General features: G+C 58.0%; 179 protein-coding genes and 1 pseudogene (2 of these 180 cut by a window edge). 83 read left to right on the forward strand and 97 right to left on the reverse strand.

The genetic code is table 11. The annotated features are described in order from the left end of the window. Positions 1 to 865 carry the 5' portion of a nitric oxide synthase oxygenase gene (locus IEN85_RS04870; protein WP_191615940.1) on the reverse strand. It extends 161 nt beyond the left edge of the window, so 865 of the gene's 1,026 nt are visible here — the first part of the coding sequence; it begins with the start codon at positions 863 to 865; the stop codon falls past the left edge of the window. Between the two features lie 249 nt (positions 866 to 1,114). Here IEN85_RS04870 and IEN85_RS04875 point away from each other — a divergent pair, with 249 nt between their 5' ends. After that, positions 1,115 to 2,761: a hypothetical protein gene (locus IEN85_RS04875; RefSeq protein WP_191615941.1), complete on the forward strand. Its 1,647-nt coding sequence runs from the start codon at positions 1,115 to 1,117 to the stop codon at positions 2,759 to 2,761. Positions 2,762 to 3,016: 255 nt separating this feature from the next. Here IEN85_RS04875 and IEN85_RS04880 read toward each other — a convergent pair whose 3' ends face one another. After that, positions 3,017 to 4,138 carry a PQQ-dependent sugar dehydrogenase gene (locus tag IEN85_RS04880; RefSeq protein WP_191615942.1) on the reverse strand — a complete coding sequence of 374 codons (1,122 nt, stop codon included), beginning with the start codon at positions 4,136 to 4,138 and terminating at the stop codon, positions 3,017 to 3,019. Positions 4,139 to 4,484: 346 nt separating this feature from the next. Here IEN85_RS04880 and IEN85_RS04885 point away from each other — a divergent pair, with 346 nt between their 5' ends. Beyond that, positions 4,485 to 6,623, forward strand: coding sequence for a beta-N-acetylhexosaminidase family protein (locus IEN85_RS04885; RefSeq protein ID WP_191615943.1), 2,139 nt, complete (start codon positions 4,485 to 4,487; stop codon positions 6,621 to 6,623). Positions 6,624 to 6,651: 28 nt separating this feature from the next. On the opposite strand, the gene IEN85_RS04890 is transcribed toward IEN85_RS04885, so the two are convergent. Both IEN85_RS04890 and IEN85_RS04895 read right to left on the reverse strand, forming a co-directional pair. Then, positions 6,652 to 7,359 carry a hypothetical protein gene (locus IEN85_RS04890; RefSeq protein WP_191615944.1) on the reverse strand — a complete coding sequence of 236 codons (708 nt, stop codon included), beginning with the start codon at positions 7,357 to 7,359 and terminating at the stop codon, positions 6,652 to 6,654. Continuing rightward, a complete protein-coding gene (locus IEN85_RS04895) occupies positions 7,346 to 7,723 on the reverse strand; it encodes a hypothetical protein (RefSeq protein ID WP_191615945.1) in 378 nt (125 codons plus the stop codon). Before IEN85_RS04895 ends, IEN85_RS04890 begins: the two co-directional genes overlap by 14 nt. A gap of 423 nt (positions 7,724 to 8,146) precedes the next feature. On the opposite strand from IEN85_RS04895, the gene IEN85_RS04900 reads away from it, so the two are divergent. From IEN85_RS04900 to IEN85_RS04910, 3 genes are all read left to right on the forward strand, one after another. After that, entirely contained in the window at positions 8,147 to 9,556 is a 1,410-nt protein-coding gene (locus tag IEN85_RS04900; RefSeq protein WP_191615946.1) for an arylsulfatase, read from the forward strand. A gap of 64 nt (positions 9,557 to 9,620) precedes the next feature. Beyond that, a complete protein-coding gene (locus tag IEN85_RS04905; protein WP_191615947.1) occupies positions 9,621 to 9,896 on the forward strand; it encodes a hypothetical protein in 276 nt (91 codons plus the stop codon). A 113-nt stretch (positions 9,897 to 10,009) separates the two neighbouring features. Next, positions 10,010 to 10,309, forward strand: coding sequence for a hypothetical protein (locus IEN85_RS04910; RefSeq protein ID WP_191615948.1), 300 nt, complete (start codon positions 10,010 to 10,012; stop codon positions 10,307 to 10,309). A gap of 59 nt (positions 10,310 to 10,368) precedes the next feature. Here IEN85_RS04910 and IEN85_RS04915 read toward each other — a convergent pair whose 3' ends face one another. Continuing rightward, positions 10,369 to 10,953: a hypothetical protein gene (locus tag IEN85_RS04915; RefSeq protein ID WP_191615949.1), complete on the reverse strand. Its 585-nt coding sequence runs from the start codon at positions 10,951 to 10,953 to the stop codon at positions 10,369 to 10,371. Between the two features lie 119 nt (positions 10,954 to 11,072). Here IEN85_RS04915 and IEN85_RS04920 point away from each other — a divergent pair, with 119 nt between their 5' ends. Next, complete coding sequence (locus IEN85_RS04920; protein ID WP_191615950.1) at positions 11,073 to 12,821, forward strand: CocE/NonD family hydrolase; 1,749 nt, start codon at positions 11,073 to 11,075, stop codon at positions 12,819 to 12,821. A 179-nt stretch (positions 12,822 to 13,000) separates the two neighbouring features. Next, positions 13,001 to 14,272: an Nramp family divalent metal transporter gene (locus tag IEN85_RS24365; RefSeq protein WP_224772448.1), complete on the forward strand. Its 1,272-nt coding sequence runs from the start codon at positions 13,001 to 13,003 to the stop codon at positions 14,270 to 14,272. Positions 14,273 to 14,449: 177 nt separating this feature from the next. On the opposite strand, the pseudogene IEN85_RS24630 reads toward IEN85_RS24365, so the two are convergent. Then, positions 14,450 to 16,177 (reverse strand): annotated as a pseudogene (locus IEN85_RS24630) (heparinase II/III domain-containing protein); the annotation flags it as partial. 364 nt (positions 16,178 to 16,541) lie between these two features. Between IEN85_RS24630 and IEN85_RS04930 the strand changes: the two are divergent. The 3 genes from IEN85_RS04930 (at position 16,542) to IEN85_RS04940 (ending at position 21,492) form a co-directional block, all read left to right on the forward strand. Beyond that, complete coding sequence (locus IEN85_RS04930; protein WP_191615952.1) at positions 16,542 to 18,983, forward strand: hypothetical protein; 2,442 nt, start codon at positions 16,542 to 16,544, stop codon at positions 18,981 to 18,983. 141 nt (positions 18,984 to 19,124) lie between these two features. Continuing rightward, positions 19,125 to 19,946, forward strand: coding sequence for a hypothetical protein (locus IEN85_RS04935; RefSeq protein WP_191615953.1), 822 nt, complete (start codon positions 19,125 to 19,127; stop codon positions 19,944 to 19,946). Positions 19,947 to 20,067: 121 nt separating this feature from the next. After that, positions 20,068 to 21,492, forward strand: a complete 1,425-nt coding sequence (locus tag IEN85_RS04940; RefSeq protein WP_191615954.1) for an HTTM domain-containing protein — start codon at positions 20,068 to 20,070, stop codon at positions 21,490 to 21,492. A 7-nt stretch (positions 21,493 to 21,499) separates the two neighbouring features. Here IEN85_RS04940 and IEN85_RS04945 read toward each other — a convergent pair whose 3' ends face one another. Beyond that, the gene (locus IEN85_RS04945; protein ID WP_191615955.1) at positions 21,500 to 22,180 is read right to left on the reverse strand and encodes a DUF4336 domain-containing protein; all 681 of its coding nucleotides are present in this window, start codon (positions 22,178 to 22,180) and stop codon (positions 21,500 to 21,502) included. 151 nt (positions 22,181 to 22,331) lie between these two features. Between IEN85_RS04945 and IEN85_RS04950 the strand changes: the two genes are divergently transcribed. The 7 genes from IEN85_RS04950 to IEN85_RS04980 all read left to right on the forward strand — a co-directional run bounded on the left by IEN85_RS04950 (position 22,332) and on the right by IEN85_RS04980 (position 29,233). After that, positions 22,332 to 23,213, forward strand: a complete 882-nt coding sequence (locus IEN85_RS04950) for a mechanosensitive ion channel family protein (RefSeq protein ID WP_191615956.1) — start codon at positions 22,332 to 22,334, stop codon at positions 23,211 to 23,213. A gap of 155 nt (positions 23,214 to 23,368) precedes the next feature. After that, the gene (locus IEN85_RS04955) at positions 23,369 to 23,806 is read left to right on the forward strand and encodes a zinc ribbon domain-containing protein (RefSeq protein ID WP_191615957.1); all 438 of its coding nucleotides are present in this window, start codon (positions 23,369 to 23,371) and stop codon (positions 23,804 to 23,806) included. Positions 23,807 to 23,850: 44 nt separating this feature from the next. Beyond that, positions 23,851 to 24,276: a hypothetical protein gene (locus IEN85_RS04960; RefSeq protein ID WP_191615958.1), complete on the forward strand. Its 426-nt coding sequence runs from the start codon at positions 23,851 to 23,853 to the stop codon at positions 24,274 to 24,276. Between the two features lie 155 nt (positions 24,277 to 24,431). Then, the gene (locus IEN85_RS04965; protein WP_191615959.1) at positions 24,432 to 25,796 is read left to right on the forward strand and encodes a hypothetical protein; all 1,365 of its coding nucleotides are present in this window, start codon (positions 24,432 to 24,434) and stop codon (positions 25,794 to 25,796) included. A gap of 292 nt (positions 25,797 to 26,088) precedes the next feature. Further along, a complete protein-coding gene (locus tag IEN85_RS04970) occupies positions 26,089 to 26,724 on the forward strand; it encodes a DUF4136 domain-containing protein (RefSeq protein WP_191615960.1) in 636 nt (211 codons plus the stop codon). A gap of 336 nt (positions 26,725 to 27,060) precedes the next feature. After that, positions 27,061 to 27,510, forward strand: a complete 450-nt coding sequence (locus tag IEN85_RS04975; protein ID WP_191615961.1) for an SRPBCC family protein — start codon at positions 27,061 to 27,063, stop codon at positions 27,508 to 27,510. Between the two features lie 85 nt (positions 27,511 to 27,595). Further along, the gene (locus IEN85_RS04980) at positions 27,596 to 29,233 is read left to right on the forward strand and encodes a glycoside hydrolase family 43 protein (RefSeq protein WP_191615962.1); all 1,638 of its coding nucleotides are present in this window, start codon (positions 27,596 to 27,598) and stop codon (positions 29,231 to 29,233) included. A gap of 64 nt (positions 29,234 to 29,297) precedes the next feature. Here the strand turns inward: IEN85_RS04980 and IEN85_RS04985 are convergent, their stop codons facing one another. The 6 genes from IEN85_RS04985 to IEN85_RS05010 all read right to left on the reverse strand — a co-directional run bounded on the left by IEN85_RS04985 (position 29,298) and on the right by IEN85_RS05010 (position 35,851). Further along, positions 29,298 to 30,698 (reverse strand): MFS transporter, encoded by a 1,401-nt coding sequence (locus tag IEN85_RS04985; RefSeq protein ID WP_191615963.1) that lies wholly within the window; start codon positions 30,696 to 30,698, stop codon positions 29,298 to 29,300. Between the two features lie 103 nt (positions 30,699 to 30,801). Then, the gene (locus IEN85_RS04990; RefSeq protein WP_191615964.1) at positions 30,802 to 31,218 is read right to left on the reverse strand and encodes a hypothetical protein; all 417 of its coding nucleotides are present in this window, start codon (positions 31,216 to 31,218) and stop codon (positions 30,802 to 30,804) included. Between the two features lie 36 nt (positions 31,219 to 31,254). Beyond that, entirely contained in the window at positions 31,255 to 32,544 is a 1,290-nt protein-coding gene (locus IEN85_RS04995) for an aminotransferase class V-fold PLP-dependent enzyme (RefSeq protein WP_191615965.1), read from the reverse strand. A 74-nt stretch (positions 32,545 to 32,618) separates the two neighbouring features. Next, positions 32,619 to 33,593 (reverse strand): ADP-ribosylglycohydrolase family protein, encoded by a 975-nt coding sequence (locus IEN85_RS05000; RefSeq protein WP_191615966.1) that lies wholly within the window; start codon positions 33,591 to 33,593, stop codon positions 32,619 to 32,621. 3 nt (positions 33,594 to 33,596) lie between these two features. Then, positions 33,597 to 34,394: an energy transducer TonB gene (locus IEN85_RS05005; protein WP_191615967.1), complete on the reverse strand. Its 798-nt coding sequence runs from the start codon at positions 34,392 to 34,394 to the stop codon at positions 33,597 to 33,599. Positions 34,395 to 34,948: 554 nt separating this feature from the next. Then, on the reverse strand, positions 34,949 to 35,851 hold the full coding sequence (locus IEN85_RS05010) for a LysR family transcriptional regulator (RefSeq protein WP_191615968.1): 903 nt from the start codon (positions 35,849 to 35,851) through the stop codon (positions 34,949 to 34,951). Between the two features lie 194 nt (positions 35,852 to 36,045). On the opposite strand from IEN85_RS05010, the gene katG reads away from it, so the two are divergent. The 4 genes from katG to IEN85_RS05030 all read left to right on the forward strand — a co-directional run bounded on the left by katG (position 36,046) and on the right by IEN85_RS05030 (position 40,425). Continuing rightward, a complete protein-coding gene (katG, locus tag IEN85_RS05015; RefSeq protein ID WP_191615969.1) occupies positions 36,046 to 38,205 on the forward strand; it encodes a catalase/peroxidase HPI in 2,160 nt (719 codons plus the stop codon). A gap of 211 nt (positions 38,206 to 38,416) precedes the next feature. Then, on the forward strand, positions 38,417 to 38,965 hold the full coding sequence (locus IEN85_RS05020) for a hypothetical protein (RefSeq protein WP_191615970.1): 549 nt from the start codon (positions 38,417 to 38,419) through the stop codon (positions 38,963 to 38,965). Between the two features lie 68 nt (positions 38,966 to 39,033). Next, positions 39,034 to 39,426, forward strand: a complete 393-nt coding sequence (locus IEN85_RS05025; protein ID WP_191615971.1) for a cupin domain-containing protein — start codon at positions 39,034 to 39,036, stop codon at positions 39,424 to 39,426. Between the two features lie 24 nt (positions 39,427 to 39,450). Next, a complete protein-coding gene (locus IEN85_RS05030; RefSeq protein WP_191615972.1) occupies positions 39,451 to 40,425 on the forward strand; it encodes an NAD(P)-dependent alcohol dehydrogenase in 975 nt (324 codons plus the stop codon). A gap of 59 nt (positions 40,426 to 40,484) precedes the next feature. On the opposite strand, the gene IEN85_RS05035 is transcribed toward IEN85_RS05030, so the two are convergent. Beyond that, positions 40,485 to 42,143: a M56 family metallopeptidase gene (locus tag IEN85_RS05035; protein WP_191615973.1), complete on the reverse strand. Its 1,659-nt coding sequence runs from the start codon at positions 42,141 to 42,143 to the stop codon at positions 40,485 to 40,487. Continuing rightward, a complete protein-coding gene (locus IEN85_RS05040) occupies positions 42,136 to 42,540 on the reverse strand; it encodes a BlaI/MecI/CopY family transcriptional regulator (protein ID WP_224772449.1) in 405 nt (134 codons plus the stop codon). Before IEN85_RS05040 ends, IEN85_RS05035 begins: the two co-directional genes overlap by 8 nt. 204 nt (positions 42,541 to 42,744) lie before the next feature. Between IEN85_RS05040 and dcm the strand changes: the two genes are divergently transcribed. Further along, on the forward strand, positions 42,745 to 43,764 hold the full coding sequence (gene dcm / locus IEN85_RS05045) for a DNA (cytosine-5-)-methyltransferase (RefSeq protein WP_191615975.1): 1,020 nt from the start codon (positions 42,745 to 42,747) through the stop codon (positions 43,762 to 43,764). Positions 43,765 to 43,852: 88 nt separating this feature from the next. On the opposite strand, the gene IEN85_RS05050 is transcribed toward dcm, so the two are convergent. The 8 genes from IEN85_RS05050 to IEN85_RS05085 form a co-directional block, all read right to left on the reverse strand. Beyond that, positions 43,853 to 46,372 (reverse strand): VWA domain-containing protein, encoded by a 2,520-nt coding sequence (locus IEN85_RS05050; RefSeq protein ID WP_191615976.1) that lies wholly within the window; start codon positions 46,370 to 46,372, stop codon positions 43,853 to 43,855. Position 46,373: 1 nt separating this feature from the next. Further along, a complete protein-coding gene (locus tag IEN85_RS05055; protein ID WP_191615977.1) occupies positions 46,374 to 48,122 on the reverse strand; it encodes a BatA domain-containing protein in 1,749 nt (582 codons plus the stop codon). Continuing rightward, positions 48,119 to 49,000, reverse strand: coding sequence for a DUF58 domain-containing protein (locus tag IEN85_RS05060; RefSeq protein WP_191615978.1), 882 nt, complete (start codon positions 48,998 to 49,000; stop codon positions 48,119 to 48,121). Before IEN85_RS05060 ends, IEN85_RS05055 begins: the two co-directional genes overlap by 4 nt. Beyond that, positions 48,997 to 50,463: an ABC transporter permease gene (locus tag IEN85_RS05065; protein WP_191615979.1), complete on the reverse strand. Its 1,467-nt coding sequence runs from the start codon at positions 50,461 to 50,463 to the stop codon at positions 48,997 to 48,999. The genes IEN85_RS05060 and IEN85_RS05065 overlap by 4 nt, the downstream gene beginning before the upstream one ends. Then, on the reverse strand, positions 50,460 to 51,434 hold the full coding sequence (locus IEN85_RS05070) for an ABC transporter ATP-binding protein (protein WP_191615980.1): 975 nt from the start codon (positions 51,432 to 51,434) through the stop codon (positions 50,460 to 50,462). Before IEN85_RS05070 ends, IEN85_RS05065 begins: the two co-directional genes overlap by 4 nt. A gap of 1 nt (position 51,435) precedes the next feature. Continuing rightward, the gene (locus IEN85_RS05075; RefSeq protein WP_191615981.1) at positions 51,436 to 53,169 is read right to left on the reverse strand and encodes a hypothetical protein; all 1,734 of its coding nucleotides are present in this window, start codon (positions 53,167 to 53,169) and stop codon (positions 51,436 to 51,438) included. 104 nt (positions 53,170 to 53,273) lie between these two features. Beyond that, positions 53,274 to 54,308, reverse strand: a complete 1,035-nt coding sequence (locus IEN85_RS05080; protein WP_191615982.1) for an AAA family ATPase — start codon at positions 54,306 to 54,308, stop codon at positions 53,274 to 53,276. Further along, positions 54,301 to 55,578, reverse strand: a complete 1,278-nt coding sequence (locus IEN85_RS05085) for a hypothetical protein (protein WP_191615983.1) — start codon at positions 55,576 to 55,578, stop codon at positions 54,301 to 54,303. Before IEN85_RS05085 ends, IEN85_RS05080 begins: the two co-directional genes overlap by 8 nt. A 272-nt stretch (positions 55,579 to 55,850) precedes the next feature. Here IEN85_RS05085 and IEN85_RS05090 point away from each other — a divergent pair, with 272 nt between their 5' ends. From IEN85_RS05090 to IEN85_RS05100, 3 genes are all read left to right on the forward strand, one after another. Next, complete coding sequence (locus IEN85_RS05090; RefSeq protein ID WP_191615984.1) at positions 55,851 to 56,309, forward strand: c-type cytochrome; 459 nt, start codon at positions 55,851 to 55,853, stop codon at positions 56,307 to 56,309. Positions 56,310 to 56,468: 159 nt separating this feature from the next. Next, positions 56,469 to 57,140 (forward strand): RluA family pseudouridine synthase, encoded by a 672-nt coding sequence (locus IEN85_RS05095; protein WP_191615985.1) that lies wholly within the window; start codon positions 56,469 to 56,471, stop codon positions 57,138 to 57,140. A gap of 234 nt (positions 57,141 to 57,374) precedes the next feature. Continuing rightward, the gene (locus IEN85_RS05100; protein ID WP_191615986.1) at positions 57,375 to 58,178 is read left to right on the forward strand and encodes a hypothetical protein; all 804 of its coding nucleotides are present in this window, start codon (positions 57,375 to 57,377) and stop codon (positions 58,176 to 58,178) included. 193 nt (positions 58,179 to 58,371) lie between these two features. On the opposite strand, the gene IEN85_RS05105 is transcribed toward IEN85_RS05100, so the two are convergent. Beyond that, positions 58,372 to 58,842, reverse strand: coding sequence for an FKBP-type peptidyl-prolyl cis-trans isomerase (locus tag IEN85_RS05105; RefSeq protein ID WP_191615987.1), 471 nt, complete (start codon positions 58,840 to 58,842; stop codon positions 58,372 to 58,374). A 508-nt stretch (positions 58,843 to 59,350) separates the two neighbouring features. Here IEN85_RS05105 and IEN85_RS05110 point away from each other — a divergent pair. Next, positions 59,351 to 59,935: a VPDSG-CTERM sorting domain-containing protein gene (locus IEN85_RS05110; RefSeq protein WP_191615988.1), complete on the forward strand. Its 585-nt coding sequence runs from the start codon at positions 59,351 to 59,353 to the stop codon at positions 59,933 to 59,935. 196 nt (positions 59,936 to 60,131) lie between these two features. On the opposite strand, the gene IEN85_RS05115 is transcribed toward IEN85_RS05110, so the two are convergent. Then, on the reverse strand, positions 60,132 to 60,725 hold the full coding sequence (locus IEN85_RS05115) for a TetR/AcrR family transcriptional regulator (RefSeq protein WP_191615989.1): 594 nt from the start codon (positions 60,723 to 60,725) through the stop codon (positions 60,132 to 60,134). A gap of 8 nt (positions 60,726 to 60,733) precedes the next feature. After that, positions 60,734 to 61,051 carry a DUF2834 domain-containing protein gene (locus tag IEN85_RS05120; protein ID WP_191615990.1) on the reverse strand — a complete coding sequence of 106 codons (318 nt, stop codon included), beginning with the start codon at positions 61,049 to 61,051 and terminating at the stop codon, positions 60,734 to 60,736. A 561-nt stretch (positions 61,052 to 61,612) separates the two neighbouring features. Here IEN85_RS05120 and IEN85_RS05125 point away from each other — a divergent pair. The 3 genes from IEN85_RS05125 to IEN85_RS05135 all read left to right on the forward strand — a co-directional run bounded on the left by IEN85_RS05125 (position 61,613) and on the right by IEN85_RS05135 (position 65,763). Continuing rightward, positions 61,613 to 63,652, forward strand: coding sequence for an endo-1,4-beta-xylanase (locus IEN85_RS05125; protein ID WP_224772450.1), 2,040 nt, complete (start codon positions 61,613 to 61,615; stop codon positions 63,650 to 63,652). A 122-nt stretch (positions 63,653 to 63,774) separates the two neighbouring features. Next, complete coding sequence (locus IEN85_RS05130; RefSeq protein WP_191615991.1) at positions 63,775 to 65,085, forward strand: family 8 glycosyl hydrolase; 1,311 nt, start codon at positions 63,775 to 63,777, stop codon at positions 65,083 to 65,085. A gap of 144 nt (positions 65,086 to 65,229) precedes the next feature. Then, a complete protein-coding gene (locus IEN85_RS05135; protein WP_191615992.1) occupies positions 65,230 to 65,763 on the forward strand; it encodes a hypothetical protein in 534 nt (177 codons plus the stop codon). Between the two features lie 334 nt (positions 65,764 to 66,097). Here the strand turns inward: IEN85_RS05135 and IEN85_RS05140 are convergent, their stop codons facing one another. The 3 genes from IEN85_RS05140 to IEN85_RS05150 form a co-directional block, all read right to left on the reverse strand. Further along, positions 66,098 to 67,414 (reverse strand): Nramp family divalent metal transporter, encoded by a 1,317-nt coding sequence (locus IEN85_RS05140; RefSeq protein WP_191615993.1) that lies wholly within the window; start codon positions 67,412 to 67,414, stop codon positions 66,098 to 66,100. 199 nt (positions 67,415 to 67,613) lie between these two features. Then, positions 67,614 to 68,159 carry an NUDIX hydrolase gene (locus tag IEN85_RS05145; protein ID WP_191615994.1) on the reverse strand — a complete coding sequence of 182 codons (546 nt, stop codon included), beginning with the start codon at positions 68,157 to 68,159 and terminating at the stop codon, positions 67,614 to 67,616. Between the two features lie 247 nt (positions 68,160 to 68,406). Then, the gene (locus tag IEN85_RS05150) at positions 68,407 to 71,196 is read right to left on the reverse strand and encodes a glycoside hydrolase family 43 protein (protein ID WP_191615995.1); all 2,790 of its coding nucleotides are present in this window, start codon (positions 71,194 to 71,196) and stop codon (positions 68,407 to 68,409) included. Between the two features lie 229 nt (positions 71,197 to 71,425). Here IEN85_RS05150 and IEN85_RS05155 point away from each other — a divergent pair, with 229 nt between their 5' ends. Then, a complete protein-coding gene (locus IEN85_RS05155) occupies positions 71,426 to 72,208 on the forward strand; it encodes a 3-keto-disaccharide hydrolase (RefSeq protein WP_191615996.1) in 783 nt (260 codons plus the stop codon). A 20-nt stretch (positions 72,209 to 72,228) separates the two neighbouring features. Here IEN85_RS05155 and IEN85_RS05160 read toward each other — a convergent pair whose 3' ends face one another. From IEN85_RS05160 to amt, 7 genes are all read right to left on the reverse strand, one after another. Further along, positions 72,229 to 72,756 (reverse strand): DUF3299 domain-containing protein, encoded by a 528-nt coding sequence (locus IEN85_RS05160; RefSeq protein ID WP_224772451.1) that lies wholly within the window; start codon positions 72,754 to 72,756, stop codon positions 72,229 to 72,231. A 27-nt stretch (positions 72,757 to 72,783) separates the two neighbouring features. Then, positions 72,784 to 73,281 carry a hypothetical protein gene (locus IEN85_RS05165; protein WP_191615998.1) on the reverse strand — a complete coding sequence of 166 codons (498 nt, stop codon included), beginning with the start codon at positions 73,279 to 73,281 and terminating at the stop codon, positions 72,784 to 72,786. Further along, complete coding sequence (locus tag IEN85_RS05170) at positions 73,278 to 74,480, reverse strand: ABC transporter permease (protein ID WP_191615999.1); 1,203 nt, start codon at positions 74,478 to 74,480, stop codon at positions 73,278 to 73,280. The genes IEN85_RS05165 and IEN85_RS05170 overlap by 4 nt, the downstream gene beginning before the upstream one ends. Then, positions 74,477 to 75,157: an ABC transporter ATP-binding protein gene (locus IEN85_RS05175; RefSeq protein WP_191616000.1), complete on the reverse strand. Its 681-nt coding sequence runs from the start codon at positions 75,155 to 75,157 to the stop codon at positions 74,477 to 74,479. The genes IEN85_RS05170 and IEN85_RS05175 overlap by 4 nt, the downstream gene beginning before the upstream one ends. Positions 75,158 to 75,358: 201 nt before the next feature. Beyond that, positions 75,359 to 77,548 carry a TonB-dependent receptor gene (locus IEN85_RS05180; protein WP_191616001.1) on the reverse strand — a complete coding sequence of 730 codons (2,190 nt, stop codon included), beginning with the start codon at positions 77,546 to 77,548 and terminating at the stop codon, positions 75,359 to 75,361. Positions 77,549 to 77,680: 132 nt separating this feature from the next. After that, positions 77,681 to 79,576 carry a response regulator gene (locus IEN85_RS05185; RefSeq protein ID WP_191616002.1) on the reverse strand — a complete coding sequence of 632 codons (1,896 nt, stop codon included), beginning with the start codon at positions 79,574 to 79,576 and terminating at the stop codon, positions 77,681 to 77,683. Positions 79,577 to 79,592: 16 nt separating this feature from the next. Further along, entirely contained in the window at positions 79,593 to 81,512 is a 1,920-nt protein-coding gene (gene amt / locus IEN85_RS05190) for an ammonium transporter (RefSeq protein WP_191616003.1), read from the reverse strand. Between the two features lie 261 nt (positions 81,513 to 81,773). On the opposite strand from amt, the gene IEN85_RS05195 reads away from it, so the two are divergent. Further along, the gene (locus tag IEN85_RS05195) at positions 81,774 to 82,919 is read left to right on the forward strand and encodes an MFS transporter (protein WP_191616004.1); all 1,146 of its coding nucleotides are present in this window, start codon (positions 81,774 to 81,776) and stop codon (positions 82,917 to 82,919) included. A gap of 19 nt (positions 82,920 to 82,938) precedes the next feature. Here IEN85_RS05195 and IEN85_RS05200 read toward each other — a convergent pair whose 3' ends face one another. After that, the gene (locus IEN85_RS05200; protein WP_191616005.1) at positions 82,939 to 83,763 is read right to left on the reverse strand and encodes a DUF1853 family protein; all 825 of its coding nucleotides are present in this window, start codon (positions 83,761 to 83,763) and stop codon (positions 82,939 to 82,941) included. Between the two features lie 107 nt (positions 83,764 to 83,870). On the opposite strand from IEN85_RS05200, the gene IEN85_RS05205 reads away from it, so the two are divergent. Next, positions 83,871 to 84,059: a DUF4250 domain-containing protein gene (locus tag IEN85_RS05205; protein WP_191616006.1), complete on the forward strand. Its 189-nt coding sequence runs from the start codon at positions 83,871 to 83,873 to the stop codon at positions 84,057 to 84,059. Positions 84,060 to 84,077: 18 nt separating this feature from the next. Here the strand turns inward: IEN85_RS05205 and IEN85_RS05210 are convergent, their stop codons facing one another. After that, the gene (locus IEN85_RS05210) at positions 84,078 to 86,033 is read right to left on the reverse strand and encodes a TonB-dependent receptor plug domain-containing protein (RefSeq protein WP_191616007.1); all 1,956 of its coding nucleotides are present in this window, start codon (positions 86,031 to 86,033) and stop codon (positions 84,078 to 84,080) included. Positions 86,034 to 86,215: 182 nt separating this feature from the next. On the opposite strand from IEN85_RS05210, the gene IEN85_RS05215 reads away from it, so the two are divergent. Continuing rightward, on the forward strand, positions 86,216 to 86,938 hold the full coding sequence (locus tag IEN85_RS05215; protein WP_191616008.1) for an SDR family oxidoreductase: 723 nt from the start codon (positions 86,216 to 86,218) through the stop codon (positions 86,936 to 86,938). Between the two features lie 43 nt (positions 86,939 to 86,981). Here IEN85_RS05215 and IEN85_RS05220 read toward each other — a convergent pair whose 3' ends face one another. Beyond that, positions 86,982 to 87,980, reverse strand: a complete 999-nt coding sequence (locus IEN85_RS05220; RefSeq protein WP_191616009.1) for an aldo/keto reductase — start codon at positions 87,978 to 87,980, stop codon at positions 86,982 to 86,984. Positions 87,981 to 88,098: 118 nt separating this feature from the next. Then, positions 88,099 to 91,884 (reverse strand): hybrid sensor histidine kinase/response regulator, encoded by a 3,786-nt coding sequence (locus tag IEN85_RS05225; protein WP_191616010.1) that lies wholly within the window; start codon positions 91,882 to 91,884, stop codon positions 88,099 to 88,101. Positions 91,885 to 92,021: 137 nt separating this feature from the next. Here IEN85_RS05225 and IEN85_RS05230 point away from each other — a divergent pair, with 137 nt between their 5' ends. Continuing rightward, positions 92,022 to 92,294, forward strand: a complete 273-nt coding sequence (locus IEN85_RS05230; RefSeq protein ID WP_191616011.1) for a hypothetical protein — start codon at positions 92,022 to 92,024, stop codon at positions 92,292 to 92,294. A gap of 155 nt (positions 92,295 to 92,449) precedes the next feature. After that, positions 92,450 to 94,765 carry a glycoside hydrolase family 95 protein gene (locus IEN85_RS05235; protein ID WP_191616012.1) on the forward strand — a complete coding sequence of 772 codons (2,316 nt, stop codon included), beginning with the start codon at positions 92,450 to 92,452 and terminating at the stop codon, positions 94,763 to 94,765. A 40-nt stretch (positions 94,766 to 94,805) separates the two neighbouring features. Here IEN85_RS05235 and IEN85_RS05240 read toward each other — a convergent pair whose 3' ends face one another. The 6 genes from IEN85_RS05240 to IEN85_RS05265 all read right to left on the reverse strand — a co-directional run bounded on the left by IEN85_RS05240 (position 94,806) and on the right by IEN85_RS05265 (position 105,505). Beyond that, entirely contained in the window at positions 94,806 to 96,194 is a 1,389-nt protein-coding gene (locus IEN85_RS05240) for an ankyrin repeat domain-containing protein (protein ID WP_191616013.1), read from the reverse strand. Between the two features lie 53 nt (positions 96,195 to 96,247). Then, positions 96,248 to 97,954 (reverse strand): response regulator, encoded by a 1,707-nt coding sequence (locus IEN85_RS05245; protein ID WP_191616014.1) that lies wholly within the window; start codon positions 97,952 to 97,954, stop codon positions 96,248 to 96,250. 159 nt (positions 97,955 to 98,113) lie between these two features. Next, a complete protein-coding gene (locus tag IEN85_RS05250) occupies positions 98,114 to 99,157 on the reverse strand; it encodes a tetratricopeptide repeat protein (RefSeq protein ID WP_191616015.1) in 1,044 nt (347 codons plus the stop codon). 7 nt (positions 99,158 to 99,164) lie between these two features. After that, entirely contained in the window at positions 99,165 to 102,374 is a 3,210-nt protein-coding gene (locus tag IEN85_RS05255; protein WP_191616016.1) for a VCBS repeat-containing protein, read from the reverse strand. Between the two features lie 151 nt (positions 102,375 to 102,525). Next, positions 102,526 to 104,301, reverse strand: coding sequence for an alpha/beta hydrolase family protein (locus IEN85_RS05260; protein ID WP_191616017.1), 1,776 nt, complete (start codon positions 104,299 to 104,301; stop codon positions 102,526 to 102,528). Positions 104,302 to 104,377: 76 nt separating this feature from the next. Further along, entirely contained in the window at positions 104,378 to 105,505 is a 1,128-nt protein-coding gene (locus IEN85_RS05265; protein ID WP_191616018.1) for a hypothetical protein, read from the reverse strand. A 198-nt stretch (positions 105,506 to 105,703) separates the two neighbouring features. Here IEN85_RS05265 and IEN85_RS05270 point away from each other — a divergent pair, with 198 nt between their 5' ends. From IEN85_RS05270 to IEN85_RS05290, 5 genes are all read left to right on the forward strand, one after another. Next, positions 105,704 to 108,361 (forward strand): DUF1592 domain-containing protein, encoded by a 2,658-nt coding sequence (locus tag IEN85_RS05270; RefSeq protein ID WP_191616019.1) that lies wholly within the window; start codon positions 105,704 to 105,706, stop codon positions 108,359 to 108,361. 30 nt (positions 108,362 to 108,391) lie between these two features. Further along, on the forward strand, positions 108,392 to 109,735 hold the full coding sequence (locus tag IEN85_RS05275) for a DUF1552 domain-containing protein (RefSeq protein WP_191616184.1): 1,344 nt from the start codon (positions 108,392 to 108,394) through the stop codon (positions 109,733 to 109,735). A gap of 81 nt (positions 109,736 to 109,816) precedes the next feature. Next, positions 109,817 to 111,295, forward strand: a complete 1,479-nt coding sequence (locus IEN85_RS05280; protein WP_191616020.1) for an ankyrin repeat domain-containing protein — start codon at positions 109,817 to 109,819, stop codon at positions 111,293 to 111,295. 76 nt (positions 111,296 to 111,371) lie between these two features. Beyond that, on the forward strand, positions 111,372 to 112,220 hold the full coding sequence (locus IEN85_RS05285) for an alpha/beta hydrolase (protein ID WP_191616021.1): 849 nt from the start codon (positions 111,372 to 111,374) through the stop codon (positions 112,218 to 112,220). A gap of 224 nt (positions 112,221 to 112,444) precedes the next feature. Further along, positions 112,445 to 113,719 (forward strand): SLC13 family permease, encoded by a 1,275-nt coding sequence (locus IEN85_RS05290; protein WP_191616022.1) that lies wholly within the window; start codon positions 112,445 to 112,447, stop codon positions 113,717 to 113,719. Positions 113,720 to 113,767: 48 nt separating this feature from the next. Here IEN85_RS05290 and IEN85_RS05295 read toward each other — a convergent pair whose 3' ends face one another. Then, on the reverse strand, positions 113,768 to 115,279 hold the full coding sequence (locus IEN85_RS05295; RefSeq protein WP_191616023.1) for a glycoside hydrolase family protein: 1,512 nt from the start codon (positions 115,277 to 115,279) through the stop codon (positions 113,768 to 113,770). Positions 115,280 to 115,549: 270 nt separating this feature from the next. Between IEN85_RS05295 and IEN85_RS05300 the strand changes: the two genes are divergently transcribed. Both IEN85_RS05300 and IEN85_RS05305 read left to right on the forward strand, forming a co-directional pair. Continuing rightward, positions 115,550 to 117,142, forward strand: a complete 1,593-nt coding sequence (locus IEN85_RS05300; protein WP_191616024.1) for an arylsulfatase — start codon at positions 115,550 to 115,552, stop codon at positions 117,140 to 117,142. 191 nt (positions 117,143 to 117,333) lie between these two features. Then, a complete protein-coding gene (locus tag IEN85_RS05305) occupies positions 117,334 to 117,876 on the forward strand; it encodes an energy transducer TonB (RefSeq protein WP_191616025.1) in 543 nt (180 codons plus the stop codon). A 204-nt stretch (positions 117,877 to 118,080) separates the two neighbouring features. Here the strand turns inward: IEN85_RS05305 and IEN85_RS05310 are convergent, their stop codons facing one another. After that, complete coding sequence (locus tag IEN85_RS05310; protein WP_191616026.1) at positions 118,081 to 118,509, reverse strand: hypothetical protein; 429 nt, start codon at positions 118,507 to 118,509, stop codon at positions 118,081 to 118,083. A 291-nt stretch (positions 118,510 to 118,800) separates the two neighbouring features. On the opposite strand from IEN85_RS05310, the gene IEN85_RS05315 reads away from it, so the two are divergent. Then, positions 118,801 to 120,249 (forward strand): nitronate monooxygenase, encoded by a 1,449-nt coding sequence (locus IEN85_RS05315; RefSeq protein WP_191616027.1) that lies wholly within the window; start codon positions 118,801 to 118,803, stop codon positions 120,247 to 120,249. A gap of 85 nt (positions 120,250 to 120,334) precedes the next feature. Beyond that, entirely contained in the window at positions 120,335 to 120,817 is a 483-nt protein-coding gene (locus tag IEN85_RS05320; RefSeq protein ID WP_191616028.1) for an FKBP-type peptidyl-prolyl cis-trans isomerase, read from the forward strand. A 4-nt stretch (positions 120,818 to 120,821) separates the two neighbouring features. Here IEN85_RS05320 and IEN85_RS05325 read toward each other — a convergent pair whose 3' ends face one another. Continuing rightward, on the reverse strand, positions 120,822 to 122,009 hold the full coding sequence (locus tag IEN85_RS05325) for an MFS transporter (RefSeq protein ID WP_191616029.1): 1,188 nt from the start codon (positions 122,007 to 122,009) through the stop codon (positions 120,822 to 120,824). Between the two features lie 232 nt (positions 122,010 to 122,241). Here IEN85_RS05325 and IEN85_RS05330 point away from each other — a divergent pair, with 232 nt between their 5' ends. Continuing rightward, complete coding sequence (locus IEN85_RS05330; protein ID WP_191616030.1) at positions 122,242 to 122,925, forward strand: hypothetical protein; 684 nt, start codon at positions 122,242 to 122,244, stop codon at positions 122,923 to 122,925. 65 nt (positions 122,926 to 122,990) lie between these two features. Then, positions 122,991 to 123,389: a ribosomal maturation YjgA family protein gene (locus IEN85_RS05335; protein ID WP_191616185.1), complete on the forward strand. Its 399-nt coding sequence runs from the start codon at positions 122,991 to 122,993 to the stop codon at positions 123,387 to 123,389. Between the two features lie 8 nt (positions 123,390 to 123,397). Here IEN85_RS05335 and IEN85_RS05340 read toward each other — a convergent pair whose 3' ends face one another. Beyond that, entirely contained in the window at positions 123,398 to 124,138 is a 741-nt protein-coding gene (locus IEN85_RS05340; RefSeq protein WP_191616031.1) for an AAC(3) family N-acetyltransferase, read from the reverse strand. A gap of 168 nt (positions 124,139 to 124,306) precedes the next feature. On the opposite strand from IEN85_RS05340, the gene IEN85_RS05345 reads away from it, so the two are divergent. From IEN85_RS05345 to IEN85_RS05370, 6 genes are all read left to right on the forward strand, one after another. Then, positions 124,307 to 126,382 (forward strand): endo-1,4-beta-xylanase, encoded by a 2,076-nt coding sequence (locus IEN85_RS05345; protein WP_191616032.1) that lies wholly within the window; start codon positions 124,307 to 124,309, stop codon positions 126,380 to 126,382. A gap of 97 nt (positions 126,383 to 126,479) precedes the next feature. Then, positions 126,480 to 126,788, forward strand: coding sequence for a DUF4870 domain-containing protein (locus IEN85_RS05350; protein WP_191616033.1), 309 nt, complete (start codon positions 126,480 to 126,482; stop codon positions 126,786 to 126,788). Positions 126,789 to 127,018: 230 nt separating this feature from the next. Beyond that, positions 127,019 to 127,906, forward strand: a complete 888-nt coding sequence (locus IEN85_RS05355) for a mechanosensitive ion channel family protein (RefSeq protein WP_191616034.1) — start codon at positions 127,019 to 127,021, stop codon at positions 127,904 to 127,906. Positions 127,907 to 128,164: 258 nt separating this feature from the next. Beyond that, positions 128,165 to 128,611, forward strand: a complete 447-nt coding sequence (locus IEN85_RS05360) for a plastocyanin/azurin family copper-binding protein (protein ID WP_191616035.1) — start codon at positions 128,165 to 128,167, stop codon at positions 128,609 to 128,611. Positions 128,612 to 128,621: 10 nt separating this feature from the next. After that, on the forward strand, positions 128,622 to 129,044 hold the full coding sequence (locus IEN85_RS05365; RefSeq protein WP_191616036.1) for a hypothetical protein: 423 nt from the start codon (positions 128,622 to 128,624) through the stop codon (positions 129,042 to 129,044). After that, positions 129,041 to 129,769, forward strand: a complete 729-nt coding sequence (locus IEN85_RS05370; protein WP_191616037.1) for a YqjF family protein — start codon at positions 129,041 to 129,043, stop codon at positions 129,767 to 129,769. Before IEN85_RS05365 ends, IEN85_RS05370 begins: the two co-directional genes overlap by 4 nt. A 16-nt stretch (positions 129,770 to 129,785) precedes the next feature. Here IEN85_RS05370 and ppnP read toward each other — a convergent pair whose 3' ends face one another. The 10 genes from ppnP to IEN85_RS05420 form a co-directional block, all read right to left on the reverse strand. After that, positions 129,786 to 130,097: a pyrimidine/purine nucleoside phosphorylase gene (ppnP, locus tag IEN85_RS05375; protein ID WP_191616038.1), complete on the reverse strand. Its 312-nt coding sequence runs from the start codon at positions 130,095 to 130,097 to the stop codon at positions 129,786 to 129,788. 144 nt (positions 130,098 to 130,241) lie between these two features. Beyond that, complete coding sequence (locus IEN85_RS05380) at positions 130,242 to 131,492, reverse strand: L-lactate MFS transporter (protein WP_191616039.1); 1,251 nt, start codon at positions 131,490 to 131,492, stop codon at positions 130,242 to 130,244. Between the two features lie 41 nt (positions 131,493 to 131,533). Next, the gene (pflA, locus tag IEN85_RS05385) at positions 131,534 to 132,310 is read right to left on the reverse strand and encodes a pyruvate formate-lyase-activating protein (RefSeq protein ID WP_191616040.1); all 777 of its coding nucleotides are present in this window, start codon (positions 132,308 to 132,310) and stop codon (positions 131,534 to 131,536) included. Between the two features lie 32 nt (positions 132,311 to 132,342). Continuing rightward, positions 132,343 to 134,619, reverse strand: coding sequence for a formate C-acetyltransferase (gene pflB, locus IEN85_RS05390; protein ID WP_343222445.1), 2,277 nt, complete (start codon positions 134,617 to 134,619; stop codon positions 132,343 to 132,345). Positions 134,620 to 134,857: 238 nt separating this feature from the next. Next, positions 134,858 to 135,160: a DUF3817 domain-containing protein gene (locus IEN85_RS05395; protein ID WP_191616042.1), complete on the reverse strand. Its 303-nt coding sequence runs from the start codon at positions 135,158 to 135,160 to the stop codon at positions 134,858 to 134,860. 58 nt (positions 135,161 to 135,218) lie between these two features. Next, positions 135,219 to 136,379 (reverse strand): methyl-accepting chemotaxis protein, encoded by a 1,161-nt coding sequence (locus IEN85_RS05400; RefSeq protein WP_191616043.1) that lies wholly within the window; start codon positions 136,377 to 136,379, stop codon positions 135,219 to 135,221. Between the two features lie 176 nt (positions 136,380 to 136,555). After that, a complete protein-coding gene (locus IEN85_RS05405) occupies positions 136,556 to 136,888 on the reverse strand; it encodes a rhodanese-like domain-containing protein (protein ID WP_191616044.1) in 333 nt (110 codons plus the stop codon). 36 nt (positions 136,889 to 136,924) lie between these two features. Then, on the reverse strand, positions 136,925 to 137,305 hold the full coding sequence (locus IEN85_RS05410; RefSeq protein ID WP_191616045.1) for a cupin domain-containing protein: 381 nt from the start codon (positions 137,303 to 137,305) through the stop codon (positions 136,925 to 136,927). A 186-nt stretch (positions 137,306 to 137,491) separates the two neighbouring features. Continuing rightward, entirely contained in the window at positions 137,492 to 138,922 is a 1,431-nt protein-coding gene (locus IEN85_RS05415; RefSeq protein WP_191616046.1) for a methyl-accepting chemotaxis protein, read from the reverse strand. A gap of 11 nt (positions 138,923 to 138,933) precedes the next feature. Beyond that, positions 138,934 to 139,563, reverse strand: a complete 630-nt coding sequence (locus IEN85_RS05420; protein ID WP_191616047.1) for a hypothetical protein — start codon at positions 139,561 to 139,563, stop codon at positions 138,934 to 138,936. A gap of 283 nt (positions 139,564 to 139,846) precedes the next feature. On the opposite strand from IEN85_RS05420, the gene IEN85_RS05425 reads away from it, so the two are divergent. After that, on the forward strand, positions 139,847 to 140,719 hold the full coding sequence (locus IEN85_RS05425; RefSeq protein WP_191616048.1) for a tetratricopeptide repeat protein: 873 nt from the start codon (positions 139,847 to 139,849) through the stop codon (positions 140,717 to 140,719). A 142-nt stretch (positions 140,720 to 140,861) separates the two neighbouring features. Here the strand turns inward: IEN85_RS05425 and IEN85_RS05430 are convergent, their stop codons facing one another. Next, positions 140,862 to 141,503 carry a DUF2959 family protein gene (locus IEN85_RS05430; protein WP_191616049.1) on the reverse strand — a complete coding sequence of 214 codons (642 nt, stop codon included), beginning with the start codon at positions 141,501 to 141,503 and terminating at the stop codon, positions 140,862 to 140,864. 103 nt (positions 141,504 to 141,606) lie between these two features. Continuing rightward, positions 141,607 to 142,803 carry a glycosyltransferase gene (locus tag IEN85_RS05435; protein ID WP_191616050.1) on the reverse strand — a complete coding sequence of 399 codons (1,197 nt, stop codon included), beginning with the start codon at positions 142,801 to 142,803 and terminating at the stop codon, positions 141,607 to 141,609. A gap of 170 nt (positions 142,804 to 142,973) precedes the next feature. Between IEN85_RS05435 and IEN85_RS05440 the strand changes: the two genes are divergently transcribed. The 4 genes from IEN85_RS05440 to IEN85_RS05455 all read left to right on the forward strand — a co-directional run bounded on the left by IEN85_RS05440 (position 142,974) and on the right by IEN85_RS05455 (position 150,639). Then, complete coding sequence (locus IEN85_RS05440) at positions 142,974 to 143,918, forward strand: AAA family ATPase (protein ID WP_191616051.1); 945 nt, start codon at positions 142,974 to 142,976, stop codon at positions 143,916 to 143,918. A 53-nt stretch (positions 143,919 to 143,971) separates the two neighbouring features. Next, positions 143,972 to 145,045 carry a DUF58 domain-containing protein gene (locus tag IEN85_RS05445; protein WP_191616052.1) on the forward strand — a complete coding sequence of 358 codons (1,074 nt, stop codon included), beginning with the start codon at positions 143,972 to 143,974 and terminating at the stop codon, positions 145,043 to 145,045. Beyond that, complete coding sequence (locus IEN85_RS05450) at positions 145,042 to 148,131, forward strand: transglutaminase domain-containing protein (protein WP_191616053.1); 3,090 nt, start codon at positions 145,042 to 145,044, stop codon at positions 148,129 to 148,131. Before IEN85_RS05445 ends, IEN85_RS05450 begins: the two co-directional genes overlap by 4 nt. A gap of 201 nt (positions 148,132 to 148,332) precedes the next feature. Next, the gene (locus IEN85_RS05455) at positions 148,333 to 150,639 is read left to right on the forward strand and encodes a hypothetical protein (RefSeq protein ID WP_191616054.1); all 2,307 of its coding nucleotides are present in this window, start codon (positions 148,333 to 148,335) and stop codon (positions 150,637 to 150,639) included. A 52-nt stretch (positions 150,640 to 150,691) separates the two neighbouring features. On the opposite strand, the gene IEN85_RS05460 is transcribed toward IEN85_RS05455, so the two are convergent. From IEN85_RS05460 to IEN85_RS05480, 5 genes are all read right to left on the reverse strand, one after another. After that, entirely contained in the window at positions 150,692 to 151,771 is a 1,080-nt protein-coding gene (locus IEN85_RS05460) for a mechanosensitive ion channel family protein (RefSeq protein ID WP_191616055.1), read from the reverse strand. A 136-nt stretch (positions 151,772 to 151,907) separates the two neighbouring features. Further along, the gene (locus tag IEN85_RS05465) at positions 151,908 to 152,450 is read right to left on the reverse strand and encodes a lipocalin family protein (RefSeq protein WP_191616056.1); all 543 of its coding nucleotides are present in this window, start codon (positions 152,448 to 152,450) and stop codon (positions 151,908 to 151,910) included. 14 nt (positions 152,451 to 152,464) lie between these two features. Beyond that, a complete protein-coding gene (locus IEN85_RS05470) occupies positions 152,465 to 153,208 on the reverse strand; it encodes an SDR family NAD(P)-dependent oxidoreductase (protein WP_191616057.1) in 744 nt (247 codons plus the stop codon). Further along, on the reverse strand, positions 153,205 to 154,587 hold the full coding sequence (locus tag IEN85_RS05475) for an MFS transporter (protein WP_191616058.1): 1,383 nt from the start codon (positions 154,585 to 154,587) through the stop codon (positions 153,205 to 153,207). Before IEN85_RS05475 ends, IEN85_RS05470 begins: the two co-directional genes overlap by 4 nt. Beyond that, on the reverse strand, positions 154,584 to 155,093 hold the full coding sequence (locus IEN85_RS05480; protein ID WP_191616059.1) for a DUF4174 domain-containing protein: 510 nt from the start codon (positions 155,091 to 155,093) through the stop codon (positions 154,584 to 154,586). Before IEN85_RS05480 ends, IEN85_RS05475 begins: the two co-directional genes overlap by 4 nt. A gap of 137 nt (positions 155,094 to 155,230) precedes the next feature. Between IEN85_RS05480 and IEN85_RS05485 the strand changes: the two genes are divergently transcribed. The 3 genes from IEN85_RS05485 to IEN85_RS05495 are packed head-to-tail and all read left to right on the forward strand — an operon-like array spanning position 155,231 to position 159,605. Further along, positions 155,231 to 155,923 (forward strand): ABC transporter ATP-binding protein, encoded by a 693-nt coding sequence (locus IEN85_RS05485; protein WP_191616060.1) that lies wholly within the window; start codon positions 155,231 to 155,233, stop codon positions 155,921 to 155,923. After that, positions 155,920 to 158,517 (forward strand): ABC transporter permease, encoded by a 2,598-nt coding sequence (locus IEN85_RS05490; protein WP_191616061.1) that lies wholly within the window; start codon positions 155,920 to 155,922, stop codon positions 158,515 to 158,517. The genes IEN85_RS05485 and IEN85_RS05490 overlap by 4 nt, the downstream gene beginning before the upstream one ends. After that, the gene (locus tag IEN85_RS05495; RefSeq protein WP_191616062.1) at positions 158,514 to 159,605 is read left to right on the forward strand and encodes a lipocalin-like domain-containing protein; all 1,092 of its coding nucleotides are present in this window, start codon (positions 158,514 to 158,516) and stop codon (positions 159,603 to 159,605) included. The genes IEN85_RS05490 and IEN85_RS05495 overlap by 4 nt, the downstream gene beginning before the upstream one ends. Before the next feature lie 127 nt (positions 159,606 to 159,732). Here IEN85_RS05495 and IEN85_RS05500 read toward each other — a convergent pair whose 3' ends face one another. Further along, positions 159,733 to 160,086, reverse strand: coding sequence for a hypothetical protein (locus IEN85_RS05500; RefSeq protein ID WP_191616063.1), 354 nt, complete (start codon positions 160,084 to 160,086; stop codon positions 159,733 to 159,735). Positions 160,087 to 160,337: 251 nt separating this feature from the next. Between IEN85_RS05500 and IEN85_RS05505 the strand changes: the two genes are divergently transcribed. Both IEN85_RS05505 and IEN85_RS05510 read left to right on the forward strand, forming a co-directional pair. Further along, the gene (locus IEN85_RS05505; RefSeq protein WP_191616064.1) at positions 160,338 to 161,615 is read left to right on the forward strand and encodes an FG-GAP repeat domain-containing protein; all 1,278 of its coding nucleotides are present in this window, start codon (positions 160,338 to 160,340) and stop codon (positions 161,613 to 161,615) included. Positions 161,616 to 161,640: 25 nt separating this feature from the next. Continuing rightward, the gene (locus tag IEN85_RS05510; RefSeq protein WP_191616065.1) at positions 161,641 to 163,062 is read left to right on the forward strand and encodes a tetratricopeptide repeat protein; all 1,422 of its coding nucleotides are present in this window, start codon (positions 161,641 to 161,643) and stop codon (positions 163,060 to 163,062) included. 86 nt (positions 163,063 to 163,148) lie between these two features. Here IEN85_RS05510 and holA read toward each other — a convergent pair whose 3' ends face one another. From holA to IEN85_RS05525, 3 genes are all read right to left on the reverse strand, one after another. Then, positions 163,149 to 164,255: a DNA polymerase III subunit delta gene (gene holA / locus IEN85_RS05515; RefSeq protein ID WP_191616066.1), complete on the reverse strand. Its 1,107-nt coding sequence runs from the start codon at positions 164,253 to 164,255 to the stop codon at positions 163,149 to 163,151. 180 nt (positions 164,256 to 164,435) lie between these two features. After that, positions 164,436 to 166,094, reverse strand: a complete 1,659-nt coding sequence (locus tag IEN85_RS05520; protein WP_191616067.1) for an ABC1 kinase family protein — start codon at positions 166,092 to 166,094, stop codon at positions 164,436 to 164,438. Positions 166,095 to 166,187: 93 nt separating this feature from the next. Next, positions 166,188 to 166,517 carry a phasin family protein gene (locus IEN85_RS05525; RefSeq protein WP_191616068.1) on the reverse strand — a complete coding sequence of 110 codons (330 nt, stop codon included), beginning with the start codon at positions 166,515 to 166,517 and terminating at the stop codon, positions 166,188 to 166,190. Positions 166,518 to 166,750: 233 nt separating this feature from the next. On the opposite strand from IEN85_RS05525, the gene IEN85_RS05530 reads away from it, so the two are divergent. The 3 genes from IEN85_RS05530 to IEN85_RS05540 all read left to right on the forward strand — a co-directional run bounded on the left by IEN85_RS05530 (position 166,751) and on the right by IEN85_RS05540 (position 169,040). Beyond that, positions 166,751 to 167,230 (forward strand): low molecular weight protein-tyrosine-phosphatase, encoded by a 480-nt coding sequence (locus IEN85_RS05530; RefSeq protein ID WP_191616069.1) that lies wholly within the window; start codon positions 166,751 to 166,753, stop codon positions 167,228 to 167,230. An 89-nt stretch (positions 167,231 to 167,319) separates the two neighbouring features. Beyond that, positions 167,320 to 168,192, forward strand: coding sequence for a fructosamine kinase family protein (locus tag IEN85_RS05535; protein WP_191616070.1), 873 nt, complete (start codon positions 167,320 to 167,322; stop codon positions 168,190 to 168,192). A 59-nt stretch (positions 168,193 to 168,251) separates the two neighbouring features. Continuing rightward, positions 168,252 to 169,040, forward strand: coding sequence for an undecaprenyl-diphosphate phosphatase (locus IEN85_RS05540; RefSeq protein ID WP_191616071.1), 789 nt, complete (start codon positions 168,252 to 168,254; stop codon positions 169,038 to 169,040). Here the strand turns inward: IEN85_RS05540 and IEN85_RS05545 are convergent. After that, the gene (locus tag IEN85_RS05545) at positions 169,037 to 169,774 is read right to left on the reverse strand and encodes a hypothetical protein (protein ID WP_191616072.1); all 738 of its coding nucleotides are present in this window, start codon (positions 169,772 to 169,774) and stop codon (positions 169,037 to 169,039) included. The two genes, IEN85_RS05540 and IEN85_RS05545, sit on opposite strands and share 4 nt — an antisense overlap. 140 nt (positions 169,775 to 169,914) lie before the next feature. Here IEN85_RS05545 and purN point away from each other — a divergent pair, with 140 nt between their 5' ends. From purN to IEN85_RS05570, 5 genes are all read left to right on the forward strand, one after another. Next, a complete protein-coding gene (purN, locus tag IEN85_RS05550) occupies positions 169,915 to 170,508 on the forward strand; it encodes a phosphoribosylglycinamide formyltransferase (protein WP_191616073.1) in 594 nt (197 codons plus the stop codon). A 125-nt stretch (positions 170,509 to 170,633) separates the two neighbouring features. Further along, positions 170,634 to 172,493 carry a DNA translocase FtsK gene (locus tag IEN85_RS05555; protein ID WP_191616074.1) on the forward strand — a complete coding sequence of 620 codons (1,860 nt, stop codon included), beginning with the start codon at positions 170,634 to 170,636 and terminating at the stop codon, positions 172,491 to 172,493. A 315-nt stretch (positions 172,494 to 172,808) separates the two neighbouring features. Then, complete coding sequence (locus IEN85_RS05560) at positions 172,809 to 174,302, forward strand: hypothetical protein (RefSeq protein WP_191616075.1); 1,494 nt, start codon at positions 172,809 to 172,811, stop codon at positions 174,300 to 174,302. 6 nt (positions 174,303 to 174,308) lie between these two features. Beyond that, on the forward strand, positions 174,309 to 174,662 hold the full coding sequence (locus IEN85_RS05565) for a hypothetical protein (protein ID WP_191616076.1): 354 nt from the start codon (positions 174,309 to 174,311) through the stop codon (positions 174,660 to 174,662). 82 nt (positions 174,663 to 174,744) lie between these two features. Further along, entirely contained in the window at positions 174,745 to 175,149 is a 405-nt protein-coding gene (locus IEN85_RS05570; protein ID WP_191616077.1) for a hypothetical protein, read from the forward strand. Between the two features lie 420 nt (positions 175,150 to 175,569). Here the strand turns inward: IEN85_RS05570 and mqo are convergent, their stop codons facing one another. Beyond that, positions 175,570 to 177,102, reverse strand: coding sequence for a malate dehydrogenase (quinone) (gene mqo / locus IEN85_RS05575; RefSeq protein ID WP_191616078.1), 1,533 nt, complete (start codon positions 177,100 to 177,102; stop codon positions 175,570 to 175,572). Positions 177,103 to 177,368: 266 nt separating this feature from the next. Here mqo and IEN85_RS05580 point away from each other — a divergent pair, with 266 nt between their 5' ends. The 4 genes from IEN85_RS05580 to IEN85_RS05595 all read left to right on the forward strand — a co-directional run bounded on the left by IEN85_RS05580 (position 177,369) and on the right by IEN85_RS05595 (position 179,943). Then, the gene (locus tag IEN85_RS05580) at positions 177,369 to 177,950 is read left to right on the forward strand and encodes a pyroglutamyl-peptidase I family protein (RefSeq protein ID WP_191616079.1); all 582 of its coding nucleotides are present in this window, start codon (positions 177,369 to 177,371) and stop codon (positions 177,948 to 177,950) included. After that, positions 177,947 to 178,528 carry a Crp/Fnr family transcriptional regulator gene (locus IEN85_RS05585; RefSeq protein WP_191616080.1) on the forward strand — a complete coding sequence of 194 codons (582 nt, stop codon included), beginning with the start codon at positions 177,947 to 177,949 and terminating at the stop codon, positions 178,526 to 178,528. Before IEN85_RS05580 ends, IEN85_RS05585 begins: the two co-directional genes overlap by 4 nt. 132 nt (positions 178,529 to 178,660) lie before the next feature. Next, positions 178,661 to 179,119 carry a DMT family transporter gene (locus IEN85_RS05590; RefSeq protein ID WP_191616081.1) on the forward strand — a complete coding sequence of 153 codons (459 nt, stop codon included), beginning with the start codon at positions 178,661 to 178,663 and terminating at the stop codon, positions 179,117 to 179,119. A gap of 5 nt (positions 179,120 to 179,124) precedes the next feature. Beyond that, positions 179,125 to 179,943, forward strand: coding sequence for an arylamine N-acetyltransferase family protein (locus IEN85_RS05595; protein WP_191616082.1), 819 nt, complete (start codon positions 179,125 to 179,127; stop codon positions 179,941 to 179,943). A 14-nt stretch (positions 179,944 to 179,957) separates the two neighbouring features. Here IEN85_RS05595 and IEN85_RS05600 read toward each other — a convergent pair whose 3' ends face one another. Continuing rightward, positions 179,958 to 181,055 carry a right-handed parallel beta-helix repeat-containing protein gene (locus tag IEN85_RS05600; protein WP_191616083.1) on the reverse strand — a complete coding sequence of 366 codons (1,098 nt, stop codon included), beginning with the start codon at positions 181,053 to 181,055 and terminating at the stop codon, positions 179,958 to 179,960. A 360-nt stretch (positions 181,056 to 181,415) separates the two neighbouring features. On the opposite strand from IEN85_RS05600, the gene IEN85_RS05605 reads away from it, so the two are divergent. Beyond that, positions 181,416 to 182,702 carry a class II aldolase/adducin family protein gene (locus tag IEN85_RS05605; RefSeq protein ID WP_191616084.1) on the forward strand — a complete coding sequence of 429 codons (1,287 nt, stop codon included), beginning with the start codon at positions 181,416 to 181,418 and terminating at the stop codon, positions 182,700 to 182,702. A 64-nt stretch (positions 182,703 to 182,766) separates the two neighbouring features. Then, positions 182,767 to 183,633: a c-type cytochrome gene (locus IEN85_RS05610; RefSeq protein WP_191616085.1), complete on the forward strand. Its 867-nt coding sequence runs from the start codon at positions 182,767 to 182,769 to the stop codon at positions 183,631 to 183,633. 445 nt (positions 183,634 to 184,078) lie between these two features. On the opposite strand, the gene IEN85_RS05615 is transcribed toward IEN85_RS05610, so the two are convergent. Together IEN85_RS05615 and IEN85_RS05620 are read right to left on the reverse strand one after the other, a co-directional pair. Next, complete coding sequence (locus IEN85_RS05615) at positions 184,079 to 186,811, reverse strand: valine--tRNA ligase (protein WP_191616086.1); 2,733 nt, start codon at positions 186,809 to 186,811, stop codon at positions 184,079 to 184,081. A 132-nt stretch (positions 186,812 to 186,943) separates the two neighbouring features. Continuing rightward, positions 186,944 to 187,729 (reverse strand): response regulator, encoded by a 786-nt coding sequence (locus IEN85_RS05620; protein ID WP_191616087.1) that lies wholly within the window; start codon positions 187,727 to 187,729, stop codon positions 186,944 to 186,946. 406 nt (positions 187,730 to 188,135) lie between these two features. On the opposite strand from IEN85_RS05620, the gene IEN85_RS05625 reads away from it, so the two are divergent. Then, positions 188,136 to 189,026 (forward strand): hydroxypyruvate isomerase family protein, encoded by an 891-nt coding sequence (locus IEN85_RS05625; RefSeq protein ID WP_191616088.1) that lies wholly within the window; start codon positions 188,136 to 188,138, stop codon positions 189,024 to 189,026. A gap of 116 nt (positions 189,027 to 189,142) precedes the next feature. Here IEN85_RS05625 and IEN85_RS05630 read toward each other — a convergent pair whose 3' ends face one another. Continuing rightward, entirely contained in the window at positions 189,143 to 190,066 is a 924-nt protein-coding gene (locus tag IEN85_RS05630; protein ID WP_191616089.1) for a sugar phosphate isomerase/epimerase family protein, read from the reverse strand. Positions 190,067 to 190,239: 173 nt separating this feature from the next. On the opposite strand from IEN85_RS05630, the gene IEN85_RS05635 reads away from it, so the two are divergent. From IEN85_RS05635 to glnD, 3 genes are all read left to right on the forward strand, one after another. Next, positions 190,240 to 193,599: a PVC-type heme-binding CxxCH protein gene (locus IEN85_RS05635; protein WP_191616090.1), complete on the forward strand. Its 3,360-nt coding sequence runs from the start codon at positions 190,240 to 190,242 to the stop codon at positions 193,597 to 193,599. Positions 193,600 to 193,771: 172 nt separating this feature from the next. Next, positions 193,772 to 199,744, forward strand: a complete 5,973-nt coding sequence (locus IEN85_RS05640) for an alpha-2-macroglobulin family protein (RefSeq protein ID WP_191616091.1) — start codon at positions 193,772 to 193,774, stop codon at positions 199,742 to 199,744. A 154-nt stretch (positions 199,745 to 199,898) separates the two neighbouring features. After that, a complete protein-coding gene (gene glnD / locus IEN85_RS05645; protein WP_191616092.1) occupies positions 199,899 to 202,703 on the forward strand; it encodes a [protein-PII] uridylyltransferase in 2,805 nt (934 codons plus the stop codon). A 110-nt stretch (positions 202,704 to 202,813) separates the two neighbouring features. Here glnD and IEN85_RS05650 read toward each other — a convergent pair whose 3' ends face one another. The 4 genes from IEN85_RS05650 to coaE form a co-directional block, all read right to left on the reverse strand. Next, entirely contained in the window at positions 202,814 to 203,896 is a 1,083-nt protein-coding gene (locus IEN85_RS05650; RefSeq protein ID WP_191616093.1) for a type IV pilus twitching motility protein PilT, read from the reverse strand. Between the two features lie 92 nt (positions 203,897 to 203,988). Beyond that, positions 203,989 to 205,704 (reverse strand): GspE/PulE family protein, encoded by a 1,716-nt coding sequence (locus IEN85_RS05655; protein WP_191616094.1) that lies wholly within the window; start codon positions 205,702 to 205,704, stop codon positions 203,989 to 203,991. A gap of 188 nt (positions 205,705 to 205,892) precedes the next feature. Then, positions 205,893 to 207,968 carry a transcription termination factor Rho gene (gene rho / locus IEN85_RS24870; RefSeq protein ID WP_191616095.1) on the reverse strand — a complete coding sequence of 692 codons (2,076 nt, stop codon included), beginning with the start codon at positions 207,966 to 207,968 and terminating at the stop codon, positions 205,893 to 205,895. Between the two features lie 83 nt (positions 207,969 to 208,051). After that, a complete protein-coding gene (gene coaE / locus IEN85_RS05665; protein WP_191616096.1) occupies positions 208,052 to 208,636 on the reverse strand; it encodes a dephospho-CoA kinase in 585 nt (194 codons plus the stop codon). A gap of 103 nt (positions 208,637 to 208,739) precedes the next feature. On the opposite strand from coaE, the gene thiD reads away from it, so the two are divergent. Next, a complete protein-coding gene (thiD, locus tag IEN85_RS05670) occupies positions 208,740 to 209,534 on the forward strand; it encodes a bifunctional hydroxymethylpyrimidine kinase/phosphomethylpyrimidine kinase (protein WP_191616097.1) in 795 nt (264 codons plus the stop codon). A 1-nt stretch (position 209,535) separates the two neighbouring features. Next, positions 209,536 to 211,173: a ComEC/Rec2 family competence protein gene (locus tag IEN85_RS05675; protein WP_191616098.1), complete on the forward strand. Its 1,638-nt coding sequence runs from the start codon at positions 209,536 to 209,538 to the stop codon at positions 211,171 to 211,173. A 2-nt stretch (positions 211,174 to 211,175) separates the two neighbouring features. Here the strand turns inward: IEN85_RS05675 and IEN85_RS05680 are convergent, their stop codons facing one another. Beyond that, the gene (locus tag IEN85_RS05680) at positions 211,176 to 212,753 is read right to left on the reverse strand and encodes an agmatine deiminase family protein (protein ID WP_191616099.1); all 1,578 of its coding nucleotides are present in this window, start codon (positions 212,751 to 212,753) and stop codon (positions 211,176 to 211,178) included. A 183-nt stretch (positions 212,754 to 212,936) separates the two neighbouring features. On the opposite strand from IEN85_RS05680, the gene IEN85_RS05685 reads away from it, so the two are divergent. Then, positions 212,937 to 213,218 carry a hypothetical protein gene (locus tag IEN85_RS05685; protein ID WP_191616100.1) on the forward strand — a complete coding sequence of 94 codons (282 nt, stop codon included), beginning with the start codon at positions 212,937 to 212,939 and terminating at the stop codon, positions 213,216 to 213,218. Here IEN85_RS05685 and IEN85_RS05690 read toward each other — a convergent pair. The 15 genes from IEN85_RS05690 to nuoD form a co-directional block, all read right to left on the reverse strand. Next, positions 213,215 to 215,194, reverse strand: coding sequence for a DUF3857 domain-containing protein (locus tag IEN85_RS05690; RefSeq protein ID WP_191616101.1), 1,980 nt, complete (start codon positions 215,192 to 215,194; stop codon positions 213,215 to 213,217). The two genes, IEN85_RS05685 and IEN85_RS05690, sit on opposite strands and share 4 nt — an antisense overlap. Next, on the reverse strand, positions 215,191 to 217,182 hold the full coding sequence (locus tag IEN85_RS05695) for a DUF3857 domain-containing protein (protein ID WP_191616102.1): 1,992 nt from the start codon (positions 217,180 to 217,182) through the stop codon (positions 215,191 to 215,193). The genes IEN85_RS05690 and IEN85_RS05695 overlap by 4 nt, the downstream gene beginning before the upstream one ends. A gap of 95 nt (positions 217,183 to 217,277) precedes the next feature. Further along, positions 217,278 to 217,694 (reverse strand): hypothetical protein, encoded by a 417-nt coding sequence (locus IEN85_RS05700; protein ID WP_191616103.1) that lies wholly within the window; start codon positions 217,692 to 217,694, stop codon positions 217,278 to 217,280. Further along, on the reverse strand, positions 217,694 to 219,040 hold the full coding sequence (locus tag IEN85_RS05705) for an FAD-dependent thymidylate synthase (protein ID WP_191616104.1): 1,347 nt from the start codon (positions 219,038 to 219,040) through the stop codon (positions 217,694 to 217,696). Before IEN85_RS05705 ends, IEN85_RS05700 begins: the two co-directional genes overlap by 1 nt. A 147-nt stretch (positions 219,041 to 219,187) precedes the next feature. Continuing rightward, positions 219,188 to 220,720: an NADH-quinone oxidoreductase subunit N gene (locus IEN85_RS05710; RefSeq protein ID WP_191616105.1), complete on the reverse strand. Its 1,533-nt coding sequence runs from the start codon at positions 220,718 to 220,720 to the stop codon at positions 219,188 to 219,190. A gap of 18 nt (positions 220,721 to 220,738) precedes the next feature. Beyond that, positions 220,739 to 222,265, reverse strand: a complete 1,527-nt coding sequence (locus IEN85_RS05715; RefSeq protein WP_191616106.1) for a complex I subunit 4 family protein — start codon at positions 222,263 to 222,265, stop codon at positions 220,739 to 220,741. Positions 222,266 to 222,299: 34 nt separating this feature from the next. Beyond that, the gene (locus IEN85_RS05720; protein ID WP_191616107.1) at positions 222,300 to 224,171 is read right to left on the reverse strand and encodes an NADH-quinone oxidoreductase subunit L; all 1,872 of its coding nucleotides are present in this window, start codon (positions 224,169 to 224,171) and stop codon (positions 222,300 to 222,302) included. A 7-nt stretch (positions 224,172 to 224,178) separates the two neighbouring features. Continuing rightward, a complete protein-coding gene (nuoK, locus tag IEN85_RS05725) occupies positions 224,179 to 224,484 on the reverse strand; it encodes an NADH-quinone oxidoreductase subunit NuoK (protein ID WP_191616108.1) in 306 nt (101 codons plus the stop codon). Positions 224,485 to 224,533: 49 nt separating this feature from the next. Further along, positions 224,534 to 225,037 carry an NADH-quinone oxidoreductase subunit J family protein gene (locus tag IEN85_RS05730; RefSeq protein ID WP_191616109.1) on the reverse strand — a complete coding sequence of 168 codons (504 nt, stop codon included), beginning with the start codon at positions 225,035 to 225,037 and terminating at the stop codon, positions 224,534 to 224,536. A 23-nt stretch (positions 225,038 to 225,060) separates the two neighbouring features. Further along, positions 225,061 to 225,603, reverse strand: coding sequence for a NuoI/complex I 23 kDa subunit family protein (locus IEN85_RS05735; RefSeq protein WP_191616110.1), 543 nt, complete (start codon positions 225,601 to 225,603; stop codon positions 225,061 to 225,063). A 12-nt stretch (positions 225,604 to 225,615) separates the two neighbouring features. Beyond that, positions 225,616 to 226,719, reverse strand: coding sequence for a complex I subunit 1/NuoH family protein (locus tag IEN85_RS05740; RefSeq protein WP_191616111.1), 1,104 nt, complete (start codon positions 226,717 to 226,719; stop codon positions 225,616 to 225,618). Positions 226,720 to 226,824: 105 nt separating this feature from the next. Next, on the reverse strand, positions 226,825 to 228,522 hold the full coding sequence (locus tag IEN85_RS05745; protein WP_191616112.1) for an NADH-quinone oxidoreductase subunit G: 1,698 nt from the start codon (positions 228,520 to 228,522) through the stop codon (positions 226,825 to 226,827). Further along, on the reverse strand, positions 228,515 to 229,879 hold the full coding sequence (nuoF, locus tag IEN85_RS05750) for an NADH-quinone oxidoreductase subunit NuoF (protein WP_191616113.1): 1,365 nt from the start codon (positions 229,877 to 229,879) through the stop codon (positions 228,515 to 228,517). Before nuoF ends, IEN85_RS05745 begins: the two co-directional genes overlap by 8 nt. A gap of 5 nt (positions 229,880 to 229,884) precedes the next feature. Then, positions 229,885 to 230,367, reverse strand: a complete 483-nt coding sequence (locus IEN85_RS05755) for an NADH-quinone oxidoreductase subunit NuoE family protein (protein ID WP_191616114.1) — start codon at positions 230,365 to 230,367, stop codon at positions 229,885 to 229,887. A 99-nt stretch (positions 230,368 to 230,466) separates the two neighbouring features. Beyond that, positions 230,467 to 230,686: the end of an NADH dehydrogenase (quinone) subunit D gene (nuoD, locus tag IEN85_RS05760; protein WP_191616115.1), read on the reverse strand. The gene runs 1,022 nt beyond the window's last position; only the last 220 of its 1,242 coding nucleotides appear in the window; its start codon lies off the right edge, out of view — the gene reads right to left on this strand; the stop codon is at positions 230,467 to 230,469.

The raw sequence follows: 230,686 nt of genomic DNA on the forward strand, positions 1-230,686 counted from the left end.
AGTCTCCCACGACGCTTCGCCCTTGACGCTCCTCTTTTTCCACGAACTTGGAAAACTGCTGGGCAGCCGAATGGTGGTCGACCAGAGACACGCCCGCTTCCTTGAAGGAGAATTGGACCGCGGAGCACAGCTCAACCAGGGCCCGATCCTTCCAGAAAGAAGCGCGATCGCGGGTGGAAAGGCCCATATTTTCCGCGATGCGCGGGAGCATGTTGTAGCGCCCCTCGTCACCGAAATTCCGCACCGCAATTTCCGTCACCATGTAATGACCGCTGAAGGGAGCTGCAGAGAACTTGTAGTCCCCGAAGACCAAGGCCATGTCCGAAATAGCCGGCAAGGCATGCCAACGCAAACCGAGCCGCTCGAACCACTCGAAATGCGGATGGCGTATCCTAACTTCCATGACATGCTTCCGGGGAATCTCAAACAGCTTCACACCTAGGTGCGGCAGCTCGATCGCCAGCGGCAAAATATCGAAAGGACTCGGCTGGGCCGGAGGCGTCCAGCCCAAGGCCCGCAGCTGTTCGGTGAACTCCAGCTGAGCTGGATCGCCCAAAACCGTGCCGTTCGCCAGGCGATACCCCGCGTAACGTATCAATTGCTTATTCCAAATACGAATGCCGCGCCGCCCACGGGCCACCGGCTCGAAGACGGTAATCGCCGAACGAATTCGCCCGCCGTTCGTGGAGAAGTCCAAATGCTGCAAGCAGGCCTCGAATACTTCGTCGTGCCCTGTCGCGCCACGCGCATCCAACAACTCCAGGCTGTCCCACAGCGCCCGGCCGATGCAACGCGCGTTGTTCCGCCACGCCTCGCGGGCCTGCTCCCGTATCTGCTCTGCCTCAAGGAATCGATCACTCTTCATCTCAACTCTCCGTCCCTAGCGAAAACAGGACGGGGCGTTCGCCCATGGCAAAGGAAAAATCGACGAACCCTCCCAAAAAATGCCTTTCGTTTTTCGCGAATAACTCTTCGCGCTCCTGAAGTATTTCGGAGCGACGCCTCGCTTTACGAAACAAACTCGGAACGCGTGCCATGGATGCAGCCTTGCTCTAATCCATTCGGCGCAAAAGCTACTCCCAACCTGCCTGCCCCCCTGAAAGCATCTCGCCTCATGAACTGGACCGCACCTTTCTCTACCCTTCTCGCCCTCATTGCCACGGCCCACGCCCTTGGCAGCTCCACCGTCACGATCGTCAGCTCCGCGGACCCCACCCAAGTGATCGAAGAGGAGAACGGCAGCCTCTTGCTCACGGTTTCGCAGGACGATAAAAAGGCCTTCGCCAAAGCGGGGCAGATCAGCTACGAAAACTTCGGGGCAGCCGGCGACGGAGTCACGGACGACGCGGTCGCGATCGCCGCCACCCACGCCTACGCCAACCAGCATCAGCTTAAGGTTAGAGCCAAGGACAACGCGACCTACTACATCGGCGGCGAGGAACGAACCGCTTATATCCAAACCGATACGGACTTCGGAAACGCCTCCTTCATCATCGACGACACCGCTGTCGAAAAACGGGACGCCCCCGTCTTCGTAGTCAGTTCCCAACAAAAGTCCTTCAAGCTCGAGGGCCTTACCTCCCTCAAGCGGAACCAGAAACGGATCAACGTTCCGCTCCCTGGCCCCTGCCTTGTCACGGTTACCGACTCCAATACCAAGCGCTACATCCGATACGGCCTGAACCAAAACAACGGAGCCTCCCAAACCGATATCTTCGTGGTCGACAAAAACGGCAAGCTCGACCCCATGGCCCCCATCGTCTGGGACTTTGAAGAAATCACCGACTGCACCGCACTGCCGATCGACGAAACAACCCTTACCATCAGCGGCGGCACGTTCACCACCATCGCCAACCAAGCCGAGTCGAAGTACACCTACTACAGCCGCAACCTCGCCATCCGACGCTCAAACGTCGTGGTCGACGGCTTGGAACATCGCGTCACCGGCGAGGGCGATCAAGGCGCCCCCTACGGCGGATTTATCAACATTCGCGACAGCGCTTACGTCACCGTCAAAAATGCCCTCCTCACCGGGCGCAAGAAATACATCACCATCGGCAACGCCGGCAAACCGGTCCCCATGGGAAGCTACGACATCATCGTCAACCGCTCCCTCAACGTATCGTTCGTAAATTGCAGCCAAACCAACGACATTCACGACCGCGACTACTGGGGCATCATGGGATCCAACTTCTCCAAGAACCTCCTCTACGATCGCTGCACCCTCTCCCGATTCGACGCTCACATGGGAGTCGCCAACGCCACCATCCGCAACTCCACCCTCGGGCACATGGGCATCAACGCCATCGGCACCGGCACCCTTACTCTCGAAAACTCCATCGTCTACGGCCCCCACCTCGTGAACTTGCGCCAAGACTACGGCAGCACTTGGCAAGGCCGCATCCTGGTCCGCGACTGCCGCTTCGTTCCCTCGAGCGGCCGGTCCGTCAGCGCTAGCCTCATCGGCGGACGCAACTCCACCCAGCACGACTTCGGCTACACCTGCTACCTGCCCGAAGAGATAGTCATCGAGAACCTGCACATCGACGACTCCAACCACCCTGAGAATTACGAGGGTCCCGCCATCTTCGCAAACTTCACTCCAGAGATGACCGACTCCAGCTATCAGGAAAGCTATCCCTACGTTCGCCCCAAGCGCGTCTTGCTGCGGGACGTCACCACCGCCAGCGGCCAGAGCCTGCGCGTCAGCGATAATCCCTTTCCCTTCCGAAAAGTGAAAGTCGACACTCGCAAGCGCTAGACAGCCTTAGTGACTGTTCAATTAGTCGAGTATACGGGTTGGAAATTGGTCCAGACCGCGTCGTGCTGATAAAAGGGTTTCCACTGCGGTCTGCAGCAAGCTGCAACACTACTCAGATGAGGCAAGTATGTATTGGTGGACTGTCTCTTAGAGAACGGCAAAAAATCGAGAGCAAGAGTCCCGAGCACCTTCCCTAACGCGATCCGGCGCACTGAGAAGCGACCGCTCACGACGCTTCGCCGATCAAGTGACGGCTCAAAGCGGAAGGATCTTGAAGATCCCCCTACCTTCCACCGACACGTAAACGAATCCGTCCGGAGCTTGCCTCACGTCCCGCAAGCGACCGATTCCCTCAAGCACCTTCTCGCGCGCCACCACCTCGCCATCTCGCAAAACCAGTCTCTCGAGATAAGCAAACTTCAGAGAACCCACCAACAAGCAGTCCTTCCATTCTGGATACTTGTCTGAGGTGACAAAAGCCATTCCGCTCGGAGCGATAGAGGGAGTCCAATGAAACAGCGGCGGCTCCATGCCTGGCGCCTCTTTTCGATCCGTGATCTCGGTTCCGCTGTAGTTGATTCCGTAGGTTACAAGCGGCCAGCCGTAGTTTTTACCCGCGGCGACTATATTGATTTCGTCGCCTCCGCGCGGACCATGCTCGTGTATCCAGATTTTGCCGGTCTCCGGGTGCCTCACCATTCCCTGCGGGTTTCGGTGCCCATAACTATAGATCGCCTGCTTCACGCCATCTTTCCCCACGAAGGGATTGTCCGCGGGAATTCGCCCGTCGTCGTGTAGACGATAGATCTTGCCACCGTCCCTCGCGAGATCCTGGGGATTCTGATCGCGAGCCCCTCGATCACCGATCGAGAAATAAAGAAACCCGGAAGAGTCAAAGGCGATCCGCGAACCGAAGTGCCGACCGGATTCAGTGTTGGGACTTCCTTTGTAGAGCTGCTCTCCGTCGACTAAACGGTCTCCTTGCAACCGGGCCCGCATGATGGCCGTATTGCCTCCCGCACCATTGCCTTCTGGCGACACGTAACTAAGGTAGATCCAACCGTTGCTCTCGTATTCAGGATGCAATACAACATCCATCAAACCACCTTGACCGATCACCACGGTTTCCGGCAAGCCCGGCACTTGGGTTCGCTCGCCGTCGCGGATGAGCAGCAACTCGCCCCCCTTCTCCGTGACTAGCATCGACCCATCGGGCAGGAACGCCATGCCCCATGGCTGACCGATACCTTCCGCCACCGCCTCCGTCCGGTGAACCGCGCCCTCGGGAGCGCGAGCAGTTATCTCAGTCTCGACCTGGCGAGCACATCCTGTCGCGCAGGTTAAAATCGTTACGCAAATAAGGGGCAATTGTCTCATAGTCTGCATTCCTTCTTTCATCATTCAAAGGGGTGAGGACCTAACCTCCCTAGTCCTAACGCAGATGGCTGCGAAACAATGGCAAACGTTTCAGGAATCGTCGTCGCAGTCGTCTACCTCCGCCCCCTTCCTCCCCCCTCTCCGTGCATCCGCAGCTCGCATTGCGGACGCCATCTCCAATAGCTCCCTCGTTTTAGGAACCGCACACCGAGGGACTTCATTCTTTAAAACGAGCAAACCGGCCGGGACGCTGGTCCTGAATTTACTCGCGAATGTCTATCGCCAATGAGAGGCTCCTTGAGCTCCATCCCCGCGCCAGCTGCGCCAATCGCTTACCCTTTCTGAAATGCGCAAACCCTACCTTGAGCTCCTATTCTGCCTGATCTTCGCAAGCCATGCCTTCGCCGAAAAGGTTTACCTTCTGCACGACGCGGACAGCCCGCAAGCAAGCTACGCTGCGGGCAAACTAGCCAATGCCCTCGCAGAACTGAACCATGTTGTCCTTGAGCAGCGCGGTGGTTACGAGCGACTCGTCAGCCTCGGCCTCAACAGCGAACGCCTAGGCCCTGAGAGCTTCCAAATCATACCTGAAGGAAAGGTCATCACCGTCCTCGCTGGCGACGACCGCGGACTCATCTACGGCGCTTACTCCTTGATCGAGCAACTTCGCAACGGCACGTCGCTCGCCGCCATCCCCCCATCCGAAGAGAAGCCCAATCTCGAATTTCGCGGCATCAAGTACAACCTTCCATGGGAAACCTACCGCCCCAGCTCCGCCCTCGACCAACACTACGAAACCGCACGCGACCCGAAATACTGGGCAGCCTTCCTGGACATGATGGTCGAAAATCGCTTCAACGTGATCAGCCTTTGGAACATGAACCCCTTCACCTACATGGTGAAACCTAAGAATTTTCCAGAGGCCAGCCCGTGGACGGAAGAGCAACAAGCCGAATGGGAAGCGCTTTATCGCCAGATCTTCCGCATGGCTAAGGAGCGAGGCCTCGACACCTACATCGTGCAGTGGAGCATCTTCACCAGCGAGGAGTTCTCCAAGGCTCACGGCATCGCCGAGCGCAATTTCTACCCCCACTACTACGTGCCAGGCGATACCTCCGAGCTTTTACGGCGCTACCTCCGCGAGAGCGTTACCCAAATTTTGAATACATACCCCGACCTCGACGGCATTGGGATCTCTCACGGCGAAGGCATGGCCGGAATGACTCCCCTGGAGCGGCAAAAGTGGATGGATGACGTCATGATCGCGGGCATGCTTGACGCGGACCGCAAGGTGAAGCTGATCCACCGCGTCCCCTTCTCCTCCGGCACATCCTCAGACCCCGGAGTCAGCAAGGATGTAGAGCAAGTCACGCGCGAAGCCATGGAGAACCTCCAAGATCGTTTCGATGGCCCTATCTGGGTGGAGATGAAGTTCAATTGGTCGCACGCCCACTCCACTCCCAAACTCGTCAAGGTGCACGGCGGCAAACTGGGCGACACCTATTTCGAACCGCTCCCCGAGAACTACAAAATCACCTGGCAAGCCCGCAACGAAGACTTCTTCTGCCTCCGTTGGGGAGTCCCCAGCTTCATTCGCGAGCACATTGCTCTCAACGGCAAGGCGAGCTACGTGGGCGGCTACTTCATCGGCTCCGAGACTTACATCCCCGCCCTCGACTACTTCACCGTCAGCAACCAAACGGTGGACTGGGACTACGCATTCGAACGTCAATGGCTCTTCTACAAACTCTGGGGCCGACTGCTCTACGATCCCGAAACACCGGATTCAGTTTTCCAAGACGCCTTCACCTATCGCTACGGCGACAAGGCCAAGAATCTTCTCAACGCCTACTCGCTCGCCTCGTCCACCCAGCTTCGCCTCGCCTCCCTGTACGATTCCCGCTGGGACTTCACCCTCTACAGCGAAGGCTTTCTCGCCCTACAAGGCGAGGTCACGAAATACATCGGCATCGACCATCTGATCAGCCACCCCACCATGGATCCCGCCTACGTATCCATTTCCGAATACGTCGAAACCCTCCAAAGCGGCGGCTCCTTCTCCGTCGACCGCATCACTCCGCTCCGGCTCGCCGCCGATCTAGAGCGGGACAACCGAGAAGCCCTCGAGCTCGTCAGCAAAATCGATACCTCAGACAACGCTTCACTCATGTACGAAGTAGCCGACGTCAAAGCGTGGGCTCATCTCGGATTGCACCTCGCCGCGAAACTACGCGGCGGAGTGGCTTTGCAAACCTACCGCGAAACAGGCGAACAAGCCCAGCAACGAGCTGCCATCCAGCACCTCGAAAGCGCGCTCGGCGAGTGGGATCGCCTTATCGAGGTCACGCGCCCCATTTACCGGGACATGCGGCTCACCCACTACAACCATAACTCTTTCGACGCCAACTCCGACAACCTATTCCATTGGGCCCTCATCCGCGATGAAGTCGCCCAAGATGTGGACCTTGCCCGCGCGGCTCGTTGATCGATGGCAACAATCGGATCGGGCGGGCTTAACGCTCGAAAAACCGATCCTTCAAGAAACGCTTGGACTTTTCGACCGCGCGGTTCATGGCCTCGGTCAGATTGGGAAAATCGGGCTCCTGGTTCCACTCTCCCACTACAGGATCCTTGATCGTCCCTTCCAAAATTCCGGTATCCCACAATATTTTGTTCTTCTCGGTATCGACCATGATTCCCTGGACCATGGCATAGCCCTGCGGCTGAGAGGTTGGGATGAAACCATAATAAGTCCGGCTCGCACCGAAGCTGACCAAGCGCAAAACAATGATCTCATCGGCATCAGACGCTACTGCAAGCCCGCTTAAATCGTATTCGAATTGCCCCGACTGCTTGCCCTTCAACTTTGGCTGATCCTTCAAACTAAATGCGTCCTCGTAAACGATCGGTTGAAATCCCGCAGCAGTCAGCTCCGCTTCAAAGATCGATACGATTTCGCGGAACGCATCCGCATCCTGCTGCTTCAAGTGCTTCGCCTCGCTGGTAGCCATGGCGCTGTTGATCGCCACGTCCAGGAGGCCTTGGGATCCTTCCTTGGCATATATACCGTGCTCCGGCAGCTCGTCCAAAACGATGAGCACGCGATCGCTCGTCTGCTCCCAAAACGTGGATGGCACTGCCACAGGGCCGCTCACGCAGCCGCTTAATAACAATGCGGCGCCCAATGTGGCAACCGCGCTCCAAAAGCTAGTTTTCTTCATCTGGAATGATTTCGATTTGATCAACAAACGCCTGCGGCAAGGGCTTACCTCGCCTAAAGTTACCCGTTCCTCCTACTTGCATCATGCCAACACCGTAAACGTAGAACGGCGTCGCTTCAGAGTCCTGCAAATAGAGGTAAGCCGCCCGAGGGCTTTCTTTGGTGATATAAACGCCCCCTCTACCCCCTCCTCGAAAAACAGATTCAACGCGCATGGTCGATGGAGCATCGAAATAGTAGCCCCCCTCATCCGAATAGGTGCAACGGTAGGTCCCTCGGTGCAGAACCGTCACCTTGTCTCCCGAGCGATTACGGCTGTATTCAAAATCGTCCTTCAACTCGAACAGGAGTTGCTCCTCGTTCAATTGGTACTTGCTTGTCGTCGCGCAGGACGAAAGCAGAAGCGCTGCAAACAGACAGCAACACAAAGCTGACAACGAGTTTCGTCGCTTTGGCCTACAGAGGTTCCGATTAAAATTTGTGGGATCCATGTCAGCGAGTCTCTCGCTCGCCGACGCTGGGATTGGGGAATGGAGCATCTTTGGGTAGATTTGAGTAGGTAATCGTCTAAGCGCTACGACCCATGAAACAGCAAGCTATTTTCAAAGATTCAGAGAGCCCGGAAATGCAGGCACCCAGGAATCAACTCGAAAGACCGAAAAAGCTAGCCCTCCCCGGAGTGAAGGATTCGACGCGAGCCCTTCCATCAACCGAACCATCTTTACAAAAACTGACGTTCAGAACGTGTCGCAGAAGACATCACTAGCGACCTGCGCTATGCTTCGCTTATGTCTACCCCCAACATACCCTCGTCACCCAGACATCTTAACCTGTCACTCATCGCGCTTGTAATCCTTTTCATCTCTTCGGCCGCCGCGGAGCCCGCCAAACCCAACATCGTCTTTATCCTGGCCGACGACCTTGGCTATGGCGACCTACCGCTCTACGGGCAGGAAAAAGTGGATACGCCACACATCGACACCCTCGCAGCGGAAGGCATGCGCTTCACCGACTTTTATGCGGGAGCCACCATCTGCTCTCCCTCCCGCAGCGTGCTCATGACCGGCCTTCACACCGGCCACACTCGCATCCGCGGCAACATGGCGCCCCAAGGCGGAATCGTCGGATACAAGGGTGAACGAGAAGTGCGGCGAGCCAACTTGCTGGAGTCGGACACCACCATCGGGCACGTCCTCGGTGACGCTGGCTATCGGACGGCCGTCATCGGCAAATGGCACCTCGACGGCTTCAATCCGGAAGCCGGACCGCTCGATCGCGGCTTCCACGAATTTTACGGCTGGATGGTCAGCGAACCCGGAACCTACGCTTCCACCTACTTCCCTCCCAAGCGTTTCTCCAATCGCAAGCTGCTTTCCATCCCCGCAAACCAAGACGGAGCCGAAGGCTACTACCATCCCGACATGTGCCTCGACGAAGCCAAGGCCTTCATCGAAAAAAAACGAACGCAGCCGTTCTACCTGCATATCGGATTAAACCTCCCGCACAGTCCCTATCGTACGAACGACTTCGGGCCCTACGCCGAGAAGGATTGGCCCGAGGCTTTCAAGCACTATGCCGCGATGATCCACTGGACCGACCAGTTCGTCGGCGCCCTCCTGCAGCACCTCAAGCAAACAGGCCTCGACGACAACACCATCGTCTTCTTCACCTCCGACAATGGGCCTCGCTCCGAGCCCAGAGAACTGCAAACCGCCATTGTTGACTTCTTCGATTCGAATGGTCCGCTGCGCGGCTACAAACGCGACCTGAGCGAGGGCGGCATCCGCGTCCCCTTGATCGTTCGTTGGCCAGGCAAGATCGAAGCAGGTTCCGCGTCTCAAGTTCCTGGATACTTTGCCGACGTGATGCCGACGCTCGCCGAACTCGCCGGTACCTCACCTTCCGCAAACACCGACGGGCTTAGCCTCGTTCCAACATTCTTAGGAGAAGAAACACAAGCCCACGACCGCTTCCTCTACTGGGAAGACTTCGAAGGTCCTTTCGAGCAAGCGGTTCGCTGGAAGAACTGGAAAGCTATCATTCCCGAGAACCGTCCATTCGAGCTTTACGACCTTTCCAAAGACATACACGAAGACCACAACTTGGCAGGATCACGCCCTGAGATCGTTGCCGCCATTCGCGCCTACCTCAAGACAGCCCGAACCGAGTCGGAGAATTGGCCTCTCTCCCCCAAATGAGGGACGCCTTCCCACGAATCGCTCCTCGCGCTCGTATCCACCTTTAAATACCTTATTGCCTAAAATGAAGAAACTGAGACCTCTCCTGCTACTCGCTTTCGCATACGCTGCGAACGCTTCCAACCCAATCATCACCGACGTCTTTACCGCAGATCCTGCCACCATTGAATTCAAAGGCCAATGGTACTTCCTCTACCACAATGGCGGTATCCAACATCCGAACACGGGCGACAGCTACCGTCGCGCCGTTTGCATCGACTATCTCTATCACAATCCCGACGGCACCCTCCGCCGCGTGGTGCAAACAAGCGAAGGCGTAAGCGTTCCGCCACAGACCTAGCCAGGTCGCCACAATTGTGGGAGCGTGCTCGCGACGGGCATAGCTCAAAATATGAGCGACAACTGTTGTCACGCGATTATAACCGAGGACACAAAGGTATCGGCACCCTTTAGATGAACAAAATCGCCTACCTTTCCTACCCTGCTGGCACGGAGGTCTTCCCCGGCTACCGCGAAGACGACGACCGAAGCGTGCTCGTGATCGCCACTGCGTCACAGAAGTTCGGATACAGCGATTGGCAGATCCAAAAGGTAATCGACAAGGACTTCGATGGAGAACCCCTCATCGACACCGCTCGCCTGCTCAAGGACGGCATCCTATCCGTCTACATCCAAGAGCACGGCCCTTATCCCGACGGCCCCGCCCTCGCCACCCCACTGCACGTCTACGACTTCCAGACGGGGAGGCGCTGAACAAGAGACACTCCCTCGGGCCAGAAGACCGGGAAGGGATTGCCAGCGAGAGTTGGCGACTACTGGGTCGCCTCGTCGTACTTCTTCAAGAATGCGGTAACGAGCTCGGGCTCGACCTCGAAATCCGTTTCGTCGCCCTCCTCGACGTGCTTTACCGTCACCGTAAATCCAGTGTCCTTGCACTTGCGGAGAAAGGGTTCTGAAAGCTTCACGAAACCGTACTGGACAGGAGTTCCCTTTCTAGGATTGGTGGCGACAGACGATTCAAGCAGGAGGGCGTTGCCCTCCGAAACGGCGCTGTTCCATTTGCTCGCGTTCGGATCGTAGATTTGACTGGTCGTCAGGTAATCCTTTTGCGCAACAATCTGAAACACCAAGGCGCGGCCGTTCTTAACCGCCGCACGCAAATGGTAGTAAGTGTCGCGAACCTCATTTTCGACCTGAGGCGTCTGAACCCAAGTCATGGCTGCGTCGTTGCGGTCGTTTTCGACGCTCGACTTCCGGTAGTAGCTCTTGACCGCGCGATCAAACTTCTTGGCTTCTTTCTCGGTCAATCCAGCCGGAGCGGCGTCGAGGGCGACCGCGGCAGCGAGGAACAGGCCAATAACGGAGAAAGCGGTTTTTAGGGGTAGGTATAGCTTCATAACGATTATTTCAGGGGTTGCGAGTAGGTGAACATCATGCCCGGGCCGCGGGTTTGCTGCAAACGAGGCATTGCCTGACTGTAAGAGGCCTAGGGCGCAGGACTTGCTCAGGGCCGCTCATGGTCCACCATTGCCTCGCAAAATTCCGTTTCATCGCTTGCGTTTGCATTCTCTCGCTGGCCGTCGCTGCACCTTCAAACGCCCAAGAGAAGCCAAAGTCCGCATTTCCGGAAGACGTCCAGATCACCTACCACTTTCCCGTAAAGATGAGGGACGGGGTCGAGCTAGCCACTGACATCTACTTGCCCGATGGTTCCGGCGGCCCCTTTCCCACCATCTTCGTACGGGACATTTACACCAACGGTTCCGCGGAGATCCGCCAAGGCTACGCCCGACACTTTACCTCGAACGGTTACGCTTTCGTCTTTCAAATTTGCCGCGGACGCTACGATTCGGAAGGCAAATGGTACCCCTATTTCCAAGAAATCAACGACGGCGACGACGCCATTAGCTGGATCGCCGAGCAAGCGTGGTCCGACGGAAAAGTCGGCATGTTCGGCAGCAGCTACCTCGCCTCTGTGCAATGGCTGGCCGCGCTCAACGACAACCCAGCCCTCGTCGCCATCGCACCTGCCGTCAGTCCGGGCAACTACTACCGGGACGTAGCCTACCCTGGCGGCGCCTTCTCGCTGCTCAGCAGAGCCAGCTGGGGCATCGGCCTGACCGGCAGTCGCACCAGCATGTCGTATCCAATTTCTTGGGAAAACAGCGTGAACCACCTGCCGCTTAAAACCCTCGACCGTTCCCTCGGCTTCAACATTCGACACTTCCAGGACTGGCTCGACCATCCAAGCTACGACAGCTATTGGAGACCGCTCAACCTAGAGACGAGAGCCAACGAAATGTCCGTTCCTGCCCTGAACATAGGCGGTTGGTACGACGCCTTCCTGCGCAGCACCATCGGCAGCTACGTAAGCATGACCAAAGAGGCCCGCACCGAAGAAGCCCGCCAGAACCAACGCCTCGTCATCGGCCCGTGGCCACACGGATGGAATCGCTCCAGCAAGACGGGCGACCTTGACTTCGGTCCCGACTCACTCATCGACTCCGAAGCCCTGCACCGCGAATGGTTCGACGTGTGGCTAAAAGGAAAAGAGCCCCCCGAAGTCGCGCCTGTACGCCTTTTCGTAATGGGCGACAACTACTGGCGGGACGAATACGAATGGCCACTGGCCCGCACTCAATACACGCCTTACTACTTTCACCCGGACGGAGCGCTGACCGCGGAAGCGCCAGCCAAGCCCAAGGCCAGCCTTAGCTACACCTATGACCCGGAGAACCCCGTCCCCACCGTGGGCGGAAATATCATGCGGACACAGGTGCGCGGACCACGCGACCAACGACCGCTCGACGCTCGCGAGGACATCCTGCGCTTCACGACCGAGCCATTCGAACAGAAGCTGGAGTTCACCGGCCCCATCACAGCTAATCTCCATGCCAGTAGTTCCGCTACGGATACGGACTTCATGGTAAAGCTCGTCGTCGTAAGACCGGACGGAATGAGCTTCAATCTAGCGGATGGAGTCATACGGGCTCGTTACCGCGAAGGGTTCGAGACGCCCAAGTTGATCGAACCTGGCGCGATCCTACACTACGAAATCGACGTGTGGGCCACTAGCTACGTCGTACAAAAAGGAGAGCGGTTACGGGTGGACATCACCAGCAGCAACTTTCCTCGCCTCGATCGAAACCCGAACACTGGCGCCCCATTCGGCGAGACCACCGAAATGATCAAGGCCGAGCAAACGATCCACCTCAGCAAATCTCACCCCAGCCATATCGTTCTACCGCTTATCCCCGCAGACTAGCGTTTCTGCTTCTCGTAGGACGCGGCCTTGCGCCGCGATAGAAAGCTCCCATTCAACAAGCAGGCCCCGACACCTAGAAACCGCCTAAGCAATCAGTAACCACTTTCTCACTACATCCTTAATATTGCACCCAAAATTAGACTCGCCAAGTCTAGCCGACCCGCTGCAATCCCTACCCCATGCCTTCCCCTTCCTCCCGAAACAAATCACGACTTGGCCTTCTCAAGAAAATAGGGCCCGGAATCCTTATGGCGGGTGCCGCCATCGGCGTTTCCCACATCGTGCAATCGACCCGGGCTGGCGCCACTTACGGCATAGGCCTGGTTTGGCTGGTGCTGGCCGTCAACCTCTTGAAGTATCCCTTCTTCGAAGCCGGGCACCGCTATACGCTCGCCACCGGCGAAACCCTCTTGCACGGCTACCGCAGACTGGGGCCAGCATTCCTCTACGCCTTCCTCGCCCTCAACACCTTTACCGCCATCATCAGCATCGCGGGCACCACTTTCGTTACGGCAATCCTCACCCCTAAAATTCCCGGCTTGGAATCGCTCAACCCCAGCCAGGTCAGCGCCGTCCTGCTGCTCCTCATCTTCCTGATTGTCAGCCTCGGGCAATACCGCTGGCTCAGCCGCATCATCAAACTCATGATGACCGTGCTCTTCGTGGCAACCATCGCCGCCTTCCTACGTTCCGTTGGCAGCGACAACCAAACCGCCGCCGACTTCGTCCCTCCCGAATTCTGGGCAGCCGCCTCCCTTCCCTTCCTCATCGCTCTCATGGGCTGGATGCCGGCTCCCATCGAGCTCTCCGTCTGGCAATCGCTCTGGATCAAAGCAGCAGAGGAGGAAAACAAGGAGCGCACCAGCCACTCCGAAGGCAGCGTCGACTTCCACGTCGGCTACGTCATGACTACTCTCCTAGCGACCATTTTCGTGGCCCTCGGAGCTTGGGTTATGTACGGCTCCGGCGAATCCTACGCCAGTTCAAGCACCGGCTTCACCCAGCAATTCGTTTCCCTCTACACCAGCAAGCTCGGAGCATGGACCGCCCCCATCATCGCGGCAGCCGCCTTCACCACGCTCCTGTCGACCACCATCACGGTCGTTGACGCCTACCCCCGCTCCCTAGCCGCCACCATCCGTCTGGTTATCCCCTCTCTGCCCGGCAGCGAGCGCAAGGCCCACATCGTCGCAATCCTCGTCTGCAGTCTCGCCGGCTGGCTCATCATCGCCTTCTCAGCCCAAAACCTTACCACCCTCATAGATCTCATCACCACTGCCGCCTTCCTGACCGCTCCCGTGTTCGCCTACCTCAACCTAAGGCTCGTCCTCTCCCAACACCTGCCCGCGGAGTACCGCCCCGGACTTCTCTACAAAGCGCTCAGCTGGACCGGTTTCGCCTACCTCGTCGGCTTCTCCTTGCTCTTCCTCTGGCAACGTTTCTTCAGTTGAGCGGATAGCGCCCGCTTTGGCGCCTCCGCTCAAGCGGACCACGATCTCCACAACCCCATCCTGGGCAAGATGAGCAGGCACCACGAGGTCGATCCGCTTCAAGTTGGGAAGCGTCTTGTCCATCGGATGCTCCGGCAACTCGAGCGACTTCACCGAGGCCCTCAAGCCCTCCGGAGCGACAACGATCAAACGCAACGACTCGCCGTCTTGCTGCAATAGGAGCCCCTCCTCCGTCTCAAGGAGGTCGGACTGCGTTGTCATTTGCCAGCGGATACGCCGGGTGCTCTCGTTTACCTCGATACGGTCACGAATCTCCACCGAACGATCATCGAGCACGCGAAAGGTCCGACTGGCCCGTTCGACGTTTTCCCCAAACAACGGCGTCAGATCCAGCCTGGCCCTGCGCCCCTCCGGATCGAAGGCCTCGATTTCGACCATCCCCTCCACCAGGTGCCAAGCATCGTTCACCGTAAGGGCGCTGTGTCCGAAGTTATTCTTGGATATGAGGCCCCAACGAGCGCTGTCCTGCTCCGTTCCCCACAAGCTTCCACCGTTCTTCCTGAAATACTCCTCCAAAGGGTGGTAGGCTTGATTGCCGAGGTCGATTCCCCAACGCACCCCGTCCAGCTCGAAAACAAAGCTTCCCGCGTCCATGTTGCCATGGGAGTTGTCAGCCCGGCCTCCCTTAAACGCCAAGTACAAGCCCTTCGGGTCATCGAACGAAGACCTGAAAACGCCCAGAGGGTTGCGGCCTCCCGCCTTCCAGCTCAGTGGCGAAGGCTCCGTCGCCTCCCGATCCACCTCCAGTAGCCACAACAGCTCGACTACCAAAAGTCGGTCCAGCACGTCATCCAAACCGTAGCCCCAGTTGACCTCCGACATGATTTGCGATTCCTGCGCATAGGCTCCGTTCCCCGTCTCCTTCGCGAACCATAACATGCCTCCCATATAGTTCGATCGCAGAAAGCAGTCGTAGTAGTTGTAGAAAAACGCGCTCGGTCCCTTCATCTGCAACACGAAGTCCGCGCTCTCCATAAAACCGTCCCCATTCTCCAATTCAAACGAAGTCCCTAAAGCTGTATCCAAAATATCGAGCAAAAGAACGTTGAAGGATGTTCCATAATTCCAATACATCGGCCCCTCCACGTAAGCGCCGTCAGGAGCATAGGCTTCTAGCGAGGCCGGCAAGTGCTTCCTCATGCGCTCGATCGCTTGGGCTGCTTCGCCCGGGCGCTTCTCCGCAAGCTGAACAGCCGCTGCCACGATCCCTGCGTTACAGACTTGGTTCCAATTGTTCGCTTTCCGAAACACGTGCTGCAAGTCCGCTTCCATCGAAACCGCGAGCGCCTTCTCGAACAAAGCCTCTTCCGCCAAGTCCCGAACTTCGGGGTCGATCGCATCGCCGGCCCAATCCAATGCCAAGGACACACCCAGAGCCATTTCCGCAACATCGAGAAAATGGGATGGGTTCCAATCGCTAAAAGCTGACACCGCCTTCAACGTCTCCTCCAATCTAGCAATGTAGGCAGGGTCTCCCGACATACGCCAAGCAAAGGCCAGGAACGTCGTCCGCTTCAAAGCCGCTCTCGAAACGTCCAGCAAACGCCGCCCCGTCACCTCCCGCCGCAGGACGGGAGCCTGCAAGGTCGCATCCGCCTGCCTGAAGATTTCTCGATAGTAGCGCTCCGCAACCGGATCGACCGCTACCCGTTCACGCAGTCGCTCCTCCAAGCCACCGACCCAGATCATCCGCGGCCGCTCGGACTTTAGCTGCCTTCCCATCCAAGCTTCGTCCACTGATTCTATTGTCTCGGCTCTAACCGCTGATAGCGAATCGAGCATCGCTAATAGCAAGCAGCTAAGGATGCAAAGCGAATGGGAGGGTAAACGGGCGGATATCAACATTTTCGAAGGGGGCTGGAGCGACCAACACAACGAACCGAATCGGGTCTCCATGGTACACGCCCTCGACATGCCTAAATAAAACAACCAAGCTCCGCCGTCACAAAACAAGCCTGCAACCAAAATTCCCGTGAGCCGCCGCTGCCCAACTAGGCCTCTCAATCCCCACTTTATCCTAGGCGACTCCTCAGCAAGCCCTAGTCCCAATCCTGTGGATACACCTAGACCTGCAACAAATGGATCGGAAACAAGCAATCAGCTTGCGGAGCTCAGCCAGATTTAAGCTAATCGGCTTAGCTCGCTCGCGAGCCAGACTCCATTCCTCCCGAACAGCATGGCCTTCTGCTAACCCAACCCTAGGACCACCATGCCAAACGAAACTGCTGTCACCTACACCAATCCCAACTGGGCCGACCTACAAGCCCTGATCGACGCCTTCCCCTCCGCGCTCGCCCTCCCCATCGGAGCTCAGTCTCATCCTCATCGACTCGAAAAGCAGATCGGCGAGCAATGGGACAACACGCTGGAAGGCTTCTCCTTCGAAGCCAGCGCTAAGACATTTATCGCCTTGCTCAACGATCGTACCGACGACGAGGACGAGCTTCAAATCTGGGGCAAGCAAGCGAGCGAAGCCCAAGCGGTTCCGATCCTCGCAGCAAACAGCTCCCTGCCCTATTTGAAATACGGGATCGAGGCGGGCGGCAGTCTCCACGGCAAGGTCACCGCCGGCAAGCAGCTACCAGCTTCCCTCTCCGCAGAGGGAGGGCTGGAACTGGGCTTCTACGCCTACCGTCAGCACAACAGCTCCAAGCAACTTGCCCTCGCCATCGCGGGGGACACGCCCAACTTGCGCACGCCGCTACGTCCCGAAAGCATCCGCGAGCTCGACAAGGGAAACGCCCTCGCCATGAAGTGGCGCGGCAGCATCGGGCTACGGGCAAAGGTCGACTGGTCTTCCCTTGTCTCCAGTGTCGTATCCAAGATCTCATCACTCAACCTCAGCAACGGGCTGATCGATGTTTCCGTATCCGCTAACGTCACCACCGAGTTCGACTTCGCCCTCGAGGACACCTACTTGCTGGTTTTTACTCGTACCGAGGACAGCGGGCAGCTGGTGGTGGAGGTGCGCAAAGACCATCGCAGCGAACGCGGCATCACCGCTGGACTGAACGCCCAAGCCAAGACCTCCTTGAGCGCCAAGGGAAGCGAGAAGCTCAAGACCCTCAAGGAAAACGTCGGCGCTCAAATCCTCGGCGTGACTACCCCCATATTCCAACAACTCGAAAATTGGGCTGGCCAAATACAGGAGCTGCCGGAGGAACTGCAGGAAGCCCTGCAAAACGCCAGCGAACGCCTCATCGGCAAGCCCTACCCTGAGCTCCTCTCGGAACAGAAAGAGGAACTCAAGCAAACGCTTAAAACTTGGCTCGACGAGCTGGACAAAACCGTCAAATCCACCGCCAAGCAACAATTCGAACTGAACCTCCTCTGGAGCTACCGCAAGGTCAAGACCCACGAGGCGCTCATCCGGGCAGTGATACCCGACGACTACCTCGCCTCCGACAAGTTCCTAAACCTGCACAAGGAACTGCGCAAAGGTAAGCTGCAAGGCCTGCAAGCGCTCGCCCAATCCCAAACCGACGGCAGGTACAGCAGTTTCCTGCAACGCATTTCCAGCGAAACCATCAGCAAATTCTCATTCGGCATCTCCTTCGGCGACTTCTCTTTCGGCGGCGCCACCACCACCTCGGAAAGGTTTTCTTGGATGGAAAACCAAAAGCGCGAACTCCTCGCCAGCTTCCTGATCAATACCGATCGCGCCCTCAGCAGCGGCAAGGAAAGGGAAACCCTCTACGCGGGAGCCACGGCGATGGGTATCGCCTACCAAGCAGAATCCCAGCTGAAAATTTCCAACCTCGACTACGACCTCACCCTCAACCAAACCAACACCGACCGGAAAATTAATTCTGACGAAATTATCGAGTATTTGGATACAGCTAGAATCTGGGGAGCCTTCCCCTCCGACCTGCTTTCGCTCGATGTCGCAGTGGCCAAACTCCAAGCGAAACATGACGCAGGCAAGCAGCTCACCTTCAATAGCCAATTGCATATCACCAACGAAGGCCTCGAGAAAATGCTCGGAACCAATACTCCGGACGACATCGAAATATGGAGCGAAGCCCTCGCCCTCTCCTTGCACGCTTTCCGCTGGGACGACCGCCTCAAAGATTTGGATACGCGACGCGAAGCCTACGCCGACGGAGCCCGCATCGCCCTCGAACACGGAGAGCCAACAAGCTCCACCCTGCGAGCAATCAAGTTAGCGGTCTGCGAAGACCTCGAAAGTCTCGGCTGTGACGCGATCGCTAAGTACGAACAGCAATCGCTCAAAATGAAGAGCGGACGCCAAGCCTCCCGACGCTTCCGCATCGGAAACCAGCGCTACTCCCTGACCGCCTTGAGGGACAGCCTGCTCATCCCTCTTTGCATCACCAAGAAGGACCTCTTCGAAAACTTGAGAGGGCTTCAAGCCTTCGCTCGGCAATTGCACGTCGATACCGAAGCCTACGAGGATCGTCGCGACTTCGAGCGAGAAGTAGAAAAGCACTTCGACCTCTTCAAGTACCTAAGACGCAATCGCGCCCTCTTTCGCGCCCTCGGCGCCTATATCACCCTGAAAAGCCTCAATTTTCCCAAGCCCGTGCGGCAAAATCTCGTGAAGGCGACCTTCCAAGTAACCGAAACTTCACCCGGGAACGAAGAGACAAAGATCATCACTTTCGCCCACAACGAAACCGCAATGAGCTGATGGACGGAGCATTCTCCCAGCATTCCCAGCCCCACGCGTTCTTCCCGAGAAAGCGGGCGTCACGCGATTCTTTCACGAAAACGAGTCACCCAATCGCAATTAATCTTCGACCCGCTTCGCACCTCCGATAAATTACCACGTATGACCAAGCAAACCTGTACCCTAGTCTTTAAACGACTCGTCCTGAGCGCGTCGATCCTGCTCAGCTCCACCGCTTTCGCCGGCTACGTATACCAATTCGAGGACTCCAGCGGCGGGACTGAAAACGTAACTCTCATGGTGGAGGGCCACCAACTGAGGATCACCTCCCAAGACAAAGGCAGCTCGGACATGATCTTCGACGCGTCCACCTCCACGATGACCATCCTCGAGCACGATCGCAAACGCTACCTGCAGCTCGACAAAGAGACCGTCGCAGAACTCGCCAGCCAGATAGAGGACGCCATGGCGGAAATGGAGAAGCAGCTCGCTAGCCTCCCTCCTGCCCAGCGCAAGATGATGGAAAACATGATGAAGGGGAAGATGCAGGGCATGGGCGAAGCCTTGCCAGTGCTCAGCTTCAATCGTACTGGAGAGTCGGATACAAAGTCTGGTTACGATGTCGAAAAGGTCATTCTCCTGAAAGACGGAGTCGCGACCAGCGAACTTTGGGTGGCCGATTGGGACGACGTCGAAGGGAGCGAGGAACTGATGGTATCGCTCAAAGCCATGGCCGGCATGTTCAAGGACATGATGAAAGCCTTTTCCAAAGGGCCTATGGCCGGCATGATCGGAGCCAACGCAAGTTCCAATTGGTTCGGACAAATCGAGGACCTGGGCGGAATTCCCATCGTAACTGCGGAACTGGACGCCAGCGGAAAAGCGAAGTCCCAAACAAGCCTGTCAAAAGTCGAAGAGCGGGAGATCGAAGCCAGCGCCTTCGAGATACCCAAAGGCTACAAGAAGCAAAAAATGAAGATGTAGGAAGCAGCGCCCTCGCCTCACCACATGAGCGAGCTCCACGCGCAGAGGGCACCTCGCCCTACACTTACACGCTCCATTGCAGGCTCGCCGACGTCGATCCGATCGTGCTAGTCCTGCCGCAATGCCACGAAAACAGGAGGAGCCCATACCCAAGAGCATCGCTCTCGCTTGGGCGTTCGCCGGCCTGCTCCACCTACTGACCTTCCGCTGGGCTCTCCCCTTAAGTTGGGACGGAATAGTCTACACGGCCGCCACCTTCCTTCTGCTTGCAAAGCCCGGGAAGCCCCTTCGCCAAGCAGCCTTTTTGCTGTCGACGATTCTTCTCATTGCTTGGAACTACCCAACAGTGTCCAATCACATCGTATTGGAATTCTGGATAATGCTGTCCCTGGCGGGAACGTTTCTCGTACGGCGATGGGTCCCCAACGCTAAAACCCCAGCGAGCGCTTCATTCTTCGACACCATCGCTCCTCTCGTGCGGATCCAATACCTGCTGGCCTTCGCGTTTGCAGCGTTTTCCAAGCTCAACAGCGACTTCCTCGATCCGGAATGGAGCTGCGCCGCCCTTTTTGCCGAACGCAGCCTGGAGTTCCTCCAGCTCGAGACCCTGAGCTTTGGAATCCTTTCCCCAGACCACCGCATCTTCGCCACCGGAGCCATCTTCCTAGCGCTCTGCTTGGAAATCGCGATCCCTTGCCTACTGCTTTTCCGCAGAACACGACGTCCAGGCATCTGCCTCGCTCTCCTCTTTCACTTCGCCATGGGATTCGTTCCCATACTCGGCATCAGCAGCTACTCGGCGCTTTCTTTCACGCTCTTGCTCTTCTTTTTTCCCAAGGAGTCCCTGCAAAGCCTAGAGCATAAACTGGATCGTATTTTCAAATCGCTACCTTTCGCCCGCAAAACGACCTTCCCCACCCCGCTACTCACCGCTTCACTTCTCGCAATCGCCCTATTTCTCCAGCACCGCTACTTTCACCCCGCAGCCACTCCCATCGCCTTTCTCGTTTGGTTGACGATCTATCTGCCCTTCACTCTTTTGGCCTTTCAGGCTCTGAAATGCGGCAAGGGGTTCACGACCGAACAAGCCAACCGACCGCTTCCGCGCCCGAGATTCCTCGCGATCTTCGCCCTGCCCGTCCTCATGCTCGGGCTCTTGCCTTACATCGGCCTGCAGACTCAAGGATCCTTCACCATGTTCAGCAACTTGCGAACTCTCGGCCCGCAACCGAATCACCTTCTCGCGGCGTTCGCCCGTCCCCAGCGAGAGCCCATCTTGATAAAGATCCATTCGACCAATCATCCCAATCTAGCATCGTATCCAAAATCCGGATTGCTTCTCACGAGCCACGAATTCGCCCGCAAGACAACAGGTACTAACGAAGACTACTTCGTCCTTTGCGAGTACGAGGGGAAGATGGAGCTGGTCGGCAGATTCAACGGCGAATTAACGCCACATCCGATACTCCACGAACTACGGTTCCCCACTTCTTGGATACGTTTCCGCGACGTCCCTGAAGCGGACCATTGTCCTTGCACCTGGTAAACTCCGGCTAACTTTCCAACCAGCCCGCCTTGGTCCAAGCCGCTTTGCTCAGCTGATACGCATCTTCTCGCAATGGCTCGCCGTGTCCCACCACCACTCGCTCGAACGGCCACTGAAGGACTTTCTCTAAAGACGCTCGAAAACGCTGCCGGTCCTTGACGGCGAACTTCAAGCGCCGTGACGTTCCCGGATCTTGCTTCGGCCCCAGTCCGATACGCAAAGCCATGCGTTGCCAGGAAGATCCAGGGTCAGGAAAATTCATCAAGAGGTCGCAGACGATTAGAGTGCGGCTGGACCGGTGGAAAAAGACGTGTTCGCTGAAGCTATCCGCTCCCTCTAGCCGCAAGACCTGAATCTCTTCCCCCCACGCTTCCGGTATCGGGAGCAAGGGCTGCACCGAAACTCCTTGCTGCTCAGGAAAACCATCCGGAGCCAGAAAGACTGCTTCCTCGAAAGCCGCAATTCCCTTCTGGGAAAAGGTGTCGTGGTCCACCATGGGGTCGGTGATCCAACGTACCTTGCCCAGCCCTCGAATCCGCTCCACCTGCTGCGAGGTGAAAGGAGCCGTAGAGTGCAGCAACAACTCTCCTGAGGAGAGGCGTATCACGGTAACGTTCCTGCCAATGTTCACTCCCAAAGCCTTCAACTCGAAGGGCAAAAACCAAACGTTCTCTGCTAGCTTCTCCATGGTTCCTTCTTTCCTTGGGAAGGAGGACGAACCCAGCCAGCGCTTCACTGCGCCCCTCCCTAAAACCGCGACAGCAACCCGATCGCAAGTCCTCCGATTTGTCACCGGCGTCCACGAGCCGTTGGCGCGGCATTCGCTGAGAAACGGGCAAATGATCGAGAAACTTTCCGAGTACCTGAACTACCCCATCCTCATCAACATTGCCGTCGTGCTCGTAGCCGCCTTTACGCTCAACCTCCTCGCCAAGCGGCTCTTCGACCACAACCTGCGCAAGGCGAAAAACAGCGACCGCCGCACCGGCATCACCTTCCTGCGCAACGCCGTCAAAGCCACCATCCTCATCATTTCGGTGATGGCCATCGTCTACAGCATCCCCACTCTGCGTTCGCTCGCTGTCGGCTTCTTCGCCGGCGCCAGCATCCTCGCCGCCATCATCGGCTTCGCTTCCCAAAAGGCGTTCTCCAACATCGTAAGCGGCATTTTCATCGTGCTCTTCAAGCCCTTCCGAGTGGACGACATCATAAAAATCAACGGCGAGATCGGCACCATCGAGGATATCACCCTGCGACACACCGTGATTCGCGCCCTCGAGAACAAGCGACTCATCTATCCCAATTCCGTGATCGATTCCGAGCCGATTATCAATTGGTCCATCCGTGACGAGAAGGCTCAAAAATTCATGTTCATCAGCGTGGGATTCGAGGCCGATCTCGACCGAGCCGTGGAGATCATCAAAGAGGAATCAGCCAAGCACCCCAACCTGCTCGACCTCCGCACCCAAGAGGAAGTCGCGGCCGGAGCCCAATTGGTCGACGTGCAGCTCCTCGACTTCAAGGACTCGATGGTCAACTTCCGAGTTCCGCTCTGGGCCCGCGACCTTCCCACCGCCATGAACATGACATGGGAGGTGCAAGGCGCCGTCAAACGTCGCTTCGACGCGGAGAAGATCCCCCTCGGGCGTCCCTCTCAAGTCAACTATTCCGGGCCTCAACTCCAACAACCCCCGAGCAAGGGCGACACCACCAAGCAATGATCCAAGAAGTGGATACGGATTCCCCTTCATCCAAGCGCTCCAGTTAAACGCTTGATCTGCTCAACTGGATTTCCTCCCAGCATACTTCACTCCGGGCGGTACCCCAAGGCGAATGAAGCTCGCATATCACTGGGAAAACACCTTAATCCCAAAGCATGCCAACCCAACCTTGTCCCGAATGTGGCGAAGCCCTATCCCCTAAAGCCGCCAGTTGCCCTCACTGCGGCTATCCGCAAGAAGATGGGCCGAAGCCGAGAGCAGGAGGTTGGCAGGCAGCCTCCAGGGCGAGAACGCCCATCAACGTATTCGCTCTGGCCATGATGGCTTGCGCCTCCCTCTTTGGCGTCAGCGCGACGCAGATCGAAGGCCACGCTCTCTCCGCATTCACCTACGCCCTCCATATCTTCCTGGCCATCGCCGGCATGTTCTTCATTTGCCTTCTCTTCTGCCGCTCCTCTATCTACCACCCCGAGGAGCTCGCTCGAGCGAAAAAGGACGGGCTCGAAATCCCGCCTGACCGTCCCGTGCTTGCCGCAATCCTTATTGGCGTAATGATTATTGGATACAGCCTTTACCAGCTCCTCAGCCGCTAGCCATTCCTCTAGCTCATGCTAAAACCCTAGGAAACCCACCCCCCATGAAAACCTTCCATATCAAAATCCTCACCAAGCTAGGCAGCACCCAATACAAGACGATCCAAGCCGAGACCGAATCGGAAGCGCTGCGAAAAGCCGAAGTTAAGTTTCCACTACACAAAGAAATCTCCATCACAGAGGAACCGCGGCAAGCGGCGCCGAGCGGAGAACCCGATCTCGCATTCGAACGCAATCTGGCCGAGGTCAAACTCCGCTCCCGCGAGAAGAAAGCCCGCAGCGCCAGGAGAGAGGGTTGGGGCTTTATGATTGGCGGAGTTGCGCTGCAAGGCCTCCTCCTCCTCTTCGCAGGTTTCGTCACCCTCTGGCTCGCGATCCCCATCATCTGGGGAGTCAGCCGCATCGCCTACGGATCGTCCGAACGCGGCAAGGTGCAAGAGGCCTTGCAGGCCCTCGACACCCCAGCCTGAACGGGGTTCCCGCGAAGCCTGCTTCGCAAAAGGCGACCCAAACGGGCTTCGCGAAGCGGAAATACAAAGAATTCAGCGCTTATAAGCTTTATCTTCGGGGCTTATTGGAAAGCCTTTTGCCACTTCCCCCCGAACTACAACGATCCCCCCATCCCATGCAAAAAGCACTGCGTGCCCTCTTGACGGCCCTTGGGCTGCTCGTCGTCGCAATCCCAATCCACGCCCAGACAGATGACGAAGAAGAGCTCCTCGTCATCGAACTGAGCGGATTCGAGGTCTTCTCGAAAAGCATCAAGATTGTCGACGGCATGACCGGCAAGGACTACCAAGGCAATCATCCCATCGTGCTCGGCTTCCGTCGCGAATTCGACGACATCCTCCTCAAGTTCCACAAGCGACTGGTGGTAGGCGAATACCACATGATCAAGGCTCGCAAGGAATCCATCCAGCCCCACATCGAAGAGCTCGCAGCCCTCGCCGCCAGCTTCGGCTGGGAAGGCTTCGAGGTGGACGGCCCCCATCTCACCCGAGAAACCGCCATCTTCCAGCGAATGGTCAACGACCCTTTTTTCAAGATCGAGAAGATCATCGTCTGGGACGCCCGCGAGCTCGCGAGAAATGGCAACGCGCTTCCCAACAACAAGTACGCCCACAACATCCGCCTAAACGAGGAAACCGGAAAATGGGAGCGCCGCGTCATGACGGAATGGAACGTCGCCTACCTCCGCCAAAATCCCAACAACGGCAAAGTAAACACCTTCCATACCTACAAGGAACAAGGACTGAACCTCGATACGAACCGAGGCTTCCACCTCATCGATCGCGGCCTTCCCGCAGACGTTCCTCCCAACGCCTTCAAAGAGGTCGGCCTCGACTACCCGATCGTCATCGACTATGCCATCAGCGTCGAGGAGGAGATCGAAAAGCTGAAGCGCGACTTCGTGGAAAACCTCTTCTACCTCTACGATCCGTTCAGTTGGGTCGCTCGCGGGAACACCCGCTTTCGCAGCGGATTTCGCCGACAACTGGAGGAGCACATCGGCAAACAGCGCATCAAACTGAGCGACCGCAGCTGGTTCGATCCGCTCTTCGCTCAATTTCTCGACGATATCGTCACCATAAAAATTTGGGGAGCGGACGAGATATACGAACACAGAATCCTCTCCTCCATCCCAAAGAACAAAAACCAACTCGGCGAGGACTTGGACTTGCTCAACTGGCGCAAACGGGAGAACCGTTCCGTCAGCTACGACCCGTCAACAAAGGTCAACATCCCCCATGTCGGCTTCGGCGGGCCAGGCAGCGCCCGCTTTATCATGATCGACGCGTATCGACGCTATGGCGACAGCTTCCTTTCCGCCCTTCGCCAGCGAATCCTGAACCTCGAAGAACGAGCCGATCCACGCGAACTCATCCTTGCTGCGATCGAAGAAGTGTCCGGAGTGCCCTCCGACAAGTACCTTCCCGCCGCAACCAAGGCCCAACGCGCCGAGCTTGCCCGCTTCCTGCCCAAGGACTGATACGCGAGCGAGCGGAGAACCGGCTTTCCGCCTCGGCGGGAACGCCTCCCCAGACTTCTCGCCCGCTTGCTTTGCGCTCGAGGCGCTGCGGGCAATATCCCGCGATCTCGCCAGACGCATCGTGCAATAGTTCGCGCCTTCCCATCCCTGACTCGATTTCCCCAAAGGAGGGGAGAATGACTTATCTCATTGATGGTCTGATACTAACAACCCAATGAGAGATTCCGGCATCATTTATGCAAACCATCCTTCGAACCAGGTAAACGCCTTTTGGCTCAACCCCAATCGAACGATGAAAACACAAATTACACTCTTAGCATCAACAGCCGCATTCGTCTTATTGCTATCCGGTTGCACCTCCAGTCGAGCCGTGCGAGCCGAATCGAACCTCAGCGAAACGAGCCTGTATCAGAACGATACCTACGCAGTCACTATTTCGGAAAGCGGAAAGAGCTCGGTGGAATTCAGCCCACGCGAACAAAGCGAAGCGAAAAGAGCCCTCCAATCCGCGCTCGAGTCAAAAGGCCTGACTCCTGCCGCTTCGGATTCATCCGCAGACTATCTGGTTCGCTTCGACACCTACACCAAGACCGATCGCGAGTCCTTTGCCGCTTCCTTCCCCCACCGCGACGTCTATGTACGCTCTCACACTCGAGGGATCAACACCCCGCTCGGCACCGTGCCCACCGGTCGCGACACCCATGTAGTCGAACGTGAATACAATCTGTACGCGGGCGACAGCGATCATACCGAACGCTTCTTCGTGGTCGACATCGTCTCCCCGGAAACGGAGGAAATCATCTGGAGAGGCTACACCCGCCGCGGCTCCGACCGTCTTGACTCCAAACGCGTCAGCGAGGAAATCCAAAGGATAGTCAAAGAACTTCCGGTCAAAAAGTCTCCGCCTAATAAGGACGACCTGATATAGGGAGCTCATTGGCAGAGCTTGCCGAAAACAGCGAACGGCAAGGCTGCCTTGTGCCCCTGAAGATTGTCCAATTAAACCTACAAGCCTCTCCTCCGCAGGCTTGCTGCTTGCAGCTGACCGCAGCGCAAACCTGCTCCACGACACGACGCGGTCCGGACTCAGGTCCAACTCTACTAAAACTCGATGCATTGGACCTTCTCTTGGCCTCCAGACAACCGAAAAGCGTCATGGGGACTCCTGCTGCGCAAAAAAACACAGCCTCACGTTATGTTTTATTTGCGCAGCCCTAGCGTTCGCTCTCGCATTCAGCTGAGCTCGTAAAACGTTCTCGGCGACATGTACCAACTGGAGCGCGTGCAGCTTCTGCCACGAACCCTCGACGAGGTTTGGCCCTTCTTTTGCGATCCGCAAAACCTCGACGCTATGACGCCTCACTTTCTCGGTTTTGAAATAGTCCAAGGGGGTGACGAAGCCATGTTCGCTGGTCAAGTAATCGAATACCGGATACAGGTCCTGCCCTACGTTCGCCAACGCTGGGTGACTGAAATCAGCCAATGCGAGGACAAAAGCTACTTCGTGGACGAACAACGCATCGGCCCCTATCGCTTTTGGCACCACCTGCACCGCTTCGAAGAGACTTCCGGGGGCGTTCGCATGACTGATCGCGTCCATTACCAACTTCCCTTTGGACCGCTCGGCAGGCTGACTCACGCCCTCTTAGTCAAGCGACGCCTCAAGACCATCTTCGACTTCCGCTACGCCTACCTCGGCCAACGCTTCGCTTGACCACGTAGGCTCGCCAGAGGCCTTCTCTAAAAAGAGAACGACGAGCGACTTGTTCCCAAAGGTCATTCCCCTCACTCTAGGTAAAATGATCTGCAACCCCATCCTCCGAGGCTTCAATCCCGACCCGTCGATCGTCCGCGTCGGCGAAGACTACTACATCGCCACCTCCACCTTCGAATGGTTCCCGGGCGTACAAATTCACCACTCACGCGACCTGGCGAACTGGGAACTCGTAACCCGTCCACTCAATCGCCCTAGCCAGCTCGACATGATCGGCAACCCCGACTCCGGAGGCGTGTGGGCTCCCTGCCTGAGCCATTGCGACGGCGTCTTTTACCTAGTGTATACCGACGTGAAACAGTGGACCGGCACTCGCCACAAAATCACCCACAACTACCTCGTCACCGCGACCGACATCCACGGACCATGGTCCGATCCTATCTACCTCGACTCCAGCGGATTCGACGCGTCACTCTTCCACGACCGAAATGGACGCAAATGGTACCTCAGCATGATTTGGGACCATCGAGCGGATAAGAACCAGTTTGCTGGAACCCTGCTGCAAGAATATGACCCCCAAGGCAAAACGCTCGTCGGCCCTCGCAAAAACATTTTCCTCGGGAGCGAACTGAAGCTCACCGAAGGGCCACACCTGTACCAAAAAGACGGATACTACTACCTGCTCACCGCAGAAGGCGGCACCAGCTACGACCACGCAGTCTCCATGGCCAGGTCTACAGCTATCGACGGACCCTACGAAATAGATCCCAACAACCCTTTCATTACCTCCCGCTACGCCCCTCAAGCTCCCTTGCAAAAAGCGGGACACGCGTCACTGGTCGAAACGGCTGACGGCCAATGGTACGCAGTCCACCTTTGCGGCCGTCCCATCGAAGTCGCCTCCTCCGACAAGGCCTTGTCCCCAGAAAACGGACACAGCTCAGCCCAACGCGCCCTCGCCCCCGAGCAACGCAGACGCTGTATCCTTGGGCGCGAAACCGCGATCCAAAAACTCGATTGGCCGGACGGCGATTGGCCACGCCTTGCGCACGGAGGCCGTACTCCCGCGCTCAATATTGAATCCTCCGCACAGTCGACCCCACAAAACCATACGCTGAGAACCGACTTCGATTCCCCTAGCCTGAACATCAATTTTCAAAGCCTTCGACGTCCTATTGAAAAAAGCTGGCTCGACCTGGAGTCCCGTCCCGGGTGGCTCAGGCTCTACGGGCAGGAACCAAGCACCAGCACCTTTCGCCAGAGCCTAATCGCACGTCGTATCCAATCGTTCGACACGGAGACAAGCACCGCTATCGAATTTTCGCCTAACAGCTTCAAGCAACTCGCCGGATTGATCGCGTACTACGACACCGCAAACCACTACTTCCTCCACCTTACCCATGACGAGGAAAACGGTCGCCACCTACGCATCCTCAAATACGACGCTGGCGTCTACTCCGAGTTTGTCCCAGCAGAACCGTCCCTTCCCCAAAGCGGGATCGTTTACCTCCGGGTCTCAATCAAGATGGCTACCCTCCAGTTCTCCTACTCGCTAGATCAAGTAAGCTGGAGAGAAGTCGGTCCCGCTTACGACAGCACCATCCTCTCCGACGACTACAATACCCTTGGCTTCACCGGCGCCTTCGTCGGCCTCTCCGCCCAAGACCTGAGCGGACAAGGCCTGCCCGCCGACTTCGACTGGTTCCACTACCGGGAAAAGTAATCATCCTTCACAAAGCCCGACGCTAGGCTCAACTATCCCAGCGAGCGGGCTTCCCGTCAGGCCTTCAAGCATTCGCCTTGCGGACGGCTAGCGCTTCTTCGATTTCCGTCACTTTGTCTCTATCCAGCGGATAGCAGACCAGAGCGATTCCCTTGCCTACCGCAAAGATTGCCGGAAGGATGGAAAACATCAGGCTGATACCCAAGAGCGAGCTTTCGCTCTGCTGCTCGTTGGCCACGAAACCAAACCAGTCCAGTACCCATCCCGCCAAGGTGCCGGCAATCATGGACCCAGTCTTGAGTGCAAACAAGGTCGCCGAATGGATCAAGCCGGTCGAACGCCGCCCAAATGTATACTCCCCGTAATCCGCCACGTCTCCATACATAGCCCAAACCAAGGCAGAGGTTGGCCCCATGGTGAAGGCTGCCAAGGCATTAACCGCTAGCATCAATCCATAGTTTTCCGCCGGAATGAAATAGAATGCCACCAAGCACGCCGCTGTCGTGAATGTTAGAACGATAGAGAGGAAACGCTTGTCGAAGCGTCGTATCACGAATCCCATACAAAGGACGCCTAGCATCATCATAAACATGCTAGAACTGAGAAAGAAGGTCGACTTGTCGAAAATCCAAATGAACAGCTCATCCCCGTTCCCCGCGACGTACTTGAAGTAGTGAATCGTCACCGTGTTGCGCATGATGATGAAGGTCGTCGAGAACATGGCTGCCACGAAAAGGATGAGCCAAGGCTTGTTGCGAATGAGCTCTTTCAATTCGCCGCCAAGGTCGTTGACCTGGCCCTTCGGTGGTTTCACCCGCTCCCTCGTGGTAGCGAAGGTCGTCCAAAACAACAACACCGAGAGGCCTGCGAAAATCGCCATCGTGTACTGGAAGCCTGCCACCTCGTCCTCGCCGCCTAACTCCTTGACCAGCGGTCGAACCAATAGCGATATCAGAAGCCCTCCGCCAAATGCGCAAACAAAGCGGTAAGTCGACGCCAGGGTACGGGCCTGAGACGAGGGACTGATCACTCCCATCAACGAGGAGTACGGCACGTTGATCGCCGTATAGGCCATCAACATAAGGGCATAGGTCACCGTCGCATAAATGACCTTGCCCGATTCCCCGAGATCCGGATTTGCAAATATCATGTACCCACAAATCCCATACGGTATCGCCATCCAGAGAAGGTAAGGGCGATACTTTCCCCACTTCGTGCTGGTTCGGTCCGCGATCACCCCCATGATCGGGTCGTTCGCCGCATCGAAAAAGCGTACCAAGAGGAACATGGTACCCGCTACGGCGGGAGCGATGCCAAACACGTCCGTGTAATAATACAGCAGAAAGATGTTGAAGGTCTGGAAGAACAGGTTTGAAGCCATGTCCCCCAAACCGAAACCGAGGTTCTCGACAAAGGAGAGTTTGCCGTCGGAAGCGCGCCGACGCGAGGTAGGATCTTGGGGCATCCAGGCAGCGTATGGTTCACCCTTTCCCCAGCAAGCAAGGAGACGCTCTAACTAATGAAACAGTTCAGAACGTGGCAGTCCGTCCTCACCGCAATCGAGGGTTTCAATCGATCTCCAGGCTGATTATCCTCCAACGCTGATCACGGAAAACCAAGCGAGCGGAGAACTCCGTCCCCAAATCCACTTCCGTATCCACGCCGCCTTCCAGCTCCACATTCCGTCCCCGAAACCCTCTTTCCGTAAATTCGTATCCATAAAGGTCATTCGAGATCGAAACGTAGGCGCGGAAAATCTCGCTGTTTCGCTTAAAAAAGGCGTCGATCTCCCGTTCCGCCTTCTTGGGGCTGGTCTCGTACATGTCCAACAATTGGGCTCCTCTCGCTGCATCGCCTTCCTTGCCGGCAAACATGAAACGGTCGAGCACCTGCAATACCGGGGCAATCTCTTCCGGAACCGCCGCTCGCGAGAAGCAGGGCCAAAGGCACAACGCCAATACAGCTAGCCATCGCCCCCTCGCCATATCTAAAAGTCCGCTGACCTTATCTTACGGCCAAGTTCACAAAAGCTTCGCCGCCGCGTCGAGCGCTTCCACGAGCAGATCCAAGTGACGCAAGGGAGTCGGCAACCCCGGCGTCACCCTCACTCCGCTCGCCACCGGATGATTGGGAATCGGGGCCGTGAGAATGGCATAACGGTCATACAGGAAGGCGCCAAGATCCTTGGCGTCCACTCCCTTCACCCCCACGTTGGCGATCGCTCCGTGACGAGCGGGGTCCTCGGGCGTCTTGAGCACGACTCGTTCATGATCGCGAAAATGGCTCGTCCAATAAGTATTCAAATAGCGGAGACGCTCGTACTTCGCCGCCGAGCCGATAGCATCATGGTAGCGAATCGCTTCGCGCAAGCCGCGGTGGTGGTTGTAGGGACGCGTCCCCAGTCGCTCGAGCTTTCGAATGTCGTCATCCGCTCGCGCCGTATCGCCCATCAATCCCCAGAGCTTGGCGATCTTATCCTTCTTCACGTAGAGCATCCCCAACCCCACCGGAGAGCAAAGCCACTTGTGCAAGCTAGTCCCCAAATAGTCGCATCCCAAATCCGAAACCTTGTAGTCTACGTGAGCAAAAGCGTGAGCGGAATCTACGATCACCTCGACTCCCTTGGCATGAGCCATGTCGCAGATTTTGCGCACCGGCAAGACCTGCCCCGTCAAGTTGATCATGTGCGTCACGTGCAGGGCTCGCGTGCGAGGCGTTATCGCGTCTTCAAAGGCGGCAACCACCTCCGCATCGTTCTTGGGATAGAGGGGAACCGCAACCTGCTTGAGCACAATTCCGAAACGCTTCTCCTTTTGTCGCAGGGCTTCCACCATGCTTCCGTAGTCTTGATCCGAATACACGATCTCGTCACCCTTTTCCAAGTCGAGACCCTGGATGATGATATTCATCGACTCCGTGGTATTGCGGGTGATGCATACTTCCTCGGGACTCACCCCGCCCAGAGCCGCCAGGTCCCCACGGGTCGCCTCCAGCTCATCGCGCATCTCGCGGCGCATAAAAAAAGAGGCCCGCGCGTTGATCTCGCTGGAACCACGCTGCTCCGCTTCCAGTACCGGCAGTGGAGCGGGGCAAAAGTAGCCGTATTCCAAATTGATAAAGTCTGGAGCAGGAGCGAACTCCCGTCGGCGAGCCCGCCAGAAGGCCTCGTCCTTTGCGAGCTCGACCGCCGTTCCCGAGCTCCGTTCGAATTGCGAGGGCACGCCTTGGGCCCATGCTTTGCTGGTCAACAAACCAGATCCCACTGCCGCGCTCCCGAGCGCTCCCGTTCTTAGAAATTCTCTCCGTTCCATAGCCTCTCCCCCAAGCAAGACTCGCACCACCGGACTGCGATGTTGAGAAAGGAGCAGGAGAAGCTCTACCCTGCTTAAATAGAACCGGAATCGTTTCCTACCAATACCTGCAAGGCGTCGAGAACCCGATCCTTTTCCACCTGCTCAGCGGTCCAGGACACGGGTAGCTCAGCAAAGTCCCCTCGAGCTGCCACCAGGATCGCCAACAGCATTCCGCGGGCCGAACTGTCGCCACCTACTAAAACGTTTTCCTCGAGCATTCGCACCGGATCGTCCTCGAACTTCAGGGCAAGCCAAACCGTTAGCGGAAGCGCGTTGGATACGTCGCAGTTTTGCCCGAAGCGAAACGCCATTTCCCGGGACGGCAACGCCGGATCGGCGTTCCCCATCTCGTACAGCTCACGCATCGCCTCACTCGTCTCGTCGGCCGCCCGTGACAAGGCTTCCGGCAACGGCGAGCCGTCTCGCAAATGGTAACTTGCCCGAGCAAAGAACTCCGCAGCATCGACCACCAAAGGATCGCCATGCGTGGAAGCCGTGTGCTCCCGCACCGCGGCGACCACCTCTTCGACCGGGTCTTCCGCCATCAACGACAGCAGCGGCGCCATGCGGGAAGCGCCCGCCAAATCGTGACTACGCGAGGGAAGAAAACGCCCCTCCGTGCGCCATGCCTCCAGCACGTTTCGCGTCGCCCCGTCCAAATAGCTCTCAGGGTCGTCTTGCCAAAAAGCCAACCAATCGTGCATCCAATCCGAAACGTCCGCCTCACCGTTTTCCGCGAGCGATTCCAGCAAGACCAGCATCTGATCGCCATAGTGGGTAAGATCGCCCTTGCCCTTGCCGGGGTGATATTCCGAACGGGGCAAGTCGAGCGTTGTCACACCGTTTGGATACAGCTCGTCGATCTCGTCCGTATCGTATATCCAATGCGGCCCCAGAGAGTAGGCGTCCGCGGCGAAGGCCGCCAGGACTACATCTCTGGCGAAGGACCGCGGCAGTTCTACGATTCGCTCTATCGCGGCGGGTTCTGGAGGGAGGTCCAAACTCATAAATCAAATTTCACCAAGAATTGGAATTCGGTAGGTTTTCCTCATGAAGGCGACTGTTGGCTTTCCCTCGCGAAGAGGACGCTCGAATACGGAATGCTTCAATGCTGTCACTACGAACTCGTCCAATCGCGAATCCGATGAAAACTCGATCTCTGGCAGTCCAACGGCACCATCCGTATCCACAAAGAAGTTACAAGTAACCTGAACAAAGTCATCCACGTCAGAAGCGTTTCCTTTGATGACAATCGGCGGGAAAGCCAGCATCGCTGCCTTGTGGTCAAGGGCCCTCTCTTCACTCAAGATGACGGATTTCGAGTTGAAGCCGTTGGATTTGTGGAAGCGGAACTCCGCGTCCCATTGCACCGTCTTGTTCACGGGACGGGCAGGCAAAAACTCCCAATGGGCCCGGCAAACGCTTTTGATGGGACGCCCCTCGAAATGTGCCGGCTCAAATTTCCATTTACGAACCACTCGTAACAACTCCTCCGAAAAGGCGCTATGCGTGTATTCCAGCGGCATGAACTCCGAAGCATTCCCCTGCTCGTCCACATAAAAGGCAATTCGGGCAAAACCGCGACTCACTCCATTCGAGTAGGCCCACAGCGGATAATTCGGCTCCACCTGACGCTTCACGCTCACCGGCTCGTAGCGATCGTCAGATGGTTTCGCAGTAGCAAGCCAACCAGCAGAAAACAGGAGGCAGCAGGTCACGCGAAGAAAAAGGCAGGAGGCTGATTTTGATATGTGTATTGGCATGGTAGTAGCAGTTCGCAGGGTATTCTTGATGATTGATCTATTCATTGGTCTGGGCCTACCCAGTGAACCACCTCGATGTTACCGCCGCGTTACCACTAAATTACCCTTCGAAGACGTCATCCCGATCAGCAGGGCCTATACCACCTGACAGCCACAACCCGGCGGAAAATTTCAAACCCTACTTCGATTACATCGCATTGCACCTTAACAAGAGCCCTAGCTCTGAGAAGAGACGGAAAAGCCCGCAGTACAAAGCAGTGAGGAAGGCGGCCGCTCGCTCGCACCATCCTAAGCGAAAGCCACTGCGCTCTAGACACTTAATGACACCGTCCTACCTTCAAGTACCAGACGATCGTGCGCACGCGACGCAAAATCCCCACGGGCTGACACTCTGCCCCGCCTACATATTTCTCATATGAAAATATTTGACGGACAGTCGGTTGAGACCGCTTTTCCGCCTCACTCAGCGCGGAAGTTTTGAGCAAGACGACTTGCGAATCCATGCAGGAACTCCGTCGGCTATTTCAGGGAGCGGGATTATGAGTCAGTTGTCAGGCTCTTTCTGATACAGCGCAAGCAAGGCATTCGGGCACCTGTGCTCAAGCTGACGACTTTCCAAGCCCAGCGCGACAAACCTCCAAGAAGCTGCGAAACGCACGCGTCTGGGCGGCTTGCCGCGGATGGACGAGAGCAATCGAGCGATAGACCGGGGCCGGCGCCAAGGACCGCAATGCGAGCTTCCTACCCTGCAAGCGCTGGCGGGCAATCTCCGGGGCGAAGGAAACGCCAAAGCCAGCCTCCACCATCGACACCAAAGTCTCTATTTGAGCGCTCTGGAAAAACACCTCCGGACTCCAGCCGATGTTATTGCAAATCGCGAGCGCCTGCCCTCGCAGACAGTGAGCCTCCTTCATCAAAATGATAGGTTCGCTCATCAGATCCGAAAGCTGGATTCCCTTTTTCTTGGCCAAGCGATGCTTCTCAGGCAACGCCACTAGGATCTCGTCTTGGGCCAGCTCTTCCGTGACCCATTCATCTCCCTCGACCGGCAAGCTCAACAAGGCCAACTCCACGCGTCCTTCCTTCATGGATACCAGCAAGTTCTCTGTCGTATCCTCGGAGATATCGAAGGTAAGCTGCGGCAGCCGCTCCCTCGCCATCCCTAAAACCGTGGGCATCAGATAGGGAGCGATCGTCGGGATCACCCCGATACGCAGCTCTCCCCGAGTCTCTCCCTGGTAAGCCGACGCATCTTCGCTGGCCGCCTTGACCTCGCCCAGGATCGTGATCGCCCGCCGAAAGAAGGAGCGCCCAAAGGCCGTTGTCTGAGCACCTTTGCGACTGCGCGTCAACAGAGGCTCCCCCAAGGCCTGCTCCAGCTTCTTGATCTGGTGGCTCAAAGTCGGTTGCGTAACCGAGCAACGCACCGCTGCTCGCGTGAAACTGCCCGTTTGCACCACTTCCACGAAGTAGCGGAGCTGATGGATCTCCATAGACTTCATCTATGCAAAATATGAATAACAAGTATTTCCCTTATCAAGGGAATAGCGCTACTCTTGCCTCTCTTCGTCGTAGGAAACGGCGCCATCACTCCCATAAGCCCGCCTGCAAACTACGAACCTAAATGCCCTCGGGCGTTGGACTTTCGACATTTAGCAATAAGCTTCAGCGAACCTAAAAACCCAAGTATCCAATTATGTCCTCAGAAAGCAAATGCCCCTTCCACCACTCCGCAGGCCAAGGCACCGCCAACCACGATTGGTGGCCAAACCAGCTTAAGCTGGATATCCTGCGCCAACATTCCTCGCTCTCCGATCCCATGGGCGAAGAATTCGACTACGCCGAGGCCTTCAACAGCCTCGACCTCCAGGCGGTCAAGAAAGACCTGCACGCAGTCATGACCGACTCCCAGGACTGGTGGCCCGCCGACTTCGGTCACTACGGCCCATTCTTCATTCGCATGGCCTGGCACAGCGCCGGAACCTACCGCACCGGCGACGGGCGCGGCGGAGGCGGCACCGGCTCGCAACGCTTCGCCCCTCTCAACAGCTGGCCGGACAACGGAAACCTAGACAAGGCCCGGCGCCTCATCTGGCCCGTCAAACAAAAGTACGGACGCAAGATCTCCTGGGCCGACCTCATGATCCTCACCGGCAATGTCGCCCTCGAGTCCATGGGCTTCAAGACCTTCGGCTTCGCCGGCGGACGCGAAGACGTATGGGAGCCAGAAAAGGACATCTACTGGGGCAAGGAAAACGTCTGGCTCGACGACAAGCGCTACTCCGGCGAACGCGACCTTGAAAACCCGCTCGCCGCCGTGCAAATGGGCCTCATTTACGTCAATCCGGAGGGCCCCAACGGCAACCCCGACCCCATCGCCGCAGCCCGCGACATCCGCGAAACCTTCGCCCGCATGGCTATGAACGACGAAGAGACTGTCGCCCTCATCGCCGGCGGCCACACCTTTGGCAAGACCCACGGAGCCGGCGACGCCGCCCACGTCGGCCCCGAACCCGAAGCCGCCAAGATCCACGAGCAAGGCTTCGGTTGGACCAGCACCCACGGTACGGGCAAAGGCGCCGACGCCATCACCAGCGGCCTCGAAGTCACCTGGACCCAGACGCCTGCCCAGTGGAGCAACTACTACTTTGAAAACCTTTTCAAGTACGAGTGGGAACTCGAAAAAAGCCCGGCCGGCGCAAACCAATGGGTGGCCAAGGACGCTCCCGACGACATTCCGCATGCCTTCGACTCGCAAAAGAAGCAGAAGCCAAGGATGCTCACCACCGACCTCTCCCTCCGCTTCGATCCGGAATACGAAAAGATCTCGCGACGCTTCTACGAAAACCCAGACCAGTTCGCCGACGCCTTCGCTCGGGCCTGGTTCAAGCTGACCCACCGAGACATGGGCCCTCGAGCCCGCTACCTCGGTCCGGAGGTTCCGGACGAGGACTTGATCTGGCAGGACCCCATCCCCGCCGTCGATCACGAGCTCATCAGCGAGGCCGACGCCGAAACGCTGAAAGGCAAGATCCTAGACTCCGGACTCACCGTCTCGGAACTCGTCTCCACCGCTTGGGCATCCGCTTCCACCTATCGCGGATCCGATATGCGCGGCGGAGCCAACGGTGCCCGTATCCGCCTCGCGCCCCAGAAGGACTGGGAGGTCAACCAGCCGACCCAACTCCATAAAGTGCTCGGTACCCTCGAAACCATCAAAGACGACTTCGAGAAGACCGTATCGCTCGCCGACCTCATCGTGCTCGCCGGTTGCGCCGCGGTTGAGAAAGCCGCAAAAGACGGCGGACACCCCATCAAAGTGCCCTTCACCCCGGGTCGCATGGACGCCTCGCAAGAGCAAACGGATGTGGAAGCCTTCGAGCCGATGGAGCCGATGGCCGACGGGTTCCGTAACTACCTGAAGGCGCGCTACACCGTATCCGCAGAGGAACTACTGGTCGACAAGGCCCAGCTCCTCGGCCTCACCGCGCCCGAGCTCACCGTTCTTATCGGTGGCATGCGCGTTCTCGATACGAATTGGGACGGCTCGAGCCACGGGGTCTTCACCGACAAGCCCGGCACCCTCAGCAACGACTTCTTCGCCAACCTGCTCGACATGAGCGTGGCCTGGTTCCCGCAGTCAAAGGACGAACAGTTCTTCGACGGGCGCGATCGCAAGACCGGAGAAATCAAGCGCACCGCCAGCCGCGTCGACCTCACCTTCGGCTCCAACTCGGAGCTACGCGCCCTGGCCGAAGTCTACGCCTGCGACGATGCCCAAGAAAAGTTCGTCAAGGACTTCGTGGCCGCCTGGACCAAGGTCATGAACGCCGACCGTTTCGACCTGAAAAAGTAAGCGGCAGGACCAACCACCAGACATTCAACAGGGCGACTTTCGGCAGATCCGAAAGTCGCCCTTTTCCGTAGCGCTGTACCGACCGCAGGGACATCACCCACTTTAGCCAGCGACCGCGTTGCAAGACCAAAGCGCGGCGCTCCCTTCGAAACTCCCCCACCATGACCGATGGCACCTGCGCCGCCACGAAAACGCTGTTACAATCCCCTCCATGAAATCCAAGCTCGCTCAATTCCTCGCCTTCATTTCACTCACCAGCAGCCTCGGCCTTGCTACGCTTCAAGCCCAAATGCCCGACGTCAAAGCTCCTGTACAAGCAGCGATGCAAGAACTCTCCATCATGGTAGGCGATTGGGAAGGCACTAGTTGGACCATGAGCCCTGACGGCACTCGCCAAAACGCGGCCGTGCGCGAGAGCATCCAGTGGAAGCTCGACGAAACCGTGCTTCTGATCGAAGGACGCGGCACCGACGAGAACGACCAGAAGGTACACCATGCCCTCGCTACCCTCTGCTTCGATCCCCTCACCCGTAATTACAAGTTCGATACGCACATTTTCCAAGGTTTGAACACACAGGCCAGCTTCGAAGTCCTCGAAGCCAACGCCAAGTTCCGCTGGGGATACGAGATCCCCGGAGGGCAAATACGTTTCACGATAACCTTCACCGAAAACGGTCACCGCTGGCACGAGAAAGGAGAATTCTCGCCGGACGGAGAACGCTGGTTCCCTACCATGGAGATGAATCAGCAAAAGGCCTGACCTTGCCTGCACACTTTGCTTTGCAGTTCCCCAAGAATCGTCTTTCATAGGCCCGCACTTTAAAGCCTATGAAATTCGATATCACCTGCCTCATCCCCTCCTCCCAAACCAACGGACGCTCCGCAGTCTTCCGCGAAGTCGTACAGCCGCAAGTTGGCCCGCCCCTCCACACCCACACCCAACAACACGAGATCTTCCATATCATCGACGGTACCTTCCTCTTCCAAAAAGACGGAGAGCAAGTCACCCTCACTGCCGGCGGCAGCATCTGCATTCCACCCGGCGCCGTGCACAGCTTCAAGAACGTGGGCGACGCCCCCGGCACGCTGCACTTCGAGTTGCTCGACGCCGGCAAATCCGAAGCGTTCTTCCACCGGATCTCGACCGAGCTCGATCAGATTGAAGACCTCCCCGCCTTCTTCGCCGAGCACGACCTCGAGCTCATGGGGCCACCCCTCTGAAGGTTTGCAGCCCAAGCGACGTCCATGAAAGCAGTCACCTTCCGGAAATACGGCCCCCCAGAAGTCCTGCAGGTCGAAGAAGTCGCCTCGCCTAAACCGAATGCAAAGCACGTCTTAGTTCGCGTTCGCGCGGCAGAGGTCACCAAGGCCGATTGCGAGTTTCGCGCTTTCCACTTCGCAGTTAAATGGTTCTCCCTTCCGCTGCGTCTCGCCTTCGGAATCCGCGCTCCCAGAAATCCAATACTAGGCGGCTATTTCTCAGGCGAAATCGCTTCCGAAGAACCTCCCGACTCCCCCTTCAAAAAAGGCGACCCCGTTTTCGGCTGTTCTAAAATGCGCTTCGGCGCCTACGCTCAATTCCTGTCATTGCCCCGCAACTACACTATCAAGCATATCCCCAACAACGCCAGCTTCACCGAGGCCGCCACCATTCCGCTGGGCGGTCTGAACGCCCTGCACTTCCTCAACAAACTGGAGCTTAAGAAAGGGGAACACATCCTCATTAACGGAGGAGGCGGCAGCATCGGCCTCTACGCGATCCAGCTTGCCAAAGCCCGCGGGGCCGCCGTCACCGTCGTCGACAAAGCCAGCAAACGTTCCATCATCGAGCAGGCCGGAGCCGACCGCTTCATCGACTACGCCGAAACCGATTTTACCCAAGAGGCCATCCACTACGACGCGATGCTGGACATGGTCGTTAGCAGCAATCTTCGCAAATGCCTCAGCGTCCTCGCCCCTAGCGGACGCTACGCCACCGGCAATCCCCGTTTCGCGGACCTGATGAAGTCCCTCTTCAATCGCTTCTACTCAAAACATCCCATCTACACCGCCTTCGCGGCCGAATCCCCCGCAGAACTCGCGGAACTAAAAACACTCGTCGCGTCCGGCCAGCTCACCCCGCTCGTCGACGCAACTTACCCCATGGATCAAGCAGCCGAAGCCCACCGAAAAGTAGAGTCCGAAGAGCGAAACGGATCCATTGTGCTCGAAATTGACTGACAACAAAAAAGCAGCCCGAACCACGAAGGCCCGGACTGCTCGCACGGTGTGGTAAGTCTCTATTTGCCCATACTGAGACGGGCGTTCTCGAGCGACGCTCGCAATATCTCTGCCCGACGCGTGTCGCCCTCGTTTTCAGCTTCCTCCAGCAAGGAAACGAGAAGAGGCTCCGCTTTGGAATATTTCTCTGCCTTCAGCAGGGCCTTCGCCAAGCCGACTTTCCAATCGCGAACCGTAGAATCCTTTTCGATGGCCAAACGATAGTAATGCTCCGCCGAGACGAAATCCTCTGTATTCACATAACAAAGACCAATTAAGCCCAAGGTCGTCGTGTCTTCAGCCCCTAATTCCCTGACTTTGAGCAGGCTCTCCTTACCGCCTTCGTAATCCTCCAACTTCACCTGCATGATCCCCATGTTGCGGATCGCGCGACGGAACGTGGGCATCTTGTCAGCTGCTACCTGGTAGAACTGAATCGCTTTCTCCACGTCACCCTTTTCCGCGTGAAAGTTAGCAGCGATGAACTCCAAGGCCGCAGATGAATCCTCAGTTATCGCCTCATAGATCCTGTCCAGAGCCAACTCCTTGTCTCCATTCTCCTTCAAATCAGCGATGACTTTCTTCACCAACGCCTGTTCCGCATCGGTAAGACTCGGCTCTAGCTTAACCTCCGCTTCCTCCCCCTTCTCTTCATCGGTAGCAGCCTTCACTTCGCTCAGCGACATGGAAGCGGACAATAAAATAGTCAGTGCAGACACTGCGACGACGCTCCCCACTGCAGAGGCAAAATCTCCTACTCTCGAGCGGCCGATCCGCGTGATTGACTTGATACGTTTTGCGAAAGGTGCCCCCATAATTCCCACACTGGTGGCATAGCTGCTGGGCAGCTTAATCTTTGATACTTTCATCAGACAGTTTAGATATGATGTTACGTTTTCGGTTTTTCGGATAACCTCTTCGTCCCTCAAAATCTCGCGCTCCGCGCTTATCTGGCGATCCAGCCACCACACCAAGGGATGCATCCAGAATAGATTTCGAATGAATGTTTGGACGAAGAGCCAAAGGGTATCACGCTTGTAGACGTGCTGAAATTCATGACGCAAAAACGCTTCGCGCTCCGCAACGGAGAGAGCCTGATTCAAAGTAGCGGGAATAATGACTATTGGTCTAAAAATTCCAAATACGCCTGCAGCTAAAAGGCTGTCTTGACTGATGAGGATCTTTGGCATCCTCCGTATAGGCCGTTTCCATACGCGTTCCGCGAGGACCTGCCATTCTCTACCTGCGGGAAGACTCGACGACCGTAGCGACTCTACCACCCTCGCATGCTGGCGGAGCCAATAGATTCCAAGAGCCACGAATCCCGCGGCCCAAGCGATTACGATCATAAGCTCCCAAGGGAAAACAGCCTGAGCCTGAATTGTCTCCGTTCCCAAATCAACCCATGTATCTATTTTCAGGGTACGTGCCGTCAGATCCAAATACCCGAATCCCACGAACTCCCCTTTATCGCCAGCAGGCCAAGAACTTTTCATCCACGAGAAAAGGGAAGCGAAAACTGCAAAGGGAACGACCAACTTCAGCAAGCTCGCCCACGCGAGAAAGTGTCGACTGAAACTCCAGGAACGCCCAAGAGCCAGTATCAATAATGCGCATACAATCCCGAACAAACTCGACTCCCAAAGATGGGAGAGCAAATAGTAACTCCACTCACTCATTCTCGCCTCCCTTTTTGCCTTGAGTCTGCTTGATGGCGTCCTCCAAGGCCTTGAGATCCTCCAAGGACAGCTTGCCCGATTCCGCCATGTGCAGCATGACTGGCTCCGCGGACCCGCCAAACAAAGATAGAAAATCGTCCACGATCGAGCCAATGGCTGATTTCTTGGTCACCGTCGGCTCGAAGATGTGAGCATTGCCAATCTTCTTGGCCCGCCGCACCGCCCCCTTCTTTTCCAAGCGATAGACGATAGTCTGCACGGTCGTGTACTCCACCTGCCTTTTTTCCGGAAGAGACTCCTGGACCTCCCGAATCGAAGCCGCCTTCAGCTTCCATAGAGACTGCATGATCTCCAACTCCATCGGACTGAGCTTCTCACCAGTAGATTTCTTCTTCATGGACATCGTGTAGTAGTTACTACTACAATTGTCGTAGAGTCAAATAAAAACTCTTTCCGCGGAACCGAGCTCGACATCAGGAGAGCGAGCGAAGCTGGCAAAAACCGCGCGTTTTGCCTTTTGACGTTTGGCGGATCCTCCTTACACCTCATCGCTTTCACAATTGCGGAGACGCTCCCTTTTCCGCCGCAAAACCTCCTTTCCATGCACGCCGACAACCCGACTTTCCGCTTCCTCGACTTCTGCGCCGGCATTGGCGCCGGCCACGCCGCCGCCGTAAAACTGGGGGGAGGATGCGTCGGCTATTCCGAGATCGACGCCAAGGCCAAGCGGACCTACCGCATGCTGCACGACCTGGAAACCCTCTGGGAACCGCTCATCGACCTGGGTGACCTCACCAAGATGGATCCGCATAAAGTGCCTGATTTCGACGTGATGCTAGGCGGCTTCCCTTGCCAAACCTTCTCCATCGTCGGCCGCCGCGAAGGCTTCAAGGACCCTCGCGGACAGATCATATTCGCACTCAGCGACATCCTTGCCGCCAAGAAGCCAAACTACTTTCTGCTGGAAAACGTCAAGGGCCTCATCAGCCACAACAAGGGCGAGACCCTCAAGCAGATCCTCATCGAGCTCCGCTCCGCCGGTTACAAGGTCACTTGGAAACTTGTTTCCTCCGAGGAGTACGGAATCCCTCAGATGCGCGAACGCGTCTACTTCGTTGGCATCCGCGAGGACCTAGTCTCAGACGATTTCGAATTCACTTTCCCCGAGCGCAAGAAGAAGCAGAAGCAGCTCCGCCACATCCTTACCTCAAAAGATCCTAAATTCGCCGTCACCCCTGAAGGCTACGCCTACCTGGAGAAGTATTTGAACAACAAATACAACAAGCCATCGGGAACCACCGTAGACGACCTCAAAGCCCTGCCTGACTTCACGATCATCGACACCCGCCAGTCCGACCTTCGCCTCTTCAAGAAAGTGGCGCCCACCCTGCGCTCCGGACGACACGGATTGCTCTACGCTCGCGACGGAGAACTCCGCAAGATCTCGGGCCTGGAGGGACTCGGCTTGCAAGGCTTCGACAAGACCTACCAAAAACGCGTCTACGGCGTAAAGGAAACGGACCTGCTGCACCAAGTTGGCAACGCCTTCACAGTCGACGTGGTACACACGCTCCTCGAAAGCCTTTTCGAGCAAGTGAAGCCGCCCACACCGGCCTCTTAGCTGTAGGAGCGACCTTGGCCGCGAATCCCGCCTAGGTCACGGCGACCCAGACGATTCGCGTGACAAGCACGCCCCCACAAAGAAGCGCCTACTGCTTCCAAAGGTAGCGGAAATATCCCAGCCGCGTAATCGCCACATCGGCAAGGAAGGCCAACACCAGAGCCAACAACAGCCAAGGCCGCAGCGACATCAACTGCAGCTGGGGCGGATGTCGCCAAGCCTTGCTCAGATCCACCTGCTCTTTCCCTCCCGTTTTCTTGGAGAGCGCCCCCAAGTTCTGGATACGCTGCAAATCCGTACGCCATTCCTCGTCGCTTCCCACAAAGAACGGCCCCATCGACAGAGCCCTGTCACCTAGACGCACCGCCCCACGGACCGGAACGTTCGTAGAAAGCGCATGCGTCAACTGCATACGACCGGGCTCGACCCTTTGCCAAACCACCTCTCGTACTTCCTGCCCTTCCGCTAGCTTTACCGCAGGAAACTGCTGTCCTAAAAACTCCTTGCGGCTCTCGTCGTAGAATAGCTCCAGAGTCAAATGATTCCCCTCAATACGCGACTCCAAGCTTACGCCATCCTGCTGTCGGCCACCGCTCAGCCAGCGCCCCAAGGTTTGCGTGAAATCGCCGTACTCTTCCCATGCTTGGGCCCGCCAAGCATGCTGCCCGCCCATGGCAAACGTTACTGCCGCCACGCGGCCCACCCCTTTTTGCCAGTAGGCCACTAAAGGAGCGCGGTAATCGTCATCGGAAGCCAGCGCCATGGTGGCCCCCTCCTGCAAATAGGAGAGATTATAACCCTGCACCAAAGGAAGCCAATCGACCTGCCCCGCGCCTAACTCCATCCAGCCCGCAGTCGCCAGCGTCGGCGTCTCGTCCTCGATAAAAGCGGAACGGGCAATCGCCACCGTTTCTTGAGTAAAGAGGGCTGGCAAGTCCGCTGCATTCGTATTGAAAAAAATCCTACCGCCGCCCCGTTGGGCAATATCCTTGAGCAAGTCCGCGTCCGAATCGGTCGGGCGGCCGAGGGCGATTACACTGATCGTCGTCTTTTTTTCCACCATCTCCTCTATCAAGGCTTTGTAATCGCCCGGCATTTCCGAATCGCTTGCATCAGAGAATAGAATCATGTGCCGCTGGCCCGCTTGGCTTTGCTGTAGCTCTTTCCAACCCGCCGATAGCCCTTCGTAGACATAGATGCCTCCACCTAAACTGTCCACCCGCCTCACTAGATCTAGGATCTGTGGCCGATTCGAATGCACGTCCGTCAGAGGCACTACCACATGGGCTTCCGTATCCACCGCTAAATACGCAATCGCGTCCTGTCTCCCCAACATGCTTACCGCTTGAGCCACCCCTGCGTTGGCCAAGTCGATCTTACGCATTCCCTCCATTCCCTCGACCCCGGCGCTCATGCTACCGGACCGATCCACCACAACGCACATCGCCACGGCCAGTTTCTTGTGGTCTTGCTTTAACTCCATGGAAACAGGAATAAGCGGTTCCAAAGGCGAACCGTAGTACCCACCAGAACCAAAGCTCGACGGACCTCCCAACATCAACAAGCCTCCGCCTTGCTCCTGCACAAAGAAATCAATTGCTTTGAGAAATCCTGCCGGTAGTTCGTTAGCGGATACATTGTTGATCACCACAGCGCTAACTCCCGAAAGGCTACGAACGTCTAAACTCGTAAAGTCACTCGTTCGCTCCACCTCAAAGCCTCCCTTTCGCAAAACTTGCGCCACTGAATCCTGCACGAAGTTCGAGATAAGCAAAACGCGACTGGGTCCCTCCGCTTTCACCCAACGCGTCATGCGATCATTACCTGGAACTTGGTCGCCCTCTACGTCTATCGAAACCGAATACGCTACCGAGCTCGCACGCTCCAACCGATCGAAGAAACGCAGGTCTCGCCTGCCCTCGTTCAGCTGGGCGCGCCCGCTATGGATCGCATGCTCGTTACGATATACCGTATAGGCCACCGTCTCGTCTCTGCCGCCCTCTAAGCGAACATCGATTGCAAAGGCCTCGTTCACCTTCACCCCATCCGGCAGTTCCAATCGGCTCACCTGAAAATCCGAATGCACTCGCTTGGAGGAAAGCCGATAGTCGAAAGGAATCCCCGCCGCAAGCAAGGCATCCTCCAAACCGTCCAAAGAGTCAGTGTAATAGCCGTCGCTCAGCAACAACACTTTGCTAGCCCGCGTTTCGTCCCGCAACATCAGGGCTTGCCGCAGGGCAAGACCGAGCTTGGAGGCGTTTCGATCCTCTAGCACGAAGCTGGACTCGCTGGCGGAACGTTCGCGAGCGTCCGTAGCGAAGTCGACCAAGCGCAAGCGATCGTGCTCACCCTTGCTCTCGCGAAGGATGCTTTCCCACTCGCTTTGGCGCTCCTCCGTCCACTCTCGTACCGAGTCGGAGCGATCCACCAATACCCAAAGATCAATTCCCTTCAGCTTCAGGCGAAGCTGCGGATCCACCATCACCGCTACCAGGAGCAGCCAACAAAGCGCTCGCCAGGGCTTGTACAGGCCCAGCGAAGGGAATTGCCAGGCGAGCAAGGCCCCCAACGGCAGGAGCAGCAACCACTCTAGATTCGCGAACTCCATTCTACAAATTCTCCCGGTAGCAGGCTGCCCACGCCGCCAGCATCACCCCTCCCAGACACAACAACCAAAACGACGAATAAAAATCTGCGTCGTAGTAGCTTTCCACCAAACTCGCATCGAAGGCTTCGAAATCGAAGCGGGAAGATGCCCTCTGGAAATTTGACTCTCGGACATCAGCAAACCGGGCAGCTCCAAACATAAGCGATTCGCCCGCTTGCTCGACCCGGAAAAAAGCCGGTTCGCTGGGCGCTTCGAAACGCGGGCCAATCAACATCACATCCGTATCCGTTTTATCCCCACGCCAAGCAAGCAGTTGGGCTGTGCCTCTATCCTGCGAGAGCGGGAGAACCAGCGATTGACCGACATCGCAATTGACCGAAGCAAATCCAGGCTTCCGTTCCCGTAGCGCATCGAAATAACGCCAGACCAGCAATACGAATGCGGGTATGCGATCCAAATTCGATTCACGTAACTCGAAGTTGAACACGAGCGCCTCTCCCCTCAAAAATATCAAAGCCTCCGCATCCTGCCACAGCAGAACCAAATCGTTCGCAGCAGCTTCTAAGCGCCGCCCTTCCCTCGTGTAGAGCCCTTCCCAGGAAAGGCTTGTATTGTGTTCGTGGTTACTCGGAATGTTTACTCCACCCGCGAGCGGACGGTTATTTTCTCCATCGCTCGCAACAAAGTAAATTCCCGGGCCATTTCCATCCCAAGCGGCATCCGGCGAGACGGTGAGCAGCTTTAGATCAGCTTCCTCCGCCTTCTCCACGAAGCGACTACCTGACATGCTTTCCGCAAGGCGATGAAAAAGCCCAGCGTTGGGATCCGCCGAGGGAATCCATACGGAAAGTACTTTGCCGCGCTCCACCACCAAGGGAGCATAGTCATCCAACACGAAGGCATCCTCGGACAGCGCTATGCTCACCGCCGTCTCGCCCTCCGGGAATCGTCCTTCCAAGGCCAAGGACTTCCCAGCTTCAATTTCGATCAACTTGCTCGGGCTTTTTCCGCCCTCAAACTCCAACCACCACTCGCGACGAGCCGTTTCCCTGCCATAGTTGGTAACGATCGCACGCCAACCATCCGCGCCGTCCGAGCGAAACGATCGAGCCCCTGCGACCCCGACGTTCTCGATCGACTCTCCAACCAGCAAAGACTCCACACCTGCTGGCGTATCCAAATTCTCCTGATCGCTCACCCAAACCACCACTCCATCTCGACCTGCCCACTCCCGAGCATCTTTCAATCGCTGCAGCGCAGAGTGACTTCCCATGCGAGGTTTCCAGCTCGCCATGCCATCGATCAAATCGGCCAGTTTCCGCCCCCGGTACAGAGCCGCCCCCCTCTGACCGCTCTCCAGTAGGGTAAATTCAACCTGAGGCAGTCGACGCTCCATCAGATCTCCAAGCTTGGCCACCTGTTCCGCCGCCTTCATCTCGAAGGAGGAAAGCGAGGCCGAGGAATCCAAGACAATTGCGACTTTTCCAAGCTTGTGCGAGTCGGCCCACCGTGGTTCCGACAGGAGCCAAGCTAAGAGGGCAAGAGCCAACAGCTGCAGCCAAAAGGAAGCGGACTGACGCCAGCGCTCCCGCAGGTTGCCCGCTTCTCGATTTTGCGAAGCCTTATCGACGAGAAAGAGCGTATTCACGACCCGCTTACGCGTCTGCCGGCGAAAGAAGTGCAGATAAACGAGAGGAAGCGCTGCGAGCAAAGCGGTCCAGCCTAAGGGATTGGCGAAATAGACGTTCATACCGCGATCAAGCCACTCAAAATCCCCGAGTTCGCCAGTTGCTCGCCCAGCAGGTCCTCGTCCTTAACGCTAAAGTACGCCACCGCATTTCTTTGTGCGTATTCATCCCACAACGAGAAATGCTTGTCGTAGTTATTTCGATACGACTTCAAAAAAGCCTGGTCGCAATAGAGAATCCGCTCGGCAGCCGTTTCGCTGTCGACCAACTTCATCCCTCCGTTCCAGTCGGGATTCGCCTCCGCTTCAGAATAGACGCGAAGCAACGCTTTCCAAGAGGCGCTCATGCCGAAGCGACTCAGCAGCTCGCTCGGCATGCCGGGATACAAGAAGTCCGAAATCAGGATACGGGCGGATTGGGCGCGCCAGGGGATCGCCTCAAACTTAGGCACCAATCCCCTGCTTTGACTCCCCTTGAGCTCAAGCCAGGAAGCGCCCCGCAATGATTCCAAGCTGAGGAATCGGCAACCTGCTTCATCGAGCAAGTAACACTTGAGTGCCGCTCCTTGCCCCACCGCGCTCTCCACGCAGAAATAGAAAAGCTCCATGGCGGCGCCCAACTTCTCCCGGCTAAGGCCCATGGAATCGGAAGCGTCCAACACCAGGTCCACAGAAGGGCTCACCTCATCGCGGTAGAGCTTCATGGTATATTCCCCGGAACGAGCATAGGCCTGCCAATTGATGTAGCGCGGGTCGTCTCCCACCGCATAGGGACGATGGTCCTGGAAATCCACCGAGCTGCCAATGCCTACCCCCAACCAGTTTCCGTTGGCGCCGGATACTTTCGGCTGCCGCAAGTTCAATCGGTACTTGCGAGCCAGCCCCGAGCCTTTCGCCCAGCGCTCCCGCAACAATTCTGACAAGTCCTCGGCCTCTATCATCGGGCACGGCCCTTGGTCGCACGCGAGCGATTGATTTCAAGCGCCCTCGCCTCCAGGCCCTCGTAGCGACTCCAATACCGCTGCCCCATCAAGATGAGCGACAAGGCGATCACGAACTGCCCCAAAGCCGCAACAAATTGGTGGGCGCCGAAGTCGGAGCCATGACTGAAGGCACCGAAAAAGGAATAGATAAGAGCGTTGCTCGGAATGAAGGAAGTCCACGGCGTGAGGTCGATTCCGAAAAAGACCTTTACGATCCCCATGCCGAAAGCGGACAAGACGAGGGCAACGTTGACGACGATCACCTTCGAGATTGCCCAATCCGTTTCATGCTTCTGAAAGATCGCCCGCACCAAACAAACCTGAAACGGGATCGTAGCGATCGCGATGAACACGTAACTCATTTCCATCGCATCCTTCCGCGAAATATCCGCCAAATCCAGATGGGCGCAGGTAAAGAGTCCGGCCACGAAGATCAACAGCATCACGCTTGAATAAACGACCCCCGTCGCCCACCCCGGATAGAAAAGGAATCGCCCCAATGCCCGCCCAATGCCGCCCCAACGCACGTACTTGCGATAGGGCCCTGGAACCATTACCGGCGCTTCCATGAGGGCAAACCAGGGTACCACGATGATCACCACGAAAGATGCAGCCAGGCAAAACTCGGGAAAGATATCCAAGCCTATCAAGCCTAGCGGAACAAGCAGCAACAAGAGTCCGAGCAAGCGAATGACAAAAGAATGCCCATCCACTCTGGAACCCACCCGGGCGGCACCTACCTCCAGCATGAAGACCATCAGCACGCCCCCCACCCCGAGCAAAAGCAGCAAGCCTTCTCCGCCCAGCAGCTGGGTTCCCCGACGAATCATGTTGTTGTAGATCCCAACCCCGCCGAAAAACAAGGTCAGCAAAACCGCTACGAATACCAGTGACTTGAAGTGATTCGTTCCATAGCCAGAGGCACCCACCGAGATACCAAGAACAACCAAGGATCCGATAACCAAGAAAAGCAGCATAAGGCTCTCCCCCACGACATCGCTTCCCGACACGAAGTGATACAGAACAATGTAAGGATAAACGGATACGCCCACAATCAAGACAAACAAGGCTTGATAGGCCCACTTCCCCCATACTACCCCGCGAGCCCCCAATCCCGTCATACGAATCAACTCGATCGTTCCGCCCTGCTTCTCCGAAGAAACCGCATTGATGCTCATTAGAGGGACGAGGAACAGGAAGTAGGCTCCCATCATGAACCAGAAAACGCCACGCTCGATGAGGAAGTTTCCCTCATGTCCCTGCGTGAGCACCGCCATCTGAGCCAAAGTCAAAAAGGCCAGGACCGCGTGCACTCCATAAAACTGAGCCAGGAAGCCCCAGCCGTTGAGACCTTGCCGTATCTCCTTGGCTACGACAGAGGGGACGTACGCGTCCGCAATCCCTATGATTCTGTTTATCATGATCCGACCTTCCTTTCTCCCGCCACCTTCAAATGATGGATGAAGGCTTCTTCGAGCTTTCGCTCCGTTTTCCTGAATCCCACAATCGGCAAATCGTCCTTGATCAGGTCACGCAGGAGCTCCTTGCGACTCGTTGTAGTGGCATCGATGGATACGAAGCAGGTCTTTCCGGACTCCCGGTCGACTTGCACCGCGGGAGAGGAATGCAGCCAAGCCAAAAGAGCGGCAGGATCCCCTTCCGTTTCGATTTCCAAAAGCAGACGCTCCTCCGAATGCCCTTTCAAATCGTCCGACTTGCCTTGGAAAAGGATCTTCCCGTTTTCTATGAAGAGCAAGCTATCGCAAACCTCATCCAGCTCCGAGAGGATGTGTGAACTGATAAACAGAGTCTTGCCCATCGAAGCGAGCAAACGCACCAGGCGCTTGAGCTCCACCCGAGCCTTGGGATCCAAGCCGGCCGCCGGTTCATCCAGTATAAGCACCGCCGGATCGTTCAAAAGCGTACGAGCCAAGCTGAGCCGCTGGCTCTGCCCTTTCGACAAGGTGAAAACCGGGCTCCTCGCAATCTGGTCCAATTCCGTGAACTCGCTCACTTCCTTCAAGCGCTGCCGCCGCAATGCCCCCTTCAAGCCGTAGGCACGGGCGAAGAAGTCCAGGTACTCCATCACGTCCAGATTCTTGTACTTGCCAAAAGCGTCGGGCATCCAGCCTAGGCTGCGCCGGACCTCGGCTGCCTGAGAAACGACATCGTAACCCATGACCCGCACCTGACCTGCGTCAGGCACGTCCAAGGTCGAGAGGATGCGCATGGTCGTGGTCTTTCCGGCGCCATTAGCTCCAATGAAGCCAACCACCTTGCCTCGTTCTACGGAAAAGGAAATCCCATCCACCGCGTTAAGGGATCCGAATCGGCGTTCGAGGTTCTCCACCCAGATCGCTGGCTCTTCCGATTGTGACGTATCCAAACTCATACTACTGATTCTCCCTTCCAGCAAGCACGACCTGCCCCAAGGCCAGATGGCCACCGTCGTCCCATGCCACCGACTTCAAGGTCGCTAGAGCGGGATTCGCGTCGTTCTTCAATTCGCCAAAAAACACGTTACTACCTCTTAGCTGCCGCTCGATGGCTGTCTCATAAAGTCGACGAGCCTTGCTCTGCGTAAGCCTTTCGATAAGGTCCTTCACCTTCTCGGCATCGACCCGCGTCAGGGACTTGGTTTCCCCTAGCGACAAACTTTCGGTTGTCCAATAATTCCCCGCGCCATCCTTCAAAACGAAAGGCGTTACCGTTCCTTTGATACGAGAGCTCACCTTCAAACCAGCTCCGTTTCCATTCACCTCCAAGCGAACCTGTTCCCGCGAGGGCTCCGCCCAAGCGACGAGCAGCGAATTCTTGGAGCGCGAGACGAACCAATCGCCGCTCCGCTTGGAGCCATCCACCTCGTAGCGCTTTTGCGCTGCTCCCGGAACAGAAAAACGCTCCACGTGAGCCTTATCCGGCACCTCGAATGAACGGCCAAAAATCATCCCTAAGTCCGCGCCCTGCGACTGGACTCTCAGCGCTTGGTTCGAGTCGCCGCCGAAGAGCGTCAACTCGAAACGCTCGCCCTCGCCACCCACCCCATCCCTCAACAGCGAATAGAGGGCAATGGCCGACAAGCTCGCCAGCACGATCAGCGGCGTGGTGACAAAGAGTCGGTAGCGACGACGGCCCCGACAAAAATACATCAGGTTCACCGGCCCCACCAGAACGATAAAACCAATCAAGACCGCGTAATAACCTCCCAAGCTTTCCCGATCTTGGAGATCGTATCCAAAGACTCCCGACACCCTTGGATTGCTGAGCGGAAAAGCGCCTTCGTCAAACACCCGACGATTCACGCTTTCGTAACCCCCGACGATGGGTCCTACTTCGATGCGACCTAGACCGTAATGGCATTCGCCCGATTTGAAATCGTCCTGCGACACACCAGGAATGATATTGCCACGAGCCCAGTTCCAATCCGGCAAAACCAAAACACCGCCAGCACGCACCCAGTTCATCAACGCTTGGGTTTGCAGGGAACTTAGGCTCTTCCATTCCTCAGTCGACAACAGGATCATCCCAAAGCCCCAGTAGGCTCGCCAGTCTTCCTGCATGGTGTTCGCCTCCAGCTGGACCAGCTGGAACCCGAGACGCTCGCCCGGCGGTACATAACGCGTGCCGTCATTGAAGAAGTCTTGCGGAATGAAAGGTATCACTTGCTCCCCGTAACCTACGATATCAACCACATTGTTCGTAAGTAAAATTGAATCGATATCGGTATTGCCGGATGAATAGCAGGAAAAGGAGAGATCCTGCTCTGGCCCAACTAAAGTCCCGGTTACCTGCATCGACGAGTAGCCGTAGTAGTACCCGGTGTTTCTAAACTGTTCGAAATCGGCGATCGACGGAGTGGGCACCAAGACATCAAAAACCTCTGCCGTGCGGGCTCCCACCTCGAACTGCTTGGAGAACTCTATCACCGAGCTGCGATGGTCGTCGATCGAGCTACGCGCTCGCAGGCCCCATTGCTGGGGACGATCCGTCTTGTTCTCCAGGCGCACTCGCAGAGGAAGGTAACCGCCGATCACCACTTCGCCGTAAAGTCGCGACACCGTCGCTCCTTGGTCCTCACCATCGATATGGGCCAGCTGCACCTGGGCCGTTCCCTGCGAACAAAGCATAGCTAGCAGACCTAGCTCCAAGGCGGCAAGGCTCCTCCGGAGACGCCCCCTAACGAAACCCACCTTAAGCAACGAAAAGACCCCAAAGCGTATCATGTTTGTCCTTACAGCTTAGCTGATTTGAGCGATTCGGGCAGATCCACCCCATCTGGCGAAATCTCTTCAAGCAAGCGATTTACCACCGTCGCGCCGTTTACCCCCTCTACCCTGGCTTGATAGTCCATGATAATGCGATGCTGCAGCACGGGAATCGCCAAGGCCTCCACGTCCTCGAAATTCGAATACACTCTCCCATTCAGTAGAGCTCTTGCCCGGGCCGACGCTGCCAAGCTGATGGCCGCTCTCGGACTGCAACCAAAGCGCACCCCATCCGCCGCCTTGGAATTTCCCACGTGGGTAGCCTCCACGAGGCGAGCGATGTAGGCCACCACCGCAGGCGGCAGAAAAACTTCGCGGGTCAAGGAACTGGCCTCCAGCAGCTCCTCCCTCGTCATTACTTGCTCGACCGTCACCTCTCCGCCCAAGTCGCGATGCTGCACGATCTTTTCGATCACCGAGCGATCGCCCCGCTCCATGGAAAGCTTGAACAGGAAGCGGTCGATCTGGGCTTCCGGCAGCGGATAGGTACCTTCCAGCTCGATAGGATTCTGGGTCGCAAAAACGAAGAACGGCTCCGGCAAGCGATGGCTCGTGCCGAAGACCGACACGCTTCGCTCCTGCATCGCTTCCAACAAGGCCGATTGGGTCTTGGGCGAAGCTCGATTGATTTCGTCTGCGAGCAGCAGCTCCGCGAAAAGAGGACCTTCCTGAAAAACGAAACTTCGCTCGCCGCTTGGCGACTCCTGCAAGACCGGGTTTCCGGTGATGTCGCCCGGCAAGAGGTCAGGCGTGAATTGCACCCGGTTCTGCTTCAGCTGAATCGCCTTCGACAAGGCTTTCACCAGCTCCGTCTTGCCCAAGCCCGGTAGTCCTTCCAGCAATACATGACCGCGAGCCAGCAAGGCCACCACTACCAGCTCCACTGTCCGGGCCTGCCCGAAGAGCACTTGATTGAGGGCTCCCGTGAGAGCTCGCAGTTTCGTTTGGATCGCCTGGGCTCGGCCTTCCGTGATGGGACTTGGGGTGCTAGCGCTACTCATTGCCAAAATAGTTCTTCAATAAAGCTTGTTCCTTGGGACGGGCTCGCATCTGCCACACCGCGCTGCCGCCTTCGCCCACATTGTGCGTCCGCTCGCCCGCTTGCTTGCCACGGGCCTCTGCTTCGAAATCCTCGATCTGCACCTCGCTGGTGAAGGCCGTATCGCCCAAGATCGCGCGCTCGCGATCCTCGTTAGAAATCCCCTCCAGATTACCCGCCAAGCGGGCGCTCGCCTCCTCGCTGATGGTCAGTGGCGTCGGCCCCTCTTCCCCGTCCTCGCCTGAGCCCGGACGGCGTTCGGCTTGCATCGGTCCCATTTGGTAGCGGGGCAAGCCCATGCCTCTCTGCACCGTCTCCGCCCCTTCCTTCATGCGGTCCAGCATCTCCTGCAGGGTCTGCTGGTCGACCGAGCTCTGCTCCGATTCCGCCAGCTCGCTCAAGGTCTTCATCAGGTCCTCCCGTAAAGCCAAAGTGCCCAGATCCAAATTTTCGATACTCTTGCTCAGCTGCCGCATGTCGCGATCGCCCAGTTCAGCCCCGTCGCCGCCCGAAAAGCGAGAGGCGCTCTGCATCGCCATGTCGAGCGACTCCAAAAATTGCAGGGTCGACTCCTTCGACTGCTTCGCCAAAAAGTCCGTCGCCTCCAAGCTCCCCTCCGAAAACCAGTCCTCGCGCGGCTGGTCCACCAACGAATCCAAACGCTGCTCGAAGGCATCGAGGCTCTCCTCCTCCACCAGTTCGCTGGCATCCATCACGCTCAGCCACTCCTCCATCTCTGCCCAGGCGTTAGGGCCAGCCACCACTTCCAGTTCAGGTTTGGGCGAGAGCTTTTGCACCGGCAACAGGAGGCCAATCCCCAAAACCAAAAAGGACAAGACAAGCGACAAATGTATCCGGTTTAAGGAGACGCGAAAAACCTTTTCCCTACCCGTCTTCACCGGTGGCCAAGAAGCGGCTCCGTGGTTGGCCGCGTAAAGGGCGCCCTGCAAATTCCAAGCCCGATCCAAACGCCCCAAGCCCTTCTCGAAATCGATGAAACGCCCGCGAGCCCTCGCGAAACCAAGGCCCCAGACCACCAGCAGCCCCAAAAGGTAAGCCCCCAAAAAGCCGTAGCCCAAGTCAAACCAGCGCCGCCAAAGCAAGGCCGCTGCTACGCTCAACAGATTCAGTCCCAGCCACCACGGAGCCGCCAAGTCCAGCCACCACCAGAAATTGACCAGGCGAACGAGGGCTCCTGCCTCTTTTCGCCAATATGATCCAACTTCGGTCACCACCATGCCAAGCTAGGTGTTCGCACTTATTAGTAAATCAAAATTCCCACAAACTCTAAAGCCATGGCGACAGCCGCTCTCCCGATAGGCAGCAGCGTCCCCGTCACGCGTTTCCCTCAGCCCTTCCTTCCTCCACATCCGGGCCCATAATCCTAGTCCATAACTTCCATCAGCTCCCCTAAAAACGCCCTCCTCGCAGCCATCGGCCTACCTATAAAGTTGCGACCCCATCGACCTGGGAGTACCCTACTTTGTTCAACAAAGGAGGGACCATGAAATATCGAAACAGCAAAATAGCCGCCCTGCTCGCCGCGCTCCTGCTGGCTGCTTGCGGACGCCAAGTAGACTCGCCGCAAGGCTTTCGACTCCCCGATGGGGATCCCGTCGCCGGCCGCGAAGCCTTCGTAACGATGGGTTGCGTGCAATGCCACACCGTGGTGGGAGACAGCCTGCCCGAACCAGAGATTCCGCGCAGCCTGCATGTACAACTGGGAGGTGAAACGCACCGCGTAAAAACCTACGCTCAGCTCGTCACCTCGATCATCCACCCCTCGCACGCGATCAAGGACAAGAACGTGGCCGACTATGAGGACCCGAGCGGCAAATCGCTCATGCCTGACCTCACTCCCTACCTGACGGTCAAGCAACTGGTAGACATCACCCAGTATCTGCAGCCTCACTACAAAGTCGTCTTCCCCGAATACACCCGCGACGGCCTGTACTACCAATAATCATCGCAGGCGCGCGTGCACGCGATCGACCCAAGCGGCTAGCGCCCTTGGGCCGCAGGGCCTGCTTGCACGCGATCAAAATGCGGGATCGACACCAGCTGGCAGCTCTCCCTTCTTCCTTGCCACGACCTCGCCCCGCCCGAATCTATCGCACGGTAGATGCGCTCGCTCGATATAGCCTCCCACGTCCTCGCCCAGCACCACCCTCTCGTAGTGCTGAACAAGCCCTACGACTGGCCCACTACCGGCCGCTCGCTGGACGACGACGATTGCGTGCAGTACCATCTGATCCAGCACTTCGGGCAAATGGTCTGGGCCGTGCACCAGCTCGACGCCGATACCTCCGGCGTGTGTCTCTTCTCCCTCGACAAGCAGCTCGTCACCGACCTGCAAGCCATCTGGAACACCCCCGGCATGAGCAAGCAGTACTGCTGCATCGTCAAAGGCGAACCCAACTGGGAGCGCATCGACGAAACCTCCCCCATCGGCAAGGTCGACGAACGCAGCCTCGGCGTTACCCCCGACGGCAAATCCGCCCACACCCGCTTCCAAGTCCTCGACCGGAACAATGGCTACGCCCTCCTGCAAGCCAAGCTTTTCACCGGACGCACCCACCAAATCCGCATCCACCTCTCCCATCTCGGCTACCCCCTGCTCGGCGAAGAATGGTACAGCAATCCCCCCTGCACCCTGCACCCCAGGCAAGCCCTCCACGCCACCCGCATCCAGTTTCCCGATACAGCTCCCCTGGAAAAAAAAGAGTTCCGCGCCCCCATTGCCCAGGACCTGCAAAATCTCCTCCAGCGCCTGAAGCTTGCCCAGCCCATGTAGGAGCGCGCTCGCACGCGATGTCCATTTAGGGAAAGCCCCCTGCCTTCGTCCTCCCGTGCAGAAACCGATCCAACAAAACAGTTACCCAAAAAATTCTTGCACCCTTTCCCCCTGCCCCCCGCGTACCAACTAGTACCCCAACCAACTCCTCCAACAGTCCGGCACAGCCTGAGGTCGACTCCCGCGCCTCCTCGCAAGCTGGGCCTAGCCCACAACCTTTAAGCCCCCCTTGCCATGAAGCGACGCCTGTTACCCTACGCTTTCACCCTCATTTTCCTGCTGCTACAAAGCGGTTGCGAGAACACCCTGCCGGAATTTCGCCGATTCGAAATCGTGGAAAACGCCAGCCGCGTCCTCGTTCTCGACCGTCACGGGCTCTACTTCGACGAGGTGGATCTGGCCTCTCAAATCGGCATCAAAATATCCGGGCCGGACCCAAAACCCGCCCACCAACCACCCGCCAGCCAAACCATGCCCCGCTGGCTGCAAGACTTCGACGACGCCGTTTACCTCCACGTGCAAAGCAGCCTGAGCGAACGCCGAGAGTCCAGCTGGAACTACGAACTCGTCTTTCCGCTTTCCTCGCTTCCACCGGCCTATCCAAGCCTTCCCTACAAGCAGGTCGGTTACTGGCCCGAACCGATGCCCCCTGAAGAAGTCATCGCCCATGCCGCCGAGCACGAAGCTCAAGCCGTCATCGTGCTCGAGTCCCTCGTCCTCACCTTCGTGGACACTTCCGCTGAAACAACTCCGCCCCATATCGGAGCTCCCCCCAACCTCTCGCCAAGCGGCCACATTCAGCTTCATATGACAGGAGCCTTCCGCTCCTATGACGGAAAGACTGGCGAGGAGGTGGACGCCCAGAAGTTCAACAACATCAACGCGATCCCTTGGCAAAGAGCCGGAACAACAACTTCGACTGCCACCTCTTCCGCAGCCCTCGAGAAGATGAAAACCGACCTCGCTCGCGCGGCCCTCGAAGAAATCATCAAGCTCGTCGACAAAGCCCTCATCGCCCGCGACATCAAAGTCCAATAACTCAATGTAGGAGCGTGCTCGCCGAGCGATTCCAACGCAGGATCCCGCTCTTCACAGAAGATCCCTTCGTGCCCTTCGTGGGCAAACATCCCACCACCTCATCCAGATAAATCCGCGTCCATCCGCGGTTCCTAAACCGTCCTTCCACCCTCGCAAATCCGACATAGCCAGCGGCTACGACCGGACTCCCCCCTCAATTGACGTCCAAGATCGTGATCTCAAACGTCACCGTGGCATACGGCGGCACCTGCCCGTAGCGGCCCTTGTCCTTGTAAGCGAACTGAGACGGGATCGCCACCATGTACTTCCCCCCGTTCTGCATGTAGGGCATGGCGATTTCCCAGCCCTGAATGATCTGACGCGGCTCCGCCCCCACCGTGAATCGATAGGTGTGCCACTTGCCCGTCTTTTGATTAAAAATGCTCCCGTCCAGCAAGCGCCCTGTGTAAATCGCCTCCACTCGATCGCCCGAAACGATCTTCGGCCCCTCGCCCGCTTCAAGCTCCAGGAAGCGAACACCACCCCCGATCTCCACCGCTCCCGGCATGAGAGTCGCCACCTGCTCCGCATGAGCAGGCGGCATATAGTCCAAGGCAAGCTCATCGGACTGGGCAGACGCCCCCCAACAAACAGCAATCGCGCAAAATAGAGACAGGGTTTTCATGCCCGCTTCCTAGCAAACGGCATACCAGAATCATGGCATTTCACCCCTCCGTTGAACGATAGAGGATCGACGAAACAACAAGGGCTGCTCCACCCGACGTACCAACGCACGCTGACACTGCAGCGGGTCCAAAAGGCTCTTCGATCGCAGCGAACAAAAAAGAAACGCCAACGCGATCGACCGGAATTCGCGACAAGACGACTCCCGTTCTAAGAGCCCAATCCATCCACCCTCGGACGTGATAGGTGTCCTCTCCCACCCAATTCCGATCGATCTCGACCACAAAGACTCTGTAAGCAAAAACGAAAAAAGTAAGGGTTCTTTACGCCCATGGATAGGTTATAAACCGACGTAAAATAAATAGATTATTTTTAGCACACGCAAACATATGACCTACTGGAACTTACGTATACTCCCATCTAGGTGAGCCACCCAGCGGAACACCTCCTGCTGAACTGGACCAAAACCAATACAAATCCCAAACAGAAACACTGAGCACACCGAAAAAATGAAAGCTTTCTCTAAATTCCTCTCTCTCCTCGCCGTGGTCGGTTTGGCCAGCAGCGCTCAAGCGATCACGATCGGAAACGACGCAATCGACCGCACGCACGGCGACGGCTTCTCCAACTTCTCCATGGCGCTCCTCACTGAGGTCGTTCCAGCAGGAGGAGCTTATCTCACCGGCTGGGAGACTTACATCGAATATGGCGCCCAAGGCAACATGGCTCTCCTCTTCCTCGAAGACAAAGGCTCCAACAACTACGAAGTTAAGTTTGTCGACGAACGCACGGTAGCACTCGGCCTCAACAGCTTCTCTGCTTCCGGAGCGCTAGACGCCGGATGGATCATGGGAATCTGGATGGGAACCGCCAAGGTGTCCTTCGACTACGTCTCTGGTCCCGACACGACATTCACCGCCAACGGCGTTCTCGGAAGCGCTCCAACCGTCGGACAAACCGTCGCCTATACCGGCAACATCACCGACCGCGTCTACTCAATCAATGCGACGGTCCCCGATGCGGGAGCGACCATCAGCCTTCTCGGCATCGGACTCATCGGCCTCGCTGCTGTCAGTCGCCGTAAAAGCCGCTAAAACCGGGGCCATCCAAACGCTTCAAACCTTACGCCATGCCCCTGCGGGGCATGGCTTTTTCATGGCCGGAACTCTGAGCGCCCCCAACGTGAACGCCTTTGCCTGTAGGAGCATGCTCGTCTCGGAGGTCACGCAAACGGTTCACACCCTTCTTTCCGAGAGAATACGTTTCCGCTCCGCAGCTTAAAAACACCCCTCAATTTTCCACCTTGTCGAGCATCCACTTGAGCAACCCCTCCAACTCCTCACGACCCAGCGACTGACGCAGCGGGTGCTCGCTGGGCGTGCCGGCGAGCGGGAAAAAGGCCGTCGTGCTCAAGGCGATCCAACGGGCTTCCACCTGCGGGTTGCCTACCTTCCAGTCCCCCTCCTTCCCTTCCTGCAGGATGGCCGCCACCGTATCCAAGAACTTCTGCTGGGCGATGCCCGGAGTTTCCGGGGCATGCGTCAACACCGCGTCCGCCAACTCCACTGCACCTTGGTCATTTTGCCCGAAGGGCACCCACATGTCGTAAAAGCCCAGGATGTAGTCCAAGAGCTTGCGCCGCGGACCGCGGCGCGTTCCCAGCACCCCTTCTGCGAAAGCGTCATGCTGTTCCGCGAAGGCGAAAGCCACCCGCCGCACGATGGCCCCCTTGTCCTTGTAATACAAATACACCGTGCCCACGGCCACCCCGGCTCGCCGAGCGATATGCTGCATGGTCGTCCCTCGGACGCCCCGTTCCAGAAACAGCGAGATCGCCGCCTCCACCAGCTTGCTGTCCTTGTCCCCTGTGCGAGCTCTCGCCATAAACTACGCTATCGCTTTCGCGAAAGAAAGAACGGCAAGCTGAAAGCCAAGCTGCCCAAGAAGGCCAAGACCAGATAAAGACCCACCTTGGCCCAGGATCGCGTCGTCTTGAAGACAAACCACAGAAACAAAGCCAGCAACATCATGGCCTCGATCATGAAAGCCAGAGAGACGGGATTGCTCAACGCCTGGGCGTTCAGCTCCGGCTGCGTCGCCGCATAATAAAGGTAGAGCCCGTTCGGCCCCAAAAACGCCAACACCGCTACAACCAACAACACCCTCCGCTGCCCCGCCGTTAATCCCAACGCGTTTTTATGAATTTCCATTTATGAATATTCACTTTTTTTATTCAGTTTTGCAAGGCTTTTGATGACCCGATGACAGCTCCCTTACTGACCGGATTGCGGGAAGCGACCTTCGCAAGTCCGCCAGAGCTCAACGAGCGGCAGCTAAAGTGCCGCAATTTTCTTGGAGACTGTCCAATTGGGTGTAGGGCCAACTCCTGCAACGCGGCCGCGGGCTGAAACACGGCGCGACGGAGTTCCCTGGAAGCGCGCTCCTCGACCTCAGCGTTCTCAGCGAACTGCACTTACCGCATTCATTGCAGGATCACTCGCGTAAGTGAGCGTCCATTTGAAAAGAAACTCTCGTCGCTTCCCTCCCCTACGAGACCATTGGAATCCAATTCAGAATGACCCTTACTCGGGCGGCTGACGGACAGCTTTTCCGGTCTCACTCAAGACCAGCCCTTTTTTTACTCGCCCGAAACACTGGCGTTTCAAAGCGTATTGGAGCCCCAGTCCGCACGAGCTGAACACCCGTCGCCCTGCAGGGATCACAACGAACCCTCTGCCCCTGAGGCCAACGGCCGTAACCCTTCACTACCCATGACACGCATGTCCAAGACCCGCACTGCTAGAACATACCTGTCCACACGTTTACGCCGCTCAAGCTTCCTTTTCGTGCTCCTCCTCGCTGTCGACCTCCATGCTCAGACTCGGGCCACCATTGTCGAAGCCGAGAGCGGCACCTTGGGAAACCAGATGGTCCAGACAACCGTGGATGGTGTTACGGGGATCGCCCCGAGCACCGACCTCATCAATTCGGGCAACCCGGGCTCGACTGCCCGAACAGCCAGCTACAGCGTCACCTTTCCCAACGCAGGCAACTACTGGCTGTACGCCCGCGTCCACGTCGGCAGCGGAGGCGCCTCCGACGACAGCTTCTTCTACGGCAATGGCTTCGGCTCCAAATCCCCGACCACCAATGGAGACTGGATTCAGGTCAACAACATCGCCTCGGGCGTCGGCCGCACAGCTGCCGGCGAGGTTCTCGACGGCCAAGGCGGAGCCGGCAGCCAAGTCTGGAAGTGGATCAACCTCACCCTCCTGAACAGCGGTACCCCGTTCACGGTGCCGGATGGCGCCCTGACCCAGACCTTCGCCCTAGGGGCCCGCGAGAATGGACTGACGATCGACAAGTTCGCCTTCGGCCCGTCGATCTACGACTACACGGTCGGCAACCTCGACAACGACGAGCCCGGCTCCACCAGCAGCCGCCAGCCCGACATCGAAGACGTGCCCTACGATCCCACTGGCCTACCGCTCGCGACCGGAAAAGCAAAGTTCCTCGGCAGCGTCTACAGCGGCTCCCAGATCGCGAACTTCGAGCACTACTTCAATCAAGTAACGCCCGAAAACGCCGGCAAGTGGGGCAGCGTCGAAGGCACCCGCGACCAGATGAACTGGACCGGCCTCGACAACGCTTACAACTTTGCCAAGGACAACGGCTACAAGTTCCGCTTCCACGTTCTAACTTGGGGGGCCCAGCAACCCAACTGGATCAACGACCTTTCACCTACCGAGCAACGGGAAGAGATCGAAGAATGGATCCAGGCCGTCGCCACTCGCTACCCCGATATCGACTACGTCGAAGTCACCAACGAACCGCTGAACCAGCGCCCCGACGGGGGCGATACCGGCGTGGTCTCCGGACGGGCCAACTACATCGATGCCCTCGGCGGAACAGGCGAAACCGGATGGGACTGGCTCCTCGAATCCTTCCGCATCGCTCGCGAAGCTTTCGGTCCGGACACCCCGCTCATGATCAACGAGTACGGGATCATCGGAAATCCTAGCGCCGTTGATAACTATCTCGGAATCATCGACCTGCTGATCGCCGAAGACCTTATCGACGTCATCGGTTTCCAGGGCCACGCCTTCAGCACCCGGGGTCCCTCTGCCGCACTCATGACCCAAACTTTGGATACACTAGCAAGCCGAGGGCTGCCGCTCATGGCCACGGAGCTCGACATCGACGGCAGCTCCGACACCATCCAGCTCGCCGAATACCAACGCGTATTTCCAGTCATTTGGGAGCATCCGGCCATGCTCGGGATAACACTCTGGGGCTACCGTCCGGGCCTATGGCGCGACGACCAGCGTGCCTACCTCGTTCTCGGACAGGGAGCCGAGCGCCCGGCTATGACCTGGCTGCGCGAATACATCGCCGAGAGCAGCGTACTCAGCTTCGGCAACTACCTCGCCCAGCGCCTACTCGATCCGGCCGAACACGGTATCGCCGACGACTTCGACAAGGACGGCCTGCCCACCGGCATCGAGTACCTACTCGGGCTCGACCCGACCAAGCCCGACGCGGAACAGCCGTGGTCTTGGCCCGATGGTCTGCCTCGACTCCAGCTCACCCTCTCCGCCGATGCCGACGAAGGCAGGCTCGAGATCCAACGCAGCCCTGACCTCTCCACTTGGACGACCGTCGGGAGCTACGACCTTCAGCTACGCGAGGCGGACGGCGTCACCGTCGACACCAACGGAGCAGCTCCCGTTCTCACCTTCGCTGGGCCACCAGGCGGCAGTAGCCACAGCTCCGAATTCTACCGCTTCGTCTTCGTACGCGATTCGGATTAGGGTGCCCTTCTTTAAGGGAGAGCTCGATCTCCGCGCGAGCCGCCCTGCAAATTCAACCCTCCACCAAAAAATAGCTCGAAGCTGACAGGAACCCGTTTCCCGTCGAACCCCACATCTCTCCTATGCCCCCAAAACTCACCACCACCCTCGGAATCCTCGCAGCCTTCGTATTCGCTTCCACGACACCCGCCGCGCCTCCTCCCGGCGGAGCAGCCCTGACCGGGGAGTACCCGAACCTCTTCAAGACCTACCTTGGCAAGTCTGACGAAGAGATCGAAGCGAAGGTCGAGGGAGCCTTTGACCAGCTCTTCTACGGCGACCCGTTCACGGAACGCGTTTACTACACGGCGTCGGAGGACACGGCTTACCTCGCGGACGTCGGCAGCCGGGACGTGCGCTCCGAAGGCATCTCCTACGGGATGATGATCACCGTGCAGATGGACAAGCAGCAGGAATTCAACGCCCTGTGGAAGTGGGCCAAGACCCACATGCAATACACCGAAGGGCCCTTGCGCGGCTACTTCGCCTGGCACCGCGACTACGACGGCGACATGACGCGGGCCGATGGCAGCGAAATCCGAGGCGCTGGCCCGGCGCCGGACGGCGAGAACTGGATGGTCATGGCCCTCTTCTTTGCCTCCCACCGTTGGGGCGATGGCGAGGGAATCTTTAACTACGGGCGAGAGGCGCAGGATCTGTTGCGCATGATGATCCATAAGGACGACGAGCCGGACCGCGGCGACATCGTCAGCATGTTTCACCCGGAGGAGAAACAGATCCGCTTCACCCCCGACGGCCAATACGGTCCGAACTTCACCGATCCTTCCTACCACACCCCGCACTTTACCGAGCTGATGGCGCGATGGGCGGAAGATCCGGCGGATCGCGCTTTCCTCGCAGAAGTCGCCCAGACCAGCCGTCAGCTCTTTCGCAACGCAGCTCACCCGGAGACGGGCATCATGGCCAACTATACCGAATTCGACGGAACCCCGATCGTTCGATGGGACCGCGCCTTCGCTGCGGACGCGTGGCGCACCTTGGGCTGGCCAGCCATGGACTGGTCTTGGTGGGGAGAGGACGAGTGGATGGTGGAACAGTCCAATCGCATCCTACGGTTCTACGCGGCCCAGCCAGTCGACGATTGGCCTGACCATATGGAGCTAGACGGCACCGTGCAACGCCGTGGCGGATGGGCCCACGGCTTGACTGGGATGGCGGCGACAGCCGCGTTGGCCGCCGATCCGGAATTGGGAAAACCGATGGTCGAACGGCTGTGGAACCTTGAGTTGCCGAATGACGTTGGCCGCGATACCGATGGATTGATGGCAGAGGGCGAGCTGCGCAGCCAGCGCTACTACAGCGGCCTGCTCATGATGTTTGGACTGCTCCATGCCAGCGGCACTTTCCAAATCTACGGTCCGGTCGAGCCGTGAGTTCGTCACCTTGAGCCAAGCAAAGCGCCCAAGCTTGAGGCCCCGGAAAAAGGGACAAGCTGCTCTCCTCTTCGCAGGCGAGAGGCGACTTTCGCGCAGTCTTGACTCGCTTCGACCAGTCGGCTGTCTAGCGTGGTTTCGAATATGGAAGATGTCGAATCCCTTCCCCTGCCACTCTACCTAGCCTGCATGCTGCTCGCCACCCGTCTCGAGGGGCTCGTCTTACAGGCTCCGCAAGAGGTCGTGGTCAAAGCGATCTCCGAGCGACCGGACCTATTTCACTACCGAGCTCTCCGCAGCGGCAAGCTGCTCATGTGGGACCTGCGCATGGAGGCGGCGCTGCCGGAAATCGACGCGTACGTTCCCCGGCTGGCCGAGGCAGCCCGCGAGGAGGGCATCGACGACCTGCCGCCCTTTCACGCCTTCGACCAGGAGGGCACTGTTCCCCACAAGCTTTGGGAGGAGCGAAAAGCCAAGATCGAGGAAGCTATCATCGATACCACCGACCCCACCAGCGAACAGATTTACGGGGGTTCTGAAGTCGATATTCCGTTTTTGGATACGGATGCAGCTCTCGACCGTCTCAACGAGGCCCTCGAAATGTCGGATGGACCGGAGAGAGAGGAAGCGATCGAACGCGCAAAATTCCTACTCAAGAAAGTCCAAGGGCTTCAATGAGGAGAGTCCTATGCGGGTAAACGGCCCTTCCCGCTGAAATACAAAAGAACTCGGCTTACGGAAACCGAGTTCTTCGAATGCATTTGGCGTACATCTTTAACGTGACCTTAGGCAGCTTTCGTTTCGACGAGGATCGTGCAGGAGAGAGCGGCAAGGATAAGTACTGAATAAGCAACTACGAGTATCATGGTATTTATTGGTTAGGCGGTTTAAAAATCGATTGTTTCGATACCTTTAAGTGCCCGCCCACCAACAAAAGGTGACAGCTTTTTTAGCAGAAAATAAAAACAGGACCTGCTCATCGCCCAACAGCAGCGGGTAGGTCATCCTCGACCTAGAACATCCTACTCAGCTGATAGATTCCCACCGCTCCCATGAGCATGGAGGAGATCCACAGGAAGGCGAACCAGACTTTGCCCGGCTTCATGACCTCCGCGGTACGGCGATAAAGAAAGTAAAGAGCCGCATATCCTAGAAAAGGCAACATGAGGGCCTGGGCCACCGCTCCGATGGTGACAAGAGTCACCGGCCGTCCCAGCGTGAGATAGAAAACGCAGTAGATCACCGGCAGGGCTACGCAGGAGTAGCGAATTAGCTGACCGCGACGCTCCTCGCTGGCAGTTTTCGCGAGACCAAAGAGCTGCAGCAAGTCCGCCGCAAGTCGACCATTCGAGGCGGTGGCAATAAAAACCGTGGAATACAAGACGGCGATCGCTCCAAAAATGAATATCCACAAACCCACTACACCAAAGGACTCGCTATATAGATGGGAGAGGCTAGCCATCAGGTTGTCATTCGAGACCTCTACACTTTTGCCATGCAGCACGGCAGCTCCCAGCAAGTAGAAGGCAATCGTGGCGCCAGTATAGATGACCATCGAAGCAAAAGCATCCCACTGCAGCACTCGGATCCAACCTTTGGCCCGCTTTTGCCATGCATCGCTTTGGTCATCCCTTCCCACGAAACGAGCGTATCCCTTTTCCAAGCACCAGTAGGGATAGTAAATCAATTCCGAAGCCCCGACCCCGATGACTCCGAAAGCGGCAAAAGCGATAGTGAAGTCATCCGTAAGCCCGAAACTCATACCTTCAGCTAGATCCGCAGCGCTTACGCCATAATCGGTCCAGTACAAGGACAGGACCGCGAGGATCGTGAACAAGGTGAACCCCGCCACCATGACCGTAGAAAAGCGCTCCACGAAAGTGTAGCGACCGATGAAGAGCAACAACGCGCAGGATCCGGTGATGGCTAAAGCGAGCGTCGTATTTGAAAACTGGAGTCCCGACAAGGAAACCGCCTGAGCAATGCCGCCCACCATGCCCGAGACTTGAAAGAAGGTTGCCACAAACATGCAGATCCAAACCCAGACCAGCCACGACACCAGCAAGCGCGGCCCCGGAACCCCGTCAATGGCCTGCAACATAGTCTTCCCAGAGAGGATGGCGTAGCGGCCGAGCTCCACCTGCAAGAACACCTTGATCAAACAGCCAAAGATAATGAACCAAAGCAGCGTAAAGCCGACGTCTGCCCCCAGCTTCGTGGTGACGATCAGTTCGCCGGAGCCAACGATGGAGGCCGAAATGATAAGTCCAGGGCCGAGCTGCTTCAAAATTCCAACAAAGTCCGTAGGGGCGTCTTTCAAGTGGGGCATAGACGAAAAGGAAACAAGGGGTAGAAAAACGAAAAGGAGAGCTCACTTCATCTCCCCTTGCAGCCTACATTACGAGGGAAAACGACGCCTTGCGCAGAAGCAGACTGATAGGAAGCTTCCTTGCGTCGCGATATCCATAACACCCAATCGCGGCACAAGGCCACTTCCCACGAAGTGCAGAGTTCTCAGCGAGTCCCCTTCACCCTATCCTACGGCTCCACTTCCGCGCCATGCGCAGCATCGACTCTTCGGTCGTATATTCAGTCAGCTTCGCTAGCCTCACCCAGGCAAGGTCGAGCGACTCCTCGCTTACGGTAAAGCCATAAGAACCCACCGACTGCAACGCGAACCTCACATCGTAGTGGTAGTGCTCGGGATCGCTCTTGCGGGCGGGAATGAGGTGGATGTCGATGTCGAAAATCTCCGTATCCACGAAACGAAGTTCGGCTAGGCCTGACTCCTCGCGAGCTTCCGCCATGGCAACCTTTGCCACGTCCGCTTCCCCATCGGCATGTCCGCCAAGCTGGAACCATTGGCCGAGCTTGCGATGGTGGGTGAGCAACACATGGGTCCCCGCCGTGTTGACGATCCAAGCCGAGCCAGTGACATGTCCTTCCTGCAGACTGCGTTCGAAGCAGTCTGGGTTTCTGGATACGAAGTCGAGATACCGCTCGCAGGTAGCGGCTTCCTCTGGCCAGCGGGTGCGGTAGCGTTCGAGGAGGGCGATCAAGGGCTGCCGTTTCATGGGGCAACTCTAGTCGCGGAAGCGCGGCGTTCCGTCAACACACGAGTTTCCGTTGCGACGCATGTGGAGGATATCACGCGAAGCGGCTCCTGCAGCGCGGACGACACGGAGGTCGTCCCTCCATCTTTGCCCTGGAGGGACCGGTTCCACCCGGTCCGCGTTGCTGGAGTCCATTCGAGGCAAACTCAAAGCCTTCGACCGGCAATTCACAAAGCCTTTGCGAATCAACCTTCATACGCGCCCCACCCTACTCTACCGTATCGACCTCGAGCTGCAGGAAGACCTTGCCCCCTGTTTCGGCAGGAACTTCCGCCTCCACGGCAACCGGTCCGTCCTCATTGTCGCCAACCGCGCTGCTCCAAATGGCAGTCGCATTCGCGTCGCCCGGCAGCGAGCTTGCTTTTACCCGATAGCTCAAGGCAGGGTCGCCGAGGCGCGTAAAGGTCCACACCAGTTTGCCATTCACCACTTCGATCCGTCCGTTGACGTCCGCGTCCGCAAGCATGGGATCGGTGCCGAGGGCATACTCAACGAGATTGGAGCGACCGTCCTTATCAGGATCGTCGTCGTTGCCAGCGATCCCTGCAGCTGGATTTTCGCCGAAGTGCATTGTCTTCCATTCTTGGATACGGGTTTGGCGAAGCTGATCGGAAAGAATGGCGACCTGCAAGGAATCCACGCCCACCGTCTTGGCGTTGGCATTGAGCGGAGTAATCGCGAAAACTCCAGCCGTCAGGTCACTCAAGGCATCGAGGAAGGTCGCGTTGGGCGCCTGCGGACTCACGGATACGCCGTCGACCAAGTAACTCCACTCGCCTGACTCGCGAGCGATCACTACCGTGAGACCATCGCTCAAGTCGAAGTTGGATTGGTTAAACGTGGCATTGTTGTCGGTGCCGGACTGGGTGTGCACGCCAAGGCCTTCGGGACTAGACCCCTGGAAGATGCCCGCACGCGTCAGCGTGTTCGCGGCGCTGCCCACGAAGACGCCGACTTGGTCGATGCTTTCCAAACCTTCGATGGGCGCGAACTGAGCCGTCACCGAGAAATCTTCCGAGCCCGTATAGCCGAGTTCGGAAAAAGCTACGCCGACCGCCGACGCAGAGGCCACCCCGGCTTGCCCGTTGAAGTCAGCTTGGGTAGACTTGAGCAATAGCTGTCCGTTAGCCTCGTCGAGCGTGAGGTTCGGGTCGTTTACGGTGTAGCTGGCGCCCGTACCGCTGAGTCGAGCGGTCAAACCGGTCGACTTGCCAACACTGTCCAAAATGCCTCCAGTCCCAGTCGCCTCGAAATCGAAAGACGCCTCCTGAAACTCGTATCCACCCGCTGCATACACATAGAAATGAACATCGTCCGCAATGCTCGGATCGAAGAGGTCTTGCAGACGGATGCGCACCTCGTGGATAGAGCCAAGCTGGGCCGCCAAGGGAGTCCAGCTAACGCCGCCCGTAGAAGCATTCAACTGCAACCCTTCCGGGGCCTTCAGAATCTTATACTCGAGAGTGAGCTCGGGATTGGGAGCCTTGTTGACGATGCTCAAGTCCAAGGATTCCCCCATGGGAAGGGCGATGTCAGCGATGGGTTCCAGCTCTGGCGGATCCAAGTCGCCCGAGCGATCCGCGATCGCCAGTTCGCTTCCCCACAAGGAACGTCCATCCGGGCCGACCGCGGTGAAGCCCATCACCCAAAGCTTGTTTTCGTTGTCCCACTGCTCGCAAACCACCCCCTTGTAGAGCACGCCATCCATGGTGATACGGATGTTTTGCCCATCCACCATGGTCCACGTATCACCATCGGCGCTCGAAACGCTACCGTCGCCGCTCAGAGCCACTACGGTAGAGAACGTAGGATTCGGATCCCCGCCGGGCACCCAATCCGAGTGGTTGATCTCCTTGGGATGCAAGATTGCCTTGTAGGAACCGGCTACGTCCTGCGCGGTGTAGCTGCCCTGCGTCTCTCCGGCGTAGCGATGCGGGGCCATGACTGGCCAGCCATCCTCGTTGAAGAAGAACTGGTGAATGCGGATTTCGTGAGCCTCGCCGCGTCCGAGAAAGCGGGTGTGGAAGAAATTGAACCACTTGCCGGTGGCCGGATCCTTGATCACCGAGTTGTGGCCGGGCGAGAGGTAGCCCGTGGGGTTTTGGCTAAGCTCGCCCGGGACGGGCAAGAACTGCCAGCCACCCGCAAAGGTTTGGCCATAATCGCGCCAGCCTGAGACTGGAGCAGTGGCAGGGTCATTGCCCGCCGGGTCGAGGAAGGGTCCATCCGGGTTGCGCGAGCGAAAGACGCGCATGTTGTAGTCGTCGTTTGAATTCAATCCGCCATAGGAAAGGAAGAGGTAGTAGTATTCCGTTTCCGGATTGTAGTCGATAAAAGGGCCTTCGATCAGGGCGCCGCGACCATTCAGGATTTTCGTCCCCCACTCCTGTCCGGGCTTTTGGAACCCCGTCGTGTCATCCATCTCCAAAACGAAAATGCCGCCCGAATAGGAACCGTAGGTCATCCAAAGATTGTCCTCAGTATCTCGATACAAGGTTGGGTCGATGGTGTTGGGGTCGACGGCTGGATTAAATCCAGTAACCCCGGTTCCCCCTCTCAATATCTCCCCAACATTTGAATACGGCCCTTCAATCGTGTCCGAAACAGCAACCCCCATGTAGCTACGATAGTTGAGGTAGTTCGTCCAAACGTTATAGTAGTAGTAATACTTGCCGTCGTCCAATTGGTAAACATCGGCCGCCCACAAGGTGTTCGCATCGGCCCATGCTACAAGTTCGGAAAGGTCGCTGTTGAAATTCGCAAAGTGCCTCGGATTCCCCGAGAAAACCGAAGTCGCGACCTGCGTCCAGTTCATGAGGTCATCCGTCCACGCGGAAGCTCCATGCGAGCCATAGACGTAGAAACGATCCCCCACCTTGATTACCGACGGGTCGTGCACCGACGCGTTGCGGGTGAAGGTCGGCGTTTGGGCGGACGCAAGCACGCCTAAACCGCATAGGCAGCAAGAAGAGATGATGGTTCTGACGAGAAACCTCATAGAATAAAAATCTGGTTGGGAGTATGCTGGGTATACAATTGTCAGCGGCCGGAAAGGACGCTGCTGGAGAGGCCCTGAAAACTGGGCCCACTGCCGGTGACTATCCATGTATGCGCCAAACGACCTCCCAACCCGCCAAATATCTCGGCGGGCGCCGCCGCTCTCCGTTATCGACAGCAGGCGTGGTACCACTCAACTTCAAATCACCCCATTCTTGTACTCTCGTGTTATGAAATTAAAATCCCTCGCCCTCAGCGCCTTGCTCACCGTTTCTTCCAGCCTCTTGCAGGCCGACAACACAACGTGGATTCCTCTATTCGACGGAAAGACCCTCGATGGCTGGACCCCAAAATTCGCCAAGCACGAGCTTGGAAAAAATCCCTACCGCACCTTCCGTGTAGAGGACGGCATCCTCAAGGTTTCCTACGAGGACTACGACAGCTTCGACGGACAGTACGGGCACCTCTACAGCAACCAAACCTACTCCCACTACCGCCTGCGCATGGAGTACCGTTTCGAAGGGAAAATGATGCCTGACGCCCCGCATTACGTGAACCTGAACAGCGGCGTCATGGTCCACTCCCAATCGCCCCTCAGCCTCGGACTGGACCAATCCTTTCCCGTCAGCCTCGAGTTCCAGTTTCTCGCCGATGAGGGCAAGGGCCCCCGCTCCACCGGCAACGTCTGCACCCCCGGCACCAACCTGGAAATCGACGGCCAGCTCGTCACCCAGCACATCGTAAAATCCTCAGCCCCTACTTTTCCAGCTGGCGAATGGGTCGCTATCGAAATCGAGGTACGCGGTAATGAGGAAATAATCCATCGCGTAAATGGCGAAGAAGTCCTGCGCTACCAAAAGCCGCAGCTCGATCCCAAGGACGGCGTAGAAGCCGCTGCCCCACTGCTAGCCGCCGGAGCGCCGCTCATGCTCGACCACGGACACATCGCCCTGCAAGCCGAGGGCCAAGGCGTCTGGTTCCGCAACATCGAGCTGCTCCCGCTAGGGGAGTAGCGCCCTGTGCCCCGGAACTCCTAGAGACCAAAATCAGAAGGAGGCGGCAACTCGCCGAAACCGATCACCACTTCGTCTACCTGCAAATGGTAAAGGTGGCTGAAAAAGCCGGTTTGCCAGACTTCCTCCACCTTGAGCTTTCCGCGCACGCGAATCGGCACGTTGTCCAGCAAGTGGGCGCCTTTCTTGGCTTGGGCGAAAACGAAGCTGTTGAAAGCGGGCATCTGGCCGTAGCAGCAAGCCCCCGTGTCGGGCATCAACAAAAACTCGCTTACCTTCTCCCCCTTCACCGAAATCGGCATCATGTAGCCGGTGATCTCCACCGGCTTGCCATCGAGGGCCAAGACGCTGTCCAAGACGTACTGCTTCAAGTACTCCTCGTCGTCGCGCACCACGACCTTCTTGTCGGCCTCGGGAGCCTCCGGATCGTAGCTTTTGGCCGCCAACAGATCAAAGCCAACCTTCTGGTATTCCTTGCCGCTCGCCACGCTTGCCAGCGCCAACAGCAGCGAAACAAGGGCCAAGCCTTTCGTCATGCTAAAATTCATAATCCAACTTCCTCTCTCATCCTAAGATTAATGCGACCCCTCCGGATAAGGGATCACCACGTTCTCGTAAACCTGCCCAAGCAACTCAAGGCGCTCGAAGCTTACAACGAACTCCCTCAGCCCCACAAGTTCCGGAGCGCTGGCAGAAAAGAGCGAGCTATTTCCTACCGACTCCCCCGTCGCTTCGCTCGCGACCGCCCGGAAACTTAACTGCCACTCCCGGGATCCGGCCCTAGCCGTCCCCTCAATGCTCTCCGCCCCGACGCGCACGAAATGCTGCGCGCCCCCGTCCAGCACGTAAAGATCGAGCTCCCGCCGAATCGGGTCCGGCACGATTTCGATTTGGAAGGCATGGTTCCCCAACATGCCCAGCGCCCCACCGTGCGGGGCCTGGTGGGCATGCCCGTGGCTGCCGTGATCATGATCGTGCGAGTCACCGCAGCCTACGAGGACAAGCGTCCCAAAAATCGATCCCAAGGCCACGCCCAAACGCGATCCTTTCCCCAAAAACGCTCTCTTCTTCATGACAAATTCTTTCTGACATCCACTGTGTAGGCTTTCACTGCCGGGGCAACTCCCGCCAAGAAACCAATGAGCAATACTCCGAGCGGCACCGCCCAAAACGCGGCGTTTGGAGTTAGAAGCTCCAAGACCACGCCTGCCCGATCCCTCACGAATCCCGCCAGGACGTAACCAACGAGCAAATACAAAACCATACCGGCCAGCAGGCCGCATACAGCGATTCCCAGCGACTCCAAGGTCGCGATCCCAAAGACAACGCGACGCCGCGCCCCCAAGGCTCGCCAAACCGCAATGTCCCGCCGCCGTTCGCTCATCGCGTTGTAAAGCGTCGCCGTCACGCCCGCCGCCGCGATCACCGCCACCAGCACCGCGATCGCCCGCAAGGCGAAGTCGAACCAGCCGAGCTTCTCGAAGAGCCGCAAAACGCTTTGGCTAGCCGGCCAGGCCAAAGTCAAACGGTCCCCCCGCTTGTTGTACATCATGTCCAGCTGAAAGCCCGCCGTGCGAGCCCCCGGATGGAATTTTACCAACGCCGCGCTCACGGAGTTCGCGGCCGCGGCAGCGTGTCCGCTCATGTTTTGCACGCCAGCCACCGGAATCCAGATCACCCGATCCGCCGGAGTGCCGGTAGGCTCCAAAACGCCCACCACTTCGTAAAGCTCCTCGTGACGCGCGTTCACGTCGTATTGAAGACCGTGATACGGATGAAAGGTATCCCCCATCCCCAGCTTCAATTGCTTGGCAGCCTGGCTGCCCACCACTGCCTCGAACTGGCCGTTGGCAAAAACGCGCCCGTCACCCTCAAATTCGAATCCATACCCCTCGCGGTACTCGTGCTCCGCCAAGTATTCCGGAACCGTACCCACTAAGCGAATACCGCGATAGTTGTCGCCCACCGCGATCGGATAGGCGGCCGCCACCATGCGGTTCGCCTTAATCTGCTCGTAGTCGCTCCAAAGCATCAAGCCGGGCGACTCGTCCAGATGGTAGAGCGCGTTCAGCACGATCTGCAGCTTGGAGCCCCTCGGCCCCAGCACCGCGTCAAAGCCGCCGTCCGAAGCGGCAAAGCTGCGCTCCGCCTCCACCTTGAAGCCCCACACCAGCAGCAGCAAGCACACCGACAAGGCCATCGAGCCCGCCGTCACTGAACTGCTGACCGCTCGGCTGCGCAGCCCCTTCATCGCGATTCGCAGCGGACTCATCGGGCTGCCTCCTCGCTTCGGGAAAGGGCTTCGTTCAACTCGCGAAAGTCGATCTTCCGCTCGAAGCGATCCACGATTGAAAGGTCGTGGCTCACTACCAGGAGCGAGGCCCCATTCTCCTCGCACATCTCCCGCAAGAGGCCGATTGCTCGCTCGCCCGTTTCCTGGTCGAGGCTCCCGGTCGGCTCGTCAGCCAAAACCAAGCGCGGCCGGTTCGCCAAAGCCCGAGCCAATGCTACCCGTTGCTGCTGCCCGATCGACAGCTCCGAAGCCCGGTAGCCAATCCGCTCCGCCAGACCGACCCGCTCCAGCAAGGACTTCGCAAAGTCTCGATCCAGCTTCGCACCGAAAGACATACCCAACTCCACGTTTTCCAAGCAGGTGAAGTCCCGCATCAGATGAAAGCTCTGGAATACGTAACCGATATTACGGGCCCGAAACCGGTCGCGAGCCGCTTCGCCTAGATCTGTCACCACCGTATCGCCCAAGGAAATCCGGCCCGCGCTCGCAGCGACAATCCCCGCGATCAGGTGCAGAAAAGTCGTCTTCCCGCAGCCGCTCGGCCCCTTGACCGCGACCTGCTTCCCCGCCTCCAGCGAGAACCGCGGCACCGACAAAACCGGCTGCGCCTTCCCGCTGTAAGCCATCACTAAATCCTCGATCTCCAACAAAGCCATATCCTAACAAACCCGAATACGAACCAAGCGAGCGAAGTGATTCAGTCAATGAAAGCTTCTTTCAAATGGCAGAGTGTTCGGAAGTGCAGGACGATCACTCCTCCAGCGCAGAAATCGTGCAACTCCAATCAGGTAGCGGCCCATCTCCGAACGGCCAGAAAATACCGAGCACGAGCCCAGCACGGGCTATCCCGCTCTTCACTAAAAGCTCGTGCGAACGCCGAGCTTGAAACTCCGGCCCGGCATCGGAGCAAGGTCCTTCAAGAACGAAGTGTGCGGGCGTGCTTCTTCGTCGCTGAGATTCGTACCTACCACAAAGAGATCCACAGTCGCCGTATCGCTCGCGTGCATACGGAATCGAGCGTCGGCTCCCCAGAGCGTGTAGCTGTCGGTCGGCAATTGATTGGGGCCGAGGTGAGACGCGCGGTCATGCCAACGCCCTTCCGCGCCCCACAACCATGGCCCGAAGGCGTATTCGCAGCGCAAGCCAAGGCGACGGGCCGGGATGCGCGGCAGGTTCGTGTTAAAGCTTTCGTTGGTCGCCCGAGTTTGGTCGTAGAGCAGATCGAGGTGCATGGCGCGATCCGCTTCGTCGAGCAGGTGATAGCGCAGGTCGATTTCGAAGCCGTAGAACTTAGCGTCCACTGCCGTAGCTTGGTAAACGTTGAGCCCATGCGTATCCAGTTCCCCATACATCTCTTCGGCATCTTCATGATCCAAGAAACGCAGGTAAACGTAATCGCTGAAATCCGAATAGAACGCCGTCACCTCGCCAGTGATCTTGCCCGCCGTCAACCGGTAGGAAAGGTCCACGCTGGTCGACGACTCCTTGCCGAGCGTTACATCGCCGATCTCGAAACTTTGAGTTCCCACGTGGGGACCAAAGGCGTACAACTCGCTCGCGTTCGGAGCACGCTCCGCGTAAACGAGGTTGGCCGAGAGGACCGAGTTCTCGCTCAGTCGGCGAACCAAGCCGGCGGAAGCGTTCACCGTATCGAAGCTGCTATCCTCCAGACTGACGTCGACCGGATCGATTTCGACGCTCTCGAGACGTGCCCCAAACTCCCACGCGCCCCACTCCTGGTTGAGACGCTCCATGAGAAAGATGCCGTATTGCGAGGTCTCGGAACTCGGGATGAAAGCTTCCTCTCCCACTGCCGAAAAGTCGTCCACCTTCGCTTGAAAGCCGAAGGCTCCCGTGAAGTCGCCCACCGGACTGTGAACGCCCGTCAGGCGCAGCTCGTAGCCGTCGCGCTCGAAAACAGTGCCCACTTCCTCGCCTTCCAACTCGCTGTGCGTGTAGTCGCCAAAAGTCAGGTCGAGCTCCAGGCTCTCCAAGAAGTCCACCGGATCGAGCAGCTCTCCACGCAGGGCGAAGCGAGACTGGTCGAGATCGATGGTGACGCCCTCTTCATCGTGCTCTTCGTGCTCCTCTTCCTCATGCTCTTCGCCTTCCTCGTGCTCCTCCTCGTGTTCGTGAGCGTGGGAATGACCAGGCACGCCGTAGTCGCTCGCGTATTCGGAGTAGGAGACAGCCAAGCTACCGCGATCGCCAAACCACGCCAGGCCGACGTAGCCAGAGCGCGTGTCCACAAAGCTGTTTTCCAGAACTCCAAAAACCGGCTCCTCGTGATCGTCATGATCTTCGTCTTCGTGCTCACCCTCTTCGTGATCGTGGTCCTCTTCCTCGCCATGATCGTGGTCATGCTCGTGCTCCTCCGCCTCCATTTGGTAGAGCGACTCCGCGAAGCCGGGAATTTCGAAGTCATTCGACTGGCGGTCCAGAAAGCCAAGGCTCCAAGCGAAGTTTCCCTGCCCTCCCTGAAAAGCGGCTCCCACCGACTTCTCGTCGGAAACCGATCCGTAAAAGGTTTCAGACTGCCCGGCAAACGGCTTCAAAGCCCGCTCGCGGGGAAGCTCCTTGCCCATTACATTGACCACCCCGCCGATGGCCGCATTTCCGTAAAGCAGCGATGCCGGGCCGCGCACCACTTCGATGTCGTGGGCAAAGAGCGGCTCGATGCTCACCCCATGATCGGGACTGGTCTGCGATACGTCAAAACTGTCGGTTCCCTGATTGAGGATGCGAATGCGATCCCCGTCAAAGCCCCGGATCACCGGACGCCCCGCTCCCGGGCCGTAATAAGTCGAACGCACTCCCGGCTCGCCCGACAAAGTGGCCCCCAGCGACGACTCCGCGGAGCGACGCAGCGATTCCCCCGTCAACTCTCCCGCCGGCACAACCAGCTCCTCCTTGCTCGTGACAAACGGGCTGGCAGTGATCACCACCGCTTTCAAATCAATCGTGTCCGCGTCGCCAAAAGCGACCGAAGGACCAAGCTCCAGCGAGAGCAGAGCAGTCGTAGCCAATAAGTAGTGCGTCGTTCGCATTCCCCGTTATCGCAAGAGACTTTCATTAAAATCAAGCCTTTTTGCAAATTACTTGCGTCTTATTGCAAACACCTGAAAGGGGGCAACGCGGCAACCGCCTTGTCGGCTGCGTTTCCCTGCGGAGCAACGCGTTTAGTTACGGCGGGAGCTCTCTGGCAAATGGACCGCGAGCACCCGCTTCAACTCGTCGACTTTTAGCGGCTTGGAAAGATAGTCATCCATTCCCGACTCTAGGGCTCTCTCCCGATCCCCTTCCAAGGCGTTGGCGGTGAGGGCGACAATCGGGATCTCCCGCTTTTCGCTCGGAAACTCGCGAATGCGGCGAGAAGCCTCGTAGCCATCCATCACCGGCATCTGACAATCCATGAGCACGAGGTCGTAGTCGTTGTTTTCGATAGCGCTGAGGGCTTCCTCCCCATTTCCGACCGAACCGTATTCAAACCCCAACTTCTTTAAGAACCGGGAAACGATCTTGGAATTGATCGCGTTATCGTCGACCACCAAAATCTTCGCTGAACCCGTTGCCGCGTTTTCGCTGGGGGCAGGTTTCGGCTTCGCCTCCTTCACCTTGCTGGGCCGCTCGCCATCGAGCACACTTGCAAGGGTTTTGACCAACTGACTTTGACGTATCGGCTTTCTGATTACGCCGTCCACCTTCGCGAGCAAGGCGGGTTCAAGCTTCCTCCCAAATTCTTCTGCGAGCAAAATATCTGGCCCCTCACCGGAAGCGCCGTGCTGCCAAAACGCGACAAAGTCTACGAGCGACTCCTCCGTGAAATCATTTTCGACGATTACAAGGTCAACTCCCTCAGCATCCCCCTCCAAGCGATCCTTCCAAGCTTCGCCCGAACGCGGGTGAACCACCTTGACGTTGAAGCAACCCCAACTCCGCAAATGCTGGCAAATCGAATCTGCGAAAAGCGAAGCCTTCTCCGTCACGACGATAAAACGACGCTTCAGCATCTCCACCGGCATGGCTTGTTGCAAAGCCACCCCCTTGGGCTGCTTTTCCATGGGAATCTGGAAGCTGAAGCAAGACCCCTCGCCGAGCGAGCTTTCCACCTCCAACGTTCCCCCCAGCAAGTCGACCAATCGCTTGGAGATGGCCAATCCCAACCCAGTGCCGCCAAAAATCCGAGTGTGGGAATCGTCTACTTGCATGAAAGAGCTAAAGAGTTTTCCGATTTTATCCTCCGGGATGCCGATCCCCGTGTCACGTATCGAGTATTCAACGACAACTTCACTCCCACGCCTCTTGAGAAGTCGGATCGATATATCGACCGAACCTTCCGTAGTAAACTTTATCGCGTTGCCGGCTATGTTGAGCAGCACTTGCCGCAGCTTGTGGCTGTCCCCCACCAACAAGCTGGGAACTGCCGGGTCGATCTGGGTGCGAATCTCTACCTTCTTTTCGGAGACCCGACTCGCCAGCAAGCCCACCACATCATCGGTCAGCGAGATCAAGTCGAAGGGATGCGGATCGAGCTTCATCTTGCCCACTTCCATCTTCGAGAAATCAAGAATGTCGTTTATGATCACGAGCAAGGCCTCAGCCGATGCGTATGTAGATTCCGCATACTCAAGCTGCTCCTCGTTTAATTCCGTATCCAAAAGCAACTGCATCATCCCAAGAACCCCGTTCATCGGAGTGCGAATCTCATGACTCATGTTTGCCAGAAACTGGCTCTTGGCCGCATTGGCGCTTTCCGCCGCTTGGCGGGCTCGCTGGGCATCATCCAAAATATTCAGCATGGCGCGACCCATCTCGCTGTTCTTAGCCACCTTGCGCTCCAAGTCCTTCATCTCCGACAAGCGCATGTTCAGAAGGGCCCGCGATTCATGCCGCTCATTCTCCAGCTCCTCGACGCGTTGCACGCTTTCCTCGAGCAAGCGTTCCATCAGCTTCGACCGCAAGCGCTCGAGCTCACTGAGAGCTTGGGCGTCGCGCAGCTTGCGTTCGCTCCGTCGCGAGATGGCGACGCAAACGCCCAGGACCAACACAAGGGCGCAACACAGAACTCCTAGCATCACCGTTTCCATCTCCCTAGGATTTCGCGTTCAGGGCTGAGGATTCGTCGGCGTACGGAAGCTCGCGCCCCAGCTCCCTGCACAAGCGGTTGATCTCGCTCTTCAGCTCCACCATCCGCATCTCTCGATCGATCGCGATCCCATTGAAGGACTCGATCTGCCGCACCTTTTCCTGCAATTCGTCTCGAGCTCTCTCAGCCTCCCGCTTCGTCGAGCGCAAGGTTTCCTGATAAACTTCCGCTTGAGTGCGATCTCGTATCTTCAACGTGAATACATCGCGACCTCCAATCCTTCCAGCCGCAGCTTCCAACTCTGCCGGAAAGCGAGCTCCGGAACGCCGGACACCCGATAAGCGAATGGCGCCGACCTTGTAGTTTTTGGTGCCCACATGCTCCAGGAGCGTTTCCACGGAGTCAAACGCCATGTCCGAATCCGTAGCCAGCAAGTTCCAGATCCACTTCGCTTCGAGCTCGGCGACCGGGTAGCCAAACATCTGCTCCGCGCCGGGGTTAGCGCTGAGGATTCGGCCTTCCGGGGCGCAGGTGAGGATGGCGTCTTTGGTATCTCGGATGATCAGTTCATTGCGAGCCACCGTTTGCTCCAAGGAGTCGAGGACCTCGTTGTACTTGCTCGCGATTTGGCCAATCTCGGTGAAAGGCTCCACGTTGACCCGGCGCGACAGGTCGAACTTTTGCGACTGAAGCTCCATCTCGCGCAACAGGTCCAGGTGCTCCGTGGAAACCTTGTGCTCGGAAGCATTCAGTCCCATCACTTCGTGCTCCGGGCTCACCCGCAAGCGTATCACCCTCTTCAATCCTAAAAGAAAAAGGAAAGCGGGAACGAAGCCCACCAAGGCGCAAGTCGCGACCCCCAGGGCCTGCACCCCCAGTTGCTCCATACGGCTTACGTCACTCGCCCAAGCGCTAGCGTCCCCAAAGAGAGCAACCGCTAAAGTGCCCCAAATGCCCGCTGCGGTATGAACCGAAAACGATCCCACCACGTCGTCCAAACGCAGGCGGTCAAAGACGCGGTCCGCCACGATCATCACCAAGGCCCCACCCGCTCCGATGACGAGCGACTCGAGCGAGGAAACGACATGGCAGTTCGCGGTGATCGCCACCAAACCGGCGAGCAAGCCGTTAGTAATGTACTTGGCGTCTGGATACTTGAGCAATGCCAGACTAGCCAGAAGGGCCGTCACCATGCCACTTGTCGCAGCTAAAATCGTATGGGCGACGATAAGAGGCACCTCACCTCCCCAAGCCAGCGTGCTGCCGCCATTGAAGCCGATCCAGCCAAAGGCAAGAATCAGGGTTCCCAGCAAGGCCGTAGGCAAGCTCTGCCCGGGGATCGCCCGCGGCTTGCCATCCTCGCCGTAGCGACCGATGCGTGGACCCAACACAATCACCGCAGCCAAGGCCACCCAGCCTCCCACACTGTGCACCACGGACGAACCCGCAAAGTCTATGAAGCCTATGCCCCCTAACCAACCTTGCTCTCCCCCCATGACGCCACCCCACGCCCAGTGCCCAAAGATAGGATACACCAAAGCGGAAACGAAAACGGATATCAGCAGGTAACCTTTGAAGCTCATGCGCTCCGCCACCGCGCCCGACACGATCGTCACCGCCGTGCCGCAGAACATGGCCTGAAAAAGAAAAAACGCGGCTGACTGCGGCGAGGCTTCACCCGACTCGAAAAAGAAGCCCGTAGTTCCGAATACCCCGCTCCGAGAGAGGCCGAACATCAAAGCGAAACCAAAAGCCCAATAGACCACGACCGAGATTCCGAAGTCCGTCAGGTTCTTGACCGCTACGTTGATGCTGTTCTTGGTGCGCGTCCAACCACTCTCCAAGCAGAGAAAGCCTGCTTGCATCAAAAATACCAAAGCCGCGCTAACGACCACCCAAAGTAAGTCTATCGATGTTTCGCCCATAAGAGTTGATGTTTCGCGGCCCCGAAACGACGGGATCAGCTCTCCCCTATCGGTCCAGTACCGCAATGTTCCTTTAAAAAAACGAGCCCTTTACCGAGCAGTTACCGCGCCTCCTCAGCAATCCCTGCAGTAAAAGTCTCGCTAATTAACGCCCCCTTTCGCATGAGCGGGACTGCTAGACCGAGAGGGGTAGAATCCTACATGTAGCCACGACTTCCGCATCGTCATTGCCGGACAGCCCGCATTGCATGGCAAAATTCCATGAGCTCGCTTTCGAAACTGACCCTTGCCCGCGCCTGCAGCCTGATCCAGGTCGCGACCGTCGGCATGTTCTCCATCTACGAGGTGACGCACATGTCGGACCGCGGACTCTCCGGCAGCGCCATCGGCATCTTGCTGGCGATCGAGAACGCCCTGCTGCTCGCTTCCGGGCCGCTCTGGGGCTGGGTGGCGGATCGCTTTTCCTGCTACCGGCAATTGGTCAGCGCCAGCGCCCTCGGCCTTGCCTTCGCCCTCTATTGGCTGTCGCAGGCGGAAAGCCTTGCCGACTTCGCTATCTACGTGGTCCTGCGCGGATTCCTGTTCTCCGCCATGGCCAGCACCATGACAGCTCTCGCCATGGTCAACCTTTCGTCCAGCACGCCGGGGAGAGGCTTCAGCGCCTACCGGACCTTCGGATCCATCGGCTTCATGTCGGGCTCCTTCCTCTTCCCCATCCTCTTTTCCAAAATCGAGCACATCCTCCTCGCGGGAGCCTGCATCTTGCCGCTCTGCCTCTTTTTCGTGCTGCAACTGGAAAATCCGCCCCGCCGCAGCAAAGAGGAAAAAACCGTCGGCAGCAGCCCCATTCCTGCCGCAGCCTGGCTTTTCCTGGCTGCCCACTTCGTGGTATCCATCACTGAACCTGGCAACCTCGGCTTCCTCAACGACTATGTGCGAGTGCTGGGCGGCTCCACCCAGCTCGTTGGCTGGTACTCCGCCCTCACCGGACTTATGGCCCTCATCTCCCTGCCCTTGATGGGACGCTGGGTCGACGCCCGCGGCCTCTACTGGGTGCTCGCCCTCGGCTTCCTGTCCCAAGCCATCCGCCCCTTCGTAATCGCCAGCATTCCCGACCCCAACTGGCTATGGCTCTCCCACGCCTGCCACGCATTCGGCTGGGCGGGACGAGAAGTCGGCTCCCTCATCCTGATGATTTCACTGCTCGGCGCCCAGCGTCGCGCCACTGCCGTTTCCCTTATCGTGGCGGTCCGCATGGCCGGCACGATGGTCGGCTCCTACCTGATGGGAACGTGGGCGGAGGCCTACGGATACCCGAAAATGTTCACGAACATCTCCCTCATCGCCATGGCCAGCCTGCCCTTGCTCTTTCTCGCCCTGAAAAGCAAACGGACAGCCGCAGCCTAGCTGCGTCAAGCGCCTCGCCCTACGATTCTGCTAGCCAAGTGTCAGCGACCAAAAAGGCCACCTCCCCTTTCACCTCGTCCCAAAACATCACGCAACGTTCGCTCGCCTGCCGCTTGAGCTCCTCCACATCCACGGTTTCCCAAGCGGCCAGCAAAGCCTCGTCGGGCACCACCGGCCACAAACATTTCGGCACGATTCGCACCGCAGCATCCGCCGCGTAAAAATCCTCCCACTCCTTTACGCGGAGCCACCTTCCTCGCCGACAATTCCGCCTCACCGCTGGCGGACTCGACTCGCAGCCGCTACCCATCCAATCAAATAGGATCCCATATATCCTTTGGCACGTAGTGAGCTTCCGAATACCGAATCGATCGAACAACAAGCCTTGCGTTTCCGGCCTCTCGCAAATGCGAAGCTGACGCGATCTCATCTTTTGCAGCTTGTTGATCCAATTGTCGCGCGGGTCGGGTCCGGGAAAGCGTATCCGCCCGTTTTCATCCTCTACCGACAGGTAGAACTTCACTGCCAGCTCCAAGTGCCAAACCTCTCCACTGGACAGCTCCTTCAACAAAAAGTCGAGCTCCCCCAAGGTGCGGCCGTCGCTGCCCTCGACCTGCAGATTCTTGGCGAGCAACTCATAGCGATCGCTCCCTCGAATCAAGGCCTCCAGAGCGTCTTCGTACAGATGGCCGAGCTTTTGCTCGAAGTTCAAGAGCTCTCCTTGCGACGGAACCTCGAGGACCAACTCCCTCGCGGGCGCCTCCGGCAAGTTCCCTACCAGCAGGGGAGCGTCGCGCAAGCTGCGCAACAAGGCCTCCGTATACAAACTTTCAATACTCTTCACAACTTTTTCAGAACGATCCTTGACTAGGGCGCTCCTGCATCAACAGACGGGAGCGCCGTCCAGACGGCATTGACAAACGGCTGAACATGAAGAGAAGGAAGTGCACAATGGATTGGAGCAACATCGAATCAATGGACCCGAACCTGCTCGTCGGAGTGGTAAACACCGCCCTGCGCAACCACTACCATTCGCTCGAAGAACTCTGCAAGTCGCACGACCTCGATTCCGAGCGCTTGAAGGCAAGACTGGCTGAAGAAGACTACGAATACTTTCCTGCCGCCAACCAATTCCGCTAGGACGTGGGTGGTCGGGAATCACCAGTCGACCTGGTAACCGACGCCCCATGAGCGCCCCATCGCCTTGAACTGCTTGGGATCGAGCCCGCGCACGTTCGGGTAGTAGTTTTCCTCGTCCAGCAGGTTCCTCACCCTTACCCAAAGGCGGCGCCCATCTTGCGAGCCGATACGGCAGGAGAGTTTCAGGTCGAAATTCAGCAAACTAGGCACTTCAAGCTCTTGCATCATGAAATCTCCGTCAACGAAGCGAGTGCTCATAGCCGCCGCATACTTGCCGCTCAAGCCCGCTTCGAGGCGATCCGTGATGCGGTAGATATAACGCATGCCGAACTTCGATTCCGCGAGGTCAAATTCGCTGTCGCCTCCCAAGACGCTCGCCCAAAGGCTCAATTGCCCTCGGTCAAAGAAATAGCGCCCTTCCAATTCCAGCCCCCTGACATCCTTGGTACCCTCGTTGAAGGCGACAAACAGGTCCGTCGCCTGATCGTCGTCAGTCACCTGTCGGTTCACGATCAAGTCGCTCGCCTCGCTTTCGAAAAGCGACAACTGAAAGAACAAATGCTCTTCCACCCGGTAAGCGATCGAAACCTCTTTCGTATCCATATAGCTAGGACCGAGCTCATCATTCAACTCAAGCTCGAACAAGGTCGGAGCCCGGTAAGCCTGACCGAACAGCAGCTTCACCGTGAGGTTTTCCAAAGGCGTCAAACGGATTCCGCTACGCAGCAGATTCGGGCTTTCGTAAAGATTATTCCAATCCCTGCGCCCACCCAGAAAAAACTCCGAACCGCTTCCCATGGGCAAGCTGTACTGGAGGTAGGCATGCTCGTTCTTGCGATCGAGAAAGGGCGTTAAGGATTCCAAGGAATCCAGCTCAAAGATAGGAGCGACCATGTCCTGCTCCTCGACTCCCAAACCTAGCCTCAGGTTGCCGACACCCCATTCCGGAGTATAATCCAAGGATAAGTCCAAACCGAGCTCCTCCGAGCCTTCGATATCGTATCGATAAAGCGGCGACAACTCTCCATCTACCGGTTCACGAAAATTGAAGCGGTTCAGCTCGTCCTCCAACCGGTAGCGGAACGTCAACTCCCAGTTCAATGAATCATCCGCTGATCGGCGCCGATAGCTCGCCAGGTACACCTGCTGGTCACGCCGCGTGTAGAAATCCCTGAAACTGATTTCAGGCGACTCCTGGCCGCCGCCATCTCGATCGAAGTACCTCTGGTAACTCAAACTCACCGTCTGCAGCTGATCTAGCTGATACTCCAAGCCCGTCTTGATCGAGTATGCCCTGTTGATGTCTCGGTACGGATACTGGCCCGACTCCAGCAATTCGACGTGTAGAGCTTGGTTCGGCTCGCTGAAGGCATCCGTGCGAACCCAATCCGTGAAGTCAGCATCCTCGCCATCGTAGTAGTGAAACGATCCGAAAACATAAAGACCGTCCTTCTCCGCGCCATAGGATCCCGACATCCTCCAAGCCCCAAAGCCCCGCTCGCCCGTTTCGTAACCCGTCTCGAAACGACCACCCAGTTTTTGATTCGTAACCAGATTAATGATACCGGAAAAAGCATCCGCGCCATACTGAACGGAGGCGGGACCGGGAATCACCTCCACGCGCTCGATCCCTCCGAGATCGAATTGATGTCCGATAAAGGCCTCGCCGGTAAAAAGCAGATTGGCCTCCTCCCCATCCACTAGCAGCTTCGCTTTCGACCAGTTGTCGGAAAAGCCTCGCAAGCCGCCCTGCAACCACGAATGCGGGTATCCGTATTCCACCGAGGGTACGTAAGCAAGGAGGTCGATCAAGTTCGTATATCCCCCCGCATCGATTTCGGATTGCGTCACCACCCAAGCGGTAGCAGGCAGCTCCAGCAAGTTGTGAGGCGACTTGTCCACCGTGTTGATCTCAATCTCCAACAGCTCTTCCAAGCTAAGATCCCAGAGTTCAGCCCCTTTGGAGTCGGACAAGCCCAAGCCGCACGACAGCCCTCCCCACAGGGTTATCTGGGTGAATTTTACAAAGCGCTGTAGGAAACAATAAGCGATGTCGAAAAGCATGCTTTCCTATTCCCAGAAATCGAGCCATAAAGTTGATCGAGGCTGCCCCACTCTCGCCCACGATGCGGCAGCGCACCACCCCTAAAAATCGAATGAAACCAACCAGAACCGCTATCGTAACCGGAGGAGAACGCGGCATCGGCCGCGCCATCGTGCAAACCTTGCTCGGCGAAGGTTACAACGTCTCCGTACTCGGGCAGGACACGTCAGCCGGCGCGGGATTGCCTGAACAGGTACGCTTCTACGATTGCGACATGGCAAACTATCCAGCCATATCTCGGGCGATCGATTCGATCTGCGCATCCACCTGCCCACTACACGCCCTCGTCTGCAACGCCGGTATCGCCAATCCGGGACGGCTCCCCATCGAGGAATTGGAAGTCGACGACTGGCAACGAGTGCTCGACGTAAACCTCAGCGGCCCTTTCTACTGCGCCAAAGCGGCGACGCCCTACCTCCGCAAGGCGGGAGGAGCCATCGTTAATATCGCCTCCACTCGCGCCCTCCAGTCCGAAGCAAATACCTTTGCCTACTCTGCATCCAAAGGCGGGCTCGTTTCTCTCACCCATAGCTTAGCCGTAAGCCTTGGACCTGAAATACGCGTCAATGCCGTATCTCCCGGTTGGATACAGACTGACCCGCTAGAGGAGACGAGTGAAGCAGACGAGCTACAGCACCCCGCGGGCCGCATCGGCGCGCCAAACGACATCGCTGAGATGGTAGCCTATCTCTTAAGCCAGAAATCCGGCTTCGTCACCGGACAAAACTTCGTAGTAGACGGGGGCATGACCAAGAAGATGATCTACGCGGAGTGAAGGAAGCGGCCGCCGAGACTGCGGCCACCCCATCGCGCGACACCTACTCAGACGCCAGGATCGATTCGATCTTAGCCAACTCTTCGGCGCAGAGTTCAGCGCTCTCCAGCGCCTTCAAGTTATCCTCGACCTGGCTCAGCTTGCTGGCGCCGATCAAGGCCGACGTGACAGCTGGATTACGCAAAATCCAGATAAGAGCCAGTTGAGCGAGCGATTGCCCGCGGGCCGCCGCCACTTCGTTGAGTTGCTTCAGAATGGCGATTCGTTCATCGGTAATAGCGTCCGACTTCAGGAAGGGGGAGCCCGTCGCGATGCGAGAGTCGCTCGGGATCTCCTTCAAGTAGCGATCGGTCAGCAAGCCTTGGGCAAGCGGACAAAACGGAATGCAACCCACCCCATTTTCCGCAAGCAGGTCGAGCAGGCCATCCTCCACCCAACGATCAAACATGTTGTAACGCGGTTGGTGAATCAGGCAGGGCGTACCCAATTCCCTCAGGAGGGCAATCGCTTCCTTCGCCTGCTCCGCCTTGTAGTTGGAAATCCCTACATACAAGGCTTTTCCCGAACGAACGATGTGATCCAAGGCCCCCATCGTTTCCTCCAGCGGCGTATCCGGATCCGGGCGGTGATGATAGAAGATGTCGACGTATTCCAGGCCCAAGCGACTCAAGCTTTGGTCCAAGCTTGAGATCAAGTACTTGCGCGACCCCCAATCTCCGTAGGGGCCGTCCCACATGTGATAGCCCGCCTTGCTGGAAATTATGAGCTCGTCCCGATGGCTAGCAAGGTCGGTCGAGAGCATACGGCCGAAATTCGATTCCGCAGTGCCCGGCGGCGGTCCGTAATTATTGGCTAAATCGAAGTGCGTGATTCCGCGATCGAAGGCTCCGAGCACCAAAGCCCGCTGGCTTTCGAAGTCACGCGTGTCTCCAAAATTCTGCCACAAGCCAAGCGAGAGGCGGGAGAGCTTGACCCCGCTTCGTCCGCAACGGCGGTAGAGGTCTGGCTTGGAGTAACGGTTTTCTGAGGGGCGATAATTCATGTCGATCTCCCCTACAGCGATCCTGATCAGCAATCAATTGCAGAAGCTCGGTTTTTCTTTCGGAACGTACGAATAGACGGGATCAAGCCGCTGGCTGAAAGACCAAGGACAACCGTCCCTAGGATTCGTCCGGCAAGAGTTCGGCCAATACCTGCAGCAACTCTTTGGCCTTGATCGGCTTGGAGACGTAGCGATTGAAGCCCGCTTCCAAGATGCGTATCTTGTCATCCGCCATGGCGTAAGCCGTTTGAGCCACCACCAGTACATTTTGGTTTATCGCTCGCAGCCTGCGGATGGTCTCGAATCCATCGATGCCAGGCATCTTGATATCAAGCAGGACAAGGTCGAAAGGCCCTTCCTGCTGATAAACCTTAACTCCTTTCTCGCCTGACTCCGCCCAAACGACTTCGAAGCGCGTTGGCTTCAAAATCGCCTTCAGAAGCAAGAAGTTGTTCGTCTCGTCTTCGACGACCAAAACGCGGCCGCTGCGGGCTCGGACTAGCTTCTCCGGAAGCTCATCATCCGAACCGAATCCCGAATCCGACTCATCTGCTCGGTGCAGCACCGAGAGCGGAAAGCGAACGCTAAACTTGGATCCCTTGCCGTATTCGGACTTCACCGACAACTCTCCACCTAGCAGGTCCACGAGACGCTTGGATATCGCCAAGCCCAGCCCTACGCCCCGACGCGCTTGCACATCGTCTTCCTTCAGCTTGTAGAACTGGTCAAATATTACCTCCTGAAACTCCGAAGGGATTCCTTTTCCAGTATCCTTGACGTAAATACAAAACACCCCTCCCTCGATTCGAGCTCCCAGAACGATGGACCCCGCGCTGGTAAACTTGGAGGCGTTCGTGAGCAAGTTGTCCAGCACCTGGCGCAATCGATGGTGGTCCGTCACCATCGAATACTCCTGCCCCCGAAGGGCATTCTCGCACAGTAGCTCTACCCCTTCCTCCCGAGGCAAGACACTATGGCTGGCAAATACATTGTCGAAAAACTCGTCCCACAAGATATCCTTCTCGTCGAGTGTCACTTGATTCGCCTCGATCAGCGAATAATCCAAAATATCGTCGATCAGCCGCAGCAGCGAATCCGAGTTTTCGTTGATCAAGGAGAGGTACTCCACCATCTCCTCCTCACTCGCCTTCGTTTCCTTCAGCAAGGTTGAAAAGCCGACAACCGCGTTGAGCGGCGTACGAATTTCGTGAGACAGATTTGCGAGAAAGGACGACTTGAGACGATCCGACTCCTCCGCCTTTTCCTTGGCCTTGACCAGCTCAGAGGTTCTTTCCTCCACCTTCTCCTCAAGCCGTTCCCGGCCTTCCTCCAACTCGTCGCGCTGCTTCTCGAGCTGGCTCCTTTGCCCTTCTAGGGCCAGCTTCTGCTCGTTGATCTTCTTGGTCCGTTTTTGCACTTCCTCCTCCAAGGAGCGTTGGCGACGTTTCAGGTTCCTCTCCCTGTAGCGAATAAACAGATACACGAGCAACACCACAGCGAGAAACAACAAAGAGAAGAACCAAGGCGTCATCCAAAACGGAGGCAATATTCTCAAGCGCAACGAGGCGCCTTCCTCGTTCCAAACGCCATCGTTGTTGGAAGCCTTCACGCGAAACACGTAGCTGCCTGGGTTCAGGTTGGTGTAGTTCGCTTCCCGACGGGTTCCGACGTCGTTCCAGTCGGAGTCGAACCCTTCGAGCAAGTAAGCGTAGCGGTTCTTTTGCGGCTGTATGTAGTTTTGCGCTACAAAACTGATGGAGAGCACCTTCTGCTCATGGGTAAGCACCAGCTCGTCCAGCTTGGAGATATGCTTCGGCAGGGAATTCGGGTCGCTTGGATCGACCTTCAGCGACTTGAAGAAGACCTGCACGTCAGTGATGAATACTGGGGGAGGAATCTCATTGTCTCGAATCTTGCTCGGATCGAAAAACGTCAAGCCTCCCGTCTGCCCGAAATAGATTTCCCCGGTAGGCGACATGGCGACTGAGTTGCGCGAAAAGTCGTTCGACATGAGACCATCCAGATGGTCGTAGCTCTTGACCTTGCCTGTCCCTAGGTCAAGCCGCGCCAGCCCGCCATCCGTTCCCGCCCAGATATCGCCGTCGCGATCCTGCGTGACGCAAAGCACCTGATGGCCAGGCAAGCCGTCGGCCATCGTGTAGGACTTGAAGGTTTTCTCAATCGGGTCGAAACGATTCAAGCCGTATCCCGTGCCGACCCAAATCTTGCCTTCCGCATCGCGGAAGAGCGTGTGGCAAATCGCATTGGAGAGACTGTTTGGATTCGTCGCATCTGGCGTGTAGTTGTTAAAGACTTTCGTTTCTGTATCCAAAATTGAAATACCGATCGGAGTGGCGACGTAAACGAGCCCGGAAGGGTCGTATAGGATGTCCGAAGGCCAATCGTCCAACAAGCTGTGCTTCGTGTTGAAGGGATCCGATTTGAAGCTTTCGAAACGTCCGCTTTCGCGATGATAGAGGGCAATGCCGGCCCCCTTGAGAGCAATCCACAGATTCCCGTCTTCGTCCTCCGCAATCGCTCGGGGATCGCCGCCCGGAGTGCCGAGGACCTTGCTGAAACTGCGGTCTTCCCGATTGAAGCGCATCAGGCCGCCGTGGAAACTCCCCGCCCAAATCTGGCCCCTGGAATCTTCCATCAGCGAGTAAACCGCCCCCCTTCCGATCGATTTCGGGTCCGCCGGATCGTGACGCAACTCGAACAGGTGAGCCCCGTCCTCCGCAAAGACGTCGATCCCTCCATGGTAGTATCCAACCCAGCGTTCGCCGCCCCGGGTCCAAAGCACGCGGGAAACCACCGAAGTCACGCCTGGACGATTCGCGGCGTTCTCCAAGTAGTCCCGATTGAAGCGCTTGTTGTTGGTCGAAACATGGGCCCCATACTTGGCGGAACCGACCCAGATGTTGGACTGGCTGTCAACCGCCAAGCAACGAATGCTCCCAGATGGAAGCGAGTCGACACGATCGGACGCCATGTAATTCTGGATACGCCGCTCGTTGCGATCCATCAAAGTAAGGCCACGCCCATGACAAACCCATATCCTCCCGTCTTCGGTGGATTGCAAGAAATGCACCCGCTGCTCGTTGGAGTGCTCCAGCGGCAAGGGGCGAGCTTCCCCGGACTCCACATCCAAAACCACCACCCCTTGGTAGGCGGTTCCCGCCCAGATCCGCTCCGGATCGCCCACGTCGAGCGAATAAATGAAATTACGGTTCATCTCGCTGCTGCCCTCGAACCCCTCGAGATAGGCTCGCGTCTCGCGGGTCGCCGTATCGTAGCGGTAAACCGCGCTGGACGAGCCAATCCAGATCCGATCCAACTCGTCGCAAGCCATTGACTTGATCACGCCAAAACTCGCAGCGTTCATCGGCTCGAAGCGTTTCTCTACCTCGTCGAAGCGATAGATGATTCCGCTTTCCGCGGAGGCGTAGACGTTGCCGCGACTGTCCTGCACAATCGCATTGCAGCGATTGTTCAGGTTGTTGTTCATGTCGACCGGATTGAGAACATAGTTCTCGAACGAGTCCAGTTCCGGCACGTAACGGCTGACCCCCATCTGGGTGCCGATCCAAAACCGGTTCTTGCCGTCGACGAGGAAGGACCAAACCGCATCGTTGATCAGGGAGGTCGGATTACCCTCTTCCCTGCGGAAGGCTCGGATCTCGTAGCCATCGTACCGCAAGGCTCCTTGGTTGGTCCCAAACCAAATAAAGCCAGACGGCCCTTCCGCGATGCGGTGGATCTCCCCACCCGAATTCTCGAAGCGGTCCGTCAGAGCCTCGAAGCGCAAACGCGTCAAATCCCGTTCCGCCGCAGCCGGGGCAACCGGGACAATAAAGAACGCAAGCCGCAAAACGACAAGGAGGAGAGCTGGGATAGATTTCATTGAGACGTCTACGCTTCAGGGATCGTAGAAACCCGCACCCTAAGCAAAACCAACCTCAATGCAATCCCGCCAAGCTTTGTTGACACTCTGTTTACCTTGACCGCTGCCAAGCACCTACCCCCACGTATCGCCACGTATTGCTGCCCAGAAGGTTAAAGCTGCCCAAGGCTTTCTCGCTGAACAGTCCACTTCGCCCGAAGCAAGGAAGACGCAATCGCCAGAGCAGAGAGCCTTTTCCCGAAATCGAACTCGGAGCCATCTTCCAACGGAGCAGCGGGGCAAAAGCCCAGGTCAACGGACGCATCCTCGGCGTCGGAGACACAATCGAGGATGCGAGGATCATCGCCATCCATCGCATCAGCATAGCAGTCGAGCACCACGATCGCATACGAACCTTCACCCTCGACTGAACCCAGCCAGCCCCCCAAGGCTCTGCGCAAAATTAACACAACCTTAAGTTTTTTTTCCCGCCTGTCCCGCGTCGCTGCCGCTGCGACTGCGTCAGAAAAAATTTCACCCGATCGGGGGCTTGCTAAACGCGCTCAGCTGCTTGCACTTGCTGAGCATGCGATCCTTACCCCTGCTCTCAATCGGAGGCGCGTGCTTGCTCGCTGTCGCTAGCCCCGCCCTCGCCAAGAATCTCCTGCATGACGACAAGCCAGCCAACGAGTGGACCGACGCCTATCCCACCGGCAATGGGCGACTGGGCGCCATGCCCTTCGGACAATTTCCCCAAGAGAAAGTGCTGCTCAACGAGGAGACGATCTGGGCCCGAGGCGAGGACTTGAAAACGCCCGAGGACAGCTTTCGGCACCTCGAAACGATTCGCGAGCTTGAAGCTGCAGGCCTGTACCGCGAGGCCGATCTCCACTTCGAGCAAAACCTGCAAGCTGGCGTCGATCCCAATAGCTACCAGTACCTCGGCTGGCTCAACATCACCTATCCAAACCTGAGCCCGCTCGCCCGCACCCGACGAACCCTCGACCTCTCGAGCGGCATCGTCCTCTCCGAACACCTGCTCGAGGACGGCACCCGCATCGACCAGGAAACCTGGGTCAGCGCTCCCGACGACGTCATCGTAATTCACATACAATCCACCCAAGCAATCGACCTCGATGTCTCTCTCGACGGGGCGGAGGCAGAGAACGGAGACCTGGTAAAAAACGGACAAGGTAGCGGCGACAGAGTCGATGTATTGAAATACCAAGGACGCATTCGCAGCCTCTCTCCATCCACAATAAGCGACAATACACTGCGCGTTCGGGGAGAGCGAAGCATCACGCTGCTCGTCTCAGCCGCCACCAATTTCAACTTTGCCAACAGCAGCCAACTGCTCGCGGACGGATGGCAAGACAAGGCTCTCGCGACCCTCGACCAGCTCAACGAACACACCGTCGACGAGCTGCGAAGCGCCGCCACCGAAGACCATGCCGCCTACTTTAATCGCGTCCGTATCGAACTAGGAACTACAGATTCGAAGACCCGATCCCTCACAACTCCCGAACGCATCCTGCGCCTGCAAAATGGGGCCGACCAGGATCCCGACCTCATCGAAGACTACTTCCAGTTCGGCCGCTACCTGCTCATCGCCTCCTCCCGCCCCGGCACCCTTCCCGCTAACCTGCAAGGCATTTGGAATCCCCACGAATGGGCACCTTGGAGTTCCGACTTCCACTTGAACATCAACCTGCAGATGAACTACTGGCTGGCCGAAACCACCAATCTCTCCGAGCTGCACCAACCCCTGATCGACCTCATCCGCTACTACCAGCCCAAAGGCAAGGAAATGGCCCGTCGACTCGGCATGCAAGGTTGGTGCATGGGACACGCATCGGACATCTGGGGCAACGCTCGCATGATGTCCCGAGCCGCCCGCTGGGGCGGTTCCTTCTTCGGCGGGCAATGGATGACCCTGCACATCCTCGAGCACTATCGCTTCTCAAAGGACGTTTCCATTCTTTCTGACAACTGGAAAATCCTCACCGACTCCGTCCGCTTCGTTGACTCCTGGCTCATCGAAAACCCCGAAGGCGAGGGACTCGTTGCACGCCCCGCTTGCTCGCCCGAAAACACCTTCCTCTACACCGACAAAAACGGCGAGCAGCAAAGCGCCGCCTTCTCTTCCGGCAACAGCTTCGACCAGTACATGGTCCTCCAGGTGTTCAACGACTACCTAGAGGCAGCAGCCGCCCTCGACAAGGAAAGCGATCCCTTCGTTCAAGCCATCGCCCAAAAGCTTCCCCACGTCTACCAACCTAAAATAGCCCAGGACGGACGCCTCATGGAGTGGCGACTCCCCTTCGGCGAACAGGAACCGGGTCACAGACATATTTCCCACGTGTTGGGAGCCTATCCGGGAAACCAAATCGACCTCGACAGCGATCCCGAAATGCGGAGCGCCGTGGAGAAGGTGATCGAAAAAAGACTCGAACACGGCGGAGCTGCCACTGGCTGGAGCCGAGCCTGGACCATCGGCATGTTCGCGCAGCTTTCCGAGAGCGAGGAAGCGTACGAAAACCTGATCGCCATCCTGAGAAAGTCCACGTTGGGCAACCTCTGGGACAACCACCCCCCATTCCAAATCGACGGCAACTTCGGATCCACCGCAGCCATCGCGGAGATGCTCCTGCACAGCCACGGCGACGCAATCGTGCTGCTCCCCGCCCTGCCGGCTGCCTGGCCAGAGGGATCGGTTCAAGGACTCCGAGCCCGAGGCGGCTTTACCGTATCCATGGAGTGGAACAAGGGAGCGCTGACGGGAGCCACTATTTCCTTCGGTCCCAACAGTCCGAGCTCCGCAACCCTCTCCTACCGCGGCAAGCAACTCACCGTCGACGGCAAGCCCGGCGACATCCAGGAAGTGGATCTGAGTTCGCTGTAAAGCGCGGCGCTCGCTGATCCGCCAACCCTATCAAAACGACTCACTGCAGTAGCTTCAAAGCCGCCGCATTCTGGTATTCGTTCGCTAGATCCAAAGCCGTGACTCCGTGGGAGGAAACCACGCTTGCATCCACTCCCGCCTCCAGCAACAGGCTCAAGACCTCCTCACCTCCACTAGCCGCCGCCTCATGCAAAGGCGTTCCACCTGCGTCGCTAAGGGCGTTCACATCCGCGCCCGCTTCCAGCAAGGCGGCAACCGTGTCGGCTTGGTTCTTGGCAGCCGCCAGGTGCAAGGCGGTCCAACCTTGCTTGTCGCGAGCCCCCAAATCCACCCCCGCTTCTGCCAAAGCCCGGCAAAGTTCTGGCAAACGTCGCGTCACCGCCAAATGGGCAGTGGTCTGACCACTGCCCGTGCGTGCGTTAGGGTCCGCCCCTTGCTCCAGCAGATAGAGGGCGATTGCGTTTTTCTTACGCATCACCGCTTGCTGCAACAAGGTCATGTTTCCCCTTCCGGGCGTATTCAATAATTGGGGATCCAAGGCAAGATGCACCTTCACGTCCGCAAAGGAATCCCGCGCGATCGCCTCTTCCACTGTCTTGTAGGTTACGATGTTCGGAAAATCGGATACCACTCCCGCCTCCGGCAGGCTTGCGCCCGCGGTCCAGGCGATTCCATTCAGGACCAGCTTGCGGAAATCCGGATCGTTCCAGTTGTGATGGAAATGCCCTCCCGTAAACCCTAAGCCGCGCTGCCCTTTTTCGCCGATGCGAACCCATGCGAGGTGCTGCAGCTCGCCTGCTTCCAAGGCCGCCCTCACCGCAGCATTGCCCGAACGCAACCCATCCGCTCCCAGCGAGTTCATCGGCGGCAATCCCGACAGGATCGGCTCGAAGCCGCCATCCTCGCGAAACCGCATGTGATAGTACCACTCGTCCACGATTTCCAAAGGCGAAACTCCCTTCGTCGCCGCGCCGTCGCCCAAGGTCGAATCCTTCAATTCCCAGACCGGATTCACCGACCAATTCAAGTCAAAGTAGCCCCCGATCGCCTCGCTCATGAAGCCTGCCAAGGCCTCCGACTCCGGCTCCAAAGCGTAGTGCAAGAAAGCGAATCCCACCCCGCGACCGCGCAGCGCCCGTAGGGCCTCCACCCGGCCTTCCGCCACATGGTCCGCGCCCCCATCGCAATATATGACCACCGCGGCGACACCATCAAAGGCGCCCGGCCATTCCGGCCATCCCCGCGAAACCGCAGCCTCCACTCCTAGGCCGCTTGCATTCAAGGCGTCAGCCAATACTTCGCAGCCCGCCGGAAACTCGTGCTCGTTCCAGCCGTGGCTGGGCTCGCCCGCAACGAACAAGATCCTCGAAGGCGCGGCGGATGCCAATACGCCACCACAAATTGCCACAAACAGGATGAGACCTTTCATGCCAAAAAGGTGGCAAGCACGCCGCCTCAGGTCCAACGCAAAGCGAACACGCCCTAAGCCACGCTCCGTTTGGGCATCTTGCCCACGAGCTCGCGCTTGAGCGCGAGGCACTCCCCATGAGCCAAGCGCTCGAACTTCTTCATGTCGAAGTTCAGGTAAACCCGCTTGCTCAAGACGCGCCATTCGGGAGACGCCGCCAGCGACTCCGGCTCGTCGAAAATCGTATCTCCGTTGTACCCCACGTGATTGTAGCGACAAAGGTCGCGGGCGAGCGAAACAGCCGCTACCAGCTCTTCGTCCCGACTCGCCGCTTCGGGGTTGTTGATCCAGCGAAACACCGATTGGAAACGCGCCGGCAGACCTTGTTTTTCCGCGTAGGCAGCCGCGATCTCGTGAGTCGTGCAATCGAGGAAAGTTCGTTCCGCGGCCGCGAGGGAGATCCGCTCCCGCTTGGCATGGGCGTGGATCGCCGGCAGGGCGAACGGGTGCAAGCGCGTGAGCAGTATCTTGCCGAGATCCTGCATCAAGCCCGCCGTGTAGGCTATGGGGGCTAAGTTCGGCATCTCCAAATAGTTGCAGACAAACTCCGCTAAACGTCCTGTCGCGAGCTGAAACATGCGGAAGGCCGGCCAATTCAATTGAGGCCCCCAATCAAAGTAGCGCTCCGCCACATTCTCGAAATTCAGTCCGATACTCGCCAGGCGCATCTCTCCCAGCAAGCCTACCCCCATGCGCGTTTCCTCGATATCGGAAGCCTTGTCTTCCTTGTCCTTCTTGAGGCGATTGGCCGCCACCAGAATTTCCGCGGTCAAGCCGGGGTCGCGGTGCACCAAGTCCAGCAAGGGGGCCAGAGACGTCGGCCTACCTGTGGCCGACATCTGATAGGCCGCGGAAATCGACTCTGCGATCGGGCAGGAAGTGATCTTGTCGAATTCGCGCTTCAACTGGTCCATGCCCACCACCGGGCAGCGTTCTTCCTCGAGCGCATCGCTCCAGTGTCGCCGCTCCCGCGCTTCCGCCTCCGACTTGATTTCCTCTTCCGACAAAAAGCCCTCCGGCACCGTGTCCGGCTTCAAGTAGGCTTCGATCAGCCGGGAAGCCAAATCGAGCGGGTCATTGCTTTCGTCGCCAGTCGGCCACTTGCCCGCTGAGGCTTTTAGGGCGAGCTCGTCCAAGCAGTAGACCACGCCTTCGGCTCCAGTCTTGTCGGCGACCAGCGAGAGGCGCTTCAACCAATCCACGAGCGGCTTCTGCGGCTGCCCTTCTACCGCTTTGCGCTTCGCGATCGAATTGTGCCCCTCCCGCAAGGCGCTGCAAAGCTTCTCCAGCATCGCATTCAAGCGTTCAGGCTCCCACTCGGGATTGCCGGCCTCGAAATAGCGTTCCAGCCAAGGCTCCGAACGCGCCTTGGAGATTTCGGCATAAACGAGCTCCTCTCGGTAAGGCTTCACCAAAAAGTTTTGCACGCGCAGCTCCAACACCTGCTTCACGCTGTCGCGCTCCGGATGGGCGGTGTAGACTACCAGCGGAATCTTGCGCAGCAAGCTGTCAGCCTTGAGATCCTGAACAAGGGTTAAGCCGTTCTCTCCCTTTAACTTGAGCTCGAGGAAGATGATATCCACCTTCAGGTTGCCACGAATGAACTTCCACGCCTCCGCCACGGATTCGACCGCTGCGAGACGATTGCCGCTGCGCGATACGATTCCGCCCATGGCCATGCGAGCCACTTCGTCGGGGTCTACTAGAAGTACGTTTGCCATGATTCAAACAACAATAGGGAACGCTCTGAGAAGTACTCAGGGTGTCCCTAGGTTGTCATCGTCACCGCAGCGCCTCGCCTTGACTCTAGGGCAGCAATAATAAGCTGTCGCGCTGATCCACATTAGCTCCTATAAGCGAAGCATGCGGGCAAGGCCGCCTCACTCGAAAGGATTTAACAATCGATTGAAATTTGCGACGTGCTGCGTCTCCCCCAACTCCTCCGCTAGAGCCAAACCTGCCTTGAATGTCTCTTCCGCTTCCTCCGCTAGGCCTTCCACTCTTTGCAAGCGACCTAAAAACGCGTAGGCTTCCAAGTCCCGAGGGCTCGTATCGATGATTTCCTTACAGTAGGCGATCGACGCCGTAGCGTTCCCCTGCTCGTTCTCAAGCAAGGCCAGCCCCATCAGGATTTTCGGTTCGGCCGGTACCACCTCGTCCGCGTCTTCCAGCAGGCCCACTGCTCGGCTGATGCGCCCGGCTTCCGCCTCCGTCATCGCCTGTTTCAGCAATAACGCCACCAATGCACCGCGAGCCTTGTCGCTCTCCGAATGCTTTTTTAGGTAACGCTCAATCACTCGCAAGCCTTGCCGTTCCCGCTCGCTCGCGAACAGCACCTGCCCATACAAGAGCACCGCATCATCGAATGCCGCCTCGCTCTCCACGATCGGCTCCAACAACGTTTCCGCCCGCTCCAAGTTACCTCGACGAAAAAAGAGTTCAGCAAGCTTGTAGTTGATTCTTGGATCATCGGGATCCAGCTTAGCGGCCCGCTGCAGGGAATAAGTCGCTGCCGGCGCCTTGTCCATCGCCAGGTAGACCATTCCTTGAGCATAGAGCAAGGTGGCGGAATCCGGAAAACGCTGGCCTGCGTTCTTCAGCAAATCGAGAGCAGTCTCCCCTTTTGCATCTTTGACGTAGATGCGAGCTAGGTTCGCTATATCTTCCGCGTCCGAACCTTCATGAGAACACACCTGTTCCGCGAACGAGGAAGCGTTCGAAAACTCCCCCAAGGACTCGTAAAGCCGAGCGATAGACCGCAGGCGAGCGAGCTCCGGCCCTTCCGCTTCAAGCGCTTGCAATTCCCTTTGCAAATGGGCTTGCACGCTTGCTTGATCTTGAGCCGAAGCGATTCCGGGCCTGCTCGTCAGACCGAAAAGGCCAACGCACAGCAGGAAGATAACTTTGGGGAATGGGGTATTCACTCTTCGATCATTCGTGGCTTGCGGTTGCCCGCAAGGCTGGAGCCGCGTTTTCGTTCATCTCAAACACCAGCAATGGCCCCTCGTTCATCGCGACGAGGAGTTCCCTAAGCCCATCTTTGTCCAAGTCGGCAAAGGCCAAATGCTTCGGATATCCGTCCACTTGCAAGCCCGATCGCCAAGGAAGCACGCTTGTGAACTCCCTCTCTGCCTTCCCCAAAAGCAAACAAAGGTTTCCCTTCAAGCGACGGCCAGCCCAAGGCAGCGGGGGCAAGGGCTCTTGCGTCAAGATAACGTCGTCGACACCATCTCCATCGATGTCCGCAGCCACTATGTCGGTCACCTTCCCTACCTGAGCCATGCCCGGCAGGGGCTTGGCTGTGAATCGCCCGTCGAGGCCTTGATAAAAAACCATGCTACGGCTCTGCGTCATTTCATCTTTGCGAAACGCTGCGTCCAAATCGGGAAAGAGCGACTCCACCGGCGACCTCGCGTACTCCTCGAAGCTGCGCGAAGCGCTCATTATCTCTTCGGAAAAAAGCTTGGACGCGATGTTTCTCGTCTCTCGAGGAACGAGCTTTCCTTCCCAGGTGTAACTCAAGAGCTGAGCGCCTGATCCCCCTTGTATCCGAGAAAACATCACATCCGGGGCATCTTGGCGCGGATTAAACTTCGAGTTCGCTCCCAAGTTGCCCAATACAAAGTCAAGTCGGCCATCCCCGTCAAAATCACCTGCAGCTACCGAAGTCCAAACGCCTTGCAAGGCGGCTTCCTCGATCGCGCCTTCACTTCGGAGCAACCGGCCTTCTTCCATTATCCACAAAATCGGACTTCCCCACTCTCGGACCTGTAGCAAATCCTCGTCTCCGTCTCCATCGATATCGACCGCAAGCAGATCTGAAGTACGACCGGACAGCACGAACTGTTTGGCAAAACCGGAATCTGTATCCGGGCGATACCCTTGCTCCGACCTCAACCAAACTTGATTGTCACTAGAAAACGGATACCGATCTTTCAAGGTCCCGCCTCCTATGAGCAAATCCTTTCGTCCGTCCCCATCCACGTCAATCAAACAGGAAGCCGTGGAGGCAAGAGCCGGAGTCGAAAAGGACTCTTGCGGCATGCGTACGAATTCAAGGTCTCCGCTGTTTAAATAGATCCGATCACGGTAGAATTCGCTCCCTTCGTCCAGCTCCATGCTGCCCGCCAGGGCTAGAATATCCAAGTCCCCGTCCCCTTCGTAGTCGAAAAGGAGGAGCCCCGTGTCCTCCGCGTCGTAATCGTCGTAAAAGACATCCGACTCGACCAAAGAAAGCCTGCCGTTGCCCCGATTACGGAATACCCGCGTTTCCTGTCCAGTCGCCCCGCCGAGCGTCACGTCTTCCCAACCGTCTCCGTCGATATCTCCGACCCTCAACTGGGGACCACTCCAAGTTTCGTCGAAGGGCAACAAGGGCTGCTGCGCAAAGGCATCGTAAAACTCTTCCTCGCTCAGCGACTCCTCGTCCAAATCGAGATCAACCATTTCAAACAAGGTCGACTCGTCCGCCAAACGACTCTCCTCTTTAGTATCCATTTCTCTGATATGGTAATGACGACCGAGCTCCATATCTCGCAAGACCTGCGTTTTCCCGCTCGGCCAATCAATACGCAATTCATCGATAGCGCTGGCTTCGAGAAAGGAAAAATGCAGATGAGGTTCATCTTGGGACATGTATCCTCGCAGGGCGCTCAACTCTCGAGACTGCAGCTGATCGCCTGCCTTTGCCGTCAGCTTCGCCCCATATCCAAATCGGTTACTTTCCACACCTTCTAGGCGAATCGTCACTCGCTCACCGCTTACGCTTCGATTGCGATAGAGAGTGGGCGGACCATCGAGGTTGTTGAGGATCAAATCCAGGTCGCCATCCGTATCAAAGTCCGCAAAGCTAGCGGCGAAGCTGACGCCCCATTCGTCCAAGCCCCATTGCCCGCTCGTCTCCTCGAAGGAGAGCTTTCCGGAATTGCGAAAAGCCATGTTCCTTTCCTTCAAAGGCGGACTGTTCTCGTATCCCTTGATTCGATGCATCACGCTGCGAGCCTGTCCCATCCGAGCAGCCAAATCGCTGTTGTGAAACTCGCGCACCATTCCGTTAGTGAAGAAGGCGTCGAGCCAGCCATCGTTATCCATGTCGACTAAGCGGACCGCCCATGTCCAGCCCGTCGCTTCCAATCCCGTCAGATGCCCCACTTCCGCGAACTGTTCGGGCCCAATCTTCAGCGAGAGCATGTTGTACATGAACTGGCTGATCTTCGATTTGGATACGCTCAGCAAGTAGGAGCCTTGGGTTCCAACCGAAACGTGGTGCTTTACGTGATCGGGTGTCGCCATGTCTGCAACCAAAAAGTCGAGATGCCCATCGTTGTTGATATCGCCCAGATCCGCCCCCATGCCGAAATAGGGAGCGCTCACCAAGGCATCCTGAATAACATCCGTGAAAGTATTGTCCTTGTTGTTTCGATACAAACGATCTGTTGGAGCAAAGTCGTTCGCCACGTAGACATCAGGCCACCCATCTTCGTTGTAGTCCCACCAAATTGCTGCGTGCCCCTGACCTCGCCCCGAAATGCCTGATCGTTCCGTAACATCCTCGAAGCGATCTCCCATGTTCTCCAAAAGCAAATCGGGCATTCCTTCGGGCTTGCTCGCTTTCTGCAGGAAGTTGCATTGCAAATACAGATCGAGATCTCCATCTCGATCCATGTCCGCAAAAGAGGGGGCGTTCGAACCTGTGCTCAGGTTCAATCCCCACCTTGCTCCTTGCTCTACGAAAACGCCCGCCCCGTCATTCAGGTAGAGCTCGTTCTCGAATCCGATGTAGCAAACGTACAAATCCAAGTCGCCATCATTGTCGATATCGACAAAGCTAGCACCTGAGGCGAATCCCTCCTTCCCCGCGACCCCTGCTGACTCCGTCGCGTCCTCGAATCGGAAGTCTCCAAGGTTTAAATACAGAGCGTTCGGCGAATCCTTGCTGACGAGATATACATCGGGAAGCCCATCCCCGTTTACGTCGCCGAGAACCACCCCCGTACCGATACTGCCATTGTAGTACTGATGCCAATACTTCCCCCAGGCTTCCGGATGGCTGTACCGATTGACAGCAGTCAAACCCGAGCGCCTTGGCTCTATCTTTTCGAAAAGCGCGCCCTCGTAGCCGTCTTCAAGTGGAGCGCTCAAGGGCCTGCTCGACAAAATACCCGATGACTCCCCCCATGCCAAATCCCCGCAACACAGGGAGACAACTGCAACAAATACGGCTGGGGCGAGGCGAATCATATCTGTCCACCTCTTCTCCCTCGCCCGTACCTCGTGGGCAAGCCCTTTCCGCCTAGCCTCTCTGCCGCAAAATCCAGTCGCCGATCAATTGCAAAGTAGCGGGATCGAAGGTCTCCTCGATACGACCGTACTCCTCGATGCTTCCCGTGTCGCAGTTCTGGAAAAGATGATTCAGCCGCGGCTGTACCTTCACCAGCGAACGCCCGTTCCCAGCTCTCCGCAAACTCGCCCTCAATGCTTCCGCATTCACATCCGCCGCCACCTGCACGTCCCGCTCTCCAAAGAGAGCCAGCGTCGGTTGGCTTATTCGATCCAGGTAGTCGCTTGGATCGGCATTCATGAGGGAACGAAACCATTTAGTGGATACGGATTTCAGGGAACTTTCGAAGACTGCATCAGTAAACCCCAAAGCTTCCAAAACGCCTTCATCATATTGAGCGCGAATGCGGGCGCTCCGCTCCCGTAAGCGTGCCACCAGCTCGCCACGCGAGAGGCTTCTATCCTTGATCAGTTCCAAGTCGCCCGCCGAATCCAACTCGATTCGCTGGATCAACGTTTCGTCGACTCCCTTGAGCCTTAACCCATCGCTCGCCTGCCGCAGCAATAGCTTGTCCAAGGCGACTCCAGGGGGCGCGAGCAGGACGAGAAAGTCCACTTGCTCGTCCTGAGTCGCCGCCATCGGCCCCACCAATCCGCCTTCGCTGTGGCCGATCAAGCCTAGGGCATCGAGGTCGACCTCCTCCTGCTGCTCAAGGAAACGGACGCCTGCCAACGCATCTCCCGCAAATTGCCCCACTTCGCTTTCCATCAGCTTCCCTTGGGAACCCCCGACGCCCCGATCGTCGTACCTCAGAGACGCAATTCCCCTGCGGCCCAGAGCATCCGCGATGACCGCAAACGGCTTGTGCCCCATCAGGCTCTCGTCTCGATCCTGCGGCCCCGACCCGCTCAAGAAAAGAACCGTTGGAAAGGGCCCCTCTCCTGGCGGCACCAAGAACGTTCCCGCAAATTCGAGGCCTTCCGCCTCATTTCGAAACGTCACCTCACGCTCCTCGTAAGGGAACGGTCCCCGCGGTTCCTGCGGACGATTCTGGGCAACCGGCTCGGCGAGGCGAAGAAAGGTCAAAGGAAAACTGCGGCCGCCCTGCGTCCAATCGCCCCGCAACTCGCTGCCGTCTTCGCTCAAGTCCCCCTTGAAAGATCCGCCAATGCGGGAAATTTGATAAGAGAACCTACCCGCTTCGAGCAAAAGATCGTCCATCTCCAGCCCGTTCACTCCTTGGTCTAAACTGTCCATCGTGCCGGAAAGAGATCCCTCATCGCTTTCCTCAACATGCAAAGCGAGCCGCAAAGACGAGGGCCCTACCGCAAGCTCTCCGAACCACTCTCCCGCAACACCCTCCCCAGGTATCCCTTTTTTGGGCACAGGCTCAGCCGCTACCGCTTCATCGGCGAACTTCAACTCGAACTTCAACGTCTGGCCGCCTTGCGTGAAGTCGCCGCTGATCCGGTTTTGCTCCACCTCGTAAACGCCCCTGAAGCTCGGCTCCCCCGGAACTCCCTCCATGGCGAAACCCACCGCGAACTCACCGACCTCTACATTGGCAAGAGCAAACCCACGCAAACCTTGGGCTGGAATATCGATCTTGCCCGACCAAATTCCATCCTCGCTCCTATCGAGGGTCACAAGGATCGCAAGGGAACTGCCCGGGATCTTGATCTCTCCCTTCCACAGGCCAAGCGGCGGAGACGCTATGGCAAGCGCCGCGAGGCTCAATGCCGAGAAGAGAACACCCAGTTTAAAGAGGAAAGTAGGTTTCGTTTTCATGCTGCCACACTAGCAGCAGCATGTTACCCCCATGTTACCCCTTTCCCAAGAATCCGGATTTCGTCGAAAAGCCCCGTCAACCTGCCCGATAGTAGCTTGCCAAGGCATCTCGCGCCTGAACCGCCAGAGCTTCCGCCAATTGCTGCATCAACTCCGCGTGCTCCGGGTCCGGCGGCTCGCTCAACTGCAATTCCTGACCGGTCACCGCCCGGCGATCCCCCTGCAACACATCCCACTGGACCGCCCAAGAGCTCTTTCCCGGTAGCTCGCGATTGAGCGCCACCTCCCAAGCCGCGCCTTCGAAAACGCGCACCCGGGCCGGACAGGCTAGCTCGATGCGCTTTTCCCGACGGAATACCTTGGCCTTGACCTCAACAGGTTCCGCATCCTGTACCGACGCGTTCAATACACGCTGAAACGCCGTTTGCCCAATCTCCGCCTCATGGCGGTTAGCCACCAACTCTCCGATGCTCAGCTCCAGGTACTGGTGAGCCTTCGTTTCCCCCAATTCGCTGCTGGGCACGAAAGCGACAAATCCATGCGGGCCGTGAGCCTCGAGCTCATGGACCAAAGCCGCCATCATGCTGCCGGGGTTCAAGCTATGCCCCTGAGCGCGCACCGGGTCGATCCCCACCAACAGCGTTCCCGCCCGACGAGCATCTTCCGCCTTCTGTACGATATCGTCCCGCTCGCCCGCGAATCGCATGGCGACCAAATAGTGATCGTAAGCCTCCCTAGCCCTGTAAAGATCGTCGTCCTCCATCAACGCATCCGCAAACTGGATACGGCTCTCAGCTGCCTTCGCGCGAGCCGATTCGATTTCCGCATGGTAGTAGACCACCTCGATCCCGCTCTGCCCCGCGAAGGGAGTCAGAGCCGCTCGAGTCGACAAGCCTTGCAATACTTCGTAAGCCGATAATGCGCGTTCCCAGCGAAAGGGGTCGCTCGCGTTTTCCTCCGCTTGACGCGCCCGGCCCAACCACTCCGCCCGCGCTTGCGGGTACGCCCTCAGGAAAATGGCCGCCGCCTTTTCATTGTCCGGCTTACGAGCAAGCCGGTCCGCCGAAACGCGAGCCGCTTCCGCGAAATCCCCTTGCTTGAAAGCCGACTCTCCCGTCTCGCAACCGGAAAGCAGAATGAGGCCGCACAAAATGAGAACGGCAGTGAAGAAGGGCGTCTGGGGATCAGCTTTGAGGAATTTCATAGGGAGCCAAAAGACAAGGAGCCTAGGCAAGGCATGAGACGCCGCAAGCCAGCAGGCTATTCATTCCCCGATCCCGTTTTCCTACAATTGGAAACGATTTTCCGGCCCCTTCTGAACGGTTCACCTAATATCTGCTATGCAACTGCCTAATAACATGCAATAGTCGAAGCCCCCCCAAAAACAAGACACGCTCCCCAAATGCGTCTTTACTTAGCCCCCCTTTTCGCCTCGCAGGCGCTCAGCCTGTCGACATTCGCCCAATCTCAGGACGAGTCCTTCCACGGATTTGCTCAAGAATACTGCATCGACTGCCACAACCCCGAGAAGCGCAAAGGCAAGTTCGACCTGCAAACACTGCTCGAGCAAGCCCCCTCGAATCACTACGGGAAATGGGAAGAGATCCTCTGGATGCTGGAGGACCGCGACATGCCGCCCGAAGACGAGGAAGGCGAGGCCCCCTTGAAGCGCCCCAGCGAAGCGGAGTACCAGCGCTTCACGTCCTTCGTAGCCCAGACCCTGGACAGTCTCCAGCCGCCGCTCCCCAGCTCCGCGGAGGATAAGGACTTTATCGCCCAGAACTGCGTCAGCTGCCACAACGTCGACGACCAGGAGGCCGGCCTCGTGCTGGAAGGCCTCAGCATCGACGACCCCACCAGCGACCCGCAACTCTTCGAGCACATCGTGCGGCGCCTCGACGCCCGCCAAATGCCGCCCGCCGCCCGCAAACGACCCAGCGAGGAGAAATACCAAGAAGTCCTCAGCCATCTCGTCGGCGCCCTCGACGCCCAAGCCGCCGCCCAACCTCAGCCCGGCCGCACCGATACCTTTCGCCGCCTCAACCGCACCGAGTACCAGAATGCCATCCGCGACCTGCTCGGCGTGCAAATCGACGCCGCCGCTCTGCTGCCCAAGGACGAATCCAGCCATGGATTCGACAACATCACCGTCGGCAACCTCTCTCCCACCCTGCTCGACCGCTACATCACCGCCGCCCAAAAAGTCACCCGCCTCGCCATCGGCACCCCCAACGACAGCGTACAGGGCGACGTCTTTCGCGTGCCCGCCGACCTCACGCAAGAGAAACGCATCGATGGCCTGCCCCTCGGCACTCGCGGCGGAGCCCTGATCCCTTACAACTTCCCCCAAGACGGCGAATACGAGATCACCGTACGCCTCACCCGAGACCGCAACGAACACGTCGAAGGGCTCAGAGGCCAACACCAAATGGACATCCTGCTCGACCGCGAGCTGCTGCAACGCTTCACCGTGCAACGCCCCGAAGACGGCCGCCGCGACCATTCCCTCGTCGACGAACACCTCAAGATCCGCGCCCGCATCGAAGCCGGCCCCCGCGATCTCGGCGTCACCTTCGTGCAAGAGTCCTACTCCTTGCTGGAGAACAAGCGCAAGCCCCACCAAGCCCACTTCAACCTCCACCGCCACCCGCGCCTCTCGCCAGCGGTGTATTCAGTTTCCATTACAGGTCCCTACCAAGGTCAAGGCGCCGCCAACACCCCGAGCCGAAAGAAAATTTTTACCCGCACCCCCACGGGACCCCACGACGAAGAAGCTGCCGCCAAGGAAATCCTCGCCACCCTCATGAAGCGGGCCTACCGGCGTCCCATCACCAGCGAGGACCTTGAGAAGCCTCTGCGCTTCTACCACGAAGCCGCCGTCGACGCGGGCTTCGAGGCTGGCATCGAGATGGCCCTCAACTCCATTCTCGTCAGCCCAGAATTCCTCTTCCGCATCGAACGCGATCCGCAAACATTGCCCGAAAACGGCGCCTACCTCATCAGCGACCTCGAACTCGCCTCCCGCATTTCCTTCTTCCTCTGGAGCTCCATCCCCGACGACGAGCTGCTCGACCACGCCATCGCTGGTCGACTCCGCGAAGCGAACGTATTGGGCAATCAAGTACGCCGCATGCTCGCGGACCCGCGTTCCCAAAGCCTCGTAAACAATTTTGCCAGCCAATGGCTCTACCTGCGCAACCTGGAATCCATCACTCCCGACCTGCGCCTGTACCCAGATTTCGACGACAACCTCCGCCAGGCCTTTCGCAAGGAAACCGAACTCTTCGTGGAAAGCGTTCTCCGCGAAGACCGCCCCATCACCGACCTGCTGCAAGCCGACTACACTTTCCTAAACGAACGCCTCGCCAAGCATTATAACATTCCCCACGTCTTCGGCAGCCGCTTCCGCCGCGTCGCGCTCGATCCCGAACACCACCGCGGCGGCATCCTGCGACACGGCAGCGTGCTCACCGTAACCTCCTACGCCACCCGCACCTCCCCCACCATTCGCGGGAATTGGGTGTTGGAAAACATCATCGGCACCCCGCCTCCCCCTCCGCCACCCGACGTGCCCGACCTCGAAGACAACAAGGTCGACTTCAGCCTTCCCATGCGCGAACGCCTCGCCGAGCACCGGGCCAACCCCCAGTGCGCCAGCTGCCACGACATCATGGACCCCGTCGGCTTCGTGCTCGAAAACTACGACGCGGTCGGCCGCTGGAGAGACTTCGAACATGGCATCCCCATCGACGCTTCCGGCGGCTTGCCCGACGGAACAGTGGCCTCGGGCATCGCCGACCTCGAAAGCGGCCTGTTGGAGCGGCCCGACCTTTTTGCCCGCACTTTGAGCGAAAAGCTGCTAACCTTCGCCATCGGCCGCGGCGTCGAATCCTTCGACGCCCCCGCTATCCGCCAAATCGTGCGCGACGCCGCTCAAGACGACTACCAATTTTCGTCTCTCATCCTCGGCATCGTGAACAGCACCCCCTTCCAAATGCGATCCACCGTTGGCCAATCAGGAGCGACCTTGGTCGCGAAGCCCGTAACCAAGAATCCCTAAACACCGACCCCAGCACCCAAAATGAAATTCATCACCAAGAAATCCATTCCGCGCAGAACCTTCCTCAAAGGCGTCGGAGCCTCCTTCGCCCTGCCCTTGCTCGACGCCATGGTCCCCGCCGCCAGCGTATTCGGCAAAACGCGTGCCATCACCCAGCCCGTCAAACGCCTCGGATACGTCTACATGCCCATGGGCTGCGACATCACCCGCTGGACCCCCGGCAACGATAACACCCTCGACACCCTCTCCCCCATCCTCGATTCGCTCGCCAACGTGAGGGACCATGTCAGCGTCCTCACCAACATGGAGCTCAAGCCAGCCTACCCCGGCTCCCACGCCACTTCCAACTCCGCCTTCCTCTCCGCCGCCCGGGCAAAAGTCACCGAAAGCACCGACTACTACCTCGGCACCACCGCCGACCAAGTCGCCGCCAAGCACATCGGCCAAGCCACCCAGCTCCCCTCCCTCGAGCTCGCCATGGACCTGCTGCAGACCGTCGGCCAGTGCGACAACGGCTACGCCTGCGTCTACCAAAACAACCTCTCCTGGTCCTCGCCCACTACGCCACTCCCCGCCGAAGCCCACCCACGACTCGTCTTCGAAAATCTCTTCGGCGAAGGCGGCACTCCCGAACAACGCCGCGCCGCCCTGCAAAAGCGAGCCAGCCTGCTCGACTCTGTAGCCGACGATATCCGTCGCCTCAAACGCGACCTCGGAGCCCAAGACCGCGACAAGGTCACCGAATACCTCGACTCTATCCGCGAAGTCGAACGCCGTATCCAGAAAGCGGAGTCGGACACCGAAGAAAACCCGCTGCCCGATCTCGACCGCCCCACCGGAGTGCCCGCACTCTACGCCGACCATGCCCGCCTCATGTTCGACCTGCAACTGCTCGCCTACCAAGGCGACATCACCCGCATCTCCACCTTCCAGCTCGCCCGCGAAACCAGCAACCGAGCGTATCCAGAAATCGGAGTTTCCGACCCGCACCACCCCCTCTCCCACCACGGAGGCAATGCCGACAAGATCGCCCGCATGGCCAAGATCAACGCCTTCCACGTCTCCCTCTTCGCCGAATACCTCGAAAAGCTCAAAGCCACCCCCGAAGGCGACAGCAACCTGCTCGACAACTCCCTCATCCTCTACGGAAGCGGCATGGGCAACCCCAACAACCATGACCACACCAATCTCCCCACCATCGTAGCCGGCGGAGCCGCCGCAGGCATGCAAGGCAACCGCCACATCCGCTACGACAAGCCCACCCCGCTCGCCAACCTCCACCTCACCCTGCTCGACAAAATAGGCGTCCCCATCGAGTCCTTCGGCGACTCCGACGGCATGATAAGCGAACTCTTCCAACCCATCACCCTGTAATCCATGTGGGAAGTGGCCTTGTGCCGCGATACATCAACGTGGGAAGCGGCCTTGCGCCGCGATCAACAACCCCGATCCAGCATGCACTCACCTCTAAAGTCTCTAATCCTCGCCCTGCTCCTTCCCACCGCATCCCTCATCCCCCATCCTTCATCCCTCCCCGACGCCGCCGAAGCCAACGACACCGCCACCCTCACCTCGCTCCTCACTTCCGAGAGCAACCTAGACGCCTCCCAAGTCGACGGCATGACTGCCCTCCATTGGGCCTGCTACCATGACAACACGGAAGCTGCCCTCGCCCTCCTCGAGGCAGGAGCCGACCCGTCCCCAAAAACGCGATACGGCATAACCCCAATTTCCATCGCCTGCCAAAACGGCAACAGCCAAATTCTCAAAAAGCTCCTCGAGCTGGGAGCCGATCCCAACACCACGCTCAACGGCGGCGAAACCCTGCTCATGACCGCCGCCCGCGTCGGCAAGATCGAATCCGTCAAAGCCCTGCTCAACGCCGGCGCCACCGTCGAAACCACAGAGCGCAAGGGCCAGACCGCTCTCATGTGGGCCGCCGACGAAGGCCATGTCGCCGTCGCAAGACTGCTCATGGAAGCAGGAGCCGACATGAACCTGTCATTGCCCTCCGGATACACTCCCCTTTTCTTCGCCGTACGCCAAGGACATCGCGACATGGTTCACTTCTTCTTAGACCAAGGAGCCGACGTCAACGCAGCCATGCAAGTCGAGAACTCCCGCGGCAAGCTGGCCAAGGACCAAACCAGCCCGCTCATCCTCGCCATGGAAAACGGGCACTTCGACCTCTGCCTCGACTTGCTCGAACGCGGAGCCGATCCCAACGACATGCGCACCGGCCTCAGTCCGCTGCACACCATGGTTCGCGTACGCAAGCCGGACCGCGGCGAAGGCGTTGACGGCGAACCCCCGCCCCTCGTTACCGGCTCCGTCGACAGCGTCACCCTTATCCGCGCTCTCGTCGAAAAAGGGGCCGACGTAAATGCGAGACTTACCACCGGCCGCAAAGCCCACGGCGCCCGTTTCAGCATGATCGGCTGCACACCCTTCCTCCTCGCCGCAGACACCGCAGACCTCGTGTACATGAAGCTGCTCATCGAGCTCGGGGCCGACTATTCGATCCCCAACGAAGATGGGACCACCTCGCTCATGGTGGCAGCCGGCGTGGGCAGCCAAGCCCCCGAAGAAGAAGCCGGCACGCCAGAGGAATGCCTAGAAGCCGTCAAGTTCCTCGTTTCGCTCGGAGCCCCGCTCGACACCGTAGCCGCTAACGGCGACACCGCCATGCACGGCGCCGCCTACAAAAACGCCCCCCAAGTCATCGCCTACCTCAACGAACAAGGTGCCGATATCCAGATTTGGAATACAAAAAATGAAAACGGCTGGACGCCGCTCTTCATCGCCGAAGGCTACCGTCCTGGAAACTTCAAACCTGACTTCGCAACCATCGACGCCATCAAAGCCGTCATGACCGCCCGCGGTGTAGAAATCCCCGAAGGCGGCCGCCCCATCCACGTCAACTACGCCCCTTAACTGATAGGGACGAGTTCCACCTCGTCCGCATTTAGATCGTAGGGCTCGCGCCACGCCGCAACTCCCACTCCCCATAATGCCACGCCCTATCCTCTTCCTCTCCCTTTTTCTCGCCCCAATCCTCACCGCGGAGCCCATCACACTCGAGTTCGCCCGCGTCGACAACACCCCTCTCTACCTCGACCTCCATCTCCCCTCAACTCCCAACGCTAGCGCCCCCGCCCTTATTGTCTGGGTTCATGGCGGAGCTTGGAGAGCCGGTAGCCGAGAGAGCGTACCCATAAAGTCCCTACTCAAAAAAGGTTGGGCCATCGCCAGCATCGACTACCGTCTCTCGCCCCAAGCCAAGTTCCCCGCCCAGGTGCACGACATCAAGGCGGCCATTCGCTACCTGCGAGCCAATCCTGAAAAGCTCCCCTACGACGCCAGCCAGATCGCCATCGCCGGCTCATCCGCCGGAGGACACCTCGCGGCCCTCGTCGGCGTAACCAACCAACACCCCGAACTCGAAGGCACCGTCGGCGAGCACCTCCAGCAGAGCTCGGACGTCCAAGCCTTCGTCAGCCTTTTCGGCGCCAGCAACCTCACCACGATCCTCCAGCAGTCCACCCCGCATGGACTCAATGTCCGCGTGCCCGCCCTAGAGCTCTTCCTCGGATCGCAACCGGAGGACGATCCCGCCACCGCCCAGCTCGCCAGCCCCGTTTTCCACGTCGACGCCCACGACCCGCCCTGCCTGCTATTGCACGGCGACCAAGATCCGCAAATGCCCATCAACCAATCCCACGAGCTAAAGGGCAAGTACGAAGCCCTCGGCCTCGAGTGCGATTTCCAAGTCATCCACGGAGCCGCCCACGGCGGCCCCGCCTTCTACACCGAGGAACGTATCAACCAGATCGATACATTCCTAAGAAGCCGATGGTAGGAACTATTCAAGCTCACGACAGATAAAGTGACTCTTGAAAGCAGACCCTGGCGTTTCAAAAAAACTGGGCAAGAGTAAGCGCTAATCCACGCGAATCGCTTCCCACTTTTAGCATCGATTCGCGTTCGTTCTCGGTTTCAAAACCCAAGCCTCTCGAACCAGATATTAGTCTTGGCCTGAGGTCAATATCGCTCAAAAATGAAAGACAAAGCAGCTTTCGCCTCATGCCCAACGAATGGGAAACAATCGCCATTTTCGTCCTCCTAGCCCTAATGCTAGGAAGCTTTATTTGGCGCCGCATCCCCGATGAATTCACAGCTCTCGCCGGTTTTGCCATCGTTGTCACAACCCAGATTCTACCTCTTGAAGCGTCTCTCCGAGCCATCGCGAATCCAGGAATAGCTGCCATCGCCGGCATGCTCGTCATAGGGTCATCTCTCGAAAAAGCTGGAGCAATTGCCCTCGCAAAAAAGGCCTTCGAGTGCCTGCCCCAAGCGAAACCCAGCTATAGCATTCTCGGCATGATACTCGTGATCGCCCTGGTTTCCGCTCTCCTCAACAACACTGCGGTCGTGGTGCTGCTCGCCCCTGTCGTCATCTCCTATGGACAACACTCCAAGCTTCCCCCGGGCAAGCTGCTCATGCCGCTCTCCTTCGCCGCCATTCTCGGCGGCTCTTGTACCCTCATCGGCACCAGCACAAACCTAGTCGTCAGCGCTTATGGCGAAAGCCTTGGGCATCCGCCCTTCACTTTTTTCGAACTCTCAAAAGTGGGGCTCCCCCTCCTCGCCATCTCCAGTGTCTACCTAGCCTTCGTAGGCCAGAGGATGCTGCCCGACAACCCAACTCCACCTGGTCTCTCAAAAGTTCACCGCATCGAACACGTAAATTCCAAGCGTATCGCCATCGGATTCGCCATCCTATGCGGTATCGTTTTATTCAGCGCCTTCGAACTGCTCCCCATCGCGGTCTCCGCACCTGCAGGATCACTCTTTCTCATCGCCGCAAAATGCATATCTCCCCGCGACGCACTCTCTTCGCTGAATTGGCGGCTTCTCCTGCTAATTGCCTCCATGCTCGGTGTCGGCGCCGCTTTCCAAAGCTCCGGAGCTTCCACCATCGCTGCGTCAAGCATCGAATACAGCCTTTCCCTGTCACCATTCCCCGAATACAATGGCTTGCTCACGATCGCCATCGTCTTCGTGGCCACGTCTCTGCTTACCGAGATCCTCACCAACAATGCAGCCGCTATCACGATGGCTGCCATCGCCGCCAGCCTTAGCGCCCAACTCGACCTGAACCTGAAGCCCCTCCTGATAGCCATAGCCGTAGCTGCCTCCTCCAGCTACTCCACCCCGATTGGCTACCAGACAAACACCTACGTCGCACACCTCGCTGGCTACCGTTTCACCGACTTCCTGAGAGTCGGCACCCCTATGAATGTCATAGCAACCATCGTCGCCGTACCCATCATCGCCTACTTCTGGCCTCTGAGATAGATGCGAAAAGCGAGCGATGCCTTTCGCTTATCTCAAAACTCCACCAGCCTACTCCCAAACCACATTCTTCACGAATTCGTTAGTCTCGATGCTGGTCTGGTCGAAACTGGTGATCTTCTGGCCGTTGGCCGTGATGTTGCGCAGGGTCACGTTGCGGATCGGGCTTTCCTCGCTCCACCCCGTCAGCAATAGGGATACCTCCTTCGGTTCCGCGTGGATTTGAATATTCTCCAAGGTCAGCCCGTCGATGGCGCCCCCTCCGTCACCCCAAGTCTTGGCGTCGCGCACCAGCACGCTGGTCAAACGGTGATGGTAGATTTCGATGTCGCGAACCGTCACGTCCTTGATCACCACCGAGCCTCCATGCATCGCCGAAAGGAAGCCTTTGTTGGTGAAGCCGATGCTCTTGCAGCCTTCGATCAAAACGTCTTCGCAGGTGTGGCTACCGTTCCAGGTGAGCATGATGTCACCACCGTTGCGCTGCCCCCAGAACACGTTATTCCGTATCACCAGATTCCCTACGTCGCAGCCCTTGATGCGGGCCTTCTGGTCGGCAACCGTCTTGATCTCGCGGTCCTCGCTATCGAAGAGCCCCGTCACGCAAATGCGGTCGTCGTTACCCGCGATGAAGGAGTTCTCCACCGTCACGTCACGACTGTAAAGGTGCATGCCGTCGTTGTTGTTCCAGCCGAAGCCGAGCAGCTTCAGGTTCTCGACGGAAACCCGGTCGCAATCCGCGACCTCAAGCTGATAACTCGGACAATTGATCACCGCGTATCCCTCGAACCTCAGATCCTTGCACTCGCGAAAGTAGGCCCCCATGCAATCGCCCAGCCACTCCGTTTGCAGCGGGTCTTCCACCTTCGCATGCGGACGGAACCCTTGCGCGAAAAGGCCGCGGCCCTTGATGGTAAGACCTTCCTTCCCAACCACCTTGAGCGTCGCTTCCACAACCGTCCCAGGCTCCATGTAAACCGTCTTGATTCCATCCACGAACGGATCCCAGGAGCGGCCAAACTTATGCACCCCTGCCTCCAGATAGAGGACGCTCGGATCGTCCTTCGACGGAACCTCTTGCTCCGGACCGTCCGCAGCGACAACCAGCCAATTCTCGCCGGACTCCTCAAACTCCGCCGTTACCAGAAACTTGCTGGGATCCTGCAAGGTGAATCGTAGTTGCGTGTCGGATACACGCTCTACGAGCGCCTGAGTCGGCTTCACCGAGAAGGAGGAGAAAGGCTTGCTGGTGGTCACGTCCACCGTAACTGCCGTGTTGGCGAATGAAAAGTTCACATAATGCCCCCCCTTCTTAGCAAAGCCATACTTGTTGAACTCCTTCTGGAATCCTCGGTACACGAAGGTGTCCTCGCCGTTCACCGACACGTCGAAGAGCGCCGACTCCTCCAAACCTTCCACCTCGCTCAAGTCGCCCGGCGCCGGAAACACCGTGACCTCCGGGACGGAGGGCTGGCCGCAGCCTGTAAGGAAAAGGGCAATTGCAGACAGGGCACAAAAACCGCCGACGAAGCGAAAGGATGAACGGGGGGGAACGTTTTTCATGAGCATACAACACCCTCGCCTTAACCCAATGACAACGCCCAAACGCTTCAATTAAACTGTTAAGTCAAAATTTAGATACCAAATAAATTAAATACGCCTCTTCTGTATTTCATTTTTGAAATTAATATTTGTCATTAAATTCCGGCACGACGCCCTACAAACGGAAGGTGGGAAACGCTCCTACTTGTAGCGCGGGGGCAAGCGTGACAAACAGGCTGAATCGCATTCCCTTAGCCGCCTCGGCCCCCTAAGCCGTCACTTCGACTTTCCATGAATCGCCCCTTGATTGCCCTCTTCCTTTCGCTTGTCGCCACTTGCTTGAGCGCGGCGGAACGTCCCAACATCGTGCTCGTTCTCGCGGACGACCTCGGCTATTCCGACCTCGGCTGCTACGGGGGAGAAATCCAGACCCCCACCCTCGACTCCCTCGCCGAGGGCGGATTGCGCTACACCCAGTTCTACAATACCGGACGCTGCTGGCCCTCGCGAGCCGCCTTGATGACCGGCTACTACGCCCAACAGGTCGGCATGGATCCCAAGCTTAAAACCGACTGGCCAAGCTGGACTCAATTCCTGCCCAACCGCCTCCGCCAAGCCGGCTACCGCAACTACCTGAGCGGCAAGTGGCACCTACGTCGACTCGCCTCCTCCGCAGAGTACGCTTGGGATCGTTCCTACCAGCTCGCCGACCACGACCGCTTCTTCAGCCCGCAAGACCACTACCTCGACGCTCAACAGCTCCCCCCCGTCGGCCGCGAGGAGGGCCGCTACACCACCGTCGACACCACCCAGTATGCCATCGACTTTCTCGAGGAACACCAACGCGACCACGCCGACAGCCCCTTCTTTCTCTACCTTGCCTACACCGCTCCGCACTTCCCGCTGCACGCCAAAGCAAAAGATATCGCCAAGTACGAAGGACGCTACAGCGAAGGTTGGGACAAGCTGCGCTGGGAGAGGCAAGCCCGGCTCGAAAAGCTCGGAATTTACCAAGGTCCGCTCGCCCGCCGACAAGAGAACACCATTGCCCCCTGGAGCCTCAGCCAAACGCAGCTAGAAGAGCAGATCGATCCCGGCGAACTCGGAACCGCGCCCGCCTGGGATTCCCTCACACCCGAGCAAAAGGCTTACCAGGCGAGCAAAATGGAAGTGCACGCCGCCATGGTCGACCGGCTCGACCAAGAGCTCGCTCGCCTCGTCGCGTACCTCAAAGCCAACCGAAAATTCGAAAACACTCTCTTTCTCTTCCTCTCCGACAACGGGGCTACCGCGGAACAGATCAACCGCGGCGATCGCCACCTCCCCGGCGCAGCATCCGGCAGCGCCGACAGCTACCTCGCCCTCGGCCCCGGCTGGTCCACCGCCGCCAACACCCCCTTTTCCCTGCACAAGCATTGGAACCACGAAGGCGGCATCTCCAGCCCCTTCATCGTTCACTGGCCCCAGAGCATCGCCGCAAACGGAGAACTCCGCCGCACTCCCGCCCATATCGTCGACATCGTTCCCACCCTTCTCGATATCGCCGGCATCGCTCCAGAATTGCCTCGTTTCGGCAAGAACCTCCCCCCACTTGACGAAGCTCCGCCCCTGCCCGGACTCAGTCTCACTCCCACCTTTGCCCACGATCCCGAATGGGAGCCTCGCGGCCTATACTTCCACCACGCCGGCAATCGAGCTTATCGGCGCGGCGAATGGAAGATCGTCATGCGACGCGAAGATCAAACGCACTGGGCACTCTACCACCTCACCAACGATCGTGCGGAACGTAACAATCTAGCTGATACACATCCCGATAAGCTCGCCCAGCTCGTCGCCCTGTGGGAGAAGGAGGAACTCCAGTACCGAATCGACGCCAGTCGCTAAGCCCCTGTCTCAAGCAAAGCATTCATAGAACCTCAGCAAAGGAAAAGATTACGCTCATACTTGTTTTTTGGATACGTATATGTGGCTTCCCTAGAGTTAAGCAAAAACCCTAATTTTGTAATAAAGTAGTTCAAGCAGACACCGATCTAAGCCCCGTCGCTGCGAATACCGCACCGACCAAATTCAAAAAGATGTCTACTATGGGAACTCAGCTAAGAAGAGTCGCGTTCGCGGCTCTCCTCTTCAGTCTGGCTTCTCTCACCCGCTTGGTCGCAGAAACCTTCGTATCCACGGACGGAACCGTCTACGAAGGCAGCATCGACTACGCGAACGAGAGGGAAGTCACGATCAAAACCAGTGATGGCGGATACGCCACCACTGCCATCGCCGACCTCGAGTCCGAGAGCGCTTCCACAGTCCAAAGATGGATGGAAGCCAATCCCGACTTAAGCGGCGTTTACACGGTATGGGACACCAAGCCCAGCGTCGTCCGCAGTCGCACCGCAGTCACGCCGCCCCAGCTCGCCGCGCCTGGTTTCAAGGGACTCGTCAGCTTGCACGTGATTCTCGACGAAACCGGCAAGGTCAGTCGGGCCGCGGTCTCCAAGTCCACTCACGACGACCTCGAAGAAGCCGCCATCGACGCCATGCGAAAATGGTCGTTCAAGCCCGCCCAAGTGGCTGGCAAGAACGTGAAGGCCCACATCGCCATCAGCTTCAAGTTCGAGGCTTAGATCTCACACCACATCCAGTTGAAAGCAAAAAAGGGAGGGCTCTTCACCGGGCTCTCCCTTTTAGAGCCTGTATCCCATTACTCGATACAGGACCCACCGCAGCCGAACAAATCAAACGGGGAACGCTAGTGTTCTGTCACAGGCCGAATTTCGCATGCGACCTAGCGCTGAAGCGCGGCGCTACGTTTGACGCATGACACGTCACTAATCGATCTCAAGGTTAGCAATTCGCCAACGCTTTTTCTGGTAGACCACCCGCGCCTTAAATTCAGCCGTAACCCCTGCAAGCGTCTCGATCCCTCCCTCCAGACGGACGCTGGTCACCCCCAGCACCTCGCGGATTTCATAGCCATAAAGATCGCTGGAAATGGAAACGTAGTTGGAGAGCAGTTCCCCTTGGCGACGATACAGCAACTGCGTATCGTACTCGGCTCGACGGGCATTCGTGTAGAAGTCCTTGAGCAAGCCCGCCCCGCGGCGAGCGTCGTTCTCCATCCCTGCTTGCATGAAATGGTCCAAGGCATTGATCGCTTGATTCACCACGTCAGCCTCGGCATCCGCTCGCGAGGAGGGCAGGAACAGAGGAAGGAGCAAGCTGAGCAAGGAAACGCGGAGAATTCGGACACGGCTCATGGACAAGTGGGACGAAGAACGAGTGGCTCGCCAAAACGCGAAACGCTAAAAAACAGTAAAGCACGCCATCCCCGCCAAGCCTAGCCCAAAGAGGAAGCTTCAGGGAATCCCTCAGGTTTTCCGTCAAGCTAGAGCTCCAACGCATCGCACCGCCTTCCAGCATGCCAACGGCCGCGAAGAGCCCCCTGCTCGCAAGCGCTGGAGCTGAAGCGAACTATTCGACGCCCTAATAATTACTCTTTTGTATTTTATTCACTGTATTAGAGGGCGGGCCTCTCCAGAGTGGGCGACATGGTTACAGATCTGTCCACTTCCAAGCTGCCCAAGCTCATCCAAGGCGGCATGGGCATCGCAATTTCCGGCTGGAAGCTCGCACGAGCGGTCGCCAGCCGCGGCCAGATGGGCGTGGTTTCCGGCACCGCCATCGATCGTGTGGTAGCCTGCCGCCTGCAGGAAGGCGACCAAGACGGCACCATCCGCCAAGCGGCCGCAGCCTTTCCCGACGGAGCCTTAGCCACTCGCGTCCTCGAGCGATGGTTCAAGCCGGAGGGCCTTGAACGCCCCGGAGCCTACAAGCCCGTCCCCCTCTTCAGCGTCAGTCCCCCCAAGCCCCTCCTCGAACTCGCTACCTTTGCTTCCTTCTGCGAAGTATGGCTCGCCAAGCGCAACGTCCGCGGGCCGGTGGGAATCAATCTCTTGGAAAAGATCCAAGCCCCCACGCTCCCCATTCTCTACGGAGCACTGCTTGCCGGCGTCGATACAGTCCTCATGGGAGCGGGAATCCCCCGTGAAATCCCAGGCCTCATCGATCAACTCTGCGCCCACGAACCTTGCGCCCTGAAGCTCAACGTGGAAAACGGAGACGACGTGGAGATACCCTTCGACCCCAGTCTCGTGGAGGGCGCGCTGCCCGTGCTGAAGCGACCTCAATTTCTCGCGATCGTGAGCTCGCACGTGCTCGCCATCTCCCTGTCCCGCAGCGGCGGGGTGGACGGGTTTATCGTGGAAGGGCCCATCGCAGGCGGCCACAACGCCGCCCCACGCGGCTGGAAAGTGGAGAGCGGCGACACGCCACGCTACGGACCGAAAGACGAAATCAACCTCGAACGCATCAAGTCCTTGGGCCTCCCCTTCTGGCTGGCAGGCGGACAAGACGCTCCCCACTCCATCGCGGAAGCCGAAGCCCTCGGAGCCCAAGGGGTTCAAGTCGGTACCGCTTTCGCCTTCTGCTCGGAATCCGGCATGGAGCCAAGCCTTCGGCACCGGGCGATCGCGTACGCCCTCGCTGAGGACCTGCAAACAAAAACGGAAGGCCGCGGTTCCCCCACCGGCTATCCCTTCAAAACCCTCAACCTCAGCGGTACCGAGGGCGGCCGAGCCCCCGAAGACCGCGAACGCCAAAGCTGCAACCACGGCTACCTTCGCAGCGCCTATCGAAAGGCGGACGGCAGCATCGGCTGGCGCTGCGCCGCAGAACCGGAAGCCGACTACCTGCGAAAGGGAGGCAAGCTCGCTGACTGCGTCGGACGACGCTGCCTTTGCAACGGACTCTTGGCGACCGCTGGATTCCCGCATGCCATGAAAGGGGGCGGCATCGAATACCCGCTGGTGACTTCCGGCATCATGCGAGACCTGCACCGCTTCCTCAAAGGCAAGTCCGACTACGACGCCAGCGACGTGCTCGACGAGCTGGGCATCGAAGCGGAATTCCCAACGCGAGAAGCCGCCTTCGTCCACTGAGCAACCGTTGCCGCCCACGATATGGGCAAAAGCGCGGCCCGCCTTTTGGCTGGTCATCGAGCCGGGCTCTGGTGTGTCATCGGAAATGCCCATTCGATTCCTGACCTTCTTGTGCTCCTGCCTCGCGGCATACCTTACTCTGGCACCCACGCCCTCCAGCTTCGGGCGACCTTCCTCCAAGAAAGCGGAAGAGAAAGCGTTCTTGGAATCGAATAGAGCCAAGCCAGAGATCCACTCTACGAAATCCGGACTGCAATACCAGTTGCTGCGAAAGGGGGAAGGTAGCGAGTTCCCCAATTGGCGCAGCACCGTGAGCATTCACCTCAAGGGAAGCTTGATAGACGGAACGGTATTCGAAAACACCTTACAGCGCGAGACACCTGTTTCTACCAAGCTAGACAAGCTCATCCCTGGATGTCGCGAGGCCATCAAATTGATGAACGTGGGCGACAAGTACCGTTTCTACGTTCCCAGCAAGCTTGGCTACGGAAGGACCCAGCAAGGAGACATACCACCCTATTCCGTTCTCGTCTTCGAGATCGAGCTCTACGAGATCAAACGGAGATAGTCCCCTAGGACCTTCGTATCTGTAAAATAGATACAACTCCAGCCAACAACACCAAAGGCAAGCAGCTCAGCAACAGGACGGACCAGCCAAAACGGTATAGGAACCAACCCGCCGAGAGGGCGACCACAGCTTGGCATCCAAACACCGCAAAGTCGTTGGCGGCCTGAGCCTTGTAGCGTTCATTTCCAGCGTAGGCCCGCGGCAACAAGGCTGTACCGCTGGCAAAAAGGAAATTCCATCCAACGCCCAGCAAAATCAAAGCGCCCCAAAAGTGCGCCAGTTCCTGCCCCTGCAAGCCAACGAGCAATACCACTCCATAGGCCAAGCTGCCTGCGAGCATCAGCTTGCCCGGGCCAAAACGCTTCATCAACCAACCGGAGAACAAGCTGGGCAGAAACATGGAAAGGATGTGAGCTTGGATCACGCGCTTGGTATCCGCTAAGCCGAATCCGCATATCTCGTGCATCGTGATGGGCGTGGCCGTCATGATAAAACTCATAACCGCGTAGCTCAATGCCGCAGCCCCCGCAGCGAGCAAGAAAGCGGGCGACCGAACGATGCTTGCCAGCGGCCGGTCCGTCGTCACCGCTTCTTCCCTGAGCCGCCGTGGCTCCTTGAAAAAGGAGAACAAGAAGATCGCCACGCAAAGCAGGCCGCCCGACAAAGCGAACGAGCCCGCGAAGCCGAAAGGAGCCGGTAGAAGGTCTCGTCCGGAAGCTCCAATTTCAGGACCCAGAAAGGCCGCGAGCAGGCCACCGGTCATGAATGCGGAAATCGCCGGCCCGTAGTTGGCCGGATCCTGCACGCTCTCCAAGGCAGCAAATCGGAACTGCTGCCCAAAAGCGGTCGCCACCCCCATGCAATAGGACGAGGCCAGAAGAAAGGGGAAGGACGCGTCACGGGCCGCATGAAACCCCAAGCCGCATGCCAGCAAGCCACAGGCGAATCCCACGTAGCCACCCTTCTTGCGCCCTAGCCGCTTCATGACATAGGCGACCGGAACCGTCGCCGAAGCCGTTCCTACTACCACCAGGGCGATCGGGAAAGTAACCAACGACTCGTCCGGCGCTATGTCCGCTGCCAGCAAGCTGCTGACTAGGATCATCATGGGAACCATGCTCATGGCCAAAGACTGGCTGGCCGCCAGAATCCAAACATTGGCCGGCAAGGACTTGAGAGCGCTGAGATTCATCGCCTCCGAAACAATCCAGGGCCCGACGCGACTGCGAGGACGAATCCTCGCAGCCGCCATTAATTGCTCCAAGGCAGCTTCGGCTTCGTCCGAAGAAAGCAAAAATCGAGGGACGATTGGCTTTCGTCACTGCGTTCGACGCCGCATCGGCCGCGTTGCACGAGCGCGACGAGCCCAAGGAATTATCGAAATTCCGGTTGCAAAAACCTAATTCCTACATATGTAGGATATTATGTATGTTAGAGCCATTATCTTGGGCTGCTTCCTATTCGCCATCGCTTTGGCCGGGGAACAAGCCCGGCTGAGGTTCACCCAAGCCAAGCTCGACGCCGAGCACTACCAGGACAGCCCCCTCAGTATCCACACGGCCGGTACGATCATAAAGTACACCGCCCATGCGGAGTTCGAGTTCCCCCTCGATTCCGCTCTTTTCGCCGCCTACGAGAACAGCTACTCGCCTAGGCTCGTCCGCTACCTGACCTATCATCACGGCAGCGTCATTCCCTTTTGGGAGACCCCACCCGAGCTGCGCTTCGAGCTGGACATGCTCACCCAGCTGCTCACCAAGCAGCGCTCCTTCACCGTGGTAAACAACTTCACGGGTGTACGCCATACTCGCTTCCAAATTCTCCCCGAGAGCGAACGCTATCTATTCGCCTACGCCTTCGAAGACGGGACGATCTTTTACGAGGAGGAGAAGTGGGATTCGCGACTTGGCCCCCAACTCATACTGGTCAACACAACCGACTACAGCTTACCATCCCTCGAAATCGGGTTAGACACGATTTGCCTTTGTAAACAGCGAATCCGACAGGTCTCAACGGAGCAACTTTCCATGAACCTCGATCGCGCACAACCTGACCTGTCCATCGAGTTCCTCCGCCTCATGGCAAATCCCGACACCACCGTCTATTGAGCGACCCCTGTCTTCCCCGCACGCCAGACTTGCCGGCATGGTATCGCTTTGCTGCAATCTCAGACGTGAGCCCTTCAGCCAACGATACTCAGCCCTCTACCCCGAGAAACCGACTCCCCATTCTCATCATCGCCCTCTGCACCATCGTAGTCGGCTTGCTTTCGAGGAAGTATCCCATAGCAGGAAACTACCCCGGCGATGCGCTGTGGGCCACCCTCGTATTTTTCATTTGGATACTAATTTTCCCCAAGATCTCCCTAAAGATCCATTTCGTCCTTGCGATGGCAACTTCGCTCTGCGTGGAGTTCAGCCAATTATACCATGCTCCATGGATAAACAGCTTGCGGCAAACGGTCCTCGGAAAGCTGGTTCTCGGATCCGGCTTCGATCCAATCGACCTGATCGCTTACCTATGCGGTTGCCTACTGGGAGTCGTTATCGCAAGCCGCCTGCCGCACCGGTAGAAAACACCCTAGATCGGCCCCACCAAAGCGTAAGGATTCTCCTCCAGCAACCGAACCGCAGCCGCCCACAAAGCCTTCAAATCCATAACATAGGCCTCAGCCTTAAAAACCTTGCCCTTCACATATGACTGCGGCGGCAAGCTAGGAACCACCCTCTCGTACCATTGCTCCAACCCATCGAAACCATGGCAGCGATAGACTTGTCTGCGAGAACCTCCATCCCAGTCCAACAAGGTATATTCGAGATTCCCTCCCAACACATAAGGCACCCCCACCGATTCCTCGACCGCATGAATCGTCGTATTGCGACGCAAACTACAGCCGAGCATCAATAGTTTTCCTCCCATCTGCGGCAACAAGGAAAACGGGCTGTTCTCGCCACAAGGTGTTGTATCCTGATGATGGCGACGCGTGAGCTCATGCGACAGCGGTCCGATGCAGCAAACCGAGTGAGTCGGATGCAAACTGCGGTGGCTCGCAAATTCCCTGCGGAACACTTCAGGTACGATACCCACGTTCGACGCGGTACGACGCACGTCGAACACCGGCTGCTCACGCGTCACGTTCAAGTAGCTCAATCCCGGAAAGCACAAGGTTCCCGAGGGCCCAAGGCAGTCGAGCAAAGCTTCAATCACCGTATTCGGACCGGCCTCCAATCGAACGCCCAGACTGCTCAGGGAGGAGTGAACCAACAAAGCATCACCCTCTTCGATACCCAAGGCTGCAAAGGTTTTCGACAAGTCGCTCATTCCCTCCATTGGAAAACCATCATCCGCCCCCTTCAGAACATCGACAAGCGGAAAACCCTTAGATTCGCTCCCCTCCGTTTCGGAAAAGTCCGTTCATGCTATAGGAAGAGTCGCTTCTTTCTTTCCCGATAAGGCGGGTGCGTGGAAACTGGGTCGCCCCCCAATACCATGAAACGAATTCCCAGCCTCTTCGTTCGCTTATTCGTCCTGACGACCGCGACTCTCAATTTCGCCGATGCGAAAACTCCCGTTCCCGAGGGAGGCATCAGCCTCATTCCCGCCAATCCCCTGGCCAGCAACTTTTGGCCGGGCAGCTTCAACGGCAGCCCCGTAGCCTCTTCCGAGATCGTCGACGTAAACCACCCCGACTTTAACCAAGCGCTGCGCGTCACCGTATCCAACCCTGCAGGACAATACTGGAATGGCGCCTTGCAAATCAACAGCACCGCTGACGTGGCCCAAGGCGATATCCTTTTCGTGCGCGTGTTCTTCCGCTCTATAGAGTCAAAGGACGAGTCCGGCGTGGGATTCGCCACCATCTTTCCACAAGGCCCGCAATCGGCAGGATACCCCAAATACCTCGAACGCGAAATCACAGCTGGCCAGGATTGGGTTGAATACATGTTCCCCTTCGAAATGTCGGAGGGGCGACCCGCTGGTTCTCTTTCCCTTCAGATCGGCGCCGGAGCTGGATCGAAAACACAGATCTGGGAAGTCGGCGGAATTGAATTTCTCAATTTCAAGAACACCCTCGCTGTCGGCGACCTGCCCATGACCCGCCCCAGCTACGCGGGTCGCGACCCAGACGCACCTTGGCGCAGCGCCGCAGCAGCTCGCATCGAGCAGTACCGCAAAGGAAACTTTTCCATCCAAGTTCTGGATACAAATGGGAACCCCGTTCCGGACGCGAACGTTCGCGTGGAGTTCGTCCGCCATGCCTACCATTTCGGCTCGGTCATCGTAGCTAGTCGCATTTTCAGCGATTCAGCTGACAACGTAACCTATCGCGAAAAGTTCCTCGATCTCTTCAATCAAAGCGGTCCGGAAAACGACTTCAAATGGGGACCCTGGGCCGGCGAATGGGGAAATAGCTTCAACGCCCAGCAAACCCTCGACGCCATGCGATGGCTACAGGAACGCAACATCTACACCCGCGGGCACGTCATGGTCTGGCCCTCCAAGCGCAACCTGCCCAACCTCATCCAACGCTATCTCCCCGAGGGAGACCCCGCCAGCGCCGACCCTGCAGCCAAGCAAATCGTGCTCGACCACATCGACGACGTCGCCAGCCGCAGCGAGCCGGTTATCGACGAGTGGGACGTGCTCAACGAGCCCTACGACAATTTCTACCTCATGGAAGCCTTCGGCGACCAAGTCATGCTCGACTGGTTCCACCGCGCCCGCAGCCACCTCCCACAACAAGGCCTCTACCTCAACGACTACAGCATCCTATCCGGAGGAGGACGCGACTTCGCCCACCAAAAGCACTTCGAGGATACCATAGCGTATCTGGTTTCCAACGACGCCCCGATCACGGGCATCGGCATGCAAGGGCACTTCAGCTCCTCACCCACCGGCATCGAGCTCGTCTACAGCATCCTGCAACGCTATCACAACGCCTTTCCCAAACTCGACATTCGCGTGACCGAATTCGACGTCAGCACCGACGACGAGGACATGCAGGCCGACTACACGCGCGACTTCCTTACCATCATGTTCAGCCACCCCGCCACCGTCGGAGTCCAAGCATGGGGCTTCTGGGAAAACGCTCACTGGCGACCCTCCGCCGCCATGTACACCGCGGATTGGCGAGAAAAGCCGAATGCTGTGGCCTGGCGCCAGATCACTCAAGAAACCTGGTGGAACGACTTTGCCGGAGCCACCGACGCAAACGGATCGTTCTCCGCTCGCGGATTTTATGGCGACTATCAAGTCACCGTAACCCATGGCGACACGGTGAAGCAATTCCCTCTCCCCCTCAGGAAAGACGGGGCCCGCATTGCGCAGCTCTACTTAGGCAGCCCCCAACCAGCCAAGCCAAACGCCATCCGTATTGGCGGCCCCGCAAGCCAACCTGTAGTTGAATTTCCAGACACCGACAACGGTAGCTACTACTTGGAGAAGTCGTCGGATCTAAAGAGCTGGAAACCGCTCCACAAAATCAAGGAGCTCTCGCCGGAGGTCCTCTATAGCATGCCGCTCGACGCGGAAGGCGCCATCTTCTATCGAACCTCGTCAGATTGAGTAAAGTCCTCGACGCACTTCAGAGTTGAGCCCTCCCCAAAAAGCCTTTTGCATTTCCCGAGTCCTAACCAACACTTAATCCTAACCTCTAGAAACAATGGATCCTAAGACTCGCGGCATCGTAGCCTACATCACTATCATCGGCTGGGTCATCGCCCTCGTCACCAACAACCCGAAAGACGAGCAAACCTCCTTCCACCTACGCCAGATGCTCGGCATCATCCTGATCAGCGTCGCCGCCAGCATCTTGGCCGCGATTCCCCTGCTCGGCTTGCTGATTTGGCCGGTCGGCATGATCGCCGCCTTCATCTTCTGGGTTATCGGACTGATCAGCGCTATCGAGGGCTCGCGCAAGCAGGTTCCCTTCGTCGGCGAGTACTTCCAAGATTGGTTCAAGAGCCTCTAATCCCTGCATCAAACCCATTTTCCTGAAGCCCGCAAACGCCCCAGCGTTGCGGGTTTTTTGGATACAACCGGCTCGCCCGCAAATCACAAACACCTTCCCCCAAGACCGACACCCATTCTTTACCCGTTTTTCAACAATCCGGGTTGCGAGAATCGCAGTTTCGCAACACGCTACGCATCAGTACATTCCACCCTCCCTAGTCTAAACTAAACCAAGCAAAGATCCATACCATGGCCCAAGAAGAAGAAGCATCCACCAGCGTCGCCTCGGAAGTCGCTGAATCCACCTCGGAATTCCTCGGAGTCGACCTCAACGCTATCGGCGAAAAGATCACCGAAACCGTTTCCCTCTACGGACTCAGCATTCTCGCTGCGATCGTTATTTTCGTAGTCGGACGCTTCCTCGCGAACCTCGTCACCAAGGGGCTGCGAGGCGTTATGGAGAAGCGAAACATTGACGCTTCTCTCGTCGGATTCGCCACCGGTCTCACCCACGCCCTCCTGATGACCTTCGTCATCATCGCCGCCCTCAGCCGCATCGGCATCCAGACGACCTCCCTCGTGGCAATCATCGGTGCCGCCGGACTCGCAGTGGGACTCGCTTTGCAAGGCTCCCTTTCCAACTTCGCCGCCGGCGTCCTCATCATCATCTTCAAGCCCTATCGCGTCGGCGACTACGTGGTGGCCAGCGGAGCGGAAGGCGTCGTGGAAGACATCGGCATCTTCACCACCACGGTCGTCACCCTCGACCACCGCACCCAAATCATCCCCAACTCCGTGGCAACCAGCGGCGTCATCGAAAACTACACCAAGAAAGGTATCCGTCGCCTGGATATCGTGCCGGGAGTCAGCTACGGCGACGACATTCGCAAAGTGAAGAAAGTGCTCGAGGAGATCATCGCTGCCGAACCGCGCGTGCTGGCCGAACCAAAGCCTTTTGTAGGAGTTGCGGAAATGGCCGACAGCTCCGTCAACTTCGCCTTCCGCCCCTGGGTCAAAGTCGAAGACTACTGGGACCTCTTCTTCCACTTCAACGAGCAGATCAAAATTCGCTTCGACGAAGAAGACATCACCATCCCATTCCCGCAACGCGACGTTCACCTCTTCCAAGAGAAGTAGGCGAAGCTTCAGCAAAAACTTTCGCACCACGCGGACGCGGGCCTCGGCCCCGTCCGCGTTCCTATTCCACCCCGGGCGGCGGGTCCTCTCCGAAGACGCCAGGGTGGGACGGCCGCTCCGCGGGCGTCAGATTTGAACCAATCCAAACCTGAGCTGCGCAAGCTCGCTAATAGCTCCCTTCGCCTCCGCTTATACCGGCACTCTCGGGCAATAGAACGCGGGACCGCCCGTTAGTTTAAGTGAACATCGTAAACGCCTATGAAAACGAAACTACTTAAACGAATCGCCACCCTCGCCTTGGCCACAGCAACCACCTTTGCCAGCGCCGCCAGCCTCGAGATCACAGGAAACGACACCATGCGTTTCGACAAAGCCGAGCTCGAGACGAACGCAGGCCAAGAAACGACCGTCACGTTCAAGAACGTCGGCTCCCTCCCCAAAGCGGCCATGGGACATAACTTCGTCGTGCTCAAGCCCGGCACCGACCTGGCTGGCTTCGGAAACGCCGCGATAGCCGCTGCAGGCAACGAGTACATTCCCACCGAGGAGCCGTTCGCCTCCCAAGTCGTGGCCTACACCAAGGTGCTCGGTCCCGGGGAGAGCGAGACCATCAACTTCACGATAACAGAACCGGGCAAGTATCCGTTCATCTGCTCGTTTCCCGGACACTGGGCCATCATGCAAGGCGTGCTGCATGTGAAGTGAGGCTACACGATTGCCCGAGCTTTCCACAGTTCTCCTGATCGTCGACACCGGCCTGCTCGTTCTGATCTGGATCGTGCAGGCCGTCATCTACCCGAGCTTCCGCTCAGTGGAAGCAAATGCCTTCAAAGCATGGCACCGCGACTATACGCGAAAAATGGGATACATCGCTGCCCCTCTCATGATCGCTCAACTCGTCGCCACTTCCTTTCAAGTCCTGCAAAATTACCGGGAGCCGCTCGCCGTCATCCACTTCGCATTGGCAGTTAGCTCATGGGTAGCCACTTTTGCCCTTTCCGTTCCCTTGCACGATAAATTGCAAACCCACGGAAACCTGAGCGAGATCATTTCTAGGCTCGTATCCACAAATTGGATCCGTACCATCCTCTGGACCCTTACCTTCGCTGTCAGCCTCGGCCAGCTCCTGGCGACATGAGAATACACCCCGCCCTATCTCAAACCCGCCACCGCCCCTGGCCCCTTCCCGAACGCCCTTGGCTGCTGCAGCAGGTTTGGCGCGACTTGCTGTTCCTGCACTGGGAGATGGACGTCAAGGACCTACGCCCGCTCATCCCCGCATCCTTGGATATCGATACCTTCGATGGAAAAGCGTGGATCGCCGTGGTACCCTTCTCCATGCAAGGGGTCGCTCCAAGAGCCTGCCCCAAGCCAAAATCTGTGAGCGACTTTCCGGAGATCAACATCCGCACCTACGTCGTCAAAGACGGCATGCCCGGAGTATGGTTCTTCAGCTTGGACATTCCGAATCGTCTTCCCGTCTGGATCGCCCGTCGCTTCTTCCACCTTCCTTACTTCCTAGCGGACATGACCGTCCAGCATCGGAACAATCACACCTACTACCGCTCCGATCGCCGCGACCGCAGCTTCGAAGCCAGCTTCCACGGACTGCAAACGCACCAGGCAGTCTCCGGCAGTTTCGAGACTTGGGCCTCCGAACGCTACTGCTTCTACGCCCAAAGCGACAAAGGAAAGCTCTACCGAGCCGAAGTTCAACACCCGCAGTGGCCCCTCATGACAGCCCAGTGCGAGATCCATAAAAACAGCATGCTCGACGCCTTTCCCGTGGGGGAGCAGCATTCGAGCATTCTATACAGCAAAAGCCTCCCCGTCGTGGCTTGGCTGCCACAACGGATCGGCTAAAGTATCGACATTTCAACTACTTGAGGTAGCTGCAAACGTATTGACAGGTATCCGCCACATCGATGGTGAAGCCGGAGTTGGCTCCCACCTCGAAATAAGACCCGGCCTCGTAGGTCTTGGATTCCGTTTCGCCGTCGAGCGTCACCACGCAAGAACCACTTGGGATGTCCATGCGTTCGGCAGCAACCGTATCGAAATGAAACTTTCCACCGAGAATGACTCCTAGGGTCTTCTTGTCGCCCTCAGCGGTGAGGATGGTGTGGGAAACGACCTTCCCGTCGAAATAGATGTTGGCTTCAGCCAGTGCAGTTACGTTTTCAAATTGCATCCGGCCTGCATCAGGCATCGCCCCGACTTTGGCAAGGAAGAACGTAGCGCGGCGCTTCCGACCCGACCAAAGAAGAAGGCGGCTCGCGCCTAATACGAGCCGCCTATGGCGGATGGGGTGAACTAGAAAACTATCCTACCAAACCTATGCCTGGCTCAACTTCAGGGCCCGGATCTTGCGGATGTTGATTTGGATCAAAATCGAGCAAATCAGGGCGAAGACGAAGAAGCCGGCAAAAATCTGCAGCGTCTGCTCGTAGCTACCCGTGGTCTCCCGGACGCGAGCTGCGATCAACGGGCCAACCAGTCCCGCAGCAGCCCACGCCGTTAAGATGTTACCATGGATCGCCGAGAGGCGCTTGGTTCCAAAGACGTCCCCGATGTAAGCAGGAATCGATGCGAAGCCGCCCCCGTAACACGTGAGGATCAAGAAGACGACCGCTTGGAACAAGAAGGAGCTCGTAGTCTTGGGCAGCACGAAAAAGGCTACGATCTGGATCACGAAGAACGCAGTATAAGTCATCGGACGCCCGATGATGTCCGAGAAGGAGGCCCAAGAGATACGGCCGATCCCGTTGAAAAGTCCCATCAAGCCGACCATGGTGGCCGCCGCCGCTGGCGTGAGCCCGGCGATTTCCTGAGACATGGGAGAGGCCACCGAGATCACCGCGATACCGCAAGTGATGTTGATGAACAACATAATCCACAGATAGTAGAAACGAATCGTTCCCAAGGCTTCGATAGAGCTGACCTGCGCCAAATCCTCTGTCCTCTTGACCTTGCCCGACGCCTTCGCCGCGCTGAAGCCCTCCGGCTCCCACCCTTCTGGAGGAGGAGCCAAATACTGGGCAGAGGCCATCATGATCACGAAGTAACTGCACCCGAGGGCGTAGAAAGTCGCGGCAATTCCAAAGTGAGTGATGAGGAACTGGATCAAGCTACTCGCGAGCAGAGCGCCGAAACCAAAGCCCATGATGGCGAGCCCGGTTGCGAGGCCACGACGGTCGGGGAACCATTTCACTAGGGTAGAGACCGGGCATATATAACCCACACCCAAGCCGATACCCGCGATCGCTCCGTATCCAAGGTAGAATACATAGAGCTGGTTCATGGACACGCCCAAACCTGCGATCAACAAGCCGGAGCTGTAGAAAGCGGCTGAGAGCATGCCGCTTTTACGTGGCCCCATTCGCTCGACCATGGGACCGAGAAAAGCCGCGGACAGACCTAAAAACAGAATTGCGATACTGAAGGCCCAGGCTGTCTGCGTCGGCTCCCAGCCGAGCTCTGCGAGCAATGGTTTCTTGAATACGCTATACGCGTAAACCGCTCCAATCGATACGTGAACGCCAACCGCCGAAGCGGCGATCAGCCAACGATTCTTTATCTTTTTCATCTCTCAAAGGGTGGGTCGGGTTCTCCGAACACGACTGTTAACTAAATTGCCGTCACTCCATGCCGGGCGAAGATCGAGCGAGCCCTATCCACTTCTTCCGCAGTCGGCTCCTTCGTTTCCGCCAGTTTGTACGGCATGTTCAGCTGCTTGTACTTGCTTTCCCCCATTTTGTGGAAAGGGAGAATTTCAACCTTGGCGACATTCCCAAGGCTCGAGACAAAACGGGCCAGCCCGTCGATGTTGTCCTCCGCGTCGTTGAGACCGGGAACCAAAACGAAACGTATCCAAACGTCGATACCGAGCGAGTCGAGACGCTCCGCAAAGGCGAGCGTCGGACTCAACTCCACCCCGGTAACATTCTTGTAGGTCGAGGGATCGTAGCTCTTGATGTCGAGCAAAACGAGGTCGACATTCTCCAGCAACGCATCCGTCGCCTTGTATCCAAGAAACCCGGACGTATCAAGAGCGGTGTGCAAGCCCGCCTCCTTCGCTCCACGAAAGATCGCGTGGATAAAGTCAGGCTGCATCAAGGGCTCGCCGCCACTGATGGTAAGCCCTCCACGCTTGATGAAGTTCTTGTACTTGACGATGTCGGCCAAAGCCTCCCCTGCCGTCGCGACCTTGCCCGCAGGTTTCCCTTGGGCGTCAGGATTGTGGCAGTATTGGCAACGAAGCGGACAACCGTGCAGGAAGAGAACGTAGCGAAGGCCGGGGCCATCTACGGTGCCGCATGTCTCCACGGAGTGGATATGACCCTGCGTTTGCAGCATCTCCTCCGTAGAGAGAGCGACCTCCGGCTCTGCGATTGCGATAGACATGGGACAGTTCTCCTCACGCCCGTTTGGGCAGCTCATAGGAGTTCGTGGAACGTCCGATTAATCACGTCGAGCTGTTGCTCGCGAGTGAGTTTAATGAAGTTCACCGCGTATCCGGAAACCCGGATCGTGAGCTGCGGATACTTCTCGGGATGCTCCATGGCGTCGAGCAAGGTTTCCTTCTCGAAGACGTTCACGTTGATATGGTGTCCCATTTCCGCGAAGTAGCCGTCGAGCAAGTTGCTCAAGTTCGCCACCCGATCCGCTTCGGTTTTGCCGAGAGCCTTGGGAACGATGGAGAAGGTATAGGAAATACCGTCTTGGGAATGCTCGTAAGGCAGCTTGGCGACCGATGCCATGGAAGCGACCGCTCCCTTGGTATCGCGACCGTGCATGGGATTGGCCCCAGGAGCGAAGGGCTCGCCTGCCTTGCGTCCGTCCGGAGTGTTGCCCGTCTTTTGACCGTAAACTACATTGGAAGTGATGGTCAAAACCGACTGCGTGGGAACGGAGTTACGGTAGGTGGGTTGGGCCCGCACCTTGTCCATAAAGGTTTCGACAAGCTGGTTGGCGATGGAGTCAACCGCGTCGTCGTTGTTGCCGTACTTCGGATAGTCGCCGATCACCTCGTAGTCGACCGCGATGCCCGCTTCGTTGCGGATGACCTTTACCTTCGCATGCTTTACAGCGGAGAAGGAGTCGGCCGCAACGGAGAGACCCGCGATGCCGCAAGCCATGGTCCGGAAAACGACGCGGTCGTGCAGCGCCATCATGATGTTTTCCGGAGAGTACTTGTCGTGCATGTAGTGGATGATGTTGAGGGCCTTGACGTAAGTCTTGGCGAGCCAGTCCATCATCTTGTCGAAACGCTCGACCAGGTCGTCGTACTCGAGGTAGTCGCCCTTGAAGGGCTCGCTGGCAGGAGCTACTTGCTTGCTGCTCTTTTCGTCAACGCCACCGTTGATCGCGTAGAGAATGGCTTTGGCGAGGTTTGCCCGAGCTCCGAAAAACTGCATCTGCTTGCCGATCCGCATAGCGGAAACACAGCAGGCAATGCCGTAGTCGTCTCCCCAATACGGACGCATCAAGTCGTCGTTTTCGTACTGGATGGAGCTAGTCTCGATAGAAACCTTGGAGCAGTAGTCCTTGAAGCCTTGCGGCAGGTTTTCCGACCAAAGCACGGTGAGGTTCGGTTCAGGCGCTGGGCCGAGATTGTAGAGCGTTTGCAGAACCCGGAAGCTGCTCTTGGTTACCAGCGTGCGGCCGTCCTCGCCCATGCCGCCAATGCTTTCGGTCACCCAAGTTGGGTCGCCCGAGAAAAGAGCATCGTAGTCGGTGGTACGGATGAAACGCACGATGCGCATCTTCATGACCAAGTGGTCGATGATTTCCTGAGCTTCTTCTTCGTTGAGCACGCCTTCCGCAAAGTCCCGTTCGAAGTAGATATCGAAGAAAGTCGCGGTCCGGCCGAAAGACATGGCCGCCCCGTTTTGGTCCTTCACCGCGCCGAGGTAGGCGAAGTAGGTCCACTGCACCGCTTCGCGAGCGTTTTGGGCTGGCTTGGAAATGTCGAAGCCGTAAGCGGCCGCCATGGTCTTGAGGTCCTTGAGAGCCTGGATTTGGTCTTGGATCTCTTCGCGTTCCCGTACCCAATCTTCATTGAAGTCGTCGTTGTCAGAAGATTTGAATACGGAGACCTTGTCGGCGATCAAACGATCGACGCCGTAAAGCGCCACCCGGCGGTAGTCGCCGATGATACGTCCGCGGCCGTAGCCGTCTGGAAGACCGGTTACGATGCCCGCGCTGCGGGCCTTGCGAATCTCTTCGGTGTAGCAGGCGAAGACGCCGTCGTTGTGCGTCTTGCGGTGCTTTTGGAAAATTTCCAGCGTGGAGGGGTCCATGTCCCGGCCGTGCGCTTGCAGCGCCTTTTGGGCGATGCGGTAGCCGCCGTAAGGAAGCAAGGCCCGCTTGAGAGGCTTGTCGGTTTGCACGCCAACCACTTGCTCGAGATCCTTGTTGATGTAGCCCGCGCCGTGGGACGCTACCGTTCCAACCACCTTGTCGTCGGCATCGAGCACACCACCCGCCTTGCGCTCGGCTTCGAGCAAAACCTTCAGCTCGTCCCAAAGCTTTTCCGTGCGGACCGTGGGTCCAGATAGAAAAGAGTAGTCTTCTTCGTAAGGCTTGTAGTTGGCTTGGATAAAGCCGCGTACGTCAATGTCAGCTTGCCAGTCGCCCGGCTTGAATCCTCTCCATGGATGGGAGCCAGACGCGTCGGCGTTTTCGGTTTCGGTTTCCTGTTTTTCGATGATAGGCACTGCTATTTAATCTCCTGAGACGAAACGTCGCCCCGACTCGGAGCGCGCGTTGATTAGACATTAGATCAATTTATACGGCGAAGTTGGTATAAATATTGGCCCTTATCGACGAAAAAACTACCTTTAGGTAATTAATTACATTTTCTTATAAGATCGAGCGCCTCTTCGAATTGGAATGACGCAGCCTTGAAACCGGGGGGCGGTCGCTCCGCGGGCGGAGACTCTGCCGACGCTACGCTGCTGCGGCTTCCCTGCGGAGGGAGCGCTCCACGAAAAAGGGAGCTAGCGGCACGAGGGAGGCCACGAAGAAGATCGCGACTCGCTTGAATGCCCAGCCGAGCTTGACGGCCGCCAGGGCAAGGAAACCGACGTACAGCATGAAGAGCAGGCCGTGCACCCAGCCGACATAGGTTACCGCAGCCGGCATATCCGCAAGGTACTTCAGCGGCATCGCGATGCCGAACAAGATTACCGTAGAAACGCCCTCCCAAAAGGCGACGCGACAAAACCACTGCAGGCAGGACTCGTTGTTCATGCCCCCACAAAAAACGGGCATTCCCGCTTGGCAAGCACTACCGGATGAGGAGCTCCCACTATCGAGCCGGAGCGCTCCAGAGATCGGCTTCCACCGCGTGAACCTTGCTTGCGGCACGAGGCGAAGATGGAAAGCTCCCCGACATGGGGCTACGAGCTTGGGCTTCGGCCGCCGATCCGCTGCCGATGAGCTCCTGCAATTCCGCAACCGCCTTGCTGACCACGTTTGCCTGGTAGCGCAGGCCCTGCGTCGAACTCGCAGTCTCCTCCGCTACGGCAGCGTTCTGCTGCGTCACGTCGTCGATTTCGAAAACCGAATTTCTCAGCTGCCCAATCCCAACGTACTGCTGGCTGCTCGCATCCGCTACTTGAGCCGCAAGGGAGTCGACTTCGCGATTTACCTCTACGATCGCATCCAGGCTCTTCATAACTCGCTCGGTCAGCTGCACTCCTTGCTCGGTTTTCGCGATAGCGTTCTCGATCTTGCTGGTCGTTTCGCTGGCCGCCTTGGCGCTGCGCTGCGCCAAGGATCTCACCTCGTCCGCCACCACGGCAAAACCAGCGCCCGACTCTCCTGCCCGAGCCGCTTCGACCGCAGCATTGAGGGCCAAAATATTCGTTTGGAAGGCGATCTCGTCGATCGTCTTGATGATCTCCGCCACCGCGTCGCTGCTCTCCTTGATGCCAATCATCGCTTGGCTCATGAGCTTCATGTCCTGGGCCCCTTGGTCCGCAGCGTCACGGGCCGAGCCGGTCAACTCGTTGGCTTGCTTGGCATGGGCAGTGTTCTTTTCGATCATGCTCGCCATTTCCTCGAGGGCGCTACTGGTCTCCTCCAGACTCGCTGCTTGCTTGCTGGCGCCGTCAGCCAGGCCTTGGCTGGAGCTGGCGATGTGCTCCGCGTCGTTCAATACCAGCTTGGAGCTGCTCGCCAATTCGTTGGCGATACCCCGCAAGGTCGTGCTAAAAATCGACTTCACATAAGCCATCGCCCCTAGGGAAAGCAAGGTGCCCACGAAACCGATCCCCAGGACCTTGTAGATCGCTTGCTTTGCCGCTTCGCTCGCCACGTCGCCGTCCGCCCCGCTGGCGATCCAATGCTGGGCTTGAGTTCCGAGATCATGGATCAAATAGACGGCCGCCGCCGCCAAGGCCCCTGCGGAAACCATGACAAAGGCAAATCCAAGAATGACTTTAAGATTGGGCGAGAGAGATTTCATGCGATTGCGGGGATGCCAAAAGGTACTCAATAGGTAACGGTACCGAGAGCTCCGCATAAACGCGCGCCTCACGCTTTAAAGAATGTTTACCCTCGCCTAGGGAACTCACCCGAAAGCCGAGCTCCGGAAATCCCTTCAGCTCGCAAGCATCGGAAAAGCCGCACGGCACTTGAAGGTCAGGACACCACCTTCGCCGCCCTACCGTAGCCACCCAGATTGTGGGCGTTCGGGTAGCCGGCCGCCCTCAGCTGGCTCACCGCAGCCGCCGAGCGAGCTCCGCTGGCGCAATGGCAAAGCAGCACCGTGCCCTTGTCGGGAAACCTTTGGGCCACCGCTCGGGAGATTCCGTTCAAAGGAATATTCACCGCGCCCGGCAACGAGCCGCCCGCGAATTCCTGGGGGCTGCGAACGTCCAGCACGACCGCCCCCTTGCCGAGCTCCGCCTTCGCCTCCTCCAGCGTAATCTGCCCTCTGCGCTTCAACAGGAACACAGCTGCGAGTAGCGCCAAAAGAAGGATCCATAGGTAATCCAGCATCTCGGACGTTTAGCAGCCTTCCTCCAAGATATCGATGCGATCTTCCTTGTTCGGCACCATACAGAGAAATTCGAACCCAGTTACGGCATCCGCCTTGTACCAATGAGGAACGCCTTGCGGAATGAAGACGACATCGCCTTCCTTCACTTGGTAGACCTCGTCGCCGATACCCACCTCCGCAGCCCCCTTGAGGATATACTGCTCGTGCTCCACCGTGTTCGTATGCCGCGGCATGCCGCCACCCGGCTTCATCACGAACCTGCGCAAGGCGAAGTTCGGGGCATCCCCAGGCCCGATCAATACCGACCGGCTCGTTCCCTCCCCCGCGCCGACCGGCTCGAGAGCGAAAGATTCTGAACTCTTTACGATGACTTGGTTCTTGGGATCCATGTGCTGCAAAACCTCAGTTGCTGTGATGTCTTTGCCCGCAGAAAAGCAGGCGTTTTCCAATCAAACATCCAGAACGGACGAATGCAACGCTGGCTTGCAGCAAATCAAAGCCGCTCGGTTTCCGGGGCACGCGTATTCAGCCTTCCCTTACGCAACTCGCAGAAATCGCAAGCATCGGAAATCGAGCTAATTCCAAAGCGGCAAACGTTCTTCCAACGCCTTGGCATTCGACGTTTCCCGAGCTGGGCGAATATCGAGCTGATCGACAAACTCGCTCCGTATCCGCGTTTTGCCTACACTCGGCTCGCCCGGGCTTGAAAATTTCTGCCCAAGCCGATCCTCGATCATCTCCAAGGTGTTCATCAGGCTGCTTGACAATTGGTTAAGCTCGCCCGAATCGCTCTCGGTACGCTCCGCGTTCGAAGCGGCAAGCTGAGTTACCTTGTCGATCTCGCCGACTGCCTGAGAGATCTGCTGAATCCCGCTGCTTTGCTGGAGCGAGGAAGTCGCAATTTCGCCAACCAACCGATCCACTTCACAGGTCCGCTGGTAGATATCGTTGAGCCGCTCGGCGACCGATTGACTGATCTCGCCTCCGCGGTGGCTGCTCGCTACCGCGTCCTGGACCTGCTTGGCCGTCTCTTGCGCAGCCTTGGCGCTTCTCTGAGCGAGATTGCGAACTTCATCCGCCACGACCGCAAACCCCGATCCCGCTTCTCCTGCTCGTGCAGCCTCAACCGCTGCGTTCAAGGCAAGTATGTTGGTCTGGAAAGCGATCTCGTCGATGGTCTTCAAGATCGTAGCAATGCTGTCGCTCGACTTGCGGATATCATCCATGGCACGCGTCAAAGTCTTCACTTCGGCCGCTCCTTGCTCCGAGATTTGGCGCGCTCGCGAAGCATGCTCGTTCGCTTCTTGGGCATGGGCAGCATTTCCTTTCGTAGCAGCGGACAACTCCTCCAGGGAAGCGCTGGTTTCCTCGATCGAGGCAGCTTGGCGGCTCGCCCCTTGAGCGAGCTCGCGAGCCGAAATGCTGAGTTCGCTCGTCTGCCTTCCCACCGAACCGGCGATCTCGCTTAAGTGCCCAGCAATAATTCCCTGGGCTCCAACGAAAGCGCGGTACCTGCCCGCAACGAAAGTTGCCGGCAAACCGATCACAACGACAAATACCGCATGCACGACGACGATTCCAAATCCCGCGTCATAGTTGAAGATGCTGCTGGGAAGCACGAAAAAGAAGGCGATGTGATGCAGGGCAGTCGTCACCGAGGCGGCCAGTATGGACGCCCGCGACCCCAATCCGATCAGAGCAGCCAAGGCTACGAAAATGTGGAAGTGCATCTCTATCATGCCTCGGCTCAAATGGATCAAAAGAGCTGACAGCGAGGTCGCGGCAATGCCGATGGAAAGCGGTACCAGCATGGACCGCGGACTGGCCTTGAAAAGCAAGATGGGACCCGCGCAAATGGCCAGAGTAAGGAACAGCGCCAAGACCATGCCCGTCTCGAAATGCCAGGCCATCCCCAGCATCACCGGCAAGTGCCCAGCCAAGGCCCAAAGGGCGAGCTTGTGCACGCGTTCGTCAAACTGGTTTTCAAATTGAGTGTCTCTGTTCATATCAAAAATCGTTACTTCCAGCCAAAGGGGTCGAGGACTGACTTCAGCCGCTCGGAAGTCGGGCAGCCATAAACCGGACGGCTGAGCACGAAACCGCCCGCGGCGAGGCGGGATGCCGTCCTCAAGTCCTGAAACCCAGCGTCTCCTCGAAAAGCTCCGTCAAAGTAGGCTCCGCTGTAGGAGGGTTCAGACCCACCTTTGACAACTTGGAAAAACGGTACCCCTTCCGATCCGAAATCCGCGCAAAGCTGCTCGCCCTCGACGGTAGCCACAAGGTATCCCTGCCTCCGCAAGCGCTCGGCCGCTTCGCTCCCACCACCGACCAAGGTCACTTCTTCAGCGAAGGCTTCGGACGGCCCCCGATCCACCAAGTAGTCGATCACGCTTCGAGAACACGCGCAGTCCTCGGCTAAAACGTGCACGATCGTCCATTGTTCTTCCCCGCTGGAGGACACCTGCAAGCTCTCCTTGGCCACAGGCAATACCGCGCGATGGGCAGCTGAAAAGAGACCGAGCGGAACCGAAATGGCGCCCGTCCATAAAACGAACCCCACGAGCAGTCCCCAACGCGGGACGCGCCTCGCAGCGGTCGCTACCCCCGTGGAAATCGGGGCTTTTCCTTTGGACAAAGTGGTGTTCATAACCTGCACACTGTAATCGGCCGCTGCCGATAGACCTTAATTCAAGAACTGTTCAGCAATAATACCTCATCGCCCCCTGCATCGCCTGCAATATCCGAAATAGTTCAAAAACAACGCACTGCCGAAAATTTGTTCAAAAGCACTTCAAACCTTATAATCCGAGGAATTCCTCTGTCTAATAAAGGTTCACCCCTTGCCCAAAACCGTCCCCGAGGAGGGTGAAGCAACTCGCAACAATCTAGTCGACGCGCAACAATCCCCACCTCTACGGTCTAAGAAAAACGTGAAAGTACCAGCTATCCTCATCGCCAGCGCCCTGCTCGCCCTTCTCCCGCAAACGCTCCTCGCCAAGAAAAAGGACCGCGCCGAAATTCCCGCCACCAACCTCGCGGTCTACCTGCTCAAGCAGCTCAACGAGCGCGAGCAGGAAGCCTACGATCGCTACGAGTCCGCCGTCGCCGCAGAGGACGTCGACCAGGTGCGCCGCGAGCTGCAGTCTATTATAGATGGCTACGAAAAGCTGATCTCCGATTCCCCGAACTACGCTCCCGCCTACACCTCCTTCGGCCTCATGCTCAGCCGCACCGGCAACCGAGACGAAGCCAACGCCATGTTCCTGAAGTCCGACCAGCTGGATCCCATGCAGCCAGTCGTGAAGAACCAGCTCGGCAACTACATGGCCGAGGAAGGCAAGTACACCGAAGCCTACGGATTCTACATGCTGGCCCGCGACCTCGCGCCCGAAGAGCCGCTCTACCATCTCCAGCTCGGCAACCTACTGGTCGCGTACCGCAAGTACTTCCTCGCCGACGGGCTCTTCGCCCCAACGGAAATCGACGACCAAATCATCGGCCATTTCCGCTCCGCCACCCGCCGCGCTCCCAAAGACATTTCCTACAAGATGCGCTACGCCCAGGCCTTCTTCGACATAGAGAACCCAAACTGGGAAACCGCTCTCGGCGTCTGGCAAGAGCTCTACAAAGCGGCTGGCTCCGAATACGAGCAACAAGTCGTGCGGCTCTACACCGCCCGCGTGCGCTACGAGCTCGGACACCATACCGCTGCCCGCAAGCTGATAAGCCAGCTCGACCACCCCAGCCTCGACGAATCGAAGCAAACCCTGCTAGACGAAATCAACGCAAAGTATCCACAATAAGGATACTGGAGGGACCGGTTCCACCCCGTCCGCGATCTTCCTTCCAAGTAGCGGACGCAGTCGCTGCGGCTCCTCACTCCCTGCGGGAAGCGGCCTTGCGCCGCGATTGCGACTCCCACCCCTCAGAGGCTACATTTACTGGCTAAGACCGCATCTGGGCCACAAAAGCGTTCGCTTCGTCGATGGACGCCTCCATTTGCTTGATCAGCACTTCCACCTCTTCCCGCAAGGCGAGGGAGGTCTTGTTCAAGGCCGCGATGGCTTGGGCGTTCAAGTTGTGCTTCAAAAAGAGAACCTGATCTCGAAAAGCGTTCAGCACCGGATCCATCTTCGCCGCCGCCCCATCCATTGCCTGTATCAAGTTCTTGGATAGCTTTTGCGTCGACTCCAACTGCTCCGCGCTCACCGCTCGCAACTCAGGGCTCGTGTACTGTTCCAGCTCGCCTTCCCATTCCTTGAAGAGCGCCTTGGATACCTCGTCGATCGCCTTGATGCGCGAACGCACTGCCTTCGCCTTCGCTTCGCTTTCATTGAAGGCGGCCTGCAAACGATCGTACACTGCCTTCAGTTCGCTCACGTCCACCTCCGAAACGGCTAGAAACTCCTCGAAAGCGCTTTCGAACTGCTCCTTGGCCTCCTCCTGGGCTTCCCGAGCTTCCTCTACTCGATCGACCAAGATGTCGCGCTTGTGCACGCCAAACTTCTCCATGGCCCCGTAGTAAGCGCTCTGGCAAGAACACAGCAGCAGACAGAACGAGGCCAACAAAAGCGGAACGGATTTCATCTCACCAAGCTACCGCCCTCTTCCCCAAAAACAATCGCAAAGAGAGCTTCCCTCGGATCGGGTCGGCAAGGCGGCATGGCCGCGGGCGCCGAGAGCCCTGCTCCTAAATCTCCCGCTCCTTCTCCTCGATCGCCAAGCGGTAGACTGCCTCCAAGCGATCGCCCACGTGTTGCAGGTCATGCGTCGCCGCCGCATCCAAGGAGGCCTGCCGCATGCGTCCATGCAACTCCCGGTCTTCCATCAAGCGCGTCATACGCTCCGCCATCTCCCGCACGTCGTCAGGCTCGAAAATCAAGCCATTCACTCCGTCATCCACCAGCTCGGGAATTCCTTTGGCCCGCGGACCAACCAACGGCAAGCCGAAGGCCAAGGCCTCCAATATGCTCACCGGTTGGTTCTCCGTCTTGCTGGCCGTCACGAAGACGTCGCCCAGCAAGGGATAGTTTTGCTTCATTAAAATGTCGCGCTCGACGCGGCCCGTCCGGATCACGGAATCCTTGATTCCCAGCTCCTCAATCTTCGCGTCCACCGCCTCGTCCCCCGGACCGTTCCCGATCAACACGAACTTAGCCTTGGGATTCGCCTCCAAGGTCAGGGCAAAGGCCTCCAAGGCCACTTCCAACGACTTTTCCGGCGAAACCCGTCCGATGTAGATGAAGGCAAAATCCTCGATTCCCATCGACTTGCGAAACGCCTCGATCTCCTCCGGCGGACGCAGGCTCATGCGCTCGATCCCGTTGGAAAGCACGGTGGTGGGACGCCACATGCCCCGCGAAACCAAGTGGTCCCGCACCGACTCCGAAGGGCTCACTATCTGGTTGCAGCGATTGAAAAAGCCCACCGAGTACTTCCACATCAACTTTTGGGTCCAACCAAATGCCGGCAGGTAGAACTGCCGCAAGTAGTCCGGTTCAGCAAAAAAAGTGTGGAAGGTGCCCACGATCGGCACGTTCTTCCAACGAGCCAGCAACATTCCCTCCAAGCCGCAGCCGAACTCCGTGTGCACGTGCACCAGGTCAGGCGGATCCTGCCGCAATCGCCGGTAGGAGTAGAGAAAGAGAGGCATCGACCAACGCAGCTTCGGGATGTTGAAAGTCGGTACCGAGAACGGCAAGCCATAGACCGATACGCTCGAATCCAAGCCCGGAACCGTCTCGAAAGAGTCCGCCTTGCTGGCGCGCGGGTGAAAGATGCTCACGCTGTGACCGCGACGCGCCATCTCGTTGGCTTGATTGTAAACCGCTGAGCTGACGCCAGATATGTACGGCAGGAAACTATCTGTAAAAAGGCAAATTCTCATTTGGGACTACCTCGTTTTCCTCCGGTGGGGGCACCCGAAAACAAGGCCGCCGAATCTGCCAGCCGCCCAAATCCCCCGCAAGCCCCGAATCGAAGGGAACCAAGCGCCCCCTCGGCATTCTCATAATTTTAACCCTTCAGCCATCAGCCATATTCCTTCAACCTTCAGACATGCCTGACCCACGCATCGCCGCGATCCGCGAATCCCTCACCACCCACATCCACGGCAAGCCTGCCGCCATCGACTCCGTCATCACCTGCCTCATTGCCGGCGGACACATCCTCATCGAAGACGTTCCGGGAGTGGGAAAAACCACCCTTGCCTACGCCCTCTCGAAAGCGCTGCACAGCGACTTCAACCGCATCCAATTCACTTCCGACCTCATCCCCTCCGACATCATCGGCGTCTCCATCTACCAGAAACCGGAGTCCCGCTTCGTTTTCCATCCCGGCCCCATCTTCGCAAACGTCGTGCTGGCCGACGAAATAAACCGCTCCTCCCCAAAGTCCCAATCCGCCCTGCTCGAGGCCATGGAACGCGGTCTCGTTACCGTCGACGGAGAGTCGCACCCCATCGAGCGCCCCTTCATCGTCATCGCCACTCAAAATCCCGTCGACTTCGAAAGCACTTTCCCTCTGCCCAACGCCCAGCTCGACCGCTTCCTCATGCGCATTTCCATGGGCTACCCTGACGCCCAGTCGGAAAAGGAAATGCTGAAAGCGGGAGCCCTGCACTACGACGACATCGACATCGCCCCTGTAGTTGAAAAACAAGACATAGCAGACCTCCAAGCCCTCGCCCGCGAAATCTTCATCGAAGATTCCACCTACGACTACATCCACGACATCGTCACCAAAACCCGCGATCACCACGCCGTGGAAGTCGGCGTCAGCCCGCGGGGAGCCCTTGCCTTTAAGACTGCCGTGCAAGCAGCCGCTCTGGTCGACGGTCGCGACTTCGTTACTCCCGAAGACATTCGCCGCCTCGCCAAGCCTTGCCTCGCCCACCGCCTCCGCCTCCACGAGCGACATGGCTTCGACCTCGACTGGAACGCCGCCGCCGACCTCATCGGCGACATCTTGACCGAACTCCCCCAACCCCACCAGAAGGACTGATTCTCTAATCCCCAAGCAGCGGATTCGCAGGAGATCCAAAGCATCGACGCCAAATGAAACCCAAGCGAGAGAAAGCGCCCAGCATCTCCGTTTCCTCGGAGGAATCCGGACGGGTCGTGCTGCGGCTTGGCTTAATCTCCCTCGTCATCTACCTGGTCCTTCAAGTCGACTTTCTTGCCATCGTCGCCTGCGGCCTGCTGGGCGTATACTGGTCGTCCTCCATGCTCGCTCGTTCAAGCCTTGCCGGCCTCCGGATCGCCATATCCACCAAACAACTACGCGCTCGCTGCGGAGAACCAGTCGATGCCCGCGTCCACCTAAAGAACGAGAATAGCGTCCTCCCCATCTTCTACCCCACCTTCTCCATCCGCGAGGAATCGACCCGGCGGATCCAAGCCTTCCAATTCCACGGAATCGTGTTCCCCGGAAAGGGAGCGCAGCTGAGCGTCGACCCCATCCTCAATACCCGCGGACTCTGGCATTTGGAAGCCGACTCGCCACGCATCCAATTCCCTTTCGCCCTTCATCTCGCCCAGTCTAAGGCCACTTCGAAATCCCCTGAGATCGTGGTCTGGCCGCGCCCCGAAACCTTGGATGTCGACTCCCTGCTCAACGAGCCACCTCGCTTCCGCTTCGAGACCTCCGGAGAGCAGTCCATCCTGTCCGAGAATATTGAAGCAGCCCGGATCCGCGACTACCAAGCCGGCGATCCCAAATCCCGCATCAACTGGAAGCTCTCCGCGAAATTGGACAAGCTCACCATTATCGAACCACGCGACGAACGCCAAGAACGCTACGAGCTCCACCTCGAAACCTCCAAGGAGCTTTGGCCAAGCGAACTTGCCTTCGAGCGCATGCTTCGACTGGTCACAACCCTCGTATCCGAACTTTCACGACGTAAGCTAGTTCAAGGCATCACCATCGATGCCCTCCACTACCCGCTTGCTAACAACCGGGACCTCATCCGTTTCTACGATGCCCTCGCCGTTGCGACACCCAGCTCAAAATCGCCCGAAGCGCCCTTACCTCCCCGTCGCCACCACCTCTGGATCCTTCCCGCTCCCAACTCCGAAATCCTGCTCGCGTCCCAATCCGCCCCCACTTTCGAAAGGGAGGTGGTTAGATGACCCTCAAGCCCCCCCAAGCGACTCGCCCCGCTCGCATCACCTTGAGCTACTGGCTGGCCCTCAGCAGCGGACTAATCGCATTCGCCATCGTTTCGCAGAACCCGCTACTCACCCTCGCAATCGGTGGCGGCAGCCTCGCATTGAAATGTTTTCCTCGCTCCGCCTCCAAGTTCGTTCGATACGGATCGCAATTCGTCTTCACCCTGCTGGTCTACACGGCGGCCCTACTTCCCCTTTGGCCTGAACCGTATTCGGATTACTACTACAGCCCCCTTGTCCTTATCTTTTGCGTTTCCCTGATCGCCGCCCTCAATCGCTTCAGCTACGGCGGAAGCCGCGGCGTAACAAGCATCGCCGCCATCGCCTTCCTCCTGTTCATCAGAAACATCTTGCTCTTCTTCCACTTCGAGGCGCCGCTTGCCGAGCTCGGCTACAGCCTCGCTTTCGTCGCCCTCATGGAAGTCGCGCTTTCGCCGCGCTTCAAGGACAGCGAGGACCATCCCCACCCGGAACTCGTGTTCGGGCTCCTCCTCGCCCTCGTTGCCAGCTTCCACTTCACCTCTCTTCCGCTCGGCCTCGTGCTGGCCGGTCTTCCCATCATCGCCTTTCTCGTCCGCAATCACGAGCTGGCAAAAATCGCCAACGAACACACTCGGCCCGCACACTCCCTTTCTCCCAGCGCGCCCTCGCCAGCATTCGCCCTCAATCGCTTCGCCCTCGCTGGCCTGCCGCTACTCATCGCCTTCCTCCTCTACATTACGGCCCTACAGGCTCCGTTCTGGGGAGACTTCCTCCCGGATAACGCTCCCTACTTCACAAAGTCGGTCGCCCAAAAAGCGAACTCCATCTCGCAAGCCTCCAACCTTGAGGACGAGATCGTGACCGACACAACCAACCGCGTCGTCAACCCGCAACTCATTCGGGAAAAGGCCAAGCAAATCGCCCAAAACTGGCAAGGCGAACCGCAACAAAAACCGCCTCCCAGCGGACGCGAAAACGAAGGAAACAACAAGCGCTTCTCCCAAAACCTGAGAGACGATGCGGCAAAGCCCCAGCCCTACGACGAGGACAACTTCGAGTATCGACTCGGCCCCTTCGCCCGTGACCGAGCCCGCCCCCCTTCCCAGACCTACGACGCTTCGGAACAAGGCGGTGGCGGCCTTCGGTTTCCACAGCTTTCCGAATCTCGCCCTCAGCCCTCGGGACAAAGAAGACTCGACACCGGAACTCCACCCACGCCGGATGGACTCAAGCCCGGCGTGCCCGGAGGCTTGGATACCGACATCAGCAACTTCACCGGCGGCCCTGAAACAGGGCTCGCTTCCAACTCCCCCTCCGACGAAAGCCTGAGCCAGCTGCAACGCTCGGCCACCGAGCCGCTCGCTCCCGAAGCAGATTCGCCCACCGAAGATTTCGACAGGTTCCTCGACTCCTTCGAGCAACCCGAGAAAGCGATCACCCAAGCGCTCAACCTCGAAGGCAGCGACGTCTCCGCCCTTCTCAGCGAGGAAGCCCTTGCCATCGTCAAACTCGACTCGCCCCGAGCCGCCCCTCGCCGACTCTACCTGCGTAGTAACGTATTGGATACAGTAGACCGTTACGGAATGGGCGCCATCCGCGGGAGCGAAGGTCGCGTCGAACTGCCCGCAGACGAGGATCGCATTCTTACCCTGCGCAGCTTTCGCCAAAGCAAAAGCGAGGGCAGCTCGCTGACGATCACCTCCAATCAAAGCCGCAGCCCCACCTTGCCCTTGCCAGAGTCGTTTGGGCGTATCCAAGTTTTCGGGGCCGACACCCTGAACGTGTATCCAGAGGAACGAGTGGCACTCGCCCCCCGCTCCGAGGAGCCGATCTCCTACCGCGTCTACGAGGCGGACCTGGAAGTGACGGATCGAGAACGAAAAGGTTCCAGCCCGAGCGAAGCCTATCGCCAACGCATGCTGGAGGTACCGCTCGACAGCGACGACCGCGCCTACCTAGAGAAACTCGCCAAACGAGTGGGTGGCAGCCGATCCCCCACTCGCCAATTCGCGTATCGGTTCGCCAACTACTTCTCCCACCGCCACCCTTACTCCTATTTCGTCGACATTCCGCCAGGGCCCGGACACTCCGTCGTTCGTTGGCTGGAAAACGAGTCCCCCGGACTCTGCTCCAACTACGCTGCCGCCTTCGTCCTGCTCGCCCGCAGCCGCGGCATTCCTGCTCGCGTTGTCGGAGGCTTCGCGTCGGACGAGTTCGACAGCGCCGAGAAACGCTATATCATGCGACAACGCAACGCGCACGCATGGGTCGAGTTCCTCGACGAATCCGATAAGTGGATACGCTTCGACCCCACCCCTGGCATAAGCGAGACGGAAATTCGCCGCGCGGAACAATACGTCACCGCAGGCAACCCTCTCAGCCTCATGCGCCTGCTCGCCAAAGAGGAGCAAGCAAGCTCGGACAAGGAAGACACCGACGATCGAAGCTCCTCCCCCGATTCCGAACCGGCTCAGGAGACCGAACCTCCCCTCGAGCTCGCAAAAACCGAAAGCGCTGAGCCAGTCCCAACCACGCCTGCGGAGAGTACCCCTCCCCAAGCGAAAGCCACCTCCACGCCCGAATCGGGGCCTGGCCCCGAAAATGCGGCCGTCACGCAGACGGCCAGCCCCACTCCCAAGCCTTCCCAAGCGTCCCCCTCGAAGCCCGAGACGAAACCATCCACCCCTCCATCGCCGCCCGCCCAACAGCCTACAACTAACAGCGAGAACCCAAATTCCACTTCTCGAACAGCAAACGAGGACGCCAACCCGCCTTGGCTTCTCCTACTGGCCGTGTTGGCCCTCGTCATTCCAACCATCGCCTATCTCATGCGCTTCAAAAAACCAGCCCCCGCGAGCCCCGAACTTCAGCTTCGCCAACAGGCCGGCCGCCTGTTGGCCCAGCTCGACTCCCTCCTCCAGCAGCACGAGCTCACCGACGACCCGATCTGGATCGAGACCCGCCAAAACCTCTCCGAGCAGCGTTACGGTCGCGACACCAACCCCATCCTCGTCGAGGACCTCGCCGTCAAAGTAGCCCTCCTCTCCAAGCGGAAGCCAAACTAGGCGAGCCCCTGTTCCGCGTCTCCCGATTTTCCTGGCAATTTATTTTCTGAATAAATGCCCAGATGGCTTCGTCTTTCTCGTGTTGGACCCCGCTCCAGCACTCGTTTTCACTACCCTGGACAAACTGACTTCAAGGACAGCGACCTATCCCATCGCCTCCCAGGGCGTAGCAAGGCCCCGCCACAAAGGAAATTTAGCACCATGCAAAACCCAGCTCGCAACCGTCTCCTCCGCAGCTCTAAGGCAGTCTTCGCCTGCGCCTTAGCCATGCTCCTGCTCCCCCTTCCCTACAGCACGCTCGAAGCAGGCGGACGCTCCCGAGAAACCCAAGGGCAGGGACAGACCAATAACTCTTCCCAACGCTCGGCTCCGAGCCGCACCCAGCCTCGCGCCCAAGCCCGCCCAACCCCGCCGCCACCTCCCCCCGCTTCCAACAATAGCCGCAATAGCAACCGCAGCAGTTCGCAACAACGCGTCCAACCTTCGCCGCCACCCCGCGTTTCTACCCCCAGCCGCACCCCTTCGCGCTCCACAACCCAGCCACGTCGCACAACGCCCCCGCGCAGTGCCCCATCCGTCACCCCTTCGCGCACACCTCAACGGACGCCTCCCCCTCAGGTACGCACCACTCCTCAGGTACGCACCACTCCCCAAGCGAGCAGAACCCCGTCCCGCGCCACGACTCCCCAGCAACGTCGCGTCACTACCGCGACCACGCAAAACCGCAGCTCGCAACAGAATCGAGCAACCGTCAGCCGCCCGCAGAGCAATCGGAGCTCCACCATCACCACCAACCGCACTCAACGCAGGGCTCCCGAAAAGACCGCTACCGTAAGTCGCAGCACAAGCACCCAAACGCGGGTGACCACCCCCAGCTCCACGCAGATACGACGCGCCAACATCGCCACCATCACCCGAGCCAACCGCGACCCCCAGAACCGCAATTCAAGAAACAGTACCGTCACCCCTGCTCGTAACCAATCGATCAATACACACCGAGCCTCTACCACGACCACTCGCACAACGACCGTAAGCCGTAATCAGCGAGGCAGTTCCGATCAGGGCGATAGAAACAGAAACGAACGCCCCAGTCGCCAGATTACCGTAGAAAAGAGCTACGACCAGAACCGAGACGTAGCCCGCACTGTCTACCAGGAACGACGCGAAAAGACGCGAGCCACCGTTAGCCAGCGCCGAGATCGCGAACGCCAGCAAGTCATCAACCAAATCGAAGGCAAAGGCCAAGGACACGATCGCAACGTTCATCCCAAAGTCGCGATTCGCCAAGAGCTCGCGGAACGCTCGCGCCATGACCATCGCGACCAACGCGCCCGCAACGACCGCCACGGCAACCGCACCACCCGCATCATCCATTTCGACAAGCACCACCATCGCCACAGTTCGAGCTGCGGGCACCACTACTACGAGGGTCGCTGGCACGACTTCCCCCGTCACCACCGCCACTATGACGGCTGCGGCCACCATCGCCACTCAGGGACATGGATCTCATTCAGCATCGGCCATGTCCACGGCATCGGTTGCGGACACTTCTACGAGAACGGCATCTGGCTGTCCCACGTCGGAAGCCGCCACCGCCACTACTCCGGTTGCGGGCACTATTACTACGACGGTTTTTGGCACAATACATCCTGCTATCACATCCATGGACCCGGCTGCGGACACTACTACTACGACGGCCGCTGGAACGATTTCCCCCACACCCACGTCCACACCGACTACTGCGGGCATATGTACGACGGAAGCCGCTGGCTCATCGTCAGCTCGGACACTCATGTCCATAGCGCCAACTGCGGACACTACAAAATCTCAGGTCGGTGGTATGCGTATCCGAGAGAATACTACACCATGAATCGGGAAAACAGCCTCTACTTCTTTGTGGACCTAGGCGACTATCGCAACCGGAACATCCCCGAAGAAGCGTACGAAGCATACCTCGACGGCGGCAGTCCCGTCGACATCTTCCGCTCGAGCCAAGCCTTGGCCAAAGCCTACGCAGCCTTTGCCAAAGGCAGCTACTACGACTCCCTCGTACAATTCAAGATCGCGAGCAAGAGGGAACCGCAGAATGCCCTCATCCACCTCGCCAGCGCCCAAGCCCAGATCGCCGTAAAAGACTATCGATCCGCCTTCGACGACATCGTACGCGGTCTTGAACTCTTCCCCGAGTGGGCAGACGCATACGTTAACCTAAGCGAAATCTACTCCCGCACCGAAGACCTAGAGCGGCACTCCCAGCTCCTCAAGGACTGGGTCGCTCGCTACCCGCGCGACTACAAGGCCCACTTCGTCCTCGGATACTTCTACTACTTCCATCAGGAGTACGATGCCGCTAAAGACGAGCTGCTCTACGCCCTTTCTTGGGACGACGACCTCAAAGCCGCCCATATCCTCATGGACCACATCTTAGCCTTCGAGGCCGAGTCCGAAGTCCTCACCATCGAGGAAGAGGCCTCCCCCGAGGAAGAAGCCATCATCACCACAGAATGATACACGGTGCGCGGCCGCGAGCCGCGACTACAAAGGGGAAGGCTGAAGCAGCTTACTCAGCCTTCTCTTCAGCTTTTCCCGCGAGCGCTTCTCGATGGGCATCCAAGCGCAGGATTTCCGTCTCCAGAAACTGTATACGTTTTTCCGCTGTCGCTCTTTCCTCATCGACGAGCGATCCCAGCTTCTTTTCCAGTTCCCCCTTCTCCTTCACGTACTCGTCACGCTGAAACCCGAGGCGCTCCACCGTTTCCGCTTCCTCCGCCTTGTCGAAAATCCGCTCTTCGGGCACGTCGTCTTTCACAGTAACCTCCACCGGCAAGGGGCTGGAACGCGGCATGATCTGTTGACCGTCTTTCAGTGGACGCTGCATCATGGCGCTGGGCGATAGGATTTCGATCCCCGCATTGTGCAAGGTGTTCAATACGTTGACGTGCAACTGGGAACGACGACTCACCAGCTGCTTAACTTCAGTCAACAATCCCGCCACTCGGTACACCACCGAAAAGTCCCCCAATTCCATCACCCGCACGAAGGGGTCTTTCAAATCGGACTTGCGGGCGGCCTCCAAAAGCAAGGGCTCCACCGTTCCCTGGTGTACGTCGTATCCTAGCGACACGCTGGCAGAAATGATGGTACCGGAATTGCGGACCACCGTAACCGGATTGGTGACAAGGTACAAATTCGGCAAAGTCGTCAGGTCTCGGTCCTCCGTTTGGATCTCCGTGTGGAATAGCCCGCGAGCCGAAACGCGACCAAAAGTATCTCCCACCCTAACAAAGTCGCCCGAGTGAAACGAAGCAATCGAGCGGATCATGAAACCGCCCATCGCGTTCGCTACAAAGGTCGTCGAAGACAGGCCGATAATGCCGGTGAGCACCAAACCGAACAAACCAAGCAGCTGGTCCTTGGTGGCGTTCTCCAGCGGCAGGGCGATGATGACCGCCACCAGGGAAAAGGCCAATAGGGCGAGCATGACGATCGGCCGCGAGAAGTTGTTGTGCGTACCAAACTTCGCTTCCCGCCGCGCAAAGTACCACCGCGCGACCAATAAGACCGCCGCCACCACGCTCAAGGTGACGAGCAAAGGAAAATAGCTGGGAAAGGATTCAACAAGGTCAGCAGCGTCCGGCATCTCTCCAGACAAATCCCAAGCCGCCGTTCTGCCAACCTCAAAACCGCGTCGAGACCAAGGTCGAAGAAGCGGAAAGTCCCATCGAGGAGCGCCTCAAATCAAGGGTAAGCAAGAGACCGAGGCAGCGGCGACCCCGTCAATCCGCGCTATGCGGAACCCTTACCACCTTCGCCATCTCGTAGTCGCGTTTCGCCAATTCCAAGAGCAAGCGCTCATAGTCGCGATCCCCTAAATTAGCAGACCGGGTCATGATCCAAGCGAGATCCTTATCGGGATGGCCAATGACCGTTTCCTTGTAGTCCGGAGACACATACAGAATGTAGTAAGGAGAGGTAAACAAGCCGAAGAAACGCATCCGCCACTCGGCGTTCGTTTGGGTATCGTGCACCCAGCCACGCGGCGTCATCGTCTTCCACTTCCCGTCGAAGCCTCCCTTCTGAAACCGGTAGGTCGTCTGGATTTTTCCGTCCTCTTCAAGCTCGTAAGTTTCGGTGGCGTTGTAGGCATTCTTGTCCAACGGAGTCGGCGTGTATCCATGCACGTACCAAGTTCCCATAAATCGATCGAGGTCCACGTACTCCGCCAAGGTCTGGTTGGGGCTTGCATTCTCATCTTTAGAGCACGCGACCAACAACCAACCGGCAAACGCCACCAACGCAATAACGAGTATCCATTTCATAATTCCTCCTTTCTCTAACGCTTCTTGCTGAACAACGAACCAAGCCCGCCATCGATGCCAATTGTCTGTCCCGTTACCCAGCTTTGCTCGCCATTCAACAACCACTGCAAGGCGCTAGCCACCTCTTCCGGCTCGCCGATCCGCCCCATCGCATGCATCGCTTGCGAGGCCTTCAAAGCCATCTCGTTGCCCACGATCGGATCCGACATCTTGGACGACACCAAGCCTGGCGCCACGCAGTTTACGCGAATCCCGTAGCTCGCGTAAGTCGCCGCCGCCGAAAGGGTCAAACCAATCACTCCCGCCTTGGCAGCCGCAATCGCATCATGATTCGGAAAACCGTGTCGTGCCGCCGCGGACGAGCAAAGGGCAATCGAGCCACCTGTTTTCATCAATCGCTTGGCGAGCGAACGAATCGCCGCGAAACAGGTGGATAGATTTATTTCCATCACAGACTCGAATTCCGCCTTGCTCGTCAGGTGAGCCGGTTTCAGCAGAATCGATCCCACGCAAACAGCTAGACCATCGATTTGCCCGAACGCCTCCTCCGCGTCGTCGTACAAATTCGGATACGCTTCCCAGTCAGTCGCATCCATCTCAAACAAGCGGGCCGACTCAAGCTTCGGGTTCTTCCGCGCCTCCTCCTCATCGCGCACGGCCGCCACCACGGAGTGCCCCGCTCGAGCCAATCGCTCCACTAGCGCGCCACCGATCGCTCCGTTACCACCGACTACCACATACGTTCCCTTGCTTTTCATTCCTTGTCTCCTTTCGTCAAAATTCCTCTCTGCCGCATGCTCCAGAGCACCCAGGTCCCTCCTGCGAAAAACACGGCCACTCCCGGACCGAAGGCCCAGGCGACCGCCCGGTAGACCCCGTCGGACTGCTCGCCGCCGCCTTCCTCGAATCCAATGCTCCACAGGAACGCCCCGGAAACCGCCAGCCCACCCGCCCGGGCCATCTTGGTGGCAGTTCGCCAAAGTCCGTAATAAGCTCCGCCGAGCGAAAGCTGGGAGTCGTCTCCATCCTCCTGCACCACGTCAGAAAAGAGGGCTTCCAACAAGACCACGCTGGACGCCACCAATCCTCCGATCACGACTACCAGCAGCACCGGCCCCACGCTTTGCGGCGGCATTAGCGGGTAAGCCACCGCCGTCAATACCGTCAACCCCAAGGCCCCGTACAGCGACAAGCGCAATTTTCCGAAACGCCCGCCGAAGTGCACCCACGCCGGCGTGGCAGCCATGACCGTTACCGACAGGCCCATCAGAGCTAGGGCGACCTGCTGGTCGGTGAACCCCAGCGTCCCCTTGTAGAAGATAAGCGCCAAGCTGCCATTCACCGCTCTGCCCATGGCAATAAACATAAAGGCCGCTACCACGAATCGAAACCCACGGGAACGGAAGGCCGACTTAAAAGCGTCCATCAAACGGGAAGCCCCACCAAACGTATCCGCTCGGGCACTACCGGAAGCCGTCCAAACCGTGGCCATGGCCACGACGACGAAAAACAGAGCTGCGACCGCAATCCAAAGCGACGACTCGCTACGGTTTTCCAGCAACGCTTCGCGGTCGCCACTCTCCAGGGACTCGCCCGCGGCGATGGCCAAGACAGCAGGAATGGCGAGACCCAATATAAGGCCTCCTCCGCTAAAAACCAACCTCCACCCGAAAAACCCCGCCCGCTCGCGGGCGTCTTTCGCCAAATCGTTTATCAGGGCCAGGTAAGGAACCACCACCATCGTGATCGCCGTATTCAAAATCAAATACCACCCAAGAAGCTGCCAGAATAGAAGCGATTCGCTCGCCTGAGCGTCTGGCGAGAAAAGATAGAGGAAAGAGACTGACATGAACGGAGCTCCCAGCAACACGTACCAAAGTCGTTTCCCCCGCGCGGTTGCCGCAGTCGTCCGGTCCGAAATCAATCCCATCAGCGGATCGCTAACCGCATCCCAAACCACGGCTAAAGCCAACGCTGTGCCTGCTAGAGCCGGACTCAAGCCGGCGGAGACGTACAGTTCCAGGAGGTAGACCTGCAACATAACCTCCATCGACACCAACCCGACCTCTGCCGATCCGTATCCAGACTTCAACCACTGGCTTTGGCCGCGAGAGGATTTGCCTGCGGAAGAACTCATTCGGGTCGCGCCTCCCTCCGGCGCGCCCTCAGTTCAGCGGCCCGCATCGGCATCGCGTCAATTCGGTCGAATAACGCTGGCAAATCTAATTTCCCTCGCTGAAAGGCCTTGGCTCCTCCATCCTTCCCAACCAAAACGAATTGCTCGCTCGAGAGATCTAAGTCCCAGATCTGGCGCCATCGCTCGCGCTCCTCCCGCCCGATGGATCGAGAGAATTCAGTGAGCACCTCGACTTCGCCCAAGTTGACCAGCAACATGTCGCGGTCCGCCAGTTCCACCGACCATCGCTCCACCGCCGTCCTCATCGCGGCGGCTTCCGACTCCGACGAAACCACATACGCCACCACCCGATTTTTCCACTGCAGGCTTTCCAAGGAAGCTATCGGGGCGTCGCCGCCAGAGGACTGCCAGTAGAACAACAAGCCGAAGAGGGACACGCCGAGGCGCATCAACCGGCTTCGCGCTCGCCTCCCCACCAAATTTTCGCAGTTATTGCTCGTTCTCATAAGTTAGCCCAAAAAACGAATCCCGAACGATCCATTTCTAATTCAAACGTGCAGTCGGGCCGAAACTAATGCAAAAACATCCCGAAATCCCTCGGTTTTACTTTATTCATGCTTAGTTCAAGCAAGCATTCCGAACAATGAGCGAATCACCTCCCCTCCGCTGCGAAAAGCTTCAAAAGGCCTTCGGCAAACGTACCTTGTTCTCCGAGATCGACCTGGAGCTTCGCCCGCGTGAACGTCTCGCTCTCCTCGGAGCCTCCGGCTCAGGCAAGTCAACGCTCCTGCACTGCCTGAGCGGCGTCATGCCGGCCGACTCCGGACGCGTCTGGCTCGCCGGCGAGCGCATTGACAAACTGGACAGCAACGCCCTTGCTCAAATCCGGCGTCGCAAAATCGGTACCGTCTTCCAGTTCTTTCACCTGCTTCCCACCCTTACCGCTCGGGAAAACATCGAACTGCCCCTTCAACTCTTAGGCCAAGCCAGCCCGCAACGGAACGAGCGGGTTTCAGCGCTGCTCGAGCGCATGGGAATCAGCCACCGGGCCGACGCCTTCCCCGCCGCCCTTTCGGGCGGGGAGATGCAACGCGTCGCCATCGCCCGGGCCATCGCCCATCGGCCTCCCGTCCTCTTCGCCGACGAGCCGACAGGAAATCTCGATAGCCGCTCCGGCGAATCTGTGCTCCAGCTCCTCAAAGAGCTCACCGACGAGGAAGGCGCCGCGCTCCTGATGGTTACCCATAGCGACGAAGCCGCGAGCATCTGCCAACGCCAACTCCACCTTGCCGACGGCGTTCTCCGCGAAACCGCTCACCCTGACGCCTCTCGATGACCCTCTCGCTTTTCGCTAGCCTGTTCTGGCGCTTCGGCGTGCGCTACTGGATACACCACTGGCTGAAACTGCTGTTGCTGGTTTCCATCGTAGCCCTCGGCTGCGGAGCGTTCCTGGCGATCGGACTTGCCAATCGAGCTTCCACCCAAAGCTTCGACCGCTTCGCCCAAACCGTTTCCGGGCAGAGCCAACTGGTAGTCACGCCCGCTCTCGGCGACCTCTCCTTGGACGATCTGCGTTCCATCCGTATCGCTTTGCTCGATACGGAGGCAACCCTGGTTCCTCAGGTCGTGAGCAGCGCTCGACTCAACGACCGCCCCGACCTCGCCGCTGAAGATTCCGTTTTCACCCTCGTCGGCATGGACTTGCTGGCCGCCTCCAACTTCCTCTTGCGGCACGGATCCGAAACAACCTTCCTTTCCACGGATCCGAGCCAGCCCTCGGGACCATTGGAGCGACCTCGCGGAGTCTACGCCCAAGCGGAAACCTCAAGGGCCTACAGCTGGGACTCCTCCAGTACCCTCGCCCTTTTCGTAGAGGACAGGCTTGTGAACCTGCCTTGGGTCGGCGAACTTCCGCAACCGGAGGACAAACGCCAAGTCGCCTCCAACGTCCTCATCATGGATTGGCGAGACCTCAGCGAATTGCTCGGAAAGCCACTGCACGCGAATCGCGTCGACATTGTCTGGAGCGAAGAAGACCGCTCCGACACTGAGATTCAACAGGCCATCAGTCATCTGGAAAAAGCCAATCCTGGCACTTGGGTCGTCGAGTCCCAAAGCCAACGCCAAGCGACAGGAGCAACCATGACCCTCGCCTTGCGCATGAACCTGCGAGCCCTCTCCGTGCTCTCCCTGCTGGTGGCAATATGCCTTGTTTTCCAAGCGATGGACAGCACTGTCGCCCGCCGCCAGGCAGAAGTGGCTACTTTGCACTCTCTGGGCGTATCCACAAGATTGACACGACTCCTTTGGTTCGCAGACGCCTGCCTCGTCGGATTCCTCGGTGGCGGACTCGGCCTTCTGCTAGGCGACCTAATGGCCCGCCTGTCTACCAAAATGGTCGGGCAAACCATCAACACGCTCTATTATAACGCTGGCTCTATCGATCACCGCTACTCATTCGCAGAGGCTGGACTGGCCTGGTCTCTGACCATCGTATTCTGTATCGCCGCCGGCTGGTGGCCAGCTCGCCAGGCAGCAAAATCTCCGGTAGTGGAAACCATCCGCCAAGGGAACCACCGATCGAGCTACTCAAGACCTTCCTACTGGATTGCTTCTGGCATCTTCGCCTTCCTTTCCGTAGTTGCCTACCTGATACCTCCTGTTCGAGCTGCGAACGGACACGCCATCCCAGTCGGCGGCTACGCCCTTGCCGTCCTCCTCATCGGCCTCGTAGCCAGCCTCGCCTGCCTGACGCTCGAATCCCTGGGCCAACTCTGCAACAGCCTGGGAAATCGCTACGCAAGCCTCCGGCTCGCGCTCTCCCAATTTCGCTTGCCCGTCACGCGACACCGACTCGCGCTCGCCGGGGTTATCCTGTCCGTTGGCATGACCGCGTCCATGATCTTCCTCATTGGCAGCTTCGAGTCGACCGTGCGCTCCTGGATTGGGAGCACGCTGCAAGCGGACCTGTTCATCCGTCCGAAGTCCGTCAGCGCATCGCACGATATCCCTGGCATTCGAAAGGAAATCATCGAATCCTTGAGAAACAACGAACGAACGAGCGACATCGGCGTAATCTATCGGGATAGTACCCGTATCCAAAACCTACCGACACAACTAGTCGGCTTCGACACCGACTACCTACACCGAATCGACCACACCACTTGGATCGAACGCCCCGACAATCTACTCGACTTGAAAAGTGGCGACACCGCTACGGTCAACGAAGCCTTCGCCAGCCGCTTCCAGAAAAAGGTAGGGGACCGCGTCGAAATACCGACGCGCCAAGGACCGCTGCAGCTTCGCATCATCGGAATCATCGCGGACTACGGAAACGAGAATGGAAGTCTCGGCATCGACAAGGAGCTTTTCCAGAACATCACAGGAAAAACACGCCCCAGCGCCGTCGCCTTACATCTGAAAGCCCCTCAGGAAATCGACAGCTACGCCCGCGAGCTGAGGGAAGCCCATCCTGCCCTCTTCGTGATGACCAATCGCTGGCTGCGCGAAGAGACCCTGCGCATTTTTAACCGCGTTTTCTCTATCACCTATGCTTTGGAAGGCATCGGCTTGCTCATCTCCGTAGTTGGCTTGGGCTCGATGCTCGCGTCACTGCTCATCGAACGCCGCAGCGAAATTGGGACCCTGCAACGTATCGGTTTCGACCTGCGATCGATCGCCCTCTCCAGCCTCTGGGAAGGGGTCGCTCTCGCCCTGCTAGGCATCCTATCCGGCCTCCTCCTCGGTTGCCTGCTCGGCCTCACGCTCGTATTCCTCATAAACAAGCAGTCCTTCGGCTGGACCCTTACCGTATCCATTCCTTGGAACACCATGCTCGGGCTTGGCCTATTGACCGCTGCCGGAGCGGGTATCGTTTCCTACTTCGTAGGACGCTGGTCCGCTAAGCTCCCACCCCTAGCAGAAGAATGAAGTCACTCGTTTCAGCGCTCATCGCAGCGATTGCCCTCGTGTACTCGCAGGCCGCGACTCCCTTCCCGGTCGAAACCGAAACGGGCTTCGCCATCGCTCGCCCCAACACGCCCTTGGAATTCCCTCGCGACCACGGCAGTCACCCTGACTTCAAAACGGAGTGGTGGTACATCACCGGCCACCTCACCGCCGACGATCGGGACCTCGGTTTTCAAATCACCTTCTTCCGCTCCGCCAGCAAGGAGAAACCTACCGCTCCCGCCGAGCAGGTCTACCTCGCCCACGCCGCCATCGTCGACAAGCAATCGGGCGAGTTCCTCCACGAAGAGCGACTGAATTCGGACGACTGGAACGCCGCTGCCAAAGTCGGCGCCCTCGATCTGTACAACGGCAACTGGTACCTGCGGATGACAAACCCCGAGAGCGAGGAAATGAAAACCCGCTTTTCGCTGCAGGACGTCGGCGTCTTAGAACTCAAGCTGCTCCCCGCTAAACCCAAGACGCTCTTCGGGGAAAACGGCTATTCCAAAAAGGGAGACGAGCCCGGAGCCGCCAGCTACTACGTTACCTTCACTCGCCTCGAAGTGTCCGGAACGCTCAAAAACAACCAATCGGAGACGCCGCTCACCGGTCTCGCTTGGATGGACCACGAATTCAGCTCAAGTCAGCTCAGTTCCGAGCAAATCGGCTGGAACTGGAGCAGCCTCATCCTCGACGACGGTAGCGAGCTGATGGCCTACGTCATGAGACGCCAAGACGGGGCCGTCGATCCCAACTCTCGGCTCACCCTCATTTCCCCTAAGGGCGAGAAAACCGAGTTCACCGGCAGCGCTTTCCAGTGGACTCCTACCCGCTTGTGGCAAAGTCCCCACTCCGGCGCCGCCTACCCAGTGGAGTACGCAATCTCCTGGGAAGACCGGAAACTGACCGTTCGCCCTTACGCCGACGACCAAGAACTCTCCGGCTCAATCGGCGACTTCGTCTACTGGGAAGGAGCCTGCCAGGTTTTCGACGAAAACGGTCGAAGCATCGGCCTCGGCTACACCGAACTCACCGGATACAACGAGTCGCTCAACGGAAAATTCTGAGACGTTGCTCTCCCTCGCCGTGGGAGCGTGCTCGTCAAGCGATTCTCCTCGTAAACAGAATGGGCCGCGGCGCCACATCAGCACCACGACCCACTATACCCCGTAACTGAAATTTTAATACACGTTCCTAAGCAGCAAGCTCAGCGGTCACTAAGTCCGCTTGAAGACCGCGCAAGGCGTGAAGCGCTGCAGAGCGCTTCGAAAACACTCGGTACGGCTCGGCCTCCTCAAGGAGATGGTCGACGTAAGAGCGAAAGGTCGCGCTGCGGAAGCTTCCGCGCTCGAGCATACGGCGCATGGCCGGAAAGTCTTGTACGACCAAAACCCTGAATCCCATGGGCAGCCACGTTTCGCGCATCGTCGCGTCCAGCAATCCCATCAGTTGTCGCTTCAAGGAGTCCTTGAGATCGCTCGCCTGTCGGGCCGCAACGGTGGAAATGCCGTTTACTGCTGTGGTCCCTTTGACTGCGTGCGTACTCATTAGATGTCCTTTCACTTGGTTTTAGTTTCTCTGAAAGATTCGTTCTTCCAGCACCCCGAGTATAGCAACGGCCGCGCCAACCCTTTAAACCGATCCCTACAGATCAAAAAAATGCAAAGCGCCCACCCCCTTTCGACACTATCCCAAAGCTGGAAGCTCCGACGCCACCCCGTCCGCCGTGCAGGAGCCGAAAAAAAAGTCGAGTTCTCCATTCACACTTAACCGTCCATCCTACAGCATCCCCCTTCCCCATGAATAGAAGCCCCTACCTTGCCAGCCTCGCAACCCTCTCGCTACTCCTCGGAGCCTGCGCCCCTTCCCCGGACGACCTCAAGCTGCCGCCACCGCCAAAGGCCACTACCCAAGTCGACCTCGCACGCTTCGACGGGAACGAAATCGGCGACCCCATCGGCGACCGTCGCCCCTGGGTCGCTCACGTGCGGGCCGTGGATCTGGACCAAGACGGCCGCCTCGACGCCATTGGCTGCGAAGCGAAGGACAGCGAGGTCGTTTGGCTGCGCCAAAGGGAGGACGGCAGCTTCCAGGAAATAAAAATAGCCACGCAAGCTCAGGCCCCGGTCCACGCCGAAGTCTACGACCTAGACGCCGACGGCGATCTCGACGTACTCGTCTCCTGCATGAATATCGTCTTCCCCAACAACGACAAGATCGGCACCCTTATGGTCTTGGAAAACGATGGCTCGCAAAACTTTACCCAACGCATCCTCCTGGAAAACGTCGATCGCGTCACCGACGCCCGGGCTGCCGACCTGGATAAGGACGGCGATCTCGACCTCGTTGTAGGACAATTTGGATACGACCAAGGAGAAGTCCGCTGGATGCGCAACCTCGGCAACTGGAACTTCGAATCCGAAACCGTCCTCCAACTCTCCGGCACTATTAACGTCACCATCGACGACTACAACGGCGACGGCTGGCTCGACTTCGCCGCCTTGGTTTCGCAGCAATGGGAAGAAATTCACCTTTTCGAGAACGACGGGAACGGCGGCTTCAAGAAGAACCGAGCGATCTGGGGCTCCACCAACGACGACTACGCCATCTCTGGAATGACGTCCGCCGACCTCAACCGCGACGGAAAGCCTGACCTTGTATTCACAAATGGCGACGGCTTCGGCCCCAACCCTGTTCCCGGCCCGCGCCCCTGGCACGGCCTGCAATGGCTGGAAAACATGGGCTCCGGATTCTTCAAGTACCACCGTATCGCCGACCTGGGCGGAGCCTACTCCCCCGTAACCGTCGACATCGACCAAGACGGCGACATGGACGTACTCGCCCTCTCCAGCTTCAACGACTGGGCCAATCCCAAAGCAGAGTCACTCATGCTCTACGAGAACGACGGCCGCATGAACTTCCAGTCAATCGTGCTCGCCCACGACCCCATCCAACTCCTCAGCATCGACGTCGGCGACTTCGACGGCGATGGCCGCTACGGCATCGTCTCCGGAGGCATGCACGCCTACGAACCCTACGAACGCATGAGCCGCTTCATGATCTGGCGCCCGCAGTAATCCCAATACCCAAACCAACTCTCCCTTGAAAAAACTGATCCCCATCGCCCTCGTCCTTGCAGGCATCGCCGCTGGATTCCTGCTCTGGCAAAAGTCGGCCAAAACCGCAGCCCTCGTCCATGACGCCACTCCCGAGATTCCCAGCACGATAGAAAACAGCGAGCTCCTAGAGCGTATCCAAATCGCAACCACACAAGCAAAAGATGGCCCAAAACCCATAGAAGGACTCGCCGAGCTCAGCCGCCTCTACCACGCAAACGGCTACACCCGAGAAGCATGGCAATGCTACGCCACCCTCGTCCTCGCGGAACCAAACGAAGCGACTTGGCAGTACCACTTTGGTCGCATCCTGGCAGGATACGGACAACTAGAAGAGGCGACCCCTCTCTTCCAGAAGACTATCGACCTCGCTCCCGACTACATCCCAGCCCGTATCCGCCTTGGAGATACGCTACTCAAACAAAATAAGTTCGAAGCAGCAGACAGCGTCTATAGCGAAACCCTTTCCAAAGACCCAGAAAACGCCTACGCCCTCGTCGGCCTCGCCCGCGTGGCCATCGCAAAGGAAGATTATTCCCTCGCGAGAACCCACTTGGAGAAAGCCGTGCAGAAGACCAACTTCCAAATCGGAGCCGACCTTCTCGGTGACGTCTACAAAAAGCTAAACCTCCCAAACCTCGAAAACCGAGTCCTGCAGCAGATGGAATGGGGCAGCTATGCCGACATCCCCGACCCTTGGTCCCTCTCCCTGATGGACGATTGCTACGATGCCTACCAAGTCTCTATCGCCGGTGGATGGGTCGCTCATCAGGGCGACGTCATCAAAGGACTCCGCTACATAAGGAAAGCCGTCGACCTCGAACCCGACAACCCCACCCTCCAATACCAGATTGGCGGCATCTACCTCAGCCTCGACGACATCGACAAGGCAGAGCCTCACTTCCGACGCTGCGTCGAGCTCCAGCCTACGCACGCTGACGCATGGCTTTCCCTCATAGAGATCGCTAAACGTCGCCAAAGCCCCACCCTCGTGCGGCGAACTTTGGACGCGGCCCTGCGAGCAGCTCCCAATTCCCCTTCCCTCAACATCGAAAAAGGCAAAGCCCTGCTCGCCCTCAGACGCTTCGACGAAGCGCTCCCGTATTTTAAAAGATCGATCGAGCTGCGCCCCCACGAGGCCGTCGGCTACATCGAACTGGCCCAAGCCTACATAAGCCAGGATCGCCTCGAAGAAGGCATGGCCCAAATGAGCGAAGCCCTCGCCCGCGAGCCCAACCACCCAGTGGTCCTTTCCACCATGGTCTTCGACTCCATCCTACGCTCCGATCGCCAAGCCGCCGACCAATGGTTCGCCCAAGTCCGCAATCAAGCCCGCATCCGCCCCAAGGAAATCGCTCAGCTGGAACAGATGTACCAAAAGCAGTTCGGGGCCCCAGCGCCTCGCTGACTTATCTTTGCCACAGCAGTCGCCCCGGGTGGGACCCTCTCCCTCTCAGTGGTGGGACGGCCGCTCCGCGGGCGTCTAACCCCATCCTACGCCAGACAGCGAATCGCCATGGCCCGCAAGGCCTCCTCCTGCTCGTTGGGACGTTCCACTATTTCCTCAAAAGCCCGAATAAACTCCAGCTGGTGGTCGATCAAAGCCTTCAAAGGAGGAAACTTTCCCGAGCTGATCAACTTGCCCATGTACCAAAGGTTTTGCGTGAAAACGTTGTAGCCGCTCTTCGTCTTCAAACCGTCGTAGAACGAAGCGTACTTGGCGGCCGCCCGCTCGAACATCGGCTTGCTGATGCTTGACCCGCTCGCCGTGATCTCGCCGCCGTCAATCAAAGCCCTCAGCTGGATCAGCAATCGGTTTCTGTTTTGCAATGAGGCAATGACCGGACGGGCGTCGTTGCCGCTGAAAAAGTGACGCCGCAAGGCCGAAAGCGTCCAGTTGATGTCACGGGCGAAAAACGCCTCGGTCGATTCGAAGAAGTCGCCTTCGCCAAAGTTTGGAGTCAGCTCCTCGACCAAAGCGCTGGTAATCTGCTTGCCCGGTTCGCCCAAGTAAGTCCCCAGCTTGCGGGTCTCCTCGATCAAGAGACGAGAGTTGCCGTTCACCTTGCTGATCAAAACTTCCACCGCGTCTCGGGCGATCGTCACCTTCATCGCCTCGCATTCGCGATTCAAAGCAGCCACCAAGGTTTCCACCCCGCCGCCCTTGGAGTCCATGCCCCCTGACGGACGGTAGTCGCCCGTCTTCTCCAAAAACTTGGCGAACCGCTTGCGCCGGTCTACCGGAGACGCCGAGATCAAGACTCCAACCTCGTCGGGATTGATTGCTTCCAGCACTTCCTGTAGATCTTCGCAAAGCTTGACCGTGCCCTCAGCCCGACCGACCTGATTGTCCGCGATAAAAGTCACGTCCTTCAGCCAAACGACGCGGCGACCGCCAAAAAGCCCCAAGGTTTGGGTCGCGTCGCGAAAACGGTTCACCGCATCCGCCACCTCGTCCACCTTGCCCGCCTGCCCGCTGATCACTTCGATCGAAAAGTCATCCGTCACATCCTTCTTCACCTCCGCCCAAATATCCTTAGCCATGCGACTGGCCAAGTAATCGTCGGGACCGGAAACGTAGATGAAGGGAGCGCTAGACATGGCCCCGAACAAAGCCCACCCCGCCGCCGGAGAAAAGAAAAATCTGGTGGGACGGGTTCCACCCCGTCCGCCTTGCAGGATCAAAACCGTAGCGCTGCTTACCTTAGGGTTGGCACTCGCGCCACGCCGCGCTGCAAGATCAAAACCACGCCCGCACCATTCAGATGCCTCTAAAACAATTCACTTAGGCCGACCGCGCAAAATATCGAAGGCCACGTACAGTCCCAACAAGAAAGACAAGACGTATCCCACGATTCCCAGTATCGGAAATCCAAATACAATCGGAGGAACATTGGAAGTCACGATCAGAGAAGACCCCACCAACAAGCAACCAATGATGATACCCAAGGTAATCTTGTTGCTGGCATCGCTGATCGCATCGTCCAAATCCTCCAGACCTCGGTGTTGGAGATTGATCTTGAGATTGTCCTTCTCGATCTTCTTGAGAATCCGCAACGCCTCCTCCGGCATCCCCTGCAGCTGCTCCAGTCCCAACAAAACGCTGTCGCGAAACGACTCGGCCATCCGCTTAGGGTTGCGACGCTCTTTCACCAGCCGCTTGAGCACGGGCTCGAACTCATCCTTCAAGTTAAACGACTCGTCCAAGGTCGCCCCCGTCTCCTCCACACAAAGGATAGCCTTGGCCATAAGAGAATAGTCCCCAGCAAGATCCACCCCGTTGCGGCCAAACACGTACAACAGACTTAAGATGGCCCGCCCGACATCGCCTTCCCCCGTATCCGCGTTGTAGTGCTCGCGGATCGCCAGATTCACGTCGCGCTCCATGCGACGACGGTCGATCGACTCGCCGGTATCCGCCAAGTTGATGCCAATCCGCGTCACCTGTTCCGCATCCGCCTTCACGAAGGCCCGAAAAAGATCCACCAAGCCATAACGCATCCGCTGCGTCAGCTGCCCGGTAGCGCCCCAATCCAAGAAACAAAGCTTCCCGTCCGGCAACACGCGGATATTCCCCGCATGTGGATCCGCATGGAAGTAGCCGCTGATCATGATTTGGTGGAACATGGAGCGGGCTCCCACCTGCGAGAGACGCCTCCCCTCCTCGCTGCCTGGAACGATCGACTCCAGCCGGCGACCTTCCACCCACTCCATCACGAGTACGCGACGAGAGCAGATGTCCTCAAATATCTTGGGCGCGCAAACCTCCTCCGGATAGGCATTGCGACGGGAAAAGAACGAAAGCCCCCGCGCCTCCCGGCGAAAGTCGAGCTCGCGCTCCAAACCGTCGCGCATCGTCTCGATCACGTCCGGCAAGTTAATCGGTCTCAGATCCTCGATCCGCTCATGGGCCTGCTTTGCCAGCCACATCAAAATGTCGAAATCCGCATCGATCACCTTTTCCAAGGCAGGGCGCTGGATCTTGACCGCTACCAACTCCCCCGTCAAAGCCAAGCGGGCTCGATGCACCTGCGCCATCGAGGCTCCCGCAATCGCCTCCTCATCGAATTCCGAAAAAACCGCATGATAGTCCTGCCCCAAGCCCTCCTCCAAAATCGGGCGTATCTGCTCAAAGGATACGGGAGGTACCTTCTCCTGCAGCTTCCTGAGCTCCTTGATAAGCGGTTCGGGAACGACATCCGGACGCATGCTCAGCAGCTGGCCAAACTTGATAAAGGTCGGCCCCAGCTCCTCCATGACTATCCGCAATCGCTCCCACTGGCTGCGCTTGTGAGGAGCGATCTTGCCAAGGGCGCTCAGCAAACGTGGCGGGAGATCCAGCTTCTGCAGGAGGTCCGCGAAGCCATACCGCGCCAAAACCGTGACGATCTCCTTGGCTCTCACTGCATTGGCGATGAACTCGAATGGCTTTAATGACATAGGGACAGGATCTGGGTATGCAGGGAGAGGGCGCCGTGGACTACGAGCGACCCACGGCGTGACAAGAGAGATTCAAGTTCGTAACAGAATAGACTAGTCGGCGACCTTGGCAGGCGACTCTTTCTCCAGAGCAGCCAACCTCGCTTCCACTGCGGCAAGCTTCGTCTCCAAGCTTTCGATACGCTCGGCCTGACCACGCCCCAGCTTCTTGAGCATCGAGTCGAAGCGATCCTCCAGAGACTTGGAAGCCTCCTCGAACTCCTGCTTGCCTTCGTCGGCGATCTTCTTCGCCGCTTCCTTCGCGTCGGTCGCAGAAAGCTTCCCCTTCTCGACCAATTCATTCAGGGCCTTTTCTGCCTTCTCCGTACTAATCGCCGCGGCGCCAACCCCAGCGAGCATCACTTTCTTAATGGCATCGATCATAGATAAAAACCTAATCACGAAGCTGAAGCGACAGCAACGCAAAATTCTATTTCACGATACGCAAGGTAGCGGCCACCCTCTCAGAGGACTCAGTATCTGGAGGGACAGGTGATCGTGTCGCTACGCTCGGCGCCACCTCGTCCGCGCTTCATGATCAAAATCGATACGCCACAGGTCGCCCGATACCCAAAAAACCCATTGCTCCCCTCCAGCCAATTCCTATTCCTCCCCTCATGGCTGAAGCAAAACCGATCACCTCCATCCTTTTCGTCTGCATGGGCAACATCTGCCGCTCGCCCTCCGGCGAAAACGTAATGAGAAAGCTGCTCGAAGACGCAGGGCTAAGCGACAAGGTTCGTTGCGACTCCGCCGGCACCATCGGATACCACACCGGCAACCCTCCCGACCCGCGCATGAGCGCCGCCGGCCGCAAACGCGGCTTGCCCATGACCGGCTCCGCCCGCCAGGTCACTCCCCAAGACCTCGATCGCTTCGATCTCGTTCTCGCGATGGACAACGAAAACTTCGCCGACCTAGAACGCATCTCCACCCCCGAAAACCACCACAAGATCAAACGTTTCTGCGATTTCTGCATCCAATATTCGGATACTGAAGTTCCCGACCCCTACTACGGAGGCGCCCAGGGTTTCGAACACGTGCTCGACCTCCTCGAAGACGGCTGCCAGCAAATTATCAATCAAATCGAGAAGTAGGAGCGACCCTGGTCGCGAACAATCTGTGGAAGCGTGCTTGCCTCGCGATCTTAGATTCCCAATCCACCACGCCACCAACGTAATAGAAATTGTCCGACCGCCACCTCATAGAAGCCGCCCTATCCGAGCACTCAGGACGCCCCTTTACCATCGAATCCCAACAATCGATCGGAGGCGGCTGCATCAACGACGCCTACCGCATACAAGGAAACGACGGCCCAAGCTACTTCGTCAAAGCAAACAACAAATCCTTCCTCCCCGCCTTCGCCTCTGAAGCCAATGCCCTGCGCGAGCTTGCTGCCACACAGACGGTTAGCGTGCCAGAGGTCATCGATGCCATCGAAGGCGAAAACCAATCGTACTTGATCCTCGAATACATCGAAGCCCGCTCCTCGCAATCCGGCAACTGGGAAACGCTCGGCCACCAACTCGCCCAGCTCCACAAAATCGAACAACCCCACTTCGGCTGGCAGGAAAACAACCTCATCGGAGCCACCCCCCAACCCAATCCCCGCTCCCAGGCCTGGCCCGAATTCTTCCGCGAGCGCCGCATCCAGCACCAACTAGCCCTCTGCGCCAGACGCGGCTACGAGTTGCCACACGCTGAACAGCTGCTGGAAGCCATTCCCTCCTTTTTCGAAAACTACACGCCGTACCCCAGCCTGCTGCACGGCGACCTCTGGTCCGGCAACGTCTCCTTCTCCAGCGACGGCAGCCCCTTCATCTACGACCCCGCCAGCTACTACGGCGACCGCGAAGCTGACATCGCGTTTACCGAATTCTTTGGCGGCTTCCCCAAAAAATTCTACCAAGCGTACCATGAGAAGCTGCCATTGGATTCCGGATACGAGCGGCGAAAGACGCTCTACAACCTCTACCACTGCCTCAACCACCTCTACCTCTTCGGCGCCAGCTATGCAGCCCAAGCCGAGCAAATGACTCGCCAACTCCTCTCAAGATAGGAATACAGTAGCCGAAACAACCTTCCATCCTCCTCCTTCCAACTTCACCGCTTAGCACCATGTCCCTTCTCGAAGCCATCCTCCTCGGCATCATCCAAGGCCTCACCGAATTCCTCCCCGTTAGCAGCAGCGGACACCTCGAGCTCGGCAAAGCCATCCTCGGCATCGAAACCACCGAAGACGTGACCTTCACCGTCGTGGTGCACGGAGCCACCGTGCTCTCCACCATGGTGATCTTCTGGCGAGATATACTCGATTTGCTGCGCGGACTCTTCTCCACCGACTGGAACGAATCGAAGAAATACATCGCCATGCTGCTCTGGTCCTCCATCCCCGTCGTCATCGTCGGCCTCTTCTTCAAGGAAGAAGTGGAAAGCCTCTTCACCGGCAACGTCCTGCTCGTCGGCTGCATGCTGCTCGTAACTGGAGCCTTGCTCTCCTTCACCTACTACTCCCCCAAAGAAGGCGGCCCCGTCACCTTCAAGAAAGCGATTATCATCGGCATTTCCCAAGCCATCGCCGTCATGCCCGGCATCTCCCGCTCCGGATCCACCATCGCCACCGGACTGCTGCTCGGCGTGGACAAGAGCAAGGTCGCCCGCTTCTCCTTCCTCATGGTCCTCATCCCCATCATCGGGGCCAACTGCAAGGACATCCTCGACGGCGGCATGGCCAACTCCGTCGTCGCTCCCCTGCCCCTGCTCGCCGGGGCCATCGCCGCCTTCATATCCGGCGTGCTCGCATGCAAGTGGATGATCTCCATCGTCACCCGTGGGAAGCTCATCTACTTCGCCTACTACTGCTTCGCCGCCGGCGCCATCGCCATCGCCGCCCACTTCATCGCCTAGCAGGAGCGACCTCGGTCGCGATCCACAGGTAGCGTCTGGAGGGACGGGTTCCACCCCTTCCTCGCGGCCACTCTCTCCAAAAACGTCAAGCGCGCCGCCTCCTCGCTCACCAGCCGCTCGGCCTCCCTTTCCAAACGCAAGGAACTCCCCTCTTCCCGCACCAAGCAGCCCCATCCCACCGGTACCTCCCCCAGGTTCTTGAGCACCCCCTCCTCCACTACCAGATAGCAAAAGTTCGCCGCCCCATAGCGAGCGATCCGCGAAAACTTCACCCCATCCGCCAGCTTTCGCTCCAGCAAGGCCAGCCGCGACACCAGCCGCCTCCACCGCTCGTGCCGCAAATCCCCGAAATCGTAAGCATCGTATTCGCGGAACAAGGACAAGCCCTGCCGGCACTCCGGCAAATGCACCCGCAGCAAGCCACGCAGGCGCTCCACCTCCTCCGCCACCCCCTCCAACTCGCTCCGCGCCTCGCCCTCCACACTCGCATCCCGCAGGAAATCCGCCCGGCTCTGCTTGCACTCCAGCGCGAAGGTCTCACCCAGCACCCCCATTCGCCCCGACGCCCGATAGCCCGCCACGTCCACCCGATACGGCGAAAGCGGCAAACGCACCTCCGTCGCCGCCGCCCGACACCCCTGCAGCCTGAGCCACTCCATCGAGAGTCGCTTCAGCTCCCGATGCCGACGCGACTCGCCTTTCGCCCTCTGCGAATCCAAGTTATCTCCAACCATCCCCCAAAGTATCGCAGCGCCTCCGACATCCCCCGCCCCATCCTCAAAACTTATCGACCCTCAGCAAACTTCCTAGGCAAAAAAATTCCCCGCCATTCGCCCTTCACTTTTCCCAAATCACAATTCAAACCTCCTCCACCATGAAACTCGGATTCCTCGCATCGCACGGCGGCTCAAACATGCAAGCCATCCTCGACGGCTGCGCCGCAGGCCGCATTCCCGCCAGCCCTGCCCTGCTCATCTGCAACAATCCCGGAGCCGGCGCCCTCGACCGTGCCGCCAAAGCCGGCATGCCCGCCCGGGTCCTCAACGGCCAGACCCACCCCGATCCCGCCGATCTCGACGCCGCCATCCTCGACGCCCTTCGCGCCGCCCAAGTCGACCTCGTCATCCTCGCCGGCTACATGAAGAAGATCGGCCCCCAGCTCCTCGCCAGCTACCAAAACCGCATCCTCAACATCCACCCCGCCCTCCTGCCCAAATTCGGCGGCCAAGGCATGTTCGGCATGCACGTGCACCGCGCCGTCATCGCCGCTGGCGAAACCGAGTCCGGCGCCACTGTGCACCTTATCGACGAAGTCTACGATGAAGGCCCCATCCTCCAACAAGCCCGCGTCCCCGTCCTCCCCGGCGACACCCCCGAGACCCTCCAGCTCCGCGTCCTCGAGCAAGAGCACCAGCTCTACCCCGACACCATCGCCAAAATCGCCACCGGCCAAATCCAGCTCCCGTAGGGCGCGGGCTTTACTGCCCGTCCCGCAACTCCCCCATCCCCGCCCCTCCTCAAATTTCCCGCAACAAATCCTTGAATCCGCGCCCGGCTTCCACAGCGTCATCGGCTTCCCTTTCAACAGCCAAGATGCCCGGTCCCTCCAAGCAATCCCAGAAGTCCATCAAACGAGTCAAAGACGGCGTACGCCGCTTCCTCGAAACCATGGCGGGAGAGCAACAAGAGCCTGAAGAGGACGAAAGCCCATCTCCCGCTTCCCCTTCTCGCAGCGACACCCAGGACCTCCCCGACGACCTCGTCCGCATCGCCCAGCTGGAAAGCGAAACCCTGGCCGCCGAGCGCCGCCAAATCGAAAAGTGGCGCGCCGAGCTCGAAGCCACCCTGCGCGACCGCGAGGAACGCCAAGCCTACTTCGCCGACCTCGCCGCCGAACGCGAGTCCCGCTTCAAGCTCATGCTGGAGAGTGCCCAAGCCCAGCTCGCCGGCCGCCCTCCTGTCGAGGAACCGGAGCCCGCAGAGGAAGAACCCGAAGCGCCAACCGCTCCCATCGCCGAGCCCATCCCCGCCGGACCTTACAACACGCCCACTCTCGAACTTCTCGAAGCCTCCAGCATCGAAGACGCCATCCTCGTTTCACCCGAAACCCTCGAGGAACAAGAGCTCAAGCTGCAAGGCGTGCTGGATAACTTCGCCGTCGACGCCATGGTCTACGACGCCGTGGTCGGCCCCCGCGTCACCCAGTTCCGCATCCGCCCCGGCATCGGCGTCCGCGTCGAAAAAATCTCCGGCCTGCAAAAAAACATTTCCCTCAACCTCGCCCAAACCAACGTCCGCATCCAAGCCCCCATCCCGGGCGAGCCCTTCGTGGGCGTGGAAATCGGCAACGGCAACACCCTGCCCATCCGCCTGCGCTCCGTCTTCGAGTCCAAGGCCTGGCAACACGGCAGCGAGACCATCCCGCTCGCCATCGGCATGGACATCCAGGGCAAGATCATCGTCGCCGACCTCGCCAAAGCCCCGCACCTGCTCATCGCCGGAGCCACCGGCTCCGGCAAGTCGGTCTGCATGAGCAACCTCATCGTCAGCCTGCTCTACAAGTTCACCCCCGCGGAGCTGGAGCTCGTCCTCATCGACCCCAAACGCGTCGAGTTCGGACTCTTCAAAGAAGTCCCCCACCTCATCCACCCCGTCGTCGGCGACCCCAAGACCGCCGTCCTCCTCCTCAAATGGGTGGTCAAGGAGATGGAGAACCGCTACGAGATCCTCGCCGAAAAGCAGGTCCGCAACATCGCCAGCTACAACGCCAAGGCCGAAGCCCAAGGCTTCGACAAGATGCCCTTCATGGTCGTCATCATCGACGAGCTGGCCGACCTCATGATGACCTCCAAAGGCGAGGCCGAAGCCTCCCTCGCCCGCATCGCCCAGCTCTCCCGCGCCGTAGGCATCCACACCATCATCGCCACCCAGCGCCCCTCCGTCAACGTCATCACCGGCGTCATCAAGGCCAACTACCCCACCCGCATCGCCTTCCAAGTCTCCTCCATCGTCGACTCCCGCACCATCCTCGACTGCAAAGGCGCCGAGTCCCTGCTCGGCCAAGGCGACATGCTCTTCAACCCGCCCGGCTTCGCCCGCCTCGTCCGTATCCAAAGCCCCATGGTGCAAGACGAAGAACTCACCCGCGTCGTCACCCACGTCTCCGCCGCCCAACCCGATCGCAACCGCGTCGACCTCAGCTCCTTCACCCAATCCAGCGAAGGCACCGCCGAATCCCTCGCCGACGGAGCCGACGACCTCTACATGCAAGCCCTCGCCATCGTGGCCGAGACCCAAAAAGCCAGCACCAGCTACCTGCAGCGCCGCCTCCGCATCGGCTACAACCGCGCCGCCACTCTCATCGAAGAAATGGAAGACCGCTTCCACATCGGCCCCCAAAACGGCTCCACCCCCCGCGAAGTCTTCGTCACCCAGGAGGACCTCCAACAATGAGCCGCCCAAACCACGTAGGGCTGGCGCTCGCGCCACGCCGCAACAACCCGATCCCAATGTGGCACGGCCGTGGGCGCTTCGCTTTGTCGTCGCAGGAGCTCCTCGGTACCGCGGGCGTTTCCCCCACAACCCGATCCGTAGGGCGCGGGCTTTACTGCCCGTCCCGCACTGCAGGATCCCCCACAACCCCATCCGTAGGGTTGGACCTTGGTCCAGACCGCACTGCAGGACCCCTCTCCCCTCTTCGTGCCCCTTCGTGGCCCTTCGTGGGCAAATCCCCCCTCACCCTTCACCCCCTCCTTCACCGCGCCTAGCATGGACATTCTCTCCATCAACGACCTGCTCGACGCCCTAGAAGAGCACGGACCTGAAAAGGTCATCAAGGCCACCCGCAAGAAGCCCATTTCCAGCTTTGCCCTGCGCAGCCTGTATTCAGAATACGCGGACAACGAGGAATACCTCCTCTTCCTCGCCCAGTACCCCCTCCTTCCCTCCGAGCTGGCCCAAAGCATCGCCGCCGACCTCAAGACTAAACAGGTCGCCATTGCCACCGCCCTCGCCAGCAACCCCCGCACCCCCGCCCAATCCCTCGGCCTGCTGGCCACCCACTCCTCCGCCAGCGTACGCATCGCCGTCGCCAACAATCCCAACCTCAGCCCCAAGGAGTGCCAAACCCTCGCCCAAGACGAGGCCCCCTTCGCTCGGGCGGCCATCGCCCAAAACCCAAGCCTGCCCAATTACCTGCAGTTCATCCTCGCCACCGACGACGAACCCGCCGTCAAGATCGCCCTCGCCGGACGCGAAAACCTCGACGGCGACGTAGCCCACTGCCTCAGCCGCGATTCCTCTGCCCTCGTCAAGGCCGCTCTCCTGCAAAACAAGTACCTCGATCCCGAGCTCTTCCAGATGTGGGCCGACTCCGACGACGAAGTCCTGCAGTCCCTCATCCAACGCCGGGCCGACAAATTTCCCGCCTCCGTACGCAACTCCCTGCGCTACTCGCCCCACCCCAGCGTACGCTTCCCCGCCCTCGACAGCAGCCCGCTCTCCCTCCCGGAAATGCTCTGGCTGGCCGAGTCCGACACTATCGAGGACCGCGTCCACCTCGCCCAGAAGCCCGATCTTCCGGCGGCCATCCAACGTATCCTCGCTCAGGATACATCGGCCAAGGTGAGACGCTACCTCGCCGCCAGCGCCAGCATCCAGCAAGACATCGCTGAACGCGTTGCCACCTCCCACGACCTGCAAGCCTGCATCGCCCTTGCCAAGAATCCCAAGGCCAGCCCCGAGCTCCTCAACGAGCTCTGCCTGCACTCCGACCCCCAAGTCGCCACCCTCGTCGCCTACCGCGACGACCTCAGCGACCACCACTGGGACCTGCTCATCAACCAGCGCAGCGACAACACCGTAGCCGAACACATCGCATTCCAAGCCATCGATTACCCTGATATCGAAGCCACCGTAGCCGAACGCTTCGCCACCAGTCCCAATCCCTCCCTGCGGGCCTTCGCCGCCGCAGCCTTCGATATTCCGCCTGCCGCCCTCGCCACTCTCAGCCACGACATCTGCGAAAAAGTGCGCGAATCCGTCGCCAGCAACCCCAACGTGCCCGAGCCCCAGCTCCGCGAGCTCTGCTACGACGAGAACCAAGACATCGCCAACGCCGCCGAAAAGACCATTGCCCTGCGTCTCCAAGCAGCGAATACACCCCAGAAAACACAAACTTTCCAAAAAACCGAAACCGCGGCTCGCCAAAGCGGCGCCCGCAAAACCATTCTCAAAAACATCCTAAGCTTCTTTAAGGAATAACAAGACATGGCAAAGAAACCACAAAAGCTCGCACCTCTGACCTTCGAAGAAATCGTACTTCGCGGCGACAGCGAAACCATCCGCCAAGCCCTCGAAGCCCGCACCAAGATCGACACCCTGCTCGAAGAACGCGAAGCTGCCTACCAGCGCATCAGCGAACTCGAGAGTCAAGTCGAGTCCATCGTCGGCGAAGAAGGCGTATTCCCCTTCCCAGCTCCTCCCGCTCCCGTATCCGCTTTTCCAGCACCGGCACCAGCGAAGAAGGCTGCCAAGAAAGCCGCTCCTAAGCCAGCCAAGGAAGAAGAGCCCAAGACTGAAGAGGCTCCCGAATCCGAAAAGCCAGCCGAGGAAGAGGAGTAAGCCAAGGTGGGTCGGCCGCTCCGCGGGCGACAAAACACCTTAGTGTTCCTTCGTGGGCAAATAACACCCTATGCCGAATAACATGTCCATAGACGAGCTCGTCGCGGTCAACTCTCTGCTCATCGAGCGAGAGACCTGCCTCGCCGACCTCAGTCACATCGAGAGCACCATCTCGGACATCCTCGGCACGCCCTACCCCTTCGACGCTCCGCAGGTCGAACTTCCCTCCCAGAAAAAAGGCAAGCGAGCCAAGGCCCTCAAACAGCCCAAAGCCAAAGCTGCCCCCAAGATCCGCCGCCTCAAAGAGGGCGAGACCGGTTACCGCGTCACCCTCACCGAAAACGGCGAAACCAAGACCCACGACCTGCTCGACTTCGCCCCCTTCCAAAAGCTCTTGGCGAAGCCCCTCCCCCACCACCGTATCCAATCCGTGGCTACCCTCGACGACACCCTAAACGTCGCCGACACCCTCTACGAACTCACGTAGCGCTGAGCTTTAGCCAGCGTCCGCATTGCAGGATCAAGTAGGGCTGTCGCTCGCGACACGCCGCAGCTCATGACTTCCTAAGTCCACACTGCACGATCCCCACCACACCAAGCTCCAAACAACGCTCGTCCCTTGCTAAGAGCCTTTGTGGGAAGCGGCCTTGTGCCGCGATTCCCCTGGTCATCCATAGACCCATCCACTTAAACATCCTCGGGCGAAGCGATTCTCGCCGGTCGCAGACCAGATAAAGAGAGCGCAGCGAGCGAGTGTTAACTCCAAATCACCACTGCAGCGTGCCGCCTTTCGGCTTTGCTCAAGATCTAGGACAAGCTGTAGCCCTACAAAAAAGAGCGGACCCTAAAGTCCGCTCTCCCTTAAAACTTCGTGCCCATTCGTGACCTTCGTGGGCAAATAGTCATTTCATAAACTCGTCACCAAACTGTCGATACGCAACAAGCGATCCGACTTCTCGCGCAGCTCGCGATAGAGAGTCTCGTCACCCGCTAGGTGCTTTCCGTAAGCCGGCAGCATTTCCGCCAAGCGGGACTGCCATGCCTCCGTCTTCACCTCGTCAGCGAAGCACTTCTCCAAAACCTCTACGATAATGGATACAGACGTCGACGCACCCGGCGAAGCTCCCAGCAAGGCAGCGATCGAACCATCCTGGGCCGCCACCACTTCGGTGCCAAACTCCAGCTTGCCGCCACGGCCGCCCGCATTCTTCTTGATGATCTGCACGCGTTGGCCAGCCGTAACCAGCTTCCAATCCTCTTCCTTCGCATCCGGGAAAAACTCGCGCAAGCCTTCCACGCGGTCGCTGTGCGACTTGCGAACCTCGTTGATGAGATACTGGGTCAGGTCCATGTTGTCCTTACCCACCGACAAGAGCGGCAAAAGGTTGTCGAGCTTGACCGACTTGATGAGGTCGAGGTTGGAACCTTCCTTCAAGAACTTGGGCGAGAAACCGGCGTAAGGTCCGAACAACAATGCCCGACGCCCGTCGATCACGCGCGTATCCAAGTGCGGCACCGACATCGGCGGAGCGCCCACCGCTGCCTTGCCGTAGACCTTGGCCGCATGCTGGTCGATGATGTCGTGGTCGGTGCAAACCAGAAACTGCCCGCTCACCGGGAACCCGCCAAAGCCCTTGCCCTCCGGGATGCCCGACTTTTGCAGCAAGTGCAGCGATCCGCCACCCGCTCCGATGAAGGCGAAGTTGGCCGATAGCTTTTGCTTGCCGTATTCTTCGCTGTCGACCTTGACCTTCCACTGTCCATCGGCCGCCTGCCGGATGTCCGTCACCCGCGCCTGCATGGCGAGCTCTACGCCATCGAGCGAGATCAGGTGATCGATCAATTGCTGGGTAAGGGCGCCAAAATTGATATCCGTGCCGCTCTCCACGCGCGTCGCCGCGATGACCTCTTCCCCCGGACGGCCTTGCCCGAGCAGCGGAGCCCACTCCTTCACGGTTTCGGGATCTTCCGAGTACTCCATTTCCCCGAAAAGGTGCTGCTCCTTCAAGGCCTCGAAACGAGCCTTCAGGTAATCGCGATCCGCCTCGCCGCGCACGAAGCTCATGTGCGGCACCCGCTTGATAAATACGCTGGGGTCCGCGATCACGCCCTCTTCCACGAGGTGAGCCCAGAAGTGCTTCGAATTCTCGAACTGCTCGTTAATCTTGATCGCCTTGGAAACGTCCACCGTGCCGTCCGCCTTCTGCGGCGTGTAGTTGAGCTCGCAAAGAGCCGCGTGCCCCGTACCCGCATTGTTCCACGCATGGGAACTCTCGAGCGCCACGCGTGGGAGCGACTCCACGATCTGCAGCGTCAGCTCGGGTTTCAGCCGCTTCAGCATGATCCCCAAAGTCGCGCTCATGATGCCGCCGCCAATCAGGACGACGTCAGGATTTTCGAGAATAGGACCGGTCGACGGTCTTACAGTGCGTTGTTTCATAGCGTTGCCACCGCGAATCCTCGCGGACCCGCAGCTTTAATTGCGTTCAATTATGTTCTTGGTGCCCGCTCGCCCTCCGAGGAGGCGAAGTGTTCAGTTTCTAAAAGCGGGAGCGCACATGAGAAGCAAAGCCGGCGCCATGGCAATGCCTTAGAGCGCCTAATAGCGAACTAGCGCAACCCAAGCAGGGGCTAATCCACTTGCAAGTCGTGGTCTACCAAAAACATGCGATTGATCCACGACGCCAAGCGCCTAAAAGAAAGACTATGCCCGCGCGAGCGAAAATCCTCATCACCAGCTTCCAGCCCTTCCGCGGACGCGAACGCAACGGCTCCCAAACGATCGCCACCGCGCTGGAATCGACACTTGCGGAGCATCACGTTCAGCACCTCAGCCTGCCCGTGAGCTGGGGAGTGATCGAAGAAATCGCCCTCCCCCAAATGGAGACACTCAATCCCGATATCGTTCTCGGCCTCGGCGAGGGAACGCCCTGCTTCCTCAAAGTCGAAACGCTTGCCTTCAATCAGCGCATCGGGATCGACGAATCGAAAACCGCTCCCGCGAGCAAATCCATTGATTCAGCAGGGCCTCCTTCCTGTCCCTCCCGCTGGCCGCTACCTGAGTCGCTGGTCGAAAGCCTCAAATCCAAGGTGACAATCAGCGAGGACGCTGGTCGCTTCCTTTGCAATAACGCCCTCTACCGCTTCTCCCGCAGCCACTGCCCCTTCGCCGGGTTCTTCCACCTTCCTCCGCAAGGCGCCACTGCCGATTCCGCCTACCGGGAGCAATGGCTGCCCGTCGCGGAGCAACTCCTCGAATCTGCCATCCAACAAATTCCCACTCCATGAGCGCCGCCAAACTCCAGCTCCTCCGCCACGCCATGGAGCGATACGCTCCGCTGAGCCAATCCACCTGGAAGCAGGTCCAACAAAGCTGCAGCGAGCGCAAGCTCGCCAAAGGCGAAATCCTCGTGCAAATCGGGGCCCCCAGCCAACATCTTTATTTCGTCTGCCAAGGCCTGCTCCGCTCCTACACCCTCTCGGAGGACGGCAAGGAATATAACAAGAAGTTCTTCCCCGAAAACACCTTTCCCGGCTCCATCCGGGCCCTGCTCACAGGCGGCCCCTCCGACTTCGCTCTGCAAGCGCTCGAAGCCTCCGTAGTGCTCGCCATCGACCATCCCGCCTACCGCCGACTGCTCGAAAAGGCGGAAGACCTGAAGTGGTACCATATCCAATACTTGGAGACGAATTGGGTGCTCGACAAAGAACCCATCGAAGTCGGCCTCGCGCTCTCCGACTCCTCTGCCCGCTATCAAGCGTTTGTCGAAAAGCATGCGTCTATTCTCCACCGCATACCGCTCCACCACATCGCCTCAGCCATCGGCGTCACCCCCACCCAACTTAGCCGTATACGGAAATTGTAGGAAGCGACCTCGCGTCGCGATTTCAATCCTTGCCTTTTCGCGGGCACAAAGCCGCTTCCCACACGCACAAAAAAACGCCTCCCCTCAACATAGGTTGAGGCCATTCGCTTCGCGAGCTGCTAAAGTCGCTCCATGCACGCAACGCAACTCGCACTCATCAGCCTCGCAGCCGGCATGGCCATCTCCATCCAAAGCGCCTTGAGCGGCCAGCTCAGCCAACGCCTCAGCAATCCATTGCTCGCCAGCGCCGCGGTCTACCTGATCGGCTTTCTCGGCATCGCCGCCTACCTCGCAACTCACCGCAGCCAGCTCCCACCACGCGAGATCCTCTCGCAAGTCCCCGCCTACCTTTGGATCGCCGGCGGCCTCATCAGCGCCATAGCCCTCTCCTGCGTCTACAGAGTGATGCCCCACTTCGGCGTCGCCTCCACACTCCTCTTCGTGATTTGCGGCCAACTCTTGATCGCTGCCCTGGTCAGCCACTTCGCCTGGTTCGGCATGCCCGCCGCGCCGCTCACTCCCAGCAGACTGTTTTCGCTTTTGCTCGTGGTCGCCGGAGCGGCTCTCTACAACCACCAACCAACTGCCTGATAGCCATGACAACCCGCCTTCCGCAAACCGGACTCGACCTGAGCCTCTATTTCTCACGCATCGGCTACGACGGCAACGCCAAGCCCACTCTCGCCTGCCTCAAGCAACTGCATCGCCTGCACGAACAAAACATTCCCTTCGAAAACCTGGACGTTCTACTGGGCAAGCAAATCTCCATCGAAATCCCCTCCATCTTTGAGAAACTGGTTACCCAAAAACGAGGCGGCTACTGCTTCGAGCAAAACACCCTCTTTGCCGCAGTCCTGACCGCGATCGGATTCGAAGTCTCGCCCATGCTCGCACGCGTCCGCTGGATGGCCCCAGCCGATGCGGTCACACCGCTCAGCCACATGATCCTGCGAGTCGAGACCGAACACGGACCGCAGCTCGCCGACGTCGGGTTCGGCGGCGTAGGCCTTGTCGAACCGATCGCCCTGGACCATCGCGCCCCCCAACACCTCGACTTTGAACCTCGCCGCATCGTCCATCGCGACAAGCATCTCGTCCACCAAATCAAACTGGGCGAGGAATGGGCCGACGTCTACCAATTCATCCCCGAGGCCGTCGCCCCCATCGACCTGGATATCGGAAACTGGTTTTCCTTCACCCACCCCAAGGCCCGTTTCCGCAATTCCCTGCTCGTAGCTCAGCTAAAAGAAACCGGCCGTATCATCATCGCCGATACAGAATTCATCGAACGCGACTGGCGAGGAAACGCAACCCGCACCCAAATCAAAAGCCAAGCGGAACTACAGAGCATTCTCAGCGAACAGTATCGCCTGCAACTTCCCAAAGACGCAAAACTGCCACTCTTCGCCTCCTAGCCTTCCAAGTACCGCTAAGACTCCGGGGCGGCTACCAACGAGTCATACGTATTCAGCGCCTGATAGAGGCGTTTCGAATAAGGACCGTCTGGTAGATCCGCGCCTTCGTTCCCGACCGGGTTCCAGCCGCCCTCCAGCCTGTCCAAAGGAGCTCCAGCAGTCGAGATCGCGCCGCGTCCTCTCAAGTCGTTCCTCGCAAAGCTCGAAAGAACGACTCGATTCGCCGCCGACTGTTTTGCCGTCACGGATCCCATTCGCACCCCGCCATTGTTTTCCACAATCTCGCAAGAGGCGATCTCGACGTTGAAGACTCCTTTTCCCTTTTCGTCGTGCGAAAGGAAGAAAGCCCAATTTCCGGAGCCCTTCACGAGAGACTTGTAGAACATCAGCCCATCGCTGTGGCGGGCAAATACGCCGACATCTCGATTGTCCACGATCCGACAATTCGCAAACAAAGCCTCGGATACCGCGTTATCGATACTCACGCCCGCACCTCGATTCCTACGAAGATCGCAATCCACGGTGTAGACGCCTACGCTGTCGTAATAAGCGACACCGTCAAAGTAGTTGTTTTCGAATACACAAGTTCGGGCCACCACATCCCGACATCGCCAACTGACCACCAATCCACCCGATCGGTTGTTACCGCAAATGACTCCCTCGACGCGCAAGCCCGTCACCGTGCGCGCATCGATTCCGTTGTTACGAATCCACGGCCGCTGCTGGTTGTATTCACTTTCCTGATAATCTTTGTTCCCATCGATAACAAGGTTCGCGATCGTAACGTTTTCAATCCGCTCCCACTCCTCGGGATATTCGCTCAGTGGCCCAACCGAGATCACCGGCGCCTGAGCGTTTTTCGCCAAACGCAGCACCGTTCCCGCTTCCCCTACAAGCGAGACGTTGGAACGATTGATGTGAAGGCTATGCCGCAGGCGATAGCTTCCAGATTTGATCTTAATGCAAATGGATCGAGCGTCGCTCGCTTCCAGAGTTCGCTGCACTTCTCTGAAGTCTCGGTTCCGGGCAATTTCCAGAACCAAAACGTCCTCTGCACGATCTACCGCAAACGCCACGTCCACTCCCAGCGACGAAGCGACAAGAAGCGCCAAAGCTAAGACTCCGCTCCGTAGCAAATGTCGAGCGAGGGCTGAAGCATCTCCTGGAAACAAACCGGGCATGCTAGCGTTTATGGGCGAAAACAGCTCCCCTTGCGATAGCGAAAGCGACGAAGCGCCTGATATGGAGCCCACTCCTAGCCGTGCCTGCTCCTTTGCCTTAGCCACCTCCTTCCTCCCTGCCCTTGAGCGCTACAAGCTATGGAAAACTCAAGAAGCAAAACCCAAGCGTATCGACAAGGTCGATACTCCCCCGCCGATACCTCCAGCGCGATTCGTTCAAATTTTCTGCAAAGCGGTTGAGAGAGCCGCAAACCTGAGCTAATTGGAAAGTCCACCGCAACCCACGCCTCTATGAACTTCGACTATACCCATCCCCGGGCCCAGCTGCTCAGCATCATGGACCGCATCTACCAGTTCGGCATGACCACCACCTCCGGTGGCAACCTCTCCATCAAGGAATCAGACGGCACTATCTGGATCACTCCTGCGGGCGTAGACAAAGGCTCGCTCACTTGGGAGGACATCGTAAAAGTCAACCCCGACGGCACGACCAGCGGCCGGCATCGCCCCTCCTCCGAGTTCCCCTTTCACAAGGCGATCTACGACGCGCGTCCCGACATCGAGGCCATCGTGCACGCCCACCCCTCCGCCCTCGTTTCCTACAGCATCGTGCGCAAGGCTCCTCCCACTCGCATCATTCCCCAAGCCTACGAAGTCTGCCAAAACGTCGACTTCGCTCCCTACGCCCTCCCGGGCAGCGCCCAGCTTGGAAAAAACATCGCCGACACTTTCGCCCGTGGCGTCGACTCCGTGCTCCTGGAAAACCACGGCGTGGTCTGCGGCGGCAAAGACTTGCTCGATGCCTTCTCCCGCTTCGAAACCTTGGAATTTTGCGGCCGCCTCGCCATAAAGGCGCAACGCCTCGGCACCGTGAAAGAGCTCACCCAAGAGCAGGTCGACCTGCGCCATCAACGTAAACACCTCCTCCCGGAATTCTCCCCAGCGGATCGCAGCAGCGAAGAGAAAGCCCTACGCCGCCACATCTGCGAAATCATGCACCGCGCCTATCGCCACCAGCTGGTTTCCAGCTTGGAAGGCGTCGTCTCCGCACGCCTGGACGCCAACAGTTTCCTCATCAGCCCGACTGCGATAGACCGCCAACTTCTGGACGTATCCGAAATCGTCCTAATAAAAGAAGGGCTACGAGAACGCGGCAAACTTCCTAGCCGAGCCGTTCAGCTGCACGAGCGGGTCTATCGCGACCACCCATGGATCAATTCCATAATCACGGCCCAGCCGCCATCCTCTGCCGCCTTCTGCCTGACCGACACTCCTTTCGCTACCCGCACGATTCCCGAGAGCTACATCCTCCTGCGAGACATTCCCCGCCTTCCCTTCGGAGCCCAATACACCGACGAATCAAAAGTCTCGGAGGCAATCGGTGAAGACACGCCCGTCATCCTGATCGAGAACGAAGCCGTGCTTGTAGTTGGAAAGTCACTACTGGAAGCTTACGACCGCCTCGAGGTCGCCGAATTCAGCGCCGGCTCCCTCATCGACGCCTACGCGCTCGGAGGACTGGTGGAAATGGACGACAAAGCCATCGACGAGCTCAAGGTAGCCTTCCTCGGCGGCTGACCCGGGATTGGCTTCGACAGCGAATCCATTCTCGTTCAATCTGATCGCCGCCTCAATCCACACCATGAAACGAATAATACTCCGCGCATTTGCAGGCATCCTGCTGCTCGCAATCCTATTCGTCGGCTTCATCGCCTTCCGCTTCAACGCCCTCGCCACACAAAACTACCTTTCTCCCCAATTCACGATAGCAGCGGACGTAAGCAGCGCCGACATCGCCCTCGGGCACCGTATCTACGCCGTACGCGCCGGCTGCATCGACTGCCATGGCGAGGACGCTTCCGGCGTCCTGATCATGGAAAACGGTCCCATGGGGAAAATCCACGGAGCCAACCTCACGCCATACAATCTCAAGGATTGGAGCGACGAGGAGATCGCCACCGCCATCCGCTACGGTATCCACAAGTCTGGCCGCTCCCTGCGCTTCATGCCGTCCTTCGACTACACGGCCATGAGCAAAGGCGACATCGCCGCACTCGTGGCCTACCTCCGCACTTTGGATTCAGTCGAAAAACCATTGCAGGAAAACAGCTACGGCCCCATCGCCCGCATGCTTTCAAGCTTCGGCAAAATGCCTGTCATGTTCCCCGCCGCCATCATCGATCCCGCCGCCGGATTCGCCGAAAAGCCAAAGGAAGGGCCTACTGCGGAATTCGGACGCTACCTCGCCAGCTCCTGCGTCGGTTGCCACGGCGAGGATATGGCCGGAGGTCCGATCCCCGGTGGCGACCCCTCCTGGCCTGAAGCCGGCAACTCAAGGCTCGGCAGCAACCCAATCTGGACCAAGGAAAGCTTCGCTCACATGATTTCCACCGGCATCTCTCCCACTACCGGACAAGCGATTCGCGCCCCCATGCCCGTCGCCCTGCTCAAGCAGTTCAACGAAGACGAAGTCACCGCCCTCTGGGAATACCTCAAGACGCTCGACTAGTAAGCGCGGGAAGCGGCCTGCGCCGCGACGAAAGAAAGTTGAAAGGTGGCGCGGCTTCTCTGAAGATGCACTTCGAATGGTGCTCCCAAGTCAAGTCGTCTTGGGGCAAGCCGACCCATCAGCGAAGTCCCGTGCAATTTGATACAGGTGGTTCGGCCGCTCCGCGGGCGAAGAAAGACGCTCGGGGAGCGACCGTGTTCAATCGCGTGACAAGCACGCTCACACAAAAAGCATCACCAAAAGCAGTGGGAATGCGGGCTATGCATTCGGTCCGACTGTGGGAAGCGGCCTTGTGCCGCGATTGGGCAGGATCGATCGTGCCACAAGGTCACTTCCCACTGTAGAATCACTATCCCCGCAAAAGGGTGAGGAACCAAAAAAGAGCGGGTCCTGAAACCCGCTCTTTTGAAATTCAGCTTCGCGGCCCTCGCGGGCAGCTTTCAAACTATAAGCTTTCCAGCAAACGAGCGATCTCGTCGCGCTTGGCCACCGTATCCGCAAGTTGCTTACGGGCCCCTTCGACAACGTTGGCTGGGGCCTTGTCTACGAACTTGGGATTCTTGAGTTTTCCTTCGCCAGCGGCGACTTGCTTGTTCAGCTTTTCAAGCTCCTTGCTAAGGCGTTCCTTCTCGGCTTCCACGTCGATGGCGCTGGAAAGGTCGAGGTAAACGGTACCCAGCGCGCCCACTGCGCCTGGACAGCCATCGACCGTTTCCTTTAACTCAATCGTCGCCGCACCGGCCAGCTTCTTAATCGTATCCAAATTTCCTGACACGATCTCCGCGCTTTTCGCGTCGGCCGCGCTAACGAAGAGCGTAACGTCTCGCTTGGAAGCAACATTGTACTCTGCCTTAACGGAGCGGGCCTTGGTGATGAGCTCCTTGACGTGCTCTACGTTCCCGGCAGCTTCAGCGTCAACCCTTACGCCGGCGGCAGCCAGCTGAGCAGCAAGATCGTCCGCCGACACAAGCAAAGTGTCTTGGATGAACTGGCCGTCTTCGCAGTAGCCCATGGCATGCCAAAGCTCTTCCGTGATGTGCGGCATGACCGGATGCAAGAGCTGCAGCGCTTGGCGGATTACGAGGTCGGAAACCGCTAGCGCCATATCGTGACGCGGGTCTTCCTTCTTTTGCAGGAGGGCCTTGGCCGCTTCCACATACCAGTCGCAGAAGTCGCCCCAAACAAAGTTGTACAGCGAGTGGGTGAGCTGGTGCATCTCAAACTTGGCAAACTGGCCCTCGATTTCGCGCATGGTTTCGAGCATGCGGGAGAGGATCCAATTGCTGTATCCATCAAGTGGCGACGTCTTGAGTCGCTCGAGGATGGAGTCGAGCGAAGCGTTGGCATCGACCGCACCGTTCATCTGGCGAAAACGGCAGGCGTTCCAAAGTTTGTTGCTGAAGTTTCGACCGATCTCGATGCGCTCTTCGGAGAAAAGAATATCCGATCCGCTGGGAGCGATATTGATGATGCCGAAGCGCAAGCCGTCCGCCCCGAACTTTTCCATGAGGTCAAGCGGGTCGGGCGAATTACCCAGCGTCTTGGACATCTTGCGCCCCTGAGCGTCGCGAATGAGTCCATGAATGAAGATGTCCTTGAAAGGGATGCGGGCTGCGATCTCGTCGTCGCTCAGCTCCTTCTTGTCATCGCCGTACAGCTCAAGACCGGCCATGATCATGCGGGCGACCCAGAAGAAGATAATGTCAAAACCGGTCACCAGCGTGCTGGTCGGGTAGAAGTGAGCGAGCTCCTTGAGCGTCTTTTCGTCTTCGTTGGGCCAACCGAAGCAAGCGAACGGCCAGATGTAGGACGAGGCCCAAGTGTCGAGGGCGTCCTCGTCCTGCTCCCAGTTTTCCGGATCGGAAGGTCCGTCGACAGATACGTGCCAGTTCTTGGGATCGAGACGGTCCTCGCCCTTCTTGTACCAAACCGGGATGCGTTGCCCCCACCAAAGCTGACGGCTGATGCACCAGTCCTGGATGTTGTTGAGCCAGTGCAGGTAAACCTTTTCCCAGCGCTTCGGGTGAAACTTGATAATGCCCTTTTCTACCGCAGCCTTGGCCTCTTCGACCTTCGGGTACTTGAGGTACCATTGCTCGGAAAGACGCGGCTCGATGGGCACGTCCGCGCGCTCGGAGAAGCCTACGTTGTTTTCGTAGTCCTCCGTGTCGACCAAAAGGCCGAGCTCCTCCAGCTTCTTAGCAGCAGCCTTGCGAGCCGCGAAACGCTCCATGCCGGCGAATTCCGGACCAGCCGCCTCGCTGAGCGTACCGTCGGGATTCATCACGTCGATGAGCGGCAAGTCGTGACGCTTGCCGATGTCGAAGTCGACTTGGTCGTGAGCCGGCGTGACCTTGAGCGCCCCTGTTCCAAAGTCCTTCTCCACCGCCCGATCCGCTACGACGGGAATCTCCGCCCGCGGGAACGGCCGCCAGACGTGCTTGCCCACCAAGTCGGCGTAGCGCTCGTCGTCCGGATGAACGGCAACGGCGGTATCGCCCATGATGGTTTCGGGGCGAGTGGTGGAAATTTCGATGAAGCGGCCGGGCTCTTCCACGACCTCGTAGCGCATCTTCCAGAACTTGCCCTTCTGCGGCTTCATGATGACTTCCTCGTTGGAAAGAGCCGTCTGGGAGCTAGGACACCAATTGACCAAACGCTTGCCGCGGTAGATGTAGCCGCGCTCGTAGAGCTTTACGAAAGCAGCCCGAACCGAACGCTCGTAGGCCTCGTCCATGGTGAAGGTCGTGCGACGCCAATCGCAGGAGGCACCGAGCTTCTTGAGCTGGTTGAGAATCTTGCCGCCATGGTCGTCGCTCCACTGCCAGGCCCGTTCGAGGAACTTCTCGCGACCGATTTCGCGGCGGGAGGTGCCTTCGTTGCGCAAGGCTTGCTCCACCTTGGTTTGAGTCGCGATTGAGGCGTGGTCGGTGCCGGGGAACCAAAGCGTGCTCTTCCCCTCAAGGCGAGCCCGGCGGATGAAGATGTCCTGCAAGGTGTTGTCCAGGACGTGGCCCATGTGCAGGATGCCGGTCACGTTCGGCGGCGGGATCATGATGGAATAAGCTTCCTTGCCCTCTTCCACTTCCCCCTCGAAGCAGCCGTTTTCTTCCCAGGCGGCGTACCACCTGGCTTCCACTTCCTTCGGATCGTAGCCTTGATTAATTTCCTTTGCCATGAGCTTTGCGCGGTTTTTCGAAAAAAAGGGCCTAGCGATAAGGCTCGGCTAAAAGGAGGGCAAGCCCGATCCACGCCCCCGCTTCTCAGCCGCGCGTCGCGCCTGGTTTCCTCGGGAATCCAAGGACGCGTCCTAGGATACGACTTGGTTCGCAGCCTCGATCGTCCGCTCCACCAACTCCTTGAGCTGGGGAACGCTGACGCGGGCCTCCGCCTCGCGTCCCTCCTTGCAGGCAAGCTCGACCTGCATCGCCACTCGCGACAGGGGCTTTGCCCCGTAGTTGGCGCCGGCCCCTTTGATGGTGTGACATCGCAAACGCAAGGTTTCCAAATCGAAATCCGGGCCTTCATTCCTCTGCAGCGCCGTCAACTCCTCCCTCAAGCTCTCAACGAAGGCCTCGACCAAGGGCCTGAGCTCCTCCTTGCTGTCGCCGAAGACCTCTACCAGGGAGCTCAAGTCTACCAGAGCCGCTTCGGAGCCGCCTTGCCCGCGCGGGGCGGAGTCAACTTCCATCGCTGGCCCGCGCGAAGCCCATCTTTCGAAAACCTCCGCCAAGTCCTTGGGATGAATCGGCTTGGCAAGGTAATCGCTCATTCCCGCGTTCAAGCACTTTTCCCGATCCCCCTCCATCGCGTTGGCCGTCAGAGCCACGATCGGAGTGTCCCGGTTCTTGCTGTCGGAGCTCGAGTCTCGGATGTGGCCCGTCGCCTCGTAGCCATCCATATCCGGCATCATGCAATCCATGAAAATCAGGTCGAACTGGCTCTCGGAGCTCGCCTTCACGGCCGCTTCGCCGCTTTCAACGGATAGGACCTCGGCGCCGTTCTTGGCGATCATCTTGCCGGCGACGAGCCGGTTAGTGACGTTGTCGTCTACGAGCAGGACTCGGAGCAGCGGTGATTTGCTTTCGGCGGACATAAGGTAAAACAAGAGCGTGTGTAAAATGCCTGGCAGCGATTCTTCATACGCTACAAAGCAACAAAGATAGAAGGGCGCAAACGCGGAAATGCAAACCGCAGTTGGGGGTTTCGTGCCACGAGCTCCTACCTCCTCCACCTAAGGCCCCCTTCCGTCTTCCTGAGCAAGCGAGCTTCGGCAGGTTCGGAAACCGAGAGACGCCGATCCCGGGCCAGTATCCCTTGCTTGAATACCAGGGTCCTCGCGAGAATGTTGCGGCATCGACGAACGCCCTTCCTGCTCTCGCTAAATTCCTCGCTTAAAGTGATTGAGCCCACGGCATTTCGGCACAGGATACCGCCTCACACATGGTTGGCGGGCCTAACGCCGACTTTGCCCGAACCCCTTCACTCCAATCTACCAGCTTATGGACCATCAAATACCACGCCGCGACCTGCTGAAAAAGGTTGCCCTCGGAGCGGCAGCCGTTGCCAGCGCCAAGGCCTTTTCCAAGCACCACGAAAACTCCTCCGCTATGACCGGATCCAGCCCCCTGAAACGAAACATCCATCACTCAGCCTGCCGCTGGTGCTACAAGGGCATCGAGTTCGAAGAGCTTTGCATCAAGGGGAAAGTGGTCGGATTGGAGGCCATCGATCTCGTCGGCGTCGACGAGATCCCCACCCTCAAGAAGCACGGCCTCGCCGCTTCTCTCGTCTGGGGCGTTCCGGGCGGCATCGTCAAGGGACTCAACCGCTTGGAGAACCACGACGCCATCGTTGAATTCTTCGCCGCGACCGCTCCCAAGGTGGCCGCCCAAGGAGCCAAGCGCATGATCGTCTTCTCCGGCAACCGGGACGGACTGGACGACGAGCAAGGCCTGGAAAACTGCAAGATCGGCCTCGAGCGCATCATGCCCATCGTCGAAAAGCAAAACGTGCAGGTCGTCATGGAGCTGCTCAACTCCAAGCGCAACCACCCCGACTACCAATGCGACCACACCAGCTGGGGCGTCGAGCTAGTCAAACGAGTCGGCTCCGAACAGTTCAAGCTGCTCTACGATATTTACCACATGCAGATCATGGACGGCGACGTCATCGACACCATCCGCGAAAACCACCAATACTTCGGCCACTACCACACGGGCGGCGTGCCCGGGCGCAACGAGATCGACGAAACACAAGAGCTGTACTACCCGGCCATCATGCAGGCTATCGTAGATACCGGTTTCGACGGCTACGTCGCCCAGGAGTTCGTCCCTTCGTGGGAAGATCCCATCGCCGCCCTCGCCCACGGCATCCGCACCTGCGACGTGTAACCAACGCGCAACTACGATTTCAAAAACAAAGGCCGATTCCTCTGCAGGAGTCGGCCTTTTTCTTGAAGCAGGTGGGCCAGCCGCTCAGCGGGTGGCATTTCATCAAAGAGCAATCCTTAAGCTCTGCCACCCAGTTTCTGCAGCAGCTTCTTGGTCATCAAGATTCCGGTGGGCTCGTCGAGCGAGCTTCCTTCCCACTCGATGCCGATGTATCCACGATACCCCGACGCCTTGACGATCTCCATCAAGCGCGGATAGTCCATGTCTCGCTCGAAGCCTTCGGGATTGAAGTTATGAGTCTTGGCGCTCACCCCCTTGGCGAAGGGCATCAATTGCTCGGTGCCCAAGTACTTGTCGTACTCCTCGCCCGTTTCGCGGTTCACGTGGAAGTTCCCGAAGTCCGGCAAGGTGCCACAGCGCGGGTGATCCACCAGACGCATCACCGCCGCCAACCAAGCTCCATTGCTGGAGAGCCCCCCGTGGTTCTCCACGATCACGTTGATCCCGTAGCGATCGCCGATCTCGGTCAAGCGACGCAAGCCGTCCGCCGCCAGCTTAAGCTGCTCGTGGAACAATCCTTCCGACGCCGCGTTCACCCGAATCGCATGGCAACCGAGAGCTCGGGCCGCCTCGATCCAACGCACGTGGTTCTGCACCGCCTGCGAGCGCTTCGCCTCGTCCGGGTCGCCCAGGCGACCCTCGCGATCGCACATGATGAGCACGTTGCGCACGCCTTCGCCCGAAGAAACCTTCACCAACTCGTCCAAGACCGGGCGCGACCAGCCCTCCATGTAAAACTGGTTAACGTACTCGACCGCATTCACCCCGAACTCGTTCTTGGCGATTTCGGCAAAGCGCATCTTGTCCTTCTCCCCGCTCCAAAACGCCTTGTTGATCGACCATTGGGCGAGGGAGATGTCGAACCAAGTCCCGTCGAAGCGAGCCGACTGGTTCTCGTCCGCCGCAAAGGCTGGGCGAGCGACAAGAGATGCAGCGGCGAACCCGAGGGCTCCTTTCAGAAAATGTCTACGAGAATCCATAGTAGAAAAGCGGGGTAACGGTTACGGGTTAAAAACTTACCAATCTGACTAAGCGAGAAAGACTAGCCTTGGGTTATTGGCAACCAACTTCAGATTTCCCCATTCATAAGAGTCAAAGACCCGTTGAACCTCAAACGGTTTCCAGCAAGATCCCCCACCCTTTACACCGAAACATGAGAAATCTCGCCATCACCCTCTCCCTCGGCGCCTCTATCGTCAGCGGCCTCCCCGCCGCCAAGATGAAGCTCAACGACGCTGACCGACAAGCCGAACCGATCATCGAGGCCGCCAGCGACGAAGCAGCGCTCGCTCTCCAACAGCTGCAGCTGCCCGAAGGCATGGAAGCCACCCTTTGGGCGGCCGAGCCCATGCTCGCCAACCCAGTTGCCTTCGACTTCGACGAACAGGGGCGCCTCTTCGTGGCCGAGACCTACCGCTACGGCTCCAGCGTGCTCGATATCCGCGGCTACATGGACATGCTGGAGGAGGACATGGCCTTCCGTACCGTCGAAGACCGCGCCCAAGGCATCGTCGAGCTCTTCGGCGACGACGCGCCCAACTTCGCCATCGAAGGCGAAATCCTCCGCCTGCTCGAAGACCGCGACGGCGACGGCAAGGCGGACTTCTCCACCGCCTACGCCGACGGCTTCAACAAGGCCGTGGACGGCATCGCTTCCGGCGTGCTCGCCCGCAAAGGCGACGTCTATTTCACCAACATTCCCCACCTCTGGAAGTTCCAAGGCATCGACGCCGCCGGCAAAGCCGAACAAAGCGAAAAGCTGCTCAGCGGCTGGGGCGTGCACTTCGGCTACACGGGACACGACTTCCACGGCCTCGCCCTCGGCCCCGACGGCAAGCTTTACTACTCCATCGGCGACCGCGGGGCCCACGTGACCGCCCCCGACGGCAGCCACATTTCCTATCCGGACACCGGAGCCGTCTACCGCAGCAACCTCGACGGCACCGAGCTGGAAGTCGTGCACACCGGCCTGCGCAACCCGCAGGAGCTCGCCTTCGACGCATTCGGCAACCTCTTCACCGGCGACAACGACTGCGACAACGGCGACTATGAACGGCTCGTCCTCATCGCCGAAGGCGGAGACTCCGGTTGGCGCATCGGCCACCAGCATGCCCCGCTCGGAGCAGCTGGGGTCTGGATGTCGGAAGGCTGGTGGGAAACCCAGTTCGAAGGCCGCACCAAGTTCGCTCTTCCCCCGATCTCCTACATCGAGGACGGCCCTTCCGGCATCGCCTTCTACCCCGGCACCGGGCTCTCGCCCGACTACGCCGGACACCTCTTCATCACGCACTTCAAAGGCAGCATCGCCACCAGCGGCGTCTACACCTACACCATGAAGCCCAAGGGAGCCTGGTTCGAGCTCGACGAGAAGAAAGCCTTCGCCAAAGGAATCCTGCCCACCGACGTCACCTTCGCCCCCGACGGCAAGTTCTACGTGCTCGACTGGGTCAACGGCTGGCCCAAGCCCGGCAAAGGCCGCGTCTATTCCATCTCGAACCCTAAGGTGCAAGCCAGCCCCATCGTGGCCCAAACCCAAAAGCTCTACGCCGAAGGCATGACCGGTCGCGGCGAGGCGGAACTGGCCGAGCTGCTCTCCCACCCCAACTGGAACATCCGCCTGGAAGCTCAGCTCGAACTAGCGGACCGCGGAGAAAAAAGCCTGAAAACCTTCGCCGATATCGCCAACAACCGCTCCGCCTCCCTACACGCTCGCTTGCATGCCACTTGGGGCCTCGGCGTCCTCGCCGACCGCGATTCCACTGCCGCTCGAGCCGCCATCGCCAAGCTCGCAGCCTCGAAACCCGGCCAAGAAGAAGTGCTCGCCCAAGCCACCAAGCTCCTCGGCGACCACGGCATCGAAAGCGCCGCTGAGCTGCTCATCTCCCGCCTCAGCCATCCTTCCAACCGCGTTCGCTACTTCGCTGCCCAAAGCCTCGGCAAGCTCAAGCACACCGCCGCCGCTCCCGCCCTCCTGCAGGCCGCTCGCGAAAACGCCGACGAAGACCCCTACCTCAGCCACGCCATCGTGATGGGACTAGTAGGCGGCAACAACGGCCGAGCCCTCGCCAATGCCGTGAACGACCCATCAAAAGCCGTTCGCTTCGCCGTGCTGCTCGCCTATCGAAGACTTGGAGACGTCAACGTCGCCCGCTTCCTGCGCGACTCCGACAAGGAGATCGTCTTCGAGGCCGCCCGCGCCATCAACGACGCCCCCATCGAAGGCGCCTACCACTCCCTAGCCGCCGCGATTGATAGCCCTTTTGCGGACGACCCCATCCTAGCCATCCGCGCCCTCAACGCCCGCTTCCGCATCGGCGGCGTCAAGAACGCCCAATTCCTCGCTGCTTACGCCGCCGACGAATCCAAGCCCCAGCAATTCCGCCTCGAAGCGATTACCCAGCTTCAGTCCTGGCCAAACCCGCTGCAACGCGACCGCGTCATGGGCGTCTACCAGCCGCTCGCAGCCCGCGACGCCCAAGTGGCCATCGACGCCTTCAAGGCCAACGCGCCCAAGTTCTTCGCCTCCAGTAACAGCGCCGTGCAGGTCAAATTCCTCGAAGCCGTGGACGCCCTCGGAGTGAGAGGCCTCGCCGACCAGCTTTACGCCTTCGCCAAAAACGAAAAAGCCAACGGAGCCGCCCGGGCCGCCGCCTTCTCGCTCTTCAGCAAGCTCGACGATCCTCGCATGGACGAGCTGGTTATCGCCGCCAGCCAATCCAACGCTTCCGAGCTGCGGCTCGCCACCCTGCCCATCGTAACCGAACGCTCCCCGGAGCAAGCGAAGGTCACCCTCGAGCTCATGACCCAAGGCAGCGTCGAAGAGCAACGCGTCGCCTACCAGACCTTGGCCGGATCCCAGCAAGCCTTCGCAACCGAACTGCTCGCCAACAGCGTGCGACGCTTGGCTGCAGACGAAATTCCCTACGCCGCCCAACTCGAGCTCATCGAAGCCGCCAAGGAACACCCTTCGCCCAAGGTTCAGCAAGCCTACCAGAGCTACCAGGCAGCAGTCGCCGCTTCCAGCGACCCGATCGCCGCCTTCACCTACGCCCTGGAAGGCGGAGACGCCGGAGCCGGCCGGAGCGTCTTCAACAACAACCAGGTCATGGCCTGCGTGCGCTGCCATATCGCCACAGGCCCGGGCGACGCCGCCGGCCCTAACCTCACCGACATCGGCTTGCGCCTCAACCGCCAACAACTCCTGGAAGCCATCGTCGCCCCCAACGCCACCATCGCCGAAGGATTCGACAACGTCATCCTCACCATGAAAAATGGAAACACCGTCGCCGGAATCGTGGAGGACGAGGACGAAACGGAGATCAGCCTTAAACTTGCCAGCGGCGAGTCGCAAAGCTTCGCCAAAAGCGAAATCGCCAAACGAGACGCTATGCCCTCCAGCATGCCAGCCATCTTCGCCCCCTTGCTCTCGGCCAAGGACATGCGCGACCTCGTCGAGTACCTCACCACCCGCACCTGGGATCCCTACTCCGAACGCGCCACCCACGGCAAATAGTTCCGCATCCAAGTTTCAACTACAAAGGCGTCCTCAATAAAGAGGACGCCTTTTTTTGGGGAGGGGGCGACGTTCACGTCGTCCGCATTGCAGGAATTCAATCCCGTCAAACTCCCCTCCCATTTTGCAAATCCAAGGAACCCAGCCCAACGTACCGGTTCCTAAACCTCTTATGACTCCCTCTCTTCGCCCCTTCCTTCTCCTGGGAGCGCTGCTCGCGTTCACCTGCAACCTCTTCGCCGCAAACCGCGACGACCTTTGGCTCAAAGTCTCGGAAGCCAGAGCCCAACGCTTGCCCCAAACCGCCATCGAGTCCCTCGAGCCCATCATCGAAGGCGCCCTCGCCGAAGGAGCTCACGCCGAGGCCATCAAAGCCATCACCCTCAAAATCGCTCTGGAAACACAGATCCAAGGCGAACAGCCCGCCGAGGCCATCCTGCGGCTGCAACGCCAACTCGACGAAACACCCGCCGCCCTGCAACCCGTTTTCCAAACCCTGCTCGCCCACTCCTACTGGAGCTACTTCCAGCAGAACCGCTGGAGATTCCTGCAACGCACCCAAACTGCGGAAGCGCCCAGCAACGATTTTCAAACCTGGGACCTCGCCCGCATCCTGCGCGAGATCGACCGTCACTTCACCGCCGCCCTCGCCAACGAATCCTTCCTCAAATCCGTCCCCATCGAAAGCTACGACATCCTGCTGGAGCCAGGCACCGCACCCGACACCTACCGCCCCACCCTCTACGACTTCCTCGCCTACGAGGCCCTATCCTTCTACCAAAGCGGCGAACAAGCAGCTCTCGAAGCAGAAGACACTTTCGAAATTTCCGCCCACTCTCCCATCTTCGACGGAACCCGCGCCTTCCTCGATTGGACGCCAGCAGCTGACACCGACTACTCCCCCGAGCTCAAAGCCATCCGGTTCTACCAAGACTTGCTCCGCTTCCACCGAGACGATGCCGATCCCTCAGCCTACTACGACGCCGACCTCGCCCGCCTCATCTACGGCCACAACGTCGCTGTTGGAGAAGACAAGGGAGAACGCTACGCCGCCGCCCTCGAACGCTTCATCGAAAAAACCGCAGCTCACGAAATAAGCGCCCGCGCCCGCGCCGCCTTGGCAACTTACCACCAATCGCAAAACGAGCTAGTCACCGCCTACCAAATCGCCAGCCGCGGCCTAGCAAGCTTTCCCGGAAGCGCCGGCGCGGCGGAGTGCCACAATCTCATCCAGCAGGTCGAGCAAAAGTCCGCCAACATCCAAACGGAATACATTTGGAACGCGCCTTGGCCCACTATCGACGTCACCTACCGCAACGTCGACAAGGTCTACTTCCGAGCCATCAAACTCGAATTCGAAGAAGAACTTCGCAGCCATCCCGACCTGCGCGACTTCCAAGAATCGGTCTTCGAACGCACCCCCATCCACAGCTGGGAAGCCGACCTTCCTGCCACAAGCGACTACCAAACGCGCACCGAAAAGCTTCCCGCCCCCCAAACGCTTGAGCCCGGCTACTACCATATTTTCGCCAGCTACGATCCCACTTTTAGACAATACGAAAACGTCGTAAGCCGCGCTACCGTTTGGGTCAGCGAACTGGCCCTGGTACTGCGAACCCAAGAATTGGATACACCCCTTAGCGGCTTCGTGCTCAATGCCATCAGCGGCGAACCCATCGCCGGAGCTACCGTGCAACTGTGGCACCAAAACCGAAATCGGAATTTCCGCAAAGGCAGGTCTCTCACCACCGACGCGGATGGACGCTTCGCTGTATCCAAGAATGCCAGCAGGGATCGAACGCTCATCCTAGCCGAACACCAAGGGCAAAAAACCGCGAGCAAGCAATCCTTCTGGCTTCATCACAGCGACCGAGAAAGCTATCCCGAGCAACGAACTATTTTCTTTACCGATCGTGCCCTCTACCGCCCCGGCCAAACCGTAAACTACAAGGGCATCAGCGTCTTCAACCACCCTTCCGAGGGCCGGTACAAAACCCTGAAAAACAGCAGACTACAAATCGCCTTCAAAAACGCCAACCGTCAGGTCATCGCCGACCGCGAACACAAGACTAACGACTACGGATCCTTCAGCGGCAGCTTCACCGCGCCCGAAGAAGGACTGCTCGGAAACATGAGTATCGAGGTCACCTTCGGCCCTTGGGGTTCAACTCACTTCAACGTGGAAGAATACAAGCGCCCCAAGTTTCAGGTCGAACTCGACGCCCCCGCGAACGCGCCCAAGCTTGAAGAAACCGTATCTCTCAAGGGAAGAGCCACCGCATACACCGGAGCCGCTATCGGAGGAGCGAGCGTCAAATGGCGGGTCGAGCGCGGAGTGCGAGCGCCTAGCTGGTGCTGGTGGTGGACCCCACCCGCAACAAAGGCCATCGCTCACGGAAGCGTAACCACCGAAGCGGACGGTAGCTTCAGTATCCACTTTCCCGCGACACCCGACAAAAGCGTACCTCGCCAGAACGAACCGACTTTCGTCTACACCGTCTATGCCGACGTTACCGACACCAACGGCGAAACCCGTTCCGCTTCCACCGAAACGAGAGCTGGCTACACCGCACTGCAAGCCGAACTATCGACCACCGAATGGCAGAGCATCGACACGCCAGTTGAAATATCGATCAGTACCCAATCCTTGGACGGAAAGCCGCAAGCTGCAAAAGTCCAACTCAAGGTCTACCGCCTGCAGCAACCGGAGTCGGTCATACGCGAACAGTTAGCCGACCACCGCTACCGTCCATGGAGAATACAAGCGACCGAGCCCGAGTTCGATCCCTCGAACCCCGACACTTGGGAAATCGGAAAAACCGTATCCAGAAAGCAAATCAGGATCGATGAAAGCGGAAACGAAACCTACTCCGTCAAACTCCCCGCAGGCCCCTACCGCGTTGAACTCGAAAGCAAGGATCGCTTCGGAAACAAAATCAGCGCGCGGCACACCTTTACGGTGCAGGACCCGCAAGCCGCGGCTCTCGCGACCAAAGTCCCCAACTTCCTCGGAGCCCCCACCTTCACCCTAGAACCCGGAGAATCGCTCGACGCCCTTTGGGGCAGCGGTTACGAAAAAGGCCGCGCCTTCATCGAAATCGAGCAAAGCGGCAAAACCTTGCAGAGCTTCTGGACCGACGGGGAAGAGACCCAAGAACGTATCCAATTTCCTATCACAGAATCGCACCGCGGAGGACTCACCTTACGTACTACCTTTGTCCGGGAAAACCGCGCTTACTTCGAAAGCAAACGCATCGATGTTCCTTGGAGCAACAAGCAGCTCCAAGTCAAATGGGAGCGCTTCCGCTCCAAACTCGATCCCGGCCAAGCGGAAACCTGGACCGCTACCATCACCGGACCCGACGCCCACGTCGCCGCCGCCGAAATGGTGGCTGGTCTCTACGACGCCTCGCTCGACCAGTACAAGCCTCACAACTGGCCCCAACAAATCGGCTCATTCCGCCAAGAATATTCCCGTATCCACAGCCAATTCGGCAATACGCAAAATCACTTCGATTCCTTCGCTGGGTACTGGCGTCCAGACATCCTTCCCGTGGACTGGAGTTACCGACGCCTACCCTTCGAAATCAACTATCGCAGGCAAATGCGCAGTTTCGGAGGCGGCGGAGGAGAGGATGTTTTCGAACTCTCTCCCTTCTCGATCGCAGAGAGCGCTGACGAAGGCTACCAAGCCGCAAGCACCTTAGCAGGAACCAGGCTAAACAGCCCCATGCGTCCCGCGCCCATGGATACGGTAATGGGCGACGCGGCCATGAAAATGGAGCTCAGCCAAGAGCCCAGTCCTGCGCCCCCCCCAGCCCCCGACCTCTCGCAAGTCTCCGCTCGCACCAACCTCAACGAAACTGCCTTCTTCTACCCGCACCTGCTGAGCGACGAGGACGGCGTCGTGAAAATCCAGTTCACCATGCCGGAAGCCCTCACCGAATGGCGCTTCTTCGGCTTCGCCCACGACAACGAGCTGCGCTCCGGTTTCCTCTCCGACACCGCTGTCACAGCCAAGGACCTCATGGTCGAACCCAATCCACCGCGCTTCCTGCGCGAAGGCGACGAAGTGGAATTCACGGTCAAAGTCAGCAACCAGTCCGATTCGGAACAAAGCGGCCAAGTCCGTCTAAGCTTCACTGATGCCGCCACCCTCGAACCTGCCGACTCCTCTCTAGCGAACCAGGAAACCGACCGCTCCTTCACGATCCCCGCCAAAGAGTCGCGCAGCTTTTCTTGGCGCATCAAAGTTCCAGACGGAGCCAGAGTGCTCACTTACAAAGCGGTGGGAGCGAGCGCGTCCCTTAGCGACGGCGAGGAAGGCTACTTGCCCGTATTGAGCCGACGAATACTCGTCACCGAATCCCTGCCGCTCCCCATTCGCGGCCAAGGCAGCAAGGACTTCACTTTCGAAAAGCTGCTAGCGTCAGGAGATTCGGATACGCTCCAGCACCAGAACCTCACCGTTCAGATGGTTTCCCAACCCGCATGGTACGCGGTGATGGCATTGCCCTACCTCATGGAATTTCCGCACGAGTGCAGCGAGCAGCTCTTCAATCGCTTCTACGCCAACTCGCTCGCCTCCCACATCGCCACCTCAGATCCCAAGATCCGTCGCATCTTCGACCTCTGGAAAAATACGCCTGCTCTAGACAGTCCCTTGGAGAAAAACCAAGAGCTCAAGTCCGTGCTCATCGAAGAGACCCCCTGGCTGCGCCAAGCCCAAAACGAAAGCCAAGCCCGCCGCAACGTCGGACTGCTCTTCGACGAGAATCGCCTGCAAAACGAGTCCAGCCGCGCCCTGCAAAAACTCGCCGAGCGCCAGCTTTCCGACGGGCGCTGGTCTTGGTTTCCCGGCGGCTACGCCAGCGACTACATCACCCTCTACATCGCCACCGGCTTCGGGCGACTGCGCCATCTCGGAGCAGAAATCGACAGCGAACCGGCCATCCGTGCCCTCGATGCCCTGGATCGCTGGATGCAGCGACGTTACGAAGACATCCAGGATGGACCCAGCCCGGAGAACTACGTGCCCGACCATCTCATCTCCCTCTACCTCTACGGCCGCAGCTTCTTCCTTTCGGAAAAGCCAATCCCCGCGAGCCACCGCGACGCCCTCGACTTCTTTCTGCTCCAAGCCGACAAACATTGGACCCAGGTTTCCAGCCGCCAAAGCGAAGCTCACCTAGCCCTCGCCCTGCAACGCTTCGGACATCGCGACACGCCCACCGCCATCCTGCGCTCCCTCAAGGAACGCAGCGTCAGCGACGAAGAGCTCGGCATGTTTTGGCGGGACACGGAAAACCGCAGCTGGTGGTGGTACCATGCCCCCATCGAAACCCAAGCCCTCATGATCGAGGCCTTCGCAGAAGTTGCCGAAGACGAGCAAGCCGTAGAAGACCTGAAAGTATGGCTTCTAAAACAGAAGCAAACTCAGAACTGGAAAACCACTAAAGCCACCGCCGACGCTGTCTACGGCTTGCTGCTGCGCGGCAAAAACCTGCTCGCCAGCGACGCCCTCGTCGCAGTTTCCCTCGGAGGCCAAACCATCGAACCGGAAAACGTGGAGGCAGGAACCGGCTTCTACCAAAAGGCATTCGTTCGCCAAGAGATCCAAGCGGAGATGGGCGAGATCACGCTAACGAAAACCGACGACGGCGTGAGCTGGGGCAGCGTGCACTGGCAGTACCTCGAGGACATGAGCAAGGTCACGCCCCACGAGGCCACTCCCTTGACCCTGAAGAAAAGCCTCTTCGTTAAAGAGAACTCCTCCGCTGGACCGGTTCTCAAACCGATCGAAGGCCCGCTTTCGGTGGGCGACGAGCTGGTAGTGCGTCTCGAGCTGCGCAGCGATCGCGACATGGAGTACCTCCACCTCAAGGACCAACGCGGCAGCGGAACCGAGCCAGTGAACGTGCTGAGCCAATACCGTTACCAGGACCGGCTCGGCTACTACGAGAGCACCCGCGACACCGCCAGCCACTTTTTCATCCAATACCTTCCAAAAGGCACTTACGTCTTCGAGTACTCCACTCGAGTACAGCTCAAGGGCAGCTACCAAAGCGGAATCGCCGAGATCCAGTGCATGTACGCGCCCGAGTTCAACAGCCACTCCGCCAGCACCGTGATCGAGGTCGAGTAGAAGGATCGAGCCGGGGGTTCCCGGGAAAACTTCGAGGAAGGGCAAAATCGATAGGACGGGTTGGCCGCTAGCTTGCTGTTGACCCACGGCGGCTCATCCGCCTTGCTCCACTCCGAGCAGAGGCGTACTCGCGCCCTCCCAATCGATCCCGTCAATGATTCAAGCCTTCGCCAGACAACTGAAGAACGATGCCAGCAGCCTGGCATTCAACTCCGAGACCAAGCCAGCCGAAAAACTCGCCGCTCTCAAAGGCTTCCTCAAGACCGGGACCGAAACCATCCTCGCCGAACATCGCAACGGAGCCTCCGGGCTGGACGTGGGCAAGGCCCGCTCCTTGATGATCGACACCCTTATCAGCAAACTCGCTGAACCTGCCATCCAAGCCGTGCAGGAGCTCTCGAACAAGGCCGACCTCGCCGTTTCCGTCGTCGCGCTCGGAGGCTACGGACGCGAGGAGCTCTGCCCGCTCAGCGACATCGACATCATGTTCCTGTATCCATCGGATACCGACAGCAAGCTGCTCGAGAAAGCCCAGGAGTTGCTCGTGCAGGAAGTCCTCTACCCGCTCTGGGACGCGGGCCTTAAGGTCGGCCACTCCACCCGCTCCGTCGACGAGGCTTTCAAGGAGGCCAAGGCCGACATCCAAACGAAAACCGCCTTGCTCGAAGCCCGCCGTATCTGCGGCTCCGCCCCCTTGTTCGAAGGCTTCCAAACCTCCTACCACCTGTTCTACCGCAAGGACGGTCCCAAGGAGTATATCAAGCAACGCCTCGACGACCAGCGGAGCCGACGCGCCAAGTTCGGCGGTTCCATCTACATGCAGGAGCCAGACATCAAGAGCGGCGTGGGCGGCCTGCGCGACTACCACAACACCCTTTGGATGGCCCAGGTCCGCCTCAACCTGAAGGACATGGCCGGCCTCGTGCCGCTCAACTACCTGAGCAAGCAAGAGCTGCAAGACATCCGGGCCGCCTACGAATTTCTCCTGCGCGTACGCAACGAGCTGCACTTCCGGGTCAAGCGCCCCACCGACCTGCTCTCCCTCGAGCTTCAACCTAAAGTCGCCTACCGCCTCGGCTACAAGCAACGCGACATCCTCGAGCGAGTAGAGGTTTTCATGCGCGACTACTATCGCCAGGCCCAGATCATCTATCGCGTTTCCAAGAACATCGAAAAACGCCTCGCCCTCAACACCACCTCAAAAAAGGAGAGCAAAAGCCCGCTCGAGTCCGTGAAGAGCTTCCTGCTCGCCCGACGCAAGGAACGGGTCAAGAAAGTCGACGGCTTCCTCATCCGCGGCCAGGAGATCACCTTCGAGGACGACAGCGTCTTCACCGAGGAACCCAATCGACTGATCCGGATTTTCCGCCACAGCCAACAAAACGGGGTCGAGATAGATTTTGAGCTGAATGCTCTAATTCGAGCATCGCTCGAGCTCATCGACGACTCCGTGCGCCTGTCCCCGGAAGCCAACCTCGCCTTCCGCACCATCATGCAGGAGACCGGCAACGTCTACCCTACGCTCAACGAAATGCACGAGCTCGGCGTGCTCGGCGCCTTCATTCCGGAATGGGGAAAACTGACCTGCCTCGTGCAACACGAGTACTATCATCGCTACACCGCCGACGTGCATACCCTTCATACCATAAGGGAACTCGATGAAATTTTTTCAAATCCCAGCGGAATCTACAAATCTTATCGCGAAGCCGTTCACGAGCTCCGCTTACCGAACCTCATCTACCTCATCCTTCTCCTGCATGACATCGGCAAAGCCCGCGGCATTAGAAATCATGCCGAAAACGGCGTCGACATAGCAGAACCGATTCTGGAGCGACTGCAGATCGACGAAGAAAATCGAGCCTCGGTACGATTTATTATCAAGAATCACCTACAAATGGCGCGATTTTGGCAGAGGTTCGATGTTGATGATCCAGACACCGCCAAAGCGTTTGCCGAACAAGTCGAGTCGCCAGAACTCCTGCGACTCCTCTACGTGCACACGTTCTGCGACGCCAAAGGCACGGCCGCCGGGCTCTGGAACCAATACAAGGACACCCTGCACCGCACCCTTTACCGCCGGGCTCTCGACGTCTTCAAGGCGGAGGGCAAGCTGGACCAGCACTACGAGCAGCACAAGAAGATGACCCAACAAGAACTGCTCTCCATCGATATCGAAGGCGTCGGTTCCGAAGAGGTCGACGCCCATTTCAAACTCCTTCCGGACCGCTACTTCATCAACACCTCCAAGGAGGAGATCATCAAGCATATCCAGATGATCAACGAGCTCATCAAGGCGATCGCTGGAGCCGAATCCATCGGAGCCCTCAAGCCCGTCATCGACTGGAAGCAAGACGTCAACCGCTCCCTCACCGTCGTCAACATCGTTACCTGGGACCGAGCCGGACTCTTCCATAAGCTCGCCGGAGCCCTCAACCTCGCCGGCTACTCCATCCTTTCCGCCAAGGCCATCTCCCGCGACGACCACATCGCCATCGACACCTTCTACGTCACGGAAAGCGGCCGCGGACCCTCTAGCGAGGAAAAGGCGAAGGAAGCCTTCGCCAACGCAGTCAAGGACGCCCTCGTCTCCAACGAGGATCTCTACCCGCGCATCCTCGAGATGGTGCGAAAGGAGGCCGCCGACATCTTCAACAAAAACGACGACAACCCGCTCGCCGAATCTTTCGAGCCACAGGTCGACGTCTATCACGAGCTCTCCCTGCAACGCACCATCCTCGAAGTCCAAGCCCCCGACCACCTCGGTCTGCTCTACCAAATCTCCCATCAGATTTCCAAGCACGGCTTCGACATCACTTTCGCCCGCATCAACACCGAACGCGGCATCGCGATCGACACCCTCTACCTCAGCGAGGTCGAACCCGGGGAAGACTCCGACGGCGAAAAGCTCATGGAATTGCGCGACAGCCTCACCAAGGTCCTCAACGCCGACAACGAATAACCGCAGCCAGCTTCGACTCATAAGAGGACAGCTCGGGCGCTGAGACAATAAAAAGGCACGCCCCCGACCGGAGCGTGCCCAAATTTCAATTACGTTGCGTACCGGGAGCCTTACGACTCCTCGACCTCTGCCCCGAGCTCCTGCAAACGCTTGAGCATGTCGTCCGGCGACTGAGCCTTCTCGAAAGCGTCGCGGGCGGTGATGAGGCCTTGGTTGTACAAGCTCAAGAGGTGCGTATCCATCGGGATCATACCCAATGCCGCTCCCGTTTGAATGTCGGAATTGATACGGTAAGTCTTGTTGTCGCGAATAAGAGCGCTGATCGAAGTGGTCGTGACCATGATCTCGAGACCTGCCACACGGCCGCCACCCTTCTTCTTGCAGAGCACCTGGGAGATGACTCCCACGATGGAAGAGGCCAGCTGAGTACGAATCATTTCCTTCATGTTCGCCGGGAAGGCGTCCACGATACGGTCGATCGTCTTGGCCGCGCTATTGGTATGCAAGGTGCCGAAAACCAAGTGTCCCGTCTCAGCCGCGCTGATGGCCGCTTCGATGGTTTCCAAGTCGCGCATTTCGCCCACCAGAATAACGTCCGGATCCTGACGCAAGGCGCTGCGGATGGCGCCCGCAAAACTATCGACGTCGACCCCAACCTCACGCTGGGTCACGATACACTTCTTGTGATCGTGGTAGTACTCGATCGGATCCTCGATCGTAATGATGTGTCCACTACGACGTTCGTTGATGTAGTTAATCATCGACGCCAATGTCGTACTCTTACCGGAACCGGTAGGACCCGTCACCAAAATCAAGCCACGCGGACGGTAAAGCAAGTCGCGGATCTTGTCGGGAATCCCGATCTTATCCAGCGGGATGAAATCGGCCGGAATCAAACGCAGCACCATGCCGTAAGTCCCCTTCGCCCGCAATACGCTCACACGGAAGCGAGCCCGATCGAGGTAGGCGAAACCGAAGTCCGCTCCCCCCGTCGTCTTCACCGACTGGATGTAAGAGTCCGGCGTGATCGACTGCATCAGCTTCTCCGTATCGGAAGCCGTAAGGTCAGGACCATCGACCGATACCATCTCACCGTGCAAACGGATCGTCGGCGGGCGACCGACTTGGATATGCAAGTCAGAGGCCCCCTCGTCGAAGACCAATTCCAGCAGCTCGTTCATCTCGTAACTCATATAGAAGCAGTATCGTCCAAATCCCGCCCCACCTGAGCTCCGCAAGGAAACGAATCTCCCCTACAAAGAAACCCGTAAAATGCAGCCTACCCTCAGGCAAGGGCCGGCTCGTCTACCGTCACCGACAGCACTTCCTCGACCGTCGTCATACCGGCCATCACCTTGCGCACCCCGTCTTCACGCATAGAGCGCATGCCAAGCTGGCGCGAGAGGGAACGCAGTTGAGCAGAAGTCCCGTTCGAGTAGATCAGTCGCTCGACCTCCTCGTTCACGTGGAAAATCTCGAAAACCCCAATACGCCCCTTGAACCCCTGATCGTGACAATCGGGGCAGCCACGTCCGCGCATGAATGTCGCCGCCCGGGCGTTTGCAGGCTCCAGCCCCACCGCATGAACCTCCCTCAGGCTCGGTTCGTACCGCTCTCGGCAGCTGGGGCAAATCTTCCTCACCAAGCGCTGAGCGAGAGCAGCCCGCAGGGAAGTCGCTACCAGGTAGGGTTTTACACCAATATCGACCAAACGGGTCACCGCCGACGGAGCGTCATTGGTGTGCAGCGTGCTGAAAACCATGTGCCCGGTGAGGGAAGCATTGATCGCAATTTCCGCCGTCTCCAAGTCACGGATTTCCCCCACCATGATGATGTTGGGAGCCTGACGCAAAATCGCCTTCAAGGCCGCGGAGAAACTCATGCCGATCTCCTTCTTGACCGGTACCTGATTGATGCCCGGCATCTGGTATTCGATCGGGTCTTCCACGGTGATGATCTTGCGGTCCGGCTTGTTAAGGAAATGCAAGCAGCTGTAGAGCGTGGTGGTCTTGCCCGAACCCGTAGGCCCGGTGACCAGCAACATCCCGTCCGGCATCGCTATCATCCGCTCGTAGACCTCCTGGTCGTCCGGCAGGAATCCGAGCTCCGGCAGGCCCAGCATCAAGCCCGACTTGTCCAGAATACGCATCACAATGCTCTCGCCGTAGGCCGTGGGCAGACTCGAAACACGCAGATCGTACTCGACGCCCTCCACCTTCACTTGGATGCGGCCATCTTGGGGCAGACGCTTCTCGGCGATGCTCATCTTGCCCATCACCTTGATGCGAGAGATCACCGGCAATTGCAGCCGCTGCGGCGGTGGATTGGGAATTTCCTGCAGCGACCCATCCACCCGAAAACGAACGCGAAATCGAGTTTCCAACGGCTCGAAATGTATGTCCGAGGCCCGCATGCGTATCGCGTCCGAAATAACGACCTGCACCAAACGGATGATCGGGGCGTCATCCTCCCCCATCATGGAAGCAGCGATTTCCACTCCCGCGTCCGCGACCTTCACTTCGTCCGCCAATTTCCGCTCCTCTTGGCTGAGGCGAGCCGACGCCGTCAGGTGCGAGTCCAGATACGACGCATCGATTGCGATCTCCACATCCTCCTCGATCGCCAACACCGGGATCACCTGCTTGCTCAAAAGATGAGACAAGGTATCGAGCTCCTGCAAAGGATCGGAAATTGCCACCTTGAGGCGATCACGCCCGCCCGAGAGCGGAAAGACCTGAAACCTGCGGGCCAAGGACTCCTCCAAAAGCTCGCGGGCGTTGTCCGGCCAGGGAGCGTTCGCCAAGTCGATCGACTCGATGGCAAATTCCTTGGCCATCTCCCGGACCACGACCTTGCGGTCCGTGTATCCCTTGGAAAAAATCGCCTCCACCAACTCTTCGTCCCCCGCCCTCGGCAAAGCCGCCCGCAAAGCGCGTAGTTGCTCTTCGGACACAAGCTCGTGCGATTCCACGATCTGCAGGGTTAAGGAGGCGTCAGCCATAACGCGTTCTAGAAAGAAGCAAGACGCCCCTTCCCGCCAGACAAAATAAACTCGCAGCGCGGCTGCTTTAGAACGCGTTGGCTCAAAGCGTCGACACATCGCCGCGGCATGCCTGCGGACAAACAAAAAAAGCGAGACAGCCCAACAGCCGCCTCGCTCTAAAAGTCCTGCGCAACGCAAACTTTGCCCTACTTGAGCGACATCAAGAACTCGATGTTGTTCTTGGTCACCTTCAAGCGCTTGATCAGCATTTCCATCGCTTCCACGCCCGGCACGCCCTGCATCACGCGACGCAAGCCGTAGACCTTCTCCATCTCCTGCGGGTGGTAGAGGAGCTCTTCCTTGCGAGTACCGCTGCGCTCGAAATTGATAGCCGGGAAAATACGCTTGTTGATGAGGTCGCGGTCCAGGTGGATTTCCATGTTACCCGTTCCCTTGAACTCCTCAAAGATCACCTCGTCCATCTTGCTGCCTGTATCCACCAAAGCAGTACCCATGATGGTGAGCGTGCCGCCATCCTCGATGTTACGAGCCGAACCGAAGAAACGCTTAGGCTTCTGCATGGCCGTGGCCTCGATACCTCCGGACATGATTTTGCCGCTGTTGCTGGCGAGGGCATTGTAGGCGCGAGCCAAACGCGTAATGGAGTCGAGCAGGATGATCACATCCTTCCCCTTCTCCACCATGCGGCGAGCTTTCTCGCAAACCATCTCCGCGCAATGCACGTGACTGGTCGGCGTTTCGTCGAAGGTGGAGCTAATCACCTCTCCCTTCACGCGTCGCTTGAAGTCGGTGACTTCTTCCGGGCGCTCGTCAATGAGCAATACGATCAGGTGAGCCTTGGGCCAATTCTGCTGGATCGAATTCGCCAAGCCCTGCAACAGGATGGTCTTACCTGTACGAGGCGGCGCCACGATCAATCCACGTTGCCCGAAACCGATCGGCGTGAGCAGGTCGAAGGCCCGCATGGAAACGTCCTTCTTGCTGTTGCCGGGATCCGGCGTCTCCAAAACCAGACGCTCCGTCGGATAATACGGGATCAAGTCTTCGAAAGGCGTGATCTTGGCCAGCTCTACGGGATCTTCTCCCATGGCGGATACGATCTTCAAGGCAGCTGGACAGCGCTCGCCTTCTTCAGGGGCCACTGCGAGGACTTCCACTTCGTGACCACGCTGCAATCCGTATTCACGAATCAAAGACGCTGGCACGTAGACGCTCTCCGGCTTCAATTGATAATTGCTGACCTGGTGCACGACATAGCCATGCCCGTCGTCGCTCGTATCCAGAAATCCAGTATCCTTGAAAACCTTTTTCCCCTCGCGGGCAAACTTGTAGAGCGCTTCAATCGCCTGCTTGCGGCTGGACTTCGGCTCGAGTTCCGCGCCCAAGGAACGCACTTCCGCTCCCATGGGCTCAACCTTCATCTCGTAAAGCGAGGTCAGGTCGATCGGCTCCGCGCCGTCGAGTTCCTTCAGGATTGCTTCGCAAGCGTCCTTGTTCGGGAAGCGAGCTGCTGCCGGCAGGTCGCCTTCGATGTGATCGCGCTCGGAAGGAGGAGGTGGCTGGCGCCAGCCGCCCTGCTGCTTGCCGCCGCCCTTCTGGTTCGGGTTACGATTCCCCTTCTGGTGCTTGCCTTGCTTGCCTCCATGCTGGTTCCCACCGTGCTGCTGGTTACCGCCATGCTGGTTGTTGCGGTCGCCACCTTTCTTGTTCTTGTTGAACTTGCCACCCTTCTGACCGCGATCATGGCGCTGGTTTTGGTTGCGATCATTGCGCTGGTTCCGGTCTCCATCGTCGGAGCGAGCCTCTGCTCTGTCGGAGCCTTCCTCTTTGGAAGCCTTGCTTTCCTCCGTGTCTGCCTTTTCGGGAGTCTCTGCGACCACCTTGGCGCGCTCCGCTGGGGCTTCCTTGGAATCAGGCACCACGGATACCGAGTCTTGCCCGTCGGAATGCGACCCGCGCCCCTTGAAGTCCGAGGGACGAAACTCGTTGCCGTCAGCCTTTGCTTCCTTCTTGGGAGCAGGGTTCTCGCTTGCGGGAGCCGCCTCGGCTGGCGCTGGATTCTCCACTTCCGCCGCTACCTTCTTGGCCGCCTTTTTCGCCACTTTCTTGGCTGCTTTCTTAGCTACCTTTTTGGTGGCTTTTTTAGCAGCCTTCTTGGCTACCTTCTTCGTCGCTTTCTTGGCTGCCTTGCGGGGCAGGTCGTCAAAACCGTAGTCGAGCGGCAATCCGCCGTCGTTGCTTAGATCAGGGTCACTAGACATATCGAAATGATTCTAGAGTGGGAGGGGATTCTATTGTTCCCGGAACGCCGGCCACATCAGCCTGGCATTCAAAAAGTTACACGCTATTGGATTTGGAGGTTTTTGATGTTCGAGATCAGATGGTCGACCTGCTCGGCGAGGAATTCGAGGCTGCCATCATTCAGCAAAACGAAGTCCGCAAGCTCAGCTTTTTCGGACACCGGCATCTGCCGCTTCATGCGGGCCAGGGCTTGAGTTCGATTCATTCCTCTCTGCTCAAGTCGCTCGACCTGCGTTTGCGGATCAGAGAACACGCAAATCGTAATATCAACGTTTTTCTGTAGCTTTTTTTCGAAAAGCAAAGGGATCTCAACCAGCCAATCTCCTCCGGTTTGGGCCGCTGCTTCCCAAGTGGATCGCACCTTGGGATGAAGGATCCCTTCCAACTCGGACAGCAGGTCGGCGTCTCCAAAAACGCGTTGCCCTACCTCAGCACGATCAATCCCTCCCGAGGGGGAGCGTACCGCTTCCCCAAACAGGGCGACAACTGCCTCAATCGTTGCTTCGTCCTTCGACAGGAGTTCGTGCACGATCGCATCCGCGTCGATGGTGCAAAAGCCCCGCTCGCGAAACAATTTCGAAACCGTAGACTTTCCGCATCCAATCCCACCTGTCAGCCCAATCTTCATCGCACTCACTCCCATAAGCCAAGCAGCCGCCCGTACAACCCCCAAATCCTTCCAGAAGTGAAGCTTGGCTTTCAGCCGCTGCCTACCATCCTCGATTCCGTAAATGGTTTCCCCCTCTTCAGCTCCTGCCGCCCTCTCCATCGCCGGATCCGATTCCGGCGCCAATGCGGGGATCCAAGCCGACCTGCTTTCCTTCGCCGCAAACGGAGTTTACGGCACTACCGCGATAAGCTGCCTCACCGCCCAGAACCCGAGGGGCGTTTGCGCCATCCAAGCCACCGACGTCGAGGTCTTGGAAGCGCAAATCGAGCAAGTCCTGCAATACTACCCTATTCGGGCAATCAAGACAGGCATGCTCTTCAACGAGGCGCTCATCCTAGCCGTGGCCCGCAAGCTGGAGCGAGTCCCCCGTCTTCCACTCGTGGTCGACCCCGTATCCGTCGCGACTAGCGGTCACCCCCTTTTGCAAGACTCCGCTCTAGAGGCCCTCAAGGTCCACCTACTCCCGCTGGCAAGCGTGCTCACTCCTAACCTCGACGAAGCCAAGCTCTTGCTCGGCCGCGAGATCTCGAATCCATCAGAAATGGAGAGAGCCGCCCTAGACCTTGCCAAAGCGTACCAAGCCTACGCCCTCGTAAAAGGCGGGCATTTGAGCAACGACGACCTTGTTGACGTCGTCGCCACGCCGGACGGCCAAACACACCACTTCCACCAAACGCGCATCCATGGCATCGATACCCACGGTAGCGGCTGCACCCTCAGCGCTGCAATAGCTGCCCAAATCGCCCGCGGCCAAGCAATTATCGATGCCATAGCCAAGGCCCGCGAGTACCTGCGCGCTTGCATGGAAACTCCAGTTCGACTTCCAACCTCCCCGTTTATCAACCACCTGCCCTAAAATGTCCCAAGCCACCAAGCCGCGTCGCGTACCGCTGCTTTGGATACTGTTACCCTACGCCCTAGGAATCGGCGTCGCCCGGTTCATTCCCTTACCCTCTTCTTGGATCCTTCTTTCCCTCGCTGCGCTAGGGATCTGCTTCGCCTACCGATCCGCCAAAAAGGAGGACCGCTCTTGGCATGCCTTCTTCATCCCCTCCATGATGATGTTGGGCGCAGCGAGATTCTTGAACCTTCACCTTGATCCGCATGACCAAATCGCAACCATTCCGCGAGAAGCCGAACTGGAACTGCAGATTGAAACCTTATTCAATGCAACCGACCCCCAAACCGCCCTTGGCATCGCTCGTGTAGTCAAATCGCCAATACAGCAAAGAGAGCTGACCTCCCTTCGCATTTTCTTCTTCCTGGAAACCCAGGCCCTCGCCCACTACCCTCAGGAGGGCGAGCGCTTTTTGGCTATCGGAGTCGTTCGCCGCATCCCATCGTACGCGGAGGGCGACCGCTTCGACGCCTACCTGCGCAACCAAGGAATATCCCAGGCTTACAAACAAGGCTACCTCTTGGACTTGACTGCTGAAGCGCAGGGAATTTCGCGACTGACCAATCGGACCAAGGATCACTTCGCCCATGTCCTCTCGCAGAACAAACGCCCGGACAGCCCTTACACGGGCGCCTACAAAGGCCTGATGCTGGGACAAAAGAGCGAGCTCACGCCTGACCAGAAACAGCTCTTCCTCGCCAATGGAACCATGCACCTCTTCGCGATCAGCGGGTTGCACATCGGAGTCATCGCAATCTGCCTGCATCAGCTTCTCTCCCTCTTGCGACTGCGCAGCGGTCCTCGAGCGATCACAGCCCTCGTCGCCATCGCCTGCTTCGTGCTCGTGACCGGCGGCTCCGCCTCTTCTTGGAGGGCCTTGCTCATGGTCGCCTGCTTCTACCTCACCAGCTTCGGCTACCGGCAAGCCTCGCCCGTAAACGCCCTAACCCTTTCCGCCCTCGTCTATCTGCTCTTGCTGCCCGGCCAACTCTTCCAAGCAGGATTCCAAATGTCCTACTTCACGGTCACAGCCATCCTACTGCTGGGACTGCCGCTGGGCCGCACGCTCAATAAATTTGTCCCCCTTTTCCCGCACATTCCCCCAACAATCCAAAGTCCGTTCCAGAAGATTCTCGTTGCGTCCAAAAAATGGATACTCGACGCGCTTGGCGTAAGCACCGCAGCATTCCTCATCTCCGCATTGCTGGGAATCTACTACTTTCAAATCCTGCCTAGCTACGGAATTTTAATCAACTTGGTAGCCCTTCCCGTCGCGTCTCTCGCTATCGTGTCCGGCTTCCTCTCTCTGCTTTGCTCTCCACTCATCGCTTGGATCCCGCTTAGCGAAGTTTTCAACAACGCTGCATTGCTGCTGATAAAAGGGATCCACCTGTTCTTGGAACTCACTAGCGAACTTCCGCTCTCAAGCATACAAACGCCGGCAGTATCAGCCTACTGGGCTGCCAGCGCCCTGCTGACCTGCCTCACCATCGTTGCCTTCTCCTATACCCAAATCCACCAACGGCGAGCTCCCCTATGGCAGCTTTGCGCCGTAGCAAGCTGCGGCGCTTGGATAGCGCTACTCCAAATTGTATGATCTCACAGAGGAGCGGGGATGGTCATGGACAGGCAATGCAGAGCGCCTAGCCGTCGCACCATTGCGTCACAATCCACCCAATACAAAATGGCGTCAGGATACCCGATGCGATAGGCAGCCTCCACTTCAGATTCATAACGGTCGAAATCCGCCTGCGACTCCCCTTCCACCGCCTTGTAGCGCGGCAAGAAAACCACAGTCTCGCCTTCAGGAGTCTTCAGAATAACCGAGTTCGCATAGGAGCGATAAACCGTCGTGGACGACACGTGAAAATGCTCCAAGGCGTCGAGGCCGCTGCCGAGAAACGCCTGGCATGCAATGTCCAAATCGTCTCTCGAACCTAGATCAAGGGGCCGCCCCACCGCCTCCGTAATCGCTTTCCCAATCATTCGATTCGCCGATTCACGTTCCGCTGAACCTTTCGCCAGCTTGTGGTAGCGCAAGTAATTGATGCCTGCTTGCTCGCAAACAACAATGATCAGCTGGTTGCGAATGCTCGCCACCACATAGGAAGCATTGTCTTCGATGATTGGCGGCATGGGCAAGGAAACCAATTCCATATCCGGGAACTGCTTGCGCAAGTAGGAGAGATTCGTCTCTTGAGCGGCTTTCACCTCGCGTGACATTCGCTTGCTGTAGACCCGCGCCGTATCGGAAGCATTCGGAGGCTCGACGTACAGCATTAGCCTTGGACTGAGAGGCTTCAGCAACAAATCAAGGTGCTTCGCTGTAGCCCCCGGTAAGGCGTTCAGCACATGCACTTCCTCAGCTCCGAAATACTGCTGAAGGATCGACTCTACATGCCGTTTCCTCCCGCCATTGGCGAGTATCGTATCTTCGGATACGAAGACATTCCCCTCTCCGTCCGTCATGAAGTCTCCACCTTGCAGATGGAGGGGCGGACGAACCGTATCGCAGGAAACTCCTAGATCCTGGCGGATCGCTTTGGCCAAAAAAAGCGGCGTAACATCGTCATTTCGACCCGCTTGACGGAAGTTCACGAAAGCCTCCAGATCGTATGCAAGATCCTTCGAGTCAACATCGATACTGGAATTAGAGAACGCATCGATCTCGCCTTCCAGCTGCCTATAAATCGAGTCGATAACGATCAGTTCAGCTCGCTCGTCAAAAGCGAAGGTCGGTCCGTTGTCGCGTATCCATATGGATCGACTTCTCGTCGGAGCATACCGAATACCTTCGCTAGCCTCTCGATTTTCCAAGTGCTTTAGCAAAGTTTCCTCAAAATTCGTCAAGTAGCGTGTATCCGCCACATCATACGCGATGACAACTTGGGTGTGCCGGAGCGCCAAAGACAAGTACTCGCCATAAAATCGATGCATGCTTTCGTCCCGCAAAAACTCTTTGACGGGAATGCTCACCAACAATGCCTGGGCTGGATCCCATTCGGCAATAAGGCGAGCGACGGGAAGCGGCTCGGTCGGGAACGTCAATAGGTTGAAGAAACCTTCTGGGGCAGAGCGGATCGTCTCCGTTCGGACATCAGAGAGCTGAGCATCGCACAAGGCTGGCAGGTAAAACAGGGTAGAGACCGCAAGCAGCGATCGTAATTTGGTTTTCATTCCGTTTCAAAGATGGACGCTAAGACGCGGATTAGATTCAATTCACGCCCTCCGTCCATCTCATTCGCGCGCTCCTGAAGCGCTTTCTCTTGGACTACATAAACATGAGACAGGCCCCGCCTCAATACGCCCCCGCTCAATTCAGATTGACCCTATCCTCTTATGACCTAATCCCTCTTCGCTATGAAATCTGCCTACGAACTCGCCATGGAACGCCTCGCCGCAAAAGACGGCGACCGGAAAGTAGTAACCGAGGAACAGAAGGCTAAGCTCGCGGAGATCGACGAAAAGTACCGAGCCAAGATTGCCGAACGCGAAGTGTTTCTCACCCCGAAGCTTGCCGCTGCCGAGGCGAGCGGCAACCTTTCCGAGGCAGCAGACCTGCGCAAGCAGATCGCGCACGAACGCGCCCGCCTCGAGGAAGAACGCGAAGCCAAGAAAGATGCCGTCCGCGGCGAGGCCTAGCCCTCGCGCTTGAACACCAGCTTGGACGTCTCCGCGCGGGAAATCGTCTCGTAGTAGTCAACCACATCCCCGTAGTTCGCGACAGGTACCGTCGTGTAGCGCTGCGAGTTCTGACGCGTCACGTCCACCCGTCCTTCGCCGAACGCAAGCTCCATGGAGAAGACCCCGAACTCGGTCTCCAAGTCTTGCGGCTCCTTGAACGCATCCAAGGAGTAACCGCTGGGCAAAGCGATCGAGAGCGTTTCCTCCAAATGCCGCGAGCCGATCACATAGGGGGTCTTCCGCTCTTCGTCAACTGGAGGAACCCACTGGATACGGCTCAGGAAAACCGGACTGAACAACAGCATTTCCCCCCTGTTCATGATCCGAGCATATCGGCGGGCAGCAAATTTCACTTTTAGGTCGAAGCGGTTCTCGTCGAAAAAATCTTCGCAAACGAGCTCTTCGATCGCCGCTTCACGGGTACCATGGGCAATCCAACCACGGATGAGATCTTCAAAATCGTCGCGCTTGAGCTTGCGGTAGAGCTTGCGCAACCTCTGGGCGTTTGCCCCGTAGTTGCTCTCTTCCAAGGAACCGATCAGGTTGCCAAACCCGTCGATCTCCGCGTCCACATGACGAACAACCCGGTTAACGTCGGGGCCGTAGATGGGCAGACTCAGCAAGCTCTCGTCTTGGGAGCTGCAGACCAATACCTTTCGCCCTTCCAGATAATGGGGCAACACGCCGGGCGCCGCATCCTTGGTCGTGGGATCGAAAATGAGCAATCGACCGTATACAGGGTGCTCGACTACCCCGGAGCGCTCAGGAGCATCCGGCCCCACCGGTACCGCCAGGATGCAATGATTGAAGGCATGGGGCGAGGCCCATTCCTCATGCACCCAAGAGTCTTTTCCGATCTGCGCAGCAACCGCATAGGACTCGACTCCCACTGCCTTGAGCATGGCCCGAGCCAGCGCCGTCATGTCCTTGCAGTCACCTGCATGGGTTTCAAACGTCCGGTTTGCGTCTTCCGGGATGTAACCTCCCCCTCGATTTAGGTCGATGGCGACCGCCAAATAGTTCACCGACTGCGCGTATTCGCAGATCTTGGACACGGTCTCCCACTGAGACGCGCTGCCTGCGGCCAAGCTGGCAGCTTTCTGCCGCAATGCGGTCTGGGCTACAATCCGCTCAGAGTGTACAGCATCCATATGCTGCGCCACCGATTTCCAATCCCTGAAGACAAGGTAAGGGTAACGAGACAAATCGCTCTCGTCAGGATAGACCGAATACACTAGATTCCCAGTAATCAGAGAGCGAAAAGGTTGAAACTCCTCCTCCTCCACCCCATCCAAATCGCGGGCTTCCCAAATGTGAACGCTTCCATTCACTCGCTTCTCCGCAAAATCCGCTCCAAACAGGTGAGACTGTAACGACCAATTTTTCGGAATTTCAATCGAAAGGCGAGAGAGCGCTACCGGGATCTCCCAATGAAAGCACCAACCGCTCTGCAAGAAGATCTGATTGCGACTGACCGTGTATTCATAAGCAAATACAGTCCCTTCCCTCATCGATTCCGAACGGTCCAATTGCAACATCACCGACTCGCTCTTAAGCTTGTCCCGATCAACAGCAATCTCCACCAAGTCCGTTTTCTTCAGCCGCTCCACTTTTCCCGAAGCATAGACTATCCAACCGTTGAACTTCGTTAGCTTCTCATCGGAAGAGAGGGGAATACCTAAAGTCGCAAATTCGCGACCGTCACGATCGAAGACATGAAAGGCTCGACGCACCGTTTCCTCGATCTCCCCACGACCGCGGTATTCAATATGCGATTCTTCCAACAATACGGCCGCATCGTAGTCTTCCTCGTATTTCAGAACCGTATCCGCAACATCAATACTCGACTGAACCCAGTCCGGATAGCTCGACTTCGCAAAGCAGGACGTTGCTGCCAATACGGAGAAGCCGCATAGAAAAATAGCTGCTCTCATTGAACGCTGCTCGTAAGGATTTCACTGCCGGCCACGAAAGTCAGGGGACGGTGGTCTGCTTCATTCATGGCATCAAATTCAGCCTTTACCAAGGGATAGTAACGAGCGTCCGCTCGAGTTCCCTTCAATGTGTAATGGCGTTGGTAGACGAGCTCGTTCGCGTCGTTGATCGTTACAAGCGACTTACGTTTCACCATAGCGCCTTCGAACTCGTCGCTCGTGCCAGCGCTCGCCTCGTAGCTAAAGCCTTCCGGCACCTCTATCGTCACCTTGTCCATCACTAGGGGGCGATGAGGAAAACCAATCGGAACCTCTCTCGTTTCATCGCTGAAAACCGGCGGAGCCCCCTTTTGGAAAATCGACGGGTTTAAGATCAAGCGATCTCCTGCAACGTCCGCGTATCCAGGAATCTTGACACTGTAGCGAAGAATCAAGCCTTCCTCCCTCGAGTCCTCATGCTTGATCCTGAAGTCGTCGATCTCGGCGCGAGGCAAGCGGGACTGCCAGTGTTTTTCGAGCACGAAAGACTCTCGTTCGTCATCCGTTTGACCGGCGAACGCGCGCTTGATGGCGACGCCCTCGTAACCGTCATACTTGATGGCTACTGAACCTTCCAAGTCTCCGTATTCATCGATTCGAACATCGGCAATTCGGCTAACTTTCGAAAATTCCGCCGCCACTTCGGGAGTCTCAACATCCCGGTAAAACTTGCCCTTGATCAAGATCCCCTTCGCTCCCGTGTTTTCCGCATTGAGAACGCCCAACGGCAAGAAGCTGCTTCCCGGATCGTAGTATTCGTAGCTATTGTTCACAAGTACCGCGACCGCCCAATCCGAAAGATTGAAATTCCCTAGCTTTCCCACGTGGTACGTGCATGTCGAGCGATCCTCCACCTCCGCCAAGGAAACTTGGAAGCCGCCCGCCGCGAGCAAGGACGCAAATAGGGAGTTGATATCGAAGGAGGTTCCGTATCCGTTTTTCAAGGTCTGGTTTGGCGTGTCGTTCTTTTTCAGCTCCTCGATTTCCTCCTCCGTGTAAACGGTGTTCGGAACACTGATGTTCAGAATCTCGTTCGTGCAATAATCGAAAGCTTTCTGCACCTTTTCCTCATTGAGGCCGACTCCTTCGAAGAGCTCGGAAGCCAGCTTCTTGACTCGTGACGCCTTCGCCTTGATCAGCTCGTCATTCACCTTGTCCAATCGACCGGCACGATAGTTCCAATACTTCTCCTGCTCGAGCGCCTTCAGCTCGCTTGAGTAGTCCACCAAGACAAAGGGCTCGAAGTCTCGGCGAGGCCCGACATAGGGCACCTCCGCCCTCGCCGGCAAATTCTTGGCGAAGGTCTCGTAGCCTCCCGGAACCTTCTCCCATTTCGAACCACCATTGAAGCTGCGAACACTCGAAGCCAAACCTCTGTATGGCTTTATCAATACTTCGTAATGCCAAGTCGGATGGTCGCTCAACAGATCGAGCGTCACCCCCTTGAACCAGGCATCAATACTCGTCTTCCACGAATACTCTATAATGCATCCGGGCTTCAGGCCAGGAAACGAGAAGGACTTCGCGTAACCGCTGAAGCTGTCGTTCTTGAAGATTTTTCGCTTCACCACATCGCGTGGGCTCAATTCCGCTACCGTTAGGTCTGGATAGATCACACGCGCCTTGATGCGCGTCACCCGCATCCCTTCGAAGTATTCGATGTCGACCTTGTCCCATTCCTCTACCGCCGCTTCGTCGAACAACTTGATGCGATTGTGAAATCGATGGGCCGAATAAAACATCTCACGGTCGTCCACCGTGATCTTCCGATAGGTGTATTCGCTATGCGCGTCCGGATCGATTCGGGGAGCTGTCGCCTGCAGCTCCTCCTCCGGGATCTCGTCCCATCCTCCTCTGGCCAGCTCGGACTGCTGGGCGGAAAGCAGTCCGAGAAAAACGAAAGACGCGCAGAATGCGAGACTGAGGATGGGAGGAAAACGGAGGAACATGCGCAGAAAGCTACATAAGCACTTTTACGCAATCAAGAGAGATTCAACCTAAGGGTAGAATTTGTCTGATTCGAAACAGACTGTCCCCAGCATCCCTAATCTTCGGTCGCTTTCAGTTTGGACCGAGCGTCTTTGGGAACTTGCGTTTCCGGGAGCTCTACGAGCCTGGACTGCTTCTTCGCGTCGTCCAACTCAACGGCCTTCCTTGCTTTGGGATCCACCGCCTTCTCTTCCTTCACAGGCAGCTTTTCCGTTTCAACAAGTGATTCCGAAGCAACCACCTTTACCTGCGGCTCCACTACCTTCGGCTCCTTTTTCCTGAACCAGAGGAAGCCCTTCTTTTTGGCCTTCTCCGGACGCACGATTTTCGCGTGCTTAAACTTGGTCTCGCTCGCCTTGATGATTTTCACCGGAACCACCTTCTCCTGCTTCTTGGCAGCTTCGCTGACTTGCGGCAGGGCCAGCGGACAAGCCAAGGCAATCATACAAAGCAAGAGGCGGCGAACAGACATCACTCGGGTTCGGCGGTTCCCTCCACCACCCATTCGCGAGCGTCGGGAACCTGTTTGTAGAATTCGGACAGCGCCTTGCTGAGGTGCTCAGCATAACGGTAGTGAGCGCCCAAGCCCGTACGGAGCTCCGCTTCGTAAATGAACTTGTCGGCGTGCGTGGAATGCTCGAACGGGGTTTGGCTTCCCAGCATCAAGCCGTAGATGTAAGCCGGTTCGCCACGGTCCATAAGCTTGGCGAGCAATGCCTTTTGCCGTTCGAGGAAGGGGCGGAAAGTGTCCCTGTCGGTTTCCGGAGCGAGGTAGAATCCGGCTTGGATGCAAGGCGTGTAGCGGTGACCCGTCCGGTGGCGATTCAAGTCGCGCAACTCTGCGATCGCCATGTTGTTCCAAGCGAATGAGACACGCATGCGGCGAATCGCCGTGCCGCAGTAGCCGTATCGATTTGCTCGATACTTGAGGGCATTCCCAATCGATTGGCTTTCCCCGAGGAAAGGCGGCATGCTGTTGGCGACGTCTACCCAAACTTCGTCTTCCAAGTTTTCGATCGAAAGGCGCGACTTCAGCAAGTCCAAGCTGCGATTGTGCTCCTCCAAGGCCTGTTTCTGAAAAGACTTTTCGGCCTTGCTGTGCTTCACCAAACGGGGAGCAAACTTCGCAACCTCAGCCCTTATCAGCTCCGCGACCACCTGCGCCTCCTTCTGCGGGAGGGAAGCGACGTGCTTGATGGTTTGGGCCCACATGCGGGCGGACATGACCAGAGCTAGGTTCGTCTTGGTCGCGAGCGGGATGAAATAGCGAGCCCGGTCCAAGGCGAAGTTCTTGCGCATGCGAGCAAGCACCTTCTCGGGAGTTCCCTCCGGGGCTCGCACCACGCTGGCATCCGCTTCCGCCACCTTGTCGAGCCGGTCGTATTCCTTGTTGTAACAATCGAACCCCTCGCTAATAACGGAAAGCCACTCCTCCGCCAAATCTACCGGCATGCCGATCTCGTCCGGCGTCGGGATGTTCTGCGGATCCATAGCGATGTAGCGCGTGCTGGACTCCTGTCCATCGCACATCTGCGACACTTCGAATAGCTTGAAGGCCAGCCACATGGAAACATCGTCGATTGCAACCGCGATTCCTCCCGTCAAGCCCCCGATGGAAGCGTGACCGTAGTCCACGAACTTGAGAATACGGTCAATCGACTTGTCTGCGTTCTTGAGGTCGACCTTGGACATGATCGTATCGATGCCCTCGTTGCTGCGCGAGTAACGGGCAAGCACGGACGCAAGAAGCTCGGGAGTAACCTGGGCTTCGTTAGCAGCAGTTTCGGGGGGTACGATCGCGAGACCAGTAACTTTCATTCAGAAATAGATGCGTTGGGTTCGGGAGTGAAAAACTGGTAAGGTGAAGCAATCTCCCAAGGTTGCCAGTACAAAGATAATAGCAATGAAGCCCGCCCATTTTAGGCGAGCTTCATTGGAAAGTTGTAGCGAGGAGGAAGTATTTCGCTAGTTGCCGGCTAGCCAGGAGCCGAGGGGGCCTTGGAAGAATCCAAGCACCACTGATCCAGCGATCGCCACTACGATCGTCAGCTTGCCGAGACAGGTAAGCGTCGCGCCCGGAAGCGCCGGAGCGGCCTCGCCCTCCTCGTCCTCGTCAGTGAAGCGCCAGACCTCGAAGAAGGCCGCCTTGATCACGCCAAAGTAGTAGTAGATCGAAATCACCACGCCCACGATGCCCACGCCCAAGAGAGTGTAGAGCTCCGCCTGAAAAGCGGCCACGAAGATGAGGAACTTGCCGATGAAGCCCGCGAGCGGCGGGATCCCTGCCAGCGAACCGATGCCGATCGCCAAGGCGATTCCCAAGAAACCGTTTCGCTTCGCCAAGTCGCCCAAATCGTCGAGCTCCAGGTCGGAGTCCCACTCCTTCGGCAAGTGAGCGAAAACGGCGAACACCGCCATGGAGCCGAGCAGGTAGGCAAAGAGGTAGAAGAGCACCCAATTGGTAGCCGCAGGAACCGTTTGGGCCGCGATCACGCCGATCAAGAGGAAGCCCGCGTGCGATACGCCGGAGAGGCCGATCACCCGTTTGAGGTTGCGCTGCGTGAGGGCGGCGAAGTTTCCGAAAAGGATGGTCAAAGCCGCGATCCCAGAAAGCACCGGAATCAAAACCGATGAGAGCGGAGCGAAAGTGTTAACCAAAGTGAGCAGCACCGCAAAGCCGGCCGCCTTGGAGGAAACCGCCAAGAACGCGGTCGTCGGAACCGGAGCGCCTTGGTAGACGTCGGGGATCCAGATCTGGAAGGGAAAGGCGCCGATCTTGAATGCCACGCCGGAGATCACCAGCAGCATACCGATAATCGCGAGGGTGTCGCCGGGGTTCGCCTCGAGGAAGGTTCGCAGGTTTTGGAAGTTCATCGCATCCTGGCTGCTGCCCGCAAGGGCCGGATTGCTGGCCGCCCCGTAAAGCAGCACGATGCCGAAGAGCAGGATCGCCGAGCTGAGCGCTCCCATGATCAGGTACTTGAGGCCGGCTTCCAAAGAGAGCGGATTCTGGCGGAAGTAGCTGACCAAAACGTAGAAGCCCACTGTCGCCGTTTCTAGCGCCACGAAGAGCATCACGAAATGGTTGGACATGGACATGAGCGAGAGAGCTCCCGTCACCACCAAAGTGATGGCAAAGTACTCGATACGGGCCAGCGTCTTGTTCTCGAAGCTGACCATGGCCAGATAGCTGACGAAGATCGACGCGAGCAGGAAGAAGATACGCAGCGCTTGCGTAGTGCCGCTCAATTCGATCATGCCGCCGAAAGCAACGCCATGGCAGCAGCCGCTCGGATCGAAGACCAAGATGTAGCCGAGCAAAAGGATCTGTCCGATAATCGAAATGCGGGGGATCGCGCCATGCGCGAACTTGGGCAGCACCACCTCCAGCACGAGCAAGAACAAAGCCAAGCAGCCGAGGATCATTTCTGGGTAGATCGCGCCCCAAGTATTGGTGGCGGCGATTTCGCCGAGGGAATTCAAAGTATCAGTTGGCATCGTATATCCAAATAATAATTACTGGTTCGCGTTCGCCGTCTGGTAGACAGGTTCGCTCTCAAGCGCTTCGTTGATGGAAGAGGAGATGGTCTTCGGGAAGAAGCCGATGAAGAAAAGCACAAGGATGAGGATCAAGGCGGGCACGCGTTCTGCCCAAGTCATGTCGACCACGGTGTGCTCCTTTTGCACTTCCAAGAAATCTTCGGACTCGTGACCAAAGAATACATTGGCAATCGCTCGGAGCGCATAGATCGCGGAAATGATAATTCCCGTCGCCGCTACGAACAAAACCCACGGCTTGAACTGCCAGAGACTCACGAAGATTCCGAACTCGCCCCAGAAGTTGGCAAGGCCCGGACCGGGCAGAGCAATGCTCGCCATCATGCCGCAAACGAAGAAAGCGCTTAGCACGGGAGCTTTCTTGGAAAGCCCGCCCATCTCTTCCATTTCGAAAGTCTGGGTGCGGTGATGGATCATCGTCGAAAGCATGAAGAGCAAAGCCACCGTCAAACCGTGAGCCACCATCATGATCACTGCTCCAGCAACGCCGATGACCGACATGGCTGCGATTCCTAGGAACGCGTAACCCATGTGCATCACCGAGCTGTAACCAAGCATCTGCTTGAGGTCGCGTTGGGCCATGGTCACCAAGCCGACGATCACCACATTGCCGAGCGCCAACCAGATGATCCAGCTCTCCCATTGCCCCACCCCACCAGGAATCAAAGGCACTGCGATTTGGATCAAGCCATAGAGGCCAAACTTCTTCAGCACGCCTGCGTGCAACATAGCTGCCGAACTGGGAGCCGCTCCATATCCGAGTGGAGCCCAAGTGTGTAGTGGCCAAAGCGATACGAGGATACCAAAGCCGAAAAGCAGCAGGCCGAAAGCGTAGTGCGAAACGGTTTCGCTCAAAGGAGCCGCCGCCAAGTGGGCCTTCAAGGTGATGAGATCAAAGGACTCCGCTCCGCTCTTCACGTAGAGAGCAATCAAGCCCGCCAGCGAAAGCATCGCTCCCAACGTAAGGTAGATAGTCATCTTCATCGCCGCGTAACCGCGGTCGCGACCGCCCCATACCCCCACCATCACGAAGGTCGGAATGAGAGCGAGCTCGTGGAAGAAATAGAAGAAGAAGACGTCGATGGATGCGAAGACGCCCATCAATCCGCCTTGCATGACGAGCAAGCAGAACAAGTAGCGAGATAGGTTTTCCGCCTTGGATTGAGCTGCATACAGGCCAGCAGCCAATCCGACCACCGCAGCCATCACGAAAAGAGGAAGAGCCACGCCGTTCAACCCGAGGTGCAGGCTGATGCCCACTGCTTCGAGTCCCGTGTTGTGACGCGTGACGAAGTCGTATCCACCAGCTACTTCAGGGTTGTAGAGAACCCAAGCGATAATCGCTAGGATGGTCGGTATCGCAAATCCGGTTACAGAAACGATCTGTACCGCAGGGCGGCCAAGCTTGCCCGCCCAAAGCGTGGCAAACGCCGCAATCAGCGGCACCGCAATGGCGAAATGGAGAAGTGAAACGGAGTCGTTCATTTTAGAAAGTCGTATTCAATTTTGCCACACACGCTTAGCCAGCGATGAACCAGAAGATTGCGAGACCCGCGATGAACCAGTAGACGTATTGATGCAGGCTACCGACGTGCAGGCTCTTAAGCCCGATGCCGACCAAGCCCGCAACTCCTGCTGCTCCGCGAATGATCAAGCCGGACAAGGCGATCTGCTCGAAGAAGTGAAACGTCAAGGCCACGCGTTGCTGGATCTTGGCGATGTAGAACTCGTAGAGCTCGTCGAAGAAGAACTTCTTCTGCAGCAACGCGTAGATAGGACCTCCAAAACGGTCTTCCTTGGAACCAGCTCCATAGATGAACCAAGCTAATGCCAAGCCGATCGCCCAAGCGCCGATGCCATGCGCCATCACAGTGCCGTGGTGTTCACCATGGGCGATCGCATCGCCAAGGTCCACGAGAGGCGACATCGCTTCCGGGTAAATCCCTGCGTATCCGCCGAGCACTGCCAGCGCCGCCAGCAACATCAAGGGTACCGTCATCACCAATCCGTTTTCATGCGCGTGGCTCGCGTTTTCAGAATTGGCCTCGCCAAGGAAAACGATCTTCCAAAGACGGATCATATAGAAAGTGGTGAGGAAGGCGCCGAATACCAAAAGGTAGAAGACCGCCATGTTCTGTTCCACCGCGAGAGCAAGGATCGCGTCCTTGGAGAAGTAGCCGGAGAGGTACGGAGTTCCCACCAGAGCCGCCAAACCGAGCGTGAAGCAGATGAAAGTGATCGGCATTTTTTTGGCCAAACCACCCATCTTGAAAATGTCCTGCTCATGATGGCAGGCATGGATGATAGAACCGGAACCGAGGAAGAGCAGAGCCTTGAAGAAGGCGTGCGTGGTCAAGTGGAACATCGCGGCTGCAACGCCACCGGTGATCACCGCGCTGGCGGCGTCGGCTGGGTTTTCCTTCAGGGCCACCAAGCTACCCAAACCAAACGCAGCGACCATGTAGCCGAGCTGGGAAACAGTGGAGTAGGCGAGGATCTTCTTGATGTCGCGTTGGGCGATCGCGGTGAGTCCCGCGAAGATCGCGGTCGCAACACCGACCCACATGATCACTTCCAAAGCCTCGGCTGTCATGAGGAAACCAGTACGGCAGAGGAGGAAGACGCCGGCCGCGACCATGGTCGCAGCGTGGATCAAAGCGGAAACAGGAGTGGGACCCTCCATCGCGTCAGGAAGCCAAACGTGCAGCGGGATTTGACCGGACTTGCCCACCGTGCCGCAGAAAAGCAGCAGGCCAAGAGCCGCTGTGCCCACCACGACTTCGCCCGAAACCACCGCTTCGCGCATTTCACTGAGGCTTACCGTTCCAAACAAACCAATCGCCAAAGCGATGCCGATGAGGAATCCAAAGTCCCCTACCCGATTGGCTATGAAGGCTTTCTTGGAAGCAGCCGCCGCGCTGGGCTTGTCGAGGTAGAAGCCGATCAGCATGTAAGAGCTGAAACCGACCAGCTCCCAGAAGATAAAGAGCGTCACCAAGCTATTGGCCATCACGAGGCCGAGCATGGAAAACATGAAGATGGAGAGACCGCCGAAGAAACGAGCCTTGTTCGGATCTTCCTTCATGTATCCAAGGCTGAATACGTGAACAAGGAAACCGACGAAGGCGACGACGAAGAGCATTAGCTTGGCCAGGTCGTCGATGAGGAATCCGAAGTCCAAAGACAGCGGTCCGAGCTGTATCCAATTCGTGGTGAACTCGAAGTTATCGAGGCGAAAGATAATGTGGCCGGCTGTCGCGAGGATCAAAGCTGCCGCGCCCACGGAAACACCTGAAGCCAAAGCTCCGTTGCGACGCATGCAAAATGCGATCGCTGCCGCCGAAATCAGAGGAAACGCGAGAAGAGCGTATGCGAATATTTCTGGATTCATCGGAAAACTAGTTCTTCAGAGCGTTGAGTTCGGGCACCTGTACCGTCTGGCGCTTACGGAACAGAGCTACGATGATCGCAAGTCCTACCGCGACCTCGGCCGCCGCCACCGTGATAGTGAAGAAGACAAAAACCGAGCCGCTCATCCCGCCATGGAAGCGAGAGAAGGCGATCAAGCCGAGGTTGCAGGCGTTGAGCATGAGCTCGAGGCACATGTAGATGACGAGCGTGTTCTTGCGACGCAGCACGCCAAAGAATCCGATGGCGAAGAGCGCGGCGCTCACCGCAATGTATTGTTCAAGTCCGACGGTCATCTGCTGAGGGAAAAGTTTGTTTTAAAAGGAAAGAAGAGATTCGTGAGGCTTAGTCGGTCTTCACTTTCTTGCTAAGCACGATGACGCCAATCATCGCGATGAGGAGCAGGAATCCGGTCACCTGCATGGGCAACTGGTAGGTGGTGAAGAGTTCGTAACCGAAGTTCTTGAGCGAAGCGCCGGCCGCTTCGGGAAGCGAATCGCTCGCGGTTTTGATGTTGTCGCTGGAAGTGATGCTCACCACTCCGAGAATAAGCAGTGCAAATCCGACCAAGCTCGCAACCCAAGTGAGCGGCTTGACGCGGTGCTTCTTTTCTTCACCCACATCAAGCAACATGATGATGAAGAGGAAGAGAACCACCACCGCTCCCGCGTAGACGAGGATCTGGATCACCGCCAGGAAGTAGGCTTCCAGCATGACGAAATGCGCTGCCATGCCGATGAAAGTCATGATCAGGAACATCGCCGCGTTCACCGGATTGCGGCTGAACACCACGCCGAAAGCGCAACCAAGCGTAAGCGTCGCGAAAATGTAGAAAAACAGGTCAGTCATCTGAGGAGGGAGGAAAATTCAAATCAGTGGTGTCCGCCGCCGTTTTCGGCCGCTTCCTTTTTCTTGTTCCACTTGAAGTGTTGGTCGGGGAGCGTGCCGCCGAGTTCGTAAAGCTTCGCCTTGTTGTTCACCATCTCGCCACGGGTGTAACCAGACATTGAATACTGGTTCTGCAGCCAGATCGCCTCTTCCGGACAAACTTCTTGGCACATGCCGCAATAGATGCAGCGGAGCATGTCGATATCGAATTCCTTGGGAGCCTTCTCCACATGGGCATAGTCGCTATCCGCAGGAATTTCCCCCGGAGTGATACGAATCGCCTTAGGCGGGCAAACGAACTCGCAAAGCTGGCAGGACACGCACTTCTCGCGGCCTTCCGGATCACGCACCAGCGTGGGTACCCCACGGTACCCCGCAGGGATCGGCGGGCGCTGTTCCGGATACTCCAAGGTCACCGTTTCGCCGAAGAACATGCGACGGAAGGTAACCGTGAGACCGCGAACGATCTCGGGAATGTAGAGCTTTTCTAAAAAGGTAAGTGGTTTTCTCTTAACTACGATCGGCATGGCGCGTGTGGGTTAAGGTCTCTCCAAAAAGTAGATTACAAAGGTGTACACGATCAGATTGGCGATCGAGAGCGGCAGCAGCATTTGCCAACCGATGCGCATGACTTGGTCGTAGCGGAAACGTGGAAGCGTCCAGCGAATCCACATGAAGAAGAACATGAAACCGCAAAGCTTGCCGATCATGGTACCGACCGAAAGCACTCCCGCGAGCCAGCCGTGCACTCCGAAGTCCGCCCAAGTCATGAAGGGCATCGGATGCCAGCCCCCCAGGAAGAGGATCGCGACGACTGCAGAACCGACCAGCATGTGAGCGTACTCGCCCACGAAGAAGAGGCCGAATTTGAAGGAGCTGTACTCGGTGTGGAAACCGCTGACCAATTCCGTTTCGGATTCCGCCATGTCGAAAGGCAGACGGTTCGTTTCAGCGAAGATACAAACCACGAAGATGAGGAATGAGCCCGGCATCCACATGGCGTTCCACAATGCGCCGCCTTGGGAGTTGACGACGTCGACCAGACTGAGCGTACCTTCCGTGCCGGGAGCGTTGAGCCACATGAAAACCGGCAGTACGGAAATGCCCATGGCTAGCTCGTACGAAATCATCTGAGCCGAAGCGCGGATGCCTCCAAGAAATGGATACTTCGAGTTGGAAGCCCAACCGCCAAGCACCACGCCATAAACGCCGAGCGAAGAAATGGCAAAAAGGAAGAGGATCGCCACGTTCAGGTCGGCAAGCACCAGGTTCACCACCTCGCCTGCCGCATTCTCAAAGTAACCGAAAGGGACCACCACGACCGTGGTCAAAGCCGGCACCAAAGAAAGAACGGGAGCCAGAATGAAGTAAACCTTGTTAACGTGACCGGGTGTTACGTCTTCTTTGAAGAGGAACTTCAAACCGTCGGCCGCAGGTTGGAAAACGCCGAGGCGCGTGAGAAAGCGCCCGATGTACGGAATCGATCCGATAATCGGCAGCGTCGTGCGATTCGGGCCGACACGGCCCTGAATCCAGCTGGAAATCTTACGCTCCGCAAGAACGGCGTAGGAGCAAAAGCCCATCAGCACGCTCACTACGATTACCGCGTAGATCGACTTGATTGCTATATCAGTGAGTTCCATGACGCTAGAAAGAGTAGCGCGGAGCTTCAGCCCGCGTCCGCAGAGGATTGATCCTGCATTGAGTACGCTGGCTAAAGCTCAGCGCTACGTTTAATCGTGAATTCATTACTTCGCTACCTCCGCAACTTGAGGTTCAAAGTGGAGCGACTTGCCTTCCACGAAAGCGAGTCCAGAAAATGCAGAACCGTCGAGCAGCACGCCGGTGTCGGCGATACCCTTGAAGCTGAGTCCTTCGAAGATGCTGCCTTCCGCCGCAATCTTTTCCCAAACGGTGCCAACCACAGACGGACAGGTTTCGCCGGAAAGGCTGGCTTGGATAGCGGACAAAGCGGCGAGGTCGTCGATCGAACCGACAGGCCCCGGAACCGCTTTATGGAATTTCTGGATACGGAACTGCTGGTTGATCACCGAGCCGGACTTTTCGAACTGAGTGAGGCCAGCGATGACCACATCCGCGTTCTCAGTCGTAGCCGAAGCATGCGTATCGATGACCACGAGCTTCACCTTCTTGAGCTGCTCTTCACTCAAGCCAGCTGCCACCAAGTCTTCCTTGGTTGCCAAGACAGTGCTGACTTCGCCGCTATCGATTTGCGAGGCGAGAACGGAAAGCTGTTCGGCGGGCAGGTCGGAAATCAAACCAGTCGCCAAAGCGCCGCGCACGTTCGGATTGCGATCCTTGGAGATGAGGATTCCGTCGTCGTCTCCGTATCGAGCAACCAAATACACGCCCTTGGCGTTCACCTGATCGGCGATTTGCTTTAGCACGAACTGCTCTTCCACCGTATTGCGACCGGAACCAACGATGGCCACGCCCTCCCCTTTCAGGATCTCGGCGGCCGCCTTGAGGGCTTCCACAGCAGAGGTTTCGGAACCGTTGACCGAGGAGAACGAGAGACGGTTCTCCGCTTCGATCTGCTTGTAGAGTTCACGGCCAGAGTCCGGCATCCACGTGTCGTTGACCTCGTCGTTGCGACGCGGAGTCACGCGGTAGACCTTTCCTTCGCGGGAAGATACCACCGTGTTGCAGCCAACGCTGGACTCGAGGTCGATGCTCTTGGTTTCCTTGAGGAACCAAACACGCATCTTGAAACGAAAATCGGTGCTGGTGAGCGCTCCCACCGGACAGATGTCGACAGTATTGAGCGAGTAGTTATTGGCCAGCTCCTTGCCAGGGAAGCAAGTGAGTGTCGAGTAGCTGCCGCGATCGGTGAAGCCGAGCACATCGTCCTTGGCCACTTCCTGAGAGAAACGGATACAACGCGAGCAGAGGATACAGCGCTCGTCGTCAAGCGTCACTCTCGGTCCGAGGCGCGTGCGCTTAGGCTTGACGTTCTTCTCTTCCACGAAGCGGCTGTATCCACGTCCGTGTGACGCGGAAAACTCTTGCAGCTTACACTCCCCCGCCTGGTCACAGATCGGACAGTCCAGCGGGTGGTTGATGAGAAGAAACTCGGTCACCGACTCGCGCGACTCGATAGCCTTCTGGGAGTTCGTTCTGATGTGCATGCCAGGGGCCGCGTTGGTACCGCAAGCGATGGCCGGACCGGGCATCCACATGATCTTAGGCGTGCCATCCTCGTTGAGCATCGGCTCGCCAGTGGCGCGGTCCTTTCCGGGCATGCCCATTTCCACGAGACACATGCGGCAGTTGCCAGCGATGGAAAGCTTCGGATGGTAGCAGTAGTGCGGGACCTCCTTGCCGAGCATCTTGACTGCTTCGACCATGTTGGTACCGGGAGGCACCTGCAAGTCTTGCCCGTCAATATTGACCGTTATCAGGTTATCTTTCTTTTCCTCAGCCATTACACGCGAGTTCCTTTATGGCTTGGCGGTCAGCTTTAGGATCGCTGAGGTGCGCCGCATATTCTCTAAATTCGTCTTCAAACTTGGCAATGTAGCTCTGCACCGGCCAAGCCACCGCAAAACCAAACGCGCAAATGGTGCGGCCAGCGATCTGGCCGGCCACGTCGAGCATGAGGTCCACGTCTTCCGGACGCGCTTCGCCATGCACCATGCGAGAAGTGATCTTCTTCAACCAAAGCGAACCTTCGCGGCAGGGCGTACACTGGCCGCAGGATTCGTGAGAGTAGAAAGCCATCAAATTCGCGAGGGCCGCTGGAATCGACACCGTGTCATCGAGTACCATCATGCCACCAGAACCAGACATGGAGCCCGCCGCGGCAATCCCGTCGTAGTCGAGCGGAATATCTTCTAGCCCCCAATCGTATTCGCTACCGTCCGGATTCTTGCCCTTGTAGCGCTCGCCGTTCTTGAGGATCTTCATGGAAGAACCGCCGGGAATGATCGCCTTAATAGTGCGTCCGGGAAGCGGTCCGCCACAAATGTCGTAAACCAGCTCGCCGAGCGTCATCTCGCCCACTTCGTAGTAGCCAGGACGTTGCACGCCTCCGGATACACACCAGATGCGCGTGCCCGCATTGTTGGGACGGCCGATCTTTTTGAAGCCCTCCGCGCCCATGTCCAAAATGTGGACCGCATTACAAAGGGTTTCGACGTTGTTGACGATGGTCGGGCAATTGTAGAGGCCGAGCACCGCTGGGAAGTAAGGAGGCTTGATACGCGGATTGGCCCGCTTGCCTTCGAGCGATTCGATGAGACCGGTTTCTTCGCCGCAAATATAGGCGGCCGCTCCGCGGTGCACTACGATATCGCAGCTGTATCCAGATCCGCATACATTGTCGCCTACAAACCCTTTTTCCTTCGCCTCTAGAATGGCCTGGTCCAAGATCTTCGCCCCGTAAGGCATCTCTTCGCGAATATAGATAAAGGCCTTGGCGACATTATTGGCGAAACAGGAAATCATCATGCCCTCGATCAGCTGATGCGGATCCTTGTGCACGATCTGGCGATCCTTGAAAGTGCCGGGCTCAGACTCGTCGCAATTGCAGATCAAGTAGATCGGCTTACCGGACTTGCGGTCCACGAAGCTCCACTTGAGCCCACAAGGGAAACCGGCTCCGCCACGACCGCGCAAGGTCGACGCTTTCACTTCGTCGATAATCGCCTGTGGCTCCATGGTGACCGCCTTCTTGAGCATGTCGTAACCGCCGTGCTCCAAGTAGCTGTCGATGTGAGGAGTATAACCTGGCTCGTCGGCGTACTTAAGGACGAGGCGCTGTTCTTTTGGATGTATTGCCATCTTAACTACGCTTTCGCCTCCGCTTTGATCTTGTCGCAAATTTCCTTGGCCTTTTCGACCGTGAGGTTCTCGTGCAGGTCTTCGTCGACCAACATCACCGGGGCGCTGCCGCAGCTGGCGAGACATTCCGCGAACTCGACCGTCACCTCTCCGTCTGGAGAAACCTGATTCAGCTCGGCCTCGAACTCGGAAAGCATCTTGTCGCAGACTTTAGCGCCTCCAGCCATCGCGCAAGACAAGGTGCGGCAGACGCGAATGTGGCGCTTGCCGATTTTGTGCTGGCGGAAGAACGGGTAGAAGGTGACCACCGATAGAACGTTGATCGGAGCGATACCGAGCTTCTCGGCCACCCATTCCGCGGCTTCGTTAGAGATATACCCCTGATCCTGCTGGATCGCGTGCAACAAGGGCATGACCGCGCTCTGCGCCTCCGGATACTTCGGAATGGCAGCTTCGATCTCAGCTAGCGTCTCTGGCTTTAAGTCCATTTTATTAAATCAATTGCCTCCCACTAATCTCACAAATCTTCACGAATCATTTTCGTATTCAATTCGCGGATACTAGAGTCATTCGTGGGTAATTAAATCCTACCTATCGCATTCCCCCATGACGAAGTCGAAGCTGCCAAGGATGGACGGGATGTCCGAAACCATGGAGCCCACGCAAAGCTTTGGCAAAATGCTCAAATTACAGAAAGAAGGACCGCGGATCTTCAGGCGGTACGGCACGCCTCCACCCTTGGAGTGGATGAAGAACCCAAGCGCCCCCTTGGGAGCTTCCCCTTCGAAGTAAACTTCACCGGCCGGG

Origin of the sequence: Pelagicoccus enzymogenes, from assembly GCF_014803405.1 — a bacterium.
In the GTDB taxonomy this organism is placed as follows: Bacteria; Verrucomicrobiota; Verrucomicrobiia; order Opitutales; family Opitutaceae; genus Pelagicoccus; species Pelagicoccus enzymogenes.

Bases quoted from the DNA above. Each gene is read 5' to 3' on its own strand.
- IEN85_RS04875 (WP_191615941.1), top strand. From the start codon at position 1,115: ATGAACTGGACCGCACCTTTCTCTACCCTTCTCGCCCTCATTGCCACG.
- IEN85_RS04880 (WP_191615942.1), bottom strand. From the start codon at position 4,138: ATGAGACAATTGCCCCTTATTTGCGTAACGATTTTAACCTGCGCGACA.
- IEN85_RS04885 (WP_191615943.1), top strand. From the start codon at position 4,485: ATGCGCAAACCCTACCTTGAGCTCCTATTCTGCCTGATCTTCGCAAGC.
- IEN85_RS04890 (WP_191615944.1), bottom strand. From the start codon at position 7,359: ATGAAGAAAACTAGCTTTTGGAGCGCGGTTGCCACATTGGGCGCCGCA.
- IEN85_RS04900 (WP_191615946.1), top strand. From the start codon at position 8,147: ATGTCTACCCCCAACATACCCTCGTCACCCAGACATCTTAACCTGTCA.
- IEN85_RS04905 (WP_191615947.1), top strand. From the start codon at position 9,621: ATGAAGAAACTGAGACCTCTCCTGCTACTCGCTTTCGCATACGCTGCG.
- IEN85_RS04910 (WP_191615948.1), top strand. From the start codon at position 10,010: ATGAACAAAATCGCCTACCTTTCCTACCCTGCTGGCACGGAGGTCTTC.
- IEN85_RS04915 (WP_191615949.1), bottom strand. From the start codon at position 10,953: ATGAAGCTATACCTACCCCTAAAAACCGCTTTCTCCGTTATTGGCCTG.
- IEN85_RS04920 (WP_191615950.1), top strand. From the start codon at position 11,073: ATGGTCCACCATTGCCTCGCAAAATTCCGTTTCATCGCTTGCGTTTGC.
- IEN85_RS24365 (WP_224772448.1), top strand. From the start codon at position 13,001: ATGCCTTCCCCTTCCTCCCGAAACAAATCACGACTTGGCCTTCTCAAG.
- IEN85_RS04930 (WP_191615952.1), top strand. From the start codon at position 16,542: ATGCCAAACGAAACTGCTGTCACCTACACCAATCCCAACTGGGCCGAC.
- IEN85_RS04935 (WP_191615953.1), top strand. From the start codon at position 19,125: ATGACCAAGCAAACCTGTACCCTAGTCTTTAAACGACTCGTCCTGAGC.
- IEN85_RS04940 (WP_191615954.1), top strand. From the start codon at position 20,068: ATGCCACGAAAACAGGAGGAGCCCATACCCAAGAGCATCGCTCTCGCT.
- IEN85_RS04945 (WP_191615955.1), bottom strand. From the start codon at position 22,180: ATGGAGAAGCTAGCAGAGAACGTTTGGTTTTTGCCCTTCGAGTTGAAG.
- IEN85_RS04950 (WP_191615956.1), top strand. From the start codon at position 22,332: ATGATCGAGAAACTTTCCGAGTACCTGAACTACCCCATCCTCATCAAC.
- IEN85_RS04955 (WP_191615957.1), top strand. From the start codon at position 23,369: ATGCCAACCCAACCTTGTCCCGAATGTGGCGAAGCCCTATCCCCTAAA.
- IEN85_RS04960 (WP_191615958.1), top strand. From the start codon at position 23,851: ATGAAAACCTTCCATATCAAAATCCTCACCAAGCTAGGCAGCACCCAA.
- IEN85_RS04965 (WP_191615959.1), top strand. From the start codon at position 24,432: ATGCAAAAAGCACTGCGTGCCCTCTTGACGGCCCTTGGGCTGCTCGTC.
- IEN85_RS04970 (WP_191615960.1), top strand. From the start codon at position 26,089: ATGAAAACACAAATTACACTCTTAGCATCAACAGCCGCATTCGTCTTA.
- IEN85_RS04975 (WP_191615961.1), top strand. From the start codon at position 27,061: ATGTACCAACTGGAGCGCGTGCAGCTTCTGCCACGAACCCTCGACGAG.
- IEN85_RS04980 (WP_191615962.1), top strand. From the start codon at position 27,596: ATGATCTGCAACCCCATCCTCCGAGGCTTCAATCCCGACCCGTCGATC.
- IEN85_RS04985 (WP_191615963.1), bottom strand. From the start codon at position 30,698: ATGCCCCAAGATCCTACCTCGCGTCGGCGCGCTTCCGACGGCAAACTC.
- IEN85_RS04990 (WP_191615964.1), bottom strand. From the start codon at position 31,218: ATGGCGAGGGGGCGATGGCTAGCTGTATTGGCGTTGTGCCTTTGGCCC.
- IEN85_RS04995 (WP_191615965.1), bottom strand. From the start codon at position 32,544: ATGGAACGGAGAGAATTTCTAAGAACGGGAGCGCTCGGGAGCGCGGCA.
- IEN85_RS05000 (WP_191615966.1), bottom strand. From the start codon at position 33,593: ATGAGTTTGGACCTCCCTCCAGAACCCGCCGCGATAGAGCGAATCGTA.
- IEN85_RS05005 (WP_191615967.1), bottom strand. From the start codon at position 34,394: ATGAATAGATCAATCATCAAGAATACCCTGCGAACTGCTACTACCATG.
- IEN85_RS05010 (WP_191615968.1), bottom strand. From the start codon at position 35,851: ATGAAGTCTATGGAGATCCATCAGCTCCGCTACTTCGTGGAAGTGGTG.
- katG (WP_191615969.1), top strand. From the start codon at position 36,046: ATGTCCTCAGAAAGCAAATGCCCCTTCCACCACTCCGCAGGCCAAGGC.
- IEN85_RS05020 (WP_191615970.1), top strand. From the start codon at position 38,417: ATGAAATCCAAGCTCGCTCAATTCCTCGCCTTCATTTCACTCACCAGC.
- IEN85_RS05025 (WP_191615971.1), top strand. From the start codon at position 39,034: ATGAAATTCGATATCACCTGCCTCATCCCCTCCTCCCAAACCAACGGA.
- IEN85_RS05030 (WP_191615972.1), top strand. From the start codon at position 39,451: ATGAAAGCAGTCACCTTCCGGAAATACGGCCCCCCAGAAGTCCTGCAG.
- IEN85_RS05035 (WP_191615973.1), bottom strand. From the start codon at position 42,143: ATGAGTGAGTGGAGTTACTATTTGCTCTCCCATCTTTGGGAGTCGAGT.
- IEN85_RS05040 (WP_224772449.1), bottom strand. From the start codon at position 42,540: ATGAAGAAGAAATCTACTGGTGAGAAGCTCAGTCCGATGGAGTTGGAG.
- dcm (WP_191615975.1), top strand. From the start codon at position 42,745: ATGCACGCCGACAACCCGACTTTCCGCTTCCTCGACTTCTGCGCCGGC.
- IEN85_RS05050 (WP_191615976.1), bottom strand. From the start codon at position 46,372: ATGGAGTTCGCGAATCTAGAGTGGTTGCTGCTCCTGCCGTTGGGGGCC.
- IEN85_RS05055 (WP_191615977.1), bottom strand. From the start codon at position 48,122: ATGAACGTCTATTTCGCCAATCCCTTAGGCTGGACCGCTTTGCTCGCA.
- IEN85_RS05060 (WP_191615978.1), bottom strand. From the start codon at position 49,000: ATGATAGAGGCCGAGGACTTGTCAGAATTGTTGCGGGAGCGCTGGGCG.
- IEN85_RS05065 (WP_191615979.1), bottom strand. From the start codon at position 50,463: ATGATAAACAGAATCATAGGGATTGCGGACGCGTACGTCCCCTCTGTC.
- IEN85_RS05070 (WP_191615980.1), bottom strand. From the start codon at position 51,434: ATGAGTTTGGATACGTCACAATCGGAAGAGCCAGCGATCTGGGTGGAG.
- IEN85_RS05075 (WP_191615981.1), bottom strand. From the start codon at position 53,169: ATGCTTTGTTCGCAGGGAACGGCCCAGGTGCAGCTGGCCCATATCGAT.
- IEN85_RS05080 (WP_191615982.1), bottom strand. From the start codon at position 54,308: ATGAGTAGCGCTAGCACCCCAAGTCCCATCACGGAAGGCCGAGCCCAG.
- IEN85_RS05090 (WP_191615984.1), top strand. From the start codon at position 55,851: ATGAAATATCGAAACAGCAAAATAGCCGCCCTGCTCGCCGCGCTCCTG.
- IEN85_RS05095 (WP_191615985.1), top strand. From the start codon at position 56,469: ATGCGCTCGCTCGATATAGCCTCCCACGTCCTCGCCCAGCACCACCCT.
- IEN85_RS05100 (WP_191615986.1), top strand. From the start codon at position 57,375: ATGAAGCGACGCCTGTTACCCTACGCTTTCACCCTCATTTTCCTGCTG.
- IEN85_RS05105 (WP_191615987.1), bottom strand. From the start codon at position 58,842: ATGAAAACCCTGTCTCTATTTTGCGCGATTGCTGTTTGTTGGGGGGCG.
- IEN85_RS05110 (WP_191615988.1), top strand. From the start codon at position 59,351: ATGAAAGCTTTCTCTAAATTCCTCTCTCTCCTCGCCGTGGTCGGTTTG.
- IEN85_RS05115 (WP_191615989.1), bottom strand. From the start codon at position 60,725: ATGGCGAGAGCTCGCACAGGGGACAAGGACAGCAAGCTGGTGGAGGCG.
- IEN85_RS05120 (WP_191615990.1), bottom strand. From the start codon at position 61,051: ATGGAAATTCATAAAAACGCGTTGGGATTAACGGCGGGGCAGCGGAGG.
- IEN85_RS05125 (WP_224772450.1), top strand. From the start codon at position 61,613: ATGACACGCATGTCCAAGACCCGCACTGCTAGAACATACCTGTCCACA.
- IEN85_RS05130 (WP_191615991.1), top strand. From the start codon at position 63,775: ATGCCCCCAAAACTCACCACCACCCTCGGAATCCTCGCAGCCTTCGTA.
- IEN85_RS05135 (WP_191615992.1), top strand. From the start codon at position 65,230: ATGGAAGATGTCGAATCCCTTCCCCTGCCACTCTACCTAGCCTGCATG.
- IEN85_RS05140 (WP_191615993.1), bottom strand. From the start codon at position 67,414: ATGCCCCACTTGAAAGACGCCCCTACGGACTTTGTTGGAATTTTGAAG.
- IEN85_RS05145 (WP_191615994.1), bottom strand. From the start codon at position 68,159: ATGAAACGGCAGCCCTTGATCGCCCTCCTCGAACGCTACCGCACCCGC.
- IEN85_RS05150 (WP_191615995.1), bottom strand. From the start codon at position 71,196: ATGAGGTTTCTCGTCAGAACCATCATCTCTTCTTGCTGCCTATGCGGT.
- IEN85_RS05155 (WP_191615996.1), top strand. From the start codon at position 71,426: ATGAAATTAAAATCCCTCGCCCTCAGCGCCTTGCTCACCGTTTCTTCC.
- IEN85_RS05160 (WP_224772451.1), bottom strand. From the start codon at position 72,756: ATGAATTTTAGCATGACGAAAGGCTTGGCCCTTGTTTCGCTGCTGTTG.
- IEN85_RS05165 (WP_191615998.1), bottom strand. From the start codon at position 73,281: ATGAAGAAGAGAGCGTTTTTGGGGAAAGGATCGCGTTTGGGCGTGGCC.
- IEN85_RS05170 (WP_191615999.1), bottom strand. From the start codon at position 74,480: ATGAGTCCGCTGCGAATCGCGATGAAGGGGCTGCGCAGCCGAGCGGTC.
- IEN85_RS05175 (WP_191616000.1), bottom strand. From the start codon at position 75,157: ATGGCTTTGTTGGAGATCGAGGATTTAGTGATGGCTTACAGCGGGAAG.
- IEN85_RS05180 (WP_191616001.1), bottom strand. From the start codon at position 77,548: ATGCGAACGACGCACTACTTATTGGCTACGACTGCTCTGCTCTCGCTG.
- IEN85_RS05185 (WP_191616002.1), bottom strand. From the start codon at position 79,576: ATGCTAGGAGTTCTGTGTTGCGCCCTTGTGTTGGTCCTGGGCGTTTGC.
- amt (WP_191616003.1), bottom strand. From the start codon at position 81,512: ATGGGCGAAACATCGATAGACTTACTTTGGGTGGTCGTTAGCGCGGCT.
- IEN85_RS05195 (WP_191616004.1), top strand. From the start codon at position 81,774: ATGAGCTCGCTTTCGAAACTGACCCTTGCCCGCGCCTGCAGCCTGATC.
- IEN85_RS05205 (WP_191616006.1), top strand. From the start codon at position 83,871: ATGGATTGGAGCAACATCGAATCAATGGACCCGAACCTGCTCGTCGGA.
- IEN85_RS05215 (WP_191616008.1), top strand. From the start codon at position 86,216: ATGAAACCAACCAGAACCGCTATCGTAACCGGAGGAGAACGCGGCATC.
- IEN85_RS05220 (WP_191616009.1), bottom strand. From the start codon at position 87,980: ATGAATTATCGCCCCTCAGAAAACCGTTACTCCAAGCCAGACCTCTAC.
- IEN85_RS05225 (WP_191616010.1), bottom strand. From the start codon at position 91,884: ATGAAATCTATCCCAGCTCTCCTCCTTGTCGTTTTGCGGCTTGCGTTC.
- IEN85_RS05235 (WP_191616012.1), top strand. From the start codon at position 92,450: ATGCGATCCTTACCCCTGCTCTCAATCGGAGGCGCGTGCTTGCTCGCT.
- IEN85_RS05240 (WP_191616013.1), bottom strand. From the start codon at position 96,194: ATGAAAGGTCTCATCCTGTTTGTGGCAATTTGTGGTGGCGTATTGGCA.
- IEN85_RS05245 (WP_191616014.1), bottom strand. From the start codon at position 97,954: ATGGCAAACGTACTTCTAGTAGACCCCGACGAAGTGGCTCGCATGGCC.
- IEN85_RS05260 (WP_191616017.1), bottom strand. From the start codon at position 104,301: ATGAAAACGAAACCTACTTTCCTCTTTAAACTGGGTGTTCTCTTCTCG.
- IEN85_RS05265 (WP_191616018.1), bottom strand. From the start codon at position 105,505: ATGAAATTCCTCAAAGCTGATCCCCAGACGCCCTTCTTCACTGCCGTT.
- IEN85_RS05270 (WP_191616019.1), top strand. From the start codon at position 105,704: ATGCGTCTTTACTTAGCCCCCCTTTTCGCCTCGCAGGCGCTCAGCCTG.
- IEN85_RS05280 (WP_191616020.1), top strand. From the start codon at position 109,817: ATGCACTCACCTCTAAAGTCTCTAATCCTCGCCCTGCTCCTTCCCACC.
- IEN85_RS05285 (WP_191616021.1), top strand. From the start codon at position 111,372: ATGCCACGCCCTATCCTCTTCCTCTCCCTTTTTCTCGCCCCAATCCTC.
- IEN85_RS05290 (WP_191616022.1), top strand. From the start codon at position 112,445: ATGCCCAACGAATGGGAAACAATCGCCATTTTCGTCCTCCTAGCCCTA.
- IEN85_RS05295 (WP_191616023.1), bottom strand. From the start codon at position 115,279: ATGAAAAACGTTCCCCCCCGTTCATCCTTTCGCTTCGTCGGCGGTTTT.
- IEN85_RS05300 (WP_191616024.1), top strand. From the start codon at position 115,550: ATGAATCGCCCCTTGATTGCCCTCTTCCTTTCGCTTGTCGCCACTTGC.
- IEN85_RS05305 (WP_191616025.1), top strand. From the start codon at position 117,334: ATGTCTACTATGGGAACTCAGCTAAGAAGAGTCGCGTTCGCGGCTCTC.
- IEN85_RS05310 (WP_191616026.1), bottom strand. From the start codon at position 118,509: ATGAGCCGTGTCCGAATTCTCCGCGTTTCCTTGCTCAGCTTGCTCCTT.
- IEN85_RS05315 (WP_191616027.1), top strand. From the start codon at position 118,801: ATGGTTACAGATCTGTCCACTTCCAAGCTGCCCAAGCTCATCCAAGGC.
- IEN85_RS05320 (WP_191616028.1), top strand. From the start codon at position 120,335: ATGCCCATTCGATTCCTGACCTTCTTGTGCTCCTGCCTCGCGGCATAC.
- IEN85_RS05325 (WP_191616029.1), bottom strand. From the start codon at position 122,009: ATGAATCTCAGCGCTCTCAAGTCCTTGCCGGCCAATGTTTGGATTCTG.
- IEN85_RS05330 (WP_191616030.1), top strand. From the start codon at position 122,242: ATGTATGTTAGAGCCATTATCTTGGGCTGCTTCCTATTCGCCATCGCT.
- IEN85_RS05340 (WP_191616031.1), bottom strand. From the start codon at position 124,138: ATGAGCGACTTGTCGAAAACCTTTGCAGCCTTGGGTATCGAAGAGGGT.
- IEN85_RS05345 (WP_191616032.1), top strand. From the start codon at position 124,307: ATGAAACGAATTCCCAGCCTCTTCGTTCGCTTATTCGTCCTGACGACC.
- IEN85_RS05350 (WP_191616033.1), top strand. From the start codon at position 126,480: ATGGATCCTAAGACTCGCGGCATCGTAGCCTACATCACTATCATCGGC.
- IEN85_RS05355 (WP_191616034.1), top strand. From the start codon at position 127,019: ATGGCCCAAGAAGAAGAAGCATCCACCAGCGTCGCCTCGGAAGTCGCT.
- IEN85_RS05360 (WP_191616035.1), top strand. From the start codon at position 128,165: ATGAAAACGAAACTACTTAAACGAATCGCCACCCTCGCCTTGGCCACA.
- IEN85_RS05370 (WP_191616037.1), top strand. From the start codon at position 129,041: ATGAGAATACACCCCGCCCTATCTCAAACCCGCCACCGCCCCTGGCCC.
- ppnP (WP_191616038.1), bottom strand. From the start codon at position 130,097: ATGCAATTTGAAAACGTAACTGCACTGGCTGAAGCCAACATCTATTTC.
- IEN85_RS05380 (WP_191616039.1), bottom strand. From the start codon at position 131,492: ATGAAAAAGATAAAGAATCGTTGGCTGATCGCCGCTTCGGCGGTTGGC.
- pflA (WP_191616040.1), bottom strand. From the start codon at position 132,310: ATGTCTATCGCAATCGCAGAGCCGGAGGTCGCTCTCTCTACGGAGGAG.
- IEN85_RS05395 (WP_191616042.1), bottom strand. From the start codon at position 135,160: ATGAACAACGAGTCCTGCCTGCAGTGGTTTTGTCGCGTCGCCTTTTGG.
- IEN85_RS05400 (WP_191616043.1), bottom strand. From the start codon at position 136,379: ATGAAATCTCTCTCGCCCAATCTTAAAGTCATTCTTGGATTTGCCTTT.
- IEN85_RS05410 (WP_191616045.1), bottom strand. From the start codon at position 137,305: ATGGATCCCAAGAACCAAGTCATCGTAAAGAGTTCAGAATCTTTCGCT.
- IEN85_RS05415 (WP_191616046.1), bottom strand. From the start codon at position 138,922: ATGAACAGAGACACTCAATTTGAAAACCAGTTTGACGAACGCGTGCAC.
- IEN85_RS05420 (WP_191616047.1), bottom strand. From the start codon at position 139,563: ATGAACACCACTTTGTCCAAAGGAAAAGCCCCGATTTCCACGGGGGTA.
- IEN85_RS05430 (WP_191616049.1), bottom strand. From the start codon at position 141,503: ATGAAATCCGTTCCGCTTTTGTTGGCCTCGTTCTGTCTGCTGCTGTGT.
- IEN85_RS05435 (WP_191616050.1), bottom strand. From the start codon at position 142,803: ATGAGAATTTGCCTTTTTACAGATAGTTTCCTGCCGTACATATCTGGC.
- IEN85_RS05440 (WP_191616051.1), top strand. From the start codon at position 142,974: ATGCCTGACCCACGCATCGCCGCGATCCGCGAATCCCTCACCACCCAC.
- IEN85_RS05445 (WP_191616052.1), top strand. From the start codon at position 143,972: ATGAAACCCAAGCGAGAGAAAGCGCCCAGCATCTCCGTTTCCTCGGAG.
- IEN85_RS05450 (WP_191616053.1), top strand. From the start codon at position 145,042: ATGACCCTCAAGCCCCCCCAAGCGACTCGCCCCGCTCGCATCACCTTG.
- IEN85_RS05455 (WP_191616054.1), top strand. From the start codon at position 148,333: ATGCAAAACCCAGCTCGCAACCGTCTCCTCCGCAGCTCTAAGGCAGTC.
- IEN85_RS05460 (WP_191616055.1), bottom strand. From the start codon at position 151,771: ATGCCGGACGCTGCTGACCTTGTTGAATCCTTTCCCAGCTATTTTCCT.
- IEN85_RS05465 (WP_191616056.1), bottom strand. From the start codon at position 152,450: ATGAAATGGATACTCGTTATTGCGTTGGTGGCGTTTGCCGGTTGGTTG.
- IEN85_RS05470 (WP_191616057.1), bottom strand. From the start codon at position 153,208: ATGAAAAGCAAGGGAACGTATGTGGTAGTCGGTGGTAACGGAGCGATC.
- IEN85_RS05475 (WP_191616058.1), bottom strand. From the start codon at position 154,587: ATGAGTTCTTCCGCAGGCAAATCCTCTCGCGGCCAAAGCCAGTGGTTG.
- IEN85_RS05480 (WP_191616059.1), bottom strand. From the start codon at position 155,093: ATGAGAACGAGCAATAACTGCGAAAATTTGGTGGGGAGGCGAGCGCGA.
- IEN85_RS05485 (WP_191616060.1), top strand. From the start codon at position 155,231: ATGAGCGAATCACCTCCCCTCCGCTGCGAAAAGCTTCAAAAGGCCTTC.
- IEN85_RS05490 (WP_191616061.1), top strand. From the start codon at position 155,920: ATGACCCTCTCGCTTTTCGCTAGCCTGTTCTGGCGCTTCGGCGTGCGC.
- IEN85_RS05495 (WP_191616062.1), top strand. From the start codon at position 158,514: ATGAAGTCACTCGTTTCAGCGCTCATCGCAGCGATTGCCCTCGTGTAC.
- IEN85_RS05500 (WP_191616063.1), bottom strand. From the start codon at position 160,086: ATGAGTACGCACGCAGTCAAAGGGACCACAGCAGTAAACGGCATTTCC.
- IEN85_RS05505 (WP_191616064.1), top strand. From the start codon at position 160,338: ATGAATAGAAGCCCCTACCTTGCCAGCCTCGCAACCCTCTCGCTACTC.
- holA (WP_191616066.1), bottom strand. From the start codon at position 164,255: ATGTCTAGCGCTCCCTTCATCTACGTTTCCGGTCCCGACGATTACTTG.
- IEN85_RS05520 (WP_191616067.1), bottom strand. From the start codon at position 166,094: ATGTCATTAAAGCCATTCGAGTTCATCGCCAATGCAGTGAGAGCCAAG.
- IEN85_RS05525 (WP_191616068.1), bottom strand. From the start codon at position 166,517: ATGATCGATGCCATTAAGAAAGTGATGCTCGCTGGGGTTGGCGCCGCG.
- IEN85_RS05530 (WP_191616069.1), top strand. From the start codon at position 166,751: ATGGCTGAAGCAAAACCGATCACCTCCATCCTTTTCGTCTGCATGGGC.
- IEN85_RS05540 (WP_191616071.1), top strand. From the start codon at position 168,252: ATGTCCCTTCTCGAAGCCATCCTCCTCGGCATCATCCAAGGCCTCACC.
- IEN85_RS05545 (WP_191616072.1), bottom strand. From the start codon at position 169,774: ATGGTTGGAGATAACTTGGATTCGCAGAGGGCGAAAGGCGAGTCGCGT.
- purN (WP_191616073.1), top strand. From the start codon at position 169,915: ATGAAACTCGGATTCCTCGCATCGCACGGCGGCTCAAACATGCAAGCC.
- IEN85_RS05555 (WP_191616074.1), top strand. From the start codon at position 170,634: ATGCCCGGTCCCTCCAAGCAATCCCAGAAGTCCATCAAACGAGTCAAA.
- IEN85_RS05560 (WP_191616075.1), top strand. From the start codon at position 172,809: ATGGACATTCTCTCCATCAACGACCTGCTCGACGCCCTAGAAGAGCAC.
- IEN85_RS05565 (WP_191616076.1), top strand. From the start codon at position 174,309: ATGGCAAAGAAACCACAAAAGCTCGCACCTCTGACCTTCGAAGAAATC.
- IEN85_RS05570 (WP_191616077.1), top strand. From the start codon at position 174,745: ATGTCCATAGACGAGCTCGTCGCGGTCAACTCTCTGCTCATCGAGCGA.
- mqo (WP_191616078.1), bottom strand. From the start codon at position 177,102: ATGAAACAACGCACTGTAAGACCGTCGACCGGTCCTATTCTCGAAAAT.
- IEN85_RS05580 (WP_191616079.1), top strand. From the start codon at position 177,369: ATGCCCGCGCGAGCGAAAATCCTCATCACCAGCTTCCAGCCCTTCCGC.
- IEN85_RS05585 (WP_191616080.1), top strand. From the start codon at position 177,947: ATGAGCGCCGCCAAACTCCAGCTCCTCCGCCACGCCATGGAGCGATAC.
- IEN85_RS05590 (WP_191616081.1), top strand. From the start codon at position 178,661: ATGCACGCAACGCAACTCGCACTCATCAGCCTCGCAGCCGGCATGGCC.
- IEN85_RS05595 (WP_191616082.1), top strand. From the start codon at position 179,125: ATGACAACCCGCCTTCCGCAAACCGGACTCGACCTGAGCCTCTATTTC.
- IEN85_RS05605 (WP_191616084.1), top strand. From the start codon at position 181,416: ATGAACTTCGACTATACCCATCCCCGGGCCCAGCTGCTCAGCATCATG.
- IEN85_RS05610 (WP_191616085.1), top strand. From the start codon at position 182,767: ATGAAACGAATAATACTCCGCGCATTTGCAGGCATCCTGCTGCTCGCA.
- IEN85_RS05615 (WP_191616086.1), bottom strand. From the start codon at position 186,811: ATGGCAAAGGAAATTAATCAAGGCTACGATCCGAAGGAAGTGGAAGCC.
- IEN85_RS05620 (WP_191616087.1), bottom strand. From the start codon at position 187,729: ATGTCCGCCGAAAGCAAATCACCGCTGCTCCGAGTCCTGCTCGTAGAC.
- IEN85_RS05625 (WP_191616088.1), top strand. From the start codon at position 188,136: ATGGACCATCAAATACCACGCCGCGACCTGCTGAAAAAGGTTGCCCTC.
- IEN85_RS05630 (WP_191616089.1), bottom strand. From the start codon at position 190,066: ATGGATTCTCGTAGACATTTTCTGAAAGGAGCCCTCGGGTTCGCCGCT.
- IEN85_RS05635 (WP_191616090.1), top strand. From the start codon at position 190,240: ATGAGAAATCTCGCCATCACCCTCTCCCTCGGCGCCTCTATCGTCAGC.
- IEN85_RS05640 (WP_191616091.1), top strand. From the start codon at position 193,772: ATGACTCCCTCTCTTCGCCCCTTCCTTCTCCTGGGAGCGCTGCTCGCG.
- glnD (WP_191616092.1), top strand. From the start codon at position 199,899: ATGATTCAAGCCTTCGCCAGACAACTGAAGAACGATGCCAGCAGCCTG.
- IEN85_RS05650 (WP_191616093.1), bottom strand. From the start codon at position 203,896: ATGAGTTACGAGATGAACGAGCTGCTGGAATTGGTCTTCGACGAGGGG.
- IEN85_RS05655 (WP_191616094.1), bottom strand. From the start codon at position 205,704: ATGGCTGACGCCTCCTTAACCCTGCAGATCGTGGAATCGCACGAGCTT.
- rho (WP_191616095.1), bottom strand. From the start codon at position 207,968: ATGTCTAGTGACCCTGATCTAAGCAACGACGGCGGATTGCCGCTCGAC.
- coaE (WP_191616096.1), bottom strand. From the start codon at position 208,636: ATGAAGATTGGGCTGACAGGTGGGATTGGATGCGGAAAGTCTACGGTT.
- thiD (WP_191616097.1), top strand. From the start codon at position 208,740: ATGGTTTCCCCCTCTTCAGCTCCTGCCGCCCTCTCCATCGCCGGATCC.
- IEN85_RS05675 (WP_191616098.1), top strand. From the start codon at position 209,536: ATGTCCCAAGCCACCAAGCCGCGTCGCGTACCGCTGCTTTGGATACTG.
- IEN85_RS05680 (WP_191616099.1), bottom strand. From the start codon at position 212,753: ATGAAAACCAAATTACGATCGCTGCTTGCGGTCTCTACCCTGTTTTAC.
- IEN85_RS05685 (WP_191616100.1), top strand. From the start codon at position 212,937: ATGAAATCTGCCTACGAACTCGCCATGGAACGCCTCGCCGCAAAAGAC.
- IEN85_RS05690 (WP_191616101.1), bottom strand. From the start codon at position 215,194: ATGAGAGCAGCTATTTTTCTATGCGGCTTCTCCGTATTGGCAGCAACG.
- IEN85_RS05695 (WP_191616102.1), bottom strand. From the start codon at position 217,182: ATGTTCCTCCGTTTTCCTCCCATCCTCAGTCTCGCATTCTGCGCGTCT.
- IEN85_RS05700 (WP_191616103.1), bottom strand. From the start codon at position 217,694: ATGTCTGTTCGCCGCCTCTTGCTTTGTATGATTGCCTTGGCTTGTCCG.
- IEN85_RS05705 (WP_191616104.1), bottom strand. From the start codon at position 219,040: ATGAAAGTTACTGGTCTCGCGATCGTACCCCCCGAAACTGCTGCTAAC.
- IEN85_RS05710 (WP_191616105.1), bottom strand. From the start codon at position 220,720: ATGCCAACTGATACTTTGAATTCCCTCGGCGAAATCGCCGCCACCAAT.
- IEN85_RS05715 (WP_191616106.1), bottom strand. From the start codon at position 222,265: ATGAACGACTCCGTTTCACTTCTCCATTTCGCCATTGCGGTGCCGCTG.
- IEN85_RS05720 (WP_191616107.1), bottom strand. From the start codon at position 224,171: ATGAATCCAGAAATATTCGCATACGCTCTTCTCGCGTTTCCTCTGATT.
- nuoK (WP_191616108.1), bottom strand. From the start codon at position 224,484: ATGACCGTCGGACTTGAACAATACATTGCGGTGAGCGCCGCGCTCTTC.
- IEN85_RS05730 (WP_191616109.1), bottom strand. From the start codon at position 225,037: ATGACTGACCTGTTTTTCTACATTTTCGCGACGCTTACGCTTGGTTGC.
- IEN85_RS05735 (WP_191616110.1), bottom strand. From the start codon at position 225,603: ATGCCGATCGTAGTTAAGAGAAAACCACTTACCTTTTTAGAAAAGCTC.
- IEN85_RS05740 (WP_191616111.1), bottom strand. From the start codon at position 226,719: ATGGAACTCACTGATATAGCAATCAAGTCGATCTACGCGGTAATCGTA.
- IEN85_RS05745 (WP_191616112.1), bottom strand. From the start codon at position 228,522: ATGGCTGAGGAAAAGAAAGATAACCTGATAACGGTCAATATTGACGGG.
- nuoF (WP_191616113.1), bottom strand. From the start codon at position 229,879: ATGGCAATACATCCAAAAGAACAGCGCCTCGTCCTTAAGTACGCCGAC.
- IEN85_RS05755 (WP_191616114.1), bottom strand. From the start codon at position 230,367: ATGGACTTAAAGCCAGAGACGCTAGCTGAGATCGAAGCTGCCATTCCG.